Genomic DNA, 224,630 nt, shown 5'->3' on the forward strand with positions numbered 1-224,630 from the left:
GAGAGGTGATTGCCGTCATGGTCGGCCAGAAGAAGAATGGTCATGATAGTTGCTCCTGTTCCAACCCGATTACAGCACGCCGGCTTCGTTTTTCAGCTTGTCGATGAGTTCGGCGACCGACTTGACCTTGACGCCGGCCTTGCGGCCGGACGGCTCCTCGGTCTTCAAGACCTTCAGCCGCGGCGTCGTGTCGACACCGAAATCGGCCGGGCTCTTCTTGTCGAGCGGCTTCTTCTTCGCCTTCATGATGTTCGGCAGCGAGGCATAACGCGGCTCGTTCAGGCGAAGATCGGTGGTCACCACCGCCGGCAGCTTGATCTCGATCGTCTGCAGGCCGCCGTCGACCTCGCGGGTGACGGTCGCCTTGCCGTCACCGATCTCGATCTTCGAGGCGAAGGTTGCCTGGGCCGAACCCAGCAATGCCGCCAGCATCTGGCCGGTCTGGTTGGAATCGTCGTCGATCGCCTGCTTGCCCGTGATGATCAGCCCCGGTTGCTCGGCATCGGCGACCGCTTTGAGGATCTTGGCGACAGCGAGCGGCTCGACCTGATCGTCGGTCTCGACCAGGATCGCCCGGTCGGCGCCCATGGCGAGCGCGGTGCGCAGCGTCTCCTCGGCCTTGGCCGGACCGATCGAGACGACCACCACTTCCTCGGCCTTGCCGGCCTCCTTCAGCCGCAGCGCCTCTTCCACCGAGATCTCGTCGAACGGGTTCATCGACATCTTCACATTGGCAAGCTCGACACCCGTGCCATCCGGCTTCACCCGGATCTTCACGTTGTAGTCGACAACCCGTTTGACGGGCACGAGAATCTTCATCTGCAATCCCCTTTGTTATTCCGAATGCTGATCCCTATAGCGCCGGACGTCTTTTCAGATGCGCACAGGACCCTGCAAGGTTGAATCTGCGCATCGCGCTAGTGCGGCCGTTCGGCAAGCAACGCCCAGAAGGCAAAGAGCGGCGTGTCGACCGACCTCATGGCATGTTTGATCCCTGGGACATTATAGAACGATCCGCCGATGCCAGGCGAAAACCAGTTCCCATCCCCCTGCCTGAACTCCCCCTCGGAAAGCACGAGATAGACCTCCTCCGGCGCATGATCATGATCCGGATAACGCACATGCGGCGCCATCAAGGTCACCCCGAGCCACAAGTCGCTCCGCTCCTCCAATCCGCCGGGGCCGATGATCATCGCATTGGCATGCCCACCGGCAAAATTGTCGCTCGCCGAGTGGTCATACTTGGTGCGCCGATGCCATTCAAGCATTGGCTCGATGCCTTTGAACGCCTCGATCAATCGTCCTAGCGAAGGATCATAGGAGCTATCAATCGCGAGCGCCACATCAAGGTAAGCGCAGACCGGCAACCGGCTTCCGCCGCCCGCACGTGCGGTCCCCGGGTGCCCCAGGGCCGCGAGAAACTGCCGGATCGAGCGCCGGGCTTCCGGGGCTGTCGCAAACCTCTGGAAAGCCTGAGACGCTGCGTCCAGGAAAAGCTGCAGGCTATCCCCGCGTAAATTCATGCCATCCCCTCCCTAGAACAGACGATCTTAGCCCGGCCAGCCGGTAGCCTCTGCTGCAATCATATATCTTTTGCGAGACGCAGGCCGTCATAGACGGCGGCATGCGTATTGCGCGCAGCGACAGCGTCGCCGATCCGGAACAGCTGGAATTTGCCCTCGGGATTGCGAACGACCGACTGCGGTTCGCCGGCCAGAAGCTGGTCGTGCGACATCTCGCCGAGGTTACTCGAACTGGGTTTCAGCTCGAAATAGAGCTCATCGAGCGGAATGGTCCCGTGATTGACGATGATCTGATCGTAGCTGCTTTGCTTGGCAATCCCGCCGTAATCGCTGCCGACATGGGCGACAAGCTGATTGCCGCTCTTTTCGACCGCCTCCAGGCGATAGGTGACGGTGAAGGTCACGTCATGCTTCTGAAGGGAGCGCATATAGGGCACGAGGTTCATGGCCATCACCTCCGGCGCAAAGGACCGGTCGGGCGTCATGATCTCGACCTTGGCGCCTGCCTTGGCGAGAAATTCCGCCGCCTGGAGGCCGGCATGGTCGCCGGCATCGTCAAAAATCAGGACGTTGGTGCCAGGCTTCACGTCGCCGGAGATAATGTCCCATGAGGAGACCACCAGCTCGTTGCCCCTCGAAAGAACTTCGGTATGCGGCAGGCCGCCGGTCGCGATAACGACGACATCGGGGTTTTCGGCCTCGATCGTGTCGGCTTCCGCCCAGGTGTTGAAGTGGAAGGTCACGTCGTATTTCTCGCACTGGCTCATGCGCCAGTCGATGATGCTGATCATCTCCCTGCGGCGCTCGCTCTGGGCGGTGAGGCGGATCTGGCCGCCGGGATTGTTCGCCGCTTCGAAAACGACGACCTTGTGACCGCGTTCCCCGGCGACACGCGCGGCCTCAAGACCGGCCGGACCGGCGCCGACGATAACCACCTTCTTCTTCACATCGGCCTTCGCCAGGATATGCGGCATGGTCAGTTCGCGGCCGGTGGCGGCATTGTGGATGCAGTAGGCGGTTCCGCCCTGATAGATGCGGTCGAGACAGTAATTGGCGCCGACGCAGGGCCGAATTTCCTCTTCCCGCTTTTCGATGATCTTGCGAACGATGTGCGGGTCGGTCATGTGGGCGCGGGTCATTCCGACCATGTCGACCTTGCCGGCCGCGATCGCGTGGCGGGCCGTGGCGACATCCGGGATTTTCGCCGCATGAAAGGTCGGAAAATCGGTCGCGGCGCGAATTTCGCCGGCGAAATCGAGATGCGGGGAATTCGCCATTCCCTGGATCGGGATCACGTCTGTCAGACCGGCGTCGGTATCGATGTGGCCGCGGATCACGTTCAGGTAATCGATGAGGCCGCTCTCCTTCAGTCGCTTGGAGATTTCGATGCCTTCGGCCTTGCCCGTACCGCCGGGAAGACATTCGTCGGCAGTATAGCGCAGGCCGAGAATGAAATTGTCACCCACCCTTTTCCGGATCGCCTTGAACACGTCGAAACAGAAGCGCAGACGATTGTCGAGCGAACCGCCATAGGGGCCATCGAGCTCATTGGTGAGCGGAGACACGAATTGGTCGATCAGGTGGCCGTAGGCCTCGAGTTCGACACCGTCCATGCCGCCCGCCTTCATGCGCTCGGCCGCATCGGCGAAATCCTTGATGATGCGCTCGATGTCCCAGTCTTCCAGCTTCTTCGGGAAGGCGCGATGGGAGGCCTCGCGATGATGCGACGGCGCCACAACCGGCAGCCAATCGCCCTTGTCCCAGCGCGTGCGCCGGCCGAGATGGGTGAGCTGGATCATGATCGCCGCCCCCTCCTCGTGCACCGCATCGGTCATTTCCCTGATCCAGGGCACGATCTCGTCCTTATAGGCGAGCAGGTTATTGAAAACCGGCGGGCTGTCCTTGGAAACGGCCGCCGAACCTGCCGTCATCGTCAGGGCTACCCCGCCCTTTGCCCGTTCCACCGTATAGGCGCGGTACCTTTCCTTCGGCATACCGTCTTCCGGATAGGCCGGCTCGTGCGAGGTGACGATGATACGGTTGCGCAGCTTCAGATGCTTGAGCTGGTAGGGCTGAAGGAGGGGATCATTCGACATGGGCCGTGGTTCCGATTAAAAACGACAGGGGGACGCTAAGCGCAATGTACATATGTGTCAACGCAGAAAACACACTGGTCGCTGTTTTGGACACATATGTACATTTTTCTTGTGCGCCGCCTCGTGATTTGATAGGAGATAATTCATGGATCAGGCTTTGAATGACACTGGCTGGCGCGGATCGCAGGAGGGGTGGCTGGAAGCAGCTTACCACTCCCTGCTCGAATCGGGCGTTGACTCGGTGAAAATTCTGCCGCTGGCGAAGAAGCTCAATCTCTCGCGAACGAGCTTCTACTGGTTCTTCAAGGATCGGGAGGAATTGCTGAGCGCATTGGTGGCGCGGTGGCGCGACAAAAACACCGGCAACATCATCAAGCAGTCCGAGGCTTACGCGGAATCGCTGGCCGAGGCGATGCTCAACGTCTTCGATTGTTGGCTCAACACCGATCTCTTCGACGCGAAATTCGAGTTCGCCATCCGCAGCTGGGCGCTGCAGTCGGACGAGCTCTTGGCTGAGGTTCAGCAGGCCGACCAGATCCGACTCGAGGCGCTGAAGCGCATGTTTATGCGGTTCGGGATACCAGAAACGACATCAGATGTCAGAGCGCGAACAACATACCTCGTGCAGATCGGGTACATCTCCATGCAGTCAAGGGAGGATATCGCCGTCCGCATGAAACGGATTCCGGAGTATATTGCGATCTACACGGGCGAAGTGCCACAGCAGAGAGAGCTTGACCGCTTCTTCTCTCGGCACGGCTATAGGCCCAGTTAGAGGAAGGCCGGAGATGAGCGTTTCCTTGAGGATCGGTATAATCGGTGGTGGCGGCTGGCTTGGCGGGGCAATCGCCGGCTCGATCATTGATGCCGGCCTGGTTGATTCTCGAAATCTTTGCCTCTCCTATCGCGCCGAGCAGCCGTGCCGCTTCCCGAACTCCTCCTGGACTTCGGACAATCAGGCGCTTGCCGACCGCTCCGACGTGATCATTCTCTCCGTTCGCCCCGCTGACTGGCATGGCCTGAGGGTCGATGCCGGCGGCAAACTGGTCGTATCAGTCATGGCAGGCATCCGACTGGACGCCCTCTCAGAACGCCATAACACCGGTCGCGTCGTCCGCGCGCTGCCGAACGCTGCCGCCGAAGTGGCCAGATCCTATACGCCCTGGATCGGCGCGAGCGGTGTCACGGCAGATGACCGGGCCATTGTCGGCGCCATTTTCGAGGCTTGCGGGGCACAGGACGAAGTCGCGAGCGAAAGCGACATCGACTACCTCACGGGCCTATCCGGATCCGGTCCGGCATTTCCGGCGCTGCTCGCTGCCGCCATGATGAGCGACGCCGTCGCCCATGGCCTTTCGGCCGAGATTGCGCGGCGCGCCGTCAATACGGTGGTGGTCGGCGCCGGCCACCTGCTGGAACGTCGCGACGAATCTCCTGGCGATACCGTTGCGGCCTTTCTCGACTATCGCGGCACCACCGCGGCAGCCATCGTAGGCATGCGCGACGCCGGGTTCGAGGCTGCGGTGGCAGATGGACTATCGGCAGCATTCAAGAAATCGGTGAGTATGGGAGACGCTTCCTGACGACCGTTGAGGGTGGGTACTGCGGCACCCCACCTGGCTCGATCAGCCGCTAAATAGAGGGAACGAGAATGAAGAAACTACTTGCATCGACATGTTTGACGTTCGGCCTGCTTGGCGGCGCGTCGTTTGCCAGCGCTGCCGAATGCGGCACCGTCACCATCGCCAGCATGAACTGGCAGAGCGCCGAAGTTCTCTCCAACTTGGACAAGTTCATCCTGAACGAAGGTTACGGCTGCAGCGCCGACATCACCGTCGGCGACACCGTCCCGACGATCACGTCCATGGCCGAAAAGGGTCAGCCTGATATTGCTCCTGAAGCCTGGATCGATCTGCTGCCTGATGTCGTCAAGAAGGGCACGGAAGAAGGCCGCATCGTGCAGGTCGGCTCGCCGCTGCCGGACGGCGGCGTGCAGGGCTGGTGGATTCCGAAATATCTCGCCGACGCCCATCCCGACATCAAGACCATCGGCGACGTGCTGAAGCATCCGGAACTTTTCCCTGATCCGGAGGACCCGAAGAAGGGCGCCATCGTCAACGGCCCGCAGGGCTGGGGCGGCACGGTTGTCACCTCGCAGCTCTATAAGGCCTTCGGCGCAGAGAAGGCCGGCTTCACGCTCGTCGACACCGGCTCTGCCGCCGGCCTCGATGGTTCGATCGCCAAGGCCTATGAACGCAAGGAAGGCTGGGTCGGCTACTACTGGGCACCGACCGCGCTGCTCGGCAAGTATCAGATGGTCAAGCTCGAAGCCGGCGTGCCGGAGGATTCGGCCGAATGGAAGCGTTGCATCACCGTCGCCGACTGCCCCGATCCGAAGCCCGCTTCGTGGCCTGTCGATCACGTCGTGACCCTCGTCGCAAAGCCCTTTTCTGAAAAGGTCGGGCCCGAGGTCATGGATTATCTGAAGAAGCGCTCCTGGAGCAACGACACGGTCAACAAGCTGATGGCGTGGATGACCGACAACCAGGCGACCGGCGAAGACGGTGCCAAGCACTTCCTGGAAGAAAACAAGGACATCTGGACCAAGTGGGTCTCGCCGGAGGCCGCCGCGAAGATCGAAGCTGCTCTCTAAAGCCAAAAATTGCGGTGCGCCAAAAGCGCACCGCTTCTCACGCGCCGACAAAATCAAAAAGACTGCCACGGCTGTTTGACGAAAGGGGAACCGAGATGGAATGGTTTTACAAATTCCCGCACATGAATGATGACGCGCTTCGCAACCTGAAGAAGGCGATCGACGACGGCTTTCGCGGATTTACCCGCAGCTATGGCGACGGCATCGAAAGCCTGTTCGTGCCGCTGCAGCATTTCCTCATCGCCGCCGAGCGCTTCATGACGCAGACGCCGTGGCCGATCATCACCGCGATCATCCTCGCCATCGCCTGGTTTGCCAGCCGCAGCCTGAAGGTTGTCGCTGGCTGTCTGGTAACGCTGATGCTGATCGGCTATTTCGATATGTGGGACGACACGATGCGGACGGTCTCGATGATCTTCGTCTGCACGGTTCTTTCCATCGCCATCGGCATCCCGATCGGCATCCTGATGGCCCGCTCCGACCGGCTGCAGCGCATCGTCAATCCTATCCTCGACGTCATGCAGACCATGCCGAGCTTCGTCTACCTCATCCCGGTCGTCATGCTGCTCGGCATCGGCAAGGTGCCCGGCCTGATCGCCGTCGTCATCTACGCCATCCCGCCGATGATCCGCCTGACCGATCTCGGCATCCGGCTCGTCGACAAGGACGTGCTCGAAGCTGCCGACGCTTTCGGCACCTCGCGGTCGCAGAAGCTGTTCAAGGTGCAGCTGCCGCTGGCGCTGCCGACCATCATGGCCGGCATCAACCAGACGATCATGATGGCGCTCGCCATGGTGGTTATCGCCTCGATGATCGGCGTCCAGGGCCTTGGCCAGCCGGTGCTGAAAGCAATCGCCAACCAGTACTTCACGCTGGGCATTTTCAATGGCCTTGCCATCGTCGGCATCGCCATCATCTTCGACCGGGTCAGCCAGGCATATGGCAAAAGGCTCCAGAAGCATCGGGAGACCGTCCATGGCTGAGCAGCATTTCGGCGGCATCAAGATCCGCCACCTCTACAAGATCTTCGGCCCCAACCCCGCCGCCCATGTCGAGGCGGTGCAGAAGGGCCTGACGAAGACCGAGCTCAATCAGAAGTACGGCCACGTCCTCGGCCTCCGGGATATCAATATCGAGATCCCCTCCGGGGGCATCCAGGTCGTGATGGGCCTTTCGGGATCGGGCAAATCGACGCTGATCCGCCACATCAACCGGCTGATCGACCCGACATCCGGCGAAGTCCTGGTCGACGGCGTCGACGTCGTGAAGATGAATGAAACCGAATTGCGGACGTTCCGTCGGCAGCAGACGGCGATGGTGTTTCAGAAGTTTGCGCTTCTGCCGCACCGCAACGTCCTCGACAACACTATCTTTGGCCTCGAAGTGCAGGGCATGGAGCGGGCCAAAGCCATCGATATCGCCATGCGCTGGCTGGAGCGGGTCGGGCTCAAGGGCTTCGAGCAGCGCTATCCCAACCAGCTTTCCGGCGGCATGCAGCAGCGTGTCGGCCTGGCGCGGGCGCTTGCCAACGATGCGCCGGTGCTTCTGATGGACGAGGCCTATTCGGCCCTCGACCCACTGATCCGCACGGATATGCAGACGGTGCTTCTCGACATCCAGAAGGAAATCAAGAAGACCATCGTCTTCATCACCCACGATCTCGACGAGGCGCTGCGCCTCGGCGACCAGATCGCCATCCTGCGCGACGGCGAAGTCATCCAGCAGGGCACCAGCCAGGACATCGTGCTGCGCCCGGCCGACGAATACATCGCCAATTTCGTCAAGGAAGTGAACCGGGGACGGGTCGTCCAAGTCGAAGCCGTCATGACGCCGCTGCACGCCGGTGCGGCGCCCGTCGGCTTGGCGATTGCGGCCGGAACGACGGTCGAAGAAGCCGTCCGGATGCTAGCCTCGACGCCGGCCGACGATGCCAGGGTGGTTTCACCATCGGGAGAAACCCTGGGGCTCGTCACCTTCCGCCAACTAGCCGGCGCGATGGTGAACTCGCATGAGGTGGCCGTCCGGCGCGACAACACCCTTTCGGTCGCACTCTGAAGCTTAGCGCGGCGTCTCTCGGCTCGGTCGGCGACACCGATATTCGGTGCGCCGCTATGCATACAACCGGATCGTCTTCGGGGCGCATTTGGCAACAGGGCACGGGGTGCTTGGTGACCAGCACGTCGCCTATTATGCCGATCGCGTCATCGGGCGGCGCCGGGATAGTCTTGGCCGAGCCGATGCCTGTTCTACCGCCGCTGTGCTTTGTCGCGGCGACAACAGCGTTATTCCTCATTCAAAAAGGCAACGACCGCAATCAGGCAAACTGGTGCGGTCGCCAGCTCTACCACGTCGGCGCGTATGGCGATTCAGCAATTCGTACCGCACCAGGCAACCTCTGCTTTCTACGAGGCCGGCGAGTCGCATTGGAGCTCTGATGCCCAGTGGCAAAGTCGCCAGAGCAATGCGCCGGCCTATACATTTTGCGCAGGACCAGTCCAGACTGCGTAGCGAAAAGCCGATCGACCGACAATATCGACGTGCGACAATTGCTCCATGGCTCCCGAACACTAAAGTAATCGTGACCGGGGCCATGATGGTCGACGGTCTGAAGCACCCCCCCTGTCGATAACCCCAAATGATGGGAGGGGCTCATCCATACGCACTCCATCCCGTGCGTATGACAACTGCCTGTCAGCCTGCCGAAGGCTATCTCGAGCGGTCCACTTTAGAACCTTCGGCAGGCGACTTTCGCATGGCGCGTCGGAGCGCCGTCTGCGCAAGCTGGCTAATCGTTTCACCATCGGATTATCACCAAGCGGCATCGCCAAGGCTTGCCAAGGACTGCCGGTTCTGTCAGATCCTGCCGACCGGCCAGGAAAGTCCGACCGATGGGCATTGTCGATATTAAAAAATTTCCCTTTTTCAGCATCTGCCAGGTTCGCTGCCGACTCGAATTCGCTTGGCCGAACAGCTTTCGACGTCCGCATCAGGTCGAAGCTTCGCCGCTGCGCCGCCACCTGCTGCGCTGAGCCCTCATTTTCGCTAATATACGAACCGGGCTCGCCCTTCCTCCCGTCCATTAGGCCCTGACGAAAGCGCGGAGGAAAAGGCGATGTCAGCAACTGTGACCAGAAAGAGGGACGTACATCATCTCCATATTAGCGACGCCTCGCGTCATATTGGATCAGAAGAATTTGCGGGAACAGCATGACGGAAAACAGCGCAAAGCCATTCTCCTTTCGATTCCATGGTTCGTCCTTCGACAACATGGTGGAAACGCTCGGCGGTGCGTTTGGCGCGTTTGATGCCGAGCCCGTCGGCCGCGCCAAGAACTTCCATTGGGGACTGGATTTTTCGGTTGCGAACAGCGCGGTCCTGCTGACCGGCTATCATGAGGCGGAGTTCCAGTTCAACATCGAGCCGACTGCCAGCACGGCCGAATATCTGTCGCTGGTCGTCCCGCGTCGCGGCGGCATGGGGGTGACCTATGGGACGCGCAAGGCAGAGGCCGGGCAAGGAAAATTGCTTCTATACAACAATTTCGAACCCGACAGCGTTCTCATGCATGGGCAAGGGAACGTCATCGACGAACTGCTGATCAACTGGCCCGTTATCCTTCAGACAATCGGCCAGACGTTCGAAATGCCGTTCAGCGGATCGCTCGACCTGCTGCCGGAACTGGACCTGTCGACACCGGTCGGCCGGACGATCGGCAATCTCACCGAAACGATCATATCAGGGATGCGCGACGACGGCCCCTTACTGCAATCGCCGATCGCCATGGCGCACATGACGCAGGCGCTGGCCGATCTGGTCGTGCGCATGGTGCCGCACCGGCTTTCGCATTTCCTCGACAAGGGGCCGGCGCTGATCGCTCCGAGACATGTGCGCAGGGCAATCGAGTTCATGCAGGCCAATATCGATCAGCCGATCACCATGCCGAAGGTGGCCGAAGCGGCCGGCGTCTCGAGCAGGGCGCTCGAAACGGGTTTCCGCGCCTTCAAGGGAACGTCTCCCGCCGCCTATCTGCTGATGCTTCGCCTGCGCGCGGCGCGCCAGGATTTGCTAGATCCCGAAAGCAAGGAGACGATGAAGGCCGTCTGCCTCAAATGGGGCTTCTTTCATTTCGGCCGCTTTTCCGCGGTCTATAAAACGACCTATGGGGAATACCCCTCAGACACGAGGAAGCGCGTGAGCGGTCGATAAGCCGGCCGGTATCGCCGACATCGCAACTCGCTGCAAAATATTGCGAGACCTGCTTCAGGACTTCGCCAATCTGTAGAACGCTCGCATCGTCCTCGGATCCCGCTTGACGATCTCAAGCGTGTCATCACGCTCGGCGAGCGCGTTGAGTTCCCGCAGCACGAGCGCATGCGCGATCCCCAGAGCGCGTGCGAAAGAGCGGCTGTCGGATGCGATCTCGAGCTCCGCTGCGACGAGCAGGCCGGCCTGTATCGAGGTCAGCCCGGTATCCCTGTCTTGCGCTGCAGCGACAAGGTCGAGAAATCGGCCGGCGTCGGATGCCTCTTCGCTCACGCGGCATTTCGCCGACGGAAGGAAACCATGATCGATTTCGAGGTCGGCGTGTCGCTTTCCTCGCCGGCGCTGCCAAGCGGCACGAGCACGTTCAGCTCGGGATAATAGCCGGCGATGCTGCCCCGCGGAATGTCATAGGGGACGAAGCGGAAATCCGGCGCGATGCGCTCGATACCGTCATCGTGCTCGCCGACCACATCGACGCGGTCGCCGGCCTCGGCATTCATCGCCTTCAGATCTTCAGGATTTATGAAGATGACCTGCCGCTCTCCGTAGACGCCGCGGTATCGATCGTCGAGGCCGTAGACCGTGGTATTGTACTGATCGTGCGAGCGGAACGTCTGCAGGGCGAAGCGTCTCTCGCTTTTTCGCGCGCGCTGATGCACCGTCTGCTCGGGAAGCGCCTGGCAGGAGAATGACGCTTTGCCAGTGGGCGTCTGCCACTGCCGATGGGCGGCGGCATTGCGCAGATAGAAACCGCGCGGTTTGCGCAGGCGCCTATTGTAATCCTCGAAGCCGGGAATGGTCGCCTCGATATGATCGCGGATGCGATCGTAATCCTCGGCAAGTTCCGCCCAGTCGACCACGGAAGGGCCGACCGTCGCATGCGCAATGCCGGCAATGATGGCGACTTCCGAGAGAAGATGCGGTGAAGCCGGACGATTGATGCCGGCGGAACCATGCACCATGCTCATCGAATCCTCGACGCTCACGAGCTGGGAATTGCCGGCAGCGTTGAGGTCCATCTCGGTCCGTCCGAGGCACGGCAGGATAAAGGCCGCCTCGCCGGGCATCAGATGCGAATGGTTCGGCTTGGTAGCGATATGCACCGTCAGTTTCAGCCGCCGAAGCGCTTTCTCGACGAGGGTGCTGTCGGGTGTGGCGCGAGCGAAATTGCCGCCAAGCCCGATGAAGGCCTCGGCCGAGCCGTCGAGCATCGCCCCGATCGCGGCAAGCACGTTGTGGCCGTGCCGGCGCGGGACAGTGAAGCGGAAATGCGTCTCCAGCGCATCGAGGAAATCGTCCGACGGCTGTTCGTTGATGCCGACAGTTCGGTCGCCCTGCACGTTGGAATGGCCGCGCACCGGGCAGAGGCCGGCGCCGGGCCGGCCGATATTGCCGCGCAGGAACATGAAGTTGGCAATCTCTCGGATCGTCGCCACCGAATGCAGATGCTGCGTCACGCCCATCGCCCAGGTGCAGATGACCCGTTCGGCAGCGATATAGACATCGGCCGCCCGTTCGATATCCTCTCGGCTCAACCCCGATTGATCTTCGATGTCGGCCCAGCTCGTCGCCTCCACAGCCGCCCGGTATTCGGCAAAACCTGCGCAATGTTCGACAAGAAAGGCATGATCGAGAACCGGCGGCAGACCGGAGGCGACGGCCGCGTCTTCCGCAGCCAGCACGGCCTTCGCCATCCCCCGCACCGCGGCCATGTCGCCGCCGAGTTGCGGCTGGAGATAATGGCTGGCTATATCGGTCGAACCGCCCCGCAGCATTTCGATCTTGTCCTGCGGATCGGAGAAGCGCTCCAGGCCGCGCTCGCGGATCGGATTGAAGACGACGATGCGCGCGCCGCGAAGCGCTGCCCGGCGCAGGTCGCCGAGCATTCTCGGATGGTTCGTGCCGGGGTTCTGTCCGATCACGAAAATCGCGTCGGCCTTCTCGAAATCCTCCAGCAGAACGGTGCCCTTGCCGACGCCGACCGCCTGGCGCATGGCGATGCCGCTGGCCTCGTGGCACATGTTGGAGCAATCGGGAAAATTATTGGTGCCGTAGACGCGCACGAATAACTGATAGAGGAAGGCGGCCTCGTTGCTGGCCCGGCCTGATGTATAGAATTCCGCACGATCGGGATTATCGAGGCCCTTGAGAATGCTGCCGATCTCGGCAAAGGCATCCTCCCATGCCACCGGCAGGTAGCGGTCGCTTATTGAATCGTAGCGCATGGGGTGGGTAAGGCGGCCGTTGAGCTCAAGCTCGTAATCCGACAGCCGGCGAAGCTCGGATACCGTGTTTTCCGCGAAGAAAGCCGGCGTTGCCCGCTTCTCCGTTGCTTCCCAGGCGACGGCCTTGACCCCGTTCTCGCAGAACTCGAACGACGATCCGTGCTCCGGATCGCCCCAAGCGCAGCCCGGGCAATCGAACCCATCCGGCTGGTTCGCTTTCAGCATCGTTCGCGCCCCGGCGATCGGCGTCCCGCTTTGAAGCAACTGCTTCCCGCAGCTCGTCAAAGCACCCCAGCCTCCGGCCGCCGCCGATTTCTTGCCAATGAATTTTGTGTCCATGCGCCCGTGTATTGTCGAAGCGGGACAAACATCAAGGCCATACAAGCGATGGTTTGATAGAAAAATCCTATCAAGCGCCGCGCAGTCGGGGGAGGTGAACAGGATTTCGGTCTAACCGGTTTCCTTCAGCGCATGCCCGTTCTCTCGCGAATGGGCCAGGATGCGATTGCGGCCTTGCGTCTTGGCCTCGTAGAGCGCGGTATCGGCCTCGGCGAGCAGCCGGTTCGGGCTGGCGCGCAGTGTTGCTCCGGTCGCACAGGATATACCGATACTGGCTGTGACCCGCCCGAATTCGCTGCCGGAATGAAGGATATTCTCCCTGGTCAGGCGACGGGCGAATTGCTCGGCGACGATCATTGCCCCCTTGGCGCTGGTATCGGGAAGGAACACCACGAATTCCTCGCCACCATAGCGCGCGACGATGTCCGCCGGCCGGCTGACCGATTGGCGCAGACATTTGCTGACGACGCGCAGGCACTGGTCTCCGGCCGGATGCCCATAGGTATCGTTATAGGCCTTGAAGCGGTCGATATCGACCATCAGCAGGCTGAACGGCGTGTTTCTCCGGGCGCTGCCCGCGGTCTCACGCGCGAAGATTTCATCGAAGGTGCGGCGATTGACGATGCCGGTCAGCCCGTCGGTCTCGGCCAGATTCTTTAGCTGTTCCGCCGTCAGCCTGAGCGCGATTTCTGCCTGCTTCGTCGCCGTGATGTCCGAGACGACAGCCATCGCCGTGCCGTCATCTGCAAGTCGTGTCCGGATGCTGCGCCAGTCGCCGTTGTGAAGCTGAACCTCTTCGTCCTTGTTGCTGTGCAGGGAAGCTGTGGCGGCCTTGATCCACTCTTCCACATCGCCTTCCGGGATACCCTGCCGCTCACCGGTTTCGACGACGCGGCGCAGGATGTCGCTGATATGGGCGCCGACCACCCGGGCATCTCCAGATAGCGGAAAGGCGCTGCGGTACTGATCGTTGCAGAAGACAAGAAAACCCCTGCTATCGTACATGGCGATACCATCGGACATGCCGGCCATGGCATGCGACAAGAGGTTCTTGCTTTCGCGCAATTCCCGCTCCAGCGCCGTGCGTTCGGTCACATCACGTGTCACGCCGGCAAGGCCGATCACCCGGCCCTGCCTGTCCCGGAGCGGCACCTTGGAGGCAAGCAGGAATCTGCCTTCAATATATTCGGTGGAATCGATCAGTGGCAATCCAGTGTCTATGACCTGCTGCTCGAGATAATAGAGTTCCTCGGCGAGCGGCCGCGACATCAGATTGAAATCCGACAATCCGATCATCTCCGCCGTCGTTCTGAAACGGAAGAGGCGGGTCATGTTTTCATTGACGGTGATGAACCGGCTGTTTCGGTCCTTCACATAGAGATAGTCGGGCGATTGCGAAAATGCTGTGACCAGAATGCTGCGTTCCAACTCCCATTGCCGCGTTTTCAAGAGGACGAAACCGCCCAGCACGGTCGCCAGACAATTCAAAGCCGTCAGCGGAAAACCGACGCCGGCCAGCACATGAGCGGTCACGAGAGTGGGAAGTAGGGCCATTGATGCGACCAGCGCGCCGCCGAGGGCAAGGCTCAGCACAACAACGTCCGTGAAACCGGGAGATCTCTTGCGCGTCCAAACATGACCGGCCACACCGATGCCGGCGGTGATAGCGATTGTGACGATCCCGTCGATCATTGCCGTGCCGCCGACGGCAAAGCGAAAGGCGGCGGCCAGTGAAGCTGCAAAAGCCGCAGCGATCGGCCCCCCGAACATGCCGGCCAATGCAAGCGGTGCAAATCGCAGATCGATATAGATCCCGGGATCAAATTCGATGGCGAGCAATGTGGATCCGATGGAGGCGCCGCCGGCTATGATTCCGAAGGCGATCCTCTCCTGCATGAAGGACCGACGCTGAAACTGAATCGAAAAGAGCGCCCAGAGCGACATTGCCAAGGATACGAAGGAAAGGTTGCCACCAAAATGTGTCCAGATGCCATTCACTGCGTTGGATCCACCTTCCAAACCATGTAACGAACCTGTCATACGACGATACTGGTTTGAGCTTCGTTAAACCTGAGGGCCGACGCCTCGTTCGCTGGCAAATGCACCGAAATATTCAAGCTTTCGACGCATAAGGAAGGCACAACTAGAATCAGTTGCTGCGAGGTTGGCGGTGAAGGGTTCCTGCCGAGCCCATCGCTTGCCTGCCGCCATCCGATATGCCCGCCTCTTGCAAGTCGTTGCCGGCGAAAGCGCCCGGCGCCGCGCCGCTGAGGGCGGCCACGTAGTGGATGAAATTTCCAACCTGCGGTTCGATTCCACTCCAGATGCGTTATTATCTAGAATGCAGCGGAGCGCGCGGCGGCGGCGAGAAATGCTACCCACAATATTGCTGAGGAGTTCTCCATCATCTTCTTGCGGGCATGATGCCGACACCGGCGCTCGTGCGTGACCGACATCATTTCTGCCCACGCGAGGCGACCAACCAAAGCCGTTCAGGCACAGCGCATTTGTTCGAGCGGGAACGGCAAGATGAACATAGGAGCGCGGACGACATGAAGACGCGACATTGGGATCGCAGGGGAAACGGCGGCCTCACCTTTACCGAACTCGGATTTGGCACCGCGCCGCTCGGCAATCTCTATCGGGCTATAAGCGATGAGGAAGCAGCAGCCGTGGTGGATGCAGCGTGGCAATATGGCATCCGTTACTTCGACACCGCACCGCTCTACGGGCTTGGCCTTGCGGAAAGGCGCGTCGGCCGTTTCCTTGCGAGGAAAAAGCGCGAAGACTTCGTGGTTTCGACAAAAGTTGGCCGCATCATGAAGGTCTGCCGACCCGATGAGCGGACCGGCATCGGCAAATTCTTTGATACGCCCAATCGCAGAGAGGTTTTCGACTACAGCTATGATGGAGTCATGCGATCGCTGGAAGCATCCTTCGAACGCACGGGTCTCGACAGCTTCGATATTCTGTTCGTGCACGATCTCGACGTCTTCAATCACGGCACGCCGGAAGCCTGCGACCATTACGTCGAGCAATTCATGACCGGTGGATATCACGCAATGATCTCGTTACGCGATCAGGGCGTCGTGAAGGCCATCGGCGGCGGGATCAACGAGTGGGAGATGTGTCAGACGCTCGCCGAACGAGGGGATTTTGATCTGTTCCTGCTTGCCGGACGCTATACATTGCTTGAGCAGGACGCCTTGGAATCCTTTCTCCCCATGTGCGAAGCCCGCGATATCGGTATAGTGCTCGGCGCTCCCTATAATTCCGGCATTCTGGCCACAGGACCGATTCCTGGCGCACAATACAATTATTCCGACGCCCCGTCAGAGATCCTCGACCGAGTTCGGCGAATAGAACAGGTCTGCCGAGAACACCACGTCGCTCTGGCAGACGCTGCTCTCAATTTTCCGCTCAATCATCCAGCCGTCGTTTCGGTCATCCCCGGTGGTCAGTCGGTTGATCAGGTAACATCAAACCACCGCGCGCGAAACACGCCCATTCCCTGCGAGCTGTGGGAGGAGCTGAAAGCGCTGGGTTTGATGCGGGTTGACGCGCCCGTCCGCGAAGACTCCGGGCGCTGACGTTACAGAGGCCAGGGAATTGCCGCGGTAACACGAAGGACGACCGCAATCCCCTGCCCGCGCAGAGGACCGCGCCTCCCAAAGCCCTGCCGCAACATCCGACCTAGGTCCGATGCGCGGAACAAAGCGGACCGTGCCGCTTTTCTGGTCCACCTGTAACAAGGAGAAGCATTATGAAAAGCATTATTCTCGCAGCGGCAATCAGCTGCATCGCTGGCTCGGCCTTTGCCGACGGTGCGGTCACGGGCATGGTCGGCGGTGCCGCGACCGGCGCCATCGTCGGCGGCCCGATCGGCGCCGGGGTTGGCGCCGTGGTAGGTGGCGTAACGGGCAGCGTGATCGATCCTCCGCCCGCCCAGGTGGTAACCTATGTCCAGCAGGCTCCGGCCCCGGCCGAGCAGGTGATCGTCCGGGAACCGGTGAAAGTGGGCGTTGCGCTGCCTGCTGACGTCGTGGTCACTCCGGTCCCCGACAATCCTAAGTATGGCTATGTCGTCATGGGCCAGGAGCGCGTGATCGTCGAGCCGCAGACCCGCAGGGTGGTGCAGATCATCGAGTAGTGGCATCCGGCGGTTTGAGAGTGACAATTCCCCGGATGCTTGCGGGCGTCGGCTTAGCCGGCGCCCGCTCATTTTGACGAGCGGGAGGCTCAGTGCGACCTCCGGCATGGAGCTTTTGCAGTTTAGTAAGCCTCATCTAATTTACGCTTAAGTTTTAGTTAAAATACGATTCACTCTGTTTGCAGGTGACAAGAGACGTTTTGGCGGTTGACGCGTTAACGCGCTATGCAGCAACAGACCTACCGCCGATGGCAGATCTCCGCCGAAAACGCGACAAGTTACCGCGCCAAATTCAAGCTGGCGACGGAGATCGTGAAATCTGACATGTCGTCTCGCGAGATCCGGCGAGCCGCCCGGCGTGTCGTTCGTGCGCTTGAGACCGTAATCGATCTTCCCATTGCCAGCGCCGATATCCTGAGAAAGGCACACGAGCGCTTTGGAGTATTGACGGAACTCCTGCTGTCAACAACCGATCCTAAGGCCAGTAACGAAAAGAACTATCCGGAGATTCTCATTCTCTGCATTGACCGCGACAGCGAACCAGTCGGACTTTGGCCGTGAAGGGCTGGAAGACCCGGCTCCGCGGCCTTCATTTCCACCGCGTTTGTCGGCGGCGCTGTCGCCGGGAGACTCCTGGCGACAGCCGCGACGAGTGGCGCCTGTTTCGAGCTTGTGCGCCGAACAAGCCCAGTTTAGGATCGAACAGACCTCTGGAAGACTCTCGCCAGCCGTTCCGCGAATTTGCGGGGATCTTCCGGCCGGTCGCCGTCCAGAATGCGCGCCTGGTCGAGCAGCAAGAATGTTGCGTCCTCCTGGTAAGAGGCATCGTTCTCGACCGCAGCAACAGCTCTGACCAAAGGATGTGCCGGGTTGATTTCCAGAATAGGCTTGGCGGCGCCTTGGAGACGACCTGCATTCTGCAGAATCTTTTCCATCTGCCTGTCATAACCATCCTCCGGCGCAACGAGGCAGACGGCGCTCTCCGTCAGCCGGTCGGATGCACGGACATCGGCGACTTGAGCGGCCAGTTTCTCCCTGGCGAAGCCGATGAACGTCGCCAAGCCGGCGCTATCCTGTTCCTGCGGTATTTGACCATCGGCGGTTGGAAAGCGTGAAAGATCCGCAGCTCCTTGCGTGATGGACTTGAATACCTTGCCTTCGAACTCCGGTGCGTTCACCACCCAGAAGCTGTCGACCGAGTCGGTCAACAGCAGCACTTCGATGCCGCGCGCCCGAAAGCCTTCCAGCTGTGGCGATGCCTTCAACTGGTCGACGCTGCTACCGGCAAGATAGTAGACGGCATTTTGGCCTTCTTTGGCGTCTTTGACGTATTCGGCCAACGAACGGTAGCCGTCGACCGACGTCGAGGTGCGAAAGCGCGCAAGCGCCATCAGTTGCGTGCGCCGTTCGTAGTCTTCGTAAACGCCTTCCTTCAAGACAGCTCCGAAGTTCTCCCAGAACTTGAGGTAGGTCTCAGGCTCGCTATCGGCCAATTTTTCGATCGCGGTGATGACCCGATTCGTGACGCCTTTGCGGATCGCCGCCAGGATCGAGCTTTCCTGGATCATTTCGCGAGAAACGTTGAGCGGCAGATCGGCCGTGTCGACCAGCCCCCTGACAAAGCGGAGATATCTCGGCATCAGTTCCGCGTCGTCGGTGATGTAGACGCGCTTGACATAAAGCTTCATCCTCCCCTTGCGCTCCGGGTCAAACATGTCGAACGGCTGTGTTCCCGGCACAAACGCCAGAGCCGTGTATTCATGCCGGCCTTCGGCACGGAAGTGCACGGTGAGGGCAGGCTCGTCGTATTGACCGGACACCCCGCGGTAGAAGTCGGTATATTCTTCCTTGCTGACTTCGCTCTTCGATTTTGTCCATAGCGCAGTGCCGTCGGTAATCTGGACGGGTTCGCTGTCCGGCTTTTCGATAAGGCGGATTGCGACGGGAACATGACCGGATTGCTCTTTGACGATCCGCTCGACGGTCCACCTGGAAGTGTATTTCTTGGCATCTTCCATCAGATGCAGGACAATGCGCGTGCCGCGCTCCGGCGCCTCGGCAAGATCTACCGGGCCGACGCTGTAACTGCCCTTGCCGTCGGAGGACCATTTCGAGGCTTGATCCGAGCCGGCGTGGCGGGAGACAACATCGACCCGATCCGCAACCATGAAGCATGAATAGAAGCCGACGCCGAATTGCCCGATCAGTTGAGCGCCTTCACCGCCCTTGCTCGCTGCTATGCGATCCATGAAAGCCCGGGTTCCCGACCTCGCAATCGTCCCGAGGGCCTCGATCATTTCGTCTCGTTGCATCCCGATGCCGTTGTCCTCCACGACGAGCCGTCGGTTCTCTTCGTCGAGCGACAGCGTGATACGGCTCTCGGCATCAGATCCCAGCAGCGCCGGTGTCTCGATCGCCTCGTACCGAAGCTTCTCGCAGGCATCGGCTGCATTCGAGATCAACTCGCGTAGAAAGACGTCCTTGTCCGAGTAGACGGAGTGGACCATCATATGCAAAAGGCGGGCGACATCGGCCTCGAAGACGTGGCTTTCGACATTCTGTTCGACACTTGTCGTCATGTGCTTGGATTCCCCACAAGATACGGAATTTTTCCGCCGATCAATTGGCGAAACCGGGCGCAAAATTCAAGGGCTGAAGCGGATGCAAAGCGCGCGAAGCATGCTGCGCCGCTGCACTGCCGAGCCTCTGACAGACGGTCCAATGGCATATGTTGATATGTTGTTCTTGGATCGCGCCGATTGGCCGTGGCTGCGGTGGGAACTAACTCGGCGTTGTGCGGTTGGTAGGCAAGTCGAAGCTCTCTTCGCCAAGGAGCATGCCATGGCTATCTTTTCCGCCAGAAGTCGCGACGCGGCCGCCTATCCCATACAGTCGCTCTTTATCCCATTTCCCTTCGTCTGCTTTACGCTCGCGTTGGCGACCGATATCGCCTTCTGGCAAAGCGGCAATCTGATGTGGCAAAACTTCTCAGCTTGGCTGCTGTTTGCCGGCCTCGTTTTCGGAGCGCTTGCAATTCTGGTGGGAGTCTTCGATCTGCTGCGTCCGCGGACTCGGCCTTTGCGGCCGACCTTCCTGTCCGCCCTCCTATACCTCTTGATATTGGTGCTTGCGGTCACAAACAGCCTTGTGCATGCCGGCGATGGCTGGACCGCGGTGGTCCCCTACGGGCTGGCGCTGTCGGCTGTCACCTTCTTGTTGTGCCTGGTGACTGCGGCCGTGTCTGCTCGCAAGTATGCCCGACTGGCCTGGAGAGTGTGATGATGAAGACCCATATCCTCGCCGCGTCGATCCTGTCGATAGCGAGTAGCATCGGCCTCGCGGCCTATGCGCAGAGCGAAAATTTCGATATCTCCACGCAGATCGGACCTAATCCAGTGCTGCCCGAGCCGGCCACGTCTCTGCTCGCTGATCTGAAGGTGGCGGAGATCGTTGGTTGGAAAGAAGGCGAGACGCCGGCGGTCGCGGATGGTTTGAAAATCACTGCGTTTGCCAAGGACCTCGCCAATCCGCGCACCGTGCACACCCTGCCGAATGGCGACGTGCTGGTCATTCAATCCCGGGGTCCATCCGGCGAGTCAAGATCACGGCCAAAGGATTTCATACGGGGCTGGATCATGTCGATCGCTCATGGCGATAGTGGCGGCCAGCAGAAGGAAAGCAATCTGATCACGCTGCTGCGCGACACGGACCGTGACGGCATTGTAGATGAGAGGCACGATCTCCTGAAAAAACTGGAGTCGCCCTTCGGCGTGGCTTGGATAGACAATACGCTTTATGTCGCCTCGACCAGCGCCATTCTCGCCTATCCCTATTCACTCGGGCAGAATGAGATAACCGCCCCGCCGAAATTATTGACGCCTCTGCCAGGCGGCCCGATCAACCATCACTGGACAAAGGATCTTGCGCTCAGCCCGGACGGAAAGATGCTGTACGTTTCAGTTGGTTCGAATTCGAACATCGCCGAAAATGGTCTCGAAGCGGAGAAGGGTCGCGCCGCGATCTGGCAGGTTGACCGGAACACCGGCGCCGCGCGCGTCTTCGCCTCCGGTTTGCGCAATCCAAACGGCCTCACCTTCAACCCCGATAACGGCATCCTCTGGACTGTCGTCAATGAACGTGATGAGCTGGGTCCGAACCTCGTTCCCGACTACATGACGTCGGTCGAGGATGGCGGCTTCTACGGCTGGCCCTGGAGCTATTATGGCAAGCACGTCGATCCGCGCGTACACCCGTCGCGTCCCGAGATGGTCGATAAGGCGATCCCGCCGAAATATGCCCTGTCCAGCCACGTTGCAGCCCTCGGGCTGACCTTCTCCAAGAATTCGGCGCTGCCGGCCGCCTACGCCAACGGCGCCTTCATCGGCGAGCACGGCAGTTGGAACCGGGGCAGCTTCAACGGTTACAAGGTGGTCTACGTGCCGTTCGAAAATGGCCAGCCTTCAGGCAAAGCGCAGGATGTGGTAACGGGCTTTATCCAGGGAGATAAGGCGAAGGGACGGCCAGTCGGCGTCGGCATCGACGGTACAGGAGCACTGCTTGTGGCCGATGACAGCGGCAACACCGTATGGCGCGTCGCTTCGGCCGACGGCAAGGTCACCCCTCAACCGATCGGTACAGATCAGGTTTCGATTAATTCCGCCGCAGCGACCCCTATTGGCAACAATCCCGCGGTCGGAACGGAAACGACAGGATCAACTGCTCAACCCCGGACGCCGCTGGCCGCGCCCGGAGCTCCGTCAACCGATACCGAAATGAACCCAAGGAAAGACGACGCGCTCCAGCCTCCACACATGCAGATCGCCCCAGCGACAGGTCCCGAACTCTGACGGCACTTAGGTGACAGGGATGTGACATCGCACAAGACGTGGGCGGCGTTCACCGGCATCAGCCGCGCAGCACTTCAACGCTTCGATGATGAAGCCGCATATGGGTCACGCAGGCGGAAGGATCCCGTCCCGGTCAGCTCCTCCTAATCGACCCGCTTCAGGTCTTTGGGAACGTCATATCCCGATCCGCCGTACTGCAGCCGGTGCTTGTCGATCGTCGTCTTATCTTCTCTGTTGCAATCATTATTCGTTCCGACCCTATTGACGGATGTCGTCGTTTTCTCGGTGACAACGATGTCGGCAACCGTGGCTTTCGCTGATGGAACCATCGAAAGCGTGCGCGTGGTTTCGCTAAACTCACCGGCGCAGACGGTATCCCATTCTCCGTGATTTTCACCGACGACGATGTTGTCGAGAACCGGTTTCAGCCCATCACCTTCGATCGCGAAGAGCCATAAGGTCGTTTCACCGAATGGATTGGCACGCGAGCTGACTTCCAGCGAAACACGCAGGCCGAAAGCCGTTCTCTTCGGAGCGAGCTGATAGCGTGCGGTATCGAAGGCGACGCTTCTTACCCGAACGGCGTCATCGGACATCAGGCCGCCAAGACGCAGCCGCTGCCTTAATTGCAGGTTGCTGCTGTCGACGACGAGCAGTTCGATATCACCTTCGTTTTCCGAATCCGACTGCTTTGTCATCAACGGAACCGCAATCAGCGTCAGCTGGGGCTGAGCCGGCCAAACCCGGCAGATCACCGCATGCGGATCGCCATCAACACTATCCCTCTTGGATAGCGTGATGGTTGTCCCCTCGAACAGAAGAGTACCATCATCGGCGTTTGTCGCGCTCGGATAGGCCCGCCGAATGATGTCTGCCGCACGGCCGGCGCATTCATTCTGTTCCGCCGATGCCGCCGGAGCGCCGAGCCCGATCAGGACGATCGGCGCGAAGAACAAGGTTCGGACGTTCGAAAACCGCTTCATATTGATCCTCAGCAAAACCAGCCATGCAAAGCGTGACCTCCAGCATACCGATTCCACCAAAGCCAGGCGCACGTCAATTCTCAACCAGACGATCGCGTCTGATCGTGCGAACAGCTTCGAAATGGCCAAAGGGTCCTCGACCACCTTCCCATATTCTACAATACGCACCCAGCTAACCCGATTCGGGTGCTGCCCTGCCGACCGAACCAGGCCGCCCCTCGGCTTTACGCTGACGGGTGCTTCAGACGACAGTGCCGCTCGGAATGCTCTCCTGGATCGCGCTCGACGAAATTCCTCGCTGGCCGTGGTAGGCACGTCCGTGCATGTGCACCTGTCATCCTGTCATCCACCATTGCGATGGGTACGCCTTCAACGCAGGCAGAGGACTGAGTTATACGGTCGAGGACCTAGATAGACCATCGGGCAAATACCTATGCTCTTTGGGTGTGACTGAGCGGGCGACCATCGGGAACTCCACCTCTGCGAACCGGTCCGCGATTCTATCGAGCCGGACTAAACGCGGAAAACTGATCGCATCAACTGCCACCGCCCAGAGCAAGAATGACAGAGCAGTACCAATTGCACGCAAAAATCAATCGTGACAGGTCAGAGGCGCACCGCTGTGGCCAATTGGCAACCCTTGCGGCGGAACCAAATCCTCAGCCGGTCTGTTCGTCAGGAATACGCCTTTCGAGTCATTGCGGATGATTAAATGGCCTTGCACATCAAAAGGATCTACCAGCCAAAGGACGACAAGGACGGCACGCGCATCCTGGTCGACAGGCTTTGGCCACGCGGGCTGAGCAAGCGGGATGCGGCGGTCGATATCTGGCTGAAGGATATCGCTCCGAGCCCGGCGCTGCGCCGATGGTTCGGCCACGATCCGGCCAAATGGACTGAATTCCAGCGCCGCTACCGCGACGAACTCGAAAAGAATTCATCCGCCGTGGAAGACCTTAAACGCCATATCGGGAAATCGACCGCAACGCTTCTCTATGCGGCGAAAGACACGGAGCACAACCACGCGATCGTGCTTCAGCATTTTATCGGCAGGCGCTGACGAGCCGTTTTTGCCGAGGTCAAGAATCCGGGAACCTTTTGATCCGATCTGCATCCAATGCTCGCTTCCCAAGCGCACCATCGTCGCCGGAAGACGTTCCGTCCTGTAACATAAGGGAGACAGATCATGTTGAAACGAATTCTCGGCGCAGCCCTGATAGCGGCCTCGCTCGGCACCATCTCGATCGCCGGCGATGCCAAGCCGACCGACCCGGAAATCGCCCATATCGCCTATACGGCGGGCCAGATCGACGTCACCGCCGCGGAACAGGCGTTGAAGAAAAGCAAGAATGCCGAAGTCATCGAATTCGCCAAGACGATGGAGCGCGACCACAAGGCCGTCAACGATCAGGCCCTCGCCCTCGTCAAGAAGCTCAAGGTGACGCCTGAAGACAATGCCATCAGCCAGTCGCTATCGGCACAGGCGAACAAGGAACTGACAACGCTCAGCGCTCTCGACGGCGCGGCTTTCGACAAGGCCTATGTCGAAAACGAAGTCGCCTATCACAAGTCGGTCAACGATGCGCTTGCCAAGGTGCTGATCCCTTCGGCTCAGAACAAGGAGCTGAAGTCGCTGCTGGAAACGGGCCTGACTCTGTTCAAACAGCACCAGATGCATGCCGAACATCTTGCGTCGATGATGAAGTAGGCTTGCGATGAACCCGCTGATAAAAGCGCTACCGCTGGTGTTTATGCTGCTCTGGACAGGCAGCGACGCTGCCTCCGCCGCAGAATATCAGCTCACCATTGCAGGAATGAAATTCAGTGCGCCGCCTGCCGAACTGCATGTCGGCGATGTGATCGTCTGGCGAAACGATGATATATTCCGGCATACGGCAACGGCGCGCGACAAAAGCTTCGACATCGATTTGCCGCCGAAATCGGTAGACCGCATGACGATCAGCCGAGCGGGAGCGGTCGACTTCTACTGCCGCTTTCATCCCGCCATGACGGGCACACTGGGGATCCGGCCATAGGCCGGGCTCCCGGAAAGACGGGTAGCGGAGGTTTTTCATGACAGCCATTCCGAACACACGACATCGACCGCTTCTATCGAGGCTCACCGACGCGGACCTCGTGCCGCTGGCAAAAATCGGCGACGAGCCCGCCATCCGCGCCATCGTCCAGCGTCACAATCAGCGACTGTTCCGCACCGCGCGCGCCATCATCCGCAACGATGCGGAGGCGGAAGATGTCGTCCAGGCGTCTTACATCAAAGCCTTCGCCAACCTGTTGGCATTCCGGGGTGAGTCCGAGCTTTCGACATGGCTGACCCGAATCACGCTGAACGAGGCGCTGGGCCGGTTACGCGCGCAAAAGAACACCACTGGACTGGAGGAAATCGACATGCATGCGACGTCGGCGGGTGGCCAGGTCGTGCAGTTTCCGTCCTCGCTATCGGCGACAGATCCGGAAACCGAGCTGTCGCGAAGCCAGGCACGGCATTTCCTCGAACATGCGGTCGACGAACTGCCGGATGACTTTCGCGCCATATTCGTGCTGCGCGATGTCGAGGGCATGAGCACCGACGAGGCCGCATCCTATCTCGGCATAAGACCCGAAACCGCCAAGACCCGGCTGCACCGGGCGCGGAAGATGATGCGCCAGTCGATCGAAAAACGGCTCTCCGGCGCATTCTCGGCGCTGTTCCCCTTCGATGGTGCCCGCTGCGCTTTCATGGCCGACCGCGTCGTCACGGCGCTGCGGCAGACGTCCTGATAAGGAAGAATGCGGCCATATCCCTCCTGGGCCTATCCGCCGGCACTACCGGGCAGGCGCGTGGCTGATGCCGGCGAGACGGCAGCGAAGGAACAGGGTCCGAGTGAATGCAGAAGAACTGGACACCCGGCGATCCTACCCGCCGCACGAATCTTGGCGACGGCGCGGGCGACCTCGTCCATCACTACGATCCTACGCCCCCGCCGGCGAGCAGCAGGCTTGCAGCGCACCGCTCAATCTATCGAGTTCGTCCTAAACACTTCGGATCCGAGCGCGCGCCTGGAGCATCTGATCCAACTCCGGATCGTCGGATCATTCGCCTGCGATCTGCAGGTCACGAATATCATTCGAAGCGGTGGAAACCGGATTGGAAAGACGATGATTTCAGCCATTTGCATTCTTTGTTTCGTTGCTGTGGCGGACAGGAAACGTTCAAGTCTCCAGCGCTGATGGCTTAAGGGGATGCGGCGTGTTTCCCGATCGACCGGAACATCTTCGCTATTCTTTCATCGAATGCGTGTGTTCGTCAGGTGATAAACGCCGCATCAGCCTTAACAAATTCCTATCTTTACGCTTGGCGCAGCTCGCTTTAGGCCTTTGCTGCGCCAAGTGGACAGAGCTGCGACAAACGGACAGCACGCGCCTGGAGGAGGCTGACGGTGCCGGGGGATCGCCGAATTGCACGCGGCGCGACGAAATGACGTTCATCCGCGAAACTCGATCTTGGCTGGATCAAAACCATTGGCCGGCGAACGCCGCCACAGAGCCATGATATCGCCCTTGGGCACGGCTTTGCTGTAGAGGAAACCTTGCGCCGTCCCGCATCCGTTTGCGGCAAGGAAGGCCGCCTGTTCGGTGGTTTCGACGCCTTCCGCCACTACGCTCTGGCCGAGACAGCGCGCGATGGAGAGGATCGCCTTGACAAGTTCCTCGTTACGCTTGTCGACACTGTTGATGAAAGACCTGTCGATCTTCAGCGTGTCGATGGGAAAACGGGCAAGATAATTCAGCGCCGAATAGCCCGTGCCGAAATCATCGATGGCGATCGAAAATCCCATGCTCCGAAGCTCGGAAAGCATATGCAACGTTTCATCCTTCTGATCCAGCAACAGGCTTTCCGTGATTTCGATTTCAACCCATTCCGCGCGGCAGCCGGTCTCCTCAAGAATCTCGGCGATCGACTTTATCAATCCGGCGGATTGAAACTGCTTGACCGACAGGTTGATTGCCACCTTGTGCGGTATTCGGCCGTCGGCATTCAGCTCGGCGGCCGTCTGGCACGCCTCGCGCAGCACCCATCGGCCGAGCTCCACGATCAGCCCCGTATCTTCCGCGACCGGAATGAAGCGGACGGGGGGAACCATGCCCATCACCGGGTGACGCCATCTCAACAGGGCCTCGGATCCGATCATGGCGCCGCTGTCCAGGAGCACCTTGGGCTGGTAGTGCAGCTCCAGTTCACCCCGCTCGATGGCACGGCGCAAGTCGGATTCCAGCCGCATTCGCTCTTCGGCGCTCGCCGTCAGGTCCTTTGAATAGAATCGAAAGCTGTTTCGCCCCGAGCGTTTGGCGAGATACATTGCGGAGTCGGCGTATTTCACGAGATCGTTGACGTCGGCGCTGTCATCGGGATAGAGCGCGATGCCGACGCTGCACGAGATGAATACCTCCTTGCCATCCAGCAAAAAACCTTCCTTGAATCTCTCGAGGATCGTGCCGGCAATCCGGCCGAGGTCGTCGCCCTGACGGATATCCGGCAACAGGATCGCGAATTCATCGCCGCCGAGACGGGCGACGGTGTCGTAGTCGCGAACACTCGCTTTGAGGCGGGCCGCCGCCTGGCAGAGCAGTTCATCGCCGACGGGATGCCCCATCGTATCGTTGACCACTTTGAAATGGTCGATGTCGATCAGCGCCACGCCGGCCTGCTGACCGCGCGACACGGCCGAGGTGATCATCTGCCGCAGCCGGTCGTTGAACAGCGATCGGTTCGGCAACGAGGTCAGGGGATCGTAAAAGGCCATTTGGTGGATTTTCTGGCGCGAGACGTTTAATTCGGTAACGTCGCGCGCCACGCCGAGAACCCCGACGACGCCTCCCCCTGCATCCATGACCGGCACCTTGCGTGTTTCAAGAAGAACGGATTGCCCGTTCTCCCGGGATATGACCCATTCCTCATCGCTGAGGATGCACTCTCCAGCCTCGACAGCCGCCTTGTCCGATTTCCGAAAAGACCGGGCTCTTTCGATGTCGAACAGCTCGAAATCCGTTTTCCCGACAACGTCGGCTTCCGCCAATCCCGTCAGCCGCTCGAAGGCGTGGTTGCACAGCAGATAGACACCGTCCATGTCCTTGACCCACACCATATCGGGCATCGTCTGAAGCACGCCGAGCAACTGCATTCGCACGAGGTTGATGGCGTCCTCCGCCTGCTTCCGCTCGGTAATGTCGCGCGAGAACGCCAGGAGCGTGGTCGCGGCAGCAAGATCGGCGTTCGGCCGTCTGGCCACGGAGAGTTCGAACCACCGCATCTGACCGTTCGGCAAGCCGATGCATATGCATCGGCCGTAGGCAACGCCCTGTTTGCCGGCCTCGCGCAGCGCCTCCATTGCGATGGCGGCCTGATCGGGCGCAAGGACGTCGTTGACCGTCCTGCCGAGCAACATCTCTTTCTGCTGGGCCAGCAGTTCCGGATTTCGTGTCCAGACCTGAAGATACCGGCCGTCCTCATCCACCTCGAAGAGGACGTCGGGAATGGCGGTGATGATCCCCTCGGCGAATTCAAGCGCCTTCGTGAGATCTCGCTCCGCCCGCTTGTGCTCGGTAATGTCGACGATGGCGCCGATCACGCCGGCGGCATCGCCATCTTTTCCCGACAACACCACCTTGTTGACGACGACGTCGCGCACCGTCCCGCCCGCCGTCGTGATCTTAGTCTCGCAATGGCGGACTCCGCCTCGTTCCGAGGGAGCCTTGTCTTGCGCCAAATGCCATTCCGCCTGATGTTTCGGATTGAGATCGGCGTCAGTTTTCCCGATGATCTCCTCGCGCGCATGTCCAAGCAGGTTCTCGAAGGCCCTGTTGCAACCGAGGTAACGCCCATGCCTGTTCTTGTAGAAAACCGGAAGAGGAAAGGCGCCGAGCAAGGCTTCGAGCAGGGCTTCCCGATCGATTGCCGTGTCCTGATGCTGCTCTCCGGTTCGCCCGTGGTCATGCTCCGGCGCAGGAAGGGCCGGCTGCTGAAGCGACTGGGACAACGTCATCATGGATCTTCCTCAACCATGGGAAACAACCAGATGTCTCATTCACCCGGTCGAGAATCTTTAGCAAAGGCCGCCCAAGTCATTTGAGGGGAAATTTATGGCCTGACGATCGGATCGCAAAGGCACCGGTCCGCCGCGATCCGAGCATGTCGGCTTGGCATTGGATATTCCGGTCAGAAAATTAAGAGATCGCTGTGGTCTTCGCCAGCTCAGCAATTTTCCACGCGAAGCGGATCGGATCGGCGCATTATGGATATTCATGATTCTCGTGATCTCAAACGCTACGTCCGAAAGGTCGGGCAGGCTTTCGCGCGCATGGTGCTCGATCGCGACAACCAGGTTGCCTTCAGCCGGATCAAGGGCTCTTTGCCCGTGCTCGATCGCTGCGGCAAACTGGGATTGGAGATGATCAAGGCGCATAAGGGCGAAGTCAGCGCCCAGTCCCTGGCCATGCCGACCCAGATGTCGGAAGGTTAGATCGCCGTCGTCGGCGACTTCTTCAACATCAGGAACCTGTCGCCGCAAGAGGTTCAGAAGCGCTTGCACGATCTGCTGATCCAGCGCTGGGCGCGCGGATGGCCGGCACCGCAGCACGGCACGAGTATCCATAATTCGCAGAGATGTACAATAAGCGCAGCAAATGGCGCGCCGCCAGTCCGCTGGCGGCTGGAACTCACAAGATTTAACAAAGGCTTAAGCTTCGTTGAAACATCTTGCCATCACGATTTTCATTGCGGGCGTTTTGGTGGTTTTTTGAAGTCAGTTTTTTTATCTGCATTGGGTCGATGCTCGCACACGCTTCGCGGTCTCGGAAGGGACAGAACCGGCAATGTCGCGATCGTCGTTGCCCTCAGCTTGGTGCCGATGCTCGTCGCAGTCGGCGCGAGCTTCGACTACATCCGCAGCTACAATGTCAGGCAGAGGATGCAGAGCGACCTCGATGCAGCCCTGATCGCCGCGGTCAAACAGATCAACAATACCGAAGATACCGACGCGCTGGAACAGAAGGTCTCCGACTGGTTCCATGCACAGGTGGAAAACAGCTACGCGCTTGGCGAGATCGAGATCGATACGACCAACCATAACATAACGGCGACGGCGAGCGGCACCGTTCCGACCACCTTCATGAAGATCGCCAATATCGATACCGTTCCCGTCAGCGTCGCAAGCGCCGTAAAAGGGCCCGCCACCTCCTATCTCAACGTCTATATCGTTATCGACACCTCTCCGTCGATGCTTCTGGCGGCAACGACGGCAGGGCAGGCGGCTATGTATTCCGGCATCAAATGCCAGTTTGCCTGCCACACGGGCGATACTCACACGATCGGCAAGAAGACATACGCCAACAACTATAAGTATAGCACGGAAAAGGGCATAAAGCTGCGTGCCGATGTCGCCGGCGACGCCGTCCGCGAAGTGCTCGACATGATCGACGAATCCGACAGCAATCACGAACGGATCAAGGTCGGATTATACAGCCTCGGGGATACTCTCACGGAAGTCCTGACCCCGACGCTGAACACGGAGACGGCGCGAAACCGCCTCGCGGACGCGAACTATGGCCTGACCAGCGCGACCTCCAAGGCCGCCACCTATTTCGACGTCTCGCTTGCGACGCTCAAACAGAAAGTCGGCACCGGAGGGGATGGAACTTCCTCGGGTTCGCCGCTCAAGCTGGTTCTGTTGTTGACCGACGGCGTCCAGTCGCAACGCGAATGGGTAACCGACAAGGTAAACACGAATAGGACGTATGGGGCCTATTGGAATAAGGTAGCGCCTCTCAACCCTGATTGGTGCGGCTATCTGAAAGACCAATCCGACACGATGGCGGTGCTCTACACCGAATATCTGCCGATCACGTCGGACTGGGGTTACAACGCCACCGTCGGCTCGACCATGACGAGCGCCAACTGGAAGAACACCTGGGGCGGCACCATGGACAGCGACGTCTCAAGCAGCATCACCAGACGAGACTATATCCCCTATGCGCTTGCCGACTGCGCATCGTCCAAGAGCCTGTTCATATCGGCATCGTCGTCGACGGAAATTACGGCAGGGCTTTCGGCGCTCTTCACCCAATATCTCTCTTCCGTCCGGCTGACTCAATGAAACACGGAAAAAGATTGGCATCGCTTCGCCGCCTGCTCGGCGATCGTGAGGGGGTGGCTGCGATCGAATTCGCAATCCTCGCCCTGCCGCTCTTCATCATGTTGTTCGGCATCATCGAAGTGTCACTGATGTTCTTCGTCAACTCTGCGCTGGATGCTTCGGTTCACAAAATTTCCCGAATGATCCGTACCGGCGAAGTTGCATCGTCGAAGATCACGCTCGCCAGCTTCAAAGCAAAAATTTGCGACGATATGCTTTTGTCATTCAACTGCTCCAGCGATCTCGTGGTCAAAGTGAACGTGCTTTCCGACCTGTCGGCGGCGGCCAGCACCGACCCGATCGACAATAGCGGCAATCTTGCCGTCACCGAGACCTTCGATGTCGGCAAGGGCAGCGATTACATTCTGGTTCAGACCTTCCTGCCCTGGGACCCCGTCGTCAATTTCCTCACCCTGTCGAGCGCCAAGCTTTCCGACGGTCGCTATCTTCTTGGCTCGTCCGTCTTGTTCCGCAATGAGCCCTTCTGACATGATCAAGAAACGAAGCCTTTTCCTTTTCCGCTTCGCTCGATCTCGCCTACATCGTCTGGCGCAAGAGCGGACGGCCGCGTCCGGCGTCGAATTCGCGCTGGTGCTGCCGATCCTGGTAATGCTGCTGTTCGGCACCGTCGACCTCGGCCATGCGCTGACGGTCAGCCGCAAGATCGACGAAATCGCCTCGACGACCGGAGATCTGATCGGACAGCAGAGTTCCTGGACGAGGTCCGATGTTACCAAGCTTCTTTCCGGCGCCAGCTTCATTCTGCAGCCCTATGATACGAGCGGGCTTACGATCACCGTCGCGGTGAACGATATCAGCAAAGGCGGCAACCCCACCGTCAACTGGTCTGCGGCGTTCAACACCTCGGCGCTGAATTCCGGTACGGCGAGCACAATCGACATCCCCTCGCAGATCCAGGATGCCGGCGTCCAGGTCGTGCTGACCCGCGTGCAATACAGATTGACCACCCCGGTCTCGGCGTTTTTCTCAAATTTCACCGGACAGAACGGCTACAGCTTCGACCATCATTTCTTCAATCGCCCGCGCGTCAGCGACACGATCAGTTACAAATAGCCTGCTGCCTGTCGTGATCGGCGACCTATGGCAATCAGACCGGTTGTCGCCGGACCGACAATGGCCCATACATCGCCTGACCGGCGGTTTGCCCCCACAGCAACGCAACCGATGATCGTGAATGCAAACTCCGGTTTATTCGGAAAGCCAGATGATGCCGTAGGGATTGAACTTGAATTCGTCCACCTCATAGGTGGAATTGAAGGAGAGGCTGGCGTGGCGCTTCTTCAGCGTCGGATCCAGGCCATGCCCGGCGATCTCGTCGGCGACCTGGTCGATGATGGCAACGATCTGCCTTTCGCTGCCCATAGCCTCCGGCACACAGACATCAGGCAACCCGACGAGATGGAAACCGACGCTCTCCAGATATCCCCGCGCCGAGAGCGGCCGCTTGGCGAATGCGAGCCGACCGATGCGCTGCTGGGCGAGCGGATCTGCCGCTTTCACCGCCTCCGCACCTTGGCCGATCAGCGCTCTCCATCGATCGAGGCCATGGGCGATGCCGGCGCTTTCGCCTTTGACCGCCACCGCTCCCGCCGTGATCAGTCGCTCGACGAGGCGCAGCGCCGTCATCGACACCTTTACCGTCTCCGCCTGCGCCATGCTCGGCCCGAGCACATAGAGGACGGATTGATGATCGGCGACGGCTCTCTCATCCGCCTCGTTCCATACATCGGCCTCGACCCGATCCCAGCAGACATCGAACGATCGGCTCATCCGATCATCCGGCTCTGCCTGCGAATACTCCTCGTCGACGCTGAATCCATCGGCGAAGTCCCGAACAGCTTGCGCTGCTGCCTCGGACAAGCGGCTGAGGTCGCGATCCTTCCCGAGGAAACACAGAACATGCCGGGGCGTCACCGAGGAGGCTTCCTCCCGCATCGCCGTTTCCGCGCTCGCTTCCACGGCCAAAGACGGTCTCCAGCCGATCATGGTCCACAAGGACCCCAGCAGCGCGCGACGCAGGATATGCAAGATCGATGCCTCCGTTCGGACGAATGTTTACAGCTTGGGCTTGTAAACATATAGCGTCCAGAACGAAAGCGGGATCATCGCCGCAGGCGATGCGTCGGGTGCGCGGGCAGCGCCCGCAGGGCGGACGTCATCAGTTCGAGGCATTGGGCATTTTTCTTTTTCCTGCGCGCGCAGCGCGCGGTTCCACTCGTCAGCTTTAGCGTTTCTGTTGTTTTTTGTCGGCCGCGTGTCGTCTGACGATGACATGTCAACAGCGTGTCGACAAAGTGAAGCGGAAAAATTACATTGCCGACACGCTGTTTTTCTGGCCCGATGGCACCGGTCCGGAGAAAGGGACCTAAGTGTCTGATGAAACGGAAGTCCTGTCGCTCGCCCTGCCGCCCGGCCAGCTTCTCGACGAGATGACGCTTGCCGAACGTTTCGACATGTCGCGCTCGCCGGTGCGCGAAGCGCTGATCCGGCTCGGTGCCGACGGGCTGGTGGTGACGCTTTCCAACCGCAGCACGATCGTCGCGCCGATCGAAGTGGCGACCTTTCCGATATATGTCGAGGCGCTCGACATCGCGCAGCGGATGAATACGCGACTTGCCGCGGCACTCAGGACGGAAGCCGATCTGAAGATCATCACCAGACGGCTGAAGTCGTTTGAGGCAGCGGCAAGACAGGCAATCACCTCGCCATGTCGGAAGCCAACAAGGAGTTCCACATGGCAATCGCACATGCCGGAAAATCAGTATCTGGCCTCGTTCTACGAGAAGCTTTTGTCGCAGGGCCAGCGCATGCTGCACCTGCATTTCGAATATCTGGAGCGGACGCACGAAGGCTATCTGCTGACCGACGAGCACACGCTGATGCTCGACGCCATCAGGGAGAAGAACGTGGATCTGGCCGACGAGCTCGCCCACGCCCATACGCGCCAGTTCCAGGATATTTTCATCAACTTCATGCGCGAGAACTACACGACGGATGTCGCGCTGGGACCGCTGCGGGCTGCGGAGTAACGACGTGATGATCAACAGCATTGGATTCGTCGGCACCGGCGCGATCACCGAAGCGATGGTTCGCGGGCTGCTGGCCGCACCGGCCTACGCCTCCGAGATCCACGTATCGCCGCGGAGCGCGCACATTGCCGCGACATTGGCCCAGGAGTTTTCCGCCGTCAGGATTGCCGGGGACAACCAGACTGTCGTCGATCGCAGCGACATGGTGTTCCTGGCGATCCGGCCGCAGATCGCCGAGGAGGTCGTACGGGCGCTTTCGTTCAGAACCGGCCAGGTGGTCGTCAGCCTCGTTGCGGCGACCGAGCGCCAGGCTCTTCTCGATTGGATCGGCGCCGACGTGCACCTCGTCCAGGCCATCCCCCTGCCCTTCGTCGCGCAGCGCCAGGGCGTCACCGCCATTCTCCCGCCCGATGCCGCCGTCGCGGCGCTGTTCGACACGCTCGGAACCGCCGTCCAGTGCCAGTCGAAAAAGGAATACGATCTTCTCGCGGCGGCGAGCGCAATGATGTCGACCTATTTCGGCATCATGGAAACCGTAGCCGTCTGGCTGGAAAAAAGCGGCCTGGAAAGGCCGAAAGCAAATGCTTACATCGCGACGCTTTTCGCAAGCCTGGCGCAGAAGGCCAACAGCCCAGGCACCGAGCCGTTCAGCGCGCTAAGCCGCGAATTCGCCACCAAGGGCGGATTGAACGAGCAGGTTCTTTCCGACGTCGACAAGAAGGGCGGCCTTGCTGCGCTGACCGCAGCGCTCGATGGCGTGCTCGCCCGCATCGAGGGCCGCGGCAGCTAAAGCGCATGCACCCCAGGCGAAAATCCCTTACCGTCCTTTTCACAGTCGCCGCGATTTCGGGCCAGACGATTTGGGCGCGCGCCGAAGCGGTGGAGCAACCGACCATTTCCGCCATCATCCTCTCCGTCTCACCACGGACCGTCCGCTGGGCCGCCGTCCACAAGGCTCCCGATCCCGGGGAAGACGACCCCTATTACCACGTCGAGGTGGTCGAGAAGGACGCACGCCGCCGTGGCAATTCAAACGGCTTGCCATCCATGTCGCGGTCACGGCCGATGCGTTGAACAGGAGCCGCTCGCGACAAAAAGCCAGGACCTATCTTTACAAGGACCAGAACTGGCGCGCGCAGTCTCGCCCACAGCGGGAGGCGGGTGTTTGCCGCACGACCACCCTCGAATGCGTCGGCCTCGCCGGCAAAGGTGGCTGATTCCGCTCCACCTACAAAAATTCGCGGTTGCAAAAATCGAAGAAATGCAATTTAGCTCTGGTAATGAGTCAGAAAACTACTCTTGCTAGAAAAAATATCCTTGCCCGGCCGCCGGCGGCGGGGTGGCCGAATTTCTCCGGCCTGCCGGCTCCGGCCAATCCCGATCGCGTCACCCCCAATTAGCTGAGCTGACGAACCGTGACGTCCCGGCCGCTCTGCGAGCAGAGCGCGGCGGGGCATATTCCATGAATTTCGCCGCATCACCTTTCAACACAAGGACATCTCCATGAAGCCTATGCGCAGTTTCCACCTAATGATGGCAAGCACCGCGTTCCTGACGCTGGCCGGCCCGGCGCTTGCCCTCGACGGCGCGGATATGATGAAGAAGCTCAGCGCCGCAACCAATGCCGGCGGCACGGTCATCACCTTCGAGAAAGCCGAAGTCGACGGCGACACGGTGACGGCAACAGGCGTCCAGGTGGGATTTGCGAACCTGCCCGGCGACAGGCTGAAGATCGGCGACCTCACCTTCGCGGGCGTCGAGGAAAAGGAAGGCGGCGGCTATTACGCCAAGACCCTTTCCTTCCCGGATGTCGATATCAGCCAGGAGGGAGGGCGCTTTTCAGCCAAGGATATTCTATTCACCGGCCTGACGATTCCCGCCAATGCGACTGGCGAGACACTCGACGACATCCTCCTCTATGAAACCGCCAGCACCGGGCCGATCGCCCTCAACATCAAGGGCAAGGACGTGTTTGCGATCGAAGGCGTCGAGGCAAACATGGGGCGCGAGGACGGCAGCTTTGCCTACGACGCCAATGTCGCCGGTTTCAAGGCCGACCTGTCGCAAGTCGAGGACGCGGCTGCGAAGGAGGCCATCGAGAAGCTGGGACTGGCGACGCTCGACGGCACCATGACGATGAAGGGAAGCTGGGAAGTCGAAAGCGGCAAGGTTGTCCTCGACGAATATGCTTTCGATTTCAAGAATGTCGGCCGGCTGAACTTCGCCGTCGACTTCTCCGGTTATACGCTCGGCTTCATCAAGTCGCTGCAGGAGGCGGTCAAGACAGCCGAAGCCAATCCGAACAAGGAAGAGGCCAACCAGGCCGTCGGACTTGCGATGCTGGGCCTGATGCAGCAGCTGACGTTCAACAGCGCCTCGATCCGCTTCGACGACGCCTCGATCACCAAAAAGGCGCTCAACTATGCCGGCGCGAAACAGGGCGTCACGGGCGACGAACTGGCACAATCGCTGAAGGCGCTGGTTCCGATGATGATGGCGCAACTCAACATGCCGGAACTGCAAAACCAGATATCGGCGGCCCTCAACACCTATCTCGACGGGCCGAAGAGCCTGACGATCAGCGCCGCTCCGGAAAAGCCCGTTCCCGTGCCGATGATTGTCGGCGCTGCCATGGGTGCGCCGAACACCATTCCTACGGTACTCGGCGTCAAGGTATCGGCGAACGACTAAGTCAAGATCAACTGCCGAAGGCGGATCCTTCCCGATCCGCCTTCGGGTTCCTCTTTCCGAAACTACTGCGCGCATTTTCTGGCGTCGCGTTAAAACGTCGGCGGCGTGCAGGCGCTGATCACCTCGCAGGGCACCGGTCCGACGCAGCGGAACCGATGTGGGCGCCGGCTTTCGAAATAATAAGCGTCGCCCGGTCCAAGGATACGCCGCTCGTCGTCGACAGTGACCTCGAGTCTTCCCGAGAGCACGATCCCGCCCTCCTCCCCTTCGTGAACAAGGGGAATTTTTCCGGTGTCGGCACCCGGTTGGTAGCATTCCTTCAGGATCTGCAGGCTGCGCCCGAACAGGGTTTCGCCGACCTGCTTGTAGGAAATGGCGCCCTTGCCGATCTCCACCAGCTCCTCGGCGGCGTAGAAGGCCTTTTTCGGACGCTCCGGTTCGAAGGCGAAGAATTCCGCCAGCCCGATCGGAATGCCGTCCAGAATTCGCTTCAGAGCGCCGACCGAAGGATTGGAAGCGTTCGATTCGATCAGCGAGATCGTCGAGTTCGGCACACCGGTGCGTTTGGCGAGCTCACGCTGGGAAAGCTTGTGGGCGAGGCGCAGGTGACGAAGGCGGCTGCCGATGTCGACTGACATGATGGATCCGTTTGCATTGTCCAGAATATCCTAAAACCTATCTCCTTATCTGTTTCATTTCAATAAGTTGCGACCGCGAAGAAAAAGACTTGTTTGAAGGATAGAAATTGCCATTCTCCAGGCGATTTCAAAGGAGGCCTAGGATGGACCAGATCAGCAAGACGAATGCGCCCGTACTCGAAAATTTCTGGATGCCGTTCACCGCCAACCGGCAATTCAAGGCCGCGCCGCGCCTGCTGGCCGCTGCCGAAGGAATGTATTACACTGACGTCGATGGAAACCGGGTGCTGGACGGCACGGCCGGGCTCTGGTGCTGCAACGCCGGCCACGGCCGCAGGAAGATCGCCCAGGCGGTCGAGCGGCAGCTTGCCACGCTCGACTATGCGCCGACCTTCCAGATGGGGCATCCGATTGCCTTCGACTTCGCCGCAAAACTCGCCGCCAACGCACCGGGCGGGGCTGACGCCAAGCTCGACCGGGTCTTCTTCACCGGCTCGGGCTCGGAATCGGTCGACACGGCTCTGAAGATCGCCATCGCCTACCAGCGCGCAATCGGCCAGGGTACGCGCACGCGCATCATCGGCCGCGAAAAAGGCTATCACGGGGTCGGCTTCGGCGGCATTTCCGTTGGCGGTCTCGTCAATAATCGCCGGGTCTTCCCGCAGATTCCGGCCGATCACATGCGCCATACGCTCGATATCGAGCGCAACGCGTTTTCGAAGGGGCTGCCCGCTCACGGCGTCGAACTGGCGGATGATCTCGAGCGCCTGGTGCAACTGCACGGCGCCGAAACCATCGCAGCCGTCATCGTCGAGCCGATGTCGGGATCGGCCGGTGTTGTCCTGCCGCCGAAGGGATATCTGGAGAAGCTGCGCGCCACTGCCGACAAGTACGGCATCCTGCTGATTTTTGATGAGGTCATCACCGGCTTCGGTCGTCTCGGCACGCCTTTCGCGGTGGATTACTTCGGCGTCGTACCCGATCTCGTCACCACGGCGAAGGGCCTCACCAACGGCGCCGTTCCCATGGGCGCGGTCTTTGCCAGCCGCAAGGTCTATGACGGGCTGATGGTCGGACCGGAAAATGCGATCGAGCTCTTCCACGGCTATACCTATTCCGGCCACCCGGTCGCCTGCGCCGCCGGGCTCGCCACACTCGAAATTTACGAGGAGGAAAGCCTGCTGACGCGCGCAGCCGAGCTGGCCGACTATTGGCAAGACGCCCTCCACTCTCTGAAGGGCCTGGCGCACGTCACCGACATCCGCAACCTCGGACTGGTCGGCGCAATTGAACTGGCGCCCCGAGATGGCGTTCCCGGAACGCGGGCCTACGACGTCTTCGTCGACTGCTTCAACAAGGGACTGCTGATCCGCGTGACCGGCGACATCATCGCGCTGTCTCCACCGCTGATCATCGAGAAGGGCCAGATCGACACGCTCGTTTCGGCGCTTACCGATGCCCTGAAACGCGCAGCCTAGATCTGCATCCCAGGCACCATCCCGTTGGCGATCGGACACCCGGTCGCCGATGGAGCCATCCGGCCGCCGAGGCGGAGTTCAGCGCTTCAGGGTCTGCGAGGGCAGCTCACCGAAACGCTTCCTGTATTCGGCGGCAAAACGCCCAAGATGGGTAAATCCCCATCTGAGCGCGATATCGGCGACGGCCTGCTTCGCACCGGATTCGAGCAGGTCACGACGGGCAGCGACCATCCGGATTTCATGGAGGTAGGCGATCGGAGTGGTATTCCTGAACTGCCGGAAGCCCTGCTGCAAAGACCGAATGCTGACCTTGGCTGCCGTCGCGATCTCGTTGAGCGAGATCGGTTCGGCGATGTGTGCGTGCATGAAATCGATGGCCCATTTCACATGGCGTGGAGCCGGCGCCGGTGCAGGAAGCGTCAGCTCGTTCGAGTAGCGATGCGGAAAGTTCTCGAGAAGCAGATAGACCGTCGCGTCGCAGAGCGCGCTGACGGCCAGCGGCGACTCCTGCAGCAGCCCGCCCCCGCCAAGTCCGCGATGCAGGTTCGTAACGAGTTGTTGCAACAACAGCCCCGCGCCAGCCGTCAGATCGATATGGGGATGAAAATCGGCGTCACCAGTTATCATTCGTTCGAACATATGCGTGAGGTGCGCGTTGATCCTCGCCTGATCGACGAACAAGCCGAGATGGCGGCGACGGCCAAGCAGGCGGGCGCCGGTGGCGCGACCCGCTCCCAGGATGGCGCCGCGCCCCGGAACGGAATGGATCGGTTCCTGCCCGGCATTGAAGACCGCATCTCCCTCCACCGGCAGGAATATGATCACTTTGCCGCTCGGCGCCTCCCGCCTGAGCGAGATCGCGCCCTCATAGGCGCAATCGGCTATTGCCAGATCTCCGGCCGAGACGAAATTGCAGCAATAGGCGATGGAGGCATTGGCTTGCGCCGCAACCTTGATCGGAGAGGTCGAGGTCGACAATATTTCCGAGAGGGCATCCGGGTCCGTTCCGCTGTATGCCGTTTCCGAAAAGATCGGGCTCTGCGCCGCCGGATGATGGAGGAAGCCACCAGCGGCATGTACCTCGAAATTAACGGACATTAACGACCTCGAATTTAATTCCTACGAGTAATAGTCGATTCCCGCAGATAAACACTTCTCTTTTGCGTTCTCTTAGTGGGATTTCAGGCGTAGCGGCTGATCGCAAGATCCCGCGCGTCGATCTCAGGCGTGCGGGCGCCGACGAGGTCACTGATGAGTCTTGCCGAGCCGGTGCTCATGGTCCAGCCGAGCGTGCCGTGACCGGTATTGAGAAAGAGGCCGACGATCTTCGTCGGACCGATGACCGGCGTGCCATCAGGAGTCATCGGGCGCAGACCCGACCAGAAGGAAGCCTTGGACACATCGCCGCCGGGAAAGAGATCGGTGACGGAATGTTCCAGCGTGCCGCGGCGGGCGAGGCCGAGATCGTTGGTATAGCCTGATATCTCGGCCATGCCGCCGACGCGGATGCGGTCGCCAAGCCGGGTGATGGCGATCTTGTAGGTTTCGTCCATGACGGTCGATTCCGGCGCGCGCGACGTGTCGGTGATCGGGATGGTGAGCGAATAGCCCTTGACCGGATAGACCGGCAGGCTAATGCCGAACGGCTTGAGCAGCAGCGGCGAATAGCTGCCGAGCGCAACCACCACCGCGTCCGCGCTCATCCGTTCGCGCTCGCGATCGGTGACGATCCCGCGCACCCGGCCGGCTTCGACGTCCAGGGCCTTGATCGTCGTGCCATAGGCGAAGCGGACGCCGAGCGCCTCGGCTTTGGCGGCCAGCGCATTGGTGAATTTGAAACAGTCGCCGGTTTCGTCCTTCGGCGTCAGAAGGCCGCCGACGATCTTGTCGCGCACATGTCTCAGCGCCGGTTCGACACGAATGCAGCCGTCCTGGTCCAGCACCTCATAGGGGATTCCGTCTGCAGCCAGCGCCTTGACGTCCTTGGCCGAGGCCTCGAGCTGCTGCGGCGTGCGAAACAGCTGCAGGGTTCCCTGCATGCGTTCGTCATAGGCAATGCCGGTCTCCGTGCGAAGCTCGGCGAGCGCGATGCGGCTGTAATCGGCAAGGCGCAGCATGCGGCTCTTGTTGATCGCATAGCGCTCGGAGGTGCAGTTGGACAGCATCCTCGTCATCCAGGCGAGCATGGCCATGTCGAATTTCGGGCGCAGGATGAGCGGCGCATGCTTCATGAACAGCCATTTCATAGCCTTCACGGGAATGCCGGGAGCTGCCCAGGGCGAGCAATAACCGAAGGAGACCTCGCCGGCATTGGCAAAGCTCGTCTCCAACGCCGGCCCGGATTGCCGGTCGACGACGGTCACCTCATGACCTGATTTGGCCAGCTGATAGGCGGATGTGACGCCGACGATGCCGGCACCCAGAACGATGACTTTCATGATTTCCTCAAGAACAAGGCAGGCCGGCTTCAGCAATAGTGCCTGTCGTAACGATCGCCCAGACCGGTTAGTATTTCGTAAGATATTGTTCCGGCATCGCTCGCCACGTCTTCAAGCGTCTGGTTGGGGCCGAGCACTTCGACAAGGCTGCCGAGGCTCAGCGCCCCTTCGGGCAAGGCCGTGATATCGACGGTCGCGCTGTCCATCGACACGCGCCCGACGATCGGCAGACGGATGCCCTTGTGAAAAACGGCGCCGGAGTCGCCGAGACTGCGCGGCAGGCCGTCGGCGTAGCCGGCGGCAATGGTGGCAAGGCGGGTCTCGCTGCGCGTCACATGCGCGCCGCCATAACCGATCTTGGCGCCTGAAGGTACTGTGCGCGTCTGTACGACGGCGACGTCCAGCCTGACGACCGGTTCCATCGGGTTCGTGCCGCCGGCATTCGGTGCGCCGCCATAAAGGGCGATGCCCGGGCGGGCGAGCACGCCATGATAGGCATCGCCGAGGAACACGCCGCCGGAATTGGCGAAGGAGATGTCGAAGCCCGGAAATTCATCGGCAATGCGCGCCATCTCGGCAAACTGTTCGCCGTTCTGCCTGCTCTCCAGGTCGTCGGCGCAGGCTAAGTGGCTCATGATGAACAGGATTTCGACATTGGCGCCGTCGCGAAGGGCTGCCGCCAATTCGGCTCGCTCTTCCTCGGGAAAGCCGAGCCGCGACATGCCGGTATCAAATTGCAGAACGGCCGGCAGGCAGCGCTTCAGCCGGCGCGCGGTCGCCGACCATTGCCGCCATTGCGCGAGCGAATTGAGAACCGGAACGATGCCGCTTTCTGCGCAGGCGACCTCGTTGCCGGGCTGCAAGCCGTTCAGCACGAATATCTGGGCACTCTCAGCAAGGGCCGGCCGCAGCCTCACTGCCTCGACGAACTGGGCAACGAAGAAATGCCTGCAGCCCTGATCGTGGAGCGTTTGGGCGACCCGTTCGGCACCGAGGCCATAAGCGTCGGCCTTGACGACGGCTCCCGCGCGCACCGGCGCCAGCATCGATGCAAGCTTCGAATAATTGCGGCCGAGTGCCGCAAGATCGATCGTCAGATAGCCCGTGGCTCCCTGCGTGATCGTAGCGGTGCGTGCGCGGGAAACCAAAGTATCGCTATCCATGTCCACCCCATCTCGATATCAGAAGTTTATGAAATAATGAGCGAAATTGCCGGTGATTTTGTCGTTGGTTATTGCGAATTTCGCATACTATTCGCATAATCAACGAAGATGTGAAGGAAACCATCATGCCCGCCCTCGATACGGTCGATCGCAATATCCTCAGGCTGTTGCGCCTTGACGCGCGTATCAGCAACGCCAAACTCGCCGCCGAGATCGGCCTTTCGCCGTCGGCCTGTCTCAGACGCATCAAGATCATGGAAAAATCAGGCGTCATCCGTGGTTATACGGCGCTGGTGGACACCGGCAATGCCGATGAGATGATTGCCGTGATCATCAACATTACCCTCGAGCGGCAGACGGAGGACCATCTCGACCGTTTCGAGGCGGCGGTCCGCCGGCATCCGGAGATCCGCGAATGTTTTTTGATGACGGGCGGCTCCGACTACCTCCTGCGCGTCGAGGTTGCCAGTGCGGGCGAGTTCGAACGCATCCACAAGGAGATCCTGTCGACCCTGCCCGGCGTCCTCAGGATCCATTCCAGCTTCTCGATCCGCAACGTTCTGGCAACACGCACCAGGGGCCGGCGCTGAACCGCGGTCCCCAGTCCCCACGCTCATATCAATTCAAGAGCCGTGGCCTTGGCGACCGCTTCGCTTGTCGTGGCGACAGTCAGCTTCCGGCGTGCCGAGGCGAGATAGAGCTGCACCGCACTCACCGAAATGGCCAGTCGGGCACAGATCTGCTTTGCCATTAGGCCGCTGGCCGTCATTTCAAGACATTGCAGTTCGCGGCGCGACAATTGCGGAAAATCCGCAATCTCCCTCATGCCCGACAGCACCATGGCCCTGTCATGCAGATGGTGGGCGAGAAACTGGAGGTCGCGCATGCTGTCCATGCGGAACTGCCGCCAGTAGGCATCGGGATGATTGGAGGTCACGGTAAACAGCGATCGCTCCCCCTGAGGTCCCCGCACCGGCAGGGTAACGCCTTGCCGGCCGACACCGAAAGCCATCGCCTCCTTGAAGAAACCATAGGCTCGGCCTGAATCCCATTTTGATGCGGCCATTCCACGGGCAGGAAGCCGCGCCGGCCGAGACGCACGACAGGGTCGATGCTGAAATAGTCTCGGTCACGATATTGTTTCACCCACTCGGGCGGGTAGGTCAGCATCAGTAATGGATTGCTGTCCGCCATCCCCGAGGAGCGGTTCACATGCAAAACCATGTGCGATATCGCATAGATGTGGCGGACTTCGTCCAGCGTCGTTTCCAGATCCTGCATGATTCAATCTAACCAGGAAAGGCTCGAGATGTGAGCTTCCAATAGGTTGCCCACTCGGCCGGCAGGCGATGAACTGCCGTCGCTTGATCGCTTCGACGTTATCGACCGGCCCCGATAACCTCGGCCCGCTCGCAATCGAATATTTCCTGCTCCAAACGCGCCGACAGGTCGGCAAACGACTGCGGCCGTCCGAACGCATAACCCTGGAGAGTGTGGACGCCGAGAGCGGCAAGCACGTTGGCATGCTCGAGCGTTTCGACGCCTTCCGCAATGACCTCCATATCCAGCGCCCTCGCTATGTCGACCAATGAGCCGACCAGCCGGCGGCTAGGCACCGATTGCAAAATCGGCGTCACAAGCTGGCGATCGATCTTGACGCGATCCGGCCTCAGCTCGAGGAGGCCCAACAGGGAGGCGTGACCCGAGCCGAGGTCGTCGATCTCGATGTCGATGCCGAGAGACTTGATCGCCTGGATGTTCTGCCGCACCTGATCACTCAGGCTGTCCAGGAAGATCGTCTCTATCAGCTCGAAGCTCAACCGGCCGGGCGGGATGTCATAGCCGGTGAGCTTCGCCGTCAGCTCGGGATCGTCGAGACGATCGGCGGAAAGATTGACGGACACCCGGATGCCCTCCAGCGGGGAAGCGGCGGATTTCATGTCCGACAGAACAGCCTTCAGAACGACATCGTCAAGCTCTGCGACCAATCCATTCGACGAGGCGATGGACAGGAAATCCGCCGGGGCGAGAACTCCTCGGGCGGGATGATGCCAACGCGCCAGAGCTTCGACACCGTTCACCCGGAAAGATCTGGCGTCGACTTGCACCTGGTAGAATGGGCGGATCTGGCCGAGCGTCAGCCCGGACCGTAGATCCTGGGCGAGCTGCCTTTCGTTCGCAAGCGTCGAAGCCATTTCGTCGGAAAAAATCTCGGCCCGATTCCGGCCGTTGCGTTTGGCATGGTACAGCGCCAGATCAGATTGGGAGAGCAGCCTGGCGAAATCGGCGCTCATGGCGCTTGCAACGCCGATCGAACACCGCACGATGAGCGTCTGATCTCCGACAGGAAGCGGGCTGTCCAGACGTCTCTGAATATGATCGAGCACCGCAGTAATCCTGTCACACTCATCCTCGGTGATGACGACAGCGAACTCATCGCCGCCGAGCCGTGCCGCCACGTCACCAGCGGAAATGGCCTCCAGCAGGGTTTTGCTGACGTGACAGAGAACGAGGTCGCCAACCGCATGTCCGAAGCGGTCGTTGATCTCCTTGAAATGGTCCACGTCTATATGAAGAAGCGCAACCTTGACGTTCTCCTGCCTGGCAAGTTCGGACAGGGCGAAATCGAAGCTGCGCCGATTCAACAGGCCGGTGAGGTGATCGTGATCGGCAGCGAACCGCGCCTCGGCCCGGCTTCTCTCCAGTTCCTTGTTGAGAAGCACGTCGTCCGTCACATCCCATTCGGCGCCGACAAAGCATGGGTCGCCGGCCGCATCGATGAAATAACGAGCACGCGAACGTAGATAGCGGGTCGCTCCATCAGGCCGAATAATGCGAAACTCGGATGCATAATCCGATCTGGTTTCAATCGCGCGCAAAAATATTTCGTTTGCCGCCACCAGGTCGTCGGGGTGGATACTGTCGAGCCAGATGACATCGAGCGGCGCTTTCGAAACGCCATAGATCGATTTGAGCTGTTCGTCCCATCGCGTCTGGTTTTTTGCGATGTTGTGCTGCCAGATCCCTACCCCGGACGCTTCAAGGGCCAATCCAAGCTGGCGAAGCAGGTTCTCAAGCTCGACATTTGTCCTGGATAGTTTGTTGCTCAAGGCGATCTCGCTATTTCGTTCGCCTGAATGTCGCATTGAACATTTTAAAGAATGCTAATCGAGAGTAGCCCGTCGGCGCCGACCAATCGCAGATCGATCATTTCGAACAAGGGTCGAGTTTGCTGACAAGCCACCCGCAAGCGCAAGCACACTGTCTACTCGACCGAAGCCGAAGCATTCGACCCGTCAGTCGGAATCTTTCCGACTGACGCAAAGCTGACCACGGCGGCAAGTTTACCTCTGCATCGCGGGCCGCAGAGCGACCACCTGCGACGGCATGCCGCTTTCCAAGGCGCGCGTGTTGTACGGGGCATTCACTGGGCCTCTGTCACCATCCAATTGGAACTGATTGACCAACTCGCGCAGGCGGCTTGCTTCGGAGGCTAGCGAAGAGGCGGCGGCCGTCGACTGCTCGACCATTGCCGCATTCTGCTGGGTTGCCTGATCCATGTGATTGATGGCCGTGTTAATCTCGGAAAGCCCGGTCGCCTGCTCGCGCGCCGAGGTGGCGATCGCGTCCATGGCTCGGTTGATCTCGGCGACGCGTTCGCCGATCGATTTCAGTGACGTCCCGGTTTCGAGAACAAGTTTGACCCCGTGTTCGACTTCGGTCGATGACTTCTGAATAAGGCCTTTGATTTCCTTGGCCGCCTGCGCGGCTCGTTGCGCGAGTTCGCGGACTTCTTGTGCGACCACCGCAAAACCCTTTCCTGCCTCACCGGCTCGTGCCGCCTCGACACCGGCGTTGAGCGCCAGCAGGTTCGTCTGGAAAGCGATTTCGTCGATGACCCCAATAATGTTGGAAATCTGCTGCGAACTGTCCTCGATCCGTCGCATGGCCTGCTCCGCCTCCGACACGATGGTGGCCGAGCGCTGGGCACTGACATTGGCTTCCACAGAGATATTGCGCGCCTCCTCGGTGCGTTTCGTCGCCATCGCGACATTCGAGGTAATCTCGTCCAGCGCGGCGGCGGTCTCCTCGAGTGAAGCGGCCTGTTGTTCCGTGCGCTTCGACAGGTCCTGGGCACCGGACGCTATTTCACCGGTGCCATTGTCTATGCTGTGTACCGTCTGGAGCACGGCGCCGATCGTCGCGCCCAATTGCTGCAGGGAAGTATTGAAATCGTCGCGTAATGCTTCGTATTCAGCGGCAAATCGTTCCGAGAGCTGGAAGGATATATCGCCCGCAGCAAGGCGCCGGAGGCCCCCGCCCAAGGTCGTGGTTGCAAAGCGCAGCTGCTCGGCTTCGCGTTCGGCACGCTGCTGGGCTGCGGCCCGCGCCGCCTCGCTCTCACTGCGGGATTCGGCAGCTTCCTTCTCAAGCCTGACAACATTGAGAGCATTCTGGCGAAACACTTCAACTGCGCCGGCCATTTCACCGATTTCGTCCGCGCGGCCGGCATAAGGAATATCGCTGTCGAGATCTCCAGCCGACAACCGCTTCATGGCGGACGCCGTATTGCGGATCGGATTAGCAATGCCGGAAATTGCAAAGACGATCCCGGCGACGGCAACCAGCAAGGCGAGAGAGGCGATCGCGGCCGTCATGATGAAAGCGGAATTCGCGGACGCATCGCTTGCCGCTACGAAGCTTTCGGTCTGGCTGAGAATGAATGCCACCAGATCCGTCACCCCCCTGTTCACCAGCTCGGCCTGCGGCTCCATCTTCTCCTTGAAAAGCCGGACGGCCTCGGCCGTCTTGCCGCCATCTTCGAGCGCTGTCATTTGCTCCGCCAGTGCGCGGTATTTGTCGAGTTCGGGCTTTATCTGATTGATCAGCTGGCGCCCGCGCTCGGTGCGCACGTCCTTTTCGTATTCGCCAACAACCGTCTCGAGCCCCGATGAAGCGGCCGCGATCGCCTGCTTTCCGGTTTTGTCGTTTTCCACCGTGTCTTCGAGCAAATACCGGGCGTGGGCAAGTTTCAGATCAAGAAAGTTGGCTTTGATTTCACGCGCCGTCACCAGCCGATGTACCCAGAAGGTACCGACCTGTTCCGCATTTGCGCGAAGCGAAGAAATGGTGTCCAGCGAGACGTAGGACAGACCAAGTATGAACATGCTGATAATGGACAGGTTTAGGATGAGGGCTTGCTTGATACTCGGGCGCTTCATGCGGGTCTCCTCTTGGGACGGTCGCTGCCGGTTAATGCCAAACCTCCCATCGGATTCGATAATTTAGTATTAACTAAACGAGGAGAGTCGCTTGGTTTTCAAAATCTCTGGTGGGCGCAATTACTTCCGCGATCAATTCGAAGTCGCCTCGACTAAAAGTTACTGGAAAATAAGCAGAATTACGACTTTGCCGGACGCCAAATCAGTGCGCGGCGGGGTGCCCCAGACTGTCACTGCGTTGCGATTCGTCAGACCCCCCCCAACATGAGAATGGTCGTTTGATGCCTTCGGCCGTCGACCGCGCGGGTGGAGCCTTCGATTGGATCCGGGGCTTAATTCGCGTGGCTCCATTATGTGCGCTGCACAAATTTGGCGCTCCGCGCGTGCGCTCCGCATTCGCATTCGCACAAATCATGATCACATTCTACTTGTGCACAAAAAACAATCACTCCTGAAATTTCTGATTTTGTTGTTTTGGTTCCTGCTGTTACTTGCCTTCCTTCGAATTGGCACGCTGGTTGCAAGTTCCCCAACGCCCGGTCAACGGCGACTGAGGCAGAGAGGCGCGGCATAGGCGCCGACTTCGACACCGACGTCGCAAGGTTTTTGCTGTCCGGGATCTCCCATCCCGAACGCAGATGCCGGCGGCGTTTTTTTGCGTCCGAATTCACCAAGCAGAGGGGAACCTGCAGATGAAAAAGATTTCGACGACTGGGATTTCGACAAGCGGCATCACCCGCCGCAGCATCCTCAAGACGACTGCGGCGGCCGCCCTGATCGGCGCCGTCAAGACTGCCTTTCCCTCCGGCGCCTTCGCCGCCGGGACGGGTCCTGAAGTAAAGGGCGTCAAGCTCGGCTTTATTGCCCTGACGGACTCTGCGCCGCTGATCGTCGCCAAGGAGAAAGGCCTTTTCGACAAGCACGGCCTTCCGGAAACGGATGTCGCCAAGCAGGCATCCTGGGGTGCGACCCGCGATAATCTGGTGCTCGGCGGTGCGGCCAACGGCATTGATGGGGCCCACATCCTTTCGCCGCTCCCCTACCTCATGCAGACCGGCAAGGTGACGCAGAACAACAAGCCGGTGCCAATGGCGATTCTCGCCCGGCTCAATCTCGACAGCCAGGGCATTTCCGTCGCCAAGGAATATGCCGAAACTGGCGTGCAGCTCGATGCTTCCAAGCTGAAGGCTGCCTTTGAGAAAAAGAAGGCGGAAGGCAAGGAGATCAAGGCCGCGATGACCTTCCCCGGCGGCACCCACGACCTCTGGATCCGTTACTGGCTCGCCGCCGGCGGCATTGATCCGAACAAGGATGTTTCCACAATCGTTGTGCCGCCGCCGCAGATGGTGGCCAACATGAAGGTCGGCAACATGGACGTCTTCTGTGTGGGCGAGCCGTGGAACGAGCAGCTCGTCAACCAGGGCATCGGCTTCACCGCGGCGACCACCGGCGAACTCTGGAAGGGCCATCCCGAAAAGGCGCTCGGCCTGCGCGCCGACTGGATCGAGAAGAACCCCAATGCTGCCAAGGCCCTGCTGATGGCCGTCATGGAGGCGCAGCAATGGTGCGAAAGCATGGAGAACAAGGCCGAGATGGCCGAGATCCTCGGCAAGCGCCAATGGTTCAACGTTCCGACCAAGGACGTGCTCGGCCGCCTCAAGGGCGACATCAACTACGGCAACGGCCGCGAGGCCAAGGCCACCGACCTCTATATGAAATTCTGGAAGGATGGCGCCTCCTATCCGTTCAAGAGCCACGACACCTGGTTCATGACGGAAAATATCCGCTGGGGAAATCTGCCTGGTACAACCGACATCAAGGCTCTGGTCAACCAGGTGAATCGCGAGGACATCTGGCGGGAAGCCGCCAAGGATTTGGGTGTCGCCGCAGCCGACATTCCCGCATCCCCGTCGCGCGGCAAGGAGACCTTCTTCGACGGCAAGGTCTTCGATCCTGAAAATCCCTCCGCCTATCTCGACAGCCTTTCGATTAAGGCCGTCTCCTGATCTCGCCTCCGGCGCGCGCGGCGCGCCGGCCTTCCATTCCCGTGAGGAGCGCGCTGATGTCCGCCCTGGCAAACAAAGAAACTCCCTCGATCGTCGCCTCCGCCAAGCCGGCGGCGAAAATTCTGTCATTCTCCGGCAAGCAAGGGTCGCGGTTCGATTTTCGCCGTGCGGCGCTGACCGCACTTCACAACATCGTTCCGCCGGCCGTCGTGCTGGCACTCGTCCTCATTCTCTGGCAGGTGCTCTGTTCATCGGCGGATGCCTCTCTGCCCTCGCCCCATCAGGTCTGGCAGGATAGCTCCGACCTCATAGCCTACCCGTTCTTCAACTACGGCTCGCAAGATATCGGCCTCGGCTGGCGCGTACTGGTTTCCCTGCAACGCGTCGCCTATGGCTTCGGCCTTGCCGCAGTTACCGGTATCATCATCGGGGCGATCATCGGCCAATCGGTCTGGGCGATGCGCGGCCTCGATCCGATCTTCCAGGTGCTGCGCACGGTGCCGCCGCTCGCCTGGCTGCCGCTGTCGCTCGCCGCCTTCCAGGATTCCAACCCTTCGGCGATCTTCGTCATCTTCATTACCTCGATCTGGCCTGTCATCATCAACACCGCCGTCGGCGTCCGCAATATTCCGCAGGATTATCGCAACGTCGCCGAAGTGCTGCGGCTCAACCAGTTCGAATTCTTCTGGAAGATCATGCTGCCGTCCGCAGCTCCCTACATTTTCACCGGCCTCAGGATCGGCGTCGGCCTCTCCTGGCTCGCCATCGTCGCGGCCGAGATGCTGACCGGCGGCGTCGGTATCGGCTTCTTCATCTGGGACGCATGGAACTCCTCGCGCCTTCCGGACATCATCGTCGCGCTCGCCTATATCGGCATCGTCGGTTTTATCCTCGACAAGCTGGTGGCCGCGCTCGGCAAACTCGTCACCCGCGGCGCCATGGCCAACTGAGGACCATTCTGATGAACGCCTATCTCAAGCTCGATCATATCGACAAGCATTTCGATCGCGGCGGCGCGCGCGCCGAAGTCCTGAAGGATATCAACCTGACGATATCCGAGGGCGAATTCGTCTCGATCATCGGCCATTCCGGCTGCGGCAAGTCCACCCTGCTCAATCTCATCGCCGGCCTGACCCCGGTGTCTTCAGGCGCCGTGCTCCTGGAAAATTGCGAGGTCAACGAACCGGGTCCGGAACGCGCCGTCGTCTTTCAGAACCATTCGCTGCTGCCCTGGCTGACGGTCTATGAGAACGTAAATCTCGCCGTCTCCAAGGTTTTCAGCAGAACGAAGACCAGGGCCGAGCGGCATGACTGGGTCATGACCAATCTCGACCTCGTGCAGATGGCGCATGCCAAAGACAAGCGGCCCGCGGAAATATCGGGAGGCATGAAGCAGCGCGTCGGCATTGCCCGCGCGCTTGCCATGGAGCCGAAGATCCTGCTCCTCGATGAACCCTTCGGCGCGCTCGACGCGCTGACGCGCGCCCATCTTCAGGATGCGGTGATGGAAATTCACGCCCGGCTTGGTAATACGATGGTGATGATCACCCATGATGTCGATGAAGCGGTGCTGCTCTCCGACCGTATCGTGATGATGACCAATGGCCCGGCAGCCCGCATCGGCGAAGTGCTCGATGTGACCATGCCCCGTCCCCGCAACCGCATCGAACTCGCCTCCGACCGAACATATCTGAAATGCCGCGAGGCCGTGCTCAAGTTCCTTTACGAGCGCCACCGCTTCATCGAAGCCGCGGAGTAGACCCCGCGGCGATTGCCAATCGGTCCGCGGTACGCATACTGGCCTGATGCAGCAATCAGACGATCAACCAGCCGCCATCGACGTCGCGCTCTGGCGATATCCGCAGAACGAAGGCGATGAGAAGCGCTGGATGCGGTCGCTTTCATCGAATGAGCGGGAGCGCGCCACGACCTACCGGTTCGAACGGGACCGGACCTCGTTCATTGCCGGCCGGTATCTGCTGCGGCAACGGCTGGGCGTGCATACGCAAACTCCGCCTGACAAGCTCGTGTTGGTATCGGACGCATACGGCAAGCTGAAAGTCGCCGGTCATGATGGGCTGCAATTCAGCCTTTCCAATGCCGACGGGCTGGTGGCGGTCGCCATCGCTTCAGGATACGAGCGCATCGGCATCGACTGTGAACGCGCCGACGCCGAAATCGAAGCGGCGGCGTTGGGAAGCTACTGCAGTCCGGACGAACGGCGTTGGCTCGATCATATGCCTGCGGGCGAAGGGCCGCGGGCAGCAGTTGCACTTTGGACGCTCAAGGAGAGCCATCTCAAGGCACTCGGGGTGGGCCTGCGCGAAGATCCCCGCAGCGTCGCCTTTTCCTGGCAGGACGGCATCCCTGTCATGGTTCAGAGCGGCGAACCGGACCGGCAATGGCATTACCGCCTGATCGAGGGCAGCGGCCAGCACGTCGTCGCGCTGGCCGTCCGCTCCCAATCAGGCTCCCCCGGCATTCATGTCTTGACGTTTCAGGATGACAGCATGCCGTCCGAATAGCCGGCCCGGAGCTGATGCGGCATGGTCGAACCTGCCTCCGTCGCCCAGACCAGCTGTGCATTGTCGGGTTCGGCATCGAAATGCTGCCGGCCGAGAAGCGCGTTGACGATGCTTGCACTGCGCCAGGCCATCAGGCTGAGCTGAGAGTCGGCGATGCCGTGCGAGTATCGGCCGGCATTCTGTGCGAACAGCCGGTTTGTCCTTGGGCCAGTCCACTGCATCGTGTAGTCGTCGTTCAAGTTGGGATAGCCGTTTCTGTCGAGGCTGATCCTTTCGCTGAGCGATCCGAGCGCATCCGGCAAGCGGAACCTGTAGCCGGTTGCCAGCACCACCGCATCGGCATGCAGCACCTCGATCCCGCCGTCGAAGTGGTTGCGGACGATCAGCCGATAGGCATTGCCGTTCCGCTCCATCTGGATCACATCGCGGTTCGGCGACAGAGATGCATTCAGCGTGCTCGGCTCGAGATAACGCAGCGCGTAGAGGCGGCGGTAGATCGAGTGGATCGTCGAGATCGACAAGCCGTCGCTGGTCAGGATCGAGTTCTTCAGCGCCGCCTGCTTCTGCTCGCCGCTGAGCTTCAGATAGGCCTGCACATATTCCGGCGAGAAGACCTGGTTCGAAAACGGCGTGTCGTTGATCGGCTCGAAATTGTGGCGCCGGCTGATCCAGGTCAGTTCCTTCATCGAACTGGCATCCCCAAGCAGCGCTTCGACCACCTCCCCACCGCTCTGGCCGCCGCCGACCACGACGATGCGGGCGGCGCGAAGATCATTGAGACGCGACTTGGCCTCGCTGTTGTGGAAGCAATCGGGCCCGAGGAAGGGTTTCGCCCAATCGGGCACGAAGGGCGAAGATCCCGTGCCGATCACCAGGTTCTTCGCTTCTTCCTGGCCGTTGTCGAAGCGCAGGACGAAACGGTCGTCGCAGTGCTCGACATCGCGAATGTCAGTTCCGTAACGCAAGCCGTCAACGCCGTTCGCGACCCAGGCGAGATAGCGCGCAAATTCCTGCCGGGGAACCGCCTCATAATTGGCGTTCAGGAAGGCGTAGAGCCGCTTATGCGCCACCAGATAGGAGACGAAGGACCAGCGGCTTGTCGGAAGAACCGGGGTGACGAGGTCCTTCAGGAAGGACGACTGCAGCTCGACGCCGGGCATCATCATGCCGGGATGCCAATCGAACGAGGCTCGCCGCTCGAAGAAGCGGCTGCGCACTTCGGGCACGGATTCCAGCAGGCAGGCAAGGCTCAGATTGGAGGGACCGATGCCGATGCCGGCAAGATCGAGCGACTCGCTGAGGGCATCTCTGCGGGTAAAAGCGACGGTCATGCGTTATCCTTCTCTGTTTCCTTGAGACGCAGGGCAAGCCTTGAGTGGAAGGCGGGAGACCCGATCATGTGCAGATGGTTGGTGCCGGTGATGATTTCGGCCGCACGCGCCCGCGGCGACAGGCGGCGCCAATCGATCAGGTTGAGACCGCGGTTGAGGCTGTCATCGGCCGCCCAGGGATAGATCGGCACGTCATGGGGAACGAGCCGATGCTTGCGGAAGATCAGGGCATTGTCGATCAGCACCCAGAACGTATGCTCGCGGCTGCTGATATCAGGCCCGTCGGTCGGAAGCGGATCCTTCTCGTCGCCGACGAAGCGCAGGAACTGCTCGTAAGTATCCGCGTCCATCGTCGAAAGCAGCCGGTCCCATTCGGGGCGCATCGCCGTTTTCCGCAGCCATGCCTGTACGTCCCGATGCAGCGCATCGCGTTCGCCGGGCCGGAAGCGCGGTTTGGCGCCGACCGCGAATTCCGAGCCGAGATCGCAAACGTCGACCATCGCCATCATCCTGACGTCGACCTCGTTGCCGAGGGTGCGGGCGGCCTCATAGGCGAGAAGCCCGCCCCAGGACCAGCCGAGGAAATAGCAGGGCGCGCCTTTGCTATGCGTCCTGATATAATCGACATAGCTCTCGATGATCTCTTCGATCGGCGCGCCGACTTTCTTCTTTTCGGACAGCGAATGGCAAATGAAGCCGGTCGCCGGCTGGTCGGCACCGAGATAATCGACGAGTTTCACATATTCGCGGGTGCTGACCAGAAGCCCCGGGAAGCAATAGAGCCGCGGCTTGGCGCCGGAGGCGCGCAGCACGATCACTTCGGAGAGATCCCGCTCCTCCCCCTGCTCCATCACGCCGGCAAAGGCGCGAATGGTCGGGTTGTTGAAGATATCGGCGACGGTCAGCGGAACCTTCGGCCGGCGCTGCCGGAGCAGCGAAAGGATGCGGATCGCACCCAGCGAATTGCCGCCGATCGTGAAAAAATTGTCCTCGACGCTGATCGCTTCCAGCTTGAGAACCTGGCGCCAGACATCCAGCACTTCTTCTTCGAGCGCAGTCGCCGGCTCGATGATGGCGCGTTTAACCGGCTGGGGTGCCGGCAGCGCGAAGCGATCGAGCTTGCTGTTCGGATTGGTCGGCATCCTCTCGAGTTCGACCACCGCCGCCGGCACCATATAGGATGGCAGGCTGCGTTCGAGTCCGGCGCGGACTGTCTCGACGTCCAGCCTCTCGTCCTTCTTCGGAACGACATAGGCAACCAGCGCCTTTTCGCCGCCGGCATCGTCATCACGCAGCACGACCAGGGCTTCGCCGACGCCGGGCTGCTGGAGCAGTGCGGCTTCGATCTCGCCGAGTTCGATGCGATAGCCGCGCAGCTTGACCTGATGGTCGACGCGGCCGACGAATTCGACGGTTCCGTCCTCACGCCAACGCGTCAGATCGCCGGAGCGATAGAGCCGGCCGCCTTCGTTGGAGAACGGGTCGGGGACGAAGCGGTCCGCCGTCGTGTCCGCTTTGCCGAGATAGCCGCGCGCAATGCCTTCGCCGCCGATATAGAGTTCGCCGGTCACGCCGATCGGGCACAGGTTGAGGTCGGGGTCGAGCACATAGACACGCCGCAGCCCGACGGCGCGGCCGAGCGGGGCATAGACGCCCTGGAACTTCGTGCCGGCCCTGACCTTCCAGACCATCGGCGTCATGATCGTTTCGGTCGGTCCGTAACCGTTGATCAGCCACTCCGATTTCAGCGCCCGCGACAGAAGATCGAAGGTCGATTGCGCCAGCCCCTCGCCGCCGAAGGAATAGAGCCGCATCGGCGGCGCGCCGTCGGTGATATCGGCCCATTCCGCCAGTTGCTGCAGATAGGTGGTGGGGATGCTCGCATTATTGGCGCCATGCTTGCGCATCGCCGTCAGCGTCTCCTCAGGCGTCCAGAGCGGCTGGTCGGGAAGAATGATGCTGCCGCCTTCCATCAGCGGGTTCATCCAGCGCTCATGGCCGCCGTCCGAACTGAAGGGCAGGAAGGGCAGCTCGCGGGATTCCGAGCTCATGTCATAGACGCGCGAGGTATTCTGCAGATGATGCGTCAGCGGCCCATGTTCGACGGCGACGCCCTTCGGCAATCCCGTCGATCCCGAGGTGTACATAACATAGGCGAGCTGGTCCTTGTGCGTGGGAACATAAAGCGGCGTATCCGGCTCACCGTCGAGCTCGAGCTTGTCGAGTTCGAGGACGGTCGCGTCGAGCTCCTCCGGCAGGCGATGGCGCAGCCAGCTATGGGTGAGCACGATCTTGACGCCGCCATCGCGCAGGATGTGGTGGTTGCGCACCGGCGGATGTTCGGGCTCGACAGGAATATAGGCGCCACCCGCCTTCAAGGTCGCGAGGACGGCGACGATCGCCTCCGGCGAGCGCTTGATGAAGATGGCGACCGTCACTTCGGCGCGAACGCCGAGCTGCCGCAGCCGATGACCGAGGCGGTTGGTGCTCGCCTCCAGCCAGCCATGGCTCCACTCCTCGTCGCCATAGACGATCGCGGTCTTGTCAGGCGTGCGGCGCGAATGGGCCGAGATCAGCTCGTGCACCGGCCTGTCGTCGTTGACGACGTCATCCTCATAGGGCGCCGACAGCCAGTCGAGCTCGTCGCTGCCCATCAGCTCGATATCCTTGATCCTGAGATCGGGTTGAGCGACGATCTGCTCCAGCACCAGGCAAAAATGCCGGGCGACACGGGCAATCAGGGCGCCGTCATAGAGATCCCCGGCATAGTCGATCAGCCCGTGCGCGCCGCCATCGGCACGCGCCTCGATCACCAGGGAAAGCTCGCTGTCGGCGCGTGCGCCTGACGGCTCCAGGTTTGTCGCCTGCCTTGCGACGGGATAGGGCTCGCGGAATTCGAACAAAGCCTTGACCACGGCCTCCTGGGCGGCGGCCTCGTCGACGACCAGCTCCTGTGTGATGCGCTCCAGCGGCACGAGGCGGGCAAGCCCCTCCTCCGTCACCGACGAGATCGCCGCGACGACATCGTCGAGAGAATGCCTGGAGGTCAGCGAAAGCACGAGGGGAAGAACCTGCTCGGCGCGGCCGCGGCTGGCGAAATGTTCGGTGCGGGGCCGCGCGACGAGGAGGCCGGTCAGCAAGGCGTAGTTGCCGCTGTAGCGCGCCAGCAGAGCGCAGAAAGCGGCATGAAGCACGCGCTCGACCTGAACGCCCTTCCCCCCGGCATGTCGTCCGAGTTTATCCCAGAGGCCGGACTCGATCGAAAACCGATGTTCGGCGCGTGCCACGCCGGCCAGGCCGCCGCTGTTGAAGCGGGTCGGGAAGGTGGAGGCCGCATAGTCGAGACCGATCGCATCGCGCCAATAGGCAAGCGCTTGCCGCGCCTCATCCGTCTCCAGCCAATCGGCCTCCCGCGCCCCGGCGGCGATTTCCACCGGATGCATGTCGCCGGCGGGTTCGCCATCGAGAATGCGGGCGAGCGAGCCGGCAAGAACGGATTTTTCGCGGTCGTCGCAGATGATCGGATGCAGCACGATCGTCAGCAGCGACTGGCCCTCGGCAAGCCGGATGATCTGGATACGGGCACCGGGGCCCTCCAGCAGATCGAAGCGCTTGTCGCGGAAAGCCTTCCGTGCGGCCGCTGCATCCGGTTCGGAAACGGCCGCGCCGTCTTTGCCGAGGATTTCGATCGGCACCGCGTTCGATGCGCCGCGATATTGCTCGATGCGGCCGCCCACCAGCCGGCGGAAGCGGGAGGCGAGCGACGGATTCTGCGCTACGAGCGCCCGGCAGGCCTCGGCAATCGTCTCGACGTCGATTGCTGCGCTCAGTCGCAGCCCGATGACCTGATCGGGAAAGACGGTGTAATTGCCGATCTGCTCCAGCGACCAGATGCGCTTCTGCGCAATGGCCAGCGGAAAACTATCGAAGACGGCATCCACTGCGTCGGTCGGACGGGCATCGGCGAAATTGGTGATCTGCTTGTTCATCTTGCCATCCAGACGGTTTCAGAGACGTGCGTCAGCGGCCATTGCCGAGCGCAGCGAGAGCGGGCGGGGATCGGTCCAGATTTCGCGGATATGGGCCAGGCATTCCTGGCGCGAACCGGCAAAGCCCGCGGCCTCCCAGCTCACCGGAATCCGCTTGTCCTGCGGCCAGACCGAGTAGTGGCGCTCGGTGTCGTAGACGACGATCCAGAGATCGTCGCGGGGCTCAAGATTGTCCATTCGAAGCTCCTGCAGAGATTGACGTCATGCGCAAATGACGGATCCTGATGGCCGCGGTTTAGAAAATTGATGAGAATTTTTTTCCTCACCTAACCCTAAATCCGGCCGGAGATGGATCGTCATTCTACCAAATCGGCACAGGAGCGGGCTTCATGCTCGCAGCGTCAAAAGCCCTGCCGGTCAAGGAGAACATCATGGATTTCGACGCCGCCAAACAGAGGCGGGCTCTGCAGTCGCGGAGCTACATCAGGCTCGCCCCCAACATCGTCCATCTGAAGACCGCGCACGGACAGCACGAAGCCGCCTTCGAGGTCGAGGCCGGCGTCGCAACGCTCACCTTCTACCACGGCGAGCCGCCGCAATCGGCGGAGCTTCTGATGGCCGCCGCCGAGGCGGTGACGGCGGAGGATCGCTCGATCAAGTCGGTCGCCTTCGAAAGCCATCAGGCGAGCCTTCCCAGACATATCTCGAGCACGGGAAAGCTCGATTCCGCGGTCCTGTGGCAATGGCCGTCGCTATGGCTGCCGCAGCTCTCCTATCCGCTGCCGCCCGTGCGCGAGATGACTGCGGGCCGCTATCATCCGCGCCGGCCGGCAAAGCCGAAGGGAACCGTCTACCAGCGGTTCATTCCCTGGCTGGAGCGGGACATCAGCTTCCGAGTGGCTGATGCCGAGACCGATCTGGCCGTCTTTCACCGCTGGATGAACGACGATGAGGTCAACACGGTCTGGGAGGATGCGGGCTCGCTCGACAAGCACCGGGAGATCCTGGAGGAGCGGATTGCCGATCCGCATGTGCTGCCGCTGATCGGCAGTTTCGCCGATATCCCCTTCGGCTATTTCGAAGTGTACTGGGCCAAGGAGAACCGGCTCGGTCCCTTCTACGATGCCGACGATTACGATCGCGGATGGCATGTCGCGATCGGCGAGCCGGATTATCGCGGCAAGAAATGGATCAGCGCCTGGCTTCCCTCGCTGATGCATTTCATCTTCCTCGACGATCCCCGCACCCAACGCATCGTCGGCGAGCCGCGCGCCAGCCACGAGCAGCAGATCCGCAATCTCGACCGCTCGGGCTTCGCCAAGGTCAAGCATTTCGATTTTCCGCATAAGCGGGCGCTTCTCGTCATGCTGAGCCGCGAGCGCTTCTTCGGCGATCATCTCTGGGTGCCCGCATCATGAACGATATGAGCGAGATGAGCGGCAGCCTGCGGAAGCGGCGGCTTGCGCCGGAAGATCTTGCCAGCCCGCAGCTGTTCAGGTTGCTGCTGCGGCTCGGGCTGCCCGCCATGTTCGGCCTCTCGATCAACGCCGCGCATCACACGATCAACATGGTCTTCGTCGGGATGATCGGCGAAGACCAGATCGCCGCGATCATGATCGTGCTGCCGATCCTCATGCTCGTCGCTGCTTTCGGCGAAGGCATCGGCGTCGGCGTGGCGACCGAGGTCGGGCGCGCGCTCGGCGCCGGCAACCGGTCGAGAGCCAGCACCCTTGCCTCGGTCAGCCTTGCCGCCGGCATGGCTTTCGGCGCGGCAAGCGCGATTGCGATCGTCGCCTTTCCCTCTGTCCTGCTGTTCGGCGCCACGTCCGCGATTGAGCCGCTCGCGCAGCATTATCTCCTCATCATCGCGGTCTCGATACCACTAACGATGGCGCAGATCATTCTCGATTTCCTGGCGATCGCCGAGGGCAATGCCCGCTTCAGCATGTGGACGCTGGTCGCCTGCTTCGCGCTGAACATCATCCTCGACCCGATCATGATCTTCGGTTTCGGCCTTGGCCTGCAGGGCGTGGCGATGGCAACCATACTCTCCCAGCTCGTGGCACTCTCAATCTACGGCGCCTATCATGCGAGGCGGCTCGGAACGATCCGGCTGACGCTCAGTTGGCGGTTGGCCGACATCAAGCATCTCAAGCCGGTCCTTGCGGTCGGCGCGCCGACGACGCTGACGAGCCTCGCAACGGCTGGCGCGATTGCCGCGATGCTGTCGGTCGCCGGCACCTATCACGGTGAAGACGGCATTGCCGGTGTTGGCATCGCCTTGCGGCTGCTTGCGGTCGGCGCACTCCCGGTCATCGGCATTTCGCTCGGGGCGCAGTCCATCCTGAGCTTTGCCTGGGGCCGCGAAGATATATCCCGGGTCCTGGCGGCAGCCCGCATGCTTTCCGTGGTCACAAGCGCGGTCGGCGGCGTCTATGGGCTGACGGCGATTGTCTTTTCCGAGCGCCTCGCCGCGTTCTTCACGGACGAAGCTTCCGTCCTTTCGATCGCCGGTCAGGCGATCATTGCAACCCATCTTCCCTTCCTGCTGTTCGGCCTGCGGCAGACGGTGCTGATCCTCTTCCAGGCTCAGGGCAGGCCGAAAGCCGCACTTGCCGTCGGCCTGGCGCAGAATGGGTATCTTCTCTTTCCGCTGCTCGCGCTCCTGCCGCCCTTCTTCGGCTTCTCCGGCCTGCTCGCAGCCATGTTCCTGGCCTCGGCGCTGACCGGCCTGCTGTCGTGCTTCTGCTTGGCGAGATCGCTCAGCGCGCTCCGGCAGCGCTCGGCCGACGATCTGGCCGCCCTCCGTCCCTATCCCAGCTTTTGTCCATGAGAGGATTATCATGAACCAGTCGTTCAGCCCCAGCGACCTTGGCGCCCATGCGGCCGCCGACGATCTTTTCACCCCCGTCGATCCGGCGGCATTCAACGCCGTCTCGCCGCCGATCTTCCAGACGTCGCTCTTCACCTATGACAGCTACGAGGCTATGGAGGATGTCTTCGCCGGCCGGACGCGCAACTTCATCTATTCGCGCGGCGACAATCCGACCGTCCGCGAGTTCGAACTGCTGGTTGCCCGCCTCGAGGGCGCCGAAGACGGGCGCGCCTTTTCGAGCGGAACGGCCGCCATCACCGCGACCATTCTCAGCCTGGTGGAGGCGGGCGACCGGGTCGTTGCCGTCCGCCACCTCTATAATGACGTCTACCGTCTTCTGGTGAAGCTGCTCGGCAGGCTCGGCGTCACCGTCGATTTCGTCGATCCCTCCGATCATGACGAGGTGCGCAAGGCGCTGCCGGGCGCCAAGCTGCTCTATCTCGAAAATCCGTCTTCCTTCATCTTCGAGCTTCAGGACATCGTGGCCCTGTCGGCCATGGCGAAAGAGGCCGGTGTGACGACTATCATCGACAATAGCTGGGCGACGCCGCTCTTTCAAAAGCCGATCCAGCATGGCGTCGATATCGTCATTCACGCCGCCTCGAAATATCTCGGCGGCCACAGCGATACGGTCGCCGGCGTCGTCGTCGGCACGAAGGAGGCGATCGCGAAGATCAATTCGACTTCCTATCCCTATGTCGGCGCCAAGCTCTCGCCCTTCGAGGCCTGGCTGCTGCTGCGCGGCATGCGCACGCTGCGTGTGCGCCTCAAGGAGCACGAACGCAGCGGGCTTCTGCTTGCCGATCGGTTGAAACAGCATCCCGACATCGCGCGCGTTCGCCATCCGGCCTTTCAGGATCATCCCGGACGGGCGACACTGTCAGGCTATGCCGGGCTCTTTGCCTTCGACCTGACGCCCGATATCGATGTCGCGCGCTTCGTCAACGCGCTACGCGAGATCCGCCTCGGGGTCAGCTGGGGAGGGCCGGAAACGCTGGTCGTTCCGGCCAAGGTCGCGCTACAGATCCCTGACCGGTTGACCACCTTCATCCGGTTCGGCGTGAGCGAGCAGACGATCCGTTTTGCTGTTGGGCTGGAAGAACCGGAGTTGCTGTGGAGCGATTTGCAGCAGGCGCTGCACGCCGCGAAGCGGTAATATCCCGCAGGCGCTCGTGATCGGGGCGGCCGGGCTCGGCGATTGCCAGGTGGCAATGCTGCTCCGCCGCCTTGATCATGAAGTTGACGAGGGTTCTGGAGACGCCGAGTTCGGCGGCGATATCTTTCTGCGGCACGCCGTTCAGGCGATGGCGGATGAAGGCGTCGTTGGTGCGCTTCGGTAGTGCCTCGAGCGAGGCAAGCACATCGCGCAGGGTCTCTGCGGCGACCAGTTGATCGAGAACGGTGGGGATGGGGGCCGTCATTTCTTGAACCTGGTCAATCGACCTATAGTTGTTCACCTGCTGGCGTCGTCGGCGGCTCTCGTCGAGGGCGAGATTATACACCATCCGAAAGGCGTAACCGATCGGGCAACGGATGTCGTCGGTTTTGACCCCGTAAGCTTTTATCACTCCGTCCTGAAATATATCCTCAGAATATGACCTTGATTTGACAACGCTTTCAATCGTTTTAAGGAGCTTATCCTTGTTTTCGATCATGGCGTTGACCACGGCATTTCCATTCACATCACGATGCGATGCTCGCATTGTCCTGTACCCTTTTTACAAATGGAAAATCAGGCTCCGTCGTTGCTGGTGAGTGCGGTCTTGGCGTTCCTTTCTCGAAGGAAGCTACACGATGTGATTGCAGTGTCTATTTTAAGGTGATAACAGGAGTCAAGTTTAAATCGACCGAACGAAGGCGGGAAAAAATGGGACGAACAGTTGAGATCCTAACGGGCAAGGCAGAGCTCTGCCGATCGATCATGGGGGCCTTGCCCGACTGGTTTTCAGAGCCGGAAGTGATCGAGGCAAGCGCCCTTGCGGTCGAGGACCTGCCGGTGTTTGGATATATCGAAGCGGATGTCGTCACCGCCTTGATCGCCCTGAAGCCGCACCTGCCCGGCGCCGTCGAGATTGCGCTGATCGCGACGCGGCCCGAATATCATGGCCGCGGCGCAGGGCGCCATCTCGTCGATGCGGCCGAGCGCTTCGCCCATGACTCCGGCGCCCGGCTGCTGACGGTCAAAACGCTGGCGCCGCGCGGCCGCGACGAGCCGCAATTCGAGGCGACGCGGCGCTTCTATGACCGGACCGGATTCGTGAGGGCCGAGGTCTTTCCAAAACTCTGGCATGACGACCATCCGTGCCTGTTCATGGTCAAACCGCTCACGGAGACGCAGCCGGGCAGGACCGCGCTTTGAGACGACGTGACTTTCTTCTTGGTGTGCTGGCAATGACCGGCGCGCCCACCATCGCGCGCGCCGGCGATGCCAACATCGTTTCGCTCGACTATGGGCTGGCGTCGACGATGCTGGCACTCGGCAGCGTGCCGCGCGCGATCGCCTCGCTCAGGAACTGGCCGGAATGGGTGGTCGAGCCGGCGATGCCCTCAGGCGTCGTCGATATCGGCACCACCGCCGAGATCAATCTCGAAGTCCTGACAAGTCTGCGGCCATCGCTCATCCTCAGCACGCCCTTCCTTGCGGCACTGGACGAAAAACTGTCCCGGATCGCGCCGGTCGAAAGCTTCACCGTCTATGCCGAGAATGGCGAGGCGCTCGACCGCTCCTCCGCCGAAACACTGCGTCTCGGCGCCATGATCGGGCGGCAGAGGGAAGCGGAGGCATTTCTGTCCCGCGCCGACGCCACGTTCGCCCGCCTGCGCGACCGGATAAAGAGCCTGTCCGCGCGCCCGGTCGCCGTCATCAACTTCATCGACCAAAGGCATGCGCGCATCTATGGCGGCCCCGGACTTTACGGCGGCGCCATGCGCCGGATCGGCCTCGAGAACGCCTGGAAAGGCGAGGCGAGCTACTGGGGATTTCAGACGATCGGCCTGGAACAGCTCGCCGAACTCGATGAAGCGGCGCATCTCGTCGTCGTTTCGCCGCTGCTTCCGCCCGATGTCCTGACCCGGCTTTCCGAAAGCCCGCTCTGGACCAGCCTTCCCTTCGTCCGGCGGCAGCGGATCTCGGTCGTTCCAGGCGTGCTGATGTTTGGAATGGTCCAGGAAGCCCTGCGCTTTTCGACTTTGATGGTCGAAGTTCTGGAGACTGCCGCCTGATGAAAGCGCAAATTTCCGGCTTTGGCGCGCCCGCCCTCGCGGCGCTGCTGCTGTTTTCGGGCCTCGGCCTGGCTCTCCTCGACCTGCTGCCGGCGCTGCCGCATCTGGAAGCCGCCGGCGGATACGACGCGCAGCACCTTCTCCTTCTCTATTCGACGCTTCCGCGCATGGCGACGGCCCTGATCACCGGCGCCGCCCTCGCGCTGTCGGGCACGATCCTGCAGCAGGTGCTGCGCAATCCGCTCGCTTCGCCGACGACGCTCGGCGTCTCGGCCGGCGCCAATCTGGCGCTGGTATCCGTCATGCTCGCCTTTCCGTCGCTGACGGGATGGGGCCGCGACGCGGTCGCGCTTGCCGGAAGTGCTGTTGCCGCATTCGCCATCTTCTCGATCAGCGCCCGGCACGGCTTCTCGCCCTTTTCCCTCATCCTGTCGGGCATGATCATCGGCCTGTGGTGCGGCGCGGCGGCGGCCATTCTCATTCTGATGAACGATCAATATCTCTCCGGGATCTTCATCTGGGGCGCCGGATCGCTCTCGCAGCAAAGCTGGGCGATCCCGATATCGCTGCTGCCTAAGGTCGCCCTCCTCGCCGGCCTTGCCTTTCTCGCCGCGAGGCCGCTGGCGCTGAGCCAGCTCGGCGATGCTGGCGCGACCAGCCTCGGTCTGCCGATCAAATGGTCGCGCGGCGTCATCCTGGCGATCGCAATTGCGCTGAGCGCCCTCGTCACCAGTGCCGTCGGCGTCATCGGCTTCATCGGGCTGGTCGCCCCGCAGATCGTCCGGCTGGCCGGCGCACGCCGCGTCGTCAGCCAATTGATCTGGTCGCCCATTGCCGGCGCCGGCCTTCTTCTTCTGACGGATGAGGCGATCAAGCTCCTTGCTCCCGGCGACTTCGTGCCGACGGGGGCAGTAACCGCGCTGCTCGGCGGACCGATCCTGATCGCTCTGCTGCCGCGTCTGGCGACAACAACGCGCGCGCTGCCCGAGTTGGCCTCCCCACGGCATGTGGCCAGCAACGGAGCGGCAAGCTTTGCTCTGCTGTTTGCCCTGGTCGTCACATTGGCGATTGCCGCAATCTTCTTCGGCCGCGCGCCTGATGGAGCCTGGACATGGCTGCCCGCAGCCTCATGGGATGACATCCTTCCTCTTCGGCTACCGCGAGTCGCCGCCGCCTTCGGCGCGGGAGCCGTGCTTGGCGTCACCGGCCTCATTCTGCAGCGGCTGACCGGAAACGAAATGGCAAGCCCCGAGGTGCTTGGCGTATCAGCGGGAGCAACACTCGGCGTTGCCGCCTCGATGTTCGTCTTTGCTGCACCGGGACTGACTATTCAGCTTTCCTTTGCCGGCGGCGGGGCTCTCCTCGTGCTGACCTTGATCTTCCTCCTCGGCGCGCGGTCGGGCTTCGGCCCGATCCGTGTGCTGCTCGCCGGGATTGCCTTAGGCGCGATCCTCGACGCCGGGATCGGCGTTCTTGCCGCCAGCGGCGACCCGCGCGGATTGGCGCTCATCCGCTGGATGTCGGGCTCGACCTATTTCGTCGACAACACCGTTGCCGCAAGCGCCCTGCTGGTCGCGCTCGCCTGCTTGGCCGCAGCCTTCCTCGCCAGTAGATGGCTTGGCCTTCTGCAACTCGGATCGGAGACGGCGAGCGAACTCGGGCTCAGGATCGCTCCCGCACGCGGCACGTTGTTTGCGCTTTGCGCGCTCATGACGGCCGCATCCACGCTGGTCGTCGGCCCCTTGAGCTTCATCGGATTGATGGCTCCTCACTTTGCCCAAGGGCTCGGTCTTCGCCGGCCCTCCGGCCAGCTTCTCGCGGCCGCCCTGATCGGGGCGATCCTGCTCGTCATCGCCGACTGGACCGGGCGCATGATCGCCTTCCCCTATCAGCTCCCGGCAGGATTGATCTCGGCTCTCTTGGGAGCCCCGATGTTGCTCATCATTCTCAGACGAAGGTCGTGATCGCAGCCGTCTCCGAGACGGCCGGCATCTGCGTCAATGCCGCCCGTCCGGTAGCGGACAGGCTTCGCCGCAGCCGCCGACGCCCGGCAGATTGTAGCGCAGGCAGCAGACCTTGCGGCGGGCGAATTCCAGCCCGCATTGCTGGCGCGCCATGCGGATCATGCCGAACATCGGGTTGCGCCCGCCGCCCGGCCACTCAGCATCGTTCAGCAGCGCCAGGCCGCCCTCGACGAGTCCGGGCTCGTGCCGGTGAGCGATCTCTTTGAGGATCCAGGAGAGATAGGCCGCGGCGTTGTTCCAGAGAAGCTTCGGCGCGACGCCGGCATTGGCAGCGATCGCCGCGATGACCGGTTCGGCGTGACCGAGCATCAGCCGGTGAAGCTCGGCTGTCGGATCGGCCGCAGCCTCCGGCCGATCGGACATCACGAATGCTTCCGGCTCGCCAGTCTCACCGTTGCAAACGAGCGACAGCCGGTCGATGTCCAGCGGCAGCGTGATGCGGTTCACGAACATGTGGACGCTCGGAGCGATCGTCAGCATGCTGAAATAATAGAGCGTCCACATGGAGACGATCGCGCGGCGGTCGCTGACCGGAAATTTTTCGGCATAGCGGGCGATGATGCCGTCAAACACGTCCCGATCGCCGAGATCCCTGCAGGGAATAACAAGCCCGGTAGGCGGCGCAGAGGCAAGCAGCTTGCCGCGGCAATAGGCGAACGGGCCATCGCCCACCAGGCCGTCGAGGTCGACAGCCTGGTGCGCGACAGGATGATCGGCGATCGAAGGGCGCGATGCCGCCCCGTTCATCTCTGCCGCCATGGTGCTACCACCGATACTTCAGGGTGCCGGTCATGTTGCGACCCTGGCCGAGGTAGCAGAAGCCCTCTTCGCAGACTGTTTCGCGCTGATCACCGATGTTGCGGATGTTGAAGGCTGCCGTAAGTCCTTCATATTTCTTGTCGACGGCCCCAAAATCATAGGCGAGGGCGGCATCGACATAGAAAGTTGCGGAATTCTTCGAGGTGTTGGCGACATCCGTCCAGGTCTCCCCAATGTAGCGTACGCCGGCGCCCATCGACAGACCGTCGAAGGGGTTGCTTTCCTGGAAGGTATAATTCGCCCACAGGCTCGCAACATGGGTCGGGGTAATGGCGGGCGTATTTCCGACGTTGTTGCCCCCGGTTATTTCCGAGTCGTTGTAGGTGTAGGCGGCAATAATATCGAGGCCGTCGGCGATTGCCGCACGGGCTTCAAGCTCGATACCTTTTCCCGTCACCTCGCCCTGCGAGTCGTAGGCGAAGGTCAGCGGGTTGGCGAGCCTCGGCTTGTTTTGCTCGACGATGTGATAGGCGACAGCCGAGAGCAGGATGTCGGAGCCGGGCGGCTGGTATTTCACCCCGAGTTCGAATTGCTCGCCCTTCGTCGGCGGAAGAATCGTGTTGGTTGCCGACCGGTTGGTGACCGGATCGAAGGAGGTAGCGTAGGAAGCAAAGGGCGCGATGCCGTTGTCGAAGAGGTAAAGCGCGCCAGCCTGCACGGAGAAGGCATTTTTGTCGACGTCCTCCGCGCTGACCGTGGGCAAGGTCGAATCTCGCGTCTGGTTCACCCAGGTCTGCCGGCCGCCGAGGTTGAAGCGCCAGTTTCCGGCCTCGATCTGGTCCATGACATAAATGCCGAGCTGCCGCATGTCGGCATCGGACGCCAATATATTATAATCCGGCGTAGCGCCCGAGACTCCATAGGTCGGATTGGCGATATCGAAGTCGAATGCCGGATCTGCGGCTCCGGCGCCGTAGCCAAAGCTCGACTGGAGATTGGTGTAGTCGAGCCCGAACAGCATCGTATGCGCAAGCGGGCCTGTATCGAACTTCGCCTCGAGCTGGTTATCAACCTGGAAAACGTTCATTTCGTCCCGGATCGCGTTGGTGCCACGATGCGCGACGGTCCCGGTCCAGCCGGTAACGCCGAGGTAGCGAGCCTCCAGATCGAGATGCGAGTAACGCAGGTTCTGCCGGAAGGTCAGGCCGTTGTCGAATTCATGCTCGAATTGATAGCCAACCTGCTGCTGCTTGACCTTCTGGTGGTCGTAGTCGGGATCGCTCGCCCTGAGATCGAGAATCCGGCCGTCCACGGTCGTGATCGCGCCGACATTGGAGTCGGTCTCGTCCGCCTGCGCCAGGCCGTAGACCGTGAAGGACGTGCCCTCGTCGGGTTTCCAGGTAAAGGACGGCGCGAACAAATAGCGGTCGTCGGCGATGTCGAAATTGGTGTCGCCGCGGCGGGCGACACCAACGATGCGATAGAGAAAATCGTCGTTGCCCTCGCTGACCGGCCCGCCGAAATCGAACATCCCCTGCACCCGGTCCTCGGTGCCGTAGGTAATGCCGACTTCGCGGATCGGCTCCTCGGTCGGAAGCTTCGATATCTTGTTGACGAGGCCGCCCGGCGAACCGGAACCGTAAAGAACGGAAACCGGTCCCTTGATCACCTCGACGCGCTGCAGTTGATAGGGATCGGTGCGGAACATGCCATAATTGATGTAGGGCTGGCGCAACCCGTCGCGATAGTCACCGACCGTCGTAGCGTTGTAGCCGCGAATGTAGATCTGGTCGAAACGCGGGTCGAAGCCGCTCGTTCCCGTGGTCACGCCGGCGGTGTAGCGCACCGCCTCGATGACCGTCTGCGCGCCGCGCTGCTCGATTTCCTTCTCGGTGGTGACCGACACGGAACGCGGCGTCTCGACGAGCGGCGTGCTGATCTTGGTCGCGCCGGCGCTGTTTTTGGCGGCGACCGACGTCCGGTCCGTCTTGCTATCAGAGGCTGCACCTTGGATGACGATCGGTTCCAGCGTCGTCGCCGTGTCGCCGGTGTTGGCGCTCTGGGCGGAAGCCGGCGATGCCGCGATGCCGGTCAAGACGATCGCCGTCGTGGCAAATAGGGTATCTCTATAAATTCGCGATACATTATTAGAAACATTCGAAAAAACACGCGCCATTGCTTGGTCCCTACGTCATAGATGCGCGCGGAACCTATGGAGCGAAGGAAGCCTTGTCAACATAAGGTGATTATTTTTGTCACCTTTTAATCGATGATTTTTGCATGTGCGGCGTTCCCGAACAGGTTGCACGCGTCTTCGAGGCTCGGCCCGGTCTCTGCCTTGGGTTCAACCGCACAAACACCAAATTGGAAGTGGACAATGCGCTCGCCGGGGACGTCGTTTTTCGCGAGGGATATGGCTACGAGCCGGTGCCCGACGCGCCACCACCAGCCTGACCATTTGACAGATATCCTACGGTCAGCCTTTATCGGCGATGCGAGAAAGCGACCCGGCATTGACATTGAAATCGATGAAGCCGCTCACGCGCGCACTGCTTTACGGCGGTCAATGATATCGACCTGACAGTTGCCGCCGGGAGACGCTGCCTAAGTTTGCTTAACAAACGAGCTGAGCTTTGGTTCGCCAGAGGGGCGTCGAACCGAAAACCTCTACCATCCCAGTCGGGCCGATATCTTGCTGGCGGCCTCCTTCAGCAGAACGATAAAGCGGTCGACGTCGCTTTTTTGCGTGCGGAAGGCCGGTGCGCCGACATTCACTGCGGCGATCACGGATCCGTCGAATGCCAGAACCGGCACTGAGACGGAGACAAGCTGCTCGCTGACTTCACCGTAACTCACACAAAATCCCTGGCGGCGGATTCTATCCAATTCGGCGACCAACTTGCTGCGATCCGTGATGGTGCGCTTGGTCAGCCGGGGCAAGGTCTCCGGGATCATTTGCATCTGCACCTGAGGCTGGAGATAGGCGAGAAGCACCTTGTACGAGCCTGCCGTGAGCGGTCGTCTTCGACCGATCATCGCCTGCACCCGCAAGTCGCGCATCGGTTCGAACTTTGCGATACACAGGGATTCGCCATTGTCGATGATCCTGAGCTGGGTCGTTTCGTTCGCCTTCTGGCCGACTTCTTCGAGAACAGGATTGGCTATTCGCACTAGATCAACCTGTGTCGACGCCGCGGTTCCGATAATGATCGCAGTCGTGCCCAGCCGGTAGGTGCCCGTATCGCTCTTCCGCACTAGGCCGCGCCGTTCCAGTGTGCGTAACATGCGCAAAATTCTCGGCTTGGTTTCACTGAGGTTCTGCGCCACCTCGGTCAGTCTGATATCCGGGTTTTTGGCGACATTCAGCAATACCTCGATGCAGACATCAACAGATTGCACGATATCGCTTTTCGACGGTGGTGTTTTGTCCATGGGATCAAAGTTTTCTCCGTGAGGAATTCCGAAAAAATGGCGATTTCTCGAATTACGCCTATCGTAACACGCTTGTTTTGCGTTTGACAGCCCCTTGAGGCCTCCTTACCAATTTGTGTCGAGAGTAGACGGGAACCTGCTCGCACCGACCAAATTAGGTCGGCCTAAAAACGCTAAACCGGGATGGAAGAAATGGCCGCAAAAACATTGACGCGGGCAGCGATCGGGCTGCTCGGAACGATCGCTATTCCTGCAATGGTCGCAGCACAGGAGGCCCCGCTGACGATCGGGATGTCGACGACGCCGACGACGCTGGATCCCCATGAAGACAGTTCGGCGCCAAACAATGCGACCTCGCGCCATATCTGGGACAGCCTCATAAACCTCACGGGAACGTCGGCAAATGCGCCGGAACTCGCCACCGAATGGAAGGTCGTCGACCCTACCCACTGGGAATTCAAGCTGCGGAAGGGCGTGAAATTCCATGACGGCAGCGAGTTCAACGCCGATGACGTCATTGCTTCGCTTCTGCGTGCCCGCGACAAGCCCAGCCAGAGCTTTGCTTCCTACACCCGCAATATTGTCAATGTTACGGCCACGGATCCCTATACCATCGTCGTCGAGACCAAGGTTCCGGATCCGATCCTGCTGAATTCCGTCAGCCGAATTCGCATTATCAGCGCCGATTGCAAGGAGGCGCCGGTCCAGGATTTCGACAACGGCAAGTGTGCAATCGGAACCGGGGCATATTCCTTCGTCTCCTATTCGCCAGGCAGCAACCTGACCTTGAAGCGCAATGACAGCTATTTCGCCGGCCCCTCGCACTGGTCGAACGTCACGCTCCGCTTCCTGCCCGATGACGGCGCCCGTCTGGCATCGCTTCTTTCCAACGAGATCGACATTGTCGAAACCCTTCCTGCCGATGGAATGGCACGCGTGGAAGCGAGCGATAATCTGCAGATCATCAACGGCCTGTCTTCCCGCTTCGTTTATCTTGGCCTGGATGTCAGCCGTGATGTTTCGCCTTTCGTGAAGGCTGCGGATGGTTCCGATCTCGACAAGAACCCGCTCAAGGATGAACGGGTGCGTCGCGCAATGTCGATGTCGATCAACCGGCCGGCAATCGTCGACCGCGTCATGCAGAAGAACGGCACGGTGGCCGATCAATTCGTCGCCCAAGGCTATGCGGGCTATTCCGAAAAAGTCGAGAAGGTGGGCTATGATCCTGCCGCCGCCAAGGCGCTTCTGGCCGAGGCCGATTATCCCGATGGCTTCAGCCTGACACTGCATGGCCCCTCTGGCCGTTACGTCAAGGATGCCGAAGTTCTGCAGGCGGTCGGTCAGATGTTCACGCGCATCGGCATCAAATCCAAGGTCGAGGTCCTGCCCTGGTCTATGTATTCGGAAGCCTATTCAAAAGGCACCTACAGCACCTATTTCGGCTCCTGGGGTGTGAACACCGGCGAAACCACCAATCCGACTGTTGCGCTCGTCGCGACGCGCGACGAGAAAAAGGGGACCGGCAGATATAACGGCGGCGGCGTGTCCGATCCGAAGATCGACGAGGTGCTGGCCAAGGCCAGTTCGACGCTCGATGAAGCCCAACGCGCGCCGCTTCTCGAGGAGCTGTCGACCGAGACCTTCAACAACCTCTGGCTCCTCCCGATGCATTACGAAAACGTCGTGCTGGGTGCCAAGAAGACCGTGTCCTACACCCCGCGCGGCGACAAATATACGCTCGCTTACGACGTGAAGCCGGCGGACTAATGCATGTCGCCCAAAAGCCTGCAGCGGTTTTGGGCCAAATAAAGATTTGAAATACGTCGCATCGATCCATTCGATGCGACGCGGTGCAAGACAGCGGGATGGGGCCGCCCCAAGGCCGCCCTTTCTTCATCTCCCAGGAGACATTCATGCAGGAACTTGGAACGGGCGAAGCCGTCGCCCGGGCGAAGGCCATCTATGACTATGGCCAGACGGCCATCTTCGCCTCTCAGGCCGATCCCCGCCTCCATATGGTGCTTTATGTGCCGCCGACGGCGGCAGATGGCCGCAAGCTCGACCTCCTGGTCGCGGTCCACGGCACCGGGCGCACGTCAGCCATCGATTTCCGCGACGGTTTTGCCGAATTCGGGCTCTACAACGACTGCGCCATCCTTTGCCCGATCTTCCCGGTTGGCGTTCTCGGTGATGGTGCGCGTTCGGGCTACAAGTTTCTCGAGGAAGGCGACATCCGCTACGATCGCGTCGTCCTTGCCATGGTCGAGGAAGTGGCCGAAAAATACCGTCAGGACTGGTCTAAATTCGCCATGTTCGGCTTCTCCGGCGGCGGCCATTTCGTGCACCGTTTCGCCATCCTGCATCCGGAAAAGCTCTGGGCGGCATCGATCGGCGCACCGGGTTCCGTCACCCTTCTGGATCCGACGCGTGACTGGTGGGTCGGCATCCGGGATCTGGAGGCGCGCTTCGGCAAGTCTTTCCGGCCCGAAGAGCTCGCCAAACTGCCGGTGCATATGATCGTCGGCGACGCCGATCTGGAGACCTGGGAAATCAACCATAAGCCGGGCGGCAAATATTATATGGATGGCGCAAACGATGCCGGCAAAACGCGGCCCGAGCGGCTTGCCGCCCTGGCGAGCTCATTCCGCGAAGCGGGTGTCGATGTGACGTTCGATCGTATTCCTGGCGTCTCTCACGACCGAATGAAAGTTCTCGGTCACGTCAAGGTCTTCCTGGCAAAGGTGCTGAAAGAGCGGCGCGCGAAATGAGAAATGCAACGATCGTGGCGCCTCAGCCGGAGGCAGTCGAAGCCGGCGCGGAAATTCTCGAGCGCGGCGGCAATGCCATCGACGCGGCACTCGCCTGTGCCTTCGTCCAGGGCGTGGTCGACCCGCAAATGGCGGGCATTGGCGGCTTCGGCTCCATGCATGTCTACATGCCGAAAAAGGGCGTGCACGAGATCCTCGAATTTTATGCGCGCGCGCCGCTGAAGGCTGCGCCGGACATGTGGCTCGACAAGATCAAGCACCAGAGCCGCGACGGCTTCGGCTACGTTCTTGAAGGCAATATCTCCGATATCGGCTACCTTGCCGTCTGCACCCCCGGCTCGCTGAAGGGCTATGAGACCGCGCTGCGCGACTACGGCACCTTCGAGTGGGCCGATCTCATCAAGCCGGCCATCCGGCTGGCCCGCAACGGTTTCATGATCCGAAACCACATGCATTGGTATTGGGCCAAGGACCAGGCGAACGACGGTTTCGCCAACACGATCGACAAGCTGCGCTTTTCCGCAACGGGGCGGAAAACCTACTTCGACGCCGACGGCATGCTCAAGAACGTCGGCGACCTGCTCGTCAACAAGGATATGGCGCAAACCCTCGAACGCATCGCGCAAAGCGGCGGGTCGGACATTTTCTATCACGGCGACCTGGCCGAACAGATCGCCGACGATTTCAAGGCAAATGGCGGTTTGATCGATCGGGAAGATCTGGCGCGCTACGAATTGTCGAAGATAAAGCCCGTTTGGGGCGACTATCGCCACAACCGCATTGCCACCTCACCGCCCCCGGGCTCAGGTTTCCCGATGCTGGAACTCCTGCATATCATGGAGCAGTTCGACGTCGGCTCGCTGCGGCATGGCAGCGCCGAGCATGTCCGCATCCTGTTCGAAGCCATGAAGCGAATGACGATCGACAAGGACGCGCATATGGGCGATCCCGCCTATGTCGACGTGCCTTATGAAAGGCTGCTGTCGAAAGAGCATGCGCAGGCGCATGCCCACGCGATCAAGGCAGGCGAGGTCGCCAGCGTTTCGCGTCTTGATGGCTCGCAGCGCGACACCACCCACATCTCGGTGATCGACAAGGACGGCAACGCCGTTGCGATGACCCACACCCTCGGCAGTCCCTCGGGTGCGATCACCGACGGCCTCGGCTTCATGTATAACGGCACGATGAGCCGCTTTAATCCGGTTCCGGGCAAGCCCGGCTCTATCGCGCCCGGTAAGCGGCGTCCAAGCTCGGCGGCGCCGACCATCGTCTTCAAGGGTGACGAGCCCAGCATCGTCATCGGAGCGCCGGGCGGCAGCTATATCGCGCCCGCCGTTGCGCAATGCCTGATGAACATGATCGATTTCGACATGTCCGTGCTCGAAGCCGTCTCGGCGCCGAGGATCGTAGGGGTGTCAAACACGATCGACATCTGCAATCGTATTCGACACTCTGTCGAGGACGAGCTGCGGACGCAGGGCTACCAGGTGGCGCGGTCGCCGCAGACATACGCATTCGCCGCAGTCCACGCGATCAAGATTGAAGGCGGTGTCTCCAAAGGCGCCGCCGATCCGCAGCGCGACGGGATGGCGATCTCCGTCGCCTAAGGAGAGGTTCGATGACCACATCCATTATCAGGCGATTGATACAGGCGCTCTTTGTCGTTGTCGCGATGACGATCATTGTCTTCATCGGCGTCAATGTGATCGGCAATCCGGTCGACATCCTCATCAACCCAGACGCCAATCAGGCGGAGCGGGCACTCGTTATCGCGCATTACGGTCTGGACCAGCCGCTGTGGAAACAGTATCTGCTGTTTCTCCAAGGGCTTCTGCACGGGGACTTCGGCAACAGCTTCGTTTATGGGCGGCCGGCGCTGGGTCTGATCCTCGAACGTCTCCCGGCAACGCTCGAACTGGCGATCACGGCTCTCGGCATCGCGCTCTTGTTCGGCTTGCCGCTTGGGCTGTATGCAGGGCTTTACCCCAATCGGATTTCCTCCAAGCTCATCATGAGCGGCTCGATTCTGGGCTTCTCGCTTCCGACCTTCTGGGTCGGCCTCATGCTGATCATGGTGTTTTCCGTCGAGCTCGGCTGGTTGCCGACGAATGGCCGCGGCCCGACGCAGGAACTACTTGGTGCACAATGGTCGTTTCTGACCGGGGACGGCATCCGGCACCTCTTATTGCCGGCCTTCAACCTGGCTCTGTTCAAGACGTCGCTCATTCTGCGGCTGACCCGTGCCGGTGTGCAAGAGGTCCTGCCCCAGGACTATGTGAAGTTTGCCCGCGCCAAGGGGTTGCGAGAGCGGCGGATCATTTCCGTGCACGTTCTCAAGAACCTGATGATCCCGGTGGTGACCATCATCGGCCTCGAGTTCGGCTCGCTTATCGCCTTTTCGGTCGTCACCGAAAGCATCTTTGCGTGGCCGGGCATGGGCAAGCTCATCATCGACTCGATCAACCTTCTCGATCGCCCCGTCATAGTCGCCTACCTGATGATGATGGTCCTGCTCTTCGTCGTCCTCAACTTCATCATCGATATCTGTTATACCCTTCTGGATCCGCGGGTCCGGCTGGAAGGAAAGGCTTGACCCATGGCCGAACCAAACACGCAAGACACAAGCGCTCCAACGCCCGAGCCCAGTCGTCTGTCGAAAGGGATCGCGGATTTCTTCAGCTCTCCGGCAGCCGTGATCGCCTTCCTCACGCTGGTGATCATCTGTTGCCTGGCGCTGTTTGCGCCATGGATATCTCCGCAAAATCCCTATGATTTGATGCAGCTCGACATCATGGATGGTCGCCTGCCGCCGGGGTCCGAATCCATGACCGGGCTTGTCTATCACCTCGGCACCGACAGCCAGGGCCGCGATATCCTGTCCGGCATCCTCTATGGCCTGCGCACCTCTTTGCTGGTAGGCGTTCTGTCGGCTTTCGCTGCTGCCATCATCGGAACCTCGGCCGGATTGTTCGCCGCTTACATGGGAGGGCGCACGGAAACCGCGATGATGCGGCTCGTCGACCTGCAGCTCTCTTTTCCCACCATATTGATGGCGCTGATGATGCTCGCCGTGCTCGGCAAGGGCGTGCCCAATGTCGTGATCGCACTGATCATCGCCGAGTGGGCGACCTATGCCCGCACGGTCCGCGGCACCGCTCTGGTCGAGCGCGAGAAGGAATATATCGAGGCGGCCCGGATGCTGCGCCTGCCCGGATGGCGCATCCTCTTCAGGCACCTGCTGCCGAACTGTCTTGCGCCGGTCATCGTCATCGCCACCATGCAGATCGCCAGGGCAATCGGTCTCGAAGCAACCTTGTCCTTCCTCGGTCTGGGTGCATCCGTGACCGAACCCTCGCTCGGCATGCTGATCTCGACCGGCTACCAATATCTTCTGACGGGCCTCTACTGGATCAGCTTCTTCCCCGGCATTGCGCTTCTAATCACGATCGCGGCGATCAATCTCGTCGGCGACCGGTTGCGCGATGTGCTCAACCCGAGGAACATGTCATGACCCCATTGCTGCAAGTGAGCAATCTCGTCACCGAATTCGGCAGCGGCAAAGGTCGCCCCAGTCTTTGCGCCGTCAACGACGTATCGTTCACGGTGGAGCGCGGCAAGGTTCTTGGTCTCGTGGGGGAATCCGGATCCGGAAAGTCGGTAACCGGCTTCTCGATCATGCGGCTCCTCGACAGGCCCGGCCGGGTGGCCGGCGGCCAGATCATCTTCGACGGCGCCGACATCGCGAAATATTCGGACGAGGAGATGCGGCAGCTGCGCGGCAAGCGGATCGCCATGGTATTCCAGGATCCGATGATGACGCTCAACCCGGTCCTGACCGTCGGTACGCAGATGGTGGAAGCCGTCCAGGCGCACGACCGCGTCTCGAAGGATGCAGCCCGGCAGCGGGCGCGGGATGCTTTGGCGCTGGTCGGCATACCAAGCCCCGAAGAAAGGCTTGCCGCCTATCCTCATCAGTTTTCCGGCGGAATGCGCCAGCGCGTGGCGATTGCCATTGCGCTTCTTCACAAGCCGGACCTAATCATCGCCGACGAACCGACCACGGCGCTTGATGTGACGATCCAGAGCCAGATCATTTCCGAATTCCAGAGGCTCACGGAAGAAGGAAATACGGCGGTGATCTGGATCACCCACGATCTGGCGATCGTTTCAAGATTGGCCGACGAGATCGCCGTCATGTATGCCGGCCGCCTCGTCGAGACCGGACCGGTGGGCAAGGTTCTGACCGATCCTCACCATCCCTACACTGCCGGTCTGATCGCGTCCGTTCCTTCGCAAAACAGACGCGGAGAGCCCCTCCACCAGATTCGTGGCATGACGCCGGCAATCAACCGCCTTCCACAAGGATGCAGTTTTCGTACGCGCTGTGACCGGACGACCGACGGCTGTCTGGTCATGCCGGCGCTCATGCAGGAAGGCGACCGCTCCTTCCGCTGCATTCATCCCGTTACGAAAGAGATAGCATGATGACGGCGATCGCCACGCCCCTGATCGAAGCGAGGAACGTGTCGCAGCGCTTCGGAGCCAAGCCCGACCTCGCCGCCAAGATCGCGGTCAAGCTCAGGCTGGCCAAACCGGCACCTATCGTTCATGCGCTCGATAATGTCAGCCTGAGCATTCGACCCGGAGAGGTTGTCGGCCTTGTCGGCGAGAGCGGCTGCGGAAAGTCGACGCTCGGCCGCGCCATTGCAGGGATCACGTCGCCGAGCCAAGGCCACATTCTCTGGAAGGGGATCGACCGAAGCGCCATGTCGAAAGGCGAGCAGCATCAGTTCGGTCTCGCCAGCCAGATGATCTTCCAAAACCCGATGGCCGCTCTCAATCCGCGCATGACCGTCGAGGAGCTTATCTGGGAGGCGCCTCGCACGCATGGACTTGCCCGCTCGACGGAACGCGACGCCTATGTCGACAGATATCTGATGCTGGCCGGTTTCGACCCGTCTATGAAAAAGCGATACCCGCATCAATTTTCCGGTGGCCAGCGGCAGCGCGTCAATATTGCGCGCGCGCTCGCCGTGCAGCCGAAATTTCTCGTCTGTGACGAAAGCGTCGCAGCGCTCGACGTTTCCATCCAGGCTCAGGTCATCAACCTGTTCATGGAACTTCGCGACAAGCTTGACCTGACCTATTTGTTCGTCAGCCATGATCTCGGCGTCGTGGAACATATTTCCGACCGCGTTGCGATCATGTATCTCGGCCGGATCGTCGAAGAGGCGCCCGTCGAAGAGGTTTTCAGCCGGCCCAATCATCCTTACACGAAAGCGCTCTTGGCCGAAGTGCCGCGCATCGAACCCGGCAAGCGGCAGTTCAAGCCCGTCGATGGCGAGCTTCCCAGCCCGATAAACCCGCCGGAAGGCTGTCACTTCCATCCGAGATGCCCGTTTGCGATGGATCGCTGCCGTCTGGAAGTGCCCGCAAAAAAGGAAGTTGCACCGGGGCACCTGTCGGCTTGCCATCTTAACGATGTATGATCCCGAACTCGCTCCTGGAACCGTGAGCGCAGTCGACCGCATACGCAGATATTTTCGAAGCGGTGTCAGGACTGCTGACAAGGATCCATCCGTTCAAGTGGTCTGCGGGTTTGCAGGGTGTAGCGTTCTCCTCCCGGGTAACGATCGAAGCAAATCTATCCAGAAGACCGCAACTCGATCCCGGTCTTTAGGAAGGAGAATAATTTTCTGTTGTCGCCAATGAAAAATCTGATTTACTGATATTCCGCTGCTTGGCTTTAAGGGGGATATTGCCGATGCTGGGGACACGCAGGGAAATTTTGCTTGGTGGTTTGGCGTTACTTGGCGCTGCTGCAGTTCGGAAACCGGCATTCGCCGCGGCGTCGTCCTATTTTGACGGCACCCTCGTCGACAATGGCGTGACGTTCCGAAGGACCAACTTCGCCAAGATCGACAGGAAGTGGCACCGCCAGGTCGTCAAATATTTCAGCAGCGAGCCGATCGGCACCGTTGTTGTCGATACAAGACACCATTTTCTCTACGTAATCATGGAGAACAAGACCGCCATTCGCTACGGCGTCGGCGTCGGCCGCGAGGGGTTCAAATGGTTCGGCCGCGCCACGATCGACGCCAAATCGCTGTGGCCGCGCTGGACGCCGCCGCCGGAGATGCGCAAGCGCCACCCCGAACTGCCTGAATTCGTGGCGGGAGGCTCTCCGAAGAACCCGCTCGGCCCCCGCGCCATGTATCTGCATCGCGACGGCGTCGACACCGGCTACCGCTTCCACGGCACGCTGGAGCCATGGAGCATCGGCAAGGATGCCTCCAGCGGCTGCATCCGCATGTTCAACGAAGACGCCATCGACCTCTACCAGCGTTGCCCGATCGGCACCGCCGTACAGGTTCTGCCGCATATCGCCGACCAGGCCGAAAGCGCCACGCAGGTCAGCCAAACAACCCCGGTCGAATAAGGAATATCCCCTGATGTCTGCTACGACCGGATACACGAGCCGCCTTCTCGCCGCGGCCATGCTCCTGGCGCTCGCCGCCTGCTCCACCACCGAGATCGCCTCCCTGGAAGAACCGACTGCGGCGCCGATGACCGGCCAGACCAATGATCCGGCGCCGGGGTTCGAAAACGTCGCGGCCGGCAGCGAAGAGGATTTTATCCTCAATGTCGGCCGGCGGATCTACTTCAAGCAGGACTCCGCCACCCTCGATTCCGTCGCCATGGCAACGCTGGATAACCAGGCCGCCTGGCTCAACAGAAACCCGACCTGGCTGCTCAAGCTGCAGGGATTTGCCGACGATTCCGGTTCGGCCTCCCAGATGGAAACGCTGTCGCAGAAGCGCGCCGACGCGGCGATGGCCTACCTCGCCTCGAAGGGCGTCGACCCGAAGCGCATGTGGGCCAAGGGCTATGGCAACGATCGAGAAGTTCGCGACTGCACGGACCGCTCCTGCAAGGTGCAGAACCGGCGTGTCGTCACCAACCTGCGTGCCCAGCCGGACGCGGCTTGATCGCAGATTGGACCACTCGGCGCTCGCGTAGACGCGCCAACCGTATCCCGGGCCACCTATTCTAAGAGGGCGGCAACTCGTAGCTGGATGGTGACGGCAGATCGCGCACGAACCTGATATCCGCAGCATTCGCCGCCACGACCAGCTGGTAATTGCCGGCTTCGGCGCGGAAAGCGCCGGCTTCGACGTCGAAATAAGCCAGATCGCGCGGCAGGATCTTCATTGTCGCCGTGCCGGTCTCGCCGGGCTGCAGCGATAGCTTTGCGAAGGCGCGCAGTTCCTTGTCCGGCCGCTCCACTTTGGTCTTCGGCGAACGCACATAGAGCTGCACCAGTTCTGAGCCGGCCCGGTCGCCGATATTGGTCAGGTCGACGCTGACGGTGACGCCATCGGAACCCATTTCGCCGGCCGACAGCCGCGGCTCGCTCCAGCGGAAACGGGTATAGCCGAGGCCGAAGCCGAAGGGGAAGAGCGGCTCGACGGCGTGTGTATCGTGATGACGATAGCCGACGAAGACGCCTTCGGCGTAGCGCACATGCCCATCCCGGCCGGGATAGACGGCGGGATCGCCTGTCATGGCCGAATTGTCGGCAAGCGTCTTCGGGAAGGTCTGCGGCAGGCGTCCGCCGGGCTCGACATCGCCGAACAGCACGTCGGCGACGGCATTGCCGAGTTCCTGCCCCGGATACCAGATCTGCAGCACGGCGCGAACCTTGCCGAGCCAGGGCATTTCCACTGGACCGCCGGTCTGCAGCACGACCACCGTGTTGGCGTTGGCGGCGGCAACCCGCTCGATCAGTTCCTCCTGTCGGCCGGGCAGCCGCATGTCGGGCAGGTCCAACCCTTCCGTATCCCATTCGCCGTCGCGGCCGACAAAGAGCAGCGCCACATCGGCATTCCGCGCCGTCTCGACGGCCGCCTCGATATCGGCCTCGCCGAGCGGCTTTTCCACACCGAAGCGCACGGCGATGAGGTTAATGCCCTCCTCGGTCGCGGTGGACGGCTCATATTCGACGATGATTTTGTATGACCGGCCGGCCTCGAGCGGCACTGCCCCGCGCTGTTCGTCATTGGCCGTGCCGAAATAGTTCTCGCCGCGCGTCCAGCCGTCGCGGCCGTCAACCATCAGTGCGCCATCGACGAAGAGCCGCGCCAGGCCGGCATTGGTCATGCCGAAGACATGCTCGCCGCTCTCCTCCGGCACGAATTGCATCGTCATCCGGGCCGAAAAATCGGCAGGGTCGAGATCGCCCGACGGCAGCTCGAACCAGAAGAATTCGCCCTTGTCGACCGTTTCGACATGCAGCGGCTCGCCCTTGCAGCCGCGGCCCTTGAAATATTCGACCGAGATCTTGCCCTTGAACACGTCGATCAGGCGGTTGTGGCGGCAGCCGACCGCGTGGCTGATGCTGTTGGCGTTGGAGAGGGCGGCGCGGATGCCGTCGAGCGGGCTTACCGCATAATGCGCGGCGATCTGCGCGCTGCCGCCGCCCATCACGCGCGCGCTTGCGGCATTGGGGCCGATGACGGCGATGCGATCGAGGGAGGTTTTGGCAAGCGGCAGGATGCCGTCATTCCTGAGGAGCACGGCGCCTTCCGCGCCGAGACGCCGGATCAGCGCCCGGTCTTCCGGCAGGTCGACCGCCCGCTCGCTCAGATCGGGTTTCTTCTCGAACGCGCCGACCCGCTCGAGCAGAAGCAGCATGCGCCGCGCCGCAGCGCGTACTGTTTCGGCCTCGACCTTGCCCTCGCGCACGGCCGCGACCAGTTTGTCGCCGCGATCGCGCGCCGGACCCGGCATTTCGAGATCGAGGCCGGCATTGATCGTCTCTTCAGTCGAATGCGAACCGAACCAGTCGGACATGACGATGCCGTCGAACCCCCACTCCTCGCGGAGCAGCTTGGTCAGCAGCCAGTGATGCTCGCTCGTATAGGTGCCGTTCAGGCGGTTATAGGAGGACATGACCGCCATCACGCCGGCGCGACGCACAGCCTGTTCGAAGGGCGGCAGGTAGATTTCGCGCAGTGTCCGCTCGTCGATATCGGAAGACATGGTCTGCCGCTCGATCTCGGACTCATTGCCGGCGAAATGCTTGATCGTCGCTGCGATCCCCTCGCCCTGCACGCCCTCGATATAGGCAACGGCCAGCTCGGCGGTCAGCATCGGGTCTTCGGAGTAACATTCGAAATTGCGTCCATTGAGGCCGGAGCGATGGATGTTCACCGTGGGCGCCAGCAGCACTGCGGCACCCTTGCTCTTTGCCTGGCGCGCAAGGGCTGCGCCCATCTGATGGATAAGTTCGGGATTCCAGCTGGCGCCGAGCGCGATGGCGACGGGAAAGCAGGTCGCCTTGACGCCGGCAACCAGCGAGCCGGCGCCGCGCGCGCCGTTCGGTCCATCCGTCACCTTGATCTTCGGCACGCCGAGGCGTTCGACCGGAACCGTCGTCCAGAAATCGGCGCCGGACAGAAGGGAGACCTGCTCTTCGAGCGTCATCTGGTCGAGAATGGAATCGATCATGCAAACCTCCCTGCTACGACTCCGGATCCAAGACGCGATCCGGGCGCTTTGATCATTAAACCTACCGATTACTCGGTATTTTTAAGATGTCAACTGCCACTGTCTGATGTATGGGTAGAGAGCTTGCAGGGCTGCAGGCTTGCCGATTGGCGCGTCGCCGTTAAAAGGAGGCAAACGGAAAGAGACGATGGCAGAACAAGGGACCGGCCCGAGGGAAAAGCAGCGGCGCAAATCCAGCAAGGGGGAGGCGCGCCGAGCGGAAATCCTTGCGGCGGCGATGCGCCGCTTCGCCGAAGACGGCTATCAGAATGCCGCCATTGGGGATATCGCCCAAGATGTCGGCCTGTCGCTGCCCGGCCTGTTGCACCATTTCCCGACCAAGGTCGATCTCCTGCTCGCCATTCTGGACAAGCGCGATTTGGAAAGCGCAGATTTCATCGACCACTATCGTTTGGACCTTCGGGGCCTACTTAAAGGCATGGTCGCCGTCTTCCGTCGCAACGCCGAAATGGTCGAGGTCACCAGGGCTTTCGCCATCCTCAATGCCGAAAGCCTGATGAAGGACCACCCCGCCAAGGCCTGGTTTCTCGATCGCGCCACGCAGATGCAGAAGCATATCGCCGCGACCTTCGAACGCGCCGCCGCCGATGGCTCGTTCGCCAGGAACATCGATAGCAAGGCGATGGCGGCCGAACTGATCGCCGTAATGGACGGCCTGCAGATGCTCTGGCTGCGCGACCCCGATCGCTTCGATATGGTCGGCGGGCTCGAAGCCTATGTCAGCCGCCTGCAGACGAGCCTCGGTCTGGATGGCTGAACGAGGATGGGGTGCAGATCGGAGAGCCTGGCATTTGTCGCCTGCCGGCGGTTGCCTGCTCCCCTCATGCGTCCCCTGGCGGTTACTCATTCCTTGCCGGCGGCGACTTCAAGCAACGGACATCCTACCCGACATTGCGCGGTGGCGGCTGAGGGACTTGGTAAGGCGGCGACATGCCTTTGGAGCGTTCTCGAATATAGCGGGCACAGAGATCCTTCAGACCGCGGTATGATCCAATTCCCAGAAAGCTGCTCAGCCGTATAACTGTCGTTTGCGAGACGCCGCATTTTTTTGCGACTGAAGCAGCACTTTCGAAGGCCACCATCTCCGGATGCTCAAGCATCCGCCTTGCAACCTGTTCCACCTGGTTAGGGAAAAAGATCCTTCCTTCGGCAATGGACTGCTTTAGTTCCTGAAAGGTTTGAGGACGTTGATCTTTCATAGGACGCGTGGCTGACATTTGGCGCCTCCGTGGCAGATGCATTTCGCGCAGGACAAGTCGATTATGCATTCGTGGAGTCGGGCGATGCAGGCGAGCCACGAGGAGCGAACTGCACCGCCTTGACGTCAATCGACGGCAACTGGCCTGCCTGTCTGCCAGCTCACTGTGGCGGCCTCCGCTAGTTTTTGAGCCTGAAGCCCATCCAATCCACCTGGCCTCGGCGATGGGTTGCCGCTGTCGATCGCTTCGATGAAGGCATTGATCTCGTTGGCATAAGCCTGCGCGTAGCGTTCGAGAAAGAAATGTTGAACGGGATCGCCGCTGATGCCGTTCGCATTGGAAAGCTCGACGCTCGTCGCGGCGATATTCTTCGCTGCAAGCATACCGGCAGCACCATGGACTTCGATGCGCTGGTCGTATCCATAAGTCGCCCGGCGCGAATTGGTGATGACAGCAATGCGGCCCGAAGCCGTCTGCATCTGGACGGCGGCGGTATCCACATCGCCCTCGGCCCCGATCGCCTTGTCGACGAGCGAGGATCCGAGTGCGTTCACGACCACGAATTCCTCGCCCATGAGGAAGCGGGCCATATCGAAGTCGTGGATCATCATGTCGCGGAACAGGCCACCGGAGGATTTGACGTAGTCGGCAGGCGGCGGCGCCGGATCCCGGCTGGTGATCGTCACGATCTCGATCGCGCCGATATCACCGCGGCGCAGGCGGGCCTCCAAACTTGCGAAGTTCGGGTCAAACCGGCGATTGAAGCCGATCATCAAGGTCGACCTGTTTTTCTCGACAATCTCGAGGCAGGCATTGATGCGGTCGACCGACAGGGATACCGGCTTTTCGCAGAGGATGGCCTTGCCGGCGCGCGCCGCCGCCTCGATGAGATCGGCGTGGCTCGGGGTCGGCGTCGCGATGAGGATCGCATCGACGTTCGAGGAGTTGATGACATCCTCCGCCTCGGCAACCTCGGCGCCCGTCCGTGCGGCAAGCTCTTCTGCTGATGCCTTGAAGGCATCCGCGACATAGGCAAGCTTCGCATTGGGGTTCGCCGCGATCGTTGTTGCATGCACTTTGCCGATCCGGCCGGCGCCGATCACTCCAAATCTGATCATTGATGTCCCTCCATGATATGTAAATCTTGACTATCGAAACATTCAAACGGTGAAGGCGTCGCGGAAGCGGGCAAGCGCCGTCTCGTCGTCTCCGGACGCCCATGCCTCCATGCCGATCGTGCCGCGATAGCCCATGTCCTTGAGCGCGCGGGCAATTGCCTTGTAGTTGATCTCGCCGGTGCCCGGTTCCATGCGACCGGGCACATCCGCCACCTGGATCTCGCCGATATAGGGCAGCGCGCGCCGGCATAGCTCGATCAGGTTTCCTTCGCCGATCTGGGCATGATAGAGGTCCAGATTGAGCTTCAACGCCGGCCGGTTAACGGACGAGACGAGCGCGAGCGTATCCTCGGCCTTGGCAAACGGCGTCCCGGGGTGATCGACTGCCTGATTGAGGTTTTCGAGCACGAAGGTCACACCCTCCTGCTCCCCGAGGTCGGCGATGCGGTTCAGCGTATCGCGCGCCCTGAGCCACATGGAACCAGTCACTTCGTCAGCCTTGACGACCGGCAGTCCATTGCCGTCGAGACCCGTACCGTGCAGGTTGAGACGTGGGCAGTTCAGCTCCCGGGCAATCGGGATCGATTGCTTCGCGGTTCGCAGCAATTCTTCTGCGCCATCGTCGTCGGCGAGCGTGCCGGTCACATAGCCAGTCATCGACGAGAAGACCGCCCCGGATCTCGCAAGGGCTGCGATGTCATGCTTCGTCCAGTCCCAGATCTCGGCCTGGAAGCCGAGTTCGGTGATCCGCTTCAGCCTGTCGACAACAGGAAGCGACTTGAAAACCATCTCGGCGCAGACCGCGAGCGTGAAGGGGGATGAGATATTCGACGAACCGTCGTTCATGACCGTTTCCATGTTTGATGACTGAGAAAGCGGGCAGCCTTTGAAAGCCAATGGTCGCCGCCTCCGGGTAAAGCCAAGGCGCTAGATGGTACCGCCGAGCTCTTCGGACAGTTGCTGCAGTTCCTTGCCGCCGGCCATGAGGTTCTGAAGCTCGTCCATCGCGATATCCGCCTTGGCAAAAGTGCCGAGCGTCTGGCCGCGATTGAGGATAGTGAAGCGGTCCGCCACGGCATAGGCATGCCGAACGTTATGGGTGATGAAAATCACGCCCAGTCCGTTCTGTCGGACCTGGTGGATGTATTTCAGCACCATCGAGGTTTGTGCCACGCCGAGCGCCGATGTGGGCTCGTCGAGAATAAGGATCTTTGCGCCGAAATAGACCGCGCGCGCAATCGCAACGCATTGGCGTTCGCCACCGGACAAGGTGCCCACCGCCTGATTGGGATCGCGGATATCGATGCCGATTTTGCTCATCTCTTCACGGGTGACATCGTTGCAGTGCGCGAGGTCGAAGTGACGGAATGGGAAGATGCCTTTGCGCGGCTCCCGCCCCATGAAGAAATTACGGGTGATCGACATCAGCGGAATCATGGCGAGATCCTGATAGACCGTCGCAATCCCTGCATCGAGGGCGTCGCGCGGGCTGCGGAAATTGACCGGCCTGCCTTCGACCAGAAACGCACCTCCGCTTGGTCGGACGACACCGGACAGCGTCTTGATCAAGGTGGATTTGCCCGCGCCATTGTCTCCGAGGAGACAAAGCACCTCTCCGGCCGACACTTGCATCGACACGCCGTTGAGAGCGATCACGGAGCCGTAGTGCTTGACGATATCGGTTACTTCGATGATCGGTGTTCGGTTGTTGACGTCTGGCATGATCAGCGCTCCCCGGTAACCTTGCGGCGGATGAAATTGTTGAAGAGAACAGCCAGCAGCAGCATCGAGCCGAGGAAGACCTGAAACCAATCGGAGTCGAACCTGGTATAAGTCAGGCCGATGGAAACCGAGCCGAAGATGACGGCTCCGAAGAAGGCGCCGATCGCCGAACCATAACCGCCTGTGAGCAGGCACCCGCCAATGACGGCGGCGATGATCGCCTCGAACTCTTTCTGAAAACCGCGCCGGGCGTCGGTTGAGCCGGCGTCAAGCACGGTGATGATGGCGACCAGCGCGGCAGCACACGCCGTCAACGCGAACAGGCCGGTTTTCACCCTATGGACCGGGACACCTGAGTTTCTTGCTGCATTCGGATCGCCGCCGGCTGCGAAGATCCAGTTGCCCATGCGGGTGCGCAGCAGGATCCATGTTGCAGCCAGGGCAAGCACGACGAACCACAGGACCGACACGGGGATGCCCGTGACCTTCGGCAGGCCGTTCGGGAACTTGTCTATCAGGTCGTGATCTGCGAGCCAGACGAATACGCCCCTCAGCGCATCGCCGGAAAAGAGCCCGAGCAGCGGACTGTCCTTCACATGGTCGCCGATGCCGCGAAGCTGCGTGGAGCCGCCGGTGGCCCATTTCAGACCAACGAGGGTCAAGCCGCGCAGTATGAAGAGAAATGCCAGGGTCACGATGAACGACGGCAGCCTGGTGTGAATGACGATCTGCCCATTGATCGCGCCCATGAACGCCGCAAACAGCATTGTCATGACGATGGCAACCGAAAGCGGTTGACCAAAATTGGTCAGGATGACGCCGAAGATCAGTCCTGCAAAAGCCACCATCGAGCCGATCGAGAGATCAAACTCTCCGCCGATCATGAGCAGTGCCGCCGCAATGGCGAGGATTCCCAATTGCGATGCCGGCGCCATGATGGTCATCAGGCCCGAAAGAGAAAACATCGTCGAATCTGCAGTGAGAAAGAAAAAGACGATGACGAGAACAAGGCCCGCCACGGCGCCCAATTCGGGCCGCCGCATCATATGTGTTAAAAAACTCACTTGTTTGACGCGCTCATCGACCGTCGGCGCGGCCGCCGTGTTCTGCTCAAGCGAAGCCATAACTCCTCCCGTGGAATCTTTATTTTGAGGTAGCGGCGGCGCTGCTCGGCAGCGCTCTGTCAACGAACCCCCTCCCCTTGAGGGGGAGGAGATTCTGAGAGAATGCCTTCCGTCAGTTCTGGTCAGCGAATGCCCTTGGCGGAAAGATCGACGACCTGGGCGGCCTTTTCCTTGGTGATAAGATTGGGGCCGGATGGCACATTACCTCCAGGGATCAGCCCGTATTTGGCGGAGTTGGCCAGAAACACGACAGGCAGATAGCCCTGCAGGAACTGCTGCTGATCGATCGCGAACGCTGCCTTGCCGTCGGCCACTGCCTTCAGGAAATCTGCCGAAAGGTCGAAGGTCGCAACGTTGACCTTGCCGGTCATTCCGACATCCTCGACAGCCGCCAGAGACGGCTCGCCGGCGGTGCCGGCGCCGAGCGCCATGACGGTATCGACAGCGGCATTGGAACTCAGCGCCGCTTTGACCTTTGCCCGGACGTCGGCCGGATCGTTGCTGACGGGCAGAACCGTAACCTTGCCGCCAAAACCGTCTGCGAAGCCCTTGCAGCGCAGATCGAGCGCGACATTGCCGACCTCCTGATTGACGCACAAGCCTTCCTTGCCGCCCAGCTCATGCAGCTTCGCACCGGCAGCCTTGCCCGCGGTGTATTCGTCCTGGCCGACATGCAGAAGCGCTCCCAACTCCTTCGAAACATCCGATCCCGAGTTGATCGAGATAACCGGAATGCCGGCGGCCACGGCCTTCTTGATGGACGGGCCGAGCGCCGAGGCGTCCGGAATCGAGACGATAAGACCGTCAGGCTTCTGATTGATAGCCGCATCGATGAGCTGCCCCATCGAGACCATGTCGAATGTTTCCGGTGCCCGATAGTCGACGCTGACGCCGACATCCTTCGCAGCCGCGTTGACGCCGTTCTTAACCACGGACCAGAACGGGTCATTGGCCTGGCCATGAGTGACGGCAACGATGCGAATGTCCGCAGCGCTGACAACTGCCGAAGAGCACATGAGCGCAACAGCGACGGCCGCGCCGGCGAGAAGCGATTTCAAACCTAACTTCATTTTACCCTCCCAAAAACAGTCCGCCTTACGCGGACCTCGCCGCTTGCTACCGGTTGCATCTCATTTGCTACCGGTAGCAAGCGTAGCCAAATTACTTTATTGTCTGTAAAAATCAAGCATCCATTCCATTTTTATTTTTTTATGGAATATTCATTCCAACTGAGAGGAGACCCGCATGCGCAAAAGGGCAACGGCGAAGGAGGTAGCGGAAGCCGCCGGCGTATCGAAATGGACGGTGATCCGTGCGTTTACACCAGGCGCATCCATTACCGACGCCAGTCGGCATAAAGTGCTTCAGGCCGCCGAGGCGCTGAACTATTCGCCGAACTTGCTTGCCCGCAGCCTTGCGACAAACATCACGCATCAAGTCGCGGTCTTCGTCGACGACTTTGCCAATCCGCACAAGCTTCCGGTTCTAGAGATGCTCACGGAGCGTCTGCAGGCGGAGGGTCTGTTGACGGTATTGATCAACATCAATCGGCATTTCGATCATGTACACGCCTTGATCAATGCCGACCAACGGCAATTCGACGCCGTGATTCTCTTCGGTACGGCGTTTCGCGAGGAAACTCTGGGCGATCGACGCCTCGGCCCAGGTTTTCCGCCGATGTTCGTTCTGGCAAGAGACAGCCAGATCCCCGGCGTCCCTGCAATCGCCTGCGATGCTGAACTCGCTCTCAGGCAAATGGTCGATTACCTGTTCGACAAGGGATATCGCCGTCCGGGTTTCATGACGGGAGCAAGAACCCTGTCGACCGCACTCGGCAGGCGCCACCACTACGGAAACTTCTGGAGGCAGAAGGGCGTGGAGAGCATCGTAGAACTGAATGCGGACCGGTACAGTGCTGAGGCGGGCGCCGAGGCGGCGCGAGCCTATCTGAGCGCGACCCCCTCTTCTTCGCGCGTGGATGTATTGATGTGTGAAAACGATATTCTGGCTTTAGGAGCCATGGACACCGCCCGCAGTGAATTTGGCTGCCGCGTTCCGCAAGAGCTTGCGGTGGTCGGCTTCGACAATATCGCGCTTGGCGCGACGCCCGCCTATGGGCTGACGACTTACGAGCAGCCCACTTATGACATGATCAACACGATCGTAGAGATGATTATCGGAGCCCGCGCCGTCGAAGCAGTCACCTTGCCAGGGCATCTCGTTCCCAGACTATCGGCTTGATTGCAGGTTTTGAAGCGAAGCGCGCCAGATGCTCACTTATCGCATCGAGGCGCGTGAAGCTCGATATTTGTCGCACCGGGAAGCCTATTTTGGTGTCCATTCGCGGGCCACGGCTTGGAGGGTTGACTGGAGCAATTTTCCAAGCGTGCCAGCCAATCCATAATGCTGCTGACCGCTTCGTGATACCTTTGCCCAACCAGCAGACCCGTGTGAGTCGTACCGGAAAGACCCAAGTATTCGCCACCGATGTGCCGCGCCGCCGCCCGGCCGCGGTGGTCATCGTCTTCATCGCCGACGGCTGAGATGACCAGGCTGGGACAGGTGATGCGGCCGCCGTCGACGGAAATTCCCTGGGCTCCAAAATGAAAGGAGAAGGCGGCGAAAGCCTTGCCTGACTCCATGGACAGGTATTTCCGCTGGAACGCGATATCCTCGGAGGTCTCATCGGCGCTGAACTGCTCGCCTCGCGCCGGTGCGGGCACGACGAGGCCGGGCGCCCGCGGGGCAAGGTCCTGATAGGGCACCGCGTCATGCACTTGCCTGCAGATGCTGGAATCGATCAGCACCAGCCCGGCGATCTCCACGCTTTCCGCCAGTTTCTGGCTGAGGATTCCGCCCATGCTGAAGCCGATCACGACAGGCGGGCTTCCCGTTTCATCGACGATTTCGGCGATCCCCTCTCGAATGTCTTCGAGATAATGCGCGAACTCGACCTGCGTGAAATCGACCGATCTGCTTTTGTAGTGGCCGCGCAAATTGATGCAGTAAGAATCCCATCCTGCGGCCATGAAATGTGGAATGTACTTGCTCCACATCCAGCTTCCGGTGAAGGCCCCATGGACGAACAGCAGACGCGGCCGGCCGGGCTGTTGCGAGCCATGGTTCCCATGAAATATCTCAAGGAAAAGGTCATTCTCGCCGATGAATTTTTCCCTGTGCTCGGGCAATTCCTTAGCATAGTCCCGCATGGCATTCGCTCCTTCAAGTTGGGCCGGGTATCCGAGACAAAGGATATTTGTTACGCAATGTTGATCAACATGGTCTTTGGATTTACATAAAGGAAAAAATGTCCTCAATCGGATGTGCCCGTGGATAGTCTCGCAAGTGTCGTCGCCTTCGTTCATGCCGCCGAACAGCAAAGCTATGTGGCCGCCGCGCGTCTCGCCGGCATTTCGCCTTCGGCCATCGGCAAGGCGGTCGCGCGCCTGGAAAGCCGCCTCGGCGTGCGGCTCTTCAACCGCACGACGCGCAGCATCAGCCTGACCGAGGAAGGGACTGTCCTCTACGAGCGCTACAAACGCGTCCTCGACGACATGCAGGACGCGGAGGCAGCCGTATCAAAGGGCCGGGACCGCCCGAGGGGGCGCCTGCGCATCAGCGTTCCGCATATCGTCGGCCACCACCTTCTGTTGCCGATCCTGCCAAGCTTCACCGCGCAGTTCCCAGAGATCGAACTGGACATCGATTTCGAAGACAGGGTCATCGATCTCATTACGGAAGGGCTCGATGTGGTCGTGCGCAGCGGCGAGCTTGCCGATGCGCGGCTGATCGCCCGTTGTCTCGGCGAGCAGCATTTCGTCGTCTGCGCGAGCCCCGCCTATCTCGAACTTCACGGACAGCCGGAGACGCCTGACGATCTCTCGGGGCACGCCTGCATTCACTTCAAATACCCATCCAGCGGCCGCACCGCGCCCTGGGCGTTCCGCCCGCCGCACGAGCGCCTGCTTTTGCCGAAAAACTTGACGTTCAACAATACGGATGCCGGGTTGCGGGCGGCAAAAGATGGTCTCGGGCTCGCGCATCTGCCCGTCTATGTCGCCGAGCCGCACATAAGGGCCGGCACCCTGATCCCCGCCCTCACCACCTTCATGGCGCCCTTCGGCTCGCTCTCGCTCGTCTGGCCGTCGAACCGCCAGCTTTCACCCAAAATCCGCGCCTTCGTGGATTTCGTGGTCGAGAATTTCGCCGCTCGACCCGAGGCTTTCGACCGGCGGCAAACTGATCACGATTTCATCAGCACATTGAGGTCGCTTTCAAGAGCCGACCGTACGCGCTTCCGTCAGAACTCCTCGCAGGAGGCCGCGGCAGCAGTCGCCGTTCAGCACTACCGCCAAAGGCGCCAGCGAGTTTCTGGCCGAGCGCGCGCGCTGGCGAGGCGACCGTCTCCTTTGCGGGGTGAAGGCCTGGTGCGCGATCTGCGTGGCGTCCAGGTTGAAACGGGCGATCAGCCGGGAAAGATTGGTCGTCTCTTCCGCCAGCCGGTTGGCCGCGGCCGTGGTTTCCTCGACCATGGCCCCGTTCCCCTGCGTGACCTGATCCATCTGGTTGACCGCGGTCGAGACTTCGAAAAGGCCGGTCGACTGTTCTCTTGCCGCCGTTGCGATCGAGCGGACATGCTCGTCGATCCTGGGTCTGGCCCAGCCTCGCCCGTCGCCGTCACCAGTTCCCCTAGCCGATAGGACGGGCAGGCTCGCGTGAGGGGAACGCCCCCCAGCATTTGCTGCGAGTCATCTCAAGAACAGTCTCAGGCCCGTTGCAGCTTCCAGGTCCTGATCTCGAACGGCATGATGTCGGCGGGGCCTTTCCGCGCCATCGGCTCTTCGAGAATGTTGAGCGGCTGCGATACCGACCATTCGGATGGCAGGGCAAGGGAGAGGCGGCCGCGCCGGCCGGCGGGTTCGTAGAGGCGGAGGATCAGGCCATCGCCCTCTTCCGCCGGCTTAAGGCTCGAAAAGGCAACCGGCACACCACTGATCGCCAGCGGCGTGAAAGTGCCGGCCGAGAGGCCTTGAGCTCCAAGCGCGACGAGTGGCTGGTTGAGATCGATCGCCTCGTCGAGCACGCCGCCTTCATGCCAGGCGCCGTCATGCGGCATCAACGCATAGGTGAAGCTCTGCTCGCCTTCGTCGGCCAGCGGATCGGGATAGACCGGTCCGCGCACCAGGCTCATGCCGATGACATTGCCGCGGGCGCTGTGGCCGTATTTGGCATTGTTGAGCAGCGCAACGCCAAATCCCGGCTCGCTGATATCGACGAAGCGATGGGCGACAGCCTCGAACATCGCCTGCTCCCAGGAAGTGTTGGTGTGCGTCGCCCGCTCGACGATGCCGAAGGCACATTCGAACGCGGCTTTGCGGGCCTTGACGTCAACCGGATTGAGGGTGCGCAGCAGTGTGCGGCGGTCGTGCCAGTCGATCGTCGTTTCAATGTCGAGCCGCTTGGCATTGGCGCTGAGCACGTAGGTCTGCGTGACGCTCGAATTCCGGTAGCGGTGAACGACGCGAATCGCCGCGCGGTGCGGGCCGCTTTCGACGAGCGAGATGCTTTCCGGCGCTTCGAGACGGACGGCCTTTTCAGCATAATCGGCATCGATATCCCAGGCGTCCCAATTGCGCGGCTTGTCGGCCGGATAGACCCAGAGCTGGTTTGCCGAGCCGTCGACCGCTTCGCGGCCACTCGCCTTATGAACGAGGCTCGCAACCGCTCCGTCCCTACCGATGACGACGGCGAGATGATCGTTTTCGAGGCGATCGGATGTTGCCTTCAGCCCCCCCGGCGACCGCAGCGCCTGCCTGTCAAAGACGGCGACGGACAGGGGAGCGACGATATCCGCGGCCGAGACGACGGTTCCGTCGGCGAGCTTGGCGCTGAGGGGCCGCGGCGCAAGCGACGGATTGACGACGACAAGCGCATCGCCGACGCCGCCTTTCGGCAGATGCGCCGAGAGCGCCTGCAAGGCCTTTGCCTGCTCGGCGCCGGCATTGTCGATCACGCCGCTAAGCTCCTGCTCGGCATCCTGATAGACCTCGCGGATGCTCGAGCCCGGCAGGATATCGTGGAACTCGTTCTTCAGCACCACGCGCCAATCGGCTTCCAGGCTTCTGGGCTTGTCCGCGCCCAGCATATGGGCAAGCGAAGCAATGGTTTCGGCGGTGATCAGCGCACGCGCGGCCTGGCGGTGCTTGCGCTTGACGCCGCTTTGCGTCGTCAGCGTCGCGCGGTGCAGTTCGAGATAGATCTCGCCGTCCCAGACGGGCAGGCTCTTTTCAGATGCGGTGCGGTGCGCCTCTTCATAGAAGCCCTTGACCGTGCCCCAGCGCGCCTGCGGAATGGCGGGAAAATCGCGTAGCTGCACTTCGCGCTCCACCATTTCGGGCGTCACGCCGCCGCCGCCGTCGCCATAGCCGACGGCGAGAAGGGAGGCATGATGGTGCACCTTGCCGCGGAAATTCTTCCAGGTCGGCACGTAGCAATCGGCCTGCACGAAGCCGTTATAGCCCTGCATCGGATTGTCGAAGGTGTGGGTCAGCACCTGGCTGCCGTCGAGGCCTTTCCACCAGAAAAGATCGGAGGGAATATGGTTGGTCTCGCTCCAATTGACCTTGATGGTGAAGAAGCTGTCCATGCCGCCCTGCCTCAGGATCTGCGGCAGCGCGCCTGAGAAACCGAAGCAATCCGGCAGCCAGCACACCGTGTGACGGAAGCCGAAAGTCTTTTCGAAATAGCGCTGGCCGTAGAGCACCTGGCGGACGAGGCTCTCCCCGGTCGGCATGTTGGTATCGGGCTCTACCCACATGCCACCGACGGTTTCCCACTTTCCATCCGCGACCTTCGCCTTGATGCGTTCGAGAAGTTCCGGATCCTCTTCTTCCATCTGCGCGTAATAATGCGCGGTCGACTGGTTGAAGCGGAAATCGTCGGAACGCTCCATCAGCGACAGCGCCGTGTTGAACGTGCGCCGCATCTTCCGCCGCGTCTCGCGATAGGGCCAGAGCCAGGCGAGATCGATATGTGCATGGCCGGTCAGCAGCAGCTCGCCATTCGGCGGAAAGCGTTTCTGCAATTCCTTCAGCCGCGCCGTCAGCACTTCGAAGGCGGACGATGCCGAAGCACTCTGCTCGTCGGAGAGCCCTGCTGGATTCTCCTCGAGTTCCGGCAGCTCCCAGATCTTCTGCTGCATGACGGCATCGGCGGTGCGGGAGACGTAGGCCGCCGTATCGGACGGCCAGTCGAGGCTGCGCAAGGCGTTCTCGGCGGCATCGGCCAGATGCGGCACGACTTCATGATCACCAAGCACCTCGATCGCCTCGGAAACCTGCTTCAGCAAAAGATGCAGGCGACGAGCCGGACCGTCGAGCCAGATGAACCGGGCCTTGTTCAGTCTCGGCGCCCGGTTCGGTTCGCCGAAGGGAAAACGCGCGACGCTTTCCGTCGCGATCGAAAAGCGGCGGCCCTTGACCGGAAACTCTTGATGATAGGGATCGAGCCCGAATGTCTCGCTCTGGCCATCCGGATAGCTCAGCGTGATCAGGCTCTCGCCGCCGAGATCGAGCTGCAGGCGGATATCCACGAGCGGCCAGCCCGCCGGCGCCTCGGCGCTGGCAGCAAAATGCACCACGCCCTGGCGATGCGGCCAATCCTGCTGATGGCTTATCGGCTCGCCCTCGAAGGTCCAGCCGTCGATCGGGCTACTCTGCCGATCCCGCCAGTGCGCCAGCTCGGCAATGCGGACTTTGAGGCGATCGAGGCGTTGGGCAATTGTCAGAGGCATGGTTTATCCCTGTTGAAAATCGGCGGCGAGCGATTCGGAGTCATGGCTTTGGGAGATGAAGATGGCGCGAAGATCGCGATATGCCGGCCCTCCTCCCAGCGGTTCCTGGCGGCGCTTAGATTAAGTAACTTTGATTTGCCGTCAAGTCCGAAAGGGTTGTTGTGAACCCTCATTACCGCCGCGTCATCTCGACGATAGAGAAGGCTCCGATGGCCGCGTACCGGCGGTCTGCATGAGGCTCAAGACACAAGAGGTGGCTTGCTCTACCGAGATGGCAGAGGTGTCTAAAATCTCACATCCATGCGCTCGCGCCTCTAGTCTCAGATACTTTGCCCATTTCATCATCTCGGGATTAGCGAGTTCGGGCTGTCGTCGGTCGAAAGTCAGCCGAGCGGCTCTTGTAGCATCATCGCAGTCAATGAGGATCGGGATATAGTCGCCCCAGCCCGCGGCGACCGCGCCTTCAGCCAAGTATGAAAGCCGCGTTTGGCCCTCAAATACGAGCTGTCGTCCTGACGTGGCAATTTCGGCGATCCTCCTCATCCATTCGACCGTCTTGGCCAACTGCCAAGCTTCGCCCGATCCATATTCTCGCATCATGTCCTCAGCGCTCGGCACGCCTATCGAGTCAAAGAAGAGAACATCCGTATCGTCGGGAGAGCGCTCGGCAATTGCCCGAGCGATGGTCGTTTTGCCGGAACCAGAGGCTCCAATCAGTATTGCTGCGGGCATGGTGTCCTCCGCTCGAAAGCCGGCGCCGCACTTTCAACAAATAACGGAATCTTGATCGGGCGCAACAGTTTACCGATCGTCGCATCCGCCTATCTGCAGGGGAATCACATTGAAGACGCTGGCTCTCAGCCGGCGATTAGGAGGGTAGGATGCTCCAGATTCGCAAATCATTGGCAGCCGTAGCAGCCGTCATCGCGGTTGCCTTGTCATTGTCTTCCTGCACGACCAGCTCAACAGACTCGGTGCAAACCGGCTCGGTTGGATACAGCAGCGTCGACTATGGACTCAGACCTGCCTGCCGGGACGGCTTCGGCAACGATCGCCCTTGCAGCTACTAAATCATAGGGCCGGTCGGAGCGATGAGCCGCCGGAAGCAGATATTCATTCCGCTTCAGCTTTGTCGTGAGCGTTCAAAGTAGTGATTCACGATGTCCTTGACTTCGCTTGAACTGAACCCCGGAACCCATCTATGCGGTATCGCGACGGTCCTTTCAACAGGCTGCTCCTTGCGCAACTGTCCAAGTATCTCGGGATCAGCGTCTTTGCGGACAGTCACATAGATGAATTCCGCCTGCCCGGATTGGGGGATATCGACACGTTCGATCATTGACCAAGGGATGGGCTTCGGCAGCCTTTGAGCAATGATGCCGTCGGGCCCGATCACCATAATGGGCTTCGTGAAGTCCACATTCCGAGCGTTTACCACGACATAAACGATGAGGCCGAGGAAGACGATCGCGAATAAGCCCTCTCCGACACCGCTCGTGCGTCTGCTCGTTTCGATCTGCCCAAGGGCGATAAGTGAGAGATAGACGGAAAAGAGCGCCAGGAGGCCAAGGATCATGGAGAGGTATCTAACGCTCGCTCGCAGTACGAGAACTGGCTGGGCGGCGTTTGGGTCACGGTCAATGGCGGGAGAATGTTCATTGTTCATCGGTCAACTCTCCACGCAAGTAATTCCAAGCACACCTAACTGTGTAGAGCCGCAGCCCTTCGTTACACCACCTACTGGAAAATTGTTACGAACACCTGCAAGCGTGATACACAATCGGATAGTGCTCTAAGAAAGACGGTCATGCGGTATCTTCGGTCAGGGCCGCGTCGGCTTCACACCCAGGAGATGGGCGGTCCGCGCGCCAAAACGGTGGGTCTGAGGTCGGGGGAAATCGCCGATCGGAATATTCGCGTCATCCTGGAAGCGATCCGCCGGCATGGGCCGCTGACCCGCACCGAGCTGGGGCGGCATAGCGGGCTGACCGGGCCTGGCATCACCAATATTCTGCGGCGGCTGGCGGATGAGAAGCTCGTCACGTCGAACCGCCGCAACGGGCTCCGTGGCGGCGCTACGGCGACGGAATTCGCGTTGCGGCCGGAAGGGGCCTTTTCGGTCGGGGTCAAGCTTCGTGAGCGGCGCGGCGAGATCGTGCTCGTGGATCTGAGCGGCCAGGTGCATGAGCGGGCCTATTTCGACGTAGATCCGGCGGACAAGGTCAGGCTGGTGCATGCGGCCGCCCGTGACATGGTCGATCGGCACCCCGCCCTGCCTGTCATCGGGCTCGGCATTGCCGCCAACGACTGGACGGAGGATAAGAGCGACGCGATCGCCGCGATGTCGACGATCGCGCGTCCCTATGTGGAAAACGAGTGCACGGCGGGCCTTCTTGCCGAACGCACCATCGGCAGCGCCCTGCCGGAGGGCGGGCTCGCGATGATCATCATCGACGACGACGTGCAGGCGGGCTTCCTCATCCGCGGCGTTCCCTATTCCGGCGTGCACGGGCGGGCGGGCAGCATCGGCGAAATGCTGACGGGGCCGGACAATGTTCTGCTCAATACCGTCGTCGGCTTCGGCTCCTTGCGCGCGCGCATCGGCGACGAGGACTTCGCCCGGCTGCTGAAGGGCGAGGAACTCTCCTGCCCCTTGCTGTCGCAATGGATCCGCGAGGCCGCCGGCCATCTGCTCGATCCGATCATCGCCATGGCCGGTTTCTTCGCCCCGAGCACCGTCATGATCGGCGGAGATCTGCCGCAGGGCGTGATCGAGGCGCTGATCCACCAGCTTTCGATCGAGCGGCGCGATACATCCACACGCCCGATCATCACGCCGTGGATTTCGCCGATGCGGCCGGCAAGCTTCAGCGGCGGCGGTGTCGCGCTCGGTGCGGCGCTGCTGCCCTTCCTCAACACGCTGCTGCTGCCGCCGGCTTCGGCCTAAGTGAGTGCCTCGTCCTTGTGGCTGAGATCGGAAGCGAGCGCCTTGTCGAGTACCTTCTGGATATTCGCCGCGCGGCGGAAGGATGGTTCCTGGGTCTTCCCCGCCCGCACCGCCTGGACGAAACGCTGGTAGTTGGTCTCGACGGGATCGAACGGCACGTCGCGCCAGGTCGCCGTGTGCACGTCCTCGCCGAGGCAGGCGCGCAGCGTCGAATTGCCGGTATCGTAGATCATCTCGACCGAGCCGGTTTCGCCGTAGACCCTAAGCCGCAGTTGGTCCATCTGGCCGGCGGCGGTGCGTGTCGCCTGGATCGTCCCGATCGCGCCATTGGTGAAATCGACATTCATGGTGAAACTGTCATTGGCATCGAGATCATATTCGCCGATCTTGTGGCCGGGCGCCTTGTCGAAGGTCTTCAGCCGGGCGAAGACATGGGCGACGTCGAGGCCGGAGCCGTAGGAGGCGAAATCGACAATGTGGATGCCGATATCGCCGAGCGCGCCGTTCGAGCCGTGCTTCTTGCTCAGCCGCCACAGCCATTTGCTCTCGCTCTTCCAGTCGCCCCAGTGACGGCCGACCAGCCAGCTTTGCAGATGCGACGCTTCGACATGGCGCACCGCGCCGATCTCGCCGGCGAGCACCATCTGCCGGCCTTTCTGCAGCGCCGGCGAGTTGCGGTAGGTGAAATTGACCATGCCGACCTTGCCCGCCCGCTCGATCGCCTCGGTCATCTCCATGGCTTTCGCCGCATCGGTGGCGAGCGGCTTTTCGCAGAAGACATGCTTGCCGGCGGCGATTGCCTGCAGCGTCGTCGGGTGGTGGATGCTGTCGGGCGTGACATTGGCGACCGCATCGAACTCACCCCAGGCGAGCGCGTCCTGGAGCGAGAGGAAATGATTGGCGATGCCGTGTTCGGTGCAGAAGGCCGCCAGCCGCTCCGGAACGACATCGACGCCGCCGACAACGCTGACGCCTTCGATCGCCTTGAAGCGCGCTGCGTGCTGGTTGGCCATGCCGCCGGTGCCGAGAATGAGTAAACGCATCGTCTCCTCCACAGAGTTTGGGTTTCCGGCTGCCGCCGGGCAAAAACCGCCGCTTGCGGTCACGGTCATCCGTGATCGCTCGGGCTCTTCCTCGGGAAAATTGCGGGGTGGATGCGCCGCGCGTCCGGTGGACGCTCCATCACCTTCGATCCGGCGCATGACCTCGCGAAGTCGACTCGATTTTCGCCGGCAGCGCGCTAGCTGCTGTTGAATGTCGCCAGCATCATCTCGATCCTCCCAAAGCTCTGGCTTGACATCAAATCAAAGTAACTTAATCTAATTAATGCAGCACGGAAATGAGGAGAGGTCAACTGACCGCCAAGCTGTAATCGTTCAAAATGGGGAGGAGACCCATCATGAAGAGCGCGACCGTCAGCGCATTGGCGCTGAGCACTGTTTTATTTTCAGCATCCGCCATTTTTGCCCAGGAACTAGCTAGTAAAGACCGGATCGGTCTTGCCGATGCGGCCAAGACCCTCGTCGTCCGCCTGACCAACGACAGCCCGAACAATTCCGATCCCGCCATCGCCGAGGGCTATCAGAAACTCTTCGTCGAATTCATCAAGAAGCATCCCGAGTGGAAACTGCAGATGCAGTTCATGTCCTCCGACATCGGCACCGAGCAGGCCAAGATGTTGGAACAGGCCAAGGCCGGCAATGCGCCGGATTGCGCCGCCGTCGACTCCTTCGTGCTGTCGCAGTTCATGGTCAACAAGGTGCTGGCCGATTTCACGCCCTACTTCTCCAAGGAAGAAGTGGACGATCTCTTCCCCTTCATCCGCGCCGGCATCACCGACAAGGACCAGACGGTACGCGCCTGGTGGTGGGATACGGACCTTCGCGTGCTCTACCGGAACAAGTCGATCGTTGCAGATGCGCCTGAGACCTGGGACGACCTGAAGAAGGCCGCCCTTGCCTCCACCAAGGAAGGCATGGAAGGCGTGCTCTTCAATGGCGGGCGCTGGGAAGGCACGACGTTCGACTGGCTTGCCAATTACTGGGCGCTCGGCGGCAAACTCGTCGACGACAGCGGCAAGCCCGTCTTTGGCGAGGGCGAGAATAAGGAAAAATTCCTGAAGGCGCTGAATTATTTCAAGGATCTCGTCGATTCCGGCGCGGCTCCCAAACGCGTCAGCACCATCGCCAATTACGACGACATGAACGCTGCCGCGGCAGCCGGCACGACCGCCCTCTTCATCGGCGGCAACTGGCAATATGCGCAGCTGAAGACGACGCTGGACGAAGACGAGTTCGCCAACTGGACCTTCTCGCCGATCCCCGGCCCGACGGCCGATCAGCGCTCAACGGGCACTGGCGGCTGGACGATCGCGTCCTTCAGCAAGGACAAGGACAAAATCGAGATGTGCGCCAACCTCGCCCGCGAGGTCTATATGGGGCCGGCCAACGCACTGCAGCAGCAGCTGCCGACCCGCAAATCGCTCTTCGACAAGTATGAGGTCTTCTCTACCGAAGCCAACAAGACCTTCGCCCAGGCTCTGGTCAACGGCCAGGCTCGCCCCGGCGTTCCGATCTATCCTGAAATATCCAACCAGATCCAGATCATGATGGGCGACGTGCTTTCGGGCACGAAGAAGCCGGAAGAAGCTCTGGATGCCGCATTCAGCGCGGCGATGGAGGCTTACAAGCGTCTGTGATGCTGCGGTTAAGCTCAGGAGAAGGCCCTCATCCGGCTGCCGCCACCTTCTCCCCGTTGTGACGGGGAGAAGGGACAAGCCGCGATCTCTCCGTTCCCTTCTACCTCTCGCAGGGCACGTCCCCTCTCCCCGCGAGCGGGGAGAGGGTTAGGGTGAGGGGCAGCCGCGATCTCCAACGCTTAAGACAGCGGCGGCGCCCGCCCGCGGGCGTCGCCGGCTTTGCCAAATCAGGACAGAGAAGCCAATGAGCCCTATTGCCCTCGAGGCCGACAGCCCGCCTCAAAGCAGAACGTTCATGCGCCGTTTCGCCGGCGCGCCCCTGCCCTGGATCATGCCCGTGATCATCGTCATCGGCATATTCTATCTTTACCCCGTCATCGATGTTTTCCGGCTTTCCTTCACGAACGCCACGCTGATCGGCGACAATCAGGACTATACGCTTGGCTCGATCACCAATGCGCTGAGCTCGCCGCAGCTGCCCGACATTTTATGGGCGACGCTGATCTTCGTCGGCGGCAGCGTCATCGGCCAGCAGATCCTCGGCCTTGCCGTCGCCGTCACGGTCATCCGTGGTGAAAAGCGCGGCCTGTTCGGCACGACGATCCTGAGAACGACGGCGCTGGTCGCCTGGGTCGTGCCCGGCATTGCCGGCGGCATCATCTGGCAGATGCTGTTTTCCGAAGCGCCCTACGGCGCGCTGAACAGCATTCTAAGGCTGATGCACATGCCGACCGTTGCCTGGCTATCCGATCCGGCCATCGCTCCATGGTCGACGCTGATCTCCAACATCTGGCGCGGCACCGCCTTTTCCATGGTCGTCATGTATGCGGCGCTGAAGGCGATCGATCCCTCGCTCTATGAAGCTGCCGAAGTCGACGGTGCCACCGCCTCGCAGCAGTTCTTCTTCGTCACGCTGCCGCAGCTGCGCGCTGCCATCCTCGTCAACATGATCCTCATCACCATCCAGACGGTGAACACCTTCGATGCGATCATCACGCTGACGGGCGGCGGTCCCGGGCGCGCGACCGAGGTGATCTCGCTCTACGTCTTCAACATCGTCTTCCGGAACTACGATCTCTCCGGCGGCAGCGTGCTCTCCGTGCTGATGCTGATCATCAGCCTCGGGCTCGCCTTCATCTACGCCTCGTTCCTGCCGAAGGAGGAAGAGCAATGAGCCGACGCACCGGAACACCGCTCGGCGATGCCATGAGCTATCTCTTCATGCTGGCGATGTTCATCTTCTTCGCCGGCCCCCTCACCTATCTCCTGTCGATGGCGATGCGCGACAAGCGCGAGATCTATCGCGGCGCGGCGCGTTATATTCCCAACAATCCGACCATCGACAATTTCATCACCGTTCTCAACAACAGCTATTTCCCGATCTATCTCTGGAACGGCCTGAAGCTCGCAGCACTCAGCGGCTTCGGCGTGCTGATCGTGGCGCTGCCCGCGGCCTACGCCTTTTCCCGCTTCAATTTCCGCGGCAAGGGCCTGTCGATGATGGGGCTGCTGCTTTTCCAGATGATCTCGCCGCTCGTCATCATGGTGCCGCTCTACCGCTACATGAACCGGCTCGGAATGCTGGACACGCATTTTGCCGTCGTCATGGTCTATATCGCGCTCGGCGTTCCGCTGGCGACCTGGCTGTTGAAGAGCACGGTCGACGGCATCCCGCGCAGCCTCGACGAGGCGGCGATGATCGACGGCTGCAACCGGTTCTCGGTCTTCTGGCGGATCATCCTGCCGCTGTCGGCGCCGGGCATCGCCTCGGTCTTCATCATCACCGTCATTGCCGGCTGGTCGCAATTCCTCGTGCCGTTCCTGCTGCTCACCAAAAATGACCTGATGCCGATCGGTGTCGGAATCTTTAACTTCCGCGGCATGCAGACCGACTCGTCCATCCAGCTGCTTGCCGCCGCCTGCCTGATCTCGGTCGTTCCGGCGATCGTGGCCTTCCTGTCGCTGCAGAGGCTGATCCTCGGCGCGATGACCAGCGGCGCGGTGAAGGGATGAGGCCGGTTCTGCCCGTGAAGCGCAAGGAAGGATTGAACGCATGAACCAGATGCCCGGCACGAGGCTCTCCCCCGATCTGACGGGGGCCAATGTCGAAGATGCCGGCGAGCACAACAGGGCCGTCGTCCTGCGCTGCATCCATCGCCAGGCGCCGATCTCGCGCGCCGAAATCGCAAGGCGCACCGGCTTCACCAAACCGGCCATCGCCCGCATCGTCGACCGCCTGCTCGACGAAGGCCTGATCATGGAAGCCCGCCGGCGGCATGGGCTGCGCGGCCAGCCGGCAATCGAGCTCGAAATCAACCCGGACGCCTCTTACGCCATCGGCATCAATATCGACCGCGATCATTTGACGATCCTCGCCGTCGATGCCGTCGGCAATGTGCGTGCCCGCGTGCATCACGAAAAGCGCTTCATCCTGCCTGGCGAATTCATGCAGCTGACATCGGATGCGATCTCGCATTTCCAGCGCAGCCGGCTGATCGACGATGCGCGCCTTTGCGGCATCGGTCTCGCCGTGCCGGATTGGCTCGGCGAAATCTCGCTGCTCGGCAAGCCCGACGCCTATCAGGAATGGACGGAATTCGATGTGCGCTCAGCCCTCGAGAACCTGACGCAGCACCCCGTCTTCATCGAGAACGAGGCCAATGCCGCAGCCCTTGCCGAGCTCGATTACGGTCTCGGCGCCGAAAGCAGCAGCTTCTTCTATATCGCCGTCAATGCCTGCCCCGGCGGCGGCCTGGTGCTCGACGGCAACGGCCATCGCGGCGCCATGGGCCTCAGCGGCGAGATCGGCTGGCTGCCGATCGCCGACGGCCGCGACGGCAAGGGCCAGAAGGTCCAGCTTCTCGGCGAGATCTTCTCGCTGTTCTTCCTCTATGATTTCCTCGCCAAACACGGCATCGAAGTGAGCGTTCCCCAGGATCTGCTGACGCTCGATGCGCATGGAAGACGGCTCGTTTCGCAGTGGCTCAAGGAAATGAGCGCGCATCTGGCGGTCGCCGTCAAACATATCGCCATGATCGTCGATCCCGACGCCGTGCTCGTCGGCGGCAGGCTGCCGATCCGCATCGTCGATGAATTGCTGCGTTATGTGCACGAGCATCTCGACGCCGAGGACACCAACCTGCCGTCGCTGCATCGCGCCTCGATCGGCGAGGACGCCTCGGCGATCGGCGCGGCGGCGATGCCGATGGCGGCCGCCCTCATGCTCGCATCGGCGGATGTCGCCCAACGCACCCGCTCGCCACTAAAATTCATGGATCGGCTGAACAGTTGAAACGGCCGCAAGGCCCGGGAGGATATGGTGAAGATCGGCTTCTATACCTCGACATTCAATGACCGCCCGCTGGAGGAAGTGGCGGATTTCGCCGCATCGGCCGGTTTCGATGCGATCGAGATCGATGTCGGCGGCCATATCAAGACACCCGACCGGGTGGCCGACGCCGTCGCGCTGGCGAGAAGCCGCGGCCTCTTCGTCTCCTCTCTCACCTATTTCGGCAACCAGCTCGATGCCGACCGCGACAGGCGCCGGGAGCTCCGGGCAAGGACGGCGGAGTTCGCCCAGGCGATCGGCGAGACCGGCGTGCCGATCTTCGTGATCTTTCCGGGCCGGGACGACAGCGCCAGCGACGAGGCCAATTATGACGATTTCGCCGACTTCGCGAACGGTCTGATCGCCGAGACGCAATCCTCCGGCCTCACGTTTGCGATCGAAAACTGGCCGGGACCGAAAGACAATTTCATCGGCACCACGCCGAAGGGCTGGCAGGCGCTTTTCGCCAGAATCCCGGATCGCCGCTTCGGGCTGGAATTCGATCCCTCGCACCTCATCCGCATCGGCGTCGATCCCTATCACGCGCTGGAGACGGTGAAGGATCGCATTGCCATTCTGCATGCCAAGGATACCGCGATCGATCGCCAGGCGCTGCAGGCGATCGGCTATCACGGCAAGGGCTGGTGGCAATACAAGCTGCCGGGGCTCGGCCTTCTCGACTGGCCACGTTTCCTCAGCCAGGCGCGCGCACATGGCTTCGATGGCACGCTGTCAATCGAGCATGAAGATGCCGCCTATGGCTGGCCGGGCAAGGATCTCCATGCGCGCAAGGAGGGCGAACGCCTCGGCCTCGATTATCTCAAAAGCGTCTTGAACGGACTTTGACGGCGAATTCTGGAGGAGTTTCATGGCCCATGTTTCGGTCAACAATGCGCGCAAGGATTACGGCGCGTTCAAAGCCATCAAAGGCGTGTCGGTCGATATCGGCGACGGCGAATTCGTCGTGCTGGTCGGCCCCTCCGGCTGCGGGAAATCGACGCTGCTACGGATGATCGCCGGCCTCGAAGACATCACCTCGGGCAAGATCCAGATCGGCAAGCACATCGTCAACGAGTTGGCGCCAAAGGATCGAGACATCGCCATGGTGTTCCAGAACTACGCGCTCTATCCGCATATGACGGTCGCCAAGAACATGAGCTTCTCGCTGCGGCTGAAGCGCATGCCGAGGTCGGAGATCGACCACCGGGTTGGCAATGCCGCCAAGATCCTCGGCCTCGAAAATTTGCTGGAGCGCTATCCGAAGCAGCTTTCGGGCGGCCAGCGGCAGCGCGTGGCGATGGGCCGCGCCATCGTGCGCGATCCCGCCGTCTTCCTCTTCGATGAGCCCCTGTCGAACCTCGACGCCAAGCTGCGCGTGCAGATGCGCTCGGAGATCAAGGAACTGCATCAGCGCTTGCAGACGACCACCATCTACGTCACCCATGACCAGATCGAGGCAATGACCATGGCCGACAAGATCGTCGTCATGAAGGACGGGTTGATCGAGCAATCCGGCTCGCCGCTCGAACTTTACGACCGGCCGAGCAACCTATTCGTCGCCGGTTTCATCGGCTCGCCGGCCATGAATTTCATCAAGGGCAGCATGACGGAGAACGGCTTCCGCACGGAGGATGGCCTCGTGCTGCCGAGCGAGCGCCGCCCGCGCGACGCCGTCATCTACGGCATCCGTCCAGAACATATCAGTCTCGACCCCGACGGCATCGAGGTGACGACCGTCGTCGTGGAGCCGACGGGCTCGGAAACCCTCGTCCTCGTCCGGCTGGGAGGGCAGACGCTCACCTGCGTCTTCCGCGAGCGGATCAGGGCCGCGCCCGGCGACATCCTCAAGATCGCGCCGATCCACGATGCCGTGCACCTCTTCGCCGCCGACGAGCAGCGGATCACCACAGGCGAAGCGCCGTTGAGTTAAGCCCGCCGAATGCCCCTCCCCTTCGGCCGGGCGCCGCCGGGGGCGCGTTATCAGCGCCCCCGGCCCAAACTCCCCGGCCTCCCAGATATGATGCAGCACTGACCAAGTGTTTGAATACGCCGCCAAAAGGTTAATATGCGTTAACCTTAAATTTCTTGGCCGGTATCGGAGAATCGCGGATAATAACGGTTAGACGAGCTTTTGATCCCGAAAATCGTTATCCGAGAGATTGCCGCCGATGAACGCTAATTTGAACGCCTTGAAGGCAGCGCCACTGCATTTCGAGGATCAGATTCTCGAACAGGGCGACGTGATTTCGAAGAAACTGCATCTGCTCAGCGTGCAGCGTTTTCCACCCAATGCGAAGAAGACGCTGCGCAGCTTCTCGCTCGCCGAAGTCGCCAATTATGTCGGCGCGTCGCAGAGCACGCTGAAGAAACTGCATCTCGAAGGCAAAGGCCCCTGCCCCAGGACCTCGCCTTCGGGACGCCGCTCCTACAGCGCCGAGCAGATGCTGGAGCTCAGGCGCTATCTCGACGCACATGGCCGCTCCGAGAGCCGCATGTATGTGCCCCATCGCCGCGGAAATGAGAAGCTGCAGGTCGTCGCCGTCGTCAACTTCAAGGGCGGCTCGGGCAAGACGACGACGGCCGCCCATCTCGCCCAGCATCTGGCGCTGACCGGCCACCGCGTGCTCGCCGTCGATCTCGATCCGCAGGCATCGCTCTCTTCCCTGCACGGCTTCCAGCCGGAATTCGACCAGGCCTCCTCGCTTTATGAGGCGATCCGCTACGACGGCGAGAAGAAGAAGCTCTCGGAGATCATCCACAAGAGCAATTTTCCCGGCCTCGACATCGTGCCGGCTAATCTCGATCTGCAGGAATACGAATACGACACGCCGCTCGCCATGGCCGATAAATCGAACAATGACGGCAAGACCTTCTTCACCCGCATCTCGCGCGCGCTCGCCGAAGTCGACGATCGCTACGACGTCGTCGTCATCGATTGCCCGCCGCAGCTCGGCTATCTCACGCTGACGGCGCTGACGGCGGCGACCAGCGTCTTGATCACCATCCATCCGCAGATGCTCGACGTCATGTCGATGGGCCAGTTCCTGCTCATGCTCGGCGGCATCCTGAAGCCGATCCGCGCTGCCGGCGCCGAAGTGAACCTTTCCTGGTACCGCTACCTCATTACCCGTTACGAGCCGACCGATGTGCCGCAGGCCCAGATGGTCGGCTTCATGTCGACCATGTTCCACGAATTCATGCTGAGGAACCAGATGGTCAAATCGACGGCGATTTCGGATGCCGGCATCACCAAGCAGACGCTTTACGAGGTCGAGCGATCCTCGATGAACCGGGGAACCTATGATCGCGCGATCGAGGCGATGGACGCCGTCAACGCCGAGATCGCCGGGCTCATTCACCAGGCATGGGGGCGGTGAATTTGTCGGCCGACAAATTCACCGTTTCCATGAAGCAAATCAATGGAATGACTGCAATCGGAGGAAGTCATGGCACGGAAAAATCTGCTTGAGGGGCTTACCGAGATGCCCGAGAGCGCGGGCGCGCCGAACTATCCGATGCGCGGGGCAGGCCGCTCGCTCGTCCGATCGCTGGACGAGCTTGCCAAGCAGGCGGAGAAATTCCTCGAGGGCGAGGCGGTGGTCGATCTCGACCCCGATGTCGTCGAGGTCTCATTCGTCAAGGACCGGCTGTCGGAAGACGACGAGGCGTTCCGCGCGCTGGTCGAGGCGATCCGTGCACGCGGACAGGACACGCCCATCCTGGTGCGCCCACACGGCAAGATCGATGGACGCTATCAGGTCGTGTTCGGCCACCGGCGCCTGCGCGCCGCCCGCGAACTCGGCCGCAATGTCCGCGCCGTCGTCAAGGCGATCGACGACCGCACCCATGTCATCGCCCAGGGCCAGGAAAATTCGGCCCGCGCCGACCTCACCTTCATCGAGCGGGCGCTCTTCGCCAAGCGGTTGGAGGAGCTCGGCTATGACAGAGAGGTGATCTCGACGGCGCTCACCGCCAATGCGGCCTCGGTCTCGAAGATGATGTCGGTGATGGAGCGGCTGCCGCAAGAGGTGTTGCAGGCGGTCGGCCCTGCTCCCGGCGTCGGCCGCGAACGCTGGGTGGAACTGTCGCTGCTCGCCGGCAAATCGGCCAATGCCGCAAGTGTCGCCAAGGTTCTCGAGGACGACAACTTTCATGAGTTACCCTCCGACAAACGATTCGAAGCGCTCTATGCGGCGCTCAACAAAAGCGCGCGGCCGGTCAGGAAAACCGCCGCCGCCAGGAAGGTGACATGGCAGCCGCTGGACAAGGCGGTCCAGGCGGAAATGAAGAATGACGGCAAGGCGTTCTCGCTCTCGATGAAGGCGAGGAATGCCGGCCGCTTCGGGGAATTTCTCTCCGGCAGGCTGGATGCGCTCTATGAGCAATTCCTCGCCGAGGAGGGCAGACAAGGAGACTGAAACCGCAAAAGAAAAAGGCCCCCAAACGAACGAGTCGTGGAAGCCCTTCTCACATCCTTAAGCAAGACAGAGAATCGCATTTTCACGAATCCCCGTCAAGAGTCCTGAAGCGCGCACCCGTGTCTTTTCAGATGCGGCAATGACGCTGCAGCGCTTTTCCTCCTCGCATCGTTTCGGTGAGCGGATTTCTTTTGCCTGATGAGAGGTGAAGGAAATGGAGAGTGAATCTGTGACGACGCCCTTCGGGCGGCGGCCGATGTCGCTTGCCCTGCTGCTGAAACAGCGGCGCGGCGAAGCGATCGCGGCTGGAACCATGCGCAACAAATGGAAATTGTTCCGATCGGTCTGCGAGGCGCGGGCAGGGCTCGGCGTGACCGACCGGGCGCTCACCGTGCTCGACGCGCTGCTGAGCTTCTATCCCGAGGACGAGCTCTCCAGCGAAAAAGGGCTGGTGGTCTTTCCCTCGAATGTGCAGCTTTCGCTGCGAGCACGCGGCATGGCCGCCGCCACTCTGCGCCGGCATCTCGCCGTGCTCGTTGAGGCCGGCCTCATCTCCCGCAAGGACAGCCCGAACGGCAAGCGTTACGTCCGCCGCGGCAGGGAAGGCAGCATCGACGAGGCCTATGGCTTCAGTCTGGCGCCGCTGCTCGCCCGCGCATCGGAAATTGAGGCGATGGCCGCCGGGCTCGCCGCCGACCGGCAGAGGCTGCGGGCAATGAAGGAGCGGCTGACGATCTGCCGTCGCGACATCGTCAAGCTCATCGCCGCAGCACTTGAGGAAACCGTTCCCGGAGAGTGGGAGCGGGTGTCTTCGCTGTTTCACACACTGCTGCAGCGCATCCCGAAGGCGACAAAGCTCGAAAATCTGCCGCCGCTTCTCGAAGAGCTGGAAGCGCTTCGCCTCTCCATAATCAACACATTGGAATCGCACGATAAAATGCAAATGGCGAGCACCAATGAATCCCAGAGTGAGCGCCACATACAGAATTCGAATCCCGAATCCCTATCTGAATTTGAACCGGGCCTGGAAACGGGGCAGGAGGCGAGGGCAGGTCTGGAAAGCCATGACCAGAGCAGGCGAGGGGATGGCGGGCAGGGATGGCGGGCCGTGTCTCGGCCGCATGCGGGGAGATTGAAATCCTTCCCGCTCGGCATGGTGCTGCAGGCCTGCCCCGATATCATCGAATACGGTCCGGGCGGGGCCATCGGCAGCTGGCGGGATCTGATGACGGCGGCGATCACCGTGCGCGCGATGCTGCGCGTCAGCCCGTCGGCCTATGAGGAAGCCTGTTCGGTGATGGGGCCGGAAAACGCCGCCACCGTCATGGCCTGCATCCTGCAAAGGGGAGGGGGCATCACCTCCGCCGGCGGCTATCTCAGGGATCTCACGCGCCGCGCCGGAGGCGGCGAATTCGCGCTCGGTCCGATGCTGATGGCGCTGTTGCGGGTGAAAAATCCGCCAATCGCCAAAGTCAACTGACGGTGCTCTTTCTGCCGCGCAGAAGAGCGGCGCGAATCTGTTCGTTCTTGTTGAGGACGGGCGGTGGAACCGGCGCCGGCTCGGGCGCATCGGCCTTAGCGCCCTGCTTGAGGCTCAGGAAGCGCTTCTGCGCGACCAGCCGGTCTTCGGACGACAAGGGGTCGACCGGTTCGCCGTCGATGTTGTGGCGCATGGAATCGGGCTGGGCGCTGGCGAAATAATAGCGCCGGCAATGGACATAGGCTGCGGTCGCGCGCCGGAGCGTCGTTACCCCGGCCTCGGGCTTCAAGAGCGGACGCAGCTCGTTGAACAGGCCGACGGCGAAGGGAAGAACGGGATCGCCGGGCTTGGTCGGAAGCACGCCGACCGGCCGGATCAACATGCTGTTGATCGCGTTTGCCTTCTCCACATCGATCTCGGTCGCCGCAATTGGCCCGCGGCTGATCTTCCAGGGTTTGTCCATGCATCCTCCATAACGGCCGACTATGATGGTATCTTGACGGACAGGGCCAATAACGCCGCGGCCCGCACATTGCTAGCCCGCGGCAAGCTTCCATTTCCGGGCGGATATAGGTTCGGCCTTATCGGTCTGCCATTCCCATATAATCGTTTTTATCGCGGAATGTGCATTGACCTCCGGCATCGATTACACTTCTTATCCGCGCCCAAGAAGAATGACTGGCCGCGGGGAGGATATATGCGGGTTTTCTCGAACATTGACGAGCTGCGCCACACGCTCGATGCGCTGAAGCGGCAGGGCCGGACCGTCGGCCTCGTTCCGACGATGGGTTATCTCCATGCCGGTCATATGCAGCTTGTCGCGCGTGCCCGCGCCGAGAACGACATCGTCGTCGTCTCGATTTTCGTCAATCCACTGCAGTTCGGCCCGGCGGAAGATCTCAGCAAATATCCGCGCGATCTGGAGCGCGATTCAGCCATGCTGAAACAGGCCGGGGTCAATTTCCTTTTTTCGCCCGGTGTCGCGGATATGTATCCCCGCCCGATGCTGACCGTGGTCGATCTTCCCGATCTCGGCGGCGAGCTGGAAGGCGCGGTGCGACCCGGGCATTTCGCCGGTGTTGCGACTGTCGTCTGCAAGCTTTTCAACATCGTGCAGCCGCAGACCGCTTATTTCGGAGAGAAGGACTACCAGCAGGTCGTCATCATCAAGCGAATGGTGAATGATCTCGCCGTTCCGGTGCGTGTCATTGCCGTGCCGACCGTCAGGGACAGCGACGGCCTCGCCTTGTCGTCGCGCAATGTCTATCTCAGCGAGGCGGAGCGGCGGGCCGCGGTGATCATCCCTCAGACCCTCGACGAGGCGGAGCGTCTCGTCGCCGATGGTCTTGCGGACCCCGGCGAACTCGAGGCGAAGCTGACGGCGTTTCTCGGTCGCGAACCTCTGGCAAAGCCCGAGGTCGTTGCGGTCAGGGACGCCTCGACGCTGCAGCCGGTCGCCTCGATCACGGCGCCGGTTGTCGTGGCGCTCTTCGTAAGGATCGGTTCGACACGGCTTCTCGACAACAGGGTTATCGGGGGCAACAGGCTTATCGGCGAGCGGAGCTTGCCGGGAAAGGGAGTAAGCAGATGAGTGCGGTCGGATCCCACAAGCGTCTTACGCCAGCCCGCATCTCAGCCATGAAGGGCGGCAAACCGATCGTCTGCCTCACCGCCTATACCACGCCGATGGCGCGTCTGCTCGATGAGCATTGCGACCTGCTGCTGGTCGGGGACTCGCTCGGTATGGTGCTCTATGGCATGGAGACCACGATCGGCGTCACACTCGATATGATGATCGCACATGGCAAAGCTGTCATGCGCGGCGTTGCCAAGGCCTGCGTCGTCGTCGACATGCCGTTCGGCAGTTACCAGGAATCGAAGGAGAGCGCCTTCCGCAACGCCGTCCGCATTCTACAGGAAACCGGCTGCGACGCCGTCAAGCTGGAAGGCGGCGAAGAGATGGCCGAAACCATCGCCTTCCTGACGAAGCGCGGAATTCCGGTCATGGGGCATATCGGCCTGATGCCGCAACAGGTCCAGACCGCCGGCGGCTATCGATCCGTCGGGCACTCCGAACACGAGACCTCAAAGATCCGGCGCGACGCGCATGCCATCGGCGGTTCGGGAGCTTTCGCCGTCGTCATCGAGGGCACGGTGGAACCGCTCGCTCGCGAAATGACTTCAGCCATGCACATACCGACCATCGGCATCGGCGCCTCCGCCGCCTGCGACGGCCAGGTTCTGGTCTCTGACGACATTCTGGGGCTCTTCAACGATTTCACGCCACGTTTCGTCAAGCGTTATGACGAACTCGGCAAGAGGGTCGCGGATGCCGTCGCCGCCTATGCCGAGGACGTGCGCTCGCGAAAGTTCCCGGCAGCCGACCACACGTTCAAGCGACGGCCGTAAGACGAAGGGTCTGGCCGCTTATCGTTCCTCAACCCGTTCCCGCAGGGGGAAGGTCTCGGGGCGCCAACGGGGACAGCCAAGTCCGTTACCCGCCGCCATACTGCTGACGCATCGTCTCCGCCGACCGGCGGACCGCCTCGCCAACCTCCTGCAACTGCCTGGCCATGGGCGTGGAATTGCGCCAAACCATGCCGATGGTTCGCGACGGCTGCGGCGACGGAAAACGGGAGATCGAGACGTGGGCCGAGCGCGTTTCGACGGGAACGGCCATTTCCGGGATCAGGGTGACGCCGATGCCGGCGCCGACCATCTGGACGAGCGTGGAGAGCGAACTGCCTTCCATAATTTCCCGCGGGCGGGCCGGCCCGACCTTGCAGAACGACAGCGCCTGGTCGCGGAAGCAGTGCCCCTCTTCGAGCAGCAGCAGCCGCATTTCGCGCAGCGCCTCGCGCTCGGGCACTGGCTTGTCGCCGTCCTCGTGGCGCCGGACCAGCACGAACTCTTCACTGAACAGCTCGAGTTCGGTGAGCGAGGGTTCCGACACCGGCAGCGCGACGATCGCCATGTCGAGCTGGCCCTGCGCCAGTTCATGAACCAGCTTGCCCGTCTGCGTTTCGCGCACTTCGATCTGAATCCCCGCGAAGGTTTCGTTGAGATCGTTTATAATTGCCGGCAGCAGATAGGGCGCGATCGTCGGGATGATGCCGATGCGAAGACGCGTGAGGAAGGATTCGCGCGAAGCGCGGGCGAATTCCCCCAGCTCATCGACGGCGCGCAGGATGTCGCGGACCCTTAGGGCAAAGCTCTGGCCGAATGGGGTAAGCTTGACCTCGCGCGCGCTTCGCTCGAAGAGCTCGCTGCCCAACTCTTGCTCAAGTTCTTTGATCTGCATGGAGAGCGCCGGCTGGGAGATGGCGCAGGCGTCGGCGGCGCGGCGGAAGCGACCATCCCGCGCCAAGGCTTCAAAATAACGCAGCTGTTTCAGGGTAAGATTCTTCATAACCTCAGCTTATCGCAGCGATCAGTAAATCCAACTTAAAATTATTGAACGCTTCCGATATGAAGACTGCAAGTGAGAGAGTGGGGCGTCAGCTCAGGCTCATCTTTTTGAACCGCAGACAGATCAAGCAATGAAGGAGACGATCATGGACAACCCCACTGACAGCACAGGCAAATGTCCTGTCGCCCATGGCAATGCGCCGCGCGGCCGAGCCAACCGTGACTGGTGGCCGAACCAGCTGAATGTGCAGATTCTTCATCACAATTCCGGCCGTGCCGACCCTATGGGCAAGGAGTTCGACTATGCCGAAGAGTTCAAGAAGCTCGATCTCGACGCGCTGAAGAAGGATCTTCACGCGCTGATGACGGATTCGCAGGACTGGTGGCCGGCCGACTTCGGCCATTACGGCGGCCTCTTCATTCGCATGGCCTGGCACAGCGCCGGCACCTACCGCATTACCGACGGCCGCGGCGGCGCCGGTCAGGGCCAGCAGCGTTTCGCACCGCTCAACTCCTGGCCTGACAATGCCAACCTCGACAAAGCCCGCCGCCTGCTGTGGCCGATCAAGCAGAAATACGGCAACCGCATCTCCTGGGCCGACCTCCTGATCCTCACCGGCAATGTCGCGCTCGAATCGATGGGCTTCAAGACCTTCGGCTTCGCCGGCGGCCGCGCCGACGTCTGGGAGCCGGAAGAGCTCTACTGGGGTCCTGAGGGCACCTGGCTCGGTGATGAGCGCTACAGCGGCGAACGCCAGCTCGCAGAACCGCTCGGCGCCGTGCAGATGGGCCTCATCTACGTCAACCCGGAAGGTCCGAACGGCAATCCCGACCCGGTCGCTGCGGCTCGGGACATCCGTGAAACCTTCGCCCGCATGGCAATGAACGACGAAGAAACCGTGGCGTTGATCGCCGGCGGCCACACCTTCGGCAAGACCCATGGCGCGGGCGACCCGTCCTTCATCGGCGCCGAGCCGGAAGGGGGCGCGATCGAGGACCAGGGCCTCGGCTGGAAGAGCTCGTTCGGCACCGGCGTCGGCAAGGACGCGATCACCGCCGGCCTCGAAGTCACCTGGTCGCAGACTCCGACCAGGTGGAGCAACTATTTCTTCGAAAACCTCTTCGCCCACGAGTGGGAGCTGACGAAGAGCCCTGCCGGCGCCCATCAGTGGCGGGCGAAGAACGCCGAAGCCTCCATTCCGGATGCTTATGAGCCGGGGAAGAAGCATGTTCCGACCATGCTGACCACGGATCTTTCGCTCCGCTTCGATCCGATCTACGAAAAAATCTCGCGACGCTTCCTGGAGAATCCAGATCAGTTCGCCGACGCTTTCGCCCGCGCCTGGTTCAAGCTGACCCACCGCGACATGGGCCCGAAGGTGCGCTACCTCGGCCCGGAGGTTCCGGCCGAAGACTTGATCTGGCAGGACGTGATCCCGCGTGTCGACCATCCCCTCGTCGACGACGAGGACATCGCCGACCTCAAGGCAAGGGTTCTGGCGACGGGCCTCAGCGTGCAGGAACTGGTTTCGACCGCCTGGGCGTCCGCCTCGACCTTCCGCGGCTCCGATAAGCGCGGCGGCGCCAATGGCGCGCGCATCCGCCTCGCCCCGCAGAAGGATTGGGAAGCCAACCAGCCCGCACAGCTCGCCAAGGTTCTCGGCGTTCTCGAAGGCATCCAGAAGGACTTCAACGCCGCCCAGACCGGGGGTAAGAAGATCTCGCTCGCCGACCTGATCGTTCTCGCCGGTGCAGCCGGCGTCGAGAAGGCGGCAGCGGCCGGCGGCAACGCCATCAGCGTGCCCTTCACGCCGGGCCGCATGGATGCGTCCGACGCCCAGACGGACGCGCATTCCTTCGCCGCACTCGAGCCGCGCATCGACGGCTTCCGCAATTATGTGAACAGCAAGCGTATGCAGTTCATGAAGCCGGAAGAAGCACTCGTCGACCGCGCCCAACTCTTGACGCTGACCGGGCCTGAAATGACCGTCCTCGTCGGCGGCCTGCGCGTGCTGAAGGCTGGCAACCCCGAGCACGGCGTCTTCACGTCGCGGCCCGAGACGCTGACGAACGATTTCTTCGTCAACCTGCTCGACATGGCCACGCAGTGGGTTCCCGCCGCCGGCAAGGATGGCGTCTATGAAGGCCGCGACCGCAAGACGGGTGCGCCGAAGTGGACCGGCACCCGCGTCGACCTGATCTTCGGCTCGCACTCGCAACTGCGCGCCTTCGCCGAAGTCTACGGCCAGGCCGACGCCAAGGAGAAGTTCGTCAGGGACTTCGTCGCCGCCTGGAACAAGGTCATGAACGCCGACCGCTTCGACCTCGTCTGATCAGTCCCGCAAATTTTGCCCGGGCGCGGTTTCGGCTGCGCCCGGGCTTTTTCGTCTCTATCGAATGCCTGTATTGCTAAGGCCTTGATCCTCCTGCCTCACCAAGTCAGATTAGGTGGAGATGGGCACCACCTCTCCTTCCTCATTCCTGTGCTCGTCACAGGAATCCAGTGCGCCAAGTCCTTGGGCGCGAGACACTTTTCAATTGTTGTATTGAGTCGTTCACCGCGCGGACGCGCGGTAGCTGGATTCCTGTGGCACAGGAATGAGGAGCGGGGTTGGCCTCCAGCCATTCTCTCCCACACCGGAGTTTCCCGGCTCCAGCTCCCGATCGTTCGGGCCGTCGATGCAGTGTCGCAGACTTCTAGCCATGAGCGACCTCGAATGCGATAGATAATCGACGCATTTGGGGGAACGGTTTCAAGGTAAAGTCGCGGCCATCACCGGAGCCGCCTCGGGTATTGGATTGGCGTCGACCAAAGCGATCATCTCTGCCGGCGGTACGGTGGTGATGATCGATCGGGACGAGGCGGCGCTGGACGCAGCCTGCGGCAGGCTCCTTCGACATTTGAGTTGAGCGGAAGGCAGGGTGGAATCATCTCCGTATAAACCGGTCAGGAGGCGGACACGGCGCGCCGAAACGGCTGAAGCTCTCTGGGGCTACCGCCCGGTCGTCCAATCCTCGACGCGCAGGCCATCCACGCGCCGGAAATCCCCGACGTTGTTTGTAATAAGAACAAGATCCCGCGTCTTCGCCTGCCCGGCGATCAGCACATCGTAAGGACCGATCGGTGTTCCCTTTGCCGCCAACGCCGCGCGGACCTCTCCAGCGGCCAGCGCATCCTCGCGCTTGAAACCGACGGCCGGGAAATCCGCCATGAACAGGCGCAGGGTTTAGAGATTGTAGGAAATTTTCGCGCTTTTATAGGCGCCGTAATAGAGCTCGTGCATGACGATGCTCGACAGCCCGATCGATCCCTCATCGCTGTCCATGATGTGGGCGAGCAGCGTGTCGGACTTCCGGCCGGTCAGAGCGATCATCGCATTGGTGTTGATGAGATGGGTGATCACTTGAACAAGTCCTGAAGGCCAGTTCTCTCCTGATCTTCCGGCTGCTCGCGTCCCTCCGCCATGAAATCGTCGCTGAGGCCGCGCTCCAGGGCGCTGCGCAACGAGGCCCACCGCACGCCATGATCAGTCCGCGGCCGGAGAATGATCGCATCGCCTTCCCGTGTCACTTCCACCTGATTCACGTCGAAGCGAAACTCCTTCGGCAGCTGGACGGCCTGCGAATTGCCGGATTGAAACACGCGCATATTGCGGCATAGAGAACGCTCCACAGCTTGTATATATACCCGCGGCTGGCGGTATTCATGCAAGAAGCCGTTCCACTAACGAGGCAGAATGCCGAAAGGCGAGAGCGTCAGCAGATCGGGATCATCCGTCTCCGTCGCTTTCGCCACCTCGGCGTGGCTCATGCTGTAGCCGTAGGCAAGGACGCGGACGCCGTCGATCATGAAGAACTGCGCCTGGTCCAGGCCGGGCCGCAGCGTTGCCGTCACGGTGACTGTTTCATACATTCTTTCGAGATGCAGAGGCTCCTGCGGAACGACGCGCACCAGCTGGTTGGGCGGAGGGGAAGGCATATGGCTGCAGGCTCCGGCCCAGGGGACCAGCATGAATTCGTAGACGAGGTCACCATCCTGGTCGACCGGCAGCACGAAGCCCGTCAATTCGACCGGCTGGCCCTCGTCATGCCAGGCCAGCGTTTCGCCCTGCGGGCCGCTGACCGTCTTGCCCGACAGCGGCATTGTCGTCTTGGCCTGATCGGCCGGCCGCAAAGCACTCCAGAAAATGGGCTGGGCTGCGGCAAATGCATCGGAAACCGGCGATGTGGAAACCAATGCCAGCACCGCGACCATCAGGCAAAAGGGACTGTGCTTCATCATCGCGTCTCCTGGGCCGGCCGTTTCGGCGACCTGCCGCTGCCGCGCGAATGCTACTCCTGATTTCGCTCGGCCGTCAAAACTTCCTTCCTTGGTGAGTGTTTTTTGGAGTGAGAGCAATTGCACGCCCTCGTCATGGGAAGACCCCGTGTGGGTGAACACGGGGTCTTCCTGCCGGGCCGCAGCGATCAGTGAGCCGCGGCTTTCTCCGGCATCATCGAGGAGTGGTGCGAGGTGATCAGCCAGTTCCCGTCCTTGAATTCATAGGTGTAGGTATAGCGGGCGGGGACCTTGGAGCCGTCCTTCATCGCGAAGGTGTAGGTGCCGGTGTCAACGGCCCAGTTGCAGCCGGTCTTGATGTCGCGGCTGTCGATATGGCCCTTGGGCTCGTTGGCGAGGAAGTGCTTGAAATAATCGATCCGCTCTTCCTGGGTCAGGCGGGGCTTGTTCGAGAGGGTGGCGAGCAGCACGGAGTCCTCGCTGTAGTTCTTGGCGACCTCATCCGGGCTCAGCGTCGCGAGCGAGCCGTTCCAGCGGTCGAAGAGCTTGGCGACCTGCTCCTCGCTCACCGGGGTGCAGGTTACCGTTTCGCCGGCGGCCGCGGCCGACTGGACCTGAACGGCACCAAGGACGAGAGCGGCGGCAATGATCATACGCATGTTTGACTTTCCTTTATCGCGGTTCCGGCGGACATCGCATCGGTCGACCGCATGACCGAGATCTAAGGTGCCGGGCACCGCGGCCCCATCTGCCGGGTGGCCTCGATCCGGTCTGCCGAATGGCATAGATGACATTCGCGCCGGAATGACTATCGTGCCCGCGTCATTCATCGCAGGAGCAGTCCCTTTGGGTCTGGAGCATAATACGGATACCGCCCATTCGCCCGATGTCGCGGAAATGCGGACGCTTTATCGGGCGGCGGAAGCCCGCGCGGCGCGGCTGCGCTTCATTATCGAGGCACGAAACCTGCTCGATGCGCAGGCCTTCGAAATGGCCGCGCCCGAGGTGCTGTCCCGCCTTTCCGATTTTGCCGGCGCCTCCCGGGCCGAACTCGTCTTTCCCTCCTTGCACGGAGCAGCGCCGGTGCGGCTGGAGATCGGAAGGAGCATTGATTACGAGGGCATCCTCTTTGCCTCCGAAGACGGCTCGGGTCTCAGCCTCACGCTCATCGGCCCGTTGCGAGGACACGCCGTCGATGCCGACGACCTGAAGACATTGGAGGTGGTGGCCGGCCAGCTTGCCGACGCCTGCAATCTCGAACGGCAGGCAGTGGAAAAGCAGGCGCTGCTCGGTGATCTCGAACGGCAGCGCAGCGAACTCACGGCCCTCGTGGCACAGCTGATCCAGGCGCAGGAGCAGGAGCGCCAGCGGGTGGCGCTCGACCTGCATGACGGCTCGGCCCAGCTTGCCGCCGGCCTCAGCTACCGGCTGCAGGATCTGGCGGCGCGGATGGGCGAAGCGCATGCGCTCAAACCCGAGATCGATGAGCTCGCGGCGCTCGCGCGCCATTCCGTCGCCGATCTTCGCGCGGCGATCGCCGATCTGCGCCCGCCTGAGCTCGATGATCTCGGTGTCGCCGCCGCACTGCGAACCCGGCTCGATGCGATCGACGGCATGGAGGTGATCGCCGATCTCGATGGCGCCGCCGACCGCTGGCCGGCCTCGACCGGGATCATCTTCTACCGCGTCGCCCAGGAGGCGATCACCAATGCGCTCAAGCACGCCGAAGCGAGCCGGCTCACCGTGCGCCTTTTCGAAGACGGCGCGGGGCAGGCCCATCTCGAAGTGATCGACGACGGCAAGGGCATCGGCGAGGCCCGCCATGCTGAAGTTCAGGGAAGGGGAGCCCGGCTTGGCATTGCCGGCATGCGCGAGCGGCTGGCGCTGCTCGGCGGCCGTTGCGAGATCGGCGCCGGCGCCTCCGGCGGCACGCACGTCCACGCCGCAGCGCCGCTCAAGCAGGAGGCGGCGGGATGAGCGCATCCATTCTCGTCGCCGACGATCACGACATCGCCCGCGCCGGTCTGATCACTATGATCGGCGGCCAGGACGATTTCCATGTCGCCCTCGACGTGGGCGACGGCGCGGAGGCGGTGGAAGCGGCAGCACTGCACAAGCCGGATCTGGCGCTCCTCGATATCCGCATGCCCCGCATGGACGGCCTTGCCGCAACGCGCGAGATCCGGCGCGTCTCACCCGGCACCCGCGTCATGATCATCACCATGCATGACAGCCTCGATTATCTGGAAGCGGCAATCGAGGCCGGCGCCAGCGGCTATCTGCTGAAGGATGCGAGCCGCGACGACATTCTGCGCACAATCCGCCGCGTGCTCGAAGGCGACGCCTTCTTCGACGGCCCGCTGGTCGCAAGGCTGCTGAAGCGCGCCGCCACCAAGCCGCAGACCAATGCCAACAGCCTAGAAACGTTGACGGTGCGCGAGCGCGAGGTGCTGAGCAAGGTAGCTGAGGGCCTGACCAACAAGGAGATCGGCCGCGCGCTGAAAATCTCGCCCGGCACGGTCAAGATCCATGTCGAGCGCATCATCGCCAAGCTCGGCGCCGGCGATAGGACGCAGGCCGCCGTCATGGCTGTGCGCGGCGGGCTCGTGCCGACAGCTAGGGAAGGGCAATGATGCCGCGCTTCGCCAACCTGCCGCTCAGGGCAAAGGGCATCGTCATCATCATGGTGCCGCTGGCGCTGCTCCTGACCGCACTCGCTTCGGTCTTCGTCGCCGACCGGCAGAGCCGCATTGCCGAGGACCAGGTGCGGGTGACGCTGGAGATCCAGTCCGGCATTCAGGAGCTGCATGCCCTGATCGCCGAAGCGGCGACCGCCATGCGTGGCTATCTGCTGACCGGCAGGAGCGACTTTCTCGATCCCTTCAACCGGGCGGAGGAAAGGCTGCCCGTGGTGCTCGACGAGGTCGACCGGCGCTTGCGCGATGAGGAGCAGAAGGCCCGCCTCGAGCGCATCCGCGCCCTGGTCGACGCCAAAGTCGACCGTCTGCAGCTCCTGAAACAGGCCGACGTCCTGCGCGTCGGCGGGCGAGAAGATCTTGCCGCCAAGCTCATCGAGGGCAAGCAGGTGCTCGACATGCTGCGGCAGGAGATCGACGCGATGAACCGGCGCGAGGCCGATCTCCTCAATGCTAGGACGCAGGCCGCCGACCGGGTCCGCACTCTGTCGCGCAGCCTGATGATCGCCGCCGGCTTTCTCGGCTTTTCCGGGGCGCTCGTCGCCGTCTTTCTGTTTTCGGCAAGCATTGTGCGCCGCGTGCACTCGCTAAAGGCCGAGGCGCACCGTCTCTCGCGGGGGGAGGTCGTGACATCAGCCGATCCCTTCCGCGATGAGCTCGGCAATCTCGGACAGGCGCTCGCAGATGCGAGCGTACTTCTGAAAAAGCGCGAGACCGATTTGACCGAGAGTGAGGAGCGCTTCCGCCAGCTGGTCGAGGGCGTCAGCGATTACGGCATATTCGGGCTCAATCCTGATGGGCGGGTGGTGAGCTGGAATGCCGGCGCCGAGCGGATCACCGGCTACCAGGCCGAAGAGATCGTCGGCCAGCATTTCTCCCGCTTCTATCCCGCTGAGACCAGGGAGACATTTCCGGCGGAGGAACTTTCCAAGGCAGCGCTGCACGGCCGCACCGAAGCGGAGGGCTGGCGCCTGCGCAAGGACGGCTCGCGTTTCTGGTCGCATGTCGTCGTCACCGCCCTCCATGACGAGACCGGGCGGCTGCGCGGCTTTTCCAAGATCACCCGCGACGTTACCGAGCGCAAGCAATTCGAGGAAGCGCTGCTGGCCGCCCGCGAGGATGCCGTGCGGGCCAGCAACGCCAAGAGCGAGTTCCTGTCGCGCATGAGCCACGAGCTGCGCACGCCGCTGAATTCCGTGCTCGGCTTTGCCCAGCTTCTGGAAATGGACGTCAACGACCCGGAGTCCCGGGAGAGCGTCGCGCAGATATTGCGAGCCGGCCGGCATCTGCTGAGCCTGATCGACGAGGTTCTCGACATGGCGAGAATCGAGGCCGGGCGCATGGATCTGGCCGTCGAGCCGCAGCCCATCGCGGAGGTGATCGAGGAAGCGGTGTCGCTCGCAAGGCCGCTCTGCGGCAAGGAGCAGATCCGCATCGAGATCATGGAGGCCGAGCCGGATCTGGCGGCGCTCGCCGACCGCCGGCGTCTCCTCCAGGTGTTGCTCAACCTTCTTTCCAATGCGGTGAAATATAATCGCCCGCAGGGCAGCGTGACCGTCGGCCACCAGGCGCTTGATGACCGCATCCGCATCGAAGTCAGCGATACAGGCCCAGGCATTCCGGCCGAGCGCGTCGCGCGTCTGTTCACCCCCTTCGACCGTCTGGGCGCCGAGCGCATCAGCCAGGAGGGTACCGGCCTCGGGCTCGCGCTCTCCAGACATCTGATCGACGCCATGGGCGGAACGCTCGGCTTCGGCAACCGGCAAGGGGGCGGCGCCACGTTCCACGTCGATCTGCCGCGTGCGCCTGCGGCGATGCGGGAGGCGGCGGCGCAAGACGTCGCGGTGCCGTAAGGCGCCGCCGGTTTGTTGAAAAGCTCTCTTCCGTCATGCTCGGCCTTGTGCCGAGCATCTGACCACGGTAATTGATTGGCAGGAAAACATTTATTTCCAGAAACTTAATTGGGCCGGCGTAGATCCTAGGCACGAGGCCGAGGATGACGTCGCGGGTTTGCGTCCATGACAGATACCACCGATATCCTGCGCGCTTCGACGATCCTGATCGTCGATGATGAGCCCGCCAATGTTTCGCTGCTGTAGCGTATCCTCAAGCGCGAGGGTTTTACGGCGCTGATCAGCACCACCGAGCCGCGCGAGGCCCTGCGGCTCTTCCGCGAGTATCCCGTCGATCTCGTCCTGCTCGACCTGATGATGCCCGATCTCGACGGTTTCGCGCTGCTCGAGACTTTCGCAAGGCTCATCCCCGACGACAGCTACCTGCCGATCCTGGTTCTGACAGCCGATGCGACCCTGCCGACGCGCCGGCGCGCGCTTTCCCTCGGCGCGAAGGATTTCCTGACCAAGCCCTTCGACGCGATCGAGGCAGTCCTGCGCATCTTCAACCTGCTCGAAACTCGCATCCTGACGCTGGAGCTTTCCAGGCACGGGCTGGCGACGCCGAAATCGGAACGCCCCAGGATCGATTGATCCGTGTCGCCGATCCGTCGGCGAGTCCAATCTAAGGTCAGGGATTGACCCAGCGGCAAAAGGAGAGGGCGCCGGCTTCGTCATAGCCGAATAATGCTCTGCGATTGTCCTGCTGCCACAACTGGAACCAATCGAGCGTCCGAGCCCTAAAGATCAAGACGCCGAAGCGCGCCTTTGCCTCCGCCTCATCCGCAGGCTCCGCCGCCGTGTCGATCGTTTCGAAGGCGCGTTCGTCCCCGGGCGGGCCGCCCGTATAGGTCATCCGTGTTCGCGCGGGTAGCCTGTCCCACGCGGCCTCGGTCCCTCCGCTTCCCGGCCCATGAAGCTCGACCTCTCCCTGAAGCCGAAGTTGCAGCCGGCTTTCGGCGCTGAAGCCGAGGACCGTGACACGAGGATTTGCGAAAAGCTCCTGCCATTTCGGGCTGCGTGTATCCGTATGAAATTCGAGACGCCGCGCCGATCTGTCGGCGCCTCGCAGCACGACCATGCGCGCCTGCGGCCTCGTCTCGACATCGACGGAGCAGAGGTTGAGATAGCGGAAACCCGACTGCGGATCCGCCGCAGCCGTTTCGAGCTCCGCCCATGCCGAGGCATCGATGTCAGTGAGATCCACTGGCAGGTCCCCGGTCAAACGGAACGGGCGATGCCGCCGTCGACGCGGATGTTCTGGCCGGTGATGTAGCCGGCCCCCTCCGAAAGGAGGAAGGCGATGGTGGCCGCGATTTCCTCGCTGGTGCCGTAGCGGCCCATCGGAACGCTGTCGCGCCGCTCGTCGGTGGCGGGCAGGCTGTCGATCCAGCCGGGCAGGACGTTGTTCAGGCGAATGTTCTTGGCCGCATAGCTGTCCGCGAAGATCTTGGTGAAGCTCGCCAGCCCCGCCCGAAAGACGGCCGAGGTCGGGAACATTGGCGAGGGTTCGAAAGCCCATGCCGTCGAGATATTGACGATGGCGCCGCCGCCCTGTCTCTCCATGATCGGCGCCACCAGCCGGATCGGTCGCACCGAGCTCAGGAAATAGACCTCCATGCCCTTGTGCCAGTCCTCGTCTGAGATGTCGAGGATCGGCGCGCGCGGGCCGTGGCCGGCGGAATTGACCAGCGCGTCGATGCGCCCCCATCGCCCCATCGAGAGATCGACGAGCCGCTTCACATCGTCGTTGGACTGGTTGGAGCCGGTGACGCCGACGCCGCCGAGTTCCTTTGCCAGCGCCTCACCTTTGCCGGAGGAGGACAGAATGGCGACACGGTACCCGTCCGCCGCCAGCTTCCGCGCGGCTGCGGCGCCCATGCCGGATCCGCCTGCGGTGATGAGAGCGACTTTTTCTTCAGACATTGAAATCTCCGACTGCTGAGTTTGCGAAGCACTATGCCAGATATGCTCTCTGCTTTCGCGCGAGAAAGAAACATGCGAGACTGTAGAAAATCTACCGGATAAGCCAATGATCCAATCCCGCCGCGCGCTGCCGCCGTTAAATGCCTTGCGCGCTTTCGAGGCTTCGGGCCGCAGGCTGAATTTCCGCGCCGCCGCCGAGGAACTCGGCGTCACGCAGGGTGCGATCGCCCAGCAGGTCCGCGCGCTGGAAGATCAGCTCGGCCTCATGCTGTTCCAGCGCCTGCCCCGCGGCCTTGCGCTGACCGCGCAGGGTGCGGCCTACCTCTCCGACGTGACCCGCGCCTTCGACATGCTTGGCGAAGCGACCGGGCGGCTTTTGGCGCGGCCGGAAACCGTGACGATCAGCGTCACCCCGACCGTAGCCGCCAAGCTTTTGATCCCGCGCCTCGCCGAGCTCTACAGCGCCCTTCCCGAGGTGGATCTGAGGACGGTGGCCACCGAGGCGCTGTCGGATTTCGACCGCGACCAGGTGGATATCGCCGTGCGCCTGACCAGCCAGGCTTTCCCGGCGACGCTGGAGGCAAGGCTGCTGTTCCGCCAGAAACTTGTCGCGGTCGCGAGCCCGCATCTGGTCAAGGACCTTACCCTCCCGTTGAGCGGCGAAGAACTTTGCAAGCTGCCGCTCCTGCATGACTCACACGATCGCTGGGGCGTGTTCCTCGGGATCCGGGAGAAGCTGCCGGGCGCGGCTTTCAACCACACGACACTGGCGCTGGATGCGGCGCTTGCCGGCCAGGGCGTGGTGCTCGCCTGCCGGGCTTTCGTGGCGGCCGATCTCGAGGCTGGGCGGCTGGTGCAGGTGACGAATGCCACAGCGACCATCGGAGCCGATTACTTTCTCGTCCGCAAACGCTCATCATCGCCGCGAAAGGCGGTGGACGCGGTGTGGGACTGGTGCGCGGCGCGGCTGTCGCTCACCTGACCGCCTGATGATCGAGACCGGCTCACCGCAACGGAGGCGCTCGCGGAGGCACGAGTTCAAAACCCTGGGATGACACGGGCCTCCGTCACGCCGCATACCCTACACTATCCCCAACGTACAAGGAGGAGGGACGTTGGAGTATGCCGCGCCGACAATCGCGGGGGTGTTGGAGGATGCGCCAATGCCCGCGAGAGCCTCATCCTGAGGTGCCCCGAAGGCCTCAAAGGACGAGGCGGGCGCCCCCTGAAGCCAGCAGCACCTTGCCGCCAATCCGGAAGGGCAGGGCGGCTTGCAGTGCCTCGCCGATCTGTTCCAGCGGAAACACCTCCCGCACCTCGGTTGCGATCACGTTTGCGGCGATCTGCGCGGCCACCTCGGAATAGGCGCGCTGGACATTGTCCATGGTTTCCGAATGAACCCATTCCCGGAGGTGGCAAAAGGAAAAGGTGATATCGGGATGGGAGGACCAGAAGGAATTCGGGATGCTCTGACCTGAAAGCAGGCCGTAATGCACGAAATGGCCACCCGGCTTGAGCGCATCGGCAAGGACCGAGGCGCGTGGGCCGCCGACGCAGTCGAGCACCGCATCGAACCCATGCCGGCCGGCGAGCCCGGCTGCCAGGTCACTATCCTCCCTGTCGATGATAACAGTCTCGAGCCGGCCGCGCAGGCGCCGGCGGGATTCTTCGCTGCGGACGATCGCCACCGGCTCGACGCCAACGGCATTTGCGAGGCCGATCAGGATCGATCCGATCGAAGAGGCGGCGGCATTGACGGCGATGCGCATGCCCGGTCTCAGCCCGATCTTGTTGTGCAGCATCAGCCAGGCGGTCATCGGGTTAACGTAGCTCGTCGCCGCCTCGAAATCGGAGAGCGCGTCGGGCACGCGCAGGCACCAAATGGGGTCGGTGTCCTTGAACTCCTGCCACCCGCCGGCGCTGCGCACCGGCAGCACCCGCGTCCCTGGATTCAACCCATAGACCGCTTCGCCGCAGGCTTCGATCACGCCGAAGGCTTCGAAGCCCGGAATGAAGGGCAGGATCGTGCGGCCGGCATAGGCGCCGGAAATGGTGATGATATCGGAAGGATTGATCGAGCGCGCGAGCAGCCGCACTCGGACCTGGTCGCGCCGCAGCGTCGGCAGCGGCGTCCGCTCGATCCCGACGACCTCATGGGCCGGGCCGAATTTTCGCACCACCGCCTGATATTGCATTGCATCCCCCTGAGAACAGCGGTTAGAACAGCCCACCAATTTTGGGTGATCGAATGAGCGTTGACGACAGGCCTTTAGCATCGTTCCGGGTCTCGATGCGAGACATCGACATCTATGGCCATGTCCATAATTCGGTCTACCTCGATTATTGCGAGGATGCTGTCGTCGAGTTTCTGCGCCATCGCGAGATCCTCGGCCACTTCCGCCACACGACCTCCGGTGTCGCCTATCACGTCAAGAAGGCTGAGATCACCTTTCACAACCCCATCGACGTCGACGATGTCGTCGAGGCGAAGGTCGCTGTCGAGAAGATCGGGCGCACCAGCCTCGCCTTTACGATCGAACTCTTTCGCCGGCGCGACGGCGCCCATTGCGCAACGGCCGGCCTCGTCTGGGTCTGCGTCGGCCTTTCCGACAGCCGCCCGACGCCGATCCCGGAGGCGACCAGAGCCGCCTTGTCGCAGGGCTGATCCATGCCGATCCATGCAGAGCTTCTTCGACACGCCACGGAGAGACCGGACAAGCCGGCGGTGGTGATCGACGGCGGCGCGCTCAGCTACGGCGAACTTTACGCGCGCTCGCGGGCGATCTATCGCTTTCTCCAGGATCTTCCCGACTCGAACCCGCGCACGATCGACCTGCCCGGCGTCAAGAAGCTCGTTGCCTTAAGCCTCGGCAACCATATCGGCTTTGCCGAATATTTCGTCGCCGCCACCGCCTTGCCGCATGCCTGCGCTGTCATCGATCCGATGATGCCGCCCGAAAGGATCGAGCGCATCCTCGAGCGCCTCGCGCCCGACGTGCTGGTTGCCGACGACGAGGCAAGCCCCAGTGCGGAGATCGGCCGCCGGCTCGGTCTATCGGTCGTCATTGCCGGAGCGGAACCCTTCGATCTCGCCGCACCGGGAGAGGACCTGCCGGATGCCGACGGCATCTTCCTGATCGGCTTCACCTCGGGCACCACGGCCGAGCCGAAAGCCTATTGCCGCTCGCGCGAGCAGTGGCGCCGCAGCCTCGACCGGGGGCGCCTGGTTTTCGAACTCCAGGAGGCGCCCTCGACCCTCTGCCCCGGCGCCCTGGCGCATGGCCTGGCGCTTTACGCCCTGGTGGAAGCGCTCGATGCCGGGGCGACATTCCATTCGGTGCGGAAGTGGGATGCAGGCGCGCTCGCGCGCACCCTCGCCTCCGCAGAGATCGAACGGCTGGTCGCGGTGCCGACCCATATAGCCGGGATTGCCCGCGCATGGGCCGGCGAGCCCGCGCTCGAGTGCCTGCGCGACGTGCTGACCGCCGGCGCCAAGCTGAACCTCAACGAGGTCGACTCCATGCGCCGCCTTTTTCCCAAGGCGCGCATCCGGGAATATTACGGTGCTTCCGAGATCGGCTTCATGACGGTCTCGACGCTTGCCGGCGGCGAGACCGATTTTCCGATCGACCGGGTGGGGCAGGCCTATCCCGGCGTCGCGATTTCCATCCGCGACCCTGAGGAAAACGATGTCGGCACCGACGTGCCGGGCACCATCTTCGTCAACAGCGACCTCATCGCCGACGGCTATCTCTGGGGCGACGACGGCCAGGCGTTCCGGGTGACACCATCAGGCGCCACCGTCGGCGATCTTGGCGAGATCGACGCCAACGGCATGTTGCGGGTGATCGGCCGGGCGGGCGGCATGATGATCTCGGGCGGCAACAACGTCTATCCCGCCGAAGTCGAGAGCGCGCTGAAGACCTGCCCCGGCGTCGAGGAAGCCGTCGTCTTCGGGCTGCCGGATGACTATTACGGCCAGAGGATCGTCGCCGTCGTCTCCGGCGAGGCGATCGATGCGAAAATCCTGGCCGATCATTGCGCGGGCAAGCTTGCGCGGTTCAAGATCCCCAGGCAATTCTACCGGATCGGCGCCTGGCCGATGACGAGCAGCGGCAAGATCGCCCGCGGCCAGGTGCAGGCATCGGTCACTTCGGGAGACGGCCTTGTCCTACGCCTATCAGCCTGACGAGGATTGGCAGCCGGTGGTGGTCGCCGCCTACCGCACGCCGATCGGCCGGGCCTTCGGCTCGCTCGCGGCGGTCGCGGCCGAAGACCTGCTCGCACCGATCATCCGCCGCATCCTTGCCGAGACGGGCATCGCGCCCGAGGCCATAGACGACGTGCTGGTCGGCAACGCCGCCGGCGGCGGCGGCAATATTGCCCGGCTCGCCGCCCTTTCCGCCGGCCTGCCGATCGCAGTTCCCGGCGTCGCCATCGACCGGCAATGCGGCTCCGGCCTCGAAGCGATCATCATGGCTGGCCGGCTGATCCAGGCAAAGGCCGGCTCCTGCTTTCTGGCCGGCGGCGTCGAGAGCGTCAGCACCGCGCCATGGCGGGCCGAAAGGCCGAAAGCCAATGGCGCCCTGCCACGCTTCTACGGCCGCGCCCGCTTCTCTCCCGATGCGATCGGCGATCCCGATATGGGTGTCGCCGCCGAAAACGTCGCCCGCGCATTCGCCATCACACGGCAGCGGCAGGATCAATTCGCCCTGCGCAGCCACCGGCTCGCCGTCAAGGCGGCCGAAGCCGGCCTCTTCCGGCCTGAGATCGTCGAAATCGCCACCGGCCACGGGCTGGTGGAGCGGGACGAATGCCCGCGCCCGATGACATCGCTCGAAGCGCTGGCAAACCTCAAGCCCGTCTTCCTGGCCGGCGGCTCGGTGACGGCGGGCAATGCCTGCCCGCTCAATGACGGCGCCTGCCTGGTGCTCGTCCTCAGCCGCGGCATGGCCAGAAGCCTGGGCATCGAAAAAGGTCTCGCCTTCATCGACAGCGCAGCCGCCGGCGTCGACCCCAACTTGCTCGGCATCGGCCCGGTCGCCTCGACCCGAAAACTGCTTGAGCGCCAGCCGGGGTTTTCTCTATCTAAGGTTGATGCCGTAGAATTCAACGAAGCCTTTGCGGCGCAGGTCCTGGCGTCGCTGGACCAACTCGATATCGCGACCGACAGGGTCAACAGGGATGGCGGCGCAATCGCGCTCGGTCATCCTTTCGGCGCCTCCGGCGCCGTCCTCGTCACCCGGCTGTACAGCCAGTTGGTTCGCGAGGATGGTTCGCCGTCTGGCGCAACAGCGCTCGCCATGATCGGCATCGGCGGGGGCATCGGGCTGACGGCGCTGTTCGAGGCTGTCCGGCTTTCCTGATGAAACCCGCATCGTGCGCTGTGGGATCAATCCTCCAGTCGATCCGGCTCCGGCGATTGTCCCGGTCAGTCCGGGCAGCTCGATCTTCCTGCCGCGCGTGCCACATACGTTTGGGTAACCGGCACATCTCCCGGACGTAATCTCACCATCCTGACGCCGGGCGGCATGGAGGAGTTCTTCGTCGAGGCGGCCGCCCAGGCGCCGCGGCTGCCGGAAGACATGGATCGGCTGCTGCAGCTGGCGAAACGCTACGGCATCGAATTTCGGGGGCCGGCAAACTGGGAGGCAGACCGAACGCCCTGCCCCCCGCGATATGCGGCTGCCCGCAATCAATGCCTCACAGATCGCAATGCGCCTGGCCGTGAATATTCGCCAGGCACCCGGCGCTCCGTGGTCTGCACGAGGCTCCTCGGCGTCCATTCGGTCGACGGGCTCGGTCGCAAGGCGAGCAGCACTACTGCCTTTGCATAGGACGACAGCGACTAGCGAAGAATGGTTCGGGGTTAAGATCCGGCGCATTCTGCGGCTCGTCGGTTTCGGCCGGCCACGCCGGACATCGCGAGCGGGACGGCCACAGCAGCCTTCGCCAGCCTCATCGGGACCGTGGTGTCGGCGCCTGCCTTCAAAGTCAATAGAGGATACTCCTCGCAAAGGACAAGGAGACTACCCATGAAAATCGTCATTATCGGCGGCACCGGCCTCATCGGTTCAAAGACGGTGGAAAGATTGCGCAAGAAGGGACACGACGTGCTGCCGGCCTCGCCGAATTCAGGCGTCGATACCATCACCGGCAAGGGTCTTGCCGAAGCGCTCGCAGGCGCGCAGGTGGTGCTCGACCTCGCCAACTCGCCCTCCTTCGAGGACAAGGCGGTGATGGAATTCTTCCGAACCTCGGGCCGCAACCTCCTGAAGGCAGGGGCTGCCGCCGGCGTCAAACACCATATCGCGCTGTCGATCGTCGGCATGGAGCGGCTGCAGGACAGCGGCTATATGCGCGCCAAGATGGCGCAGGAAGAGCTGATCAAAGGTTCGGGCCTCCCCTACACGATCGTTCACTCCACGCAGTTTCATGAGTTCATGGCGGGAATTGCTCAGGCGGGCGCAGTCGGCCAGATGGTGCACCTGTCGCCGGCTTACGTGCAGCCGATCGCCTCGGATGACGTCGCCGACGTCATGGCCGACGTGGCGCTTGCAGCACCCGTAAACGGCACGATCGAAATCGGCGGCCCGGAGAAGATCCGCCTCACCGAGGTCGTGAAGCGGCTCTTCAAGGCGACGAACGATGCGCGTCAGATTATGGCCGATCCGCACGCCCGCTATTTTGGTGTCGAGCTCGAGGACAATTCGCTCGTGGCAGGGCCGACGGCCCGGCTCGGCCGCGTCCGCTTCGACGACTGGCTGCTCCAGCATCCGCCCCAGAAGATGAGCGCCTGATCGCCGGGGCCGCTTTCGCGGCCCTCGCTGCAACCGTTCCCATCAATCCAAGGAGACCAGACATGTCAGGAAAATTAGCTACGGCAGCGGCATTCGCCGTTGCCCTTGTTGCCTGCACCACATCCTATGCTGCGGGCGACAAGGCGAAGGTCACCCTGGTCTACGACCAGAAGCTTCCCAATGTTCCCGGCAAGAGCATCAAGGCCGTGCTCGTCGAATATAAGCCTGGCGGCATGTCGCCGGGTCATACTCACCCGAAATCGGCCTTCATCTACGCCACCGTTCTGGAGGGCTCGATCAAAAGCCAGGTGAATGACGGCCCGGTGAAGACCTATAAGGCCGGCGAAAGCTTTCCCGAATTCCCCGGCGATCATCACAGCGTCAGCGCCAACGGCAGCAAGACCGAGCCGGCGAAACTGCTCGCGATCTTCGTGGTGAACTCGGACGAGACCGAGCTGACGACCGACGACAAGTAAGCCGCCCTCGATGCCCGGCGCCGCCGGGCATCGTTTTCTCGCTGCGCCGTCAAGCGGATTGCAGCGCCAGTTCCAGATCGGCAACCAGGTCATCGGGATGCTCGATGCCGATCGACAGGCGGATCGTCGATTCCAGCACGCCGATCCGCTCCCTTACATCGGCGGGCACGCCGGAATGCGTCATCGTAGCAGGATGGCTCGCCAGCGATTCCGTGCCGCCGAGGCTGACGGCGAGTTTGAAAACCTGCAGCGCATTCAGGAATTTGAACGAGGCCGGCTGACCGCCGCGGATGTCGAAGGAGAAGGTCGAGCCGGCGCCGCTGCATTGCGCGGCGAAGGTGCGCCCCGACGGCGATTCCGGATCGTGGTAGGGCAGGTAGTGGACCTTCTCGACCTTCGGGTGATCGCGCAGGAAATCGGCGACGGCCCGCGCATTGCTGTTTGCCCGCTCCATGCGCAGCTGCAATGTTTCCAGAGACCGGCCGAGCATCCAGCAGGAATGCGGATCGAGCTGGGTGCCGATCGCGCCGCGCAGCGCCTTGACCTGCTTGACGACGGCCTTGCGGCCGAGAACGGCCCCGGCGATCAGATCGGAATGACCGCCGACATATTTGGTCAGCGAATAGAGCGAGATGTCGGCGCCGTGCTCGATCGGCCGCTGGAACACCGGGCCGAGCAGGGTGTTGTCGCAGACGATGATCGGCGTGTGCCCCTGCTTTGCGCCGATCGCATCGGCGACGCGCCGGATCATCGCGACGTCGACCAGGCTGTTGGTCGGATTGGCTGGTGTTTCGATCAGGATGACGGAGACGCGGCCCTTGGCCACCGCCTCGTCCGCCGCCTTCTGCACCGAATTTTCGCTGACACCATCGGCAAAGCCGACCGCGGCGACGCCGAAATTGAGGAAGGTCTTTGCCAGCAAGGTTTCCGTGCCGCCGTAGAGCGGCTGCGAATGCAGGATCGCATCGCCCGGCCGGACGAAGGCGAACAAGGTGGTGGCGATCGCCGCCATGCCTGAGGAAAACAGCGCGCCGCTTTCGGTCTTCTCATAGACGGCAAGCCTGTCCTCGACGATCTCACTGTTGGGATGATTGAAGCGTGAATAGACGAGGCCCGCCCCCTTACCGGCCGGCGGCTCGCGCCGGCCCGATACGTAATCGAAGAAGTCTCGGCCATCCTCGGCAGAATTGAAGACGAAGGTGGAGGTGAGGAATACCGGCGGCTTGACCGCCCCTTCCGAGAGCTCAGGGTCATAGCCGTAGTTCAGCATCTGCGTTTCGGGATGCAGTGCATGATTGCCGATATGCGTTTTGGAAGGATGCGGGGCGGTCATGATCGTCTCCTCTGTCGAACCTGCCGAAGCACAAAATACATCAAAACCGCATCGAAGCAGCGGGCATCAATGCCGCTCCTTAACGGTCAGCTCACGGTCTCGCCTAAAGTGTCTGCGACATAGGCCCCGCGCGCGCCCATCGGCAGCGGCTGCCCCGTCGTCGTGTCCTTGGCCGTCTGATGCTCGAGCTCGGCGTTCAGTTCCGCACCGACGATGAGGATGACGACGGAAAGCCAAATCCAGATGAGGAAGCCGATCAACGCGCCAAGCGTGCCGTATGTCGCATTATAGTTGGCGAAATGCTCGAGATAGAAGGAGAAGCCGAGCGACATGACGGTCCAGGCGAGCGTCGTCAGAGCAGCGCCCCATGTCATCCACCGCACTCTGGCGGGCTCGCGGCTCGGGCCGAAGCGATAGACCAGCATAACCGCGACCACCACCACCAGCAGCAGCAGTGGCCATCTGAGAAGGAGCGCCATTTGCTCCTTGAACTGGTCAAGCCACAGAAAGGAGAGCACAAGCGGCATCACGCCGACGAGGGCAACCATCAGGACGGCGAAGAATATTGCGCATAAGGTGAAGCAGAAGCCGATCAGGTTCAGTCGCACGAGGCTCCGTTTCTCATCCTCCTCATAGGCCACGTTCATCGCATCGAAGATCGCGAGCGTGCCGCTATGCGTGCTCCAGAGCGCGATGGCGAGACCCACGAAGAAGGTGATTCCGAGCGTGCTTTCGCGTCGTTCGATGAGCGCCGTCAGTTGGTCGGCGAGAAGATCGAAGGCCCCCGGCGGTAGGAGGACGACCAATTCGCGAAGATGTTCGGATATGGTGAGCGGATCGGCAACCAGTCCGTAGAGGGCGACGAGCGCCGCCAGCGCCGGAAAAATCGCCAGCAACAGATAGAAGGTCACCCCGGCGGCGATGAGCGTGACCCGGTCGTTCAGGATCTCGTGGAAGACCCGCCAGAATACGTCACGAAGGCCGCTGAGCGGAATGGCCTCCGGCGTCGCCGCGCTGCGCCCATGATCGTCGCCGCCCCGGGCGGTATCGCTGGACAGGGCGACAGTGCCACGCTGCCTTGCCTGGAGGACAACAAACGCGCCGATCGCTGCGGCCATCACCGTCGCTGCGATCGAGAACCTCTTGAGGCGGAACGCATCTGCCATTATCCCTATCCTCCGATTTGCTGCGTGGATAACGCCGATTGCCGCTAAAGGATGCAAGCCGTAGCTTTCCTGCAGAAATTCCCGGGGCAGGGGAGGGCTGACGCCCTAAAAGAGACCAGCCCCATGAAGTTTGGCAGATTATAAGCAACTGATTTTGTTGGAACTCTCCCGCACTACGGAAGCAAAACCGGACTTTGGTTTCGTTACCGCTTTGTTAGGGTGATATCGACAGGGGCTGTAGTGTGGCGCCCCTGAGCGTCGGAACCTGGAAAACGCGTCCCAAGGCTGAATCCCGGCAGGCGAAAAAGTCCTTGCACACATCAGTAGCGCCGTCGGCGATGGCCAGCAATAGCCGCTCCCTTATCCGCGATTGGCTCGTCGAGCGGCAGGATCTGGCATGCCGACCGACAAAGGGAGTGGACGGCAGGAAATCCTTATTCCGGGAGGCCGGCCTTGCGCAACGCCGACGCCAGCCCCTTCATGAGCTGCGGCCGCACGACATCCATTCGCACGAAACCACCGATCGTCCAGTCCGGCGCAACCTTCAGCAATCGCGTGGCGGCCGCTCGCGCAGCCTCCAAACGATCGAGATTGGCGTAGCTTGCCACCAGGCTAGCGTGGAGAATGCTGAAGCCCGGGTTCACCTGAACTCCCAGGGCCGAGTATTTCACGGCATCCTCGAACCGCCCGGTAAATAGGCTGACCCATGCCAATGCTAGATAGGAATGATAGTTCATCGGATCGAGCGGACTGAGCCGAAGGGCCTTGAACGCGTGATCGCGGGACCGGTCGTAGATCTCGTTGAACATATGCACCATCGCACTCAGCCCGTAGGTGAGCGACGAATTGCTGTCCAGCATCAAAGCCCGGTCGAGTGCGTTGATCGACCGCTCGTAGTCATGGGTGATCGTGGCATGAACGAAGGCTCCGAGGCACAGCGCCTGCGGATCGTCCGAGCCGGTGGCGAGCGCCGCATCGGCGTGGCTGAGCGCCGCGGCCCTGTCCTTGGGATCGAAGCCACCGCGCAGGAAGCGCTGCTCGTATCCCCAGGCGGCGTAACCGTGCGCGGCGGCATAGTTGGGATCAAGGCGCAAAGCTTCAGCCAGCAACCGCAATGCTTCGCTCGTGTCCGCGGGGGTATTGGCATAGCTGTGCGGCAATGCGCGAAGGAAAAAGTCATAAGCGTCCAGGCTGTCAGGCCGCTTGCGGCGCGCCCGCTCTATCTCCGCACGCCTGATTGTCGGTTCGAGCGTCCCGACGATGCGCTCGGTCAACTGGTCCTGCAAATCGAAAATGTCCTCGGCCGCACCTTCGAACTTGTCGGCCCAGATATAGGTGGCGCTCTTCCCTTCAATCAATTGCGCGCTGATGCGCACTCGGCTTGCCGCCCGCCTGATGCTGCCTTCCAGCACGTAGCGGACGCCCAGTTCTCTGGCGATCTGCCTGACGTCGGTCGCCCTGTTTTTATAAGCGAAGGTGGAATTTCGCGCGATGACGAACAGGCTCGGAACTTTAGAGAGGTTGGTGATGACATCCTCGACCAGCCCATCGGCAAAGTACTCCTGCTCAGGATCACCGCTCATGTTCGCAAAGGCCAGCACGGCTATCGACGGTTTGTTCGGCAAAGTAGGCGGCCTGGACAGCCGCGCCAGCGGGGACGTTCCTTCCTGCACGAGACGGTGAACCGTGATCGGCTCGGCAATGTTTTTGACCTGCTGCTCACCCATCGCTTCAAACCCGAAGGAGAGCGTCTTTTCGACCTCACGCGCGACTTTGCCGGAGATGCCGACACCGCCAGGATCGGCGAGCTGCTGCAAACGCGCCGACACGTTGACGCCATCGCCATAACAGTCATCGCCGTCGACGATGACTTCGCCGAGATTGAGCCCTATTCTCAATTCGAGCCGCTCGTTCTCCTTCACCTCGGCGTTGCGCTCCTTGAGCGCCCGCTGCAGCGACACCGCGCATTCGACAGCATCCACGACGCTGCCGAACTCGGCGAGCAACCCGTCGCCCATGAGCTTGAAGATGCGGCCGCGCCGCTTTGCGATTTCCGGCTCGATTAGTTCTTTTCGAATCCCGACGAGACGCTCGAACGTCCCGGTCTCATCACGCTCCATCAGCGCCGAGTATCCAACGACGTCAGCCGCAAGAATGGCCGCAAGCTTCCTCTCCATAGCCCCCCCACAAGACGACGTGCCAAACGTTAACACACAAACAAGTGGCGACCTATAAACCACCATATCGACCCATTCGGCGCACCGTCCTATGGCGGCACAGCGAACCGAACCGTTGATCGGCGGCAGCGGCTGCATGAGACGGAGGAGCGCCGATCATCCAGTTGTCCGCGGACAACAAGGATTGCGATGGCAGTTTGCCGGAGCAGAACGGTCCCGCCTGTTGTGGCGGCAGCGGGATAGTTGTCCGCGGACAACGCAGCACCGAACCCGCTGACGTAGCCGCGCCATGGCGCGTTGCACCTGCGCAGTATTGACGCAACCCCCAGGCTTGAATTCGCCGTTTTGCCTCACTACCTCGTAACGATCCGACGCGCCACACTCCTCCTCGGCTGCGTCGGCCCGATGGACAGCACTCCTCCTCCCATGCTGTCGGTCACTATTGAAGCCCGGCGCCTTCTCCCGCGCCGGGCTTCTGCTCCTCCAAAAAGCACCAGCGCGTCCGCCTCCCTACGAACCTCGCGGTCGGGCCTTGAGCGCCAGACCCTATGCTCTCCGACATCTGTCATCGAGTGCCCGTCAGGGTCGACAGCGAAGCAAGCGAGATTGGACATGAAAAGACTTGCACAATGCCACTGCGGATCACTCCGCGCGAAGACCTCAGGCGACCCACTGATGGTGAGCCTATGCCACTGGCGCGACTGCCAGCGCAGTACTGGCGCGGTGGCGGGCAGCGGCGCGGTCTTCGAGAAAGCCGAGGTGACTACCGAGGGAAAGTGGAAGCTCTTCGAGCGCGCCGGTGCGGACGGGCGCAAGGTTCGCTTCCACTTCTGCCCGAACTGCGGAACCTCCTTGTATTGGGAGGGCGATTTCAATCCGAATCTCCGCATCGTCGCCGTCGGCGCCTTCGCGGACCCGACGTTCCCCGCGCCCCTGGTTTCCGTCTACGAACGATCCAGGCATGACTGGTTGCAGCTTCCGGACGGCATGGCGCGTGCGCAGCGGGGATTGGTTTCGCTGGCCGCTACGGTAGATGACCGGCCGCTTGGCGAGCGGATGCGCTGAATCAGAAGTCGCGGTTGGGCCCACTTTGAGCCGGTGTCTGACAGATAATCTCCATGGGCTCACCGCTCACCTCGACTCGCCAGGGAGATTGGAAATATTCCGATCGATACCGAGCCGTTCCCAGGCCGGCTTATCATACCGATCGAGCACGAATGCATCGCTCACCGACAGCGGCGCGACGACACGCGGTCGTCCCATCCTCCCGCATACACCCGGAAATCGCAATGATCGCCCCATTCAGCCGAAGAGCTCATATAGAGAACAGGCTGGCCGAACCGGTGGTAGCGGCCGGCGCTCTTCTCATCTGGAGGGTCGAGCACCTGATCGAGGCGTTCGGCAAGCACGGAACGAAAGAAGCGCCTGCTTATCTTGCAGAAGATGCAAGACGGTTCGCGTATTGGCGGCTGCTGTTCCATATGGGGCCTCAGAATTGTCGGCGTGGGAAACCGGGAGCTATCGGTAATCGCTGACAAAAAATCGCGTCAACTACATGGCTGCCCGTTTTGCATCAGGGAGCAGAGGAAATAAAGGCCGAAATCACTTCCGCAACAGCAACCATCCAAACAAATTCAATGTGTTAATTTCTCTTGGCCGATGGAGAATACCTACCGCCAGCGAACCAAATCTTGATTGCCATCATCAAGCGGGAGCAGGCGAGCCCAAATCGCCGGCGGCAACGCTCAAAATGTGATGCTGGATTGCTGCTGCGCTGACCTCTGCGGTTTTGCCAGTCACGTCCAAATCCAGGGTAAATCGATGTTTGGGATCGAACACGCGCGCTTGTCTGCTTTTCTCTCTGGAGGCTTGCGCGTCAATTGACTTCAGCCGGTCGCGACGCGCGGGCGTCGAAATACGGCGCGCCAATTCCTCCTCGTCGCAAAGCAATCTAATCGGCACCAGCAGCGCCCCACACCGTCGGGCCGCGTCGGAGATCTGCTGGTACGTGCGAGCGCTACGTTCGTCGCCGTCGATACCGGCATGGGTGAAGATGAAGTTCGCTGGGGGAGGGCAGTATGCGACAATTGCATCCAGCACCGCTTGCCGCACTCTGCCGGTGTACTCCCAGATTCCTGTCGGAAGCGGTGTCACGCCGTCGTCATCGAGCACGCGGAGTATCGGATTATTGAACCAATGATTATCGATGATCTTTGCAGGAAAGAGCGAACTCAACTCAGTCGCGATCGTCAGCTTCCCAACGCCGGGGAAGCCCATCAGCAAAACGAAAATGCTCATGGCGGTGTCAGCTTTCCAATCTCACGCTGAGAGATCGGCAGAATAGGGGAAATCGCGGAGGTCGCAATGGCCGCGTCAACGGCGCCCTGCGTCGGATCCCCCACCGCTCACACCACCAGCGACCCGTGCCTTTCAGCGACTGTCACCACCGCCCGCGTTCCGGCGTTGAACTCAAGGAAGTCCGCCTCGGTGCCGTCGCTGAAGATCACGCCGTGTTCCGGCATTTCGGAGACGATGGTCAACGACTGGGTATCGGAGACGAGGCCGGCGGCGATGGTGGCGCCGGTGGTGCGGCTCGGGAAAAGTTCGCGGACGAAGTAGCGCAGATAATCCGCATCCCAGAGCAACATTGTCGGCAAGGTCGCGGAAGGCGAGCGCCATCAGCTGGCCGGGCATCATGCCGACCGAGGCGAGCGCCTGCAGCATTTTCGGATCGGCGTGCTCGAACGCATGACAATGACGCCTTCAAACCGATCGCGACCGTCGATCTCGCGATCTCTCGCTGTCGCCGGCTGGCCACTCCGTGCTTCTCCTGCGGCGGGCGAACGCACCCTTTCCGGCGAATGGGCCTTGCCGGGCGGCTGGATCCATATCGATGAGGATGCGGATCTGGAAGCTACGGCGCGGCGCGTGCTGAAGGAAAAGACCGCCGTCGGAACACCCTATCTCGAACAGCTGCAAACCACGGGCAGCCGCACCCGCCGAAACCGATTTCCTGGAGCCGGTCGAGTGCGAAATGCGCCGGGCCAGCAATCGGCCGGCCAGGTCCGATTGAAGCACATCCGGTCGCTCGCGCTCTTCGACCGGACGACCTGAGACGCCCGATCAGGCGTTTCAATCGATGCTGCGTCTGCCGGTCGAAAGGTGCCAGACCTTCCACATATTTGTCAGCAGCTTTTGCGGAACAATGACCTGCCAGTGAGGTTGTGGATAGGCCAATAAGGCAAAATTCCCCAAGGAGGATATCGCAATGCGTATGAAACTCGTAGCAGCTTCGCTTTTTGCCATCGGCATGGCCACGTCGGCCTTCGCCCAATCCAATCCGGCGCCGGCCGGCGCCACAATCGATAAGAACCAGGCTGATCAAGGTGGCGGCGCGAGCGGCGACACGAATGCCAAAAAGCCGATGGCAACCGATACCACCACGACCGGCTCCACGACCGGCGGCGCGATGAAAATGGACAAGACCAAGTGCCCCAATCCGGTCAACAACTCGGCAAACCTTCAGACGCAGGGCGGCACGAGTAATGCCACGCCGATGGACGAAGCCTGCGCTGCACACAACAATTGAGCGCTGCCTGCGAGAAAAACCCCGCTTCGGCGGGGTTTTTCTCGTGAATACATGTGGCTTTCCGACACCCTCGTTCGAACATCCGTAAGAAGTTCCGCGTGAGTTGACCACAGCACTCAGGGGAAACCCCCGGGAGGCGGCATTTGCGTTCCGCAACGCCATCCCACCTTGACTCCCAGCAAAAGGACCGATATCAATTTGGGTAATCGATAACCCAAAGTAAACCCGGTGACATTTTCACTCAACGACATAGCCGCCCGCGCCGGCGTTTCAGTCAAGACCGCCTCGGGCGCTTTGCATGGCGGGTCGGCACGCATGTCGGAGGAAACCCGGCAGCGGATCAAGGAAATCGCCCAGGAACTCGGCTATGTCACCAACTTCGCCGCCCGCAGCATGCGGCAAGGCTGGATGCCGCTCGTCGGCCTTGTCGCCGATGATCTGATCACCTCGCCTTTCGCGACGGAGATCATCCGGGGGCTCGACGGCGCCGCGCGCGCCGCCGACATGGCCGTCTTCGCCATGACCCTCGGCGGGCACGGGAGCATCGCATCGATCCTCGACGAGATGCGGCGCTTTCGCCCGCGGGCTATCGCCTATGCCGCCATGTATCACAAGAGCGTCGACCTGCCGCCCGAATTTGCCGATGCGGTCGGCGTCATGATCAATTGCCGCGATGCCAACGACCGCGTCAACTCGCTGGTGCCTGATGAAACGGGGGCGGCGCTCGAGATTACCAAATATCTCATCGATGCCGGCCGGCGCAACATCGCCTTCATCAATCTGCCCGGCCTGCTCGCCGGCGAACTTCGCGAACTCGGCTTCCGGCAGGCGCTCGATCAGGCCGGCATCGACGGAGCCGGCGCCATCGTCCTGCCCGCCGTCAGCAAGGCGATCTACAGCGATCGGGCGCACAGCATCGTGGGCGCGCATGTGCATGCGCTGATGAACGCCTCCCAGCGCCCCGATGCCATCCTGTGCGGCAATGACCGCGTGGCCATGGAAGTCTATGCCGCGCTGCGCCGGACAGGCGCGTCCATTCCCGACGACGTTGCCGTTGCGAGTTTCGACAACCAGGTCGAGATCGCCTCGCGTCTCGACCCGCCGCTGACCACGATGGCGCTTCCGCATCGCGCCATGGGCCGCCGGGCCGCGCAAATCCTGCTTGCCGAAGACCGGGCTCCGGTCGGAGTGCAGAAACTGCCGTTCCAGCTGGTGGAGCGGGCATCCGTATGAATTGAAATAGGCCCATTCAATTGAGGAGGAATTCTAATGGGTAAACGTTTACTTTGGTCGCTGGTCCTGTCCTCGGCACTATCAGCCGTAGGGGCGCAGGCAGCCGAAAAAACCGCAATCCAGGTCATGCATCAGGGCGACCCCGGTTTTGTCGCCGCCTACGGCAAGGTCGCCGAACGGTTTGAGGCCGCCAATCCCGATGTCGACGTGCAGTTCATCTACGCGCCGCACGACGCCTATAACGAGAAATTCAGCGCCGCCGTCATGGCCCAGCAGCTACCCGACGTCATGGAGCTCGATGCGCCGTTCCTCGCCAATTACGTCTGGTCGGGCTATCTTCAGCCAATCAAGCCGCTGATCGACAAGGATGTTCTCGACGACATGACGGAGTCCAACATCGCCCAGGGCACATATCCGATCGACAAGGACCTCTACGCGATCGGCCTGACCGACTCCTCGGTTGTTCTTTACGGCAACAAGAAATACCTCGAAGCGATCGGCGCCCGCATCCCGAAATCCGTCGACGATGCCTGGACCCGGGAAGAGTTCGAAACCTACCTCGAAAAGCTTTCCAAGCTCGATGGGGTCAAGTGGCCGATCGACACCTTCCGCGGCTACGGCATCAAGACCGAATGGATTACCTATGCCTATGGCCCGATCCTGCAATCGGCCGGCTGCGACCTCATCGACCGCAAGGCTTGGAAAGCCGAAGGCACGCTCGACAGCGACGCCTGCGTCGATGCGCTGGCGATGATGCAGAAATGGGTCAAGAACGGCTGGGTCGTGCCGCAATCGGCCGGAACCAACCAGTTCTTCGCCGAAGGCAATCCGGCAGCGCTGGCGCTCGGCGGACACTGGGTCTATGCGGAAGCCGCCGCGACCATGAAGGACAACATCGTCGTGCTGCCGCTTCCGAAGTTCGGCGCCAAGGGCGCGAGCCCCGACGGCACCTGGATCTGGGCTATCACCAAGACGTCGGCGCATCCCGAGATCGCGGGCAAGTTCATCAGCTTCCTGCTGAAGGACAAGGAATACAGGACCTATGTCGCCAGCCAGTCGGGCTATCCCGGCCTGAAGAGCTTCGCCGCCGAATCCCCACTCTATGCAGCCGGTGGCCCGATGGCGATCGCCTTCGAACAGGCGTCGAAGACGGCCGTCGCCCGTCCGCCGCATCCAGCCTATCCGACCATCACCTCCGCCTTCATGCAGGCGGTCGACGAGGTATTCAACGGCGGCGATCCGAAGGAGGCGCTGACATCGGCCGCCAAGAAGATCGATCAGGATATCGAGGACAACGACGGCTACCCGCCATTCGGCGACGAGCAATAGGCGTCATCGCCGTCGTCAGGTCGCGGTGCGGCGATGTCTCGAGCAGACATCGCCGGGCCGGACCGGCAGCCAAGTTGAGAAAGGAGGAGCTATATGGCCCTGCAGCAATCGACATCTTCGACGTTCGTTCGAAAAGCCTCGGCACGCCGCCACGACAAGGGACGGCTGATGCAGGAAGCCGCCATGCTGGCGCCGGCCGTCATCCTGTTGACCCTCTTTCTGATCGTGCCGTTCCTCCTGTCCTTCTGGACGGCGATGACCAACCAGCCTCTGGTGCCGCGGCCGACGCCGGTCCGCTTTGTCTGGTTCAACAATTTCATCCGTATCTTCCAGGACGAGCTGTTCTGGACAGCGCTTTGGAACGTCTCGCGCTTCACCTTCTGGATCATTCCGGCGCAGTGCGGCCTCGCTTTCGCGACGGCGCTGCTGCTGCATCAGAAGCTGCCGTTCCGCAATCTGCTGCGCGGCATGTTTTTCCTGCCGGCGATCACCTCGATGGTCGTGGTCTGCGTCATCTGGGGCACCTTGTTCCAGTATCCTACCGGGCCGTTCAACCAGATCCTCGGCTTCCTCTCAGGCGGGGCGATCCAGCCGATCGATTGGCTTGGCGATCCGCAATGGGCGATGTTCTCGCTGGTGCTGCTCTCGGCCTGGCAGGCCTATGGTTTCCAGATGATCGTCTACCTCGCCGGCCTTCAGGGCATTCCCGACGAGTTGTACGATGCCGCCAAGATCGACGGCGCCAACGCTTTCCGCCGCTTCTGGCATGTGACCATGCCCGGCCTGCGGCCGACCCATGTCTTCGTGCTGGTGATCACTACCATCCAGGCCTTCAAGCTCTATACCCAGGTCGCCATCCTCACGCAGGGCGGACCAAAGAGCAGCACCGAAACTGTCGTGCATTACATGGTCCGCGCCGGCTTCGAAGAGCAAAAGATGGGCTATGCCTCCGCCGTCTCGGTCATCCTGTTTGTCATCGTTCTCGTCATCGCGCTGGTCCAGCGCCAACTCCTGAGGCGCTTCGATGTCTGATATCGCTCTCTCGATTCCACAGGCCCGCACCGCGCGCCCTCGTTCCGCCGCCAGCGTTCTCCGCGCCATCCAAACTGTCAGCATTTTCATCATCGCATTGGTGATCGTCTCTCCATTGCTGCTTCTGGTCGTCGCCAGCCTCAAGGACGACCGGTTCCAGATACTGGCCGACATGGGCAGCTTCCGGGCCTTCTGGGTGTCGAACCCGACGCTCTCGAATTATGCCGAAGTCGGCCACCTCTCGGGCGAACTCGCCTTCGGGCGCTATCTCATCAACTCGCTGATCATTCTCGTCACCACGGTTTGCTCCGGCCTGATCGTGAATTCGATGGCCGGCTTCGTTCTCGCCTGGGGATCGCTCAGGGGCCGCGCCGTCATTCTGTCCATCGTGATCGCGCTCTATGTGATCCCGCAGGAAAGCATCATCATGCCGCTGGTGATCATGGTCTCAAGGGCGGGTATGTCTGATACCTTCGCGGTGCAGATCGTGCCCTGGGTCGCCAGTCCGCTTTACATCTTCCTGTTCTACCAGTTCTTCGCGCAGCTGCCGAAAGAGTTGCTTGAGGCAGCCGAGATCGACGGCGCCTCGTTTTTCCGGGCCTATCGCTCGATCTTCCTGCCGCTCAGCCTACCCGCGCTCGCAACCGTGTCGATCCTCATGGGCATCGAGACCTGGAATCAGTATCTCTGGCCGATCCTGGTGACGCAGACCGACTATGCGCGGCCGATCGCGGTGGCCATCGCGACCTTCTTCGGACAGGACAGCATCTACTGGGATCGAGCAATGGCCGCCTCCGTTTTGATGATGATCCCGATCCTGGGGCTCTACCTCGCATTCCAGCGCTGGTTCGTGAGCTCCTTTATCGGCTCTGCGGTGAAAGGTTGAATCGATGACAAGCCAAGCGAGCTCGCCCTCGGATGAAGCGGGGCTGGAGACGATCCGCGCCGTCCTGCCCGCGAGGTCCACGGTCCATGCCTGGATCAGGGCGTCGCACGGCGGCACCCCGGGAAGGCTGACGGCACATGTCGACGGAGACGCCGCCGGCGCTGTCGAAACGTCAAATTCTGATGAGTTCGAGTTTCGGCCGATGACGCTGGAAAGAGGCGGAGAGACCGCCTTCTCCTACGATCCGGCGACAACCGAGATATCGGTCCTTTATGCTTTCCTTGAGCCCCGCGTTCTCGAAGAAGGCGTCCGGCTGCTGCATGTCCGCCCTGCCAATGCCGCCCCAGAAGTCCCGGGCGGTTATCATTTCCGCCCACCTTTCGGCTGGATGAACGATCCCAATGGGTTTGGAAGGTTCGGCGGCAAGCCGCACCTCTTCTACCAGCACTATCCCCATAGCCTGCGGTGGAACAACATGCATTGGGGCCATGCGGTCTCGGAGGACTATCTTCGTTGGACGCATCTCCCGATTTTTCTTTTCCCTTCGGATGAACTTGCCGCCCGGGCCAACGGGCGGGGCGGGGCGTTTTCCGGCTCCGCGATCGTTCTTCCCGGCGCTGAAGCCGGCCTTCGCATTTTCTTCACCGAGCACGTGAAGGATCGAGAACCGGAGGAACAGGTACAGTTCACCGCCATCAGCCGCGATCTTGTCACTGTCGAGGCGGCAGATCTGATCCTGCCCACGCGTCCCGCCGGGCTCGGGCTGACGACCGATTTCCGCGACCCTTACGTCTTCCCAGGGCCCGACGGCAAATGGAAGATGCTGCTCGGCACGCGAGACCGCGAGGGCGGCGTCATCCTGCTCTACGAAACCGACGATCCGGCAGCGGCGGCGGGATGGACCTTCCTTGGCACGCTTCACCGCGAAAACCGCTTCGGGATGACAGCGGCGGAATGCCCCTGCATGCTGCCCCTCGACGGCCCCGCGAACGACCCGACGACGCGCTGGGCCCTGATCTTCGGTCTGCTGACCAGCCGCGACCCGGCAACCGGCCGGCGCAACATGACGCTAGCAACCATCGGCCGTTTCGATGGCCGCAGCTTCTCCGTAGAATTCGAGCAGGAGCTGGATTTCGGCACCGACGCCTACGCGTTCCAGGCCTTCGTCGACGCGGGCGGTCCGGTCGGCATTGCCTGGCTTGCGAACTGGACGGATATATCGAGAGAGATCGACATGCCGACGGCGATGACCCTGCCGCGCCGGCTCGCATTGCAGAACGGTGCGCTGATCACGCCGCCGGTATCGGGTGTCGAAAGCCTGCGTCAGCGCCAGTTGGATGCCAAAGATTTTCTCGACGGCCGGACCGTCGATCTCGCCAGCGGCTCCGTCGAAATCCTGCTCAACCTCAGGCAGGCCGGCAATGCTTTCCGCCTCGATCTCGAACATCCCGAGGCGACGGTCACGGTTCAGCTGAACGACGACGGGCTGAGCATTCCCTTCTCGGTGGCGAATGCCAAAGCATCGCCCCGCTATATCGCCGCCGGCGCACGCCCGTCGACCATCCGGATCTTTCTCGATGTAGGCTCGATCGAGATCTTCGCCGACGATGGCCGCTGGACGGGCACCAAGCGGCTGCCCGGTTTCAAGGGGGTGAGTGCGGTGCGTTTGACCGCACCCGAGGGAAATATAATCGCCGCCGAAATCTGGCAGCTCGGTCTTTGATCTGGAGGATGATACGAGCATGCCGGGCAAGAGCACGATGTTGCGCTGTATCAACGGCCTGGAAGCGATCCAGAACGGCTCGCTCCTCGTCGACGGCATCACCGTAAACGACCCGAAGACGGATCTCAGGAAACTTGGCCAGCAGGTCGGCATGGTTCAGAGCTACAATCTGTTCCGCACCTGACGGTGGGGGCAAAGCATTACGCTGGCGCCGTGCCTCGTGCAGAGCCTTCCCAAAGATGAGCTGCGCGCCCTCGCCGAGGACGCGTTGCGGCGGGTCGGCCTCGAAGGCAAGCTCGATCATTTGCCACGCCAGCTTTCCGGCGGACAGCAGCAGCGCGTGGCGATCGCGAGATCGCTGGCGATGAAGCCCAAGGTGATGCTGTTCGACGAGGTTGCGTCGGCGCTCGATCCCGAATTGACCGGCGAGGTCCTGAAAGTTCTCTGTTCCCGTTTGCACGATTATGAAATGCTCTCCATCCGCAAGAGACGGCCGCGGGGAGGTCTTGACTGATCGACGAAAAAGCGGTCCGGCGAAAACACCGGTTTGTCCGATATCGTACGGCAACGAAAAGGACGGCAGGAACTTTCCCTCTCATTCCAGGAGAGAAAAATGACTTCCTCGTCTTCCGTACGTCCTGCGTCGCATTGCAAAGAAAAGTCCGCAATCGAGCTTGAGATCGTCGAATTGACGCCGGCCTTGCGGGCCTTTGCCCGCAGATTTTTGCGCAGTGAAGATGACATTGACGATCTCGTCCAGGAAACCTTGCTGAAGGCGCTGAATTCGGTGCATCTCTATCAGCCCGGCACGTCGCTCAAATCCTGGCTTTTCACCATCCTTCGAAATACGTTCTGCACCAACTACCGCCGGCGGAAACGCGAACCGGCAGGGATGGATGCGGCGATCGAGCAGGTGGCGATCGCACCGACCCAGGAGTGGACGCTGCGGGAACACGAGTTGAAACGGGCGATGACGCGTCTATCCGAGGACAGGCGCCGCGCGCTGACATTGGTGGCTGCCGGAACGAGTTACGAGGACGCCGCCAGGATGTGCGGATGCCGGATCGGCACCTTGAAAAGCCGCGTCAGCCGTGCCCGCGAGTCCCTGCTGCAGATGCTCGGAAACCATCTCGCCGACTGAGCGCCCAGTCGGTCCATCGGCAGGCCGGGCAGGAACAAATGGCCCTCGTCCTGGTTCCAAATTTACGCCGATAAGATGGCCCTACAGGTACAGGTCAGACCCCTCCGCTACGGAGGGTCGCTGCCGACCGGGTTGGAGTGTCATGAATGCGCGAAGTCACGCTGTTTTTCCCAGAGTAAACCGTGCCGGATGGACCGATACGCTTCGGGTGATCATGACGATCGTGGCCCCGACGGTTGCCAGGGGCATCATTATCCGCCGCCGGGCGATCGAGCATCTGGCGGAGCAGCAGGACTGGGATGCAAAAGCCGTGAAACAAATGCAGCGGCTGAAAAGGAAATACGGTCCGGCGCCTCTTCTGCTGCCTATTCCATTCCGGCCGCAACTGCTCCTCCTGGATCCGGCTGATGTCTCCACGGTGCTCCAATCTTCGCCCGAACCATTTGCCGCTGCAACGGCGGAAAAGCACGCCGCCCTTTCCCACGTCGAACCGAAGAACGTCCTGGTCTCGTCGGCCTCGCGGCGCGCCGAGCTTCGGTCCGCTCATGAGCAGGCATTGGCAACCGCAGAGCGGCTCCATCCGTATTCCGCCCATTTCAAAGCCGTCGTAGACGCCGAATTCCTCCAGCTTTTGCGCGACATCGGATCCAACCGGTCGGCTGAGCTCGATTGGCCAGCTTTTTCGCAGGCCTGGTTTCGGGCCGTCCGGCGACTCGTCCTCGGCGAGCGGGCGCGCAATGACATTAAATTGACCGAGACCTTGAACGACCTCCGGGAGCGGGCGAACTGGGCTTTTGCCGCACCGGTCGACCGGGGCAAGCTAGCCCTGTTTCATCAGCAGGTCAGTCACTATCTCAGCGACCCGGAAAAACACAGTCTCGTCAGCCGGTTTCCGAAAGGCGGTGAGTTCGCTCCGGAAAGCCAAGTGGCTCAGTGGCTGTTCGCTTTCGACGCGGCCGGAATTGCCGTTATGAGGACGCTGGCGATGCTGGCCTGCCATGTGAGCTATTGGGCCAAAGCCGTGGAAGAGGCCATGAGCCGGGACCTCGATCGCCCTTTCACCCGCAGTTGCCTGCTCGAGGTCTTGCGACTCTGGCCGACAACGCCCGTCATCCTCAGGCAACTGACCGAGGATATCAAATCTGGCGGCAGGGTCATCCGGCGTGGCACGGGCGTCATCATCTTCGCACCGTTCTTCCATCGAGACCCCGAGTTCCTCTATGCCAACCGGATGGAACCGAGCATCTGGGGAGAGAATGATGCGTTGCCGGCCGCCGGGCTCGTACCCTTCAGTGCCGGTCCCGCCATCTGCCCGGCACATAATCTCGTACCGACGGTTGCGAGCCTTGCCGTCGGCGCATTCTTGTCGGCGGCCGATGTTGTGCTGCTCCAACCCTCGCTCACTGTCGACAATCTGCCCGGAAGTCTCGATCACTTCGCCATCCGGCTCCGGCTGGCAGCTCGACGCAAGGAGTAGGGTCTGCCTTCGGTGACGCTCGTTCGCGACGAAACTCCGCCCGCCGGCGCTACATCCTTTGCATTACGCCGTAGACGAGGATCGAGACGTAAAGCAGAAAGGCGATGGCGACCACTGTTGCGAACAGGGCGATGACCAACCACAGGATTTTCAGGCCGTTCCGCTGCTGGTCAGCATTCAGCCCGTCCACCCGGACAGGGTCGTCTTTCGGCTGTTCCATCACGGATTGGCTTCCCTTGAAAATTGTATGCTGTGATCGCTTCTGCTGCCCGCGTTCCAGGAGAGCGTAGTGCCGAGCACGATCAAAAGCCCGACTAAGACGATGGCTGCGATATAGATCGCGAAAGCGCGACGATCCGAACCTTGGTTCATCTCCCTCTCCTTCGGCTCTCGAACCAGCCGAAGGGCGGAATGTTCCGGAGAACGGGTTGAGAAGGGCTCTACCAGCGGAGCAGGCGAGGTCCGGCCACGGCGCCGAGAGCGCCGGTGATCAGGATACCGAACGTATACCAGATCAACACGAACGGCATGCCGTTTTCGGTGCAGAACCAGGAATATACCCAGGCGCCCGCTGCACCGGCGGCAATGCCCGCAATGAAGCCCGTCAGACGCAGATCCACAGGCGCCGCGCGGCGCAGCGCCCAGACCGTGCCGGCGTAAATGGGGATGGCGAAGCCGAAGATGAGCAGCGGGCAATGCAGCGCCGAGGACCCGAGGATCAGTAACCGGTAGGTGCCGACCGGCGCCATCAGGAGCTGGATGGCGGCAACAACGGCCATGGCGGCAAAGATCAAGGCAAGCAGACCGAAAAAGCCTCCCTCGGAACCATCGGGGCGGGAAAGCCGGTAGACGGCAATGAAAGCCGCCACGGCAATCAGGGCATTATAGGCCGACTTGATCCAGAAGACCGGTAGCATCAGCACGTCAGGCATATCGATCCTGAGACCAAGAATGATCAGCATCAGCAGCAAAGAGAACCCCATGGCCGGCACGATGCCGAGCGTGAAGCGGCGTCGCAGCGCGTTGCGCGGCACCGGCTTCAGGTCCTCTGCCAGATGTTCGATAATGTCGTCCGTCTCTGTCACGATGCGCCTCGCAATCTTTCTCCGAGCGCCTTGAGCGCCCGGTGGATGCCGACTTTCACCGCCGATTCAGACTGGCCGGTGCGGTTCGCGGTGTCGGCGACTGATTGGCCCTCGAGCTTCACCTGCCGGATCAGCTCCCGCTGTCTCGGCGGCAGCCCGTCGAGCAACCGCTCGACGTCCATGCGGGCTGTCAGCCTATCCTCGCTGAAGTCGTTTTCGATCTCGTCATCGAGCTCGGTCTCGGTCAACCTGCGTCCGCCGCGGCCGCGATGATGGTCGATCAGCTTATAGCGGGCGATCGAGAAGAACCAGGCCGTGAAAGGTCTTTCTCGGTCATAGGTGGACCGGCGGGAATGCAGCGCCAGCAATGTCTCCTGGACCAGGTCTTCCATATCCGCTTTCGCCGCCGCAGCCATCCTGCGGCTGTAATAACCGACAAGCAGCACACGCAACGCCGTCAGCAAACGCCGATAGGCAGCCTCGTCCCCATCGAGGGAGAGAAGCATCAATGCTCTCAGGGCTTCTTCCGAATGGGCGGTTGTCATGCTGTCAAGAGTTCATTCGCTGGAAGCGTCCAATCGGTTACAGGAAAGATGAAAGCAATTTCGGCATAACAGCTCTATCACATGCGCATGAAGCTGTAACGCTCCCGGCACTCCCGCGAATAACCGGAGGTGAGCCATCGGCAGGCTGCTGGTGGACACGAAAATCCATCAGGAGAGTTCTATGATTATCTACCGGCACAGCCCTGCCGTGCGCCTGCCAGATATTCAATACGCACCCGGCGCTCTATTGCGGCCAATACGGCGCCGACAACGACCCCACCTTCATTGCGATGGAGACCGTCGAACACGCCCACCAGGTGAAGGGGCTGACCGATATCGGCTCGTTCACTTTCAACATGACGGGCTTTCTTGGCCTCTCAAAAGCGGTCGCCGATTTCGGCCAACTCTACGGTGGCAATAGCGGGGTTCTGGGAGGATCGCGGCTACGAATTGTATGCCACGGCCAAGCGTTGACCCGCTTGGTCAGGCCGGGCGTGCGGAAGATATATCGGTCAGACCGCGCCTCGATTTCCTAAGAGGCCCGATCAAACGCTCATATTCGTCTTCTGCTTTGCCATAGGCGTCGGAAGCGAAGTCTTCCAGGCCGGCGCGATCCCTGACGATCACCAGGCCGCGAACGGAGCGGATGAAGCGGTAGCCTTCGAGCAGATGCAGGGCGGTGGTGACGCTCGGCCGCCGCACCGCCAGCATCAAGGCGATGAACTCGTGTGTCAGCGCGAGCTCATTGCCGTCGATCCGGTCGTGGCACATCAATATCCAGCGGGCCAACCGCTCATCGATCTCATGGACGGCATTGGACAGCGCGGTGAAGCCGGCCTGCGTCGCCAGAACATGAACAGCCTTATGGAGGAGGCTGGCGAAAACCGGCTGCGTTTTCATCAGATCCAGCAGCGCGGTTTGTCGCAGACGATAGGCAAAACCGGGCACCTGGATGGTGACCTCAGGGACACTGATGCCTGCCCCTATCGCCGCCGCGACCGGCGCAAAACCGTCGCGGCCGAACAATCCCGCTTCGACGCGATTGCCCTCAGGCGAGATATTGATGACCGAGCCTATGCCCGAGCAGGGGAAATAGGCGTATTCTATGACAGCATCTGCCGCGGCGATGACGAAACCGCGCGGAATGGCGCAGGGTTCGAGTTGGCTGACGACCCCTGCATACTCCTCTTTCGGCAGGAGCCCCAGCAAGCGATTCTCTTTGGGGTGCATCATGATTTCTGCCAATCTTCGCCCTTCGGCGAGTGCGGGATGCTGCGGACGATGCCGTCAGTTCGATGCCGCGATGGCCAGCTCGCCATGTCCAACTCCCAAGACTTCTGTTGGTTCCCGCCTGGAACCGTCTTGCGGTTTCGTTGTTCGTGTTCGGCCGCCGCATTTTGCAGGTTCGGATCGAGTTCCCTGAAACGCGCATCGCTACTGAATCTGCGGGGCCTAAGAATGCATCAACGAGCGCAGTGGAGGTTGATTCGAGGTGAACGAGGCTGTGCCCGGGAATGCCGTCGGCAAGCACCCATGCTTTACTCGCCATGAGCTCGCCCGCGCCCGCGGCTTGAATACTGTTCTGAACGTTCTTCCGCGATATCATACTGACCGGCGCTGGAACGCCAAAGCCGTGCAGGTGACGGTGCGCGCGGTCCAGTTCTTGGGTTCCCTCGGACTGCCGCGCCACAGCGATATTGCCCACCGCGCCATCCTTGCGGATGGCAGGCGCGTCGGCCTGCGGCTAATTCTTCCCAAGGGGATCCCCCGTGGGCTTTACGTGCATTTCCACGGTGGCGCCTGGGTGATGGGAAACGCCCGCCTCGATGACCGCATCACCCGGCCCATTGCACAAAATTGCCGAGTGCTGGTGGCCGGTGTCGACTTTCACAATGCGGTCGATGACCGGCTCGACATTACCTTGGAGGATTGCAGGGCGGCGATCGACTGGGTAGTCGAGCATCTCTCCGAGCTGCAGGTCGAGAGGATCATTCTTGGCGGCGAATCGTCCGGTGCGCATCTTGCAGCGGAAACGCTTCTTCATCTGCGCGAACGCGGCAGGGCGGGAATCGTCGCAGGATTCATCTCGGTTTGTGGCGCCTTCGACCTAACGGGATCGAAAAGTCTCCGGCGCTCGACAGGCAGGAGCCTCGTCATTGACGGGCCGGCGGCGCTTCGTAATCTCCGGCGACTAACGCCAAGTCTTTCGGGACGCGAAGCCGAAGGCCCCTTGTTCGCCGATCTCTCGGGGCTACCCCCAGCCCTGCTGATTGCAGGGGCACTCGATCCTATTGTCGACGACAGCCTTTCGATGGCGCGGCAATGGCAGCAGCAGAGCGGCAATGCCGACTGCGTCGTGTTTCCCCATGCGCCGCACGGCTTCAACCGTTTTCCGACAAGGCTGGCGGCAAGGGCCAACGGCCTTGTCAGATCGTGGATATCGCAGTCTTGCGAAGATGATGAGTCGGGCGATGATTGAGAGTCACAGCCTTGAAGATTGTACGCTATTGCACCATATATTGCTCAACGATTCTAGATGGTTAGGTTCAGTTGCAATTAGGGCCGATTATCTTCGATCGCTGATGGACATGGACGATCAACATTTGCATTTTCGCAATGATCTCTTGCAGGCCATGGGGCCTCAGGAGCGTGAACTTCTGCTGCCTCATCTTGAGCCGATCGAACTGGAGGTGCCTCTGATTCTCGAAATGGAGGACAGCCCGGTCAGCGACGTTTACATTCTCGAGTCCGGACTTGCCTCGATCGTGGCAAGATTTCCTGGCGGGCGCGATATCGAGGTGGGCATCGTCGGGCGAGAGGGCATGACAGGCGCCGCAGTCATTCTTGGCGGCAGCCAATCCGCGAATAGAACATTCATGCAGGTCACCGGCCACGGCTTCAAATTACCGGCTCGGGTGCTTTCCGCCGCGATGGATGAGAGCCGCGCGCTTCGCAGCCTGCTTCTCGCCTATGTTCAGGCGCTGTTGGCGCAAACAACCTCGACCGTACTTGCCAACGGTCACGCCAAGCTCGAGGAGCGGCTGGCACGCTGGTTATTGATGGTCCACGATAGAACCGACGGCACGACCATCTGGCTGACCCATGAATTTCTTGCAGTGATGCTCGGCGTCCGCCGTGCCGGCGTCACTGTCGCGCTGCATCTGCTCGAAGGTAAGGGTCTCATCCGCTCGACCCGCCGCCAAATCGTCATTCTGAACCGGCGGGGATTGATCGAGGAAGCACACGGGTCGTACGGGGCGGCCGAGGAAGAATACCGAAGGCTGATCGGAAGACAACTCGCGCGTTGACACGAGAAAGCCGGCTCGGTTCAGGATTCGTCAGCCCGATCCAGGAGTAATGCTCTCCTCATCCTTCTCCGGCAGCGATCCGGCGCCAGGCGTCTTGCTCCTGTCTGTCAGGTCATCCCTGGCGTGTGGACCGACCGGCGGGATTTTATTCCGGTTGGAAGGATCATGGTTGGTTCTCACTCCCCCCGCCTGCTCATCGTTATTCGCGATTGTCCTGGAGCTCGAGCGTTTCGATGCTGACTTCGGGCGGACTGTCAGGGGCGGCCTTGATAGCGGCAGACGGGCTGCTGCTTGCTTCAATGCCAGGCGCCCAACCGACAGCAATTTCTCCTCATCGGTCACGCCATGGCGATACAATTTTATCAGCATCGCCGCGACGGCCTGCATCTCTGGTGCGCACAACGGCGCGCCTGCCTCTCGTGAGATTATGTTCAAGATTGCGTTCAGGCCGTCGAGATCGGCTGAATCAAGCGCTTTCAAATAAATCGACTGAGCATCGAGCATTGCAGCCTCACTGGGCCCCGAGGATTCTCGTTGTGCACTTTGATAATGGGATCGGAAGATGACCTACGCAAGTTTTCGGCGACAACTGTACGCAAACGGACATCGCAAGTCCGGCGAGGACAAATTAAGAGCGATCGACCCAGCCTCATCCAGCCAGCCTCATGCAGGAGGTGCAAAGGATCCTCTTAATGGTAGTAGGAGGAATCCGGCCCGAACAACGCCGCAATCATTGCGTCGATGTCAGAAGGACGCGCGCTGAGGACGAAGCCGCCAGGACGGATTTCAAATCGCTCGTCATGAGCAAAGACAAACGGAATTTGCCGAGCCTCCAGCCATTCATTCATCCACAGCATATCTTCGTCGGAGATCGTGACGTCGATGATCATGGCGTCGAACACAAGCCCCTCGCGCAGGTAATCCATCACCCCGGACACAACGATCGGACCGGTGACGGACGCCTGGCGCGCAATGAACGCCGCCTTGGCATCGCCCGAAAGAAAATCGGCTTCACCAATGATAAGGATCGTCTTGCCGGCTATCGGACTGAGCGACTTCATGGCGGACGCTTACTACGTTACGAGTTTACGTGGTGAACATGCTGTCGAGCTTTCCAACATCGGGCGGCCCAAGCCTGGCCCGCGCCTACCACATCCAAGCGCGTGATGCGACCGGTTTTATCGTGCTGCCCAAACCCGATCAGGGTAGACCGGTTCCCGGTTTTCATGACCCAGTTGAGTTACATGCTTATCCGTACGCTTTCGCACCAGCTGTTGAAATCGAAAAGCTGAAGTTTAGGATCCCTGCATATACAAGGGAGGAACGCGGATGAGGCAGCATTTGGGAATTACGAAGCCAGCGCTGCAGCCCGACGACGTGTCTATGCTGCAAGCGATTCTGCGCGGATGGTGCCTGGAAAAGTCCTACGCGATCACCAGTCCGGCGGCCGAACTCGTTGCCAGGGAGCTTGTCTCATGGTTCGAATGCGGCATTCGCGACAAGCATAAATTGGCGGGGCTCATGCGCCATATGCATCTTGACCTTGAGGAGGAGCCGGTGAAGGCGCATCCGCCAGCGGCTTCCAAGGCCACCCAGTGGGTATTCCACCATGGATAGCAGTCGCAGCTTGGGTTCGGTCGCTGCCAATTCCTCCAGTCTCGGTTTTTCCGACCGGCAGGTCGTCTTGAAGCGGATCGTTGAAGAACTCCAGGAATTGTGCGACGGCGCGCCGGTGGGCGTCTTCGATGGATATCCGGTTCTTGCTCGCCTGCTTGAGGCATTAAGCGCTTCGGCAGCGGTAGTGGCCAAGGCGGACGACCTCAGCTGGAACGATATTATTGGGGAACTCCTTAAACTCCGCGGTACGATGATGCGTCTTGCGATTGGTGCCGGCAGATCGTCGCATTGATTGATGTCACAGGGTTGCACAAGGGGGAAGGAGCAAGATCATCGCGGAATTTGAGCAAGGGGCGGGTTCTTTTCTAAGGAAACAAATGCCGGCTTGTGGCATTGATACCGCAACGATGGGACGGCCGATGCCAAAATTTCACTTCAATGTCGTTTCGGATGCTGCAGTGGTCGTCGACTTGGAAGGCTCGGACTTGCCGACGCTGGAAGATGCCAGGCGAGAAGCCGTCCAGGACGCAAGAGCATTGATGAGTCAGGCGGTGCTTGCCGGAAAAGACATCTCGGCAAGACGGATTCACATCTGTGACGAACAGGGAGCCCTTCTCCTGGTCGTGCACTTTGCCGAGACGATCAGACGCGCCGATTAGCGGACGGCGGATCGGCAATCCGATCAGTCGTTCGTATTCCCGCTCCGGAATGCCATAGCTTCCTCCCGCGATTTCCTCCAGCCGTTCCCTGTCCAGAATCCGAACATTCGCCCGGGTCGCCCTGATCGCTCTCAGGCCCTCGATGACGTGCAGTTCGTTCGTCACGCCAGAGCGGCGAACACCGAGCATAAGCGCCAGGAACTCGTGCGTGAGAGGCAGGTCTCTTCCATTCAACCGGTCATGACACATCAACAGCCAGCGGGCGAGCCGCTCGTGCATGTTGTAACGCCCGTTTGCAAGCGCCGATTGGGCCAATTGGATGTCGCAGCAATGCACATAATTGAGGAACAGGGTATTGGCATCGGGAAATTCCGTCATCACCCGCCGCAAGCGTTCGACTGAGACCTGCAGACCTGATCCCGCGACCTGGATGAACGTTCGATTGGGGGTCATATCGGTCTGCAGCACAACATGCGCACCGGCCATACCCTCATATCCGATATGCCCGACCTCGACTGCCTCGTCTTCGCCGTTCACCGCCACCATCGACGCGAGACCATCTTCGATGAAGCAAACATATTCGCTTGGCTGGTCCGCTTCGATCAGGACATGTCTTGACGGCAGCTGAACCGCCTGCGCGTCGGCGATAAGCATTTGGAAGGCGTCGGCAGGCAAAACCTTCAACAAAAGATTGTGAACATCGTGCTGATTCGGTGCGGCCATGACCCTCTCCTGCGGGGAAGGAGAGCCCGCCGCTCATACCGGCAGCCTGGCGGTCACGGTAATGAACAGCTTATGCTTCAAAAGAGCCGCCAAAGCCATATTCACGAGCCCTTCTGTGCGGTTTTGACAAAACTCGCAGGTCACTCTGAAGCCAACATCCCCGTTTAGATACAACGGCTTGGCACTGCGAAACCAGCCTTGTTCCCGCCATGAAAGGGGAGGCCAAGCGCTCGACCGCGCCGATCGTCGATCAGCCCGGAAGAGCGGTATCCGCAACTTCACCGGCCTGTTCAGCGGAAGGCAGAGTGGGGAAATCAGCCATTTTTCGGCATACGAATTACGAAGCCCGCACCAGGCTGACGGTTCTCGATGCGCAGTTCGGCCTTTAGTTGCTGTACCAAACCGCGCACAATCTTCATCCCGAGGCTTTTTCCGTTCGTCTCGCCGGGCGAAAAATCCGGCGGCAATCCCCTGCCATTGTCAGCGACTTCGAGACGAATCTCATCGCCGGCGCCACAGGCACTGACGGTGATAACACCATGCACGCCCGGATAAGCGTGTTTCAATGCATTCGTCACCAATTCGTTGACCAAAAGGGCGATCTGGATTGCCCGGTCGGCATCGACCACGCACCTGTCGGCGTCAACCGATACGGTATGCAGCGCGCTCGACTGTTCAATACGCTGGCAGAGGTTCGGCAGGAATTCCGACAGATCTACTGTTTCGACATGCGGCTGACGCCACAACTGATCATGCACCTGGGCGATCGTTCCCACTCTCGCCTCGGCGTCGCGAAGGGCTCGACTGGCCTCCGGCTCCTTGGCTGAACGAGCCTGCATCGCGAGCATGGCCGCGACGAGCGCAAGGCTGTTTTTGACGCGATGGCTCATCTCGCGTACCATGACCTGCTGATGCTCTTCGGCGAAGTGGCGTTCCGTATCGTCCCGAAGGACCTTCAGGAAACCCGCCCGCTGGCGATCGGCGCGCAGCGGCATTGTCAGTCCGCTGCCCCAGAACGTCGACCCATCCTTGCGCAAGTGAAATCGTTCGTTGTCCGCGCGCCCCCGCTCCAGCGCCGTTGCCATTTCGCTGTCCGGAGCGCCCGCCTCACGGTCCTCCGGCAGGAACAGGATTCGGGCGTCGCGCCCAAGGATTTCGCCCTCCTCATAGCCGAAGATGCGGCAGGCCCCGGTGTTCCAGCTGATGATCCGCCCGTCCCGATCAAAGGCAAAAATCGCATAGTCGACGGCACTTTCGAGAATGAGCTGCAGACGCTCCTCGCTGGCGCGCAGTGCTTCGTCGTGCTGAAGCGATTGCGTCCGGTCGCGAACGACCTTGATCAGCCCGTAGACTTTGCCGGAGTCATCGCGAAGCGGCATCATCAATCCGGATGCCCAGAACATGCTGCCGTCTTTCCTGACGTGCCACCGGTTGTCGTCGGCGCGGCCGGTGGAAAGCGCAAGCCTCATCTCCTTGAGGGCCGCTCCTGCAAGTTGATCCTCGAAGGAAAAGATGATGGAACTGTTTTGTCCGATGATTTCCTGAGCCGAATAACCGAAGAGATTGGCCGCGCCCGGGCTCCACGTCGCCACTGTGCCGCCAAGATCCATGGCAAAAATGGCATAGTCTAAGGCGCTCTCGACGATATGCCGATAAATTTCAGCCTCATCGCCCGGGAAGGAACATTGATCCATACCACCGAACTCCACGGCATTGTCATCCGCTCACATTAGCACTTGCTACAACACTTTCGAGGGAAGGTGCGTTTACGTACGAAAGTCGGTCGATGAAACTTGTAATTGTTCAGGCCGAGGTCCATAATTCGGATATCGTCAGCAGACTTAGAGGCGCTGACGGCTGGGAGACGATGTGCTCTTGCCAAACCCCAAGGCAGGGCCATGCGCAATCTTGAGACTCACAATTTCATTCTATCGCATTTGACGGATTCGGAGCTTCTAGCGCTCGAGCGAATCCTTGAGCCGCTCCTTCTCCCGCGCGATTTCAATCTTGTCCATTCCGGCACGGCTGTCAGCCATTATTATTTTCTCGAAAGCGGCATCGCTTCCATGGTGGCCGCCAGCCCTGAGGGCAGAAAGGCGGAGATCGGACTGATTGGCAGGGACGGAGTGTCGCCGCCTGTCCTGATTATGGAGGGGCAGAAGTCTCCATTCCAGGTCACCATGCAGGTTGGCGGTCATGGACGTCGTGTCGAAGCTCATGCTCTGGGCGCGTTTCTGCATGAGCAGCCGGCAGTCCTGCCGTTGCTTTCGCACTCTCTTCAAATTTTCTTCGCGCAAGTAGCACATACCGCGCTTTCGAACGCAGTGCACAAGATTGACGTCCGATTGGCGAAGTGGATCCTAATGTGCCAAGATCGGCTGGAGGGTCGGGAAATTGCGATCACCCACGAGTATCTGGCGACGATGCTCGGCGTGAGGCGGTCGAGCGTCACCGATGCCTTACATATTCTGGAAGGCGAACATCTCATCTACTCCAGCCGTGGCTTGGTGATCGTCCGCGATCGCGCGGCACTTGAAGCCTTCGCGGCCGATGCTTACGATTTGAACGGGTACCCAACCCCGGGCTGGTCAAGATCGGCTCCTGCACGGGCCGTGCACCGGCTCCCGCTCGTCGATCTGCGGCACCGGCCGTAGCGGCTTCCGGCTCTGCCACTCCTTGTAAGGCCGCAGCATCTGCCCGGGGAAACGCCTTTCGATAGCGCTTTCGGTCAGGACGATCTTTGCGAAGAGCTCATCGACAGCCGACAGTCGCCCTGGTGCTTCGCAAGCCATCTCCAGCTCGGCCATTAGAGCAAAAAGCTGTTCATCAGTCATCGCCTCGAGAGTCGAGGCGAACCTGCGTTCCGCGACAATATCACAACCTGTCACAGTGTACCTCCTGCCGATGGCGACCATCGCCGGATGAAAAGATCGGCTGATTCCGCTTTACTGTCCCGGCAGATCTTTTTTGGTCGTTGCCGCCGCCGGTAGGTTGTTCTGTGTGCCTTGCCTGTCGGAGGCGCGCACGGGCGCAGTCGGCGCGCTCGCCACATATATGCCGAACGCCAATGCCCCAATGGCAACGATGAACGCACCGGCGATGGCGGCCACGGACCGCTTGCCATCCTGCTTGATCATCCCGAAGGCGAGGGCAAATCCCAGAAGGGCTGCTCCTCCCGCCACCGCAAAAAGCCAGATATAGTTCATCCTCGTGCTCCCGATACCGGCTCCCAACCGCAGGGGATGGCGAAGGTTCCCAAAGCTTATTGCCGCCGCCTCATATGCATGCTGGCGATTTACGAAGGACGGGCGCTTGGCTAGGGATTATGGGATCGTAGAACGGATTGGATTGAACGATGCCCGGTCCCGTCTTCTCCATCCCACCGGGCCGGAGCTTTCGTCATCGCCCTCAAACCCGCGTCTGATCTTCGACGCGCCCACAAAGCGATATCTTGACGTTTCTGCGCAACTCGCCAGCGCGCGAAGGCTTGGCTGTCATGGCACCGGCGACCGAGAATGGGCGGCGGCGGCCCGCAGGGAAGAGCAAGGTGGTCGAGCTCGACCCGGCAACGCTGGGAACCTTCCGCACCCTTGGCCCCGCCTACGGTGTGGAGTCACTCGTCTGAGTTTCATGCGGCGCATTGACGCATAAGCCGAGTAGTGATAGGTGTGGCGTTAATTGGTCAGGCCAGTTGACCAGCGGCGGCTTGAGGAGAAGCCACCAGGGAGGCCAGGATGTTTTCGCCCGTTGAATCGCGCCGCCTTTACCGGCAGGTGGCGGATCAAATTCGCCTGATGATCGCGAGCGGCGAGCTCGCCATCGGCCAACGATTGCCGGCCGAGCGCGATCTGGCGGAGCAATTGTCCGTATCGAGACCGACCGTCCGCGAGGCGCTGATCGTGCTGGAGGTGGAAGGCCTCATCAACATCCGCATGGGTTCCGGCATCTATGTGGTGCGCCGGCATGCCGCCCATGCCCCGGCAAGCGAGCGCGACCCGGTGGAAGGGCCTTTCGAGCTCTTGCAGGCTCGGGCGATTATCGAATGCGCCATTGCCGAGGAAGCGGCAGGCTGCGCCGGGCCTGAAGGCATCGCCCTGCTCGACGAAGCGCTGATGCGCATGAGCAGCGACGTCAACGATGCAGGTGCTGTACTTGCCGCCGACCGCGCCTTCCACACCGGCATTGCCATGATCGTTGGCAATGCGACGCTCATCCGGGTGACCGGAGAAATGTTCGACATGCGCATGACGCCGTATTTCGCGAAGCTGGCCAGCCATTTCGAGGGACCGACGACATGGCGCACCGCCCTGGGCGAACATCAGGCGATCCGCGACGCAATCGCCGCCGGTGATGCGGCAGGTGCTCGGGCTGCCATGCGCACCCACTTGACCCTATCGCAGAAGAGGTTTTCCGAGAGCTTCGGGGAGGAGTTTTCGGGAGAGGAGGAGCGTGGCCGCAACAAGGGTCCCGCGAAAGGAACCGACAAGTTTTAACCCGAGCTCGGGAGGAGAGAGCAATGAAGAGCAGACTGGCAACAATACTTTGCACCGCAGCCACAATCATGGCGAGTACGGCGATCGCCCATGCCCAGACCGTCCTGAAATGGGCGCACGTCTATGAAACGTCCGAGCCCTTCCATACCGATTCCGTCTGGGCCGCCGAAGAAATCAACAAGCGCACCGATGGGCGCTACAAGATCGAAGTCTATCCGGCCTCGCAACTCGGCAAGGAAGCCGACATCAACCAGGGCCTCAAGCTCGGCACGGTCGACATCATCATCTCGGGATCGAGCTTTGCGGCGCGCGACTACAAGCCGATCGGCGTGACCTACTTCCCCTATATCTTCCGTAACCCGGACCACCTGATCGCCTATACCAAGAGCGATGTCTTCAAGCGCCTCGCCAAGGGCTATGAGGACAAGACCGGCAACCACATCGCCGCCGTCAGCTATTACGGCACGCGCCACACGACCTCGAACAAACCGATCGCCAAATGCGCCGACATGCAGGGGCTGAAGATCCGCGTGCCCGACGTTCCGGCCTACCTCGCCATGCCGCGCGCCTGCGGCGCCAACACGACGCCAATCGCCTTCGCCGAAGTCTATCTCGCCCTGCAGAACGGCACGGTCGAGGCGCAGGAAAACCCGCTGACGACGATCGAGGCAAAAAAGTTCTTCGAAGTTCAGAAGAACATCATCCTGACCGGCCACATCGTCGACCACCTCAACACGGTGATCTCGAAGACGCGGTGGGCAAGCCTTTCCGACGAAGACAAGAAGATCTTCGGCGAAGTGATGCAGGAGGCCGCCGAGCGCACCACCAAGACGATCGCAGGCAAGGAAAACAGCCTCGTCGCCACCTTCAAGGAAAAGGGCATCAACGTCACCGAGGTCGACAAGGCCGACTTCGAAAAGAACGTGATGGAGAAGGTCAAGTTCGAGGACTTCGGCTACGAGAAGTCCGATTGGGAAGCGATCCGGGCGATCCAGTAAGCTCCTCAGCGAAGACTGCCCCTCACCCTAACCCTCTCCTCGTAAACGGGGCGAGGGGACGTGCCATTCGAGAGGCCGGGGGCGAACCGAGAGGTTGCGGCCTGTGCCTTCTCCCCGCGTGCGGAGAGAAGGTGGCGGCAGCCGGATGAGGGATAGCGCCTCCCTCAACGAACCAAGGTCGCGCCGACGCGCCGCGCCCTTCTTCGCCAACAGGAACAAGGCCGATCATGTCGCAAGAAATTCACACGCCAATTACGGCCGAGGAAATCGGCCACGAGTTCGAAGGCCACGCGCCGACCGCAAATGTCTCGGACTACGCCATCGAGGACTGGATCACGCTGATCGTCTTCTGGCTGATGGCAGGCTGCGTCTTCCTACAATTCTTCACGCGTTATGTGCTGAACGACAGCTATGCCTGGACCGAGGAAATCGCGATTAACTGCCTGATCGGCGTCGTCTTCCTCGGCGCCGTCATGTGCGTGCGCACCTCCCGGCATATCCAGGTGGATGTGTTCTATCATTATATGCCGGCGGGGCTGGCGCGCGTGCTCGCGACTCTCGTCGATATCATCCGCATCGGCTTCTTCGCCTACGGCTGTTATCTGATGTGGCGTTACGTCGATATCGTCGCCGACGAGGAGATGGTCACCATCGAGCTGCCGCGCAACATCGTCTTCTACTCGGTGCTTGTCGCTTTCGTGCTGATGCTGATCCGCGCAGTGATCGTCTTCATCGCCAATATGCGCCGCGGCTATTCCGTTCTGGAGCGCCCGGAAGAATTCCAGACCGTCGAGGGTTGACCCCATGCTGCTGCTTCTTGGTTCCTTTCTGGTGATGATGCTGATCGGCGTGCCCGTCGCCATCTCGATGGCCGTCGCATCTGTGCTCTACATCGTGCTCTACGGCATCGCGCCAGACATTATCGTCGCCCAGCGCATGATCGCCGGCGTCGAAAGCTTTCCGCTGCTCGCCGTGCCCTTCTTCATCCTGGCAGGCAATCTGATGAACTCGGCGGGTGTGACCGGCCGCATCTATTCCTTCGCGGTCGCGCTGGTCGGCTGGATGAAGGGCGGACTGGCGCAGGTCAACATTATCGGCTCGGTCATCTTCTCCGGCATGTCGGGCACGGCGCTCGCCGATGCGGCCGGCATCGGCACGATCGAGATCAAGGCGATGAAGGATCACGGCTATCCGGTCGAAGCGGCGGTCGGCGTCACGGCGGCGTCTGCCACGCTCGGCCCGATCTTTCCGCCGTCGCTGCCCTTCGTCATCTATGGCATGATGGCGAACGTCTCGATCGGCGCTCTGTTCATGGCCGGCATCCTGCCCGGCATTGTGATGACGCTGCTGATGATGATCACCGTCGCCGCCTTTGCCTATTACAAGCGCTGGGGCTCGGACGCGCCCTTCGACGTCAGGCAGCTGCTGTCGGCCGGATTGGAGATCATCGTCGTGCTGATGGTGCCCGTGGCGATCTATCTGATGATGCGGGCCGGCCTGTCGATGAATGCCGCCGCGGGTATTGCCCTTCTGGCGCTTCTGGCGCTCGACTGGTATTTTGGCTTTTCCGCCGTCATGGCGCTGATGACCCCGGTTATCCTGATCGGCGGGATGACGATGGGCTGGTTCACGCCGACCGAAGCTGCGGTGGCGGCGGTGCTCTGGTCCTTGTTCCTCGGCCTCGTGCGCTACCGCACCATGACGTTCTCGACGCTCGCCAAGGCCAGCTTCGATACGATCGAGACGACGGCATCCGTTCTCTTCATCGTCACCGCGGCTTCCGTCTTCGCATGGCTGCTGACGGTCAGCCAGGCCGCCCAGCTGCTTTCCGATGCGATCCTGTCGATCACCGAAAACAAGTGGGTGTTCCTCATCCTCGTGAACCTGCTGATGCTGTTCGTCGGCTGCTTCCTCGATACGATCGCCGCGATCACCATCCTCGTGCCGATCCTGCTGCCGATTGTCGCCAAGTTCGGTATCGATCCGGTTCAGTTCGGCCTGATCATGACGCTGAACCTGATGATCGGCCTGTTGCATCCGCCGCTCGGCATGGTGCTCTTCGTGCTGTCCAGAGTGGCCAAACTCTCGGTCGAACGCACCACAATGGCGATCCTGCCCTGGTTGGTGCCGCTCTTCATCGCATTGATCTTGATCACCTTCATTCCGGCCGTATCGCTCTGGCTGCCGCAGCAACTCGGACTGTTGAGATAGGAGGGTTATAATGCGGACACGTCTGGCACGGCTTTATCAAAAGGGCGATCTCAGGGTGGAGACCGGCACCGTACTGGCTCCCGGCCCAGGCGAAGTGCTTCTGAAAATGGCGGCCGCCGGCATTTGCGGCTCCGATCTGCACTATTATCAGGACGGCGGTTTCGGACCGATCAGGGTACGCGAGCCGATCATACCCGGTCACGAGGCATCGGGAACCGTGGAGAGTGCAGGGGAAGGGGTAGACCTGAAACCTGGGACGCTGGTGGCGGTCAACCCGAGCCAACCCTGCGGGCTGTGCGAATATTGCGGGAAGGGACTGCCGATCCATTGCCTCGACATGCACTTCATGGGCAGCGCGATGCGCCTGCCTCATGAGCAGGGCATGTTCCGGGAATGGCTGGTCGTGCCGGCCAGGCAGTGCTTCGAAGTGGGAGCGGCGACGACGGCCGCGGAAGCCGCATGCAGCGAGCCCTTGGCCGTTTGCCTGCACGCGGCATCGCGTGCGGGAGAGTTCGCGGGCAAGCGCGTCCTCGTCACAGGCGCCGGCCCGATCGGCTGCCTGATGGTTGCCGCCGCCCGCTATCACGGCGCGGCCGAGATCATCGTTACCGATCTGGCCGATGCGGCGCTGAAGAGAGCCGAGGCGATGGGCGCGAGCCGGACGATCAATGTGTCGCGAGAGGCTGCGGCGCTTGCCGAATTCGAGACGGGCAAGGGCTATTTCGATCTCGTCTTCGAGTGCTCGGCCGCCGCACCCGCCATCCGCAGTGCCATTGCCGCCATCAGGCCGCGCGGCACGATCGTGCAGGTCGGCGTCACAGGAGAGATCCCGATCCCGCTCAACGCCATCGTCGGCAAGGAGCTCCATATCCATGGCACGCAGCGTTTCCACGAGGAATTCGCCGCCGCCGTCGAGCTGATCTCAAGTCGAGAGATCGATGTCCGGCCGATCATCAGCCACAGCCTGCCCCTCGAAGAGGCCACCGCAGCCTTCACACTTGCCGGCGACCGGACGGCCGCCTGTAAGGTACAGCTTACGTTTTAGAAGCCTGTGTCACTCCCTGCGGGCGCGCCATTCGCGTAGGGGTCAGCGGCTGCGGCGGCAGCGAAGCAGGCTTGGCCTGCAAAGCCGCACCGGCGCCTGCAGGCAGTCGGCCACGCCTCTTATATAGGCGGCCGGCTGGATGATGACCGTACCGGGCGAGAACCAGGCAGGAGGGCGAAAGGCCTTCGATGAAATCATCCGAGGAAGCTTCGTGCGGCAGGTCGATGATGAAGCCGGAATCGGCGTGGGCCGGACCCTCGCCACGATGCCCGCTTCGGAATTGGCGACCCGCAGCGTGGGATCGAGCCGCGAGAGCCGGTGCGCCGCCGACAGACCGGCAAAACCGCCGCTGTTTCGCAACGCCAACCAGCCTGACAAGCTGCGATATGGTGCAGCGGCGTACCGAATGGTCGCAAAGGTGCAACGCAATGTGGAAACAAAGCAGGCCCGAGTTTTGTTTACTGATAGACCCGCGCAGGAGTTCCCAGAGCGGCGGCCGAAACGGGAGCAGAATCATGGAGACAGCAACGCAGTGGGCGTTTTTCTTCGGCGCACTGACGTTGGCGAGCTGGATAGCGGGAGGCCTTGCGGCCGCCCTTGGAAGTGTCGAGCTCGGCCACCGACAAAGAGCGACAGAATATCTGACATTCGGGCTCAGCGCCGCCGGCTTCGTCTCGGCAGTCGCCATGGCGGCGGTTTTGGTGATCCGCTGACGTTGATTGCGCCGATGCCCGTCGATCGAAACCTCTCGCCCAGCTGCACCTTCAGCGGCGGGCTGCGATCTGGTCGGCGGCGGGTGGCGGACGGTGGAAGACGCAGACCTGGTTGCGGCCTGCTTCCTTGGCGCGATAGAGTGCCACGTCGGCTTCGTGCTGGAGATTGGCCAGGGAAACGCCGGTGTCGGCCGCCGATTTGAACGCCAGCCCGACGCTCAGCGTCACCGACGGGCCGACGCTGGAAGACGGGTTCGGAAGGGCGGCCGCCTCCACGCTTTCACGTATTCGATTGGCCACCGCGACGGCCTCTTCTTCTTCCACATCCGGAAGGACGATGAGAAACTCCTCGCCGCCGTGTCGTGAGACCAGGTCGCGATCGGCGCGCACGCAGCTCTGGATGATGCCGGCGACCTTGACAAGGCAGCGGTCGCCTTCGCCATGCCCAAGCTTGTCGTTCAGCGCCTTGAAGTGGTCGATGTCGCACATGAGCATGGCGACAATGCCCGTTTCACGGCCGTGGCGCCAGAGGCTCTCCAGCGTTTCCATCATCCAACGGCGGTTGGCGATCCCCGTCAGCGGATCGGTTCTGGCCAGGCGTTCCAATCGGGCATTCGCATCGGCCAATTCCGCAACGCGGCGCTGATCCCTGCAGTCCAGGAGAAATGTCTTCTGCGCCAGTATGTTCATCGTTCGCCTGGCGACCACGGTCGCGATGATCCCGCAGGAAAAGAACAGGGTCCCGGCTATGACGCTGCCCGCGTCCACGAGCGGGTTGTACCATTGAAAGGTGAAATAGAGGAAGAGGGCATAACAGGCGATTGCGATCGTCCAGGCGAGCGGCACGCTGAAGATGGTGATTGCGCTCGTGGCGACGAACAGCATGATGGTCAAATGGCGCTCGTAGAATTCGCCCCCCGCAAAGACGCCGACGAGTGCGACCGACAGCAGGATGACGCACATTCCGCCGAGGAGCGATGCGCGCTGAACCGCTGCCGGGCGCGGCTTGGTCCAGACGAGCGCCGTCAGGATCGCCGCCGGCGGCAGCAGGCAGGCCGGGGCGACCATCAATAGGGCAACCTCGCGGGGAAGCAGCATGGCATTCAGCGCCAGCGTTAGAACGTCGACAAAGGCGACCCATGTCATCCAGGAGCGAATGACTTTCGCCCTCTGGCGCCACAGCCTTTCGTCGAACCGGCGCAGCAGGTCGCCCGTCAGGCGAATATCGCGGGTTCGGCCGGATAAGAGGCGTTCGACTTCCTCCGCCACGGCGCCGGTCAGCGGCTGCGGCGAGTGGGCCCCGGCTGCAGGACGGTCGAAGGACGTGCTTTTGCCATCATTCATCTTTGCTCTATCTAACCAAAATCGGAAACTCGGCAAGGCTGCCGCGCGAACGTCCGGATTCCTGCATTGATATTTTGTAAACAAGATTGGCCGCGTGATCTGGGCTAGACCCTTTCGAACATGCTAACTAGCTTATTCCGAGAGGGAGCAGGATGAGACTTAAGCTGGTCGCAGTAGCGGTCGCGGCGCTGGCGCCGGTTGTGGCGATGCTCGTTTACAACGAAGTCGCGCTCCGCCATCAGCGCAATGAAGAAGTGCGCGCATCCGCGGCACAAGCGGCCAGACAAGCCTCGTCCGAAGTCGAACGGATCATAGAGGGCCTGCACGCCCTTCTCGTCTCCGTCGCCGCCATGCCTTCCGTCCGGCAGCTCGACGTCCCGGCTTGCAATGCGGCGCTCGAGGCGGTTGTCGAAAGCATTCCGAACATCCGCACCATCTTCGTTGTCGGGCTCGACGGACAGCCGATCTGCGGCAGCATGGCTTTTCCCGAGGGCGTGATCTTCTCCGATCGAGACTATTTCCAGCAGATGCTCACGACCAAGGCTTTCGTGGTCGGCACCTATACGCAGAGCCGCCTTGTCGACAGACCCGTCCTGCCGCTCGCAATGCCCCTCATGGAGGGCGACGTCATGAAGGCCGTCATCGTCAGCGGAATCAGGGTGGACTGGCTGCAGAACCGTATCACCGAGCGCGGTGTTGCTACCGGCAATGCGGTGACGATAGCCGATGGCAACGGGACGATCGTTGCGCGCGTTCCTTCGCCCGAGCGCTTCGTCGGCACCGCCATGCCCGACGCCTATCAGCGGCTGATCCATGCCGACCAGCCCGATGTAATCGAGCTGATGAGCGAGGACGGAACGGAACGCATCCTTGGCTATCGCCCGATCGCGCTGCCTTCCAATCCTCTCTATGTCAGCGCCGGCTTCTCCAAGGAGGAGGCCTTCGCCCCGATCAACAGGGCGACGACGATGAATACGCTCGCCATTATCGGCGGCGCGCTCTTTGCCTTCCTGGCCGCGATCTTCATCGGCAACCGCTTCATCCTCGTGCCGATCTCCAGGATCGCGGATGTGATGGAAAAGTGGCGCGGCGGTCAAACGACGGCGCGGACCGGCATGAAAGGACCGGACGAGCTCGGTGTCGTCGGTGCGACCTTCGACCGGCTGCTCGATGAACTCGATGAACGAAGACGCCAAAGCCAGGAGGCGGAGGAGGAGCGCAGCCTTCTTATCCGCGAACTGGCGCATAGGGTCAAGAATGGCTTCACCCTCGTTCAGGCGATCGCCCGGCAAACCTTCTCGCGCTCCGATCCGGAAAGATACAATTCCTTCGCCGAGAGGCTCGCAGCGCTCGCCGGCACTTATGATCTCATCCTGTCGCGCGAGGGATCGGCCTCGTCTGTCAGGGAGATTGTCTCCGCGGCCTTGCGTGCCCACGTCGCCTCGCAGGCCGAGCGCATTCGCCTGGATGGCCCGGAAGTGGTTCTTCCCGCAGACATCGCGCTGCCGCTTTCGCTCGTTGTGCACGAGCTGGCGACCAACGCAACCAAGTATGGAAGTCTCGGAAGCGAATATGGAACAGTCACCATCGAGTGGAAGCACGATGACGGACGCGTCCTTCTCATCTGGACGGAAGCGGATGGACCGCCGGTTTCGATACCGACGAAAAAGGGCTTCGGTTCGATACTGATAGAACGGGCCTTCCCGGCGCAGGCGCAGGCGCGGTCCAGGTCGGACTACAGGCCGGGGGGCCTCGTTTTCGAAGTTATATTTTTAATCGGGGAACCGGTTGCGAAAGGCGAAGTTGACCCCTCTGGGTAAGGATGACATGCATGCGAGCGAAACATGAAAACCAAAGTAGTCGTGGTCGAGGACGAAGCTCTGCTGCTGATGATGGCGGTCGGCATCGTCGAGGAAGCAGGCTTGGAGCCGCTCGAAGCACGCAATGCTGATGAGGCTCTGATGCTTTTCGAAAGCGTGCCCGGCATTCGGATTCTGTTCACAGACATCGACATGCCGGGAAAGATGGACGGTTTGAAACTCGCAAAGGCCGTCCGCGATCGCTGGCCGCCCGTTGAAATCATAATCGTCTCCGGCATGAAGCAGCCGGACAAAGATGAATTGCCCGAGCGCGGCGTCTTCTTCCCCAAGCCTTACGACACCCGACAGCTCTGCGACGCGCTGGTCAGAATGGCTACCTGATACCAGAGCCGACGCACGGGCTTCCGCATCTGAATGCCTCGGGCAAACGCATCCTGTTTGCATCTCCTGCGTTTTCCTTGCTGCAACAACAGGCGAGCGAGCATGACGCCGGAAAGCACCGAAACGAAGGCTGGCGGCCTGCTATCGTTTTGCCGTCGAAGGCCGCTGCAAATCGATGCGACTGGTCACGACCGGCTGGCCGGAAGCAGGATCTTGGTCGACGGTCTGAAGTCGAAGCCGGTTCTGCCCGACTTTCTCGATCGTCAAGACCGCGTCTCGATCGCCGTTGACCAGCCGCGCCCAGGTCACGCGCAGGTTGAGGGCAGCACCTTTCCTGCTGCCTGCAAGCTTCGACGGCAGTCCCGACGGCCCGACATAGTTGCCGGTATAACGCTCTCCGGCGGCCTTGACGGTCGCAGAGAAGCTTCTGGTGAAAACCGCCAGGCCACGACACTTTCCGTTCATCGAAACGGTGGATGCGCTCGCATCAGACCGGAGGGTGCAGGAGACCTTCAGATTTGTGCCGCCAATCCGCGTGAGCACCCTTCCAGTCCCGCTCCAGTCGCCGGCCAAAGACTGCAAAAAACCCACCTCCGACGCCGATGATCCGACAGGCAGGCAAGGCAGCAAGAGTAAAGTTGCGATCAGGACCATACGCATGGCAGCCCCCTGGTTTGCGTGTCCGAACAACAGGTCGGCATGGCAGATTGTTCCCGGCGTCAGATTGTTTTTGCCGCCCTCGCAGGTGAAGGGCCTGACGACCTCGCCGTCGCTGCGGTGGCGTCGATTCTTCGCAGCTTGAAGAAATAACGACGGGCGTCGCCCGCAATGCACATCATGCCAGCCAGCTCTTGGCCATTCATCCTGCGAAAGTAATCGACGATCGGCTGCCTGTCGTAACGCATTGCGGCGGTGACACCGTCCGCCGAGGTCTGAAGCGCAAGCGACGCGGTCGTGCCCCTCGCACGCAATGCCTTCTGTAGATAGGAGAACCAGCTTCGGGCGACCATTGTGCGCCCGAACGGCGCGGCTTTGATGGCCAGTCCGATTGGAAAAAAGCCGGGTTCGATGGCGATCAGCCGATCGGCTCGCCACTGAAAGAGCAGGGCGTCCGCGCGCATGTCCGCGTGAAATCGCTTGCCGAACCAGCCAAGGTTCTCGAGAACGCCGTCGAGCGGGTGATCCGACGGAATACCCGCCCCCCTCCACAAGCCGATCATCTCGACCGGCTGGACAGGCTTCAGCGAAGAGAACCAGGCCTTCATCTCGTCCTGCCGGCCCATGCTTTCCATCCGTTTCCAGTCACGCGATCGAACCTCGCCCGCGACAAAGCAGATGGCGGCGCCGCCCAGATCATGCGGTTCCGGCGCCTCGGCAAGGAGAGCGTCACCTGCCAGGGCTTGGATCCCGCGGACGCCGAATGTTCTCGATGCGGCCGGATCACAGCGCTCGCTCCGTTGACAGCAAGGCTTCCAGCGACACCGGCCTGAGACCGTGCCCGTCGACGCCGACATCGTACTGGCGGGGCAGGGGTTTCAGGCGGCCATGGGAATGTCCATGCAGATTGATCGATTTCTTGCCCATCTTGTTCCAGGTGCGGAACGGGTAGTGGCACAGGATCAGGAGATGATCGTCCAGCGTCATCTCCTTGTAGTGCTGAACGCTCGCCCATCCCCTCGCCTCCGTCGTCGTCGGCGGATCATTATTCCCGATGATGAGGTGCTTGCGCCCGTTCAGCATCGAAAGGAGCTGGTCACAATCCCCGCCACGGAAGGACATAACGTCGCCGAGATGCCAGATGTCGTCCTGCGGACCAACGATTTCGTTCCAGTTCCGGATCAGCGTCACGTCATGCGAGGCCATGTCGGGGAAGGGGCGTCGGTCGATGCGGAAGGACGCGCGGATCTGCAAAATGGGTATCGCCGGTGAAGTAAATCATCTGACAGAGATGGCGCAGCTCGCCCGGTTGGAAAGTCGCCGTTTTTTCAATGGCCGGCTGTGGAGATCGAATCTTTGATGTTGGCAAGGGACGGACCGCTCACGACGCGATAGCGCGCCTCGACGAGGTTATAGACCCCGAAGGCCGCCAGTCCGGCCGCAACGGCGATATAAAGGATCGAGCCGAAAGGCAGCTGCCTCACCCATTCAAGCGCGTCCGCCATGCTGCCCGCCTGTTGCGGATCGACGCGGAAACCCGCATAGGCGAAGAAGATTCCCGTGATCACGAAGACGACGCCGCGGGCGACGAGGCCGTAGACACAGACCGTGGTGACCACGCCGCTGGCATCGGCAAGCCTCAGATAGCGCTCGAATTTCCTGGTGATGCCCTTGGCTGCCGTTACGACCCCGCCGATGATGAACCCGAGCCCGACGGCAACGGCAAGATAGGCGCCGAACGGCTGCGACATGATCCACTGGGCCAATCCCTTCTCATCCGAGCCTTGGCTTCCGCCACCGCTGAAAAACGCGTGTGCCAGGGCGTATCCGGCAAGCCCGAGGTAGACGACAGCGCTGCCGAAGAGAACCGTGCGGATGGCGATCGCCTTGGTGCCGGTGCCATGCCCGTCGGAATCGGCCAGCGACTGGGACAGCCGCCAGGCTACGAATCCGAGCAGGCCGATGCCGATCAGCCCCACCCAGACGCGGCCGAAGGGCTGCGCCAGCAGCGTCGAAAGCGCCGACTTCGTTTCCGGCCTTCCGCCGGCAACGCCGGAGAACAGGGCCAGGCCCGCCACAAGCAGGAATACGGCGCCGCGCGCCACATAGCCGCTCTTGGCAAGCAGGTCGAAACGAAATCCTTTGGCCATGATATACTCCGCGCATCTGTGTGGCTGTCACCCCTAACGCGCCACCACGCGGAAAGTTGTCGTCGAGGAAAAGGCGACGCTCACGCCGGGAGTTGCCGATGCCGGTCCGTAGCGCCGGACTTCTGATCCACCGCCTTTACGACACGGGGCCTGAGGTCCTGCTCGTGCATCCCGGGGGTCCATTCTGGGCAAGGAAGGACGAGGGCGCCTGGTCGATCCCGAAGGGATTGATCGAAGCTGGTGAAGACGAGCTGTCGGCAGCAATCCGGGAGGCGCGGGAGGAGCTCGGCTTGGAAATCCAGGGAGCCTTCGCCCCGCTCGGCGAATATCGCCAACCGGGCGGAAAAATCGTGGTCGTCTGGTCGGTGGAGGCCGAGCTTGATGTCGCGAAGGTGCGCAGTTCAGAGTTTCAGCTCGAATGGCCGCCACGATCGGGTCGTTTCCAGAATTTTCCCGAAGTTGACCGCGCCGAGTGGTTTTCCACCGCAGAGGCTGAAATCAAGATTCTCAAGGGGCAGGTCGCAATGCTTGCAGATCTCGCAAAACAGCTCGGCCGAGGCCGATGAAGGAGGCATTTCGATCACTCCCGTTCGATGAAGGAGCGGTCGGCGGTCTCGAGCAATATTGGCCAGCTGATCGTCGCATCGGCCATCATCGACGACACGGTCGGCTGGGTCACCATCGCCGTGACGTTCAGCCTCGCCGAGCCAGCAGCTGAGGCTGTGGCTGCAGTGAAAAGGAACAGGACCGCCATTGCAGCTTGCCAACGCCAGGCGTCTTTCAAGACCATATTCCGTACTGCCCCTGCAAATCGGGAGCGGCTCATCAAGGACCTCTTTCAGAAAGTCTGTGCCTAAATCATACTGCTTCAGCGGCCCTGGCTCCGAGAAGGGCCCGCGGCGGCGCAGGGCAGACATGCGAGCTTGGCGCTATTTCAATGTTCGGCGCCGGACGACATCCATCTGCATCGCAGACGCCATCAGCCATTCCTCAATCGGATGGGGATAGGCTTTGTTTACGAGCGGTTGCTGGAGCCTAATCGACGCCGGTAATCTCGGGATCGAACACGATGATCTTTTCGGAAGGCGGATTTCCGTCACTTCTGCTCGCAGCAAGCAGAAGTGCGGCGGCGGCTTCGCCCATCTGACGCCGCGGCGAGATCGAGGTCGCGATCCTGACGGGCAGGGCGCGGGCGACATCAAGTCCGTTGAATCCGGCAATCAGAATATCGGCGGGGCTGGAAACGCCGAGTTCCAGGCATGCGAAGGCGCCGCCGGTCGCCATGTCGTCGTTGGAATAGTAAATGCAATCGAGATCGCGCGTTGCCGCGAGCATGGACATCGTCAGCCGCTTGCCGTGGGCCACCGAAGAATAGGCGGCGTTGAACCGCTCCGCCACGAAAGAAAGGCCGCTCTCGCGCAGGGCCTTCTCAAAGCCGGCCTTCCGTTTGCCGGCCCGCAGGTCCCTGTCGATCGCGCTGCCGATATAACCGAACCGCCGCCGGCCGGCCGCCAAAAGCGCTCTTGCCATCTCCTCTCCCGCCTTGCCATGAGAAAGCCCGACGTTGAAATCGATAGGCGTGCCGTCGAGGTCCATCAGCTGGACCACCGGGATCTCCGCACTCTGCAGCATCCTGACCGTTTCCGCCGGCTGATCGAGGCCTGTCACGATGATGGCGGCAGGCCGCCAGGAGAGCATGTCGCGGATGATCTCGCGCTCTTTCGCCATATCGTAGTCGGAGATGCCGAACACCGCCTGCATGCCGGATCCCCGCAGTCCGGCCGAGATGCCCGCCAGCATCTCGGGAAAGACGATGTTGGACATGCTGGGAACGACGACGGCGACGAGGTTGGTGCGCTGCGACGACAGCGAGAGCGCCAGCCGGTTGCCGACATAGCTCAGCCGTTCGGCCTGCTGGAGCACTTTTGCGCGGGTCTCCTTGGAGACGTCGGCCGCGCCGCGAAGGGCCCGTGATGCCGTCATCTTGCTGACGCCGGCCGCGGCAGCAACCTCTTCCAGTGTGGATTTACGCATCGCACGATTCCTTAGTCGAATTGCCTCGCCAGCGGCCAACACCAGATTCATAGGCCCTTTTCCAAAAAAGGAAAACACGCACTACTTGACATATGCGACCAAAATAGGCGTTGTTACCGATACCGGTATCGATACCAACGATCAAACCCTGGAGCAGAAACGGGGCGGACAAGGCTTTGGGCGTCCCGCATCGTACGAATGTTTGACTGCGACCATCTGCGGATCAGCCTAGCCGGCTTGACCTGCAGGTTGCAGACCTATCTGAATTCGATCGGATACATTCCGATCGTGCCGCCAGCTGCAACATAGAACGCGGCGAGCAGCGCGATCTTGCCGAAGACACCGGCCGAACGGGAGGAAGAGCCGCCATGCATGTGATGATTTTGGGCGCGGCCGGCATGGTCGGCCGCAAGCTGGTTGAGAAGATCGCGCGCGAGCCGCTGGCTTTCGGCCGGCCCGTCACCCGGCTGACGCTGGTGGACGCCTTTCAGCCGTCCGTGCCGGAACCGCTCCGGCCGGTCTCGACAGCGCTGACGGTCGACCTCGCCGGTGCCGGCGCCGCCGATAGGCTGATCGAAGGCCGGCCGGAGCTGATCTTCCATCTCGCCGCCGTCGTATCGGGTGAGGCGGAAGCGGATTTCGACAAGGGTTACGCCGTCAATCTCGACGGCACGCGCGCCCTGTTCGATGCGATCCGTCAGGCCGGCCTCGCGAGCGATTACGTGCCGCGCCTCGTCTTCGCCTCCTCGATCGCCGTCTTCGGAACGCCGTTCCCGGAAGTCATTCCCGACGAATTCTTCACCACGCCGCTGACGAGCTACGGCACCCAGAAGGCCATTGCCGAACTGCTGCTCGCCGATTATTCCCGCCGCGGCATTTTCGACGGCATCGGCATCCGGCTGCCGACTATCTGCGTGCGGCCCGGTGCACCGAACAAGGCAGCATCCGGCTTCTTCTCCAATATCCTGCGCGAACCGCTGGTCGGCAAGGAAGCGGTGCTGCCGGTCAGCGACAGCGTGCGGCACTGGTTTGCAAGTCCGCGCGCGGCCGTCGGCTTCTTCATCCATGCCGCGACGATCGATACGGCACGGATCGGCGCGCGGCGCAACCTCACCATGCCAGGCCTTTCCGCGCTGGTCTCCGAAGAGATCGAAGCGCTGCGCCGCGTGGCCGGCGACAAGGCGGTCGCGCTCATCAAACGCGTGCCCGATCCGGTAATCGAACGCATCGTCGCCGGCTGGCCGACCCGGTTCGACGCAGAGAGAGCGTCTTCGCTCGGCTTCAAGGCGGAGACGAGCTTCGACGAGATCCTGAAAGTACATATCGAGGATGAACTGGGCGGGAGGATCGCATGAGCATATCGGCCAGCGGAAAGGCAAGGATCGCGCTTGTCACCGGCGGCGGCACCGGCGTCGGGCGAGCCATATCGCGGGGGCTGGGCGCTGCCGGTTACGCGGTCGTCATTTCAGGACGGCGGGCCGACGTGCTCGACAAGGCCGCCGCTGAGCTTGGCGGCGAAACCGGCGCGGAGTTCTTCGCGGTTTCCGCCGATGTCGGCGATCCCGCTTCGGTGCGGGCTCTTTTCGACGCCATCTCGGAAAAATACGGGCGGCTCGACCTGCTGGTCAACAATGCCGGCGTCACTGTGCCGGGGGTGCCGCTGGAAGAGGTTTCCTTTGAGCAATGGAGCGCCATCGTCGCCGCCAATCTCACCGGCGCTTTTCTCTGCACCCAGCAGGCCTTCCGCCTGATGAAGAGCCAGAATCCGCGCGGCGGGCGCATCATCAATAACGGCTCCGTTTCCGCCACCACACCGCGCCCGAATTCCGCACCTTACACGGCGACGAAGCACGCCATTACAGGACTGACGAAATCCACCGCCCTCGACGGGCGCGAATTCGACATCGCCTGCGGTCAGATCGATATCGGCAATGCCGCAAGCGACATGACGACGAGGATTGCCGCCGGCGTCTTGCAGGCAAACGGCAGTATTGCCGCGGAGGCGACGATCGACCCGGCGCATATTGCCGATGCGGTCGTCTACATGGCGGGCCTGCCGCTCAGCGCCAATGTGCTGACCATGACAGTGATGGCAACGAAGATGCCTTTTGTCGGGCGGGGGTGAGAGGGCGGGCTGCCGCCGGCCGAAAACGACATAGATACAGTGCATTGCGTAATGCTCATGATCTGGGAGGAGGGAGTATGGCAAACGTTCAATTCGAAGACGTCCGGAAATCATTTGGGGCGCATCCTGTCATCAAGGGGGTGGACATCGATATTGCCGATGGCGAATTCGTCATCCTTGTCGGCCCCTCGGGCTGCGGCAAGTCGACCCTTCTGAGGATGCTGGCCGGGCTCGAGAATATTTCCGGCGGCGAAATCAAGATCGGCGGGCGCGTCGTCAACACGCTGCCGCCGAAGGACCGCGACATCGCCATGGTCTTCCAGAATTATGCGCTCTATCCGCATATGACGGTGGAGCAGAACATGGGCTTTTCGCTCATGCTCAACAAGGCGCCGAAGGCGGAAGCCGAGAAACGGGTGAAATATGCCGCCGGCATCCTCGGCCTCGACAAGCTGCTTGACCGCTATCCGCGCCAGCTTTCCGGCGGCCAGCGCCAGCGCGTCGCCATGGGCCGCGCCATCGTGCGCGATCCCGAAGTTTTCCTGTTCGACGAGCCGCTGTCCAACCTCGATGCGAAACTGCGCGTCGCCATGCGCGCCGAGATCAAGGAACTGCACCAGCGCCTGAAGACGACGACCGTCTACGTCACCCATGACCAGATCGAGGCGATGACGATGGCCGACAAGATCGTCGTCATGCATGATGGCATCGTCGAGCAGATCGGTTCGCCGCTCGAGCTTTACGACCGTCCCGCCAATCTCTTCGTCGGCGGTTTCATCGGCTCGCCGGCGATGAATATGATCCATGGCAGGCTCGATCCCGAAAACGCCACGCAGTTCGTCGCGGCCAACGGCACCCGGCTGCCGGTCGCCAATCCGCCAGCAAGTGCGGTGGGCCGCGAACTCGTCTACGGGCTGCGCCCCGAATATATTTCGCTCGATCCCAACGGCCTGCCCGCCGAAATCGTGGTGATCGAGCCGACCGGCTACGAGACGCATCTGACCGTCCGCCTCGGCGGCAGCGAGGTCAGCTGCGTCTTCCGCGAGCGTGTCGATGCGCGCCCGGGCGAAGCGATCCGGGTGGCGATCGACGCCAAGCACGTTCATCTCTTCGATGCCGAAGGCGGCAGGAGATTGACCGACTGATGCCATCCGGCGGCGGCACGGGAGAGGAGGAGTTCTCCCTGCCACCGGAGAGCAAGCATCCCGGGAGCGCAAGCTCCCCGGAGATGCCAGGCCGCCGTTCACCAAGCGGGAGGTGGATGCCGGAGAATTGCTCCCGCTGTTTCAATGAGGAGGAATCTCATGACGATCAAGAGACGTGAATTTCTTGCTGCATCGGCAGCCGTTGCCGGTGTCGCCGGTCTTGGCATCAAGCCATCCTTTGCACAGGCCGAGCCGACCTACACGCCGGAAAGCGGCGCGAGCCTCAGGCTGCTGCGCTGGACGCCTTTCGTGAAGGGCGATGAGGATGCCTGGATCGCCAATACCAAGAAGTTCACCGAAGCCACAGGCGTGGAAGTTCGCATCGACAAGGAGAGCTGGGAAGACATTCGTCCGAAGGCAGCCGTCGCGGCCAATGTCGGCTCCGGCCCCGATCTCATCATGTGCTGGTTCGACGACGCCCACCAATATCCGGACAAGCTGGTCGATCTTACCGAACTCGGCAATTATCTCGGCAACAAGTATGAGGGCTGGTACGACGGCGTGAAGGGCTACGCCACCCGCGGCGACACCTTCATCGCCATGCCGCTGACGGCGATCGGCAATGCCGTCGTCTACCGCGACAGCCACGTGAAGGCCGCCGGTTTCAACGAATTCCCGAACGACACTGCAGGCTTCCTCGAGCTTTGCAAGGCCATGAAGGCAAAAGGCACGCCCGCCGGCTTCCCGCACGGCAAGGCGGTCGGCGACGGCAACAATTACGCCCATTGGCTGCTCTGGAGCCATGGCGGCAAGATGGTCGATGAAAGCGGCACGGTGACGATCAACAGCCCGGAAACCCTCGCCTCAATCAACTACGCCAAGGAGCTCTACGCAACCTTCATTCCCGGCACGGAAAGCTGGCAGGACGTCAACAACAACCGCGCATTCCTGGCGGGCCAAGTATCGCTGATCGCAAATGGCGTCTCGGTCTATTACACGGCCAAGAACGATCCGAAGCTCGCCGAGATCGCCAAGGACATGCGCACGACGAACTTCCCGATCGGACCGGTCGGCAAGAGCGTCGAGCTTTTCCAGACGAGCTCGCTGCTGCTCTTCAAGCACAGCAAATATCCGGAAGCGGCCAAGGCCTATATCAAGTTCATGATGGAAGCCGACCAGATGAACGCCTGGATCCAAGGCTCCAGCGCCTATTGCTGCCAGCCCCTCAAGGCCTTCGCCAATAATCCGGTCTGGACCGCCGATCCGGTTCACGCGCCTTATGCGCGCGCTTCGGAAAGGCTGCGCCCGAACGGCTATGCCGGCCCGCTTGGCTATGCCTCGGCGGCGACCATGGCCGATTATGTGCTGGTCGACATGTATGCTGCCGCCGTCACCGGCCAGAAGTCGCCGGAGGATGCAATGAAGGAAGCAGAGCGCCGGGCGAACCGGTACTACCGAGTCTGATCCAGAGCCAGGAGAGGCGGCATGTCCGGCTTCGGCATGCCGCCCGTCTCTCAAGAATTGAAGCAATCTGGAGGCAAGCAATGTCGACCTTGAAATCCGGGGATACGCGCGGCCCGATCTCCTCGCTCATGCAGAACAACAACGTGCTCGGCTTCCTGTTCATGCTCCCGGCCGCGGTGTTCCTCGTCTGCTTTCTCACGTACCCATTGGGGCTCGGCGTCTGGCTCGGCTTCACCGATACCCGGATCGGCCGGGACGGCATCTTCATCGGCTTGGAGAACTATCAGTTCCTGGCCGATGACGCGGTTTTCTGGCTGTCTGTCTTCAACACCATTCTCTACACGCTGGTCGCCTCGGTCCTGAAATTCGCGCTCGGCCTCTGGCTGGCGCTGCTTCTGAACCAGCACCTTCCGTTCAAATCCTTCTTCCGGGCGATCGTGCTCCTGCCCTGGGTGGTACCAACAGTGCTTTCGGCGCTGGCCTTCTGGTGGATCTACGATTCCCAGTTCTCGATCGTCTCCTGGTCGCTGATGAAGCTCGGCCTGATCGACGCGCCGATCAACTTCCTCGGCGATCCCACCAATGCGCGCATCTCGGTCATCGTCGCCAATGTCTGGCGCGGCATTCCCTTCGTGGCGATCTCGCTGCTCGCCGGCCTGCAGACCATCCCGGCCTCGCTGCAGGAGGCCGCCTCGCTCGACGGCGCAACGAGCTGGCAGCGCTTCCGCTATGTGACGCTGCCGATGCTGACGCCGATCATCGCCGTCGTCATGACCTTCTCGGTGCTCTTCACCTTCACGGATTTCCAGCTGATCTACGTGCTGACCAAGGGCGGACCGGTCAACGCAACGCATCTGATGGCGACACTCTCGTTCCAACGCGGCATTCCAGGCGGGCAGCTGGGCGAAGGGGCGGCCATCGCCGTCGCCATGGTGCCCTTCCTGCTCGGCGCCATCATGTTCAGCTTCTTCGGCCTGCAACGCCGCAAATGGCAGCAGGGCGGCCAGGATTAAGGGGAATAACGATGTCGACCAATCTCAAGACGGCCGATCAGGTCCTGACCGACAATGCCGAGGGCATGAGCTACCTAAACCGGCTGCCGCGGCGCGTGGTGATGCTCTACCTGCCGATGGCGGTCTTCGTCTTCGTGCTGCTCTTTCCCTTCTACTGGATGGCGATCACCGCCGTGAAGCCGAACGAGCAGCTGACCGACTACAACAATTACAGCCCGTTCTGGGTGATTGGGCCGACGCTCGATCACATCAAATATCTGTTCCTGGAAACGTCCTATCCGGGTTGGCTGTGGAACACGATGCTGGTGGCGGTGGGATCGACGGCGCTGTCGCTGATGGCCTCGGTCTTCGGCGCCTATGCGATCGAGCGTGTGCGTTTCACCGGCTCGCGGCAGATCGGCCTCGTGATCTTTCTCGCCTATCTCATCCCGCCGTCGATCCTGTTCATCCCGCTCGCCTTCATCGTCTTCAAGCTCGGGATCTACGATTCGCGCCTGGCGCTTATCTTCACCTATCCGACCTTCCTCATTCCTTTCTGCACCTGGCTGCTGATGGGCTATTTCCGCTCGATCCCGTTCGAACTCGAGGAGAGCGCGCTGGTCGACGGCGCCAACCGCTGGCAGATCCTGGTCAAGATCATCCTGCCGCTTGCGGTGCCGGGTTTGATCTCGGCCGGCATCTTCGCCTTCACCCTGTCGTGGAACGAGTTCATCTATGCGCTGACATTCATCCAGTCCTCGGAGAACAAAACCATTCCGGTCGGCGTCTTGACCGAACTGGTGCGCGGCGACGTCTTCGAATGGGGATCGCTGATGGCCGGCGCGCTTTTCGGTTCGCTGCCTGTGGTCATCCTCTATTCCTTCTTCGTCGATTACTACGTCTCGTCGATGACGGGCGCAGTGAAGGAGTAGCCCCCGGACCGAGCTTTTCGGCAACGAGCAAGGCAAGTCATTTTTGCCTTGTCATCGACGCTGCGTTGCAGGCGGCCTGAGAGTGCGATTTCGCTCCCAAGGCGCCGACAGTGAGTCGCCCGGTTTTCGGGAAGGGCTCGCCCCACCGATCTTGTGTCCTTCGCCTCAGTCCAGAAAGTGCGTCCGGAAAGCCAGGCGCCGGAACCCTCCTCGACCGCCGCAAACTTCTATGGCGCGGTCCACCACACGAATATCCTCGACGCGCTCACCTGAAGGCCACGAGATGGCGCCTATGGCATGCCTCACTTCGGCTTCCTCGTCCCGGACGAGGGTGAGAGCCCCGGGACCTGAGAGGTCGTTTTCGCTGGAGCGGCTGCGCAAAGCTGCGGCCGCACTCTCTTCGACCCCCAAACAGCCGAAGTGTCGGCTCGACCACGGGGGATAGTCACGGCCGCCGTTGGAATGCCAGAAAATAGTCATGGGCAAGCGGCGGGCATTCCGGAGGGAAAGAAACAGGTCTCTCTCGACCGGCCGCGCCACCGCGGTCCAACCCAAGCTGTGTTCGCGGCCTTCTATGGCGATGACGACATCCTCATGCCGCGGGTTCCACGGGAACCGGCTCAAATCTACCGATCCGTCGATTCCGGGAAAGCGATCGGGCGCCGTTGACCGCGAGGGGTAGCGCAGGCCGGAACGCCCGCGGGCGGAATCGACTTCAGGCGGCGCCGGCGGCGTCTCCCATGCCGATTTGGGCGAGCAACTGATGAGTCCGCCCCGAGGCAGCGAGACGTTGGCATGGTTCGAGACGGCAATGCGGCCGCTCCCGCCGGCGAAGACATGGCGCTGATAGACCCAGACGTGCCCGTCTTCAACCTCGAGCTCCTTGGTGACCGTCGCGCCGCAGACGGTGCGTTGCAGCCTGGCCCGCAGCCGCCCGGCCTCGTGTTCGACCATATCCCAGGGTGAATTGGCGGTCCATCCATGAAGGGGCGATCCCTCTTGACTGCCTGCGAAGGGTGCGCAGAAGAAATCGCCGCCGAGCGTCATCAGATGCGGCGGCGTACCGGGGGGCATTATCTCCTCCGTGCCGACCCAGGGCGCACGGTGCAGCAGAGCGATTTCGTGCCCCTCATCTTCCACGGTAAAGCCGTCAAGGAGACCGGTCCGCGCATCGAAGCCGAAACGGATTCCCTTGGCACGGATCTCGATCATGCCGCGAGATGTTCGCCGGTTATGATATTTTCGACCTCCTGGATCGATGCGGTGGCGGGACTTAGATCGTCGGCCACGACGGTGCCGCGTCGCATCACCACCATGCGGTCCACCACCTGGAAGACATGATGAATGTTGTGCGCGATGAAAATGCAGGAGTGGCCGGTGTCGCGCGCCTCGCGCACGAAGCGTAGTACGCCCTGGGTTTCGGCCACGCCGAGATTGTTGGTCGGTTCGTCAAGGACGATCAGGTCGCTGTCGAAATACATGGCGCGCGCGATGGCCACGGCCTGCCGTTCGCCTCCGGAAAGCGATCCGATCGGGGTGGTGGGCGGAATGTTCTTAGAAATGCCGACTCGCTTCAGAAGATCGGCGGCAACTGCGTTCATCCGCTCCTGGTCCAGCCGGTCGAGGAAGCCGGGCCCCGTCCGGAGCTCCCGTCCAAGAAAGAGGTTGCGGGCGATGGAAAGCTGTGGGACCAGGGCGGAATCCTGATAGATGGTCTCAATGCCGCTGCCGATCGCGTCGTTGGTACTGCGCAGCTGCACTTCGCGTCCCTTGATGAAGATCTGGCCGGATGTGTAGGGAATCGCGCCCGACAGCACCTTGATCAGGGTGGACTTGCCCGCGCCGTTGTCGCCGAGAAGGCCGACGATCTCGCCCTTCCTTATGCTGAGGTTGACATCGCGCAAAGCGTGGACACGACCATAGAATTTCTCGATGTGCCGCATCTGGACCAGGGTTTCGTTATCGCTCATCTCAGACCCCCGTATTGTGCCGGCGTTCGAGGCCGGCATGGAGCGCCATCATCGCCAGGATGATCGCACCGATGAAAATATTGTAGGCGAGACCGGGCACGCCAATCAGGACGATCCCGTTGCGCATCAACCGCAGGATCAGCACGCCGAGCATGGTCCCGAGGATCGTCCCGCGGCCGCCGGTCAGGACGGTACCGCCGATCACCACCATCGCGATGACTTCGAGTTCATAGCCGGTACCGGCATTCGGATTGGCGGCCGAGACGCGGATCGACGAGATGATGCCAGCAAAGGCCGCCATGGCCGCCGACAGCATGAACAGGATCACTTTGACCCTTGCGGTCGGCACCCCGCGGTTTCGGGCGGCGTTGGCATTGCCGCCGGTCGCCTGGATCCAGTTGCCGAACCGTGTGCGGGTCAAGACGTAGTGGAGCGCCAATGCCAGCGCTACGAACCAGATCAGGCTCATGAAGACGCGCAGGTTGCCGATATAGAAGTCGCCGACCAGCAATTGCGCCAGCCATTGTTCGCCCGCTTCCCAGGTGCGCTGCGGAAAGCCGGCCGTCAGCCACAAGGCCGTGCCGCGGATGACCAGCAGCGTTCCAAGCGTCACCAGGAATGACGGGATAGCCAGACGGGTAACGAAGAGGCCGTTGAAAAGACCGATCGCCAGAGCGACGGCTATTCCCGCAAGAAATGCCAGAGGCAAGGGCAGCACGTCCGCATTGAACAATGTCCACATCACCACGGGGGCGAAGCCGAAGACCGAACCGACCGAAAGGTCGAATTCTCCCGCGGTCATCAGCAGCGTCATCGCCAGCGCAATGAGGCCGAGTTCGACGGTGAAGGTCAAGGCATTGCCGATATTGATCAGCGACAGGAAGGCGGGGTTGATTGCCGTGAAAACCACCAGCATCGCGATCAGAAGGACGAAAGGCCCGAATTCCGGATAGGCGATGAAGGTCCTGACAAGGCTCGGCCTTTCACGTGGCGGGGTGAGAGCATCGCTGCTTTGCTCGATCATGGTGCGCACTCGCGTTGGGGCTGGAACAGGCATCCCCGGCAGCATACCGCGGATGCCAGGATGGCAGGCTTATTTACCGCCCATGATCTTGGCGTAGAACGGCGCCTTGTCGGCTTCGTAGAGTGCGCCGGTAATGATGTCGAAGTTGATCGGGATGCCGCTCGCTTCAGACATCAGTGCCGAGAGGCACATGTAAGAGGTTGCCAGTGGATCCTGCCACATGCCCGCATTCACATACCCTTCGCTGACCTCCGAGGTCGTGTCCAACGAGTTGCCCCATCCGACCACCGGAATCTCACCCTTGGCGATGCCGGCCTGATCCCAGACGCGTTTGACCGAACCGGTTACCAGATCACCGAGGCCGATGACCGCATTGATCTTTTTGCGGTTGGCGGTCACGTAGTCGGTCATTCGGTTGATGGCCTCGGCCTGGTCGTAGGAGGCGTCCTGGATTTCCCAGGTGATCCCGAGCGGCTTGAACACTTCGTCGGCACCGGCTGATTCCTCTTCACCATAGCCTGCCCCCGGAACTTCGAGCGGCATCCAGACAAAATCCCCCTTCTTCACCAGCTTATGGTCGACCAGATACTGTGCCCACGTGCGGCCGACGACCTTGAGATCGACGCCGACATAGGCTCTCCAGGCCGGCGCCGGGTCCTTGGTGTTGAAGTTGATGACCGGGATGTTGGCCCGGTTGGCCTCGTTGACAACATCCACCAAGGTGCCAGGCCCCGGGCTCGTCGTGCAGATGCCGTTCGCGCCGGCGGCGATGGCGGCGCGGATGGCTTCCTGATGGCTCGGTACATCATTCGAATGGAACGAGGTGTTCACTTTCACCCCGGTATCGGCAGCGAATTTCTCGGCACCCTGAAGAAAGTAGGTCCAGACTGGATCGGTTGGGGAGCCGTGCGATATCCAGTAAAAGGTTTTGTTCGCGGCACTCTGCGCCATTGCTGCTGCCGGCATCAGCGCCAACGCGGCCACCGCGCCCAGAAAAGTTCGTCTCAGCATGTCCTGTCTCCTCCCGTTGGTGGCCGGTCTCTATGCTCCTCCCGGCCGGTGAAATCTGTTGTGTGACGAACGACGTATTGGCTCGGTCAGTCTCCTCATTGCCGCTCGGCCGCGTCGATGAACTTCTCCAATTCACGCGGATCCATGCGGATCAGATGGCGCTCCTCCGGGAAGGCGCCGTCGGCGACATCCGCGGCATATTCGCTGAAAGCCGCGACCCGCTCGCGTTGCAGCCGCGCATATTCCGAGCCAAAATCGCGATAGGCTCGGGCGTGGCGCGGAACATGACCTTCGGTGTAGCCCAGTATGTCGTTGGCGAAGAGATATTGCGCGTCGCAGCCTGGGCCGGCGCCCATCGACCATAGCAGGATTCCGACCCGTTTGCTGATCTCGGCCGCGACCTCGGCGGGCACGACCTCGATTTCAACTGCGAAGGCACCGACGCTCTCATAGGCCTTAACCTCCTCGAAGAGCCGCAACGCCGCCTCGGCAGTCTTGCCGACCGCTTTGAAGCCACCGGTCCAGGTGGCACGGGTGGGAACCAGCCCGACATGGCCGACAACGGGGAAATATTCACGAGAGAGCTTTTCGACCGTCTTCAGCGAGCCCGAACAGTAGACCGCGTCGGCGCCGCGGTTTAGCGCATTGCCGCACCAGCGGAGATAATCGTCCGGGGTCCCCATCTCGAGATGGGTCTGCCCGGTCATCGAGAAGACCGTCGGCGCAACCGCGCGGTAGCGCGGATCAAGGACGATGTCGGCCGGCACGGAGGCGATGTCGATGCCCGCGGCTTCGGCGGCTGCCGCCTCATCGAGGCTGAAATAGCGCAGCATGGTCAGCTGGCGGCGGCCTTTCCAGGCGCGCAGGTCGGCCACCGTCGGCAAACGGCGTGATGCAGCGCCCCGGCTCTCCTGTTCGCACAACTCTGTCATTCGACCAACACCAGGACTTGCCCGCCCTCGCGCCGGACGGAATAAGTTCGCAGGTTCTCGCAGGCAGGCGAGCGCTTGGCCTCACCCGTTCGATAGTCGAATTGGCCATTATGTCTGGGACACTCGATCACATAGTCGAGCACCAATCCGTCTGAGAGCTCTACCTGCTCATGGGTACAGAGCCCATCAGTGCAAAAGAATTCGTCGTTAGGGCTGCGAAAGATTGCAAAACTCCGTCCGCCATGGATCCAGCCCAAAACGTCTTCCTTTTCAATGTCGTCTTCGGCGCAGGCAGCAATCCAGGGCATACGGTCCTCGTTTCCATGTTCAATGGGAATCTCTGATGGTGGGGCGATCATGCGAGGGACCTTTCCGGCACAGCCGCATGCAGCTCTTCGCGATAAGGCTTCGCCCCTTGCGGCAAGGCGCGCTTGAGATAATAGCCAGGCTCCCGTCTCTGCCGCATGATCGCTTGAAACATCTCGCGATAGCCGTCCCAGATCGAGGTGTTTGCGGGCGGCAGGTCGTGCTTGATCGCCTCGTGCAGCCTTGCCAGCGCATGGTAAGGCACCATCGGGAACATGTGGTGTTCGACGTGATAACCCATGTTCCAATAGATGAAGCGGCTGACGGGATTCATATAGACGGTGCGCGAATTAAGCCTATGGTCGAGCACGTCTTCCGCGAGCCCGCCGTGCTGGAGGAGCCCGGTCATCACCATATGCCAACAGCCATAGATGCGCGGACCGCCGACCAGAAGAAGCGGGATCGCCGCCTTCCAACCTGCACCGGCGATGAGCATGCCTATGGTGGTCATCATGGCGGCTGCGTAGATTGCCATATGCACCCGCGCCCAGAACACCGCCTTGGGCCATTCGCTCTCGGGCACGTAGTCCTTCTCGTCCGGCGAGAGGACCCCGGCCGCATTGCGCGCGAGGGTCTTGAGGTTCTGCCAGACCTCGACCACGCCGGTATAGGCGAGCGCTTTCAGCGTCAGCGCGATCGGATGCATCCAGGCGATCTCGGGATCGCGGCCGACAATGATTGTATCGGTATGGTGGCGGGCGTGGCTCCAGCGCCAGTTCACCGGGTTGCGTGCCACCTGGAACGAGCAGATGTGATAAAGCACGTCATTCATCCAGCGCGTGCGAAAGGCGGTGCCGTGGCCGCATTCGTGCCAGCGTGCGTCGCAGGCCGAGCCATACATCACCCCATAGGCAAACCAGAACGGCACCGCCCACCAACTGCCCCAGAACCAGATGCCGCCAGCGGCAAAAGCCACGTGGAGAACTGCCCATAGAATCGTGTCGCGGATCGCCGGCTGGTCGCTGCGCTGCATCAACTCCTTCATCAGCTTGCGCGGCACTTCGGTGTGATACCATTCGGCCGCCACCAGCCCCGCCTCGACGGCTTGTCTAGCGGAAGCACCGGTCAAACCGTAGTCGCGGGGGAGGGCGGCAGACTGCCCGCTTGTTTCCATGTTGGCCGAATTGGCGCTCATGCGATCATCTCCGGTGGCGGGAACAGATGCTGCGCTGAAAGCGACAGACCGGTCCCGCTCAGGCCGTTCACTATTGCCGCCGGCACCTCGGATCGCTCCGGACACATCACCCGTTCGCCCCTATATCCATATTCATCACGCATGGCCGCTGCGAGATCTGCCGATCCTCGGCCTGCTACCCGTGATGTTGTAATGACCCTGCTGATGCCAAACTGGGCTGCCGAAAGAAGCTTAGCAACTCAATATCACATCAAATCACATCAGTTGTTTCCTCCCAGATTGATTGGAATTCAGCAGAACTCTTGGTAACAATTGTATTTGAGATGCTTATTTCATTTCGTGGCCTTACTTATATTGCAGGTTGGATATGATGTGAATAGCCTCATCTTTTGATGCGACAGAACGGCATTCCCCTCAGCTGCGCAAAGGGAAGGATCATGAAGAAAACGACGATTTCCGATGTCGCCCGGAGGGCTGGCCTCTCGACTGCAACAGTCGATCGAGCATTGAACGACCGTGGTGGTGTCAGTGCCGCCAATCGCCAGAGGGTGTTTCGTGCCGCGAAGGAACTTGGCTATCTGCCGACCGAGGGGATGCTTCCCTTGCCCACGCGCCCCGCGCATCTGGAGTTCTTCATCCCCTTTGCGCACAACTCATTCATGCAGGACGTCGCCAGGAAGATCACCAGCTTCGCGTCATCCCTGCCGCTGGTGGCGTCGTGCAATGTCACGGCACTCGACGGCATCGACCCTGACGCGCTCGTAGCGGCGCTGGAAGGTCTTCCGCTCCGGACCAACGGCGTCGGCGTGATTGCCGTCGATCACCCGAAGACACGGCATGCGATCCGCCGCCTGTGCGAATCCGGCGTCCGCGTCGTGACCCTAGTGACGGATGTTCTCTCGACCCCACGCTCTGCCTTCGTCGGCGTCGATAATCTGGTGGCGGGGCGAACCGCGGCGCTGATCATGGGCCTCACGTCGCGTGAGAAGAAGGGATCGATAGGACTGTTCCTCGGCTCGCGAACGCTCCACGGACACCAGCAGCGGGAATATGGATTCCGGACGTTGCTAGAGGAGCAATTCAAGCATCTGACGATCCTTCCTGCCATCGAAACCCGCGACGAGAACAAGCTGTTCCAGCCGGCGATGGAACGGATGCTACGCGACACCGACGATCTCGTCGGCGTCTATTGCGTCGGCGCAGGCAGGGCCGGCATCGCCGAAGTTCTGCAAGCAGCGAAAGGAAACAAGCGTCCCTTCGTCATCATGCATGACCTCACCGACGCGACGCGGGCATGGCTGGCAGAAGATCTGATCGACGTCGTGATCGACCAGAATGCGCGCCTGATCGGCGAGCAGGTGGTCATAAGGCTCCTCGGCTCGATCGCGGCAAGCACGCCGACCTTGTCTTTGAAGAACATCGAGCCGCGGATCATCTTTCGCGAGAATATCCCACTCGTTTGACGCGGAACGCTTGCATAAGAGAATCTCACCGCATCAGGAAGCGAAGCCGCGCCGAACAGGAGCTGTCCCGATGTCTGCCACCGGGGCGTCTCGCCGATGCCATGCTTCCAGAGGGCGCTTTTTCCTATATCGCGCGCGGTGAAGGAGCAAGGCGTGTGAGCTCAGCCAAGGCCGATTGCCCGCAGCACAGCCACGCAAAAGACGCCGGCCGCGACGGAAACCAGCATAGGCAAACGCAGGGCAGCGAGCGCGGTAACGGCACAGGCCGCGCTCTCCGCGATACCTGTCGCAAAAGCAGTCGGCGCCACCACGGCCATGAGCACTGCGGGCGGAATGGATTCGATCGCCTTGCGCCTGCCGCGGTCCAGCGACACATACCGCAGCAGAAAGAGCCCGCTGACACGCGTCAGGATGGTCGCGGCCGCCATGGCCAGAATGGCGAACAAGGTCTGCAGGTCGAGCGTCATGGCGTCACCTCCAGGCGGCGCATACCGCTGAAGGTCGCGGCTGCGACACCGGCAAGAGCGCCGGCCGCGACATACCAGACGCCCGGTAAGAAGTGATGGGTAAGCACGGCCGCTGCCGCGCTCGCAAGCAGAACGGCGCCGGTCTCTCGTCCTTTCCAGAATCCCATGACAAGCACGATGAAGACGGCCGGAAATGCGAAATCCAGCCCAAGCGCTGCGGGATCGCCGAGAAAGGCGCCGAGTGTGGCGCCCGCCAGCCCGGAAAGAACCCATGCCATGTAGAAGGGCGCTGCCAGGCCGGTAAACCATGCCGGTTTCAGCCTCGCCACACCGGCGCGGAACTCCGCCATTGCCCAGATTTCATCGGCCAGGAAAAGCACCGAGAGATAACGGGCGCGTGGTGAAAACGCCTGCATCTTCGTGACGATCGATGCTCCCATCAGCACGTGGCGGATGTTGACGAGAAGGGCTGCGAAACCGAGGCTCGTCCAGGAGGCGGGATGTGTCCAGATATCCATCGCCACGAATTGCGAGCCGCCGGCAAAAACCAACGCGCTCATCAGGCCGACCTCAAGAGGCGAGAGCCCCTTCGTTGCGGCAACGGCACCGAACACCAGCCCAATCGGGATGACGGCGGCAACGAGTGGCGCGATCGCCCGCATTCCGCCTGAAAATTCGGCCCAGATTTCATTTTTGCGCACGTTCGAACCTCCGCTTGATGCCGAGGTCATAGAGCCGTGCCGAAGCGACGTCTTGAACGAAAGTGATTATCGCGCCCGATACTGGCCAGGGGTTAATCCCGTTCGCGCCTTGAAGTGCCTGGTGAAATGCGCCTGGTCGGCAAAACCGCATTCCAGCGCGACCTCTGCCGGCAGGTCACCGGCCCGCAGCCTGCGGCGCGCGCTCCTGACGCGGACGTCGGTAAGGAAGGCGTGCGGCGTGATATGGAATTCCTTGCGAAAGGCGCGGATCAGATGCGCGCGGCTGAGGCCGGCGACGGCGGCGAGTTCTTCCAGCCCCAGATCGGTCGCATAGTGTTCCGTCAGATAATCCCGCGCGCGCCGAACTGCTGAACGCTCCGAGGTGTCGGTCGGCTCGATGATCGAGCTTCCATGCTGGCGAAACATTGCGTCGAGCACCAGGAACATGCTCTGGCTGGTCTCCAGTGCCCCGACTCCGGCCTCCAAGGTCCGGTGGGCACCAAGAAACGCCGCGGCCAGTTTGGGATCGTGAAGAATCTGCTTGCCGAAGGCCGGCGTGCCGCGAAAGGTGCGGCCGGTGACATCCTCGAGGATTTCGCGAAAGAGCGACAGGTCGGGATAGATCATGCGATAGCGATAGCCGCCATCGGTCGGCGCCCCGTCATGCGTCTCGCCCGGATTGATCAGATAGAGATCGCCGGGGCCGGAGGCCTCGCGTGCACCGCAGATCGTGGCGATCTGGCTGCCGCTCTCGATGGCGCCGATGCTGAACGTATCATGGGCGTGCGGTGCGAACTCATGTGTCAGGAAGGTCGCGCTCAGGCATTCCATGCCGCCGAAGCGCGGATCGCGCCAAAAGCGCGTCGTCTCCGCTCCCGCGAGTGGCATGGCTTCGGTCGCCTGTTCCTGGGAAATATTCTGCATCGGGCGGATATAGCAGTTTTCCCGCGACGCTTCTTGAACAAAAGTGATCAGCGAAGCTGGCCACATTCCCAGCCGATCGGCAAAGGATACCGGTCTTCTGGAAACGTTGAGTTCGACTTACGCCGCGTTCAGACGTTCGGCGCTAACCGGCATTCCCATATGAAAGCCTTGGACGCGGTCAATGCGAAGATCCTTGAGCAGGGACAATTGTGCTGCCGTTTCGACCCCTTCCACCAGGATCGTATTCCCACGATTGCGGATGAGAGAGACCATGTCCTGAAGCATCGTCAACCCGCGTGGGTTGGAGCAGTCGTGCAGAAAGGTCCGATCGACCTTGACCGTCTGAAACTCGATCGCCCTCAGCCAAGAGAGGCTCGCGAAGCCGGAGCCGAAATCGTCAAGCCAAATTTCGACGCCGAGAGCCCGCAGATCCGCAATGCATTTCAGCACCTCGGACTGCATATCCATGTCCAGGCCCTCGGTAACTTCCAAGGCCAGCCGCGACCCGCTGACCCCGCACCGAGCAAGAATGTCAGCGACACTCGCGGCAAAGCCGGGGGAGCGCAGTTGTATGGGCGACACGTTGACGCTGACGGTGGCCATCCGATCTGTCATCAGTATATCACGGCATGCCGTCTCGATCGCCCACTTACCCAATTCGAGGATAGCGCCGGTTCGTTCGGCAACCGGAATGAATGTCCTTGGCGAAACTGCGGTACCATCAGGCATCCTGAGGCGCATCAAAGCCTCGACGGCTCTTGCTCTCTCGTTCGTCAGGTCGAAGATCGGTTGGTAAACGAGCGAGACCAGCTTGCGGTCAATGGCGGCCGTCAGCAGCGGGACGAGTTTACCAGCGTTGTCGTCGGGCCGAGGCAACGAGGGATCAAACCTACGAATGCAATTTCGGCCACTCGCTTTGGCATTGTAGAGAGCAAGATCGGCTTCTCGCACGATCCGTTCAACTTTCTCTCCAACGTCCTCGCTGGTGAAAGCTACGCCAATGCTGACGGTGACGATTGGGCTATCATCTGGTCGCTCGTCATGAGCAATCGCCAGAAGCTCGACTTCCATCCTGATCTTCTCGGCCAGGCTCATCGCGATCGAGGGAGTTTCGGCCGGCATGACCACGATAAACTCCTCGCCGCCGTATCTGCCGATCATGCCACCCGACGACTCTACAACCGCCTTCAGCAGATTGGCGATGACAGCGAGGCATCGGTCCCCTTCCTGATGCCCGTAGCGATCATTGAAGCGTTTGAAAAAGTCGACATCGATGAGCAATACGACGAAGTCGCGGCCTTCGTCTTTCCAAGCAGCCCAGCATTCGTCGAGTCGCCGATCGAGCGCACGCCGGTTGCTTATCCCTGTCAGGTAGTCGGTATTTGAAAGCTCGAGCAGCGACCTTCCGCGCTCAGACGCTTCCCAGTGCTGATAGCGCGCCTCCGCCGCGTTCAGCAGCACGTTTCGACGCTCGACATTCAATCGCCAATTGATTGAAGACGTGAAGACAAAGCAGGAAACGTAGAACATCCCGAAGGCAAGCTTGTAGACTTGACTTGAAGGAAAATACGTCTCGATCGTCACGAAAAATGCGCAGAGCACAAAGCTGGAGGTGATCACCGACAGCCGAAACGAGAAACTGAAAAAGAGGTTGGCCCCCATCATGAAGATGGCGCCGAAAATCATATAGTAAGACATGGCAGCGACGTCATGGGTGCCAATCGCCGGGTAAAGCCAGCCCAAATAGCCCGCCAGCAGTGCCGCGGCGCATGTGATGTCGAGCCAGACGATTTTCGCTTTTGCAAGTCGCAAGGCTTCAAAAGCCAGCAGCGCCATCGCTGCGACGACGAATCGCGCGGCGATCGTCAAAGGCGCAACGTCGGGGATAAGCCACCGATCGGGAAGTGCGAAGGACACATAAACGGCCACCGCGATCCAGAGACCATGCCGTGAGCTTTGCCTTCTGGCAGAATCATTTTCGGCTTCCAGAGACTTGCAAGCCTCGGCAAATGAAAAACTGTCGGTTGATTCATCGCGCTGCACAGTAGGGTGAGCCGCGCTCATGTAACGATGCCAGCCTGGCTACGATCTAACGAAGGTAAACTGTAAACCATGCTTCGGCGCCCTCCAGGATTTCGTTCCGCAACCTGCAACCGGTTTGTCTTATTATTTAACGTTCGTAGAGAATCGGGTTCTCACCCGCAACAGTAGAATTACCCTTATCCCGTGCAGATTCCAGTCGCATCCTATTTCGAGGTTGATTATGCTTAACGCTAGGTCAAAGGGGTCTCGAAATGGCACGAAGTCTTGTCTTGGATGGTGAAAGTCTTGTTGCGCCCGGTGAAATTCGTCAGGCAGCAAGGAAGTTTGCCGTGCCGCCAAAGCCCGGCGACCTGATAGTTGCCAAAGCCGAGCTTGCCATCAGCCTTGACGTGTCGCTCCGTCAGTTCAATTCCGGCGTCGAGCCTGGTGCGATAATCGAGCGTCTCACCGAGGCCCTGCATCAGTTACGGCGTCGCTTTCATCCTGACGTGTGGGACGTCATCGTTCCGATCGCGCAATCTCATCCGGTTGCTCACTATCTACATCAAGATCCATTGACGCGCTGGTCGTTCGAAAAGCCGCGCGGCTATTCTGGCGACGCACGTCTTCTAGACTTCATCTACGGCAGGCCTGAGATCGATGACGCAGTCGCATCATCAAGCGACTTGGGACGTTTGATCTACGCCTATACTCGAAATGCTTCGTCATCCGTCGCGGTAAGGGAGCGTCGAGACATTCTGGCGCGCCGCGTCGACGAAATCGCTTCGGCTCGGCCTGGTTCCACCGAAGTTCTGGCCATCGCTTCGGGGCATCTTCGTGAAGGGCCTTTGTCGCGCGCGCTCCGCACCGGCGCGATCAAACGCTGGGTCGCTTTGGATCAGGACCCGATAAGCGTCGGAACCGTAGCCCGCGATTTCGCCGGTACGTCCGTCGAGGCGGTGAACGGGTCGGTCAAATCCGTGCTCGGTGGAAGGCATGCGCTGGGAACGTTCGATTTCGTCTACGCCGCAGGTCTCTATGACTATTTGCCGGACGCGGTGGCCGTGAAGCTGACCAGGAAGTGCGTCGGCATGCTTAAGCCTGGGGGCACATTCCTCTTCGCCAACTTCTCCCCGGAAACGGACGTCGATGGCTATATGGAGACATTCATGAACTGGGCGCTGCTGTTGCGGTCAGAACACGAAATGGGCTCGATCGCTCATGAAAGCTTGACTGGGACCGATGCGAAAGTATCTGTTTGGTCCGGCTCAAACCGCAGCGTTGTCTACTGTGAAATCGAAAGAAACTCCTAGACCGCGCGTTGGCCGACATCCAATGGCGTATGAGCCACAACGTTGGCGCACGGAACAGGAGCACGGATGCATTGCAGAACGGCCTCACCGAAGGTTTGCTATTGCTCTTTAGGGCGCACGAACGGGTCGGATCTCACTCCTTCGCTGCTGCTGGCTGAGCTTCCATCCGGCCGGCAAGAGCCAGGTAGCGGGGGTGGTCCCGGAGCGGATCCAGATCGCTGTCCTTTTTCATCCAGGCCGTGACCGACGCGACGTAGGCGGGCGATCCAGATGCTTGCCGTTCAAGGCAGGCAATGGCCTCCGAGGGCTTGCCGAGCTTTGCGTAGCAACAAGCGAGATTGTAGAGGACCCTGAGATCGTCCTTGGCGATTGCGGCGGCACGCGACGCCCACGACGCTCCACGCTCCATCTCGCCCAGATCTGCCAGCAAACAGCCACCGTAGCAAAGAAGGATCGGCTCGTCGGGATGCGCGGCGATCTCTCGTTCTATCAGCCGCAGGCATTCTCGTGCCGACTGCGCTGCTTCCTCCTGGTGTCCAAGGGATACATGGACGGCTCGCAATTGGTCCCAGGCCCGATAATCATCTGGCTTCAAGACGATGGTGCGTTCGTAGAAGCCGCGCGCCCTTTCGAACTGGCCCTGCGCGTGACAATTGCGCCCACGGAAGAAGTTCGCCTCGAATGAGGTCGGATCTCGTTCGAGGGCGAGCTCAAATTCGGCCTCGGCCTCAGCGCGCAGGCCTTTGGTAAACATTGCGATGCCACGCGATGCATGAGCGTCGGAGAGACCTGGATCGAGCTCCAAAGCCCGGTCAGCGTTGTCTATGATGTTGTCATATGTGGCAGTCGGATCGTTGGCGAGCAGGAGGTAGGAGTCGCAGTCGGCCAGTCCGGCATAGGCCCGCGCATACAGCGGATCGAGGTCGATGGCCTTTGCGAACAGACGCCGGGCTGCTTTTATGCCCCTCGATTCGTGTCCACGGTTAAAGAACGATCGCCCCATCAGGTAAGTCTGATAGGCCTCCGGATTTTCGGTTCCCCGCTTGGTAATGGTCTCAAGCTCCTTCGTGAGGAGTCGCACCTTAAGCGCGTCGACAATATGTTTGGAGATTTCGTCCTGGAGCGTGAAAATATCTTCAAGGTCGCGGTCATACCGCTCCGCCCACACGTGCCGGCCATCCGCTCCATTGATGAGCTGCGCCGCAATGCGCACTTTGGTTCCGGCCTTGCGCACGCTGCCTTCCAGCACATACCGCACTCCTAGCTCCCGTCCCACCTGCTTCATGTCCACAGAGCGGCCTTTGTAGATAAAGCTTGAATTGCGGGCGGTGACACTGAGCGCCGACACTTTCGCAAGATCGGTGATGATGTCCTCGGTGATGCCATCACTAAAGTATTCCTGCTCCGGATCACCGCTCATGTTCGTGAATGGCAGGACCGCGATAGACGCGCCTTCACGCTCGGCGGCGGTCGCCGCCACGGCCCGCTTCGACGACGCATCCCGCCACGGGCGTTCGAAGCGCGCCATATGGACTTGTATTGGCCTCTCATGGTTCTTCACTGAATGTTGGCCGAAATCCTCAAAGTCGATCCCCAACTCGCTACCGATGTGCTCGCGCACAATGCCGGCGATCGCCACCCCACCGGGATCTGCAAGAGATTGCAGGCGCGCGGCGACATTCACCCCGTCACCATAGATGTCGTCGCCATCGACAACGATGTAGCCGAGATTGATCCCGATGCGATATACGAGACGGCGGTCCTCGGCCTCCTGGGATTCGGCTCTAGCCACCCCGCGTTGAACCTCAGTCGCGCACCTGACTGCATCGGCGACGCTGGCGAACTCCACCAGCATCCCATCGCCCATCAGCTTGACAATCCGTCCGTTGTGAGCGGCAATACAGGGGTCGACCAAGTCATGACGCATTGACTTGAGGCGGCTTAGCGTGGTGATGTCATCGATTTCCATCAAACGGGTGTAGCCGACGACGTCAGCCAAGAGGATAGCCGACAGCCTGCGTTGCATTGGAAGCCCCCACATCCTATTGACCGCAATGCTTGATCGTAGCGCTCAGAATCGGGCGCAATCATGTCGGGAAACAGCGGACGCTAAAGGTGAGCCGCTAGGTGGCCGCTTGGGTGCAATTGGCTGCTCCCAATAACGCTGACGGGCTCTACGCCGCTGGCGGGCGCCATCCAGCCACTGAGGCCCAATCAACCGCTCTTCCTGCTTCTGAGATCCGCCTCCGTGCTCTCTCGACATACCTGCCGTCCTGACCTCCTCGTTCGCCAGCACCGTCCCCTGCGCCGGACACCAGTTGACCGGAACCTCCGCCTGATAGGCCAGGCCACGCTCATAGAGCTTCAGGAATATCCATTGCGTCCAGCGGACAAAGTCCTCACTTCGGCAGTCAAGTCTTTACAGCTAACATGTTAGTCTGCTAAACCTGATCCACCAGATGGGGAGGAATGATATTGCCATCAAAATTCGGGCTTTCTGTCGCCCTTGCCACGCCGTTTGACGGCAATAGCGATATCGCCCTCGATGCGATGATTGCGCAGGGGCAACGGTGCCTGGCTGCCGGCTGCGGCAGCGTCACATTGTTCGGGACGACGGGGGAGGGCTCATCCATCGGAAGCCGGGAACGCGAGCGCGTGGTCGCCGCCTTCCTCGATGCAGGGATCGCTGCAGAGGACATCATCGCCGGCGTGCTGGTCGACTCGGTGGAGGATGCGGCGAAACAGGCGGGTCATGCCCTTTCGCTCGGAGCGAGGAATATCCTTCTGGCTCCGCCGTCCTATTTTAAAAACGTCGGCGATGATGGTGTCTTCCAGTGGTTTTCGGCGGTCTTCGCCATGCTGGGTGATCAGGCGCGGGACATCATCGTCTACAACATTCCCTCCATCACCATGGTTCCGCTGACGGTGTCGCTGATCGGCCGCTTGCGCACCGCCTTTCCGAACATTGTCACTGGAGTCAAGGATTCTTCCGGCGACTGGCCTTTCACGGAAAGCCTGCTCAAGACACACGGCGACCTCATCATCCTGATCGGCGATGAACGCCATCTCGCCAGGGGCGTTCGGCTTGGCGGCCAGGGCGCGATCTCCGGTATGGCGAATTTCGCACCTGACGACGTCAAGCTGATGGCCGAAGACGGCAAGGACGACCCCCGTATCGAGGCATTCGTGGACGAGTTGCTCAAATATCCTGTTGTCCCAGCGGTGAAAGCCATGGTGGCACATCAGACATCGGATGAAATCTGGCTTGCGGTTCGTCCGCCGCTCGTTTCAATATCCGGGGAGGGGAACGCCCGGCTCGCCCGCGCTTTCGACGATCTTTTCCGGTCGAAAGCCGCGTAGGTCGGACATGTTGCTGGAGGAGGCGATGGACGGAACGGACGAGCAGCCGACGCTGCGGGAAAAGGCTTATGCGAGTTTCACGCGCCACCTGCTTGCGCGTGACGTGCGTCCCGGCCAGTTCGTTTCGCAGCGCCGCCTCGTCGAATTGACGGGACTGACGCTTGGCGCCATCCGCGAGCTCATTCCCAGGCTTGAAGCCGAAGGGCTGATCAAGACGGTGCCGCAACGGGGCTTGCAGATCGCTCACATCGATTTGAACCTCATTCGCGAAGCCTTCCAACTGCGCGTGTTCCTGGAAAAGGAGGCCGTGGCGCTCTTCACCCGGTCGGCGTCGGACGAGACGATCGCCGGACTGTTGAAGCAGCATCGGGATATTGCCGAGGCCATCCGAAACGGCGATAGCTCGCACGAATTAGAGCTGCGTGCCCAGGCCGTCGATTGGGGCATGCACGATGCCTTTATCGATGCCCTGGGGAATACCATTATTTCGAACGCCTACCGCGTGAATTCGATCAAGATGCGCCTGATCAGCCAGGATCGCTTTCGCATCGACGGTCACGTCGGACCCGTCATGGGCGAGCATCTGAAAGTGCTCGAGGCGATCGAACGACGATCGGCGGAGGACGCCGTCAACAGTCTTGTCGCACATATCAATCATGCAAGGGATCGTGCGCTCAGGATATAATCGGGAATGAACAGCCGGGGATGAGGAGATCGCCGGCAAAAGGAGGAGGATCAACATGCCATCATTCTTCAATTCGACGCGGCGCGGTTTTCTAGCGGGCACGGCCGCTCTCGGGGCCAGCAGCGTGCTCGGCATGCGGCCGGCCGCCGCTGCCGTCGACTGGAAGCGCTTCGCCGGCACATCGCTCGAAGTCAACCTGGTCAAGAGCCCGCGCAGCGAAATCCTGACCAAGTACCTGCCCGAGTTCGAGGAACTCACCGGCATCAAGGTCAATGCCGAAGCAACGCCTGAACAACAGCAGCGCCAGAAGACGACCATCGAGCTCAGCTCCGGGAAGCCGAGCTTCGACGTCGTGCACATGAGCTACCACGTTCAGAAACGGCAGTTCGAGAAAGGCGGCTGGCTTGCCGATATCAGCGGGTTTCTCAAGGACCCATCCCTAACCGACCCGTCGCTTACTGAAAGCGATTTTGCCGAAGCCGGCCTCGCCTTCGCCAAGGATGCGGATGGCGTCCTGCGTTCGCTGCCCTTCTCGGTCGATTACTGGATCATCTACTGGAACAAGACGCTGTTCGAGAAAAAGGGGCTTGCTTACCCCACGAACTTCGAAGAGCTGGCAAGCGCCGCAGAGGCGCTGACCGATCCTTCGACCAACACCTACGGCTTCGTCGCCCGCGGCCTGAAGAACGCCAATACGCCGGTCTGGACGACGTTGCTGCTCGGCTACGGATCGAGCCCGCTCGGACCGGACGGCAAGCTACGGACGACATCGCAGGAAGCGATCGATGCCGCCACGCTGTACCAGAGGCTGATGACCAAGACCGCCCCTCCCGGCGTCTCGGGCTTCAATTGGGCCGAGGCGCAGTCTGCCTTCCTGCAAGGCAAGATCGGCATGTGGCTGGATGGCGTCGGCTTTGCCCCGCCGATCGAGAACCCTGAAAAGTCGCGTGTCGTCGGCCAGGTCGGGTACGGTATCATGCCGAAAGGTCCGAAGGCGCAGGCAGCGGGAACCTTCGGCGACGGCCTTGGCGTCGTCGCGGCAAGCCAGAAAAAGGAAGCAGCCTACCTCTTCTGCCAATGGGCGATTTCGCACGACATGGGCGCGCGCCTGCTGCAGGCCGGCGCCGGCGTTCCTTTCCGTCAGTCCGTGCTTGAGGATGCGAAGGTCCGCGAAGGCGTCAAGATGCCGGGCGCATGGCTGGATGCCGTCGCCGGCTCCGGCAAGATTTCGCAGCTCGCGTTGCCGGTCATCATTCCGGTCACCGAGTTCCGCGACATCTATGGCGTCGGTCTGACCAACATGATCGGCGGCGCCGATCCGGCAACCGAACTGAAGGCGGCGACGGCCCAATTCGAACCCGTCCTGGCGAAAAGCGAGGGATAATGGCGGCGAGCATTGAAACGGCCGCAGCGACCAAGGCCGCGCACAAAGGAAGGAGCAAACCGGATCGGTTTGCTCCGAACTACTGGCCCTTCGTCATCCCGGCGCTGATCGTCATATCAGCCGTCATCGTTTTTCCATGGGTGTTTACCCTGTGGATGAGCGTGAACAGCTGGACGCTCGGTCAATCGCAAGTCTTTGCAGGGCTGGACAATTATGCCCGCCTGGCGGTCGACCTGCGTTTCTGGGAGTCGCTCTGGCACACGATGCTTTATACGACGCTCTCCGTGGCAGCGCCCCTGTTTCTTGGGACGCTCGCCGCGCTGATCTTCGATGCCCAGTTTCCGTTCCGCGGTCTTTTACGCGGCATATTCGTGATGCCGATGATGGCGACGCCTGTCGCCATCGCGCTGGTGTGGACGATGATGTTCCATCCGCAGCTCGGGGTTCTCAATTACCTCCTGTCCTTTGTCGGCATTGGACCGCAGGAGTGGATTTATAACCAGAGCAGCGTCATCCCCTCGCTGGTTCTGGTCGAGACCTGGCAATGGACGCCGCTCGTCATGCTGATCGTGCTCGGCGGCCTGGCGGCGGTTCCGCGCGAACCCTATGAAAGTGCGGAGATCGACGGAGCCAATGTCTGGCAGAAGTTCCGCTATCTGACGCTGCCGATGATTGCGCCGTTCCTGATGATCGCCGTGATCATCCGCAGCATCGATGCCGTAAAGAGCTTCGACATCATCTACGCCATGACCCAGGGCGGCCCCGGCACGGCCTCGGAAACGATCAACATCTATCTCTACAACACGGCCTTCGCCTATTACGATATCGGTTACGGCTCGGCCATGGCGGTCATCTTCTTCATCCTGATCGTACTGCTGTCCTTCGTGCTTCTGATGGTCCGGCAGCGGGCGAACTGGTCGAACGGGGAGGGACGCTGATGAAGCGCAAGACGCTCGACCGCATCGGACTACTGTTCGTCGCTCTGGTGATGATCTCGCCAGTCATCCTGTTTTTCCTCTGGATGATCTCGTTGTCGCTGAAATATGAAATCGACAATGGCGCCTATCCGCCGATCTTCATTCCGGAGCGTTTCGCCTGGACGAACTATCTGAAGGTTTTCGAGGAGAACAACTTCTTCCTCTACCTCTGGAATTCGCTGCTGGTAACAGGCAGCGCCACGCTTCTGGCGCTCTTGATCGGCGTGCCTGCCGGATATGGCATTGCGCGCCTGAAGGCGGAGAAGTCGGCGATGGTCATCATGATCGCGCGCATGACGCCGGGCCTGTCCTTCCTCATTCCGCTCTTTCTGCTGTTTCAGTGGCTGAACCTGCTCGGGACGCTGATGCCGCAGATCATCATCCACCTGGTGGTCACGGTGCCGATCGTCGTATGGATCATGATCGGCTATTTCGAGACGACGCCGATGGAGCTGGAGGAGGCCGCAAGCATCGACGGCGCGACGCCCTGGCAGGTTTTCCGCCTGGTCGCTCTGCCGATCGCGAGGCCGGGCATCGTCGTGGCTTTCATTCTGTCGGTTATCTTCTCCTGGAACAATTTCGTCTTCGGCATCGTGCTCGCCAGCCGCGAGACGCGCACACTTCCCGTTGCCGTCTACAACATGCTCTCCTTCGAGCAGGTCAGTTGGGGGCCGCTTGCAGCGGCGGCGTTGATCGTCACCTTGCCCGTCCTGATCTTGACCGTGTTCGCGCAACGGCAGATCGTTGCAGGGCTGACGGCCGGAGCGGTCAAGTGAGCGGGCGGGGCGGCCCTTGACGACTTCCTTCAGCCTCGACCGGCCGCCGGGTCCGGCGCGCCGCGTATTATGTGTCGGCGCGGCGGTTCTGGACACGCTGTTTCGCGTCCGAACTTTGCCCGCCGGTCAGGGCAAGATCCTGCCCTATGAGATGCTGCAGGTTGCCGAAGGCATGGCGTCGAGTGCAGCCTATGCCATCGTCCGGCTTGGCGGCGCCGCCAGCCTCTGGGGCGCGGTTGGCAACGATGCTGCCGGCGAACGCATCATCGCCGATCTTGGCAAGAGCGGCATCGTTACGAGCGACATGCTGCGTATCGACGGCGCCCGCTCGGCCATCTCGACCATCCTCATCGATGATCAGGGCGAACGCTTGATCGTGCCCTTCTACGACGCGCGGCTCCACGATACGGTCAGGCCGGTCAGCACGCAGGAGATTTCTGCCTTCGATGCCGTGCTGGTCGACGTCCGCTGGCCGAAGCTGGCGCTGCGGACGCTGATCGCGGCCCGCGAAGCCGGCAAACCTGCTATTCTCGATGGCGATGTTGCTGGCGAGGGCGTTATCGAAATGCTCGCGCCGGCCGCCTCTCACATCATCTTTTCGCAGCCGGCCGCCGAGCGACTTGCCGGAACGGCAGATCTCGTGGAAAGCGTCGGCCTTCTGAAGCGGAAATTCGAACACGCCTTCATCAGCGTCACAGCCGGCGAAACAGGCTCCCTGTGGTTCGATGACCCAAGCGGCGATATCCGTCACCTTGCCGCCCCGAAGGTCAGAACGGTCGACACGCTTGCGGCGGGCGACATCTTCCACGGCGCTTTCGCGCTGGCGATCGCTGAAGGCCTGCCGATCGAAGAGACGATGCGCTTGTCGTCGATGGCGGCGGCGCTGAAATGCCGGGTGTTCGGCGGACGCACCGGCGCGCCCACACGAGCCGAGGTGTGCGATGCTCTACGGGATTGGAATCTCGGAGTTTCCCGGAAGGCGAGCGAAATCGCGTTCGATAGCTGAGGTCGAACGCTGCGTCGTCGCCAATGGCGCGATGCGCCTCGCCGCCGTACGAAGGGCCACCCCTTGCCAAATTTTGCCATGGCGGCTATTTTGGTCCCATGAGCACGATGAATATCTCGCTACCGGATCATCTGAAGCACTTCGTCGACCAGCAGGTCGCCGGCCGAGGATATGGCACGAGCAGCGAGTACGTGCGCGAACTGATCCGTCACGACAAGGATCGGCAGCAGTTGCGCAATCTTCTGCTTGAAGGCGCGTCAACCGAGGTGACCGAACCCGTTAATACCAGCTATTTCGATAGCTTGCGCGAACGCGCAACGAAACAAAGCGCCAAGTGACCGCGAAACCTGTCGTCCCCCGCCAGTCAGCTCGCGGGGATGTCGAGAATGCCGTGGATTATTACGCTCGCACGGCGGGAGCACAGATAGCGATAGGTTTCATCGATGCACTGCAATCGACCTATACTTTGATCGCAGAGCATCCCGCATCGGGTTCATTGCGCTACGCATATGAACTCGGTCTGCCCGATCTGCGCTGCACGACGATCAAAGGCTTTCCCTATGTGGTCTTCTATCTTGAGCGGGCCGACCACGTCGATGTGTGGCGGCTTCTGCACGCCAAACAGGACATTCCGGCGTGGCTGCAGGATTCAGAGGCATCGGATTAGCGCGACGTATTTGTAATGCCTTTCTTCAAGGGATGTTCCATAAGCTATCTTACGCCACTTTTGCTATCAATACGGGCATATCACCTGTTACTCCATTATAACGTGCGGAACGAAGCGCGATAGATTGGCCGTTATCCGCGTCCGATCTTCGCGAACCGCAAGACCGCAGGCGCGATCACCGGCGACCCAGCTGCCGAGCACGGCGAAGCCGCCGTCGCTTTCGAAAAGCGGGGCGTAAGCCTGGATGATGAAACCTTCGTCGCCGTAATCGCCCGGAGCAGAAACCAGTTCCCGCCCCTGTCGAAATATCGTGACGTTCTCACCTTCTCGCGACAACAGCGGTTTGCGCACATAGTCGGTCAAGGTGGACGCCGCAGGGTCATCGGTGAAATAGCTTGGCAAAAGATTGGGGTGATTGGGATGGCGCTGCCAGAGCAAAGGCAGAAGCCCCTTGTTGGAAAGCACGGCCTTCCAGGCGGGCTCGACGAAAACATCGCCCGAGCGCGCGAGTTCGCGGGCAAACGGCTCGCGCAGCATGAATTCCCATGGATACAGCTTGAAGCAGCGGTCGATCACCCGATCCCTGAGATCGGTGTAACGGCCCTCGGCATCGATGCCGATCTCGCGAATGTCGAGAAGCTCGACGCGATGGCCGGCCTGCACCGCACAGTCCATGAGATAGACCGTCGTGCCGCGATCCTCCTCGTTGTCGGTTATCGCAGCGAAGTGGAAGATCGGCTCCTTGGGAAACTGGTCGAACGCCTCGACAAGGCTCTCTTGCAGGAAATTATACTGGTCCGCTTCCTTCGGCAGAACTCCCAAAGCGATCTGATCGGTCAGCCAGTTGAACTGGAAATAGGCGGTCTCGAATACCGAGGTGGGAGTATCGGCGTTATATTCGAGCAGCTTAGCCGGGCCACTGCCGTCGTAAGCAAGATCGAAACGGCCGTAAAGGTGCCGGTCGCGGCGCTGCCAGGAGCGCTGCACCACATCGCGCAGATCCTCCGGAATGGCCAGCCTGTCGAGCGACTCTTCGCTGCCGACGATATCACCGACCAGATCCACGCACATGTCATGCAGTTCCTGGCTCGGTTCTTCGATCTGCGCCTCGATTTCATCGAGCGTGAACGTATAGGCCGCATCGTCGAGCCAGTAGGGCTCGCCATACATGACGTGAAATCCGAAGCCGACGGCGCGCGCCTTGTCACGCCAATCAGGACGCGCGGGAAGAGTGATGCGCTTCATGTCAGCCGCCGAAACTGAAGGACGAACGGCCACCGAAGCCCTGCCGGGCGACGGTGCGGGTATTGACATTGACCGGCTTGACGCTCTGGCGCGAGGGCGCAGTCACACTGTCCGCGCCGCCTGAGCGAACCGTCGTTGTCAGCGTCTGCCCCGAGCGATTGCGATAAATCGGCGTCGAACCGTAGTAGGAACCACCCGCCTCCTGGCGCCGGCGATAATCGGAATAGTCGCTGATGTTGTTCAGTGCCGAAGACAGCATGTAGCCTGCCAGGAACGGCGTAAAGAAGCTGCCGCTGCCGCCGGTATTGTTGGGGACGGCGTTGGCCTGCTGTTCCGTGCACTGGCCCTTGCCATATTCGGCTTCGCAGGCGGCCATGCCGTCGAAACGCGGCGCGGCGGCGAGGTGGGCCCGCATCGCATCCTGATAGCCGGCTTGGCAGACCTGCCGGTCCATGCCGGATGCCACGCATTGGTCGACGGAGGTGAACATAACCTCCGAAGGCGTCTGATCGCCGCAACCGGATAGCGCCAGGGTCGAGGCAGCGATAGTGCCAAGGGCCAGGAAAGGTCGTCTATGCCCGCTCTTACGTCTGCGCATCGTTCCCTCCCCTCAATAGGTCATGCAGGCGGCGTTGAGAATACCGATGACCAGCGCGATGCCGCCGCCCCAGATGCCTGCGGCGATATTGTCGGCAGTGATCTTCTCATGCAGATCCCTCATGGTGAAATTCGCAATATAGAAAGCGAGGATCTGCGCCAGAATGCCGACCACCGCCCATATGATATAGTCGACGATGCTGACCGAATTAGCCGCGGCCGAAGCCAGAGGCAGACTGAAACCGACAAGCGCTCCCAAAAATGCCGTGACCGCGGCAAGATTGCCTGCGCGAATGAGCTGGACTTCCTTTTGCGGTGTCAGGAATGTGTAGATCACCGCGAAAACAGCGTATGCGGCTAGACCGACGGCGAAATAGCCAAGGAAGGCAGGCAGGCCCGCCACGTAATCGAGCATCGATAAATTCCTCCGTTAAAATTGATAGGGTCCATCAGACGCGGCAAACATCGGCTGGAGCCAGACCGTAACCGATCAGAAATTCCACTGAACTGCCCGCCTGGCTCTGGCCGAGGTCGAGGTCGCGCTCGACGTTGATCAGAAGCATTTCGCGCGTCGAGCCAAGTGGGCGGTAATACAACATGCAGGTCTGGTGAATGGAGCGCTGCGCTTCGCCGTCGTCGACCTTTTCAATAAATTCCACCAGTTGGGCGCGCTCCGGGCCGTCGCCCCAGAAGCGATTATAGAGGATCCCGTCGGCATCATAGGATGGCTGGCCGATCAGGCCGGCTGGACCGGTCCAGCGGTTCCATTCGCTCTGACCGGCCGGCACGACACTGTCCCACGGCTGATAAAAGCTGATATCGTCGATCGCATCACCCGGCTTGCCCGAGGCCGACATCACCTGAATCATCCGGTTCTCTTCATCGTAGTAGCGCGACAGAACCGTGGCGGCATCGAGCGAAACCTCACCGTAGCCGGCAATGATGAACGGCCCGCTCCGTGGCAGCGGCATGGCTGGCTCGCCGCCAAGAGCATCAGCTTCAAGGGAGAGGAAATCGATCTCGAACGCCCCACCGATGGCCGCGCTTAAGGGACCCAGCTCTTTGGGCAGAGGCTTTTCATTCTTATTTCCACCGAACCAGCCGATCATGTTTCGTCTCCCATTCTAGCCCAGACGATGGCAGCGGGATCTAGCCGCATTCCGCTGATGTAGTAAAGAGTCTCCCCGCCGTGCATCGGCGTCTCGTCTCGGCAATTCAGATCGGTCATGCCTTGGCTCAGCATGCCCACCAGTGTCACGTTGTACCGACGCTTGAGCCTTAAAAACACGTCGCCATAGAGCAGTGGCGTTTGCAAAGGTGGTACCGGCAGGGAAAAGGCCGTGTCGGAGGAGGCGGCCGACAGCAGGCGTGCGGCGATTTCCGAGGAGCCCGGGTCACGCGCTGAACGCGACAGAAGCTCCTCGGCGAGCGAGCCCACCGCCTCGACGCGCGGCCGCAGCTGTTTGACCATCTGTGCCGTTCGGTCATCGGCGAAATAGGCCACGATATGGGCATTGGGCGCGTGATCCTCGGCAATCAGGACTGCGGCCAGCGTCTCGTCGTCATTAGCGCCGCGCGCGATGATGGCGCGTGCCTGGGCCACGCCGGCCCGCACCAGTGCATCGGCATCGGCAAGCCGATCGGTTCTGATATAGTCGGTGCAGTCGCTGGCGGGGTTCTCCGGCAGATCCTTGGCGACCAGAACGCTCATCGGCTCGTTGGCTTGGCGTTCGGAATGCAGCAGCCGCATCGTCTGGTATGTCTGCCCCTCTTGCCAGCCCAGAACAATGATATGGCCGGCGCGTTCGCTGTAATCACCCAATCCGCGCATGCGATTCCTCCAGATCGTACCGATAGCTGTCAACAACTTGCCAAGAACTGCAGTAAAGATGGCAATGCCACCGGGAAGAACGACCAGGACGGTGATGATCCGGCCGGGCGCCGACTTTGGAGAAAGATCGCCATAGCCGACAGTCGTTGCGGTGACCACATAGTAATAAAGGAAGTCGACGGGGTTGCTGACGAGATCGCCCTCGCCTGCCAACATAAAGAGCAGGTAAGACGCGACCAGATGGAGAACGAGGACAAGAAAAAGCGCTGACCAGGCCAATTCGCCGAGCGAAAGATATATACGCCGCAAAAATGAAGCGATAAATGGCAAGCGATTCCCCCGTTGCTAACGTGCACCCTACCGAAATTTATTTCGCGCACCAGACCTTTAAGTTGTAAACCGACTACCCAGATATTTTTGACGCTCTAACCGATGGAGGACTTTTTTGGAGACCTGGAACCTCACCACTTTAACGCGCCTGTTCGCCGCGGATCCGGAGGCGCTCGGCGATGTTGACGTAGCCGTACCCGAACACGGGGACGTCTTGTGCGTAACGCTGAAGGAAAGAGGCGATCTTGACGTTTTCGTCACGGTGAGCGGCGAGCGCGACATCCTCGTCAGCGTTGTTCTAGTGCCCTGCAAGGAGGTGCCCAAGCGAGAGGCCTTCGAACGCATGGTTCTGAAGACGCACAAGTTCGTGCCGCTTTCCAGTTTCGGCATCACCACGATCGACGGTGAGGAATGGTACGAATTGTTTGGCTCGCTTTCAGCACGCTCGCCGGCCGAGACCGTCGTGGAGGAAGTCGCAATTCTGGCTGCCAATGCCGTCGATGCAGCGCATATGATTGAAGAATGGAAAAGCGGGGAGATTGCAGCGTGAGCACCTGGGGAAAAATTTTTACCGCCATTCGCGGCGGCATCAACGAGGCAGCAGAAGCAGCCGCCGACAGCCAATCCATGCGCATTCTCGACCAGGAAATTCGCGACGCCGAACAGTCGCTGCGCCGGGCGCGATCCGATCTCGCCGGCATTATGGCATCGAACAAGAGCGTCATGCGCCGGCTTGAAGAAAACCGAGCGAAGGAAACCAAGGATACCGACAGCGCCCGCGCTGCGATCTCCGCGGGCCGTACGGATCTCGCGCAGGGTCTGGCGCAGCGCATTGCCAATAGTCGCGCCGAAGTGCAGCGAGACCAGGAAGAGCTCGATCGGCTGCTGCCCCGCCAGCAGCAGATGCTGCGGACGATTCAGGAAACCGAGTCGCGCATCGCGCAGATGAAGCGCGAGGTGGAGAACGTCAAAGCCAATGAGTCGCTCTTGCGCGCCCAATCGGCGATCGCCCATAACCAGTCGGGCATCAACACCCGTCTCGGCAGCGCCGTGGAAAGTCTCGAACGCATCAAGAAACGCCAGGAAATCACCGCCGGACGCATCGAAGCCGGGGCTGAACTGGCCGCACTGGAAAACGGCAGCGATCTCGACCGCCAGCTGCGTGAGGCCGGCATCGGCAGTTCGAGCCAGTCGGCCGATGACGTCCTTGCACAGCTGATGGCTCCGACACGCTCGACCGAGCCAGTCTTGCTGCCCGCCCCTGCCGGCAACAAGGACCGATAATTCCCGGAGCGGCCGCCCTGTCGAGATATTTATTCCCGAAGACCGAGCGGCCGCACGTTGAACTTCGGTAGATCTCGCGAAGGCGAAGATCTATTTGCGTCGCGGGGGCGCCGATCTCGCGGCTATCGGCGGCCGACGGCTGTTGCCTGCGACCAGACAACCATCCACTCTCCGTCGCGGTGTTCATAAGTATCTGTATGCCAATACTCCCCGGGCGGCACGGCGTGCCCGTTGAAGATGACTTCGAGGCGCGCACGATAACGTATCACCGCAGCGGAGCCATTGAGGCGGACCGCAATGTCACTTGGCTCCCAAGCCCGATACTCGATGTGTCCGGCTTCGATAGCGCCTAGATATTCCTCGCGCGAGAGGGCTACACCGATTGGCGTGATCAATTGAAAATCATCGGCGTGAAGAGGCCTGGCCGCGGCCATATCGGCCGCGACCAGTGCACGCAGCCGGGTGCGCTCGATTTCACGGATGTGGTCAGCTGCAGTTTGACCATTGCTTGTCATTTTCATCTCCTGGATGCATTTGCTCTTCGCCGCGCAGATCTATTTTGACGACCGGCGGTCACCAGGCCGTTGTCGATCAGGCTCTGACCGCAGGCGCGGATAGTTTCCTCCTCAGGGCGCGGCTGCCATTGCAACATCGTTTCTGCCTTGGCGGTGTTGATGCGCAGGTCCCGTCCAAGCTCATGAACGATCATCCGAGCGTCGGCATCGATGAGCGCCAGAATTCGGACGACCCAGTTCGGAAGTTCTGCGGATGGCAATTGTGATGCGTAATCTGGAAAGGATTGGGCAAGAACGCGCGCAAGGTCTTTCATCCAGAAGACGCGTCCTCCAACGATGAATCTGTGTCCGGCAGCTTCAGGCTGGATCATCGCGCGGACATGGGCAAGGGCGACATCGCGAACATCCGCGATTGCACAGCCGTAACGCGGGAGCCTCCTGAATCTGCCGCTCATCAAATGTTTGATCAGTCCAACCGACGTGCCGCAGTCATTGCCCATTAAAGGGCCAAGGATGAGGCCCGGATTTATCACCGCGAGAGGAAGATCGTTTTGTTCGGCGAACGCCCATGCGGCGCGTTCGGCCAATGTCTTGGATTGGTAGTAAGCGGTTGCCCGTTTGCTCTCAGTGTCGGTCCAGTCCGTCTCGCTGAATGGAGCGCGTCCGCCACCATGGTTGGTGGCCGCGATGGATGAGGTAAGGACGACCCTTTGCACTTTCCGCGAATGGGCGGCGCGCAATACGCGGAGAGTACCCTCCCGCGCTGTCCGGATGAGCCCTGCCGCGTCGCGCACCGCGCCGCTTGGAAACGGAGACGCCGTGTGGATGACGTAGTCGCAGCCCTCAATCGCCTGCGTCCAGCAGAGATCTTGGTCGAGGTCGGCTTCGACGAAGCTCAGACTTTTAGCGAAAGGCTGAAAGCGCGAGCCGATTTCCGGCGCTGAACGCATCGCCCGCATGCTTCCCCGAACGCGATAACCTTGTTGCAGCAACTGCAGCGCCACGTGCCCGCCCAGGAAACCACTGATACCTGTGACAAGGACCGTGGTGTCCTTCGGTAGTTGCGTCCGATTCATCGTCCTGCTCCTTAGCGATGGTCAGATAGACAAGACAATTGGACTCAATTTGTCTATCTGACTTTTGACACCTCAGACAAGCAGTGTCAATGTGTCCATATGAAAAATGAAGATCGCAAATCAGCTCATATTCTGGATTCCGCGCTCCCAGTGTTCGCCCGGTACGGCTTTCAGAAAACCACCATGGCGGATATTGCGCGCGCGGCAGGGATATCGCGCGCTTCGCTCTATCTTGCTTTCAACAGCAAGGAAGAACTGTTTCGGGCCGGTTCCGCCCGTGCGCACCGATTGACAATGGCCGAGGTGGAAGCGGTCCTTAATCGGACGGGCGATGTGATCGATCGTATCGCGGCTGCCATCTCCGCCTTCCAGGAAGGGTTGATCGCCCCGTTCGGCAACAGCGAAAACGCCAAGGAACTGTTCGAAACGAACATGGAGTTCGCCGAGGACATAACGATTGCCGCCCGATCGAAGCTCATCGCGCTGTTGTCAGGGGCCTTGGGGGAAGCCCGAGAGCGGGGGGAAATCGATCTGGTAGCATCAGGAGGCCGACCTGCTGACCTCGCTGCGCTTATTGCGGCTGCGATGGATGGCATCAAGCATAATTTCCGCGCCGGTGGACCATCGGATGACTCCATGCGGCTGTTGATGCGGATTTTGCAATTGGCGCTCACGCCGGAAAGCAGGAGATGACCGACCGGCGTCGCCGCGGCAGCTTTGCCGCAGAAATTAGCAGACGCCGGCCGCGAGAGCGAAGTCCATAAGGCCAAGGTGGCTATTTGCGTCGGACGCACAAACATTTCCTTCGGATCGCCCTCCCCGCAGACGACCCTGGTGCACGAAGATGACGCGGGATTTCGGTATGAACCGGAGCTTTTGCAGCGATGCGCCCCAATTGACTTGAATGCAATGCGTTCGAATGGTGATCACCAAGCGACGCGCATCTCCCACCTTGCGCTTGCGGCCAAACCACGCTAATCGGCATTTGTAATGTTATTACATGACGTATCGAACACGAGCCGTGCCGGCCAATCGAAAGGTTTCAGTGAATGAAGAAGGCGATCACAACACTCAGCTACGCCCTGGCTGTATCCGCAACGTTGACTTTTGCGGGAACGGCAGGCGCCCAGACATCTTCGGGGAACAATCACGGCCACAGCCATTCCCACGATAAGAAGGGGTCGGTACATGATGGGTATTTCGATGACGATCAGGTAAAGGCGCGTGAACTGTCGGATTGGGAAGGCGACTGGCAGTCGGTCTACCCCTATCTTGTCAACGGAACCTTGGATCCGGTGTTGGCCGACAAGGCGAAACATGGCGACAAGAGCGCCGGGGAATATCGTGCCTACTATGACACGGGATACAAGACCGATGTCGGCCGGATCGTCATCAACGGAAAGAAGGTTACGTTTTTCCGCGGCAAGGACTCCGTGACCGGAGACTACGAGACGGATGGGCACGAAATCCTCACCTACAAGAAGGGCAATCGAGGCGTTCGTTTCATCTTCAGGAAAAGCGCCGGTGACGACGCCGCACCTCGGTTCATTCAGTTCAGCGACCACATCGTCGCCCCCGAGAAGGCCGACCACTACCATCTTTACTGGGGCAATGACCGCGCCACGCTGTTGAACGAGGTCACCAACTGGCCGACCTACTACCCCGCGAACCTGAACGGCAAGCAGATCGCCGAAGAGATGCTGGCCCACTGACGAGCCGAAGCGACCGCACGCTGCCGGATCGGGGGCGCGCAGAGCGCCCTCGCTCTTGTCTTGGCTCCGAGCGCGAGCATCAGGCAACCTCCTGCCGGGCGTGTCGAGGAACCTTTGGCAATCACCAAAGTTTGGTTTTTGCCGCCGCCAGCGCGGATGCCTTCGGCGAAGAGCGCCTCAAAACGCCGGTGTGAACAGTTGCAATGGCTCCGCGCTTCCTCTTGCCGCGGCGATCGATGACAACCTGGGAATTGAACATGCACGTCGAAGCGACAATTTTCGAGCCGAGCGACTGGGTTCCGAACAATCAGCGCCTTCCTGTGCTGCTTTACACGGGGCTTGTTGACGACCACGGACATTGCGCTTTCGAGGATCGCTTCGCGGCAAGCGGTTGGATAGGCATCTGGACAAACGGTGTTTTCGATTATCAGCACTACCATGCCGGCGCACACGAGGTGCTCGGAGTTGCACGTGGTAGCGCCACCCTTCTGATTGGCGGTCCCGGCGGTCAAGCCATAAAGGTCGCGGCGGGGGATTGTTTGGTGCTTCCGGCCGGGACAGGGCACCAAAATCTCGGCTGCACGTCGGACTTCCAGGTGGTCGGCGCTTATCCCAAGGGACAGCATGCCGACATTCAGACTTCGGCTGCATCCAGCGACACGCTGGCAAAAATCGCATCCGTACCCCTCCCCCACAGCGATCCGGTTCAAGGTCCGTCGGGATTTCTCACCAAAAAATGGCGGTAGCTGTTCGCCGCCCAATCACGCGGCCACCATGACGACCCCAATGCATGTCGCCCGGAAGTGTGCACGGTTCCGGGACCACGCCATGCATAAAAACAAAGAGCTAAAGCGCGTCGCATGAATCAAATTTGATGCGGCGCGATTTAGCCGACACCAAGAAACTGCCTGAGCTCGGCAGTCTGCGGATTGGCGAAGACATCCTCCGGCCGGCCTGCTTCGTGGACCCTGCCCTGATGCATGAAGACGACGCGACTGCAGACGTCGCGGGCGAACTTCATCTCATGCGTGACCATCAGCAGCGTCATTCCCTCGGCGGCAAGCTCGCGCACGACGGCCAGAACTTCGGCGACCAGTTCCGGATCAAGCGCCGACGTAATCTCGTCGCAGAGAAGCGCGGTCGGCTGCATTGCGAGCGCGCGGGCGATGGCGACTCGCTGTTGCTGGCCGCCCGAGAGCTCATCCGGATAAGCGTCGAACTTGTGCCCCAGCCCCACCCGCTCCAGCATCTTGCGGGCGGTAGCTTCTGCCTCGGCCTTCGCGGTCTTCTTGACCACGGTTTGCGACAGCATGACATTGCCGCCGGCGCTTAAGTGCGGGAAAAGGTTGAATTGCTGAAAGATCATGCCGACCTTGAGACGCAGTGCCTTGAGGTGCACCTCATCGTCGAGGAGCTGCGCACCGGCCACGGAGATGGAGCCGCTGGTGATTGTCTCCAGTCCGTTGATGCAGCGAAGCAGGGTCGATTTGCCCGAACCGCTCTTGCCGATAATGGCGATGACCTCCCCCGGCTCGACATCGAGATTGATGCCTTTCAGCACCTCGGTGGCGCCAAAGCTCTTGTGGACGTCAGTGATTTCGATGAGCGACATTGAGTTTTCTCTCCAGGATCTGGCTGCTTTTCGACAAGGGCCAGCAAAGGGCGAAATAGATGAGCGCCACGAGCCCATAGACGGTGAAGGGCTGGAAGGTGGCGTTGGTGACCACGGTGCCGGCCTTCGACAATTCGACGAAGCCGATGATCGAGGTCAGCGCCGTGCCCTTGATGATCTGAACGGAGAAACCGACGGTCGGCGGTATGGCGATCCTCAGCGCCTGCGGAAGGATGACGTAACGCATCTGCTGCAGACGCCCCATGCCGAGACTGGCGGAAGCTTCCCATTGCCCCTTCGCAACCGCTTCGACGCAGCCTCGCCAGATCTCGGTGAGAAAGGCGGCGCTCCACAGGATCAGCGCCAATCCTGCGGCAAGCCAAGCCGGCACGTCTATTCCGAAGAGGCCGAGACCGAAAAAGGCGATGAAGAGCTGCATCAGCAGCGGCGTGCCCTGGAAGAGCTCGATGTAATATTTTGCGAGTACCCTGGCGGGCTTGCGCCTGCTGATGCGCAGGAATAGCAGACACAAGCCAACCATACCGCCGCCGACGAACGAGACAAGCGAAAGAAGGATCGTCCAGCGGGTGGCGAGCAGCAGGTTACGCAGGATGTCCCAAAGCGTGAACGTGATCATCGCACTACCCTCCTCGGGAAGATGAACCAGCCGATCAGGCCCAGCACCTGCCGGAGCAGGATCGCCAGCGCGAGATAGATTGATGTCGAGACGATGTAGGCCTCAAAGGCGCGGAAGGTTCGCGATTGTATGAAATTCGCGGCGAAGGTCAGATCCTCGGCGGCGATCTGCGATACGACCGCTGAGCCGAGCATGACGATGACCACTTGCGACGACAGCGCCGGCCAGATGCGCTGCAGCGACGGCACGAGAACGACGTGGCGGAAAGTCTCGAAGCGGGTCATGGCGAGGCTCTCGCCTGCCTCGAACTGGCCTTTTGGCGTTGCCTGGATGCCGGCACGGATGATCTCGCAGCTATAGGCGCCGAGGTTGACGACCATGGCAAGATTGGCGGCTGTCAGTTCGGAGAGCTGGAGGCCAAGCGATGGCAGACCGAAAAAGATGAAGAAAAGCTGGATCAGGAACGGGGTGTTGCGGATCAGTTCGACATAGGCCGCGACGACCGGCTTCAGCCAGACCGGGCCGAGCGCCCGCACCCAGGCGCAGAAGATGCCGAGCGAAATGCCGAGCACACCGCCGATGGCGATAAGCTCCAGGGTAATCAGCACACCCTTGATGATCTCGGGATAATATTGAAGCAGCCAACCGAATTCGAAATGGTAGCTCAAGGAATGTCCCCTCTTGCGGTGACGGAGCGCATGTCATCCCGCGGCCGCAGGAGACATGCGCAAGATCCAGGTTTGCTTACAGATCGGACGGCAGATCGGCGCCGAGCCACTTCTGCGATATCGCGTTCAGCGTGCCGTCGGACTTGGCGGCGGCGATAACGCCGTTCACCTTCTCCAGCAGGCCGGACTGTTCCTTGCTGAGGCCGATGTAGCAGGGCGAGTTCTTGATGAGGAACTTCAGCTCAGGGCGCTTGGGAGGATTCTTGGCGAGGATCGCAGCCGCCACGACGTTGCCGGTGGCAATGATGTCGACCTGGCCGGACAGGAACGCCGAGATGGTGCCGTTATTGTCCTCGTAGCGCTTGATTGTCGCATCGGCCGGCGCGATCTTTGTCAGCTCGAGATCCTCCACGGCGCCGCGCGTGACGCCGATGCTCTTGCCCGCGAGATCTTCCGCCTTGGCGACCGCAAGATCGGCCGGTCCGAACACACCGTTGAAGAAGGGCGCGTAGGCGACCGAGAAATCGATAACCTTTTCGCGCTCCGGATTCTTGCCGAGACTTGATATGACGAGATCGACCTTGTTCGTCTGCAGATAGGGGACGCGGTTGGCACTCGTGACCGGCACCAGCTCGGCTTTGACGCTCAGCTTTTCGGCAATGAGATTAGCCACGTCGATATCATAGCCCATGGGCGCCATATCGGTGCCGACGCTGCCGAAGGGCGGGAAATCTTGCGGGACTGCGACACGCAGCGTACCGCGCGCCGTAATGTCAGCGAGAGCATCGGCGTGCGACGGCGCGTTGAAGCCGAAGGTCGCGGCCAGGGTCGCGATTGCGAAAAAGACTCGTCTTGTCAGCATGTATTCATTGCTCCTTTGAGGTTGTGGTTTTTAAGTCTGACTGTCGGGAGACGGCGGACGCGGCCTTTAGCGGAAGCGACAGGGAATTGCGCAGATCCGAAAGCGGATCCGGGCGCGCCGTGAGGTCGAGGCCCATTTCGACTTCATCAAGATGTTCGACGGCAAGCGCCGCAGCTCTGCCGAAATCGCCTGCCTGCATGGCCTCGAAAATGCGGCGGTGCCCCTCGTGGGACTGTGCTGCATGAAATTCGGATTGATAGAGCATCGAAATGAGGATTGTCCTCGCGGTCAGGTCGCGCAGGATATCGACGATGATGGCGTTGCCGCTCAGTTCCGCGACGCGGATATGGAAATCGCCCATCAGATAGGTCAGGCGCTGGCGGTCGCCTGCCGCCATCGCATTTCGTTCCTCGTTCAGATGCGCGTCGAGAGCCTTGCGCCCCTCCTCCGTCAACTTGCGCATGCTGCGCAGCAAACCGGCCTCGACGATGCGCCTTGCCTCATAAACCGCGATCGCTTCTTCGGCGGACGGCTCGACGACAAACCAGCCGCGCCGGGGGCTGACATGCACGATGCCGCGCGTCTCCAGGCGCATCATGGCTTCACGGACGCGGGTTCGGGACACGCCAAAGAGTGCCGCCAGCTGGTTTTCGCCAAGCCGCGTACCGGGCCTGATCTTAGCGGACAGGATGCCGGAGACGATCGTCGCCTCGATGGACTTCTGGTTGGTCTCGGATGTGTGGCTATCTTGCATACAAGACAGAAAGCAAAGCGCATGCCAAAATCCTGGGCTTAGGATTTTCGGCACGCCTCGGATGCTTTGCGGAAAATATGCCTGCCGGGAATGCAGACTGAACGTAATTTAAGCGAGCGCGGCCCCGTCGCCGACCTGCCGCACGCTTCGCCCCGTCTTAGTTGAAGCTCGAGGTTTTGAGAAATTCGGCCAACCGTTCGGTCCTCGGACGTACGAACATTTCCTTCGGATCGCCCTCCTCGCAGATGACGCCCTGGTTCATGAAGATGACGCGGGACGAAACCTCGTAAGCGAAACGCATCTCATGGGTGACGAGCAGCATGGTCATGCCGTCGGCGGCAAGCCCCTTGATCACCTGCAGCACCTCGCCCACCAGTTCCGGGTCGAGCGCCGAGGTCACCTCGTCGAACAGCATCAGCCGCGGCGACATGGCGATGGCGCGGGCGATCGCGACGCGCTGCTGCTGGCCGCCGGAGAGCTGGCCGGGATAATGATTGGCGCGGGCGGCGAGGCCGACCCGGTCGAGCCATTTTTCGGCAATGATGCGGGCTTCCGGCTTCGTCATCTTCTTCACCTTGACGAGCCCGAGCATGACGTTTTCGGCGGCACTCATGTGCGGGAAGAGATTGAACTGCTGAAAAGCCATGCCGGTCAGCGCACGCTGGCGCGCGATCTCCTTCTCGCTCTTGCGCCGCCGGGTCGCGCCGTCGACGTGATAGCCGATCTCCTCTCCGTCGAGGCTGATCGTGCCGCCCTGGAATTCCTCGAGCATGTTGACGCATCGCAACAAGGTGGTCTTGCCGGAGCCGGAGGAGCCGATGATGGAGATGACCTCGCCTTCCTGCACGGCGCAATCGACGCCCTTGAGAACCTCATGGATGCCGTAAGTCTTGCGCAGACCCTTGATGTCGAGAATGGTCTTGGCCATCGGTAGGCTCCTCAGGACGGCAGGGCGGTCTTGCGCTCGACATATTTGCCGAAGTGCTCGATGCCGTAGTTGACGATGAAATAGAGACCGCCGGCCAGAAAATAGAACTGGAGGCTCATGAAATTGCGGGAAATGATCTCCTGCGTGCGCAGGAGAAGCTCGGCGACGCCGATGACGGAGAGCAGCGTCGAAGCCTTCACCATCTCGGCCGCCGTATTCACCCAGGCCGGCAGGCACTGGCGCATGGCCTGCGGCCACAGCACCGAGGTGAAGGTCTGGGTGAAGGTCAGGCCGATCGCCTTGGCTGCTTCCGTCTGCCCCTTCGGGATCGCCTGAAGCGCTCCGCGTACGATTTCGCCGACATGGGAAGAACAGAAGATCGCAAGAGCGAGCACGCCGGCGGAAAACGGCCCCAGATCGAGACCGACCGCGGCGGAGACATAATAGCTTGCCAGCACGAGCACGAGCACCGGCGTGCCGCGGATGATATCCGTATAGGCGCGTACGAGGAGGCGTAAAATCATGCCGCCATAGACGAGCGCCAGCCCGACGAAAACGCCGAGGACGGAACCTGCGAGAATGGCCAGCAGCGAAATCGACACCGTCATCGCAATGCCGTTCATGATGACGTAGCGGGCGATCCAGAGTTGTTCGAGGAAAGCGTGAGACATCGGGACTATCTCGGCAGGGCCAGACGGCGCTCGACGAGGCGCATCAAGGCGGCGATGATGAAACAGGTCGCGACATAGAGGGCTGATGTAACCATCCATGTTTCAATGACGCGGAAGCTCTCGACATTGATCTTGCGGGCGGCAAAGGTCAGCTCGGGCACGGCGATTGCGGCGGCGAGCGAGGTGTCCTTGAAGAGCGAGATGATCGTCGAGGAGAGCGATGGCAGCACGTTGCGCAGCATCAGCGGTGCGATGATCGAGCTGCGGATCTGCATTGCCGTCAGGCCGATGGCGAGGCCCGCTTCCGTCAATCCTCTCGGGATCGACAGCAGTCCGGCGCGGAACACCTCGGCGAGATAGGCGCCGGAATAGAGCGAAAGAACCAGCACGAAGCTTTTCAGCTTGTCGAGGCGCAAGCCCATCTGCGGCAGCGCGAAAAAGGCGAAAAGCACCAGGACGAGAATCGGCAGGTTGCGAATGACAGTGACATAGACGCGCGCGGGCACGAGCGCGAAGCGGCTCCTCGACGTCAGCGCGAAAGCCACGACAAGACCGATTGCGGCCCCGATCAGGATCGAGATCACGGCAAGGCCGAGGCTGAGGGCAAGTCCGCTTAAGAGAAAGTCGAAATTGCGCCAGACGGCAGCGAAATTCAGTGTGTAACCCATACGGGTCCTTTCAGACCGGAGCATGCCGCCGAATCTACGAGCGGCCCGGAAGACGTCATGCTCCAACCATTCGATTCAGAAGTGGACTTAGATCTTAGCCCGACCTGGACTAAGATCATCCTATTCCAGCGGAGCGGGGAGCAAGCTCCCGCCCCGTATTGCGGTCACTTGTATTCGACGGGGAAGCCGATCTGCGGCGGCGCCAGATCCTTGCCGAACCAGGTCTTGAAGGATTTGGCGTAGAAGTCGAACTCGACACCGGTCATCGCTTCATGAAGAGCGGTGTTGACGAAGTTCAGCCAGTCCTGATCACCGCGCTTGACGGCGCAGGCATAGGTCTGTGGATTCCAGCCGTAGCCGGCATCCTTGTAGCGGCCCGGGTTCTGCGTCATGTACCAGGCGAGCGACGACTGATCCGTGGCAGCGGCATCAGCACGCCCCGACTCCAGCGCCTGATAGATCAGGTCGACGGATTCGTATTGGTCGACGGTCGCCTCCGGCAATGCCGCGTGCACCATAGCTTCGGCATAAACGTTCTGGAGAACCGAGATAGTGACCGAGGACCCGGCAGCCTTCAGGGCGGCATAGTCGGCATATTTTCCGTCCGCCTTGAGCATCAGGCCGACGCCCTCACGATAATAGGGAATGGTGAAGGCGACCTGCTGGGCGCGTTCGCCCGTAACAGTCATGAACTGGCAGGTGATGTCGACCTTATCGGTAGTGATGTTCGGAATGCGAGCGTCCGAAGACTGGTTCACATATTCGATCTTCTCAGGATCGCCGAACAGCGCCTTGGCAATAATATGGCCCATGTCGACATCGAAACCCTGAAGCTTGTCGTCGGCGCTCTTAAAATGCCAGGGCGCGTTGGTGCTGCCGGTTCCGAGGACGAGATGGCCACGAGCCAGCACTTCATCGAGCTTGCTGCCCTCGGCGAGCACAGGCGTCGACACCAAGGCGGCGAGGGCCAGCGACATCAGGCCGGCGCGAAAGGAAATGGTCATGGCGTTCCCCTTGTGATTGGCTTCTCTTATTCCAATATAATGGACGTATGTCTGTTTTACTGGAATGATGTATCAAGTGCCATTGGGGATGAATTGTCAATGGGCCGTGGCGAAAAACGCGCAGTTATGTGCGTGGCGATCCGGCAGCGCCGCACAGCGACGACTTATGTGAGAAATCGCCACCTCGGCAGACACGGAAGTGAGATCAGAGCGGCTCAAGTGAATATTCGACCTGCACGCTCTGGGCCGGCAGGTGGCTTTCAAGTCCGCAAAGATCGCAACCCCGCATTGACGATGGCGGAGCAGCCAGACTTCAGCGAAAGCGGAGGCTGGTGAGTCTTTTTCAGGCCACCGCAAGTGCAGTCGGCGCATTTCGCTGCCTTTGAGTTGCCACGGCAGGCAGCGTATCGGTGGTGAAGCCGCAATTCCGGATGTGCAACCGCGACGCACTTTGGCTGGATTTGCTCCAGCAGGGCAACGCCGCGCGAAAGCCTGTCGGCAGCAGTGGTTGAAGCTTCTGGTCTTTGCTGAAAACAGGCGGGGCCAGCTGCATATGGCCAAATCGAATCATATGGTTCTATCAATAATCCAATCAGGAATTCGAAGTCGAAATACAGAGTACGGTCGAGACCAGTGGCTCGATTCGGCCGGTAGCAACAGTTGAGAGGCAAGCGGTAGGCACTTGATCGAGGAATTGGCGGCGTCTAAGCGGCCCCGACGCCGACGGCGAAGATCGCGATGCAGCGGTCAAGATGAGCAAGCATCAGCCTCCGGTCGGGCCAGGCTTGCATGCGGCCTTCCGGTGGGCCCATGCCGCCAAAGATCATATCCATCAGCATGCGGGCGCCGCTCTCCGGATCATCCAGCGACAGCCTGCCTTCCGCCCGGCGATCGCTCAGCCAGTCGGCGAGATGCTGCCGGCTGGCGAGTATGCCTTCGCGCTGGAGAATGTCGATAAGCTCGGGAAATTGCGCAGCTTCGCGAAAGACGAGCTGCAGGAAACCGGCGCGTTCCGCATCTAGGTCCTCGTCCATATCGATCATGAATATACGTTCGAGGCTCTCGGCGATCGGGATCTCTTCAGCGGGTCTGGGTAGGTCGAGCATCAGGCGCCGATGTGCGCCGACCACGGCGGCGAACAGGTCTTCCTTGCTCTGAAACAGCTTGTAGAGCGTCTGCTTGGAAACACCCGCCTCCGAGGCGACCACTGCGGTCGTGCTTCCGGCATAGCCACATTTTACGAAAACGCGGCGGGCGACTTCAACGATATGCGTCCGCTTGTCTTCGTCGCTAGAGACTTTCGGCCGCCCCCGTCTGCGCGGCTCCTCTGCGCGCTCGTCGGCAATATCCATGACGATCACACCGCCTTGCCGAAGCGCATGCCATCGATCCTGAAAAGCAGCCTGCTGTTGCTGAGGGATGATTTTTCCGGTTGCGGCATCGGTAGTTCGACGGAGAGACCTAAATGGTTCTGTAATGCGTTTGCACCCCACCTCTGGCCATGGAGCGCTTATGCCGACCTTTTCAGCCGCCGCGTCAGTCTCCTCCTATTCCTATAGCAAGAGCTCGACATCCGCATCCCAGGACATCCTCTCCTGTAGTAGGATTTCAAAATAAATCAACCGCAGCCAGTCGGCTCGACCGAGCCACCACCAGCGGCGGCGACAAACTGATGGCCGCGTTGATGGCGCTGGCGCGGGACCGTTTCGACCAGTCGGGCTCCGCCAGCAGCTGCCTGGCCTTCCGTGATGACGCCTTCAAGATCAATGTCCCTCTCGCTTTGCTGGGGAAAGCCGAGCATAGAAGGACATCGCCAGCTCTCGCCCGGCTTGGCGTATTTCATAGGAATCCAGAGCCCGCTCGACAATGTCGGCTATCGAGCGGTTTGCGGCAGGCTAGAGGGTGCGTAAGATCTGGCGCCTTTGCGCTTTAAACGCAAAGCTTCGTTCGGCCATCTGATCTTCTTTGCAACGAATGTTTTCCGCCACAGCCATCAAATGGCAGATGATGGCTGGCTAAACGGCTATATGGCCTGATCACCCCAATTTTGGACGGCGGCCTCGGCCCTGGACAGTCAGTCGACTTCTCACCTGAGTAAGAAGTTAACCATATTTCAGTGTTCTCGCGAAATAATGGCATACGCAGATCAGGCATCTCGAAGAAGAGAAGTCAAAAGTTATTTGGAGACAGTCTTGGCATTTACCATTGCGCGCAGTCTGGTGGCCTTTGGCATCGCCGTTTCAGCCGGCCTTTTCATGTCGATTGGATTGCAGCAATCGGCGCTTGAAAGGCTGAAGGTCAACGGCCCGGTTTACGAGCAGGTGGTCTACGGCAAGGATCTCATTGCCGATATATTGCCGCCGCCGCTCTTCGTGGTCGAATCCTACATGCTCTCCTTCGAGGCGAGCAAATTTCCCGAGCTCACCGAAACCAATCTGGCGAAGATCGCCAATCTGAAAGCCGCTTACGACGACCGTCGCGCCTATTGGAAAACCACCAGGCTGCCGCAGGCTTTGAAGGATGAGCTTGAAAGCGATGTGCTGACCAAGGGCGATGCATTCTGGGAGGTGATGAACCGCGAGATCATCCCGGCACTGAAAGCAAAGGACGAAGACAAGGCGCACGGCGCGATCGAGCAATTGCGCGTCGCCTTCCATACGCACCAGGATGCTGTGGAGAAGCTCGTCGCAAATTCCGACGCTTTCCTGAAGGGCGAGGAAAAGAACGCAGCTTCTGAAATCGTGACCTGGACGATCTATGCGGGAGCTGCCGGCTTCGGCTCCTTCGCTCTGCTGCTGGTCGGGCTCTATTTCCTGCGCCGCCGGGCAATCGTGCCGCTCGACGGCATGAAGGCCTATATGGGCAATCTTGCCGAGGGCGATTTTTCGACCGAAGTTCCCTATGCGAACCGTTCCGACGAGATCGGCGCCATGTCCAAGGCCGTCGCGGTCTTCCGCCGCAACGCCTTGGAACGTCAAGACGCGCAGAAGCGCGAAGCGGTCCTTCGCGATGCCGAATTCGAGCGCGAGCGCAGCCAGATGGCTGAGAAGGCGGCCGAGGAGCGGACACGCGAAACGGTTATTGACGAGTTGACATACGGCCTGGATCAGCTGTCGCACGGCAATCTCGATTGCCGCCTCACGACACCCTTTGCCACCGCCTACGAGAGCTTGCGCGCCAAGTTCAACGACAGCATGAACGCGCTTTCGGCCTCAGTGGCCGAGGTCGCCCAGACCTCCAGGCAGGTCGGCAGCTCCTCCGCCGGCATCACGAATGCCGCCGACAGCCTTGCATTGCGTACCGAACAGCAGGCAGCGATGCTTGAAGAGGCAACGAGCGCGCTCGGCAAAATGAACGCCAAGGCCAAGGATGCTTCGAACCATGCAGGCAAGGCGACCGGCATGATGGCCGAGACGCGCAGCAGCGCCGAACATTCGGCAGCCATCGTTCGCGATGCGATCGCTGCCATGCAGAAGATCGAAGCTTCGTCCGCCCAGATCGGTGAGATCGTCAACGTCATTGACGAGATAGCCTTCCAGACCAACCTTCTGGCGCTCAACGCCGGTGTGGAAGCCGCCCGCGCAGGCGAAGCGGGCAAAGGCTTCGCCGTTGTAGCGCAGGAAGTACGTGAGCTCGCCCTCCGTTCGGCTAATGCCGCCAAGGAGATCAGATCTCTGATTTCCACGTCATCGTCTCAGGTTTCCACCGGTGTGGAGCTCGTCAACCGCACTGGCAAGGCGCTTATGGAAATCGAAGGCCAGGTCGAGCAGGTCGCCGACCTGATCGCCCGCATCGTTTCGGTTTCCTCCGAGCAGACGGTGGCGATCGGGGAAATCAATGCTTCCGTCAATGCGCTCGATGAGGTCACGCAGCGCAACGCCGCCATGGCCGCGGAAACGGTCTCAGCTTGCCGTGCGCTCGGCGGCCAGACGCTGACGCTGGAAGGGATTGTCGGTCGCTTCCAGACCGATGCGGCAACTGCCGGGTCAAGAGCGCGGAAGGCAGCTTGATGTTGATCGGAAGGTGACGTTCACCACATGCCAGTCGCCGTTCAGTTCGTCACAATCGCCACGACCCCAACGCAATCGCCTGATTTGACCAGCCCCGGGAAATGCCGCGCACAGAGAATACCTTCCATGGCGGCACGGATCTCGCCCGGCGCCTCACCCGTCCTGCCCGTCGGATAGATGCGAGCGATGACGGCATCCTTTGCGACCGCTTCACCGAGATCGATGGCGGGCTCGATCAAACCACCCTGTTCAGCGAAAGAGAAACAGCGGGCATCCGGCATATCCAGCCAGGTCGTTGGCTCGGTATCGACGGCGCCGGCGACGATACCGGCATGTCGCAGCACGTTCATGGTGCCACGTTTGGCGATCGCCGCACTTCTGGCCGTGGCGGTACCTCCACCGCCGAGCTCGGTCGTGATGAAGATCTTGCCCATTTCTTCAGCCGCCGTGTCATACATGCCGACCGCATCGATCTCCAGCATTTTCATCGAATAGGGTGCGGCAAAGGCTGTCACGAAATCGAAAGCCTGCGCCTCCTGTTGTTTGTTCGGCAGGATGTGCGCTGCGCAGAACGGGAGAAAATCGAGCGTCTTGCCGCCGGAGTGGAAGTCGAGCACGAGATCCGCCATCGGCAGAAGCACACGCTGGAAATAATCGGCGATCTTTTCGGTCACCGTGCCGTCCGGACGACCCGGGAAGCTGCGGTTCATGTTGCCTCTGTCGATCGGCGAGGTCCGGGTTCCCGCAAGGAATGCCGGGTAATT

At 61.1% G+C, this 224,630-nt stretch carries 212 protein-coding genes and 14 pseudogenes (1 of these 226 running past the window's edge); 124 read left to right on the forward strand and 102 right to left on the reverse strand.

The window, feature by feature from the left end; translation table 11 throughout:
• Positions 1-69: 69 nt before the first annotated feature.
• The 3 genes from GGI60_RS15110 to GGI60_RS15120 form a co-directional block, all read right to left on the reverse strand.
• Entirely contained in the window at positions 70-819 is a 750-nt protein-coding gene (locus GGI60_RS15110; protein WP_183917118.1) for an electron transfer flavoprotein subunit beta/FixA family protein, read from the reverse strand.
• Positions 820-917: 98 nt separating this feature from the next.
• Entirely contained in the window at positions 918-1,523 is a 606-nt protein-coding gene (locus GGI60_RS15115) for a dimethylsulfoniopropionate lyase (protein ID WP_183934464.1), read from the reverse strand.
• Positions 1,524-1,582: 59 nt separating this feature from the next.
• Complete coding sequence (locus tag GGI60_RS15120) at positions 1,583-3,619, reverse strand: NADH:flavin oxidoreductase (protein ID WP_183934465.1); 2,037 nt, start codon at positions 3,617-3,619, stop codon at positions 1,583-1,585.
• A gap of 145 nt (positions 3,620-3,764) precedes the next feature.
• On the opposite strand from GGI60_RS15120, the gene GGI60_RS15125 reads away from it, so the two are divergent.
• The 8 genes from GGI60_RS15125 to GGI60_RS15160 all read left to right on the forward strand — a co-directional run bounded on the left by GGI60_RS15125 (position 3,765) and on the right by GGI60_RS15160 (position 10,478).
• Complete coding sequence (locus tag GGI60_RS15125) at positions 3,765-4,394, forward strand: TetR/AcrR family transcriptional regulator (RefSeq protein ID WP_183934466.1); 630 nt, start codon at positions 3,765-3,767, stop codon at positions 4,392-4,394.
• Positions 4,395-4,407: 13 nt separating this feature from the next.
• Entirely contained in the window at positions 4,408-5,202 is a 795-nt protein-coding gene (locus GGI60_RS15130) for a pyrroline-5-carboxylate reductase (protein ID WP_183934467.1), read from the forward strand.
• A 68-nt stretch (positions 5,203-5,270) separates the two neighbouring features.
• On the forward strand, positions 5,271-6,272 hold the full coding sequence (locus GGI60_RS15135; protein WP_183934468.1) for an ABC transporter substrate-binding protein: 1,002 nt from the start codon (positions 5,271-5,273) through the stop codon (positions 6,270-6,272).
• Between the two features lie 95 nt (positions 6,273-6,367).
• A complete protein-coding gene (locus tag GGI60_RS15140) occupies positions 6,368-7,255 on the forward strand; it encodes an ABC transporter permease (protein WP_183934469.1) in 888 nt (295 codons plus the stop codon).
• On the forward strand, positions 7,248-8,327 hold the full coding sequence (locus GGI60_RS15145; RefSeq protein ID WP_183934470.1) for a glycine betaine/L-proline ABC transporter ATP-binding protein: 1,080 nt from the start codon (positions 7,248-7,250) through the stop codon (positions 8,325-8,327). Before GGI60_RS15140 ends, GGI60_RS15145 begins: the two co-directional genes overlap by 8 nt.
• Positions 8,328-8,440: 113 nt before the next feature.
• Complete coding sequence (locus tag GGI60_RS15150) at positions 8,441-8,707, forward strand: hypothetical protein (RefSeq protein WP_183934471.1); 267 nt, start codon at positions 8,441-8,443, stop codon at positions 8,705-8,707.
• A gap of 453 nt (positions 8,708-9,160) precedes the next feature.
• Positions 9,161-9,301, forward strand: coding sequence for a hypothetical protein (locus GGI60_RS15155; protein ID WP_183934472.1), 141 nt, complete (start codon positions 9,161-9,163; stop codon positions 9,299-9,301).
• A 178-nt stretch (positions 9,302-9,479) separates the two neighbouring features.
• A complete protein-coding gene (locus GGI60_RS15160; RefSeq protein ID WP_183934473.1) occupies positions 9,480-10,478 on the forward strand; it encodes an AraC family transcriptional regulator in 999 nt (332 codons plus the stop codon).
• A gap of 54 nt (positions 10,479-10,532) precedes the next feature.
• Here GGI60_RS15160 and GGI60_RS15165 read toward each other — a convergent pair whose 3' ends face one another.
• From GGI60_RS15165 to GGI60_RS15175, 3 genes are all read right to left on the reverse strand, one after another.
• Entirely contained in the window at positions 10,533-10,808 is a 276-nt protein-coding gene (locus GGI60_RS15165; RefSeq protein WP_183934474.1) for a hypothetical protein, read from the reverse strand.
• A complete protein-coding gene (locus tag GGI60_RS15170) occupies positions 10,805-13,099 on the reverse strand; it encodes an FdhF/YdeP family oxidoreductase (protein WP_183934475.1) in 2,295 nt (764 codons plus the stop codon). Before GGI60_RS15170 ends, GGI60_RS15165 begins: the two co-directional genes overlap by 4 nt.
• Positions 13,100-13,210: 111 nt before the next feature.
• Positions 13,211-15,139, reverse strand: coding sequence for a diguanylate cyclase (locus GGI60_RS15175; RefSeq protein ID WP_183934476.1), 1,929 nt, complete (start codon positions 15,137-15,139; stop codon positions 13,211-13,213).
• A 512-nt stretch (positions 15,140-15,651) separates the two neighbouring features.
• Here GGI60_RS15175 and GGI60_RS15180 point away from each other — a divergent pair.
• The 3 genes from GGI60_RS15180 (at position 15,652) to GGI60_RS15190 (ending at position 17,810) form a co-directional block, all read left to right on the forward strand.
• On the forward strand, positions 15,652-16,689 hold the full coding sequence (locus GGI60_RS15180) for an aldo/keto reductase (RefSeq protein ID WP_183934818.1): 1,038 nt from the start codon (positions 15,652-15,654) through the stop codon (positions 16,687-16,689).
• A 173-nt stretch (positions 16,690-16,862) separates the two neighbouring features.
• Positions 16,863-17,249 (forward strand): DUF1236 domain-containing protein, encoded by a 387-nt coding sequence (locus tag GGI60_RS15185; protein WP_210314472.1) that lies wholly within the window; start codon positions 16,863-16,865, stop codon positions 17,247-17,249.
• A 225-nt stretch (positions 17,250-17,474) separates the two neighbouring features.
• Positions 17,475-17,810 (forward strand): hypothetical protein, encoded by a 336-nt coding sequence (locus GGI60_RS15190; RefSeq protein WP_183934477.1) that lies wholly within the window; start codon positions 17,475-17,477, stop codon positions 17,808-17,810.
• A gap of 131 nt (positions 17,811-17,941) precedes the next feature.
• Here the strand turns inward: GGI60_RS15190 and htpG are convergent, their stop codons facing one another.
• The gene (gene htpG / locus GGI60_RS15195) at positions 17,942-19,828 is read right to left on the reverse strand and encodes a molecular chaperone HtpG (protein ID WP_183934478.1); all 1,887 of its coding nucleotides are present in this window, start codon (positions 19,826-19,828) and stop codon (positions 17,942-17,944) included.
• A 262-nt stretch (positions 19,829-20,090) separates the two neighbouring features.
• On the opposite strand from htpG, the gene GGI60_RS15200 reads away from it, so the two are divergent.
• Together GGI60_RS15200 and GGI60_RS15205 are read left to right on the forward strand one after the other, a co-directional pair.
• Positions 20,091-20,528 carry a DUF2231 domain-containing protein gene (locus tag GGI60_RS15200; RefSeq protein ID WP_183934479.1) on the forward strand — a complete coding sequence of 146 codons (438 nt, stop codon included), beginning with the start codon at positions 20,091-20,093 and terminating at the stop codon, positions 20,526-20,528.
• Positions 20,528-22,096, forward strand: a complete 1,569-nt coding sequence (locus tag GGI60_RS15205; protein ID WP_183934480.1) for a PQQ-dependent sugar dehydrogenase — start codon at positions 20,528-20,530, stop codon at positions 22,094-22,096. Before GGI60_RS15200 ends, GGI60_RS15205 begins: the two co-directional genes overlap by 1 nt.
• 143 nt (positions 22,097-22,239) lie before the next feature.
• On the opposite strand, the gene GGI60_RS15210 is transcribed toward GGI60_RS15205, so the two are convergent.
• A complete protein-coding gene (locus GGI60_RS15210) occupies positions 22,240-23,223 on the reverse strand; it encodes a hypothetical protein (protein WP_312865362.1) in 984 nt (327 codons plus the stop codon).
• 568 nt (positions 23,224-23,791) lie between these two features.
• Between GGI60_RS15210 and GGI60_RS15215 the strand changes: the two genes are divergently transcribed.
• The 4 genes from GGI60_RS15215 to GGI60_RS15230 all read left to right on the forward strand — a co-directional run bounded on the left by GGI60_RS15215 (position 23,792) and on the right by GGI60_RS15230 (position 25,857).
• Positions 23,792-24,139, forward strand: a complete 348-nt coding sequence (locus GGI60_RS15215) for a DUF488 domain-containing protein (protein WP_183934481.1) — start codon at positions 23,792-23,794, stop codon at positions 24,137-24,139.
• 126 nt (positions 24,140-24,265) lie between these two features.
• Complete coding sequence (locus tag GGI60_RS15220; protein ID WP_183934482.1) at positions 24,266-24,787, forward strand: DUF4142 domain-containing protein; 522 nt, start codon at positions 24,266-24,268, stop codon at positions 24,785-24,787.
• 7 nt (positions 24,788-24,794) lie between these two features.
• Entirely contained in the window at positions 24,795-25,115 is a 321-nt protein-coding gene (locus GGI60_RS15225; RefSeq protein WP_183934483.1) for a cupredoxin family copper-binding protein, read from the forward strand.
• 37 nt (positions 25,116-25,152) lie between these two features.
• Positions 25,153-25,857, forward strand: coding sequence for an RNA polymerase sigma factor (locus tag GGI60_RS15230; protein ID WP_183934484.1), 705 nt, complete (start codon positions 25,153-25,155; stop codon positions 25,855-25,857).
• A gap of 704 nt (positions 25,858-26,561) precedes the next feature.
• On the opposite strand, the gene GGI60_RS15235 is transcribed toward GGI60_RS15230, so the two are convergent.
• Positions 26,562-29,120 (reverse strand): EAL domain-containing protein, encoded by a 2,559-nt coding sequence (locus GGI60_RS15235; RefSeq protein WP_409527268.1) that lies wholly within the window; start codon positions 29,118-29,120, stop codon positions 26,562-26,564.
• A gap of 300 nt (positions 29,121-29,420) precedes the next feature.
• On the opposite strand from GGI60_RS15235, the pseudogene GGI60_RS32045 reads away from it, so the two are divergent.
• The 4 genes and pseudogenes from GGI60_RS32045 to GGI60_RS15255 all read left to right on the forward strand — a co-directional run.
• Positions 29,421-29,684: pseudogene (locus GGI60_RS32045) on the forward strand (carbohydrate ABC transporter substrate-binding protein); the annotation flags it as partial.
• A 189-nt stretch (positions 29,685-29,873) separates the two neighbouring features.
• Positions 29,874-31,229, forward strand: a complete 1,356-nt coding sequence (locus GGI60_RS15245) for a TadE/TadG family type IV pilus assembly protein (protein ID WP_246720421.1) — start codon at positions 29,874-29,876, stop codon at positions 31,227-31,229.
• Positions 31,226-31,756: a TadE/TadG family type IV pilus assembly protein gene (locus GGI60_RS15250; protein ID WP_183934486.1), complete on the forward strand. Its 531-nt coding sequence runs from the start codon at positions 31,226-31,228 to the stop codon at positions 31,754-31,756. The genes GGI60_RS15245 and GGI60_RS15250 overlap by 4 nt, the downstream gene beginning before the upstream one ends.
• A 1-nt stretch (position 31,757) precedes the next feature.
• Complete coding sequence (locus GGI60_RS15255; protein WP_183934487.1) at positions 31,758-32,342, forward strand: TadE/TadG family type IV pilus assembly protein; 585 nt, start codon at positions 31,758-31,760, stop codon at positions 32,340-32,342.
• Between the two features lie 135 nt (positions 32,343-32,477).
• Here the strand turns inward: GGI60_RS15255 and GGI60_RS15260 are convergent, their stop codons facing one another.
• The gene (locus GGI60_RS15260) at positions 32,478-33,317 is read right to left on the reverse strand and encodes a hypothetical protein (protein WP_183934488.1); all 840 of its coding nucleotides are present in this window, start codon (positions 33,315-33,317) and stop codon (positions 32,478-32,480) included.
• 341 nt (positions 33,318-33,658) lie between these two features.
• Here GGI60_RS15260 and GGI60_RS15265 point away from each other — a divergent pair.
• The 5 genes and pseudogenes from GGI60_RS15265 to GGI60_RS15280 all read left to right on the forward strand — a co-directional run bounded on the left by GGI60_RS15265 (position 33,659) and on the right by GGI60_RS15280 (position 37,009).
• Positions 33,659-34,318 (forward strand): annotated as a pseudogene (locus tag GGI60_RS15265) (GntR family transcriptional regulator).
• Between the two features lie 4 nt (positions 34,319-34,322).
• A complete protein-coding gene (locus tag GGI60_RS15270; protein ID WP_183934489.1) occupies positions 34,323-35,108 on the forward strand; it encodes a pyrroline-5-carboxylate reductase in 786 nt (261 codons plus the stop codon).
• A 5-nt stretch (positions 35,109-35,113) separates the two neighbouring features.
• On the forward strand, positions 35,114-35,392 hold the full coding sequence (locus tag GGI60_RS15275) for a DUF5086 family protein (protein WP_281414456.1): 279 nt from the start codon (positions 35,114-35,116) through the stop codon (positions 35,390-35,392).
• A complete protein-coding gene (locus GGI60_RS32490; protein ID WP_281414457.1) occupies positions 35,389-35,535 on the forward strand; it encodes a hypothetical protein in 147 nt (48 codons plus the stop codon). Before GGI60_RS15275 ends, GGI60_RS32490 begins: the two co-directional genes overlap by 4 nt.
• Positions 35,536-35,821: 286 nt before the next feature.
• Positions 35,822-37,009 carry a hypothetical protein gene (locus GGI60_RS15280; protein ID WP_183934490.1) on the forward strand — a complete coding sequence of 396 codons (1,188 nt, stop codon included), beginning with the start codon at positions 35,822-35,824 and terminating at the stop codon, positions 37,007-37,009.
• 89 nt (positions 37,010-37,098) lie between these two features.
• Here GGI60_RS15280 and GGI60_RS15285 read toward each other — a convergent pair whose 3' ends face one another.
• Positions 37,099-37,647, reverse strand: coding sequence for a cupin domain-containing protein (locus tag GGI60_RS15285; protein ID WP_085862028.1), 549 nt, complete (start codon positions 37,645-37,647; stop codon positions 37,099-37,101).
• Positions 37,648-37,790: 143 nt separating this feature from the next.
• Here GGI60_RS15285 and GGI60_RS15290 point away from each other — a divergent pair, with 143 nt between their 5' ends.
• Positions 37,791-39,125 carry an aspartate aminotransferase family protein gene (locus GGI60_RS15290; protein ID WP_183934491.1) on the forward strand — a complete coding sequence of 445 codons (1,335 nt, stop codon included), beginning with the start codon at positions 37,791-37,793 and terminating at the stop codon, positions 39,123-39,125.
• Positions 39,126-39,203: 78 nt separating this feature from the next.
• Here the strand turns inward: GGI60_RS15290 and GGI60_RS15295 are convergent, their stop codons facing one another.
• From GGI60_RS15295 to alr, 3 genes are all read right to left on the reverse strand, one after another.
• Entirely contained in the window at positions 39,204-40,223 is a 1,020-nt protein-coding gene (locus tag GGI60_RS15295) for an AraC family transcriptional regulator (protein WP_183934492.1), read from the reverse strand.
• 83 nt (positions 40,224-40,306) lie between these two features.
• Positions 40,307-41,563, reverse strand: coding sequence for a D-amino acid dehydrogenase (locus GGI60_RS15300; protein ID WP_183934493.1), 1,257 nt, complete (start codon positions 41,561-41,563; stop codon positions 40,307-40,309).
• Between the two features lie 29 nt (positions 41,564-41,592).
• Complete coding sequence (alr, locus tag GGI60_RS15305; protein ID WP_183934494.1) at positions 41,593-42,726, reverse strand: alanine racemase; 1,134 nt, start codon at positions 42,724-42,726, stop codon at positions 41,593-41,595.
• Between the two features lie 125 nt (positions 42,727-42,851).
• Here alr and GGI60_RS15310 point away from each other — a divergent pair, with 125 nt between their 5' ends.
• Positions 42,852-43,316, forward strand: coding sequence for an Lrp/AsnC family transcriptional regulator (locus GGI60_RS15310; RefSeq protein WP_183934495.1), 465 nt, complete (start codon positions 42,852-42,854; stop codon positions 43,314-43,316).
• Positions 43,317-43,339: 23 nt separating this feature from the next.
• Here GGI60_RS15310 and GGI60_RS15315 read toward each other — a convergent pair.
• From GGI60_RS15315 to GGI60_RS15325, 3 genes and pseudogenes are all read right to left on the reverse strand, one after another.
• Positions 43,340-44,007: pseudogene (locus tag GGI60_RS15315) on the reverse strand (helix-turn-helix transcriptional regulator).
• Between the two features lie 98 nt (positions 44,008-44,105).
• Entirely contained in the window at positions 44,106-45,836 is a 1,731-nt protein-coding gene (locus GGI60_RS15320; RefSeq protein WP_409527265.1) for a putative bifunctional diguanylate cyclase/phosphodiesterase, read from the reverse strand.
• A 234-nt stretch (positions 45,837-46,070) separates the two neighbouring features.
• Entirely contained in the window at positions 46,071-47,948 is a 1,878-nt protein-coding gene (locus tag GGI60_RS15325; RefSeq protein ID WP_183934497.1) for a methyl-accepting chemotaxis protein, read from the reverse strand.
• A gap of 692 nt (positions 47,949-48,640) precedes the next feature.
• On the opposite strand from GGI60_RS15325, the gene GGI60_RS15330 reads away from it, so the two are divergent.
• The 4 genes from GGI60_RS15330 to GGI60_RS15345 are packed head-to-tail and all read left to right on the forward strand — an operon-like array spanning position 48,641 to position 52,479.
• On the forward strand, positions 48,641-49,954 hold the full coding sequence (locus GGI60_RS15330; protein WP_183934498.1) for a CmpA/NrtA family ABC transporter substrate-binding protein: 1,314 nt from the start codon (positions 48,641-48,643) through the stop codon (positions 49,952-49,954).
• Between the two features lie 56 nt (positions 49,955-50,010).
• A complete protein-coding gene (gene ntrB, locus GGI60_RS15335; protein ID WP_183934499.1) occupies positions 50,011-50,904 on the forward strand; it encodes a nitrate ABC transporter permease in 894 nt (297 codons plus the stop codon).
• An 11-nt stretch (positions 50,905-50,915) separates the two neighbouring features.
• Positions 50,916-51,713, forward strand: coding sequence for an ABC transporter ATP-binding protein (locus tag GGI60_RS15340; RefSeq protein WP_183934500.1), 798 nt, complete (start codon positions 50,916-50,918; stop codon positions 51,711-51,713).
• 46 nt (positions 51,714-51,759) lie between these two features.
• Positions 51,760-52,479, forward strand: coding sequence for a 4'-phosphopantetheinyl transferase superfamily protein (locus tag GGI60_RS15345; RefSeq protein ID WP_183934501.1), 720 nt, complete (start codon positions 51,760-51,762; stop codon positions 52,477-52,479).
• Here GGI60_RS15345 and GGI60_RS15350 read toward each other — a convergent pair.
• Genes GGI60_RS15350 through GGI60_RS15360 form a run of 3 tightly spaced genes read right to left on the reverse strand, consistent with a single transcriptional unit; the run spans position 52,452 to position 58,036 of the window.
• Positions 52,452-53,810, reverse strand: coding sequence for a lysine N(6)-hydroxylase/L-ornithine N(5)-oxygenase family protein (locus GGI60_RS15350; protein ID WP_183934502.1), 1,359 nt, complete (start codon positions 53,808-53,810; stop codon positions 52,452-52,454). The genes GGI60_RS15345 and GGI60_RS15350 overlap by 28 nt on opposite strands.
• Positions 53,807-57,799, reverse strand: a complete 3,993-nt coding sequence (locus tag GGI60_RS15355) for a non-ribosomal peptide synthetase (protein WP_183934503.1) — start codon at positions 57,797-57,799, stop codon at positions 53,807-53,809. Before GGI60_RS15355 ends, GGI60_RS15350 begins: the two co-directional genes overlap by 4 nt.
• 18 nt (positions 57,800-57,817) lie before the next feature.
• Positions 57,818-58,036 carry an MbtH family protein gene (locus GGI60_RS15360; RefSeq protein WP_096764123.1) on the reverse strand — a complete coding sequence of 73 codons (219 nt, stop codon included), beginning with the start codon at positions 58,034-58,036 and terminating at the stop codon, positions 57,818-57,820.
• A gap of 194 nt (positions 58,037-58,230) precedes the next feature.
• Here GGI60_RS15360 and GGI60_RS15365 point away from each other — a divergent pair, with 194 nt between their 5' ends.
• From GGI60_RS15365 to GGI60_RS15375, 3 genes are read left to right on the forward strand one after another with little or no spacing between them, the layout of a single operon-like run.
• Entirely contained in the window at positions 58,231-59,217 is a 987-nt protein-coding gene (locus tag GGI60_RS15365; RefSeq protein ID WP_183934822.1) for a GNAT family N-acetyltransferase, read from the forward strand.
• Entirely contained in the window at positions 59,214-60,632 is a 1,419-nt protein-coding gene (locus tag GGI60_RS15370) for an MATE family efflux transporter (RefSeq protein ID WP_183934504.1), read from the forward strand. Before GGI60_RS15365 ends, GGI60_RS15370 begins: the two co-directional genes overlap by 4 nt.
• A gap of 10 nt (positions 60,633-60,642) precedes the next feature.
• Entirely contained in the window at positions 60,643-61,830 is a 1,188-nt protein-coding gene (locus tag GGI60_RS15375) for a PLP-dependent transferase (protein ID WP_183934505.1), read from the forward strand.
• Here GGI60_RS15375 and GGI60_RS15380 read toward each other — a convergent pair.
• On the reverse strand, positions 61,721-62,377 hold the full coding sequence (locus GGI60_RS15380) for a sigma-70 family RNA polymerase sigma factor (protein ID WP_183934506.1): 657 nt from the start codon (positions 62,375-62,377) through the stop codon (positions 61,721-61,723). The two genes, GGI60_RS15375 and GGI60_RS15380, sit on opposite strands and share 110 nt — an antisense overlap.
• 164 nt (positions 62,378-62,541) lie before the next feature.
• On the opposite strand from GGI60_RS15380, the gene GGI60_RS15385 reads away from it, so the two are divergent.
• Genes GGI60_RS15385 through fhuB form a run of 3 tightly spaced genes read left to right on the forward strand, consistent with a single transcriptional unit; the run spans position 62,542 to position 65,860 of the window.
• On the forward strand, positions 62,542-63,033 hold the full coding sequence (locus GGI60_RS15385; RefSeq protein WP_183934507.1) for a GNAT family N-acetyltransferase: 492 nt from the start codon (positions 62,542-62,544) through the stop codon (positions 63,031-63,033).
• Between the two features lie 32 nt (positions 63,034-63,065).
• Positions 63,066-63,896, forward strand: coding sequence for an iron-siderophore ABC transporter substrate-binding protein (locus GGI60_RS15390; RefSeq protein WP_183934508.1), 831 nt, complete (start codon positions 63,066-63,068; stop codon positions 63,894-63,896).
• A complete protein-coding gene (gene fhuB, locus GGI60_RS15395; protein WP_183934509.1) occupies positions 63,896-65,860 on the forward strand; it encodes a Fe(3+)-hydroxamate ABC transporter permease FhuB in 1,965 nt (654 codons plus the stop codon). Before GGI60_RS15390 ends, fhuB begins: the two co-directional genes overlap by 1 nt.
• 33 nt (positions 65,861-65,893) lie before the next feature.
• Here the strand turns inward: fhuB and fhuF are convergent, their stop codons facing one another.
• The 3 genes from fhuF to GGI60_RS15410 all read right to left on the reverse strand — a co-directional run bounded on the left by fhuF (position 65,894) and on the right by GGI60_RS15410 (position 70,111).
• Positions 65,894-66,679 (reverse strand): siderophore-iron reductase FhuF, encoded by a 786-nt coding sequence (fhuF, locus tag GGI60_RS15400; RefSeq protein WP_183934510.1) that lies wholly within the window; start codon positions 66,677-66,679, stop codon positions 65,894-65,896.
• Between the two features lie 4 nt (positions 66,680-66,683).
• Positions 66,684-68,855, reverse strand: coding sequence for a TonB-dependent siderophore receptor (locus tag GGI60_RS15405; RefSeq protein WP_183934511.1), 2,172 nt, complete (start codon positions 68,853-68,855; stop codon positions 66,684-66,686).
• Between the two features lie 491 nt (positions 68,856-69,346).
• Complete coding sequence (locus tag GGI60_RS15410) at positions 69,347-70,111, reverse strand: IclR family transcriptional regulator (RefSeq protein ID WP_183934512.1); 765 nt, start codon at positions 70,109-70,111, stop codon at positions 69,347-69,349.
• Between the two features lie 192 nt (positions 70,112-70,303).
• Between GGI60_RS15410 and GGI60_RS15415 the strand changes: the two genes are divergently transcribed.
• The 9 genes from GGI60_RS15415 to GGI60_RS15455 all read left to right on the forward strand — a co-directional run bounded on the left by GGI60_RS15415 (position 70,304) and on the right by GGI60_RS15455 (position 79,868).
• Positions 70,304-71,878 carry an ABC transporter substrate-binding protein gene (locus GGI60_RS15415; protein WP_183934513.1) on the forward strand — a complete coding sequence of 525 codons (1,575 nt, stop codon included), beginning with the start codon at positions 70,304-70,306 and terminating at the stop codon, positions 71,876-71,878.
• A gap of 146 nt (positions 71,879-72,024) precedes the next feature.
• Entirely contained in the window at positions 72,025-72,879 is an 855-nt protein-coding gene (locus tag GGI60_RS15420; RefSeq protein WP_183934514.1) for an alpha/beta hydrolase, read from the forward strand.
• Positions 72,876-74,486, forward strand: coding sequence for a gamma-glutamyltransferase (gene ggt, locus GGI60_RS15425; RefSeq protein WP_183934515.1), 1,611 nt, complete (start codon positions 72,876-72,878; stop codon positions 74,484-74,486). Before GGI60_RS15420 ends, ggt begins: the two co-directional genes overlap by 4 nt.
• An 11-nt stretch (positions 74,487-74,497) precedes the next feature.
• Complete coding sequence (locus GGI60_RS15430; protein WP_183934516.1) at positions 74,498-75,472, forward strand: ABC transporter permease; 975 nt, start codon at positions 74,498-74,500, stop codon at positions 75,470-75,472.
• 3 nt (positions 75,473-75,475) lie between these two features.
• On the forward strand, positions 75,476-76,390 hold the full coding sequence (locus GGI60_RS15435) for an ABC transporter permease (RefSeq protein ID WP_097664627.1): 915 nt from the start codon (positions 75,476-75,478) through the stop codon (positions 76,388-76,390).
• A complete protein-coding gene (locus tag GGI60_RS15440) occupies positions 76,387-77,364 on the forward strand; it encodes an ABC transporter ATP-binding protein (RefSeq protein ID WP_183934517.1) in 978 nt (325 codons plus the stop codon). The genes GGI60_RS15435 and GGI60_RS15440 overlap by 4 nt, the downstream gene beginning before the upstream one ends.
• Complete coding sequence (locus tag GGI60_RS15445) at positions 77,364-78,368, forward strand: ABC transporter ATP-binding protein (RefSeq protein WP_183934823.1); 1,005 nt, start codon at positions 77,364-77,366, stop codon at positions 78,366-78,368. Before GGI60_RS15440 ends, GGI60_RS15445 begins: the two co-directional genes overlap by 1 nt.
• Before the next feature lie 275 nt (positions 78,369-78,643).
• Positions 78,644-79,318 (forward strand): L,D-transpeptidase, encoded by a 675-nt coding sequence (locus GGI60_RS15450; RefSeq protein WP_183934518.1) that lies wholly within the window; start codon positions 78,644-78,646, stop codon positions 79,316-79,318.
• 13 nt (positions 79,319-79,331) lie between these two features.
• On the forward strand, positions 79,332-79,868 hold the full coding sequence (locus tag GGI60_RS15455) for an OmpA family protein (protein ID WP_010031899.1): 537 nt from the start codon (positions 79,332-79,334) through the stop codon (positions 79,866-79,868).
• Between the two features lie 61 nt (positions 79,869-79,929).
• Here GGI60_RS15455 and GGI60_RS15460 read toward each other — a convergent pair whose 3' ends face one another.
• Complete coding sequence (locus tag GGI60_RS15460; protein WP_183934519.1) at positions 79,930-82,389, reverse strand: beta-glucosidase; 2,460 nt, start codon at positions 82,387-82,389, stop codon at positions 79,930-79,932.
• Positions 82,390-82,576: 187 nt separating this feature from the next.
• Between GGI60_RS15460 and GGI60_RS15465 the strand changes: the two genes are divergently transcribed.
• Positions 82,577-83,206, forward strand: coding sequence for a TetR/AcrR family transcriptional regulator (locus tag GGI60_RS15465; RefSeq protein WP_183934520.1), 630 nt, complete (start codon positions 82,577-82,579; stop codon positions 83,204-83,206).
• A 124-nt stretch (positions 83,207-83,330) separates the two neighbouring features.
• Here GGI60_RS15465 and GGI60_RS15470 read toward each other — a convergent pair whose 3' ends face one another.
• The 6 genes from GGI60_RS15470 to GGI60_RS15495 all read right to left on the reverse strand — a co-directional run bounded on the left by GGI60_RS15470 (position 83,331) and on the right by GGI60_RS15495 (position 88,682).
• Positions 83,331-83,666 (reverse strand): MurR/RpiR family transcriptional regulator, encoded by a 336-nt coding sequence (locus GGI60_RS15470; protein ID WP_183934521.1) that lies wholly within the window; start codon positions 83,664-83,666, stop codon positions 83,331-83,333.
• A gap of 107 nt (positions 83,667-83,773) precedes the next feature.
• On the reverse strand, positions 83,774-84,766 hold the full coding sequence (gene iolG / locus GGI60_RS15475; RefSeq protein WP_097607290.1) for an inositol 2-dehydrogenase: 993 nt from the start codon (positions 84,764-84,766) through the stop codon (positions 83,774-83,776).
• A 42-nt stretch (positions 84,767-84,808) separates the two neighbouring features.
• On the reverse strand, positions 84,809-85,612 hold the full coding sequence (locus tag GGI60_RS15480; RefSeq protein WP_183934522.1) for a TIM barrel protein: 804 nt from the start codon (positions 85,610-85,612) through the stop codon (positions 84,809-84,811).
• Positions 85,613-85,693: 81 nt separating this feature from the next.
• On the reverse strand, positions 85,694-86,488 hold the full coding sequence (locus GGI60_RS15485) for an ATP-binding cassette domain-containing protein (protein ID WP_183934523.1): 795 nt from the start codon (positions 86,486-86,488) through the stop codon (positions 85,694-85,696).
• Between the two features lie 2 nt (positions 86,489-86,490).
• The gene (locus tag GGI60_RS15490) at positions 86,491-87,612 is read right to left on the reverse strand and encodes an ABC transporter permease (protein ID WP_183934524.1); all 1,122 of its coding nucleotides are present in this window, start codon (positions 87,610-87,612) and stop codon (positions 86,491-86,493) included.
• Positions 87,613-87,734: 122 nt separating this feature from the next.
• Positions 87,735-88,682: a sugar ABC transporter substrate-binding protein gene (locus GGI60_RS15495; protein ID WP_183934525.1), complete on the reverse strand. Its 948-nt coding sequence runs from the start codon at positions 88,680-88,682 to the stop codon at positions 87,735-87,737.
• A gap of 175 nt (positions 88,683-88,857) precedes the next feature.
• Here GGI60_RS15495 and GGI60_RS15500 point away from each other — a divergent pair, with 175 nt between their 5' ends.
• Positions 88,858-89,853, forward strand: a complete 996-nt coding sequence (locus tag GGI60_RS15500) for a substrate-binding domain-containing protein (protein ID WP_183934526.1) — start codon at positions 88,858-88,860, stop codon at positions 89,851-89,853.
• Between the two features lie 32 nt (positions 89,854-89,885).
• Here GGI60_RS15500 and GGI60_RS15505 read toward each other — a convergent pair whose 3' ends face one another.
• A complete protein-coding gene (locus GGI60_RS15505; protein WP_246720422.1) occupies positions 89,886-90,821 on the reverse strand; it encodes an alpha/beta hydrolase family protein in 936 nt (311 codons plus the stop codon).
• A 120-nt stretch (positions 90,822-90,941) separates the two neighbouring features.
• Here GGI60_RS15505 and GGI60_RS15510 point away from each other — a divergent pair.
• Positions 90,942-91,838, forward strand: a pseudogene (locus tag GGI60_RS15510) (LysR family transcriptional regulator); the annotation flags it as partial.
• A 74-nt stretch (positions 91,839-91,912) separates the two neighbouring features.
• Here GGI60_RS15510 and GGI60_RS32055 read toward each other — a convergent pair.
• The 3 genes and pseudogenes from GGI60_RS32055 to GGI60_RS15520 form a co-directional block, all read right to left on the reverse strand.
• Positions 91,913-92,297 (reverse strand): annotated as a pseudogene (locus GGI60_RS32055) (methyl-accepting chemotaxis protein); the annotation flags it as partial.
• Positions 92,298-92,377: 80 nt separating this feature from the next.
• Positions 92,378-95,404, reverse strand: a complete 3,027-nt coding sequence (locus tag GGI60_RS15515) for a glycoside hydrolase family 38 C-terminal domain-containing protein (protein WP_183934527.1) — start codon at positions 95,402-95,404, stop codon at positions 92,378-92,380.
• 183 nt (positions 95,405-95,587) lie between these two features.
• Entirely contained in the window at positions 95,588-96,136 is a 549-nt protein-coding gene (locus GGI60_RS15520) for an AAA family ATPase (protein ID WP_183934528.1), read from the reverse strand.
• A gap of 149 nt (positions 96,137-96,285) precedes the next feature.
• Between GGI60_RS15520 and GGI60_RS32060 the strand changes: the two genes are divergently transcribed.
• Positions 96,286-96,474 carry a hypothetical protein gene (locus GGI60_RS32060; RefSeq protein ID WP_246720401.1) on the forward strand — a complete coding sequence of 63 codons (189 nt, stop codon included), beginning with the start codon at positions 96,286-96,288 and terminating at the stop codon, positions 96,472-96,474.
• Between the two features lie 53 nt (positions 96,475-96,527).
• On the opposite strand, the gene GGI60_RS15525 is transcribed toward GGI60_RS32060, so the two are convergent.
• The gene (locus tag GGI60_RS15525) at positions 96,528-97,070 is read right to left on the reverse strand and encodes a hypothetical protein (RefSeq protein ID WP_183934529.1); all 543 of its coding nucleotides are present in this window, start codon (positions 97,068-97,070) and stop codon (positions 96,528-96,530) included.
• 141 nt (positions 97,071-97,211) lie between these two features.
• Here GGI60_RS15525 and GGI60_RS15530 point away from each other — a divergent pair, with 141 nt between their 5' ends.
• Complete coding sequence (locus GGI60_RS15530; RefSeq protein WP_183934530.1) at positions 97,212-98,351, forward strand: ROK family transcriptional regulator; 1,140 nt, start codon at positions 97,212-97,214, stop codon at positions 98,349-98,351.
• Here GGI60_RS15530 and GGI60_RS15535 read toward each other — a convergent pair.
• Positions 98,348-99,394: a Gfo/Idh/MocA family protein gene (locus GGI60_RS15535; protein WP_183934531.1), complete on the reverse strand. Its 1,047-nt coding sequence runs from the start codon at positions 99,392-99,394 to the stop codon at positions 98,348-98,350. The genes GGI60_RS15530 and GGI60_RS15535 overlap by 4 nt on opposite strands.
• Positions 99,395-99,750: 356 nt before the next feature.
• Here GGI60_RS15535 and GGI60_RS15540 point away from each other — a divergent pair, with 356 nt between their 5' ends.
• The 9 genes from GGI60_RS15540 to repC all read left to right on the forward strand — a co-directional run bounded on the left by GGI60_RS15540 (position 99,751) and on the right by repC (position 110,275).
• Positions 99,751-101,049 (forward strand): extracellular solute-binding protein, encoded by a 1,299-nt coding sequence (locus tag GGI60_RS15540; protein WP_183934532.1) that lies wholly within the window; start codon positions 99,751-99,753, stop codon positions 101,047-101,049.
• Between the two features lie 244 nt (positions 101,050-101,293).
• Positions 101,294-102,223 carry a carbohydrate ABC transporter permease gene (locus tag GGI60_RS15545; RefSeq protein ID WP_183934533.1) on the forward strand — a complete coding sequence of 310 codons (930 nt, stop codon included), beginning with the start codon at positions 101,294-101,296 and terminating at the stop codon, positions 102,221-102,223.
• A complete protein-coding gene (locus GGI60_RS15550; RefSeq protein ID WP_183934534.1) occupies positions 102,220-103,062 on the forward strand; it encodes a carbohydrate ABC transporter permease in 843 nt (280 codons plus the stop codon). Before GGI60_RS15545 ends, GGI60_RS15550 begins: the two co-directional genes overlap by 4 nt.
• A 40-nt stretch (positions 103,063-103,102) precedes the next feature.
• Positions 103,103-104,341, forward strand: coding sequence for an ROK family transcriptional regulator (locus tag GGI60_RS15555; RefSeq protein WP_088676003.1), 1,239 nt, complete (start codon positions 103,103-103,105; stop codon positions 104,339-104,341).
• Between the two features lie 27 nt (positions 104,342-104,368).
• Positions 104,369-105,223 carry a sugar phosphate isomerase/epimerase family protein gene (locus GGI60_RS15560; protein WP_183934824.1) on the forward strand — a complete coding sequence of 285 codons (855 nt, stop codon included), beginning with the start codon at positions 104,369-104,371 and terminating at the stop codon, positions 105,221-105,223.
• Between the two features lie 22 nt (positions 105,224-105,245).
• Positions 105,246-106,307 carry an ABC transporter ATP-binding protein gene (locus tag GGI60_RS15565; RefSeq protein WP_183934535.1) on the forward strand — a complete coding sequence of 354 codons (1,062 nt, stop codon included), beginning with the start codon at positions 105,246-105,248 and terminating at the stop codon, positions 106,305-106,307.
• A gap of 238 nt (positions 106,308-106,545) precedes the next feature.
• Entirely contained in the window at positions 106,546-107,754 is a 1,209-nt protein-coding gene (repA, locus tag GGI60_RS15570) for a plasmid partitioning protein RepA (RefSeq protein WP_183934536.1), read from the forward strand.
• A 69-nt stretch (positions 107,755-107,823) separates the two neighbouring features.
• On the forward strand, positions 107,824-108,795 hold the full coding sequence (repB, locus tag GGI60_RS15575; protein WP_183934537.1) for a plasmid partitioning protein RepB: 972 nt from the start codon (positions 107,824-107,826) through the stop codon (positions 108,793-108,795).
• 214 nt (positions 108,796-109,009) lie between these two features.
• Entirely contained in the window at positions 109,010-110,275 is a 1,266-nt protein-coding gene (gene repC / locus GGI60_RS15580) for a plasmid replication protein RepC (protein ID WP_183934538.1), read from the forward strand.
• Here the strand turns inward: repC and GGI60_RS15585 are convergent.
• A complete protein-coding gene (locus GGI60_RS15585; protein ID WP_183934539.1) occupies positions 110,268-110,738 on the reverse strand; it encodes a ProQ/FINO family protein in 471 nt (156 codons plus the stop codon). The genes repC and GGI60_RS15585 overlap by 8 nt on opposite strands.
• 234 nt (positions 110,739-110,972) lie before the next feature.
• Here GGI60_RS15585 and panC point away from each other — a divergent pair, with 234 nt between their 5' ends.
• Both panC and panB read left to right on the forward strand, forming a co-directional pair.
• Positions 110,973-111,866, forward strand: coding sequence for a pantoate--beta-alanine ligase (gene panC, locus GGI60_RS15590; protein WP_183934540.1), 894 nt, complete (start codon positions 110,973-110,975; stop codon positions 111,864-111,866).
• Entirely contained in the window at positions 111,863-112,684 is an 822-nt protein-coding gene (gene panB, locus GGI60_RS15595; RefSeq protein ID WP_183934541.1) for a 3-methyl-2-oxobutanoate hydroxymethyltransferase, read from the forward strand. The genes panC and panB overlap by 4 nt, the downstream gene beginning before the upstream one ends.
• Before the next feature lie 85 nt (positions 112,685-112,769).
• Here panB and GGI60_RS15600 read toward each other — a convergent pair whose 3' ends face one another.
• Positions 112,770-113,684 (reverse strand): hydrogen peroxide-inducible genes activator, encoded by a 915-nt coding sequence (locus tag GGI60_RS15600; RefSeq protein WP_183934542.1) that lies wholly within the window; start codon positions 113,682-113,684, stop codon positions 112,770-112,772.
• Positions 113,685-113,829: 145 nt separating this feature from the next.
• Between GGI60_RS15600 and katG the strand changes: the two genes are divergently transcribed.
• Both katG and GGI60_RS15610 read left to right on the forward strand, forming a co-directional pair.
• On the forward strand, positions 113,830-116,016 hold the full coding sequence (gene katG, locus GGI60_RS15605; RefSeq protein WP_183934543.1) for a catalase/peroxidase HPI: 2,187 nt from the start codon (positions 113,830-113,832) through the stop codon (positions 116,014-116,016).
• A gap of 406 nt (positions 116,017-116,422) precedes the next feature.
• Positions 116,423-116,575 (forward strand): annotated as a pseudogene (locus GGI60_RS15610) (SDR family NAD(P)-dependent oxidoreductase); the annotation flags it as partial.
• A gap of 101 nt (positions 116,576-116,676) precedes the next feature.
• Here GGI60_RS15610 and GGI60_RS15615 read toward each other — a convergent pair.
• The 4 genes and pseudogenes from GGI60_RS15615 to GGI60_RS15630 form a co-directional block, all read right to left on the reverse strand.
• Positions 116,677-117,087, reverse strand: a pseudogene (locus GGI60_RS15615) (type II toxin-antitoxin system VapC family toxin).
• A complete protein-coding gene (locus GGI60_RS15620) occupies positions 117,084-117,332 on the reverse strand; it encodes an antitoxin (RefSeq protein ID WP_183934825.1) in 249 nt (82 codons plus the stop codon). Before GGI60_RS15620 ends, GGI60_RS15615 begins: the two are co-directional and overlap by 4 nt.
• A 75-nt stretch (positions 117,333-117,407) precedes the next feature.
• A complete protein-coding gene (locus tag GGI60_RS15625) occupies positions 117,408-117,965 on the reverse strand; it encodes a DUF3299 domain-containing protein (RefSeq protein ID WP_183934544.1) in 558 nt (185 codons plus the stop codon).
• A 185-nt stretch (positions 117,966-118,150) separates the two neighbouring features.
• The gene (locus tag GGI60_RS15630) at positions 118,151-118,621 is read right to left on the reverse strand and encodes an SgcJ/EcaC family oxidoreductase (RefSeq protein WP_183934545.1); all 471 of its coding nucleotides are present in this window, start codon (positions 118,619-118,621) and stop codon (positions 118,151-118,153) included.
• A gap of 187 nt (positions 118,622-118,808) precedes the next feature.
• On the opposite strand from GGI60_RS15630, the gene GGI60_RS15635 reads away from it, so the two are divergent.
• The 4 genes and pseudogenes from GGI60_RS15635 (at position 118,809) to GGI60_RS15650 (ending at position 123,144) form a co-directional block, all read left to right on the forward strand.
• Complete coding sequence (locus tag GGI60_RS15635; RefSeq protein ID WP_246720402.1) at positions 118,809-119,939, forward strand: sensor histidine kinase; 1,131 nt, start codon at positions 118,809-118,811, stop codon at positions 119,937-119,939.
• Entirely contained in the window at positions 119,936-120,595 is a 660-nt protein-coding gene (locus GGI60_RS15640) for a response regulator (protein WP_183934547.1), read from the forward strand. The genes GGI60_RS15635 and GGI60_RS15640 overlap by 4 nt, the downstream gene beginning before the upstream one ends.
• The gene (locus tag GGI60_RS15645) at positions 120,592-122,511 is read left to right on the forward strand and encodes an ATP-binding protein (protein WP_183934548.1); all 1,920 of its coding nucleotides are present in this window, start codon (positions 120,592-120,594) and stop codon (positions 122,509-122,511) included. The genes GGI60_RS15640 and GGI60_RS15645 overlap by 4 nt, the downstream gene beginning before the upstream one ends.
• 165 nt (positions 122,512-122,676) lie before the next feature.
• A pseudogene (locus GGI60_RS15650) lies at positions 122,677-123,144 on the forward strand (response regulator).
• Positions 123,145-123,181: 37 nt separating this feature from the next.
• Here the strand turns inward: GGI60_RS15650 and GGI60_RS15655 are convergent.
• Both GGI60_RS15655 and GGI60_RS15660 read right to left on the reverse strand, forming a co-directional pair.
• On the reverse strand, positions 123,182-123,757 hold the full coding sequence (locus tag GGI60_RS15655) for a pyridoxamine 5'-phosphate oxidase family protein (RefSeq protein ID WP_183934549.1): 576 nt from the start codon (positions 123,755-123,757) through the stop codon (positions 123,182-123,184).
• A 14-nt stretch (positions 123,758-123,771) separates the two neighbouring features.
• The gene (locus GGI60_RS15660; RefSeq protein ID WP_183934550.1) at positions 123,772-124,476 is read right to left on the reverse strand and encodes an SDR family oxidoreductase; all 705 of its coding nucleotides are present in this window, start codon (positions 124,474-124,476) and stop codon (positions 123,772-123,774) included.
• A 106-nt stretch (positions 124,477-124,582) separates the two neighbouring features.
• Here GGI60_RS15660 and GGI60_RS15665 point away from each other — a divergent pair, with 106 nt between their 5' ends.
• Entirely contained in the window at positions 124,583-125,458 is an 876-nt protein-coding gene (locus GGI60_RS15665) for a LysR substrate-binding domain-containing protein (protein WP_183934551.1), read from the forward strand.
• Positions 125,459-125,678: 220 nt separating this feature from the next.
• On the opposite strand, the gene GGI60_RS15670 is transcribed toward GGI60_RS15665, so the two are convergent.
• Positions 125,679-126,671, reverse strand: coding sequence for a zinc-dependent alcohol dehydrogenase family protein (locus GGI60_RS15670; RefSeq protein ID WP_183934552.1), 993 nt, complete (start codon positions 126,669-126,671; stop codon positions 125,679-125,681).
• A gap of 53 nt (positions 126,672-126,724) precedes the next feature.
• Between GGI60_RS15670 and GGI60_RS15675 the strand changes: the two genes are divergently transcribed.
• From GGI60_RS15675 to GGI60_RS15700, 6 genes are all read left to right on the forward strand, one after another.
• Entirely contained in the window at positions 126,725-127,141 is a 417-nt protein-coding gene (locus GGI60_RS15675; protein WP_097591978.1) for an acyl-CoA thioesterase, read from the forward strand.
• Positions 127,142-127,144: 3 nt separating this feature from the next.
• Positions 127,145-128,665, forward strand: a complete 1,521-nt coding sequence (locus tag GGI60_RS15680) for a class I adenylate-forming enzyme family protein (protein WP_183934553.1) — start codon at positions 127,145-127,147, stop codon at positions 128,663-128,665.
• Positions 128,643-129,842, forward strand: coding sequence for a thiolase family protein (locus GGI60_RS15685; protein ID WP_183934554.1), 1,200 nt, complete (start codon positions 128,643-128,645; stop codon positions 129,840-129,842). The genes GGI60_RS15680 and GGI60_RS15685 overlap by 23 nt, the downstream gene beginning before the upstream one ends.
• A 165-nt stretch (positions 129,843-130,007) precedes the next feature.
• Complete coding sequence (locus GGI60_RS32065; RefSeq protein WP_246720404.1) at positions 130,008-130,313, forward strand: hypothetical protein; 306 nt, start codon at positions 130,008-130,010, stop codon at positions 130,311-130,313.
• A gap of 198 nt (positions 130,314-130,511) precedes the next feature.
• Positions 130,512-131,276 carry an SDR family oxidoreductase gene (locus GGI60_RS15695; protein ID WP_183934555.1) on the forward strand — a complete coding sequence of 255 codons (765 nt, stop codon included), beginning with the start codon at positions 130,512-130,514 and terminating at the stop codon, positions 131,274-131,276.
• A 62-nt stretch (positions 131,277-131,338) separates the two neighbouring features.
• Positions 131,339-131,752, forward strand: coding sequence for a cupin domain-containing protein (locus GGI60_RS15700; RefSeq protein ID WP_183934556.1), 414 nt, complete (start codon positions 131,339-131,341; stop codon positions 131,750-131,752).
• Positions 131,753-131,801: 49 nt separating this feature from the next.
• Here GGI60_RS15700 and GGI60_RS15705 read toward each other — a convergent pair whose 3' ends face one another.
• The 3 genes from GGI60_RS15705 to GGI60_RS15715 all read right to left on the reverse strand — a co-directional run bounded on the left by GGI60_RS15705 (position 131,802) and on the right by GGI60_RS15715 (position 136,566).
• Positions 131,802-133,085: a cystathionine gamma-synthase family protein gene (locus GGI60_RS15705; protein WP_183934557.1), complete on the reverse strand. Its 1,284-nt coding sequence runs from the start codon at positions 133,083-133,085 to the stop codon at positions 131,802-131,804.
• Positions 133,086-133,171: 86 nt separating this feature from the next.
• A complete protein-coding gene (locus GGI60_RS15710) occupies positions 133,172-134,251 on the reverse strand; it encodes a YihY/virulence factor BrkB family protein (protein ID WP_183934558.1) in 1,080 nt (359 codons plus the stop codon).
• Positions 134,252-134,685: 434 nt separating this feature from the next.
• Complete coding sequence (locus tag GGI60_RS15715; protein ID WP_312863466.1) at positions 134,686-136,566, reverse strand: adenylate/guanylate cyclase domain-containing protein; 1,881 nt, start codon at positions 136,564-136,566, stop codon at positions 134,686-134,688.
• A 474-nt stretch (positions 136,567-137,040) separates the two neighbouring features.
• Between GGI60_RS15715 and GGI60_RS15720 the strand changes: the two genes are divergently transcribed.
• Positions 137,041-137,493, forward strand: coding sequence for a GFA family protein (locus GGI60_RS15720; protein ID WP_183934560.1), 453 nt, complete (start codon positions 137,041-137,043; stop codon positions 137,491-137,493).
• 161 nt (positions 137,494-137,654) lie between these two features.
• Here GGI60_RS15720 and GGI60_RS15725 read toward each other — a convergent pair whose 3' ends face one another.
• The 3 genes from GGI60_RS15725 to GGI60_RS15735 form a co-directional block, all read right to left on the reverse strand.
• A complete protein-coding gene (locus GGI60_RS15725) occupies positions 137,655-137,909 on the reverse strand; it encodes a hypothetical protein (RefSeq protein ID WP_183934561.1) in 255 nt (84 codons plus the stop codon).
• A 223-nt stretch (positions 137,910-138,132) separates the two neighbouring features.
• Entirely contained in the window at positions 138,133-138,726 is a 594-nt protein-coding gene (locus tag GGI60_RS15730) for a phosphotransferase-like protein (RefSeq protein ID WP_183934562.1), read from the reverse strand.
• A gap of 107 nt (positions 138,727-138,833) precedes the next feature.
• Positions 138,834-139,076, reverse strand: coding sequence for a hypothetical protein (locus tag GGI60_RS15735; RefSeq protein WP_246720405.1), 243 nt, complete (start codon positions 139,074-139,076; stop codon positions 138,834-138,836).
• Between the two features lie 106 nt (positions 139,077-139,182).
• On the opposite strand from GGI60_RS15735, the gene GGI60_RS15740 reads away from it, so the two are divergent.
• The 10 genes and pseudogenes from GGI60_RS15740 to GGI60_RS15785 all read left to right on the forward strand — a co-directional run bounded on the left by GGI60_RS15740 (position 139,183) and on the right by GGI60_RS15785 (position 148,838).
• Positions 139,183-139,542: an NUDIX domain-containing protein gene (locus GGI60_RS15740; protein WP_246720407.1), complete on the forward strand. Its 360-nt coding sequence runs from the start codon at positions 139,183-139,185 to the stop codon at positions 139,540-139,542.
• Positions 139,543-139,696: 154 nt separating this feature from the next.
• A complete protein-coding gene (locus GGI60_RS15745; protein ID WP_183934563.1) occupies positions 139,697-140,017 on the forward strand; it encodes a hypothetical protein in 321 nt (106 codons plus the stop codon).
• Between the two features lie 228 nt (positions 140,018-140,245).
• Positions 140,246-141,250, forward strand: coding sequence for a LacI family DNA-binding transcriptional regulator (locus tag GGI60_RS15750; RefSeq protein WP_183934564.1), 1,005 nt, complete (start codon positions 140,246-140,248; stop codon positions 141,248-141,250).
• A gap of 36 nt (positions 141,251-141,286) precedes the next feature.
• The gene (locus GGI60_RS15755; protein WP_183934565.1) at positions 141,287-142,579 is read left to right on the forward strand and encodes an ABC transporter substrate-binding protein; all 1,293 of its coding nucleotides are present in this window, start codon (positions 141,287-141,289) and stop codon (positions 142,577-142,579) included.
• Between the two features lie 93 nt (positions 142,580-142,672).
• Complete coding sequence (locus GGI60_RS15760) at positions 142,673-143,611, forward strand: carbohydrate ABC transporter permease (RefSeq protein ID WP_183934566.1); 939 nt, start codon at positions 142,673-142,675, stop codon at positions 143,609-143,611.
• Entirely contained in the window at positions 143,604-144,497 is an 894-nt protein-coding gene (locus GGI60_RS15765) for a carbohydrate ABC transporter permease (protein WP_183934567.1), read from the forward strand. Before GGI60_RS15760 ends, GGI60_RS15765 begins: the two co-directional genes overlap by 8 nt.
• 4 nt (positions 144,498-144,501) lie before the next feature.
• Complete coding sequence (locus tag GGI60_RS15770; RefSeq protein ID WP_183934568.1) at positions 144,502-146,220, forward strand: GH32 C-terminal domain-containing protein; 1,719 nt, start codon at positions 144,502-144,504, stop codon at positions 146,218-146,220.
• A 37-nt stretch (positions 146,221-146,257) separates the two neighbouring features.
• Positions 146,258-146,734 (forward strand): annotated as a pseudogene (locus GGI60_RS15775) (ATP-binding cassette domain-containing protein).
• Between the two features lie 99 nt (positions 146,735-146,833).
• Positions 146,834-147,361 carry a sigma-70 family RNA polymerase sigma factor gene (locus GGI60_RS15780; protein ID WP_183934569.1) on the forward strand — a complete coding sequence of 176 codons (528 nt, stop codon included), beginning with the start codon at positions 146,834-146,836 and terminating at the stop codon, positions 147,359-147,361.
• A gap of 142 nt (positions 147,362-147,503) precedes the next feature.
• Entirely contained in the window at positions 147,504-148,838 is a 1,335-nt protein-coding gene (locus GGI60_RS15785) for a cytochrome P450 (protein ID WP_183934570.1), read from the forward strand.
• A gap of 49 nt (positions 148,839-148,887) precedes the next feature.
• Here GGI60_RS15785 and GGI60_RS15790 read toward each other — a convergent pair whose 3' ends face one another.
• The 5 genes from GGI60_RS15790 to GGI60_RS15810 form a co-directional block, all read right to left on the reverse strand.
• Entirely contained in the window at positions 148,888-149,058 is a 171-nt protein-coding gene (locus tag GGI60_RS15790) for a hypothetical protein (protein ID WP_183934571.1), read from the reverse strand.
• Positions 149,058-149,210, reverse strand: a complete 153-nt coding sequence (locus tag GGI60_RS15795; protein WP_183934572.1) for a hypothetical protein — start codon at positions 149,208-149,210, stop codon at positions 149,058-149,060. The genes GGI60_RS15790 and GGI60_RS15795 overlap by 1 nt, the downstream gene beginning before the upstream one ends.
• Positions 149,211-149,278: 68 nt before the next feature.
• Positions 149,279-149,923, reverse strand: a complete 645-nt coding sequence (locus tag GGI60_RS15800; RefSeq protein ID WP_183934573.1) for an NrsF family protein — start codon at positions 149,921-149,923, stop codon at positions 149,279-149,281.
• On the reverse strand, positions 149,920-150,468 hold the full coding sequence (locus tag GGI60_RS15805) for a sigma-70 family RNA polymerase sigma factor (RefSeq protein WP_183934574.1): 549 nt from the start codon (positions 150,466-150,468) through the stop codon (positions 149,920-149,922). Before GGI60_RS15805 ends, GGI60_RS15800 begins: the two co-directional genes overlap by 4 nt.
• A gap of 483 nt (positions 150,469-150,951) precedes the next feature.
• The gene (locus GGI60_RS15810; protein WP_183934826.1) at positions 150,952-151,698 is read right to left on the reverse strand and encodes a Crp/Fnr family transcriptional regulator; all 747 of its coding nucleotides are present in this window, start codon (positions 151,696-151,698) and stop codon (positions 150,952-150,954) included.
• Positions 151,699-151,960: 262 nt separating this feature from the next.
• Between GGI60_RS15810 and GGI60_RS15815 the strand changes: the two genes are divergently transcribed.
• Both GGI60_RS15815 and GGI60_RS15820 read left to right on the forward strand, forming a co-directional pair.
• Positions 151,961-152,947: an alpha/beta hydrolase gene (locus GGI60_RS15815; RefSeq protein ID WP_312863467.1), complete on the forward strand. Its 987-nt coding sequence runs from the start codon at positions 151,961-151,963 to the stop codon at positions 152,945-152,947.
• Between the two features lie 109 nt (positions 152,948-153,056).
• On the forward strand, positions 153,057-153,776 hold the full coding sequence (locus GGI60_RS15820) for a Crp/Fnr family transcriptional regulator (RefSeq protein WP_183934828.1): 720 nt from the start codon (positions 153,057-153,059) through the stop codon (positions 153,774-153,776).
• A 30-nt stretch (positions 153,777-153,806) separates the two neighbouring features.
• Here GGI60_RS15820 and GGI60_RS32070 read toward each other — a convergent pair whose 3' ends face one another.
• Together GGI60_RS32070 and GGI60_RS15830 are read right to left on the reverse strand one after the other, a co-directional pair.
• On the reverse strand, positions 153,807-154,280 hold the full coding sequence (locus GGI60_RS32070) for a hypothetical protein (RefSeq protein WP_246720431.1): 474 nt from the start codon (positions 154,278-154,280) through the stop codon (positions 153,807-153,809).
• A gap of 185 nt (positions 154,281-154,465) precedes the next feature.
• A complete protein-coding gene (locus GGI60_RS15830) occupies positions 154,466-154,837 on the reverse strand; it encodes a hypothetical protein (protein WP_183934575.1) in 372 nt (123 codons plus the stop codon).
• A 268-nt stretch (positions 154,838-155,105) separates the two neighbouring features.
• On the opposite strand from GGI60_RS15830, the gene GGI60_RS15835 reads away from it, so the two are divergent.
• The 3 genes from GGI60_RS15835 (at position 155,106) to GGI60_RS32775 (ending at position 156,052) form a co-directional block, all read left to right on the forward strand.
• A complete protein-coding gene (locus GGI60_RS15835; protein ID WP_183934576.1) occupies positions 155,106-155,393 on the forward strand; it encodes a hypothetical protein in 288 nt (95 codons plus the stop codon).
• A complete protein-coding gene (locus GGI60_RS15840) occupies positions 155,386-155,685 on the forward strand; it encodes a hypothetical protein (protein ID WP_183934577.1) in 300 nt (99 codons plus the stop codon). The genes GGI60_RS15835 and GGI60_RS15840 overlap by 8 nt, the downstream gene beginning before the upstream one ends.
• 127 nt (positions 155,686-155,812) lie before the next feature.
• Positions 155,813-156,052, forward strand: a complete 240-nt coding sequence (locus GGI60_RS32775) for a DUF6894 family protein (RefSeq protein WP_246720424.1) — start codon at positions 155,813-155,815, stop codon at positions 156,050-156,052.
• A gap of 3 nt (positions 156,053-156,055) precedes the next feature.
• Here the strand turns inward: GGI60_RS32775 and GGI60_RS15845 are convergent.
• Positions 156,056-156,775 (reverse strand): annotated as a pseudogene (locus GGI60_RS15845) (Crp/Fnr family transcriptional regulator); the annotation flags it as partial.
• 314 nt (positions 156,776-157,089) lie between these two features.
• On the reverse strand, positions 157,090-158,469 hold the full coding sequence (locus GGI60_RS15850; protein ID WP_183934578.1) for a sensor histidine kinase: 1,380 nt from the start codon (positions 158,467-158,469) through the stop codon (positions 157,090-157,092).
• Between the two features lie 204 nt (positions 158,470-158,673).
• Between GGI60_RS15850 and GGI60_RS15855 the strand changes: the two genes are divergently transcribed.
• Positions 158,674-159,429, forward strand: a complete 756-nt coding sequence (locus GGI60_RS15855) for a Crp/Fnr family transcriptional regulator (RefSeq protein WP_183934579.1) — start codon at positions 158,674-158,676, stop codon at positions 159,427-159,429.
• Positions 159,430-159,720: 291 nt separating this feature from the next.
• Here the strand turns inward: GGI60_RS15855 and GGI60_RS15860 are convergent, their stop codons facing one another.
• Positions 159,721-159,981, reverse strand: a complete 261-nt coding sequence (locus GGI60_RS15860; RefSeq protein WP_183934580.1) for a hypothetical protein — start codon at positions 159,979-159,981, stop codon at positions 159,721-159,723.
• A 528-nt stretch (positions 159,982-160,509) separates the two neighbouring features.
• Between GGI60_RS15860 and GGI60_RS15865 the strand changes: the two genes are divergently transcribed.
• The 5 genes from GGI60_RS15865 to GGI60_RS15885 all read left to right on the forward strand — a co-directional run bounded on the left by GGI60_RS15865 (position 160,510) and on the right by GGI60_RS15885 (position 165,522).
• On the forward strand, positions 160,510-161,268 hold the full coding sequence (locus GGI60_RS15865) for a FadR/GntR family transcriptional regulator (protein WP_183934581.1): 759 nt from the start codon (positions 160,510-160,512) through the stop codon (positions 161,266-161,268).
• A gap of 23 nt (positions 161,269-161,291) precedes the next feature.
• Complete coding sequence (locus GGI60_RS15870; protein WP_183934582.1) at positions 161,292-162,266, forward strand: sialic acid TRAP transporter substrate-binding protein SiaP; 975 nt, start codon at positions 161,292-161,294, stop codon at positions 162,264-162,266.
• Between the two features lie 227 nt (positions 162,267-162,493).
• Positions 162,494-163,066: a TRAP transporter small permease gene (locus tag GGI60_RS15875; RefSeq protein ID WP_183934583.1), complete on the forward strand. Its 573-nt coding sequence runs from the start codon at positions 162,494-162,496 to the stop codon at positions 163,064-163,066.
• A gap of 4 nt (positions 163,067-163,070) precedes the next feature.
• Positions 163,071-164,477 (forward strand): TRAP transporter large permease, encoded by a 1,407-nt coding sequence (locus tag GGI60_RS15880; protein ID WP_183934584.1) that lies wholly within the window; start codon positions 163,071-163,073, stop codon positions 164,475-164,477.
• A 10-nt stretch (positions 164,478-164,487) separates the two neighbouring features.
• Positions 164,488-165,522, forward strand: a complete 1,035-nt coding sequence (locus GGI60_RS15885; protein ID WP_183934585.1) for an L-idonate 5-dehydrogenase — start codon at positions 164,488-164,490, stop codon at positions 165,520-165,522.
• Here the strand turns inward: GGI60_RS15885 and GGI60_RS15890 are convergent.
• Positions 165,518-165,870 (reverse strand): annotated as a pseudogene (locus GGI60_RS15890) (hypothetical protein); the annotation flags it as partial. The gene GGI60_RS15885 and the pseudogene GGI60_RS15890 sit on opposite strands and share 5 nt — an antisense overlap.
• A gap of 167 nt (positions 165,871-166,037) precedes the next feature.
• On the opposite strand from GGI60_RS15890, the gene GGI60_RS15895 reads away from it, so the two are divergent.
• Positions 166,038-166,235 carry a hypothetical protein gene (locus GGI60_RS15895; RefSeq protein ID WP_183934586.1) on the forward strand — a complete coding sequence of 66 codons (198 nt, stop codon included), beginning with the start codon at positions 166,038-166,040 and terminating at the stop codon, positions 166,233-166,235.
• Positions 166,236-166,286: 51 nt separating this feature from the next.
• Here the strand turns inward: GGI60_RS15895 and GGI60_RS15900 are convergent, their stop codons facing one another.
• Positions 166,287-167,579 (reverse strand): GGDEF domain-containing protein, encoded by a 1,293-nt coding sequence (locus tag GGI60_RS15900; RefSeq protein ID WP_183934587.1) that lies wholly within the window; start codon positions 167,577-167,579, stop codon positions 166,287-166,289.
• 152 nt (positions 167,580-167,731) lie between these two features.
• On the opposite strand from GGI60_RS15900, the gene GGI60_RS15905 reads away from it, so the two are divergent.
• Together GGI60_RS15905 and GGI60_RS15910 are read left to right on the forward strand one after the other, a co-directional pair.
• Positions 167,732-169,399: a sensor histidine kinase gene (locus GGI60_RS15905; RefSeq protein WP_183934588.1), complete on the forward strand. Its 1,668-nt coding sequence runs from the start codon at positions 167,732-167,734 to the stop codon at positions 169,397-169,399.
• A gap of 24 nt (positions 169,400-169,423) precedes the next feature.
• Positions 169,424-169,780: a response regulator gene (locus GGI60_RS15910; protein ID WP_183934589.1), complete on the forward strand. Its 357-nt coding sequence runs from the start codon at positions 169,424-169,426 to the stop codon at positions 169,778-169,780.
• 141 nt (positions 169,781-169,921) lie between these two features.
• Here the strand turns inward: GGI60_RS15910 and GGI60_RS15915 are convergent, their stop codons facing one another.
• The 4 genes and pseudogenes from GGI60_RS15915 to GGI60_RS15930 all read right to left on the reverse strand — a co-directional run bounded on the left by GGI60_RS15915 (position 169,922) and on the right by GGI60_RS15930 (position 172,587).
• Positions 169,922-170,440, reverse strand: coding sequence for a hypothetical protein (locus GGI60_RS15915; protein WP_183934590.1), 519 nt, complete (start codon positions 170,438-170,440; stop codon positions 169,922-169,924).
• A 59-nt stretch (positions 170,441-170,499) separates the two neighbouring features.
• The gene (locus tag GGI60_RS15920; protein ID WP_183934591.1) at positions 170,500-171,072 is read right to left on the reverse strand and encodes a GXWXG domain-containing protein; all 573 of its coding nucleotides are present in this window, start codon (positions 171,070-171,072) and stop codon (positions 170,500-170,502) included.
• Between the two features lie 148 nt (positions 171,073-171,220).
• Positions 171,221-171,719: pseudogene (locus GGI60_RS15925) on the reverse strand (hydrolase).
• 46 nt (positions 171,720-171,765) lie between these two features.
• Positions 171,766-172,587 (reverse strand): DUF1206 domain-containing protein, encoded by an 822-nt coding sequence (locus GGI60_RS15930; protein WP_183934592.1) that lies wholly within the window; start codon positions 172,585-172,587, stop codon positions 171,766-171,768.
• 98 nt (positions 172,588-172,685) lie between these two features.
• Between GGI60_RS15930 and GGI60_RS15935 the strand changes: the two genes are divergently transcribed.
• Complete coding sequence (locus GGI60_RS15935) at positions 172,686-173,153, forward strand: NUDIX domain-containing protein (protein WP_183934593.1); 468 nt, start codon at positions 172,686-172,688, stop codon at positions 173,151-173,153.
• A gap of 14 nt (positions 173,154-173,167) precedes the next feature.
• Here the strand turns inward: GGI60_RS15935 and GGI60_RS15940 are convergent, their stop codons facing one another.
• Positions 173,168-173,341 carry a hypothetical protein gene (locus GGI60_RS15940; protein ID WP_183934594.1) on the reverse strand — a complete coding sequence of 58 codons (174 nt, stop codon included), beginning with the start codon at positions 173,339-173,341 and terminating at the stop codon, positions 173,168-173,170.
• A 281-nt stretch (positions 173,342-173,622) separates the two neighbouring features.
• Positions 173,623-174,621 (reverse strand): LacI family DNA-binding transcriptional regulator, encoded by a 999-nt coding sequence (locus GGI60_RS15945; RefSeq protein WP_183934595.1) that lies wholly within the window; start codon positions 174,619-174,621, stop codon positions 173,623-173,625.
• Positions 174,622-174,989: 368 nt separating this feature from the next.
• On the opposite strand from GGI60_RS15945, the gene denD reads away from it, so the two are divergent.
• The 6 genes from denD (at position 174,990) to GGI60_RS15975 (ending at position 181,279) form a co-directional block, all read left to right on the forward strand.
• The gene (denD, locus tag GGI60_RS15950) at positions 174,990-175,976 is read left to right on the forward strand and encodes a D-erythronate dehydrogenase (protein WP_183934596.1); all 987 of its coding nucleotides are present in this window, start codon (positions 174,990-174,992) and stop codon (positions 175,974-175,976) included.
• Positions 175,973-176,746, forward strand: coding sequence for an SDR family oxidoreductase (locus GGI60_RS15955; RefSeq protein WP_183934597.1), 774 nt, complete (start codon positions 175,973-175,975; stop codon positions 176,744-176,746). The genes denD and GGI60_RS15955 overlap by 4 nt, the downstream gene beginning before the upstream one ends.
• A gap of 77 nt (positions 176,747-176,823) precedes the next feature.
• Positions 176,824-177,891, forward strand: a complete 1,068-nt coding sequence (locus GGI60_RS15960; protein WP_183934598.1) for an ABC transporter ATP-binding protein — start codon at positions 176,824-176,826, stop codon at positions 177,889-177,891.
• A 159-nt stretch (positions 177,892-178,050) separates the two neighbouring features.
• The gene (locus GGI60_RS15965) at positions 178,051-179,355 is read left to right on the forward strand and encodes an ABC transporter substrate-binding protein (protein ID WP_183934599.1); all 1,305 of its coding nucleotides are present in this window, start codon (positions 178,051-178,053) and stop codon (positions 179,353-179,355) included.
• Between the two features lie 80 nt (positions 179,356-179,435).
• Positions 179,436-180,368: a carbohydrate ABC transporter permease gene (locus GGI60_RS15970; protein ID WP_183934600.1), complete on the forward strand. Its 933-nt coding sequence runs from the start codon at positions 179,436-179,438 to the stop codon at positions 180,366-180,368.
• 11 nt (positions 180,369-180,379) lie between these two features.
• Complete coding sequence (locus tag GGI60_RS15975) at positions 180,380-181,279, forward strand: carbohydrate ABC transporter permease (RefSeq protein WP_183934601.1); 900 nt, start codon at positions 180,380-180,382, stop codon at positions 181,277-181,279.
• Between the two features lie 165 nt (positions 181,280-181,444).
• Here the strand turns inward: GGI60_RS15975 and GGI60_RS15980 are convergent, their stop codons facing one another.
• The 7 genes from GGI60_RS15980 to GGI60_RS16010 all read right to left on the reverse strand — a co-directional run bounded on the left by GGI60_RS15980 (position 181,445) and on the right by GGI60_RS16010 (position 187,717).
• Positions 181,445-182,491, reverse strand: a complete 1,047-nt coding sequence (locus GGI60_RS15980) for a hypothetical protein (RefSeq protein WP_183934602.1) — start codon at positions 182,489-182,491, stop codon at positions 181,445-181,447.
• Entirely contained in the window at positions 182,488-183,249 is a 762-nt protein-coding gene (locus GGI60_RS15985; RefSeq protein ID WP_183934603.1) for an ATP-binding cassette domain-containing protein, read from the reverse strand. The genes GGI60_RS15980 and GGI60_RS15985 overlap by 4 nt, the downstream gene beginning before the upstream one ends.
• A gap of 1 nt (position 183,250) precedes the next feature.
• Complete coding sequence (locus GGI60_RS15990) at positions 183,251-184,273, reverse strand: ABC transporter permease (protein WP_183934604.1); 1,023 nt, start codon at positions 184,271-184,273, stop codon at positions 183,251-183,253.
• Positions 184,274-184,342: 69 nt separating this feature from the next.
• Positions 184,343-185,284 carry a substrate-binding domain-containing protein gene (locus GGI60_RS15995; RefSeq protein ID WP_183934605.1) on the reverse strand — a complete coding sequence of 314 codons (942 nt, stop codon included), beginning with the start codon at positions 185,282-185,284 and terminating at the stop codon, positions 184,343-184,345.
• A gap of 95 nt (positions 185,285-185,379) precedes the next feature.
• Entirely contained in the window at positions 185,380-186,216 is an 837-nt protein-coding gene (locus tag GGI60_RS16000; protein ID WP_183934606.1) for a 3-methyl-2-oxobutanoate hydroxymethyltransferase, read from the reverse strand.
• A complete protein-coding gene (locus GGI60_RS16005; protein WP_409527266.1) occupies positions 186,213-186,575 on the reverse strand; it encodes a MocE family 2Fe-2S type ferredoxin in 363 nt (120 codons plus the stop codon). The genes GGI60_RS16000 and GGI60_RS16005 overlap by 4 nt, the downstream gene beginning before the upstream one ends.
• Positions 186,572-187,717, reverse strand: a complete 1,146-nt coding sequence (locus GGI60_RS16010) for a fatty acid desaturase family protein (protein WP_246720412.1) — start codon at positions 187,715-187,717, stop codon at positions 186,572-186,574. Before GGI60_RS16010 ends, GGI60_RS16005 begins: the two co-directional genes overlap by 4 nt.
• A 437-nt stretch (positions 187,718-188,154) precedes the next feature.
• On the opposite strand from GGI60_RS16010, the gene GGI60_RS16015 reads away from it, so the two are divergent.
• Complete coding sequence (locus tag GGI60_RS16015) at positions 188,155-189,180, forward strand: LacI family DNA-binding transcriptional regulator (RefSeq protein WP_183934607.1); 1,026 nt, start codon at positions 188,155-188,157, stop codon at positions 189,178-189,180.
• A 161-nt stretch (positions 189,181-189,341) separates the two neighbouring features.
• Here GGI60_RS16015 and GGI60_RS16020 read toward each other — a convergent pair whose 3' ends face one another.
• The 4 genes from GGI60_RS16020 to GGI60_RS16035 form a co-directional block, all read right to left on the reverse strand.
• Positions 189,342-189,647, reverse strand: a complete 306-nt coding sequence (locus GGI60_RS16020) for an AzlD family protein (protein ID WP_183934608.1) — start codon at positions 189,645-189,647, stop codon at positions 189,342-189,344.
• Positions 189,644-190,378, reverse strand: coding sequence for an AzlC family ABC transporter permease (locus tag GGI60_RS16025; protein ID WP_183934609.1), 735 nt, complete (start codon positions 190,376-190,378; stop codon positions 189,644-189,646). Before GGI60_RS16025 ends, GGI60_RS16020 begins: the two co-directional genes overlap by 4 nt.
• A gap of 36 nt (positions 190,379-190,414) precedes the next feature.
• Complete coding sequence (locus GGI60_RS16030) at positions 190,415-191,272, reverse strand: AraC family transcriptional regulator (RefSeq protein WP_183934610.1); 858 nt, start codon at positions 191,270-191,272, stop codon at positions 190,415-190,417.
• A 117-nt stretch (positions 191,273-191,389) separates the two neighbouring features.
• Positions 191,390-193,336, reverse strand: coding sequence for a bifunctional diguanylate cyclase/phosphodiesterase (locus GGI60_RS16035; RefSeq protein WP_183934611.1), 1,947 nt, complete (start codon positions 193,334-193,336; stop codon positions 191,390-191,392).
• Positions 193,337-193,566: 230 nt separating this feature from the next.
• On the opposite strand from GGI60_RS16035, the gene GGI60_RS16040 reads away from it, so the two are divergent.
• The gene (locus GGI60_RS16040) at positions 193,567-194,607 is read left to right on the forward strand and encodes a class I SAM-dependent methyltransferase (RefSeq protein ID WP_183934612.1); all 1,041 of its coding nucleotides are present in this window, start codon (positions 193,567-193,569) and stop codon (positions 194,605-194,607) included.
• 133 nt (positions 194,608-194,740) lie between these two features.
• On the opposite strand, the gene GGI60_RS16045 is transcribed toward GGI60_RS16040, so the two are convergent.
• Together GGI60_RS16045 and GGI60_RS32780 are read right to left on the reverse strand one after the other, a co-directional pair.
• The gene (locus tag GGI60_RS16045; protein WP_183934613.1) at positions 194,741-196,633 is read right to left on the reverse strand and encodes an adenylate/guanylate cyclase domain-containing protein; all 1,893 of its coding nucleotides are present in this window, start codon (positions 196,631-196,633) and stop codon (positions 194,741-194,743) included.
• A gap of 205 nt (positions 196,634-196,838) precedes the next feature.
• Positions 196,839-197,002 (reverse strand): annotated as a pseudogene (locus tag GGI60_RS32780) (class I tRNA ligase family protein); the annotation flags it as partial.
• An 80-nt stretch (positions 197,003-197,082) separates the two neighbouring features.
• Here GGI60_RS32780 and GGI60_RS16055 point away from each other — a divergent pair.
• From GGI60_RS16055 to GGI60_RS16090, 8 genes are all read left to right on the forward strand, one after another.
• The gene (locus GGI60_RS16055) at positions 197,083-197,967 is read left to right on the forward strand and encodes a dihydrodipicolinate synthase family protein (RefSeq protein ID WP_183934614.1); all 885 of its coding nucleotides are present in this window, start codon (positions 197,083-197,085) and stop codon (positions 197,965-197,967) included.
• Positions 197,968-197,974: 7 nt separating this feature from the next.
• Positions 197,975-198,652 (forward strand): GntR family transcriptional regulator, encoded by a 678-nt coding sequence (locus tag GGI60_RS16060; RefSeq protein ID WP_183934615.1) that lies wholly within the window; start codon positions 197,975-197,977, stop codon positions 198,650-198,652.
• A 55-nt stretch (positions 198,653-198,707) separates the two neighbouring features.
• Positions 198,708-200,036 (forward strand): ABC transporter substrate-binding protein, encoded by a 1,329-nt coding sequence (locus tag GGI60_RS16065; protein ID WP_183934616.1) that lies wholly within the window; start codon positions 198,708-198,710, stop codon positions 200,034-200,036.
• The gene (locus GGI60_RS16070; RefSeq protein WP_183934831.1) at positions 200,033-200,974 is read left to right on the forward strand and encodes a carbohydrate ABC transporter permease; all 942 of its coding nucleotides are present in this window, start codon (positions 200,033-200,035) and stop codon (positions 200,972-200,974) included. The genes GGI60_RS16065 and GGI60_RS16070 overlap by 4 nt, the downstream gene beginning before the upstream one ends.
• Positions 200,974-201,789, forward strand: a complete 816-nt coding sequence (locus GGI60_RS16075) for a carbohydrate ABC transporter permease (protein WP_183934617.1) — start codon at positions 200,974-200,976, stop codon at positions 201,787-201,789. Before GGI60_RS16070 ends, GGI60_RS16075 begins: the two co-directional genes overlap by 1 nt.
• Before the next feature lie 16 nt (positions 201,790-201,805).
• Complete coding sequence (locus tag GGI60_RS16080) at positions 201,806-202,795, forward strand: sugar kinase (RefSeq protein WP_183934618.1); 990 nt, start codon at positions 201,806-201,808, stop codon at positions 202,793-202,795.
• A 98-nt stretch (positions 202,796-202,893) separates the two neighbouring features.
• Positions 202,894-203,133 carry a type II toxin-antitoxin system ParD family antitoxin gene (locus tag GGI60_RS16085; protein WP_183934619.1) on the forward strand — a complete coding sequence of 80 codons (240 nt, stop codon included), beginning with the start codon at positions 202,894-202,896 and terminating at the stop codon, positions 203,131-203,133.
• Positions 203,130-203,462 carry a type II toxin-antitoxin system RelE/ParE family toxin gene (locus GGI60_RS16090; protein WP_183934620.1) on the forward strand — a complete coding sequence of 111 codons (333 nt, stop codon included), beginning with the start codon at positions 203,130-203,132 and terminating at the stop codon, positions 203,460-203,462. Before GGI60_RS16085 ends, GGI60_RS16090 begins: the two co-directional genes overlap by 4 nt.
• Positions 203,463-203,549: 87 nt before the next feature.
• Here GGI60_RS16090 and GGI60_RS16095 read toward each other — a convergent pair whose 3' ends face one another.
• The 5 genes from GGI60_RS16095 to GGI60_RS16115 are packed head-to-tail and all read right to left on the reverse strand — an operon-like array spanning position 203,550 to position 207,465.
• Entirely contained in the window at positions 203,550-204,707 is a 1,158-nt protein-coding gene (locus GGI60_RS16095; protein ID WP_183934621.1) for a glutathionylspermidine synthase family protein, read from the reverse strand.
• Position 204,708: 1 nt separating this feature from the next.
• Positions 204,709-205,305 (reverse strand): DUF1190 domain-containing protein, encoded by a 597-nt coding sequence (locus GGI60_RS16100; RefSeq protein WP_183934622.1) that lies wholly within the window; start codon positions 205,303-205,305, stop codon positions 204,709-204,711.
• Positions 205,306-205,317: 12 nt separating this feature from the next.
• Positions 205,318-205,719 carry a DUF350 domain-containing protein gene (locus tag GGI60_RS16105; protein ID WP_183934623.1) on the reverse strand — a complete coding sequence of 134 codons (402 nt, stop codon included), beginning with the start codon at positions 205,717-205,719 and terminating at the stop codon, positions 205,318-205,320.
• A 34-nt stretch (positions 205,720-205,753) separates the two neighbouring features.
• Positions 205,754-206,413, reverse strand: a complete 660-nt coding sequence (locus tag GGI60_RS16110; protein WP_183934624.1) for a YjfK family protein — start codon at positions 206,411-206,413, stop codon at positions 205,754-205,756.
• Positions 206,410-207,465, reverse strand: coding sequence for an ion channel (locus GGI60_RS16115; RefSeq protein ID WP_183934625.1), 1,056 nt, complete (start codon positions 207,463-207,465; stop codon positions 206,410-206,412). Before GGI60_RS16115 ends, GGI60_RS16110 begins: the two co-directional genes overlap by 4 nt.
• A 115-nt stretch (positions 207,466-207,580) precedes the next feature.
• Between GGI60_RS16115 and GGI60_RS16120 the strand changes: the two genes are divergently transcribed.
• Both GGI60_RS16120 and GGI60_RS16125 read left to right on the forward strand, forming a co-directional pair.
• Complete coding sequence (locus tag GGI60_RS16120) at positions 207,581-208,015, forward strand: YjfI family protein (protein ID WP_183934626.1); 435 nt, start codon at positions 207,581-207,583, stop codon at positions 208,013-208,015.
• A complete protein-coding gene (locus tag GGI60_RS16125) occupies positions 208,012-208,749 on the forward strand; it encodes a PspA/IM30 family protein (RefSeq protein ID WP_183934627.1) in 738 nt (245 codons plus the stop codon). The genes GGI60_RS16120 and GGI60_RS16125 overlap by 4 nt, the downstream gene beginning before the upstream one ends.
• Positions 208,750-208,871: 122 nt before the next feature.
• Here the strand turns inward: GGI60_RS16125 and GGI60_RS16130 are convergent, their stop codons facing one another.
• Together GGI60_RS16130 and GGI60_RS16135 are read right to left on the reverse strand one after the other, a co-directional pair.
• Entirely contained in the window at positions 208,872-209,264 is a 393-nt protein-coding gene (locus tag GGI60_RS16130; protein ID WP_246720413.1) for a nuclear transport factor 2 family protein, read from the reverse strand.
• 2 nt (positions 209,265-209,266) lie between these two features.
• Positions 209,267-210,340: an NAD-dependent epimerase/dehydratase family protein gene (locus tag GGI60_RS16135; RefSeq protein WP_183934629.1), complete on the reverse strand. Its 1,074-nt coding sequence runs from the start codon at positions 210,338-210,340 to the stop codon at positions 209,267-209,269.
• A gap of 99 nt (positions 210,341-210,439) precedes the next feature.
• Here GGI60_RS16135 and GGI60_RS16140 point away from each other — a divergent pair, with 99 nt between their 5' ends.
• From GGI60_RS16140 to GGI60_RS16150, 3 genes are all read left to right on the forward strand, one after another.
• Positions 210,440-211,033 carry a TetR/AcrR family transcriptional regulator gene (locus tag GGI60_RS16140; protein ID WP_183934630.1) on the forward strand — a complete coding sequence of 198 codons (594 nt, stop codon included), beginning with the start codon at positions 210,440-210,442 and terminating at the stop codon, positions 211,031-211,033.
• 356 nt (positions 211,034-211,389) lie between these two features.
• Positions 211,390-212,052: a metal-binding protein ZinT gene (locus GGI60_RS16145; RefSeq protein WP_183934631.1), complete on the forward strand. Its 663-nt coding sequence runs from the start codon at positions 211,390-211,392 to the stop codon at positions 212,050-212,052.
• A 257-nt stretch (positions 212,053-212,309) separates the two neighbouring features.
• Entirely contained in the window at positions 212,310-212,798 is a 489-nt protein-coding gene (locus tag GGI60_RS16150; protein ID WP_183934632.1) for a cupin domain-containing protein, read from the forward strand.
• A 140-nt stretch (positions 212,799-212,938) separates the two neighbouring features.
• Here GGI60_RS16150 and GGI60_RS16155 read toward each other — a convergent pair whose 3' ends face one another.
• The 11 genes and pseudogenes from GGI60_RS16155 to GGI60_RS32085 all read right to left on the reverse strand — a co-directional run.
• A complete protein-coding gene (locus tag GGI60_RS16155) occupies positions 212,939-213,664 on the reverse strand; it encodes an amino acid ABC transporter ATP-binding protein (RefSeq protein ID WP_183934633.1) in 726 nt (241 codons plus the stop codon).
• Positions 213,642-214,301: an amino acid ABC transporter permease gene (locus GGI60_RS16160; protein ID WP_183934634.1), complete on the reverse strand. Its 660-nt coding sequence runs from the start codon at positions 214,299-214,301 to the stop codon at positions 213,642-213,644. Before GGI60_RS16160 ends, GGI60_RS16155 begins: the two co-directional genes overlap by 23 nt.
• A complete protein-coding gene (locus GGI60_RS16165; protein ID WP_183934635.1) occupies positions 214,298-214,969 on the reverse strand; it encodes an amino acid ABC transporter permease in 672 nt (223 codons plus the stop codon). The genes GGI60_RS16160 and GGI60_RS16165 overlap by 4 nt, the downstream gene beginning before the upstream one ends.
• A 76-nt stretch (positions 214,970-215,045) precedes the next feature.
• The gene (locus tag GGI60_RS16170; RefSeq protein ID WP_183934636.1) at positions 215,046-215,831 is read right to left on the reverse strand and encodes a transporter substrate-binding domain-containing protein; all 786 of its coding nucleotides are present in this window, start codon (positions 215,829-215,831) and stop codon (positions 215,046-215,048) included.
• 4 nt (positions 215,832-215,835) lie between these two features.
• A complete protein-coding gene (locus GGI60_RS16175) occupies positions 215,836-216,585 on the reverse strand; it encodes a GntR family transcriptional regulator (protein ID WP_183934637.1) in 750 nt (249 codons plus the stop codon).
• A gap of 157 nt (positions 216,586-216,742) precedes the next feature.
• Positions 216,743-217,513: an amino acid ABC transporter ATP-binding protein gene (locus tag GGI60_RS16180; protein WP_183934638.1), complete on the reverse strand. Its 771-nt coding sequence runs from the start codon at positions 217,511-217,513 to the stop codon at positions 216,743-216,745.
• Between the two features lie 11 nt (positions 217,514-217,524).
• Complete coding sequence (locus GGI60_RS16185; protein ID WP_183934639.1) at positions 217,525-218,184, reverse strand: amino acid ABC transporter permease; 660 nt, start codon at positions 218,182-218,184, stop codon at positions 217,525-217,527.
• A 5-nt stretch (positions 218,185-218,189) separates the two neighbouring features.
• A complete protein-coding gene (locus GGI60_RS16190) occupies positions 218,190-218,852 on the reverse strand; it encodes an amino acid ABC transporter permease (RefSeq protein WP_183934640.1) in 663 nt (220 codons plus the stop codon).
• A gap of 164 nt (positions 218,853-219,016) precedes the next feature.
• Positions 219,017-219,856 carry a transporter substrate-binding domain-containing protein gene (locus GGI60_RS16195; RefSeq protein ID WP_183934641.1) on the reverse strand — a complete coding sequence of 280 codons (840 nt, stop codon included), beginning with the start codon at positions 219,854-219,856 and terminating at the stop codon, positions 219,017-219,019.
• 704 nt (positions 219,857-220,560) lie between these two features.
• A complete protein-coding gene (locus GGI60_RS16200; protein WP_183934642.1) occupies positions 220,561-221,208 on the reverse strand; it encodes a TetR/AcrR family transcriptional regulator in 648 nt (215 codons plus the stop codon).
• Positions 221,209-221,567: 359 nt separating this feature from the next.
• Positions 221,568-221,785: pseudogene (locus GGI60_RS32085) on the reverse strand (plasmid stabilization protein); the annotation flags it as partial.
• Positions 221,786-222,048: 263 nt separating this feature from the next.
• Between GGI60_RS32085 and GGI60_RS16205 the strand changes: the two are divergent.
• The gene (locus tag GGI60_RS16205; protein ID WP_183934643.1) at positions 222,049-223,866 is read left to right on the forward strand and encodes a methyl-accepting chemotaxis protein; all 1,818 of its coding nucleotides are present in this window, start codon (positions 222,049-222,051) and stop codon (positions 223,864-223,866) included.
• Between the two features lie 41 nt (positions 223,867-223,907).
• On the opposite strand, the gene doeB is transcribed toward GGI60_RS16205, so the two are convergent.
• Positions 223,908-224,630: the 3' portion of a N(2)-acetyl-L-2,4-diaminobutanoate deacetylase DoeB gene (gene doeB / locus GGI60_RS16210; protein ID WP_183934644.1), read on the reverse strand. Its footprint extends 285 nt past the window's final position; only the last 723 of its 1,008 coding nucleotides appear in the window; the start codon falls outside the window, past its right edge — the gene reads right to left on this strand; it ends in the stop codon at positions 223,908-223,910.

The organism is Rhizobium lentis (assembly GCF_014200175.1).
In the GTDB taxonomy this organism is placed as follows: domain Bacteria; phylum Pseudomonadota; class Alphaproteobacteria; order Rhizobiales; family Rhizobiaceae; genus Rhizobium; species Rhizobium mulingense.

Coding starts and splice junctions, on each gene's coding strand:
- GGI60_RS15965 (WP_183934599.1), top strand. CDS start 178,051: ATGACGATCAAGAGACGTGAATTTCTTGCTGCATCGGCAGCCGTTGCC.
- GGI60_RS15920 (WP_183934591.1), bottom strand. CDS start 171,072: ATGGAAAGCATGGGCCGGCAGGACGAGATGAAGGCCTGGTTCTCTTCG.
- GGI60_RS15550 (WP_183934534.1), top strand. CDS start 102,220: ATGAGCCGACGCACCGGAACACCGCTCGGCGATGCCATGAGCTATCTC.
- GGI60_RS15640 (WP_183934547.1), top strand. CDS start 119,936: ATGAGCGCATCCATTCTCGTCGCCGACGATCACGACATCGCCCGCGCC.
- GGI60_RS15700 (WP_183934556.1), top strand. CDS start 131,339: ATGTCAGGAAAATTAGCTACGGCAGCGGCATTCGCCGTTGCCCTTGTT.
- GGI60_RS15660 (WP_183934550.1), bottom strand. CDS start 124,476: ATGTCTGAAGAAAAAGTCGCTCTCATCACCGCAGGCGGATCCGGCATG.
- GGI60_RS15450 (WP_183934518.1), top strand. CDS start 78,644: ATGCTGGGGACACGCAGGGAAATTTTGCTTGGTGGTTTGGCGTTACTT.
- GGI60_RS15215 (WP_183934481.1), top strand. CDS start 23,792: ATGGCCTTGCACATCAAAAGGATCTACCAGCCAAAGGACGACAAGGAC.
- htpG (WP_183934478.1), bottom strand. CDS start 19,828: ATGACGACAAGTGTCGAACAGAATGTCGAAAGCCACGTCTTCGAGGCC.
- GGI60_RS15865 (WP_183934581.1), top strand. CDS start 160,510: ATGTTTTCGCCCGTTGAATCGCGCCGCCTTTACCGGCAGGTGGCGGAT.
- GGI60_RS15255 (WP_183934487.1), top strand. CDS start 31,758: ATGATCAAGAAACGAAGCCTTTTCCTTTTCCGCTTCGCTCGATCTCGC.
- GGI60_RS15410 (WP_183934512.1), bottom strand. CDS start 70,111: ATGGACAAAACACCACCGTCGAAAAGCGATATCGTGCAATCTGTTGAT.
- GGI60_RS15810 (WP_183934826.1), bottom strand. CDS start 151,698: ATGCACCCCAAAGAGAATCGCTTGCTGGGGCTCCTGCCGAAAGAGGAG.
- GGI60_RS15870 (WP_183934582.1), top strand. CDS start 161,292: ATGAAGAGCAGACTGGCAACAATACTTTGCACCGCAGCCACAATCATG.
- GGI60_RS15370 (WP_183934504.1), top strand. CDS start 59,214: ATGAACGATATGAGCGAGATGAGCGGCAGCCTGCGGAAGCGGCGGCTT.
- GGI60_RS15875 (WP_183934583.1), top strand. CDS start 162,494: ATGTCGCAAGAAATTCACACGCCAATTACGGCCGAGGAAATCGGCCAC.
- GGI60_RS15705 (WP_183934557.1), bottom strand. CDS start 133,085: ATGACCGCCCCGCATCCTTCCAAAACGCATATCGGCAATCATGCACTG.
- GGI60_RS15835 (WP_183934576.1), top strand. CDS start 155,106: ATGAGGCAGCATTTGGGAATTACGAAGCCAGCGCTGCAGCCCGACGAC.
- GGI60_RS15945 (WP_183934595.1), bottom strand. CDS start 174,621: ATGCGTAAATCCACACTGGAAGAGGTTGCTGCCGCGGCCGGCGTCAGC.
- GGI60_RS15840 (WP_183934577.1), top strand. CDS start 155,386: ATGGATAGCAGTCGCAGCTTGGGTTCGGTCGCTGCCAATTCCTCCAGT.
- GGI60_RS15860 (WP_183934580.1), bottom strand. CDS start 159,981: ATGAACTATATCTGGCTTTTTGCGGTGGCGGGAGGAGCAGCCCTTCTG.
- GGI60_RS15190 (WP_183934477.1), top strand. CDS start 17,475: ATGCAGCAACAGACCTACCGCCGATGGCAGATCTCCGCCGAAAACGCG.
- GGI60_RS15275 (WP_281414456.1), top strand. CDS start 35,114: ATGCACCCCAGGCGAAAATCCCTTACCGTCCTTTTCACAGTCGCCGCG.
- GGI60_RS15470 (WP_183934521.1), bottom strand. CDS start 83,666: ATGTCAGCCACGCGTCCTATGAAAGATCAACGTCCTCAAACCTTTCAG.
- GGI60_RS15645 (WP_183934548.1), top strand. CDS start 120,592: ATGATGCCGCGCTTCGCCAACCTGCCGCTCAGGGCAAAGGGCATCGTC.
- GGI60_RS15995 (WP_183934605.1), bottom strand. CDS start 185,284: ATGCTGAGACGAACTTTTCTGGGCGCGGTGGCCGCGTTGGCGCTGATG.
- GGI60_RS15895 (WP_183934586.1), top strand. CDS start 166,038: ATGGAGACAGCAACGCAGTGGGCGTTTTTCTTCGGCGCACTGACGTTG.
- GGI60_RS16015 (WP_183934607.1), top strand. CDS start 188,155: ATGAAGAAAACGACGATTTCCGATGTCGCCCGGAGGGCTGGCCTCTCG.
- GGI60_RS15170 (WP_183934475.1), bottom strand. CDS start 13,099: ATGGACACAAAATTCATTGGCAAGAAATCGGCGGCGGCCGGAGGCTGG.
- GGI60_RS15430 (WP_183934516.1), top strand. CDS start 74,498: ATGACCACATCCATTATCAGGCGATTGATACAGGCGCTCTTTGTCGTT.
- GGI60_RS16030 (WP_183934610.1), bottom strand. CDS start 191,272: ATGCAGAATATTTCCCAGGAACAGGCGACCGAAGCCATGCCACTCGCG.
- GGI60_RS15720 (WP_183934560.1), top strand. CDS start 137,041: ATGAAAAGACTTGCACAATGCCACTGCGGATCACTCCGCGCGAAGACC.
- GGI60_RS15420 (WP_183934514.1), top strand. CDS start 72,025: ATGCAGGAACTTGGAACGGGCGAAGCCGTCGCCCGGGCGAAGGCCATC.
- GGI60_RS15555 (WP_088676003.1), top strand. CDS start 103,103: ATGAACCAGATGCCCGGCACGAGGCTCTCCCCCGATCTGACGGGGGCC.
- GGI60_RS15930 (WP_183934592.1), bottom strand. CDS start 172,587: ATGGCCAAAGGATTTCGTTTCGACCTGCTTGCCAAGAGCGGCTATGTG.
- GGI60_RS15345 (WP_183934501.1), top strand. CDS start 51,760: ATGCAGCAATCAGACGATCAACCAGCCGCCATCGACGTCGCGCTCTGG.
- GGI60_RS15940 (WP_183934594.1), bottom strand. CDS start 173,341: ATGGCGGTCCTGTTCCTTTTCACTGCAGCCACAGCCTCAGCTGCTGGC.
- GGI60_RS15135 (WP_183934468.1), top strand. CDS start 5,271: ATGAAGAAACTACTTGCATCGACATGTTTGACGTTCGGCCTGCTTGGC.
- GGI60_RS16140 (WP_183934630.1), top strand. CDS start 210,440: ATGAAAAATGAAGATCGCAAATCAGCTCATATTCTGGATTCCGCGCTC.
- GGI60_RS16020 (WP_183934608.1), bottom strand. CDS start 189,647: ATGACGCTCGACCTGCAGACCTTGTTCGCCATTCTGGCCATGGCGGCC.
- GGI60_RS16045 (WP_183934613.1), bottom strand. CDS start 196,633: ATGCAACGCAGGCTGTCGGCTATCCTCTTGGCTGACGTCGTCGGCTAC.
- GGI60_RS15850 (WP_183934578.1), bottom strand. CDS start 158,469: ATGGATCAATGTTCCTTCCCGGGCGATGAGGCTGAAATTTATCGGCAT.
- GGI60_RS15855 (WP_183934579.1), top strand. CDS start 158,674: ATGCGCAATCTTGAGACTCACAATTTCATTCTATCGCATTTGACGGAT.
- GGI60_RS15145 (WP_183934470.1), top strand. CDS start 7,248: ATGGCTGAGCAGCATTTCGGCGGCATCAAGATCCGCCACCTCTACAAG.
- GGI60_RS15600 (WP_183934542.1), bottom strand. CDS start 113,684: ATGAAGAATCTTACCCTGAAACAGCTGCGTTATTTTGAAGCCTTGGCG.
- GGI60_RS15620 (WP_183934825.1), bottom strand. CDS start 117,332: ATGCGCGTGTTTCAATCCGGCAATTCGCAGGCCGTCCAGCTGCCGAAG.
- GGI60_RS15330 (WP_183934498.1), top strand. CDS start 48,641: ATGAAAAAGATTTCGACGACTGGGATTTCGACAAGCGGCATCACCCGC.
- GGI60_RS16135 (WP_183934629.1), bottom strand. CDS start 210,340: ATGAATCGGACGCAACTACCGAAGGACACCACGGTCCTTGTCACAGGT.
- GGI60_RS15140 (WP_183934469.1), top strand. CDS start 6,368: ATGGAATGGTTTTACAAATTCCCGCACATGAATGATGACGCGCTTCGC.
- GGI60_RS15300 (WP_183934493.1), bottom strand. CDS start 41,563: ATGAAAGTCATCGTTCTGGGTGCCGGCATCGTCGGCGTCACATCCGCC.
- GGI60_RS15955 (WP_183934597.1), top strand. CDS start 175,973: ATGAGCATATCGGCCAGCGGAAAGGCAAGGATCGCGCTTGTCACCGGC.
- GGI60_RS15285 (WP_085862028.1), bottom strand. CDS start 37,647: ATGTCAGTCGACATCGGCAGCCGCCTTCGTCACCTGCGCCTCGCCCAC.
- GGI60_RS15235 (WP_409527268.1), bottom strand. CDS start 29,120: ATGACGTTGTCCCAGTCGCTTCAGCAGCCGGCCCTTCCTGCGCCGGAG.
- GGI60_RS16010 (WP_246720412.1), bottom strand. CDS start 187,717: ATGAGCGCCAATTCGGCCAACATGGAAACAAGCGGGCAGTCTGCCGCC.
- GGI60_RS15795 (WP_183934572.1), bottom strand. CDS start 149,210: ATGAACCAAGGTTCGGATCGTCGCGCTTTCGCGATCTATATCGCAGCC.
- GGI60_RS15975 (WP_183934601.1), top strand. CDS start 180,380: ATGTCGACCAATCTCAAGACGGCCGATCAGGTCCTGACCGACAATGCC.
- GGI60_RS15715 (WP_312863466.1), bottom strand. CDS start 136,566: ATGCAGCCGCTGCCGCCGATCAACGGTTCGGTTCGCTGTGCCGCCATA.
- GGI60_RS15375 (WP_183934505.1), top strand. CDS start 60,643: ATGAACCAGTCGTTCAGCCCCAGCGACCTTGGCGCCCATGCGGCCGCC.
- GGI60_RS15380 (WP_183934506.1), bottom strand. CDS start 62,377: ATGCGAGCATCGCATCGTGATGTGAATGGAAATGCCGTGGTCAACGCC.
- GGI60_RS15755 (WP_183934565.1), top strand. CDS start 141,287: ATGGGTAAACGTTTACTTTGGTCGCTGGTCCTGTCCTCGGCACTATCA.
- GGI60_RS15900 (WP_183934587.1), bottom strand. CDS start 167,579: ATGAATGATGGCAAAAGCACGTCCTTCGACCGTCCTGCAGCCGGGGCC.
- iolG (WP_097607290.1), bottom strand. CDS start 84,766: ATGATCAGATTTGGAGTGATCGGCGCCGGCCGGATCGGCAAAGTGCAT.
- GGI60_RS16150 (WP_183934632.1), top strand. CDS start 212,310: ATGCACGTCGAAGCGACAATTTTCGAGCCGAGCGACTGGGTTCCGAAC.
- GGI60_RS15905 (WP_183934588.1), top strand. CDS start 167,732: ATGAGACTTAAGCTGGTCGCAGTAGCGGTCGCGGCGCTGGCGCCGGTT.
- GGI60_RS15725 (WP_183934561.1), bottom strand. CDS start 137,909: ATGGAACAGCAGCCGCCAATACGCGAACCGTCTTGCATCTTCTGCAAG.
- GGI60_RS15885 (WP_183934585.1), top strand. CDS start 164,488: ATGCGGACACGTCTGGCACGGCTTTATCAAAAGGGCGATCTCAGGGTG.
- GGI60_RS15355 (WP_183934503.1), bottom strand. CDS start 57,799: ATGAACAAGCAGATCACCAATTTCGCCGATGCCCGTCCGACCGACGCA.
- GGI60_RS15185 (WP_210314472.1), top strand. CDS start 16,863: ATGAAAAGCATTATTCTCGCAGCGGCAATCAGCTGCATCGCTGGCTCG.
- GGI60_RS15915 (WP_183934590.1), bottom strand. CDS start 170,440: ATGCGTATGGTCCTGATCGCAACTTTACTCTTGCTGCCTTGCCTGCCT.
- GGI60_RS15990 (WP_183934604.1), bottom strand. CDS start 184,273: ATGATCGAGCAAAGCAGCGATGCTCTCACCCCGCCACGTGAAAGGCCG.
- GGI60_RS15295 (WP_183934492.1), bottom strand. CDS start 40,223: ATGTCCGTTAATTTCGAGGTACATGCCGCTGGTGGCTTCCTCCATCAT.
- GGI60_RS15535 (WP_183934531.1), bottom strand. CDS start 99,394: ATGCGTTTACTCATTCTCGGCACCGGCGGCATGGCCAACCAGCACGCA.
- GGI60_RS16040 (WP_183934612.1), top strand. CDS start 193,567: ATGGCACGAAGTCTTGTCTTGGATGGTGAAAGTCTTGTTGCGCCCGGT.
- GGI60_RS15710 (WP_183934558.1), bottom strand. CDS start 134,251: ATGGCAGATGCGTTCCGCCTCAAGAGGTTCTCGATCGCAGCGACGGTG.
- GGI60_RS15405 (WP_183934511.1), bottom strand. CDS start 68,855: ATGGCGCGTGTTTTTTCGAATGTTTCTAATAATGTATCGCGAATTTAT.
- repA (WP_183934536.1), top strand. CDS start 106,546: ATGAACGCTAATTTGAACGCCTTGAAGGCAGCGCCACTGCATTTCGAG.
- GGI60_RS15540 (WP_183934532.1), top strand. CDS start 99,751: ATGAAGAGCGCGACCGTCAGCGCATTGGCGCTGAGCACTGTTTTATTT.
- GGI60_RS15310 (WP_183934495.1), top strand. CDS start 42,852: ATGCCCGCCCTCGATACGGTCGATCGCAATATCCTCAGGCTGTTGCGC.
- GGI60_RS15970 (WP_183934600.1), top strand. CDS start 179,436: ATGTCGACCTTGAAATCCGGGGATACGCGCGGCCCGATCTCCTCGCTC.
- ggt (WP_183934515.1), top strand. CDS start 72,876: ATGAGAAATGCAACGATCGTGGCGCCTCAGCCGGAGGCAGTCGAAGCC.
- GGI60_RS16175 (WP_183934637.1), bottom strand. CDS start 216,585: ATGCAAGATAGCCACACATCCGAGACCAACCAGAAGTCCATCGAGGCG.
- GGI60_RS15760 (WP_183934566.1), top strand. CDS start 142,673: ATGGCCCTGCAGCAATCGACATCTTCGACGTTCGTTCGAAAAGCCTCG.
- panB (WP_183934541.1), top strand. CDS start 111,863: ATGAGTGCGGTCGGATCCCACAAGCGTCTTACGCCAGCCCGCATCTCA.
- GGI60_RS32070 (WP_246720431.1), bottom strand. CDS start 154,280: ATGCTCGATGCTCAGTCGATTTATTTGAAAGCGCTTGATTCAGCCGAT.
- GGI60_RS16095 (WP_183934621.1), bottom strand. CDS start 204,707: ATGAAGCGCATCACTCTTCCCGCGCGTCCTGATTGGCGTGACAAGGCG.
- GGI60_RS15445 (WP_183934823.1), top strand. CDS start 77,364: ATGACGGCGATCGCCACGCCCCTGATCGAAGCGAGGAACGTGTCGCAG.
- GGI60_RS16155 (WP_183934633.1), bottom strand. CDS start 213,664: ATGTCGCTCATCGAAATCACTGACGTCCACAAGAGCTTTGGCGCCACC.
- GGI60_RS15360 (WP_096764123.1), bottom strand. CDS start 58,036: ATGGACAATCTTGAGCCCCGCGACGATCTCTGGATCGTCGTCTACGAC.
- GGI60_RS15980 (WP_183934602.1), bottom strand. CDS start 182,491: ATGATCGAGATCCGTGCCAAGGGAATCCGTTTCGGCTTCGATGCGCGG.
- repC (WP_183934538.1), top strand. CDS start 109,010: ATGGAGAGTGAATCTGTGACGACGCCCTTCGGGCGGCGGCCGATGTCG.
- GGI60_RS16005 (WP_409527266.1), bottom strand. CDS start 186,575: ATGATCGCCCCACCATCAGAGATTCCCATTGAACATGGAAACGAGGAC.
- GGI60_RS15460 (WP_183934519.1), bottom strand. CDS start 82,389: ATGATCGATTCCATTCTCGACCAGATGACGCTCGAAGAGCAGGTCTCC.
- GGI60_RS15180 (WP_183934818.1), top strand. CDS start 15,652: ATGAAGACGCGACATTGGGATCGCAGGGGAAACGGCGGCCTCACCTTT.
- GGI60_RS15455 (WP_010031899.1), top strand. CDS start 79,332: ATGTCTGCTACGACCGGATACACGAGCCGCCTTCTCGCCGCGGCCATG.
- GGI60_RS15155 (WP_183934472.1), top strand. CDS start 9,161: ATGGGCATTGTCGATATTAAAAAATTTCCCTTTTTCAGCATCTGCCAG.
- GGI60_RS15910 (WP_183934589.1), top strand. CDS start 169,424: ATGAAAACCAAAGTAGTCGTGGTCGAGGACGAAGCTCTGCTGCTGATG.
- GGI60_RS15250 (WP_183934486.1), top strand. CDS start 31,226: ATGAAACACGGAAAAAGATTGGCATCGCTTCGCCGCCTGCTCGGCGAT.
- GGI60_RS15490 (WP_183934524.1), bottom strand. CDS start 87,612: ATGGCTTCGCTTGAGCAGAACACGGCGGCCGCGCCGACGGTCGATGAG.
- GGI60_RS15365 (WP_183934822.1), top strand. CDS start 58,231: ATGGATTTCGACGCCGCCAAACAGAGGCGGGCTCTGCAGTCGCGGAGC.
- GGI60_RS16105 (WP_183934623.1), bottom strand. CDS start 205,719: ATGCTCGATTACGTGGCGGGCCTGCCTGCCTTCCTTGGCTATTTCGCC.
- GGI60_RS15680 (WP_183934553.1), top strand. CDS start 127,145: ATGCCGATCCATGCAGAGCTTCTTCGACACGCCACGGAGAGACCGGAC.
- GGI60_RS15280 (WP_183934490.1), top strand. CDS start 35,822: ATGAAGCCTATGCGCAGTTTCCACCTAATGATGGCAAGCACCGCGTTC.
- GGI60_RS15130 (WP_183934467.1), top strand. CDS start 4,408: ATGAGCGTTTCCTTGAGGATCGGTATAATCGGTGGTGGCGGCTGGCTT.
- GGI60_RS16130 (WP_246720413.1), bottom strand. CDS start 209,264: ATGACAAGCAATGGTCAAACTGCAGCTGACCACATCCGTGAAATCGAG.
- GGI60_RS16200 (WP_183934642.1), bottom strand. CDS start 221,208: ATGGATATTGCCGACGAGCGCGCAGAGGAGCCGCGCAGACGGGGGCGG.
- panC (WP_183934540.1), top strand. CDS start 110,973: ATGCGGGTTTTCTCGAACATTGACGAGCTGCGCCACACGCTCGATGCG.
- GGI60_RS15625 (WP_183934544.1), bottom strand. CDS start 117,965: ATGATGAAGCACAGTCCCTTTTGCCTGATGGTCGCGGTGCTGGCATTG.
- GGI60_RS32060 (WP_246720401.1), top strand. CDS start 96,286: ATGCTCCAGATTCGCAAATCATTGGCAGCCGTAGCAGCCGTCATCGCG.
- fhuF (WP_183934510.1), bottom strand. CDS start 66,679: ATGGCGGCAGAGATGAACGGGGCGGCATCGCGCCCTTCGATCGCCGAT.
- GGI60_RS15770 (WP_183934568.1), top strand. CDS start 144,502: ATGACAAGCCAAGCGAGCTCGCCCTCGGATGAAGCGGGGCTGGAGACG.
- GGI60_RS15495 (WP_183934525.1), bottom strand. CDS start 88,682: ATGAAGTTAGGTTTGAAATCGCTTCTCGCCGGCGCGGCCGTCGCTGTT.
- denD (WP_183934596.1), top strand. CDS start 174,990: ATGCATGTGATGATTTTGGGCGCGGCCGGCATGGTCGGCCGCAAGCTG.
- GGI60_RS15695 (WP_183934555.1), top strand. CDS start 130,512: ATGAAAATCGTCATTATCGGCGGCACCGGCCTCATCGGTTCAAAGACG.
- GGI60_RS15390 (WP_183934508.1), top strand. CDS start 63,066: ATGACCGGCGCGCCCACCATCGCGCGCGCCGGCGATGCCAACATCGTT.
- GGI60_RS16035 (WP_183934611.1), bottom strand. CDS start 193,336: ATGAGCGCGGCTCACCCTACTGTGCAGCGCGATGAATCAACCGACAGT.
- GGI60_RS16180 (WP_183934638.1), bottom strand. CDS start 217,513: ATGGCCAAGACCATTCTCGACATCAAGGGTCTGCGCAAGACTTACGGC.
- GGI60_RS16160 (WP_183934634.1), bottom strand. CDS start 214,301: ATGATCACGTTCACGCTTTGGGACATCCTGCGTAACCTGCTGCTCGCC.
- GGI60_RS15565 (WP_183934535.1), top strand. CDS start 105,246: ATGGCCCATGTTTCGGTCAACAATGCGCGCAAGGATTACGGCGCGTTC.
- GGI60_RS15160 (WP_183934473.1), top strand. CDS start 9,480: ATGACGGAAAACAGCGCAAAGCCATTCTCCTTTCGATTCCATGGTTCG.
- GGI60_RS15820 (WP_183934828.1), top strand. CDS start 153,057: ATGGACGATCAACATTTGCATTTTCGCAATGATCTCTTGCAGGCCATG.
- GGI60_RS16100 (WP_183934622.1), bottom strand. CDS start 205,305: ATGCGCAGACGTAAGAGCGGGCATAGACGACCTTTCCTGGCCCTTGGC.
- GGI60_RS15880 (WP_183934584.1), top strand. CDS start 163,071: ATGCTGCTGCTTCTTGGTTCCTTTCTGGTGATGATGCTGATCGGCGTG.
- GGI60_RS15120 (WP_183934465.1), bottom strand. CDS start 3,619: ATGTCGAATGATCCCCTCCTTCAGCCCTACCAGCTCAAGCATCTGAAG.
- GGI60_RS15125 (WP_183934466.1), top strand. CDS start 3,765: ATGGATCAGGCTTTGAATGACACTGGCTGGCGCGGATCGCAGGAGGGG.
- GGI60_RS15530 (WP_183934530.1), top strand. CDS start 97,212: ATGCGGTATCTTCGGTCAGGGCCGCGTCGGCTTCACACCCAGGAGATG.
- GGI60_RS15670 (WP_183934552.1), bottom strand. CDS start 126,671: ATGCAATATCAGGCGGTGGTGCGAAAATTCGGCCCGGCCCATGAGGTC.
- katG (WP_183934543.1), top strand. CDS start 113,830: ATGGACAACCCCACTGACAGCACAGGCAAATGTCCTGTCGCCCATGGC.
- GGI60_RS15435 (WP_097664627.1), top strand. CDS start 75,476: ATGGCCGAACCAAACACGCAAGACACAAGCGCTCCAACGCCCGAGCCC.
- GGI60_RS15960 (WP_183934598.1), top strand. CDS start 176,824: ATGGCAAACGTTCAATTCGAAGACGTCCGGAAATCATTTGGGGCGCAT.
- GGI60_RS16145 (WP_183934631.1), top strand. CDS start 211,390: ATGAAGAAGGCGATCACAACACTCAGCTACGCCCTGGCTGTATCCGCA.
- GGI60_RS16060 (WP_183934615.1), top strand. CDS start 197,975: ATGTTGCTGGAGGAGGCGATGGACGGAACGGACGAGCAGCCGACGCTG.
- GGI60_RS15520 (WP_183934528.1), bottom strand. CDS start 96,136: ATGCCCGCAGCAATACTGATTGGAGCCTCTGGTTCCGGCAAAACGACC.
- GGI60_RS15515 (WP_183934527.1), bottom strand. CDS start 95,404: ATGCCTCTGACAATTGCCCAACGCCTCGATCGCCTCAAAGTCCGCATT.
- GGI60_RS15505 (WP_246720422.1), bottom strand. CDS start 90,821: ATGCGGGACTATGCTAAGGAATTGCCCGAGCACAGGGAAAAATTCATC.
- ntrB (WP_183934499.1), top strand. CDS start 50,011: ATGTCCGCCCTGGCAAACAAAGAAACTCCCTCGATCGTCGCCTCCGCC.
- GGI60_RS15290 (WP_183934491.1), top strand. CDS start 37,791: ATGGACCAGATCAGCAAGACGAATGCGCCCGTACTCGAAAATTTCTGG.
- GGI60_RS15385 (WP_183934507.1), top strand. CDS start 62,542: ATGGGACGAACAGTTGAGATCCTAACGGGCAAGGCAGAGCTCTGCCGA.
- GGI60_RS32065 (WP_246720404.1), top strand. CDS start 130,008: ATGGAGGAGTTCTTCGTCGAGGCGGCCGCCCAGGCGCCGCGGCTGCCG.
- GGI60_RS15225 (WP_183934483.1), top strand. CDS start 24,795: ATGAACCCGCTGATAAAAGCGCTACCGCTGGTGTTTATGCTGCTCTGG.
- GGI60_RS15785 (WP_183934570.1), top strand. CDS start 147,504: ATGAATGCGCGAAGTCACGCTGTTTTTCCCAGAGTAAACCGTGCCGGA.
- GGI60_RS15765 (WP_183934567.1), top strand. CDS start 143,604: ATGTCTGATATCGCTCTCTCGATTCCACAGGCCCGCACCGCGCGCCCT.
- GGI60_RS15220 (WP_183934482.1), top strand. CDS start 24,266: ATGTTGAAACGAATTCTCGGCGCAGCCCTGATAGCGGCCTCGCTCGGC.
- GGI60_RS15205 (WP_183934480.1), top strand. CDS start 20,528: ATGATGAAGACCCATATCCTCGCCGCGTCGATCCTGTCGATAGCGAGT.
- GGI60_RS15110 (WP_183917118.1), bottom strand. CDS start 819: ATGAAGATTCTCGTGCCCGTCAAACGGGTTGTCGACTACAACGTGAAG.
- alr (WP_183934494.1), bottom strand. CDS start 42,726: ATGGATAGCGATACTTTGGTTTCCCGCGCACGCACCGCTACGATCACG.
- GGI60_RS15735 (WP_246720405.1), bottom strand. CDS start 139,076: ATGTTGCTCTGGGATGCGGATTATCTGCGCTACTTCGTCCGCGAACTT.
- GGI60_RS15935 (WP_183934593.1), top strand. CDS start 172,686: ATGCCGGTCCGTAGCGCCGGACTTCTGATCCACCGCCTTTACGACACG.
- GGI60_RS15415 (WP_183934513.1), top strand. CDS start 70,304: ATGGCCGCAAAAACATTGACGCGGGCAGCGATCGGGCTGCTCGGAACG.
- GGI60_RS16075 (WP_183934617.1), top strand. CDS start 200,974: ATGAAGCGCAAGACGCTCGACCGCATCGGACTACTGTTCGTCGCTCTG.
- GGI60_RS15740 (WP_246720407.1), top strand. CDS start 139,183: ATGACGCCTTCAAACCGATCGCGACCGTCGATCTCGCGATCTCTCGCT.
- GGI60_RS15200 (WP_183934479.1), top strand. CDS start 20,091: ATGGCTATCTTTTCCGCCAGAAGTCGCGACGCGGCCGCCTATCCCATA.
- GGI60_RS15175 (WP_183934476.1), bottom strand. CDS start 15,139: ATGACAGGTTCGTTACATGGTTTGGAAGGTGGATCCAACGCAGTGAAT.
- GGI60_RS15325 (WP_183934497.1), bottom strand. CDS start 47,948: ATGAAGCGCCCGAGTATCAAGCAAGCCCTCATCCTAAACCTGTCCATT.
- GGI60_RS15780 (WP_183934569.1), top strand. CDS start 146,834: ATGACTTCCTCGTCTTCCGTACGTCCTGCGTCGCATTGCAAAGAAAAG.
- GGI60_RS15675 (WP_097591978.1), top strand. CDS start 126,725: ATGAGCGTTGACGACAGGCCTTTAGCATCGTTCCGGGTCTCGATGCGA.
- GGI60_RS15340 (WP_183934500.1), top strand. CDS start 50,916: ATGAACGCCTATCTCAAGCTCGATCATATCGACAAGCATTTCGATCGC.
- GGI60_RS15665 (WP_183934551.1), top strand. CDS start 124,583: ATGATCCAATCCCGCCGCGCGCTGCCGCCGTTAAATGCCTTGCGCGCT.
- GGI60_RS15465 (WP_183934520.1), top strand. CDS start 82,577: ATGGCAGAACAAGGGACCGGCCCGAGGGAAAAGCAGCGGCGCAAATCC.
- GGI60_RS15545 (WP_183934533.1), top strand. CDS start 101,294: ATGAGCCCTATTGCCCTCGAGGCCGACAGCCCGCCTCAAAGCAGAACG.
- GGI60_RS15730 (WP_183934562.1), bottom strand. CDS start 138,726: ATGAGCATTTTCGTTTTGCTGATGGGCTTCCCCGGCGTTGGGAAGCTG.
- GGI60_RS16195 (WP_183934641.1), bottom strand. CDS start 219,856: ATGACCATTTCCTTTCGCGCCGGCCTGATGTCGCTGGCCCTCGCCGCC.
- GGI60_RS15440 (WP_183934517.1), top strand. CDS start 76,387: ATGACCCCATTGCTGCAAGTGAGCAATCTCGTCACCGAATTCGGCAGC.
- GGI60_RS15805 (WP_183934574.1), bottom strand. CDS start 150,468: ATGACAACCGCCCATTCGGAAGAAGCCCTGAGAGCATTGATGCTTCTC.
- GGI60_RS16000 (WP_183934606.1), bottom strand. CDS start 186,216: ATGACAGAGTTGTGCGAACAGGAGAGCCGGGGCGCTGCATCACGCCGT.
- GGI60_RS16065 (WP_183934616.1), top strand. CDS start 198,708: ATGCCATCATTCTTCAATTCGACGCGGCGCGGTTTTCTAGCGGGCACG.
- GGI60_RS15485 (WP_183934523.1), bottom strand. CDS start 86,488: ATGCCAGACGTCAACAACCGAACACCGATCATCGAAGTAACCGATATC.
- GGI60_RS16085 (WP_183934619.1), top strand. CDS start 202,894: ATGAGCACGATGAATATCTCGCTACCGGATCATCTGAAGCACTTCGTC.
- GGI60_RS15115 (WP_183934464.1), bottom strand. CDS start 1,523: ATGAATTTACGCGGGGATAGCCTGCAGCTTTTCCTGGACGCAGCGTCT.
- GGI60_RS16025 (WP_183934609.1), bottom strand. CDS start 190,378: ATGACCTCGGCATCAAGCGGAGGTTCGAACGTGCGCAAAAATGAAATC.
- GGI60_RS16185 (WP_183934639.1), bottom strand. CDS start 218,184: ATGTCTCACGCTTTCCTCGAACAACTCTGGATCGCCCGCTACGTCATC.
- GGI60_RS15480 (WP_183934522.1), bottom strand. CDS start 85,612: ATGAACGACGGTTCGTCGAATATCTCATCCCCCTTCACGCTCGCGGTC.
- GGI60_RS15985 (WP_183934603.1), bottom strand. CDS start 183,249: ATGAGCGATAACGAAACCCTGGTCCAGATGCGGCACATCGAGAAATTC.
- GGI60_RS15525 (WP_183934529.1), bottom strand. CDS start 97,070: ATGAACAATGAACATTCTCCCGCCATTGACCGTGACCCAAACGCCGCC.
- GGI60_RS15630 (WP_183934545.1), bottom strand. CDS start 118,621: ATGCGTATGATCATTGCCGCCGCTCTCGTCCTTGGTGCCGTTCAGGTC.
- GGI60_RS16110 (WP_183934624.1), bottom strand. CDS start 206,413: ATGATCGGCTGGTTCGGTGGAAATAAGAATGAAAAGCCTCTGCCCAAA.
- GGI60_RS15585 (WP_183934539.1), bottom strand. CDS start 110,738: ATGGACAAACCCTGGAAGATCAGCCGCGGGCCAATTGCGGCGACCGAG.
- GGI60_RS15790 (WP_183934571.1), bottom strand. CDS start 149,058: ATGGAACAGCCGAAAGACGACCCTGTCCGGGTGGACGGGCTGAATGCT.
- GGI60_RS16170 (WP_183934636.1), bottom strand. CDS start 215,831: ATGCTGACAAGACGAGTCTTTTTCGCAATCGCGACCCTGGCCGCGACC.
- GGI60_RS15745 (WP_183934563.1), top strand. CDS start 139,697: ATGCGTATGAAACTCGTAGCAGCTTCGCTTTTTGCCATCGGCATGGCC.
- GGI60_RS15830 (WP_183934575.1), bottom strand. CDS start 154,837: ATGAAGTCGCTCAGTCCGATAGCCGGCAAGACGATCCTTATCATTGGT.
- GGI60_RS16190 (WP_183934640.1), bottom strand. CDS start 218,852: ATGGGTTACACACTGAATTTCGCTGCCGTCTGGCGCAATTTCGACTTT.
- fhuB (WP_183934509.1), top strand. CDS start 63,896: ATGAAAGCGCAAATTTCCGGCTTTGGCGCGCCCGCCCTCGCGGCGCTG.
- repB (WP_183934537.1), top strand. CDS start 107,824: ATGGCACGGAAAAATCTGCTTGAGGGGCTTACCGAGATGCCCGAGAGC.
- GGI60_RS15230 (WP_183934484.1), top strand. CDS start 25,153: ATGACAGCCATTCCGAACACACGACATCGACCGCTTCTATCGAGGCTC.
- GGI60_RS32775 (WP_246720424.1), top strand. CDS start 155,813: ATGCCAAAATTTCACTTCAATGTCGTTTCGGATGCTGCAGTGGTCGTC.
- GGI60_RS15350 (WP_183934502.1), bottom strand. CDS start 53,810: ATGACCGTCGCTTTTACCCGCAGAGATGCCCTCAGCGAGTCGCTCGAT.
- GGI60_RS15500 (WP_183934526.1), top strand. CDS start 88,858: ATGCGCAAAAGGGCAACGGCGAAGGAGGTAGCGGAAGCCGCCGGCGTA.